This window comes from Allobosea sp. P4_H5, from assembly GCF_056400825.1.
In genome coordinates this window covers 56,275-236,644 of sequence record NZ_JBFUKM010000012.1, presented here as the reverse complement: position 1 = coordinate 236,644, position 180,370 = coordinate 56,275, and the positions used below count along the sequence as shown (strand labels likewise).

At 67.0% G+C, this 180,370-nt stretch carries 172 protein-coding genes, 3 tRNA genes and 2 pseudogenes (1 of these 177 cut by a window edge); 86 read left to right on the top strand and 91 right to left on the bottom strand.

Going from position 1 to position 180,370, the window contains the following annotated elements; all coding sequences use genetic code 11:
* From AC1DS0_RS23940 to AC1DS0_RS23910, 7 genes and pseudogenes are all read left to right on the top strand, one after another.
* A partial coding sequence (locus AC1DS0_RS23940; protein WP_476816732.1) for a phosphate acyltransferase occupies positions 1 to 262 on the top strand: 262 nt, incomplete at its 5' end.
* Between the two features lie 152 nt (positions 263 to 414).
* The gene (aceE, locus tag AC1DS0_RS23935) at positions 415 to 3,099 is read left to right on the top strand and encodes a pyruvate dehydrogenase (acetyl-transferring), homodimeric type (RefSeq protein ID WP_476816731.1); all 2,685 of its coding nucleotides are present in this window, start codon (positions 415 to 417) and stop codon (positions 3,097 to 3,099) included.
* Positions 3,100 to 3,122: 23 nt separating this feature from the next.
* Positions 3,123 to 4,688 carry a dihydrolipoyllysine-residue acetyltransferase gene (locus AC1DS0_RS23930; protein WP_476816730.1) on the top strand — a complete coding sequence of 522 codons (1,566 nt, stop codon included), beginning with the start codon at positions 3,123 to 3,125 and terminating at the stop codon, positions 4,686 to 4,688.
* A 15-nt stretch (positions 4,689 to 4,703) separates the two neighbouring features.
* On the top strand, positions 4,704 to 6,443 hold the full coding sequence (gene lpdA, locus AC1DS0_RS23925; protein ID WP_476816729.1) for a dihydrolipoyl dehydrogenase: 1,740 nt from the start codon (positions 4,704 to 4,706) through the stop codon (positions 6,441 to 6,443).
* A 117-nt stretch (positions 6,444 to 6,560) separates the two neighbouring features.
* Positions 6,561 to 6,719: pseudogene (locus tag AC1DS0_RS23920) on the top strand (aldehyde dehydrogenase family protein); the annotation flags it as partial.
* Between the two features lie 302 nt (positions 6,720 to 7,021).
* Positions 7,022 to 8,332, top strand: coding sequence for a PrpF domain-containing protein (locus AC1DS0_RS23915; RefSeq protein WP_476816728.1), 1,311 nt, complete (start codon positions 7,022 to 7,024; stop codon positions 8,330 to 8,332).
* A 69-nt stretch (positions 8,333 to 8,401) separates the two neighbouring features.
* Positions 8,402 to 8,632 (top strand): annotated as a pseudogene (locus tag AC1DS0_RS23910) (transposase); the annotation flags it as partial.
* Between the two features lie 220 nt (positions 8,633 to 8,852).
* Here the strand turns inward: AC1DS0_RS23910 and AC1DS0_RS23905 are convergent.
* The 12 genes from AC1DS0_RS23905 to AC1DS0_RS23850 form a co-directional block, all read right to left on the bottom strand.
* Positions 8,853 to 8,929 (bottom strand) — tRNA-Arg (locus AC1DS0_RS23905).
* 140 nt (positions 8,930 to 9,069) lie between these two features.
* Positions 9,070 to 9,486 carry a phosphoribosyl-ATP diphosphatase gene (gene hisE, locus AC1DS0_RS23900; protein WP_476816727.1) on the bottom strand — a complete coding sequence of 139 codons (417 nt, stop codon included), beginning with the start codon at positions 9,484 to 9,486 and terminating at the stop codon, positions 9,070 to 9,072.
* A gap of 62 nt (positions 9,487 to 9,548) precedes the next feature.
* Positions 9,549 to 10,052 (bottom strand): RNA pyrophosphohydrolase, encoded by a 504-nt coding sequence (locus tag AC1DS0_RS23895; protein ID WP_476816726.1) that lies wholly within the window; start codon positions 10,050 to 10,052, stop codon positions 9,549 to 9,551.
* The gene (locus tag AC1DS0_RS23890; protein ID WP_476816725.1) at positions 10,049 to 11,257 is read right to left on the bottom strand and encodes a divergent polysaccharide deacetylase family protein; all 1,209 of its coding nucleotides are present in this window, start codon (positions 11,255 to 11,257) and stop codon (positions 10,049 to 10,051) included. The genes AC1DS0_RS23895 and AC1DS0_RS23890 overlap by 4 nt, the downstream gene beginning before the upstream one ends.
* A gap of 162 nt (positions 11,258 to 11,419) precedes the next feature.
* Positions 11,420 to 12,790 (bottom strand): S41 family peptidase, encoded by a 1,371-nt coding sequence (locus AC1DS0_RS23885; RefSeq protein WP_091838379.1) that lies wholly within the window; start codon positions 12,788 to 12,790, stop codon positions 11,420 to 11,422.
* Positions 12,790 to 14,157, bottom strand: a complete 1,368-nt coding sequence (locus AC1DS0_RS23880; protein WP_476816724.1) for a murein hydrolase activator EnvC family protein — start codon at positions 14,155 to 14,157, stop codon at positions 12,790 to 12,792. The genes AC1DS0_RS23885 and AC1DS0_RS23880 overlap by 1 nt, the downstream gene beginning before the upstream one ends.
* Entirely contained in the window at positions 14,154 to 14,636 is a 483-nt protein-coding gene (gene rlmH / locus AC1DS0_RS23875) for a 23S rRNA (pseudouridine(1915)-N(3))-methyltransferase RlmH (RefSeq protein WP_476816723.1), read from the bottom strand. The genes AC1DS0_RS23880 and rlmH overlap by 4 nt, the downstream gene beginning before the upstream one ends.
* A gap of 111 nt (positions 14,637 to 14,747) precedes the next feature.
* Positions 14,748 to 15,104 carry a ribosome silencing factor gene (rsfS, locus tag AC1DS0_RS23870; protein WP_193219571.1) on the bottom strand — a complete coding sequence of 119 codons (357 nt, stop codon included), beginning with the start codon at positions 15,102 to 15,104 and terminating at the stop codon, positions 14,748 to 14,750.
* Positions 15,105 to 15,226: 122 nt separating this feature from the next.
* Positions 15,227 to 15,838, bottom strand: coding sequence for a nicotinate-nucleotide adenylyltransferase (locus AC1DS0_RS23865; protein WP_476816722.1), 612 nt, complete (start codon positions 15,836 to 15,838; stop codon positions 15,227 to 15,229).
* The gene (locus AC1DS0_RS23860) at positions 15,835 to 17,076 is read right to left on the bottom strand and encodes a glutamate-5-semialdehyde dehydrogenase (RefSeq protein WP_476816738.1); all 1,242 of its coding nucleotides are present in this window, start codon (positions 17,074 to 17,076) and stop codon (positions 15,835 to 15,837) included. Before AC1DS0_RS23860 ends, AC1DS0_RS23865 begins: the two co-directional genes overlap by 4 nt.
* A gap of 96 nt (positions 17,077 to 17,172) precedes the next feature.
* A complete protein-coding gene (proB, locus tag AC1DS0_RS23855) occupies positions 17,173 to 18,312 on the bottom strand; it encodes a glutamate 5-kinase (RefSeq protein WP_476816721.1) in 1,140 nt (379 codons plus the stop codon).
* A 113-nt stretch (positions 18,313 to 18,425) separates the two neighbouring features.
* Complete coding sequence (locus AC1DS0_RS23850; protein ID WP_476816720.1) at positions 18,426 to 19,013, bottom strand: hypothetical protein; 588 nt, start codon at positions 19,011 to 19,013, stop codon at positions 18,426 to 18,428.
* A 210-nt stretch (positions 19,014 to 19,223) separates the two neighbouring features.
* Here AC1DS0_RS23850 and rpsU point away from each other — a divergent pair, with 210 nt between their 5' ends.
* Positions 19,224 to 19,487, top strand: coding sequence for a 30S ribosomal protein S21 (gene rpsU / locus AC1DS0_RS23845; protein WP_091838241.1), 264 nt, complete (start codon positions 19,224 to 19,226; stop codon positions 19,485 to 19,487).
* Positions 19,488 to 19,571: 84 nt separating this feature from the next.
* On the top strand, positions 19,572 to 19,946 hold the full coding sequence (locus AC1DS0_RS23840) for a DUF6481 family protein (protein WP_244543923.1): 375 nt from the start codon (positions 19,572 to 19,574) through the stop codon (positions 19,944 to 19,946).
* Between the two features lie 237 nt (positions 19,947 to 20,183).
* Here AC1DS0_RS23840 and AC1DS0_RS23835 read toward each other — a convergent pair whose 3' ends face one another.
* Positions 20,184 to 20,714 (bottom strand): hypothetical protein, encoded by a 531-nt coding sequence (locus AC1DS0_RS23835; protein ID WP_476816719.1) that lies wholly within the window; start codon positions 20,712 to 20,714, stop codon positions 20,184 to 20,186.
* Positions 20,715 to 20,913: 199 nt separating this feature from the next.
* On the opposite strand from AC1DS0_RS23835, the gene AC1DS0_RS23830 reads away from it, so the two are divergent.
* Positions 20,914 to 21,219, top strand: a complete 306-nt coding sequence (locus AC1DS0_RS23830) for a hypothetical protein (protein WP_244624135.1) — start codon at positions 20,914 to 20,916, stop codon at positions 21,217 to 21,219.
* Positions 21,220 to 21,301: 82 nt separating this feature from the next.
* Here AC1DS0_RS23830 and AC1DS0_RS23825 read toward each other — a convergent pair whose 3' ends face one another.
* Positions 21,302 to 22,726: a M20 family metallopeptidase gene (locus AC1DS0_RS23825; protein WP_152015228.1), complete on the bottom strand. Its 1,425-nt coding sequence runs from the start codon at positions 22,724 to 22,726 to the stop codon at positions 21,302 to 21,304.
* A gap of 143 nt (positions 22,727 to 22,869) precedes the next feature.
* Between AC1DS0_RS23825 and AC1DS0_RS23820 the strand changes: the two genes are divergently transcribed.
* Positions 22,870 to 24,024, top strand: coding sequence for a glycosyltransferase family 4 protein (locus AC1DS0_RS23820; protein WP_476816718.1), 1,155 nt, complete (start codon positions 22,870 to 22,872; stop codon positions 24,022 to 24,024).
* On the top strand, positions 24,021 to 24,692 hold the full coding sequence (locus AC1DS0_RS23815; protein WP_476816717.1) for a class I SAM-dependent methyltransferase: 672 nt from the start codon (positions 24,021 to 24,023) through the stop codon (positions 24,690 to 24,692). Before AC1DS0_RS23820 ends, AC1DS0_RS23815 begins: the two co-directional genes overlap by 4 nt.
* Before the next feature lie 17 nt (positions 24,693 to 24,709).
* On the opposite strand, the gene AC1DS0_RS23810 is transcribed toward AC1DS0_RS23815, so the two are convergent.
* From AC1DS0_RS23810 to AC1DS0_RS23795, 4 genes are all read right to left on the bottom strand, one after another.
* Positions 24,710 to 24,925 (bottom strand): DUF1059 domain-containing protein, encoded by a 216-nt coding sequence (locus AC1DS0_RS23810; RefSeq protein ID WP_476816716.1) that lies wholly within the window; start codon positions 24,923 to 24,925, stop codon positions 24,710 to 24,712.
* Positions 24,926 to 25,148: 223 nt separating this feature from the next.
* Positions 25,149 to 25,856: a L,D-transpeptidase gene (locus AC1DS0_RS23805; protein ID WP_476816715.1), complete on the bottom strand. Its 708-nt coding sequence runs from the start codon at positions 25,854 to 25,856 to the stop codon at positions 25,149 to 25,151.
* Between the two features lie 140 nt (positions 25,857 to 25,996).
* Positions 25,997 to 27,064 (bottom strand): patatin-like phospholipase family protein, encoded by a 1,068-nt coding sequence (locus AC1DS0_RS23800; protein ID WP_476816714.1) that lies wholly within the window; start codon positions 27,062 to 27,064, stop codon positions 25,997 to 25,999.
* Positions 27,061 to 27,846 carry a 3-hydroxybutyrate dehydrogenase gene (locus AC1DS0_RS23795; RefSeq protein WP_476816713.1) on the bottom strand — a complete coding sequence of 262 codons (786 nt, stop codon included), beginning with the start codon at positions 27,844 to 27,846 and terminating at the stop codon, positions 27,061 to 27,063. Before AC1DS0_RS23795 ends, AC1DS0_RS23800 begins: the two co-directional genes overlap by 4 nt.
* 126 nt (positions 27,847 to 27,972) lie before the next feature.
* Here AC1DS0_RS23795 and AC1DS0_RS23790 point away from each other — a divergent pair, with 126 nt between their 5' ends.
* The 3 genes from AC1DS0_RS23790 (at position 27,973) to AC1DS0_RS23780 (ending at position 32,225) form a co-directional block, all read left to right on the top strand.
* Positions 27,973 to 28,533, top strand: coding sequence for a transcriptional repressor (locus tag AC1DS0_RS23790; RefSeq protein WP_476816712.1), 561 nt, complete (start codon positions 27,973 to 27,975; stop codon positions 28,531 to 28,533).
* 156 nt (positions 28,534 to 28,689) lie between these two features.
* Positions 28,690 to 29,967, top strand: coding sequence for a flavodoxin-dependent (E)-4-hydroxy-3-methylbut-2-enyl-diphosphate synthase (gene ispG, locus AC1DS0_RS23785; protein WP_476816711.1), 1,278 nt, complete (start codon positions 28,690 to 28,692; stop codon positions 29,965 to 29,967).
* Between the two features lie 272 nt (positions 29,968 to 30,239).
* Positions 30,240 to 32,225 carry a potassium transporter Kup gene (locus AC1DS0_RS23780; RefSeq protein WP_476816710.1) on the top strand — a complete coding sequence of 662 codons (1,986 nt, stop codon included), beginning with the start codon at positions 30,240 to 30,242 and terminating at the stop codon, positions 32,223 to 32,225.
* Between the two features lie 4 nt (positions 32,226 to 32,229).
* Here the strand turns inward: AC1DS0_RS23780 and AC1DS0_RS23775 are convergent, their stop codons facing one another.
* The gene (locus tag AC1DS0_RS23775) at positions 32,230 to 33,183 is read right to left on the bottom strand and encodes a polyprenyl synthetase family protein (RefSeq protein ID WP_476816709.1); all 954 of its coding nucleotides are present in this window, start codon (positions 33,181 to 33,183) and stop codon (positions 32,230 to 32,232) included.
* Positions 33,184 to 33,317: 134 nt separating this feature from the next.
* On the opposite strand from AC1DS0_RS23775, the gene mtgA reads away from it, so the two are divergent.
* Both mtgA and rpmF read left to right on the top strand, forming a co-directional pair.
* Positions 33,318 to 34,046: a monofunctional biosynthetic peptidoglycan transglycosylase gene (mtgA, locus tag AC1DS0_RS23770; protein ID WP_476816708.1), complete on the top strand. Its 729-nt coding sequence runs from the start codon at positions 33,318 to 33,320 to the stop codon at positions 34,044 to 34,046.
* A gap of 90 nt (positions 34,047 to 34,136) precedes the next feature.
* The gene (gene rpmF / locus AC1DS0_RS23765; protein WP_057189713.1) at positions 34,137 to 34,322 is read left to right on the top strand and encodes a 50S ribosomal protein L32; all 186 of its coding nucleotides are present in this window, start codon (positions 34,137 to 34,139) and stop codon (positions 34,320 to 34,322) included.
* A gap of 77 nt (positions 34,323 to 34,399) precedes the next feature.
* Here the strand turns inward: rpmF and AC1DS0_RS23760 are convergent, their stop codons facing one another.
* Positions 34,400 to 34,618 carry a hypothetical protein gene (locus AC1DS0_RS23760; RefSeq protein WP_476816707.1) on the bottom strand — a complete coding sequence of 73 codons (219 nt, stop codon included), beginning with the start codon at positions 34,616 to 34,618 and terminating at the stop codon, positions 34,400 to 34,402.
* A 167-nt stretch (positions 34,619 to 34,785) separates the two neighbouring features.
* On the opposite strand from AC1DS0_RS23760, the gene AC1DS0_RS23755 reads away from it, so the two are divergent.
* Complete coding sequence (locus AC1DS0_RS23755; protein WP_476816706.1) at positions 34,786 to 36,483, top strand: EAL domain-containing protein; 1,698 nt, start codon at positions 34,786 to 34,788, stop codon at positions 36,481 to 36,483.
* Positions 36,484 to 36,518: 35 nt separating this feature from the next.
* On the opposite strand, the gene phaR is transcribed toward AC1DS0_RS23755, so the two are convergent.
* Complete coding sequence (phaR, locus tag AC1DS0_RS23750; RefSeq protein WP_476816705.1) at positions 36,519 to 37,094, bottom strand: polyhydroxyalkanoate synthesis repressor PhaR; 576 nt, start codon at positions 37,092 to 37,094, stop codon at positions 36,519 to 36,521.
* A 248-nt stretch (positions 37,095 to 37,342) separates the two neighbouring features.
* On the opposite strand from phaR, the gene AC1DS0_RS23745 reads away from it, so the two are divergent.
* From AC1DS0_RS23745 to AC1DS0_RS23730, 4 genes are all read left to right on the top strand, one after another.
* Positions 37,343 to 38,521 carry an acetyl-CoA C-acetyltransferase gene (locus AC1DS0_RS23745; protein WP_476816704.1) on the top strand — a complete coding sequence of 393 codons (1,179 nt, stop codon included), beginning with the start codon at positions 37,343 to 37,345 and terminating at the stop codon, positions 38,519 to 38,521.
* A gap of 13 nt (positions 38,522 to 38,534) precedes the next feature.
* The gene (locus tag AC1DS0_RS23740) at positions 38,535 to 38,750 is read left to right on the top strand and encodes a DUF1737 domain-containing protein (protein ID WP_476816703.1); all 216 of its coding nucleotides are present in this window, start codon (positions 38,535 to 38,537) and stop codon (positions 38,748 to 38,750) included.
* A gap of 40 nt (positions 38,751 to 38,790) precedes the next feature.
* Positions 38,791 to 39,516 carry an acetoacetyl-CoA reductase gene (gene phbB / locus AC1DS0_RS23735; RefSeq protein ID WP_476816702.1) on the top strand — a complete coding sequence of 242 codons (726 nt, stop codon included), beginning with the start codon at positions 38,791 to 38,793 and terminating at the stop codon, positions 39,514 to 39,516.
* A gap of 469 nt (positions 39,517 to 39,985) precedes the next feature.
* Positions 39,986 to 43,042 carry an autotransporter family protein gene (locus AC1DS0_RS23730; protein WP_476816701.1) on the top strand — a complete coding sequence of 1,019 codons (3,057 nt, stop codon included), beginning with the start codon at positions 39,986 to 39,988 and terminating at the stop codon, positions 43,040 to 43,042.
* Between the two features lie 33 nt (positions 43,043 to 43,075).
* On the opposite strand, the gene AC1DS0_RS23725 is transcribed toward AC1DS0_RS23730, so the two are convergent.
* A complete protein-coding gene (locus tag AC1DS0_RS23725; protein WP_476816700.1) occupies positions 43,076 to 44,272 on the bottom strand; it encodes an MFS transporter in 1,197 nt (398 codons plus the stop codon).
* Positions 44,273 to 44,366: 94 nt separating this feature from the next.
* Positions 44,367 to 45,026, bottom strand: a complete 660-nt coding sequence (locus AC1DS0_RS23720) for a GntR family transcriptional regulator (protein WP_476816699.1) — start codon at positions 45,024 to 45,026, stop codon at positions 44,367 to 44,369.
* A 44-nt stretch (positions 45,027 to 45,070) separates the two neighbouring features.
* Between AC1DS0_RS23720 and AC1DS0_RS23715 the strand changes: the two genes are divergently transcribed.
* Positions 45,071 to 46,237: a pyridoxal phosphate-dependent aminotransferase gene (locus AC1DS0_RS23715; RefSeq protein ID WP_476816698.1), complete on the top strand. Its 1,167-nt coding sequence runs from the start codon at positions 45,071 to 45,073 to the stop codon at positions 46,235 to 46,237.
* Between the two features lie 8 nt (positions 46,238 to 46,245).
* On the opposite strand, the gene AC1DS0_RS23710 is transcribed toward AC1DS0_RS23715, so the two are convergent.
* On the bottom strand, positions 46,246 to 47,232 hold the full coding sequence (locus AC1DS0_RS23710) for a GlxA family transcriptional regulator (RefSeq protein WP_476816697.1): 987 nt from the start codon (positions 47,230 to 47,232) through the stop codon (positions 46,246 to 46,248).
* Positions 47,233 to 47,354: 122 nt separating this feature from the next.
* Between AC1DS0_RS23710 and AC1DS0_RS23705 the strand changes: the two genes are divergently transcribed.
* Both AC1DS0_RS23705 and yddG read left to right on the top strand, forming a co-directional pair.
* On the top strand, positions 47,355 to 48,185 hold the full coding sequence (locus tag AC1DS0_RS23705) for an alpha/beta fold hydrolase (protein ID WP_476816696.1): 831 nt from the start codon (positions 47,355 to 47,357) through the stop codon (positions 48,183 to 48,185).
* A 179-nt stretch (positions 48,186 to 48,364) separates the two neighbouring features.
* Positions 48,365 to 49,249, top strand: coding sequence for an aromatic amino acid exporter YddG (yddG, locus tag AC1DS0_RS23700; RefSeq protein WP_476816695.1), 885 nt, complete (start codon positions 48,365 to 48,367; stop codon positions 49,247 to 49,249).
* 2 nt (positions 49,250 to 49,251) lie between these two features.
* Here the strand turns inward: yddG and AC1DS0_RS23695 are convergent, their stop codons facing one another.
* The 3 genes from AC1DS0_RS23695 to gloB are packed head-to-tail and all read right to left on the bottom strand — an operon-like array spanning position 49,252 to position 51,242.
* On the bottom strand, positions 49,252 to 50,013 hold the full coding sequence (locus AC1DS0_RS23695) for a GNAT family N-acetyltransferase (RefSeq protein ID WP_476816694.1): 762 nt from the start codon (positions 50,011 to 50,013) through the stop codon (positions 49,252 to 49,254).
* A gap of 2 nt (positions 50,014 to 50,015) precedes the next feature.
* The gene (locus AC1DS0_RS23690; RefSeq protein WP_346362594.1) at positions 50,016 to 50,471 is read right to left on the bottom strand and encodes a cupin domain-containing protein; all 456 of its coding nucleotides are present in this window, start codon (positions 50,469 to 50,471) and stop codon (positions 50,016 to 50,018) included.
* A 6-nt stretch (positions 50,472 to 50,477) separates the two neighbouring features.
* A complete protein-coding gene (gene gloB / locus AC1DS0_RS23685) occupies positions 50,478 to 51,242 on the bottom strand; it encodes a hydroxyacylglutathione hydrolase (RefSeq protein WP_476816693.1) in 765 nt (254 codons plus the stop codon).
* A gap of 152 nt (positions 51,243 to 51,394) precedes the next feature.
* Here gloB and AC1DS0_RS23680 point away from each other — a divergent pair, with 152 nt between their 5' ends.
* From AC1DS0_RS23680 to AC1DS0_RS23665, 4 genes are all read left to right on the top strand, one after another.
* Positions 51,395 to 52,165 (top strand): class I SAM-dependent methyltransferase, encoded by a 771-nt coding sequence (locus AC1DS0_RS23680; protein WP_476816692.1) that lies wholly within the window; start codon positions 51,395 to 51,397, stop codon positions 52,163 to 52,165.
* 118 nt (positions 52,166 to 52,283) lie between these two features.
* Positions 52,284 to 53,237, top strand: coding sequence for an acetyl-CoA carboxylase carboxyltransferase subunit alpha (locus AC1DS0_RS23675; RefSeq protein WP_476816737.1), 954 nt, complete (start codon positions 52,284 to 52,286; stop codon positions 53,235 to 53,237).
* Between the two features lie 198 nt (positions 53,238 to 53,435).
* Positions 53,436 to 54,857, top strand: a complete 1,422-nt coding sequence (locus tag AC1DS0_RS23670; RefSeq protein ID WP_476816691.1) for a L,D-transpeptidase family protein — start codon at positions 53,436 to 53,438, stop codon at positions 54,855 to 54,857.
* A gap of 214 nt (positions 54,858 to 55,071) precedes the next feature.
* Positions 55,072 to 55,989, top strand: coding sequence for a TorF family putative porin (locus AC1DS0_RS23665; protein WP_476816690.1), 918 nt, complete (start codon positions 55,072 to 55,074; stop codon positions 55,987 to 55,989).
* A 75-nt stretch (positions 55,990 to 56,064) separates the two neighbouring features.
* On the opposite strand, the gene AC1DS0_RS23660 is transcribed toward AC1DS0_RS23665, so the two are convergent.
* Complete coding sequence (locus AC1DS0_RS23660; RefSeq protein ID WP_476816689.1) at positions 56,065 to 56,886, bottom strand: AraC family transcriptional regulator; 822 nt, start codon at positions 56,884 to 56,886, stop codon at positions 56,065 to 56,067.
* A 104-nt stretch (positions 56,887 to 56,990) separates the two neighbouring features.
* On the opposite strand from AC1DS0_RS23660, the gene AC1DS0_RS23655 reads away from it, so the two are divergent.
* Complete coding sequence (locus AC1DS0_RS23655) at positions 56,991 to 58,196, top strand: MFS transporter (RefSeq protein ID WP_476816688.1); 1,206 nt, start codon at positions 56,991 to 56,993, stop codon at positions 58,194 to 58,196.
* 3 nt (positions 58,197 to 58,199) lie between these two features.
* Here the strand turns inward: AC1DS0_RS23655 and AC1DS0_RS23650 are convergent, their stop codons facing one another.
* Positions 58,200 to 58,760 carry a hypothetical protein gene (locus AC1DS0_RS23650; RefSeq protein ID WP_476816687.1) on the bottom strand — a complete coding sequence of 187 codons (561 nt, stop codon included), beginning with the start codon at positions 58,758 to 58,760 and terminating at the stop codon, positions 58,200 to 58,202.
* 141 nt (positions 58,761 to 58,901) lie between these two features.
* Here AC1DS0_RS23650 and AC1DS0_RS23645 point away from each other — a divergent pair, with 141 nt between their 5' ends.
* Positions 58,902 to 59,690, top strand: a complete 789-nt coding sequence (locus AC1DS0_RS23645; RefSeq protein ID WP_476816686.1) for a 2-keto-4-pentenoate hydratase — start codon at positions 58,902 to 58,904, stop codon at positions 59,688 to 59,690.
* Positions 59,691 to 59,723: 33 nt separating this feature from the next.
* Here AC1DS0_RS23645 and secA read toward each other — a convergent pair whose 3' ends face one another.
* Positions 59,724 to 62,570, bottom strand: coding sequence for a preprotein translocase subunit SecA (secA, locus tag AC1DS0_RS23640; RefSeq protein WP_476816685.1), 2,847 nt, complete (start codon positions 62,568 to 62,570; stop codon positions 59,724 to 59,726).
* 305 nt (positions 62,571 to 62,875) lie between these two features.
* Here secA and AC1DS0_RS23635 point away from each other — a divergent pair, with 305 nt between their 5' ends.
* The 5 genes from AC1DS0_RS23635 (at position 62,876) to mutT (ending at position 66,946) form a co-directional block, all read left to right on the top strand.
* Positions 62,876 to 63,730, top strand: coding sequence for a peptidylprolyl isomerase (locus AC1DS0_RS23635; protein WP_476816684.1), 855 nt, complete (start codon positions 62,876 to 62,878; stop codon positions 63,728 to 63,730).
* A gap of 130 nt (positions 63,731 to 63,860) precedes the next feature.
* On the top strand, positions 63,861 to 65,114 hold the full coding sequence (argJ, locus tag AC1DS0_RS23630) for a bifunctional glutamate N-acetyltransferase/amino-acid acetyltransferase ArgJ (protein ID WP_476816683.1): 1,254 nt from the start codon (positions 63,861 to 63,863) through the stop codon (positions 65,112 to 65,114).
* Positions 65,083 to 66,024, top strand: coding sequence for a DMT family transporter (locus AC1DS0_RS23625; protein ID WP_476816682.1), 942 nt, complete (start codon positions 65,083 to 65,085; stop codon positions 66,022 to 66,024). The genes argJ and AC1DS0_RS23625 overlap by 32 nt, the downstream gene beginning before the upstream one ends.
* The gene (locus AC1DS0_RS23620) at positions 66,021 to 66,533 is read left to right on the top strand and encodes a carboxypeptidase regulatory-like domain-containing protein (RefSeq protein ID WP_476816681.1); all 513 of its coding nucleotides are present in this window, start codon (positions 66,021 to 66,023) and stop codon (positions 66,531 to 66,533) included. Before AC1DS0_RS23625 ends, AC1DS0_RS23620 begins: the two co-directional genes overlap by 4 nt.
* A gap of 8 nt (positions 66,534 to 66,541) precedes the next feature.
* Entirely contained in the window at positions 66,542 to 66,946 is a 405-nt protein-coding gene (gene mutT, locus AC1DS0_RS23615; RefSeq protein ID WP_476816680.1) for an 8-oxo-dGTP diphosphatase MutT, read from the top strand.
* A gap of 132 nt (positions 66,947 to 67,078) precedes the next feature.
* Here the strand turns inward: mutT and AC1DS0_RS23610 are convergent, their stop codons facing one another.
* Both AC1DS0_RS23610 and gltB read right to left on the bottom strand, forming a co-directional pair.
* Complete coding sequence (locus tag AC1DS0_RS23610) at positions 67,079 to 68,503, bottom strand: glutamate synthase subunit beta (protein WP_476816679.1); 1,425 nt, start codon at positions 68,501 to 68,503, stop codon at positions 67,079 to 67,081.
* Positions 68,504 to 68,507: 4 nt separating this feature from the next.
* Complete coding sequence (gene gltB / locus AC1DS0_RS23605) at positions 68,508 to 73,244, bottom strand: glutamate synthase large subunit (RefSeq protein WP_476816678.1); 4,737 nt, start codon at positions 73,242 to 73,244, stop codon at positions 68,508 to 68,510.
* 691 nt (positions 73,245 to 73,935) lie between these two features.
* On the opposite strand from gltB, the gene AC1DS0_RS23600 reads away from it, so the two are divergent.
* The gene (locus tag AC1DS0_RS23600; protein WP_476816677.1) at positions 73,936 to 74,994 is read left to right on the top strand and encodes a threonine aldolase family protein; all 1,059 of its coding nucleotides are present in this window, start codon (positions 73,936 to 73,938) and stop codon (positions 74,992 to 74,994) included.
* 102 nt (positions 74,995 to 75,096) lie between these two features.
* Complete coding sequence (locus AC1DS0_RS23595) at positions 75,097 to 75,906, top strand: hypothetical protein (RefSeq protein WP_476816676.1); 810 nt, start codon at positions 75,097 to 75,099, stop codon at positions 75,904 to 75,906.
* A 92-nt stretch (positions 75,907 to 75,998) separates the two neighbouring features.
* On the opposite strand, the gene AC1DS0_RS23590 is transcribed toward AC1DS0_RS23595, so the two are convergent.
* Entirely contained in the window at positions 75,999 to 76,460 is a 462-nt protein-coding gene (locus AC1DS0_RS23590) for an Hsp20 family protein (RefSeq protein ID WP_476816675.1), read from the bottom strand.
* Positions 76,461 to 76,637: 177 nt separating this feature from the next.
* On the opposite strand from AC1DS0_RS23590, the gene AC1DS0_RS23585 reads away from it, so the two are divergent.
* Positions 76,638 to 77,705 carry an alpha/beta fold hydrolase gene (locus tag AC1DS0_RS23585; RefSeq protein ID WP_476816674.1) on the top strand — a complete coding sequence of 356 codons (1,068 nt, stop codon included), beginning with the start codon at positions 76,638 to 76,640 and terminating at the stop codon, positions 77,703 to 77,705.
* Here the strand turns inward: AC1DS0_RS23585 and hisN are convergent.
* Together hisN and AC1DS0_RS23575 are read right to left on the bottom strand one after the other, a co-directional pair.
* On the bottom strand, positions 77,610 to 78,392 hold the full coding sequence (hisN, locus tag AC1DS0_RS23580; RefSeq protein ID WP_476816673.1) for a histidinol-phosphatase: 783 nt from the start codon (positions 78,390 to 78,392) through the stop codon (positions 77,610 to 77,612). The two genes, AC1DS0_RS23585 and hisN, sit on opposite strands and share 96 nt — an antisense overlap.
* 351 nt (positions 78,393 to 78,743) lie before the next feature.
* A complete protein-coding gene (locus AC1DS0_RS23575; protein ID WP_476816672.1) occupies positions 78,744 to 79,664 on the bottom strand; it encodes an N-formylglutamate amidohydrolase in 921 nt (306 codons plus the stop codon).
* Between the two features lie 288 nt (positions 79,665 to 79,952).
* Between AC1DS0_RS23575 and cpdR the strand changes: the two genes are divergently transcribed.
* The 3 genes from cpdR (at position 79,953) to AC1DS0_RS23560 (ending at position 80,960) form a co-directional block, all read left to right on the top strand.
* The gene (gene cpdR, locus AC1DS0_RS23570; protein ID WP_038363805.1) at positions 79,953 to 80,312 is read left to right on the top strand and encodes a cell cycle two-component system response regulator CpdR; all 360 of its coding nucleotides are present in this window, start codon (positions 79,953 to 79,955) and stop codon (positions 80,310 to 80,312) included.
* A 144-nt stretch (positions 80,313 to 80,456) separates the two neighbouring features.
* Positions 80,457 to 80,531: transfer RNA gene (locus AC1DS0_RS23565), tRNA-Val, on the top strand.
* Positions 80,532 to 80,708: 177 nt separating this feature from the next.
* The gene (locus tag AC1DS0_RS23560; RefSeq protein ID WP_476816671.1) at positions 80,709 to 80,960 is read left to right on the top strand and encodes a hypothetical protein; all 252 of its coding nucleotides are present in this window, start codon (positions 80,709 to 80,711) and stop codon (positions 80,958 to 80,960) included.
* 4 nt (positions 80,961 to 80,964) lie between these two features.
* Here the strand turns inward: AC1DS0_RS23560 and maiA are convergent, their stop codons facing one another.
* From maiA to AC1DS0_RS23485, 15 genes are all read right to left on the bottom strand, one after another.
* Positions 80,965 to 81,597, bottom strand: coding sequence for a maleylacetoacetate isomerase (gene maiA / locus AC1DS0_RS23555; RefSeq protein WP_476816670.1), 633 nt, complete (start codon positions 81,595 to 81,597; stop codon positions 80,965 to 80,967).
* 40 nt (positions 81,598 to 81,637) lie between these two features.
* Positions 81,638 to 82,243, bottom strand: coding sequence for an acyloxyacyl hydrolase (locus AC1DS0_RS23550; protein ID WP_476816669.1), 606 nt, complete (start codon positions 82,241 to 82,243; stop codon positions 81,638 to 81,640).
* Positions 82,244 to 82,343: 100 nt separating this feature from the next.
* Entirely contained in the window at positions 82,344 to 82,532 is a 189-nt protein-coding gene (locus AC1DS0_RS23545) for a twin transmembrane helix small protein (RefSeq protein WP_152015280.1), read from the bottom strand.
* A gap of 160 nt (positions 82,533 to 82,692) precedes the next feature.
* Positions 82,693 to 83,562 carry an ABC transporter permease gene (locus AC1DS0_RS23540; RefSeq protein WP_476816668.1) on the bottom strand — a complete coding sequence of 290 codons (870 nt, stop codon included), beginning with the start codon at positions 83,560 to 83,562 and terminating at the stop codon, positions 82,693 to 82,695.
* On the bottom strand, positions 83,559 to 84,617 hold the full coding sequence (locus AC1DS0_RS23535) for an ABC transporter substrate-binding protein (protein ID WP_476816667.1): 1,059 nt from the start codon (positions 84,615 to 84,617) through the stop codon (positions 83,559 to 83,561). Before AC1DS0_RS23535 ends, AC1DS0_RS23540 begins: the two co-directional genes overlap by 4 nt.
* Before the next feature lie 76 nt (positions 84,618 to 84,693).
* On the bottom strand, positions 84,694 to 85,755 hold the full coding sequence (locus AC1DS0_RS23530; RefSeq protein WP_476816666.1) for an ABC transporter ATP-binding protein: 1,062 nt from the start codon (positions 85,753 to 85,755) through the stop codon (positions 84,694 to 84,696).
* 2 nt (positions 85,756 to 85,757) lie between these two features.
* On the bottom strand, positions 85,758 to 86,558 hold the full coding sequence (locus tag AC1DS0_RS23525; protein WP_476816665.1) for an ABC transporter permease: 801 nt from the start codon (positions 86,556 to 86,558) through the stop codon (positions 85,758 to 85,760).
* Between the two features lie 46 nt (positions 86,559 to 86,604).
* On the bottom strand, positions 86,605 to 87,840 hold the full coding sequence (locus AC1DS0_RS23520; protein WP_476816664.1) for a metal-dependent hydrolase family protein: 1,236 nt from the start codon (positions 87,838 to 87,840) through the stop codon (positions 86,605 to 86,607).
* Between the two features lie 99 nt (positions 87,841 to 87,939).
* Positions 87,940 to 89,220 carry a glycosyltransferase family protein gene (locus AC1DS0_RS23515; protein ID WP_476816663.1) on the bottom strand — a complete coding sequence of 427 codons (1,281 nt, stop codon included), beginning with the start codon at positions 89,218 to 89,220 and terminating at the stop codon, positions 87,940 to 87,942.
* Between the two features lie 95 nt (positions 89,221 to 89,315).
* Positions 89,316 to 90,107 (bottom strand): polysaccharide deacetylase family protein, encoded by a 792-nt coding sequence (locus AC1DS0_RS23510; RefSeq protein ID WP_476816662.1) that lies wholly within the window; start codon positions 90,105 to 90,107, stop codon positions 89,316 to 89,318.
* On the bottom strand, positions 90,104 to 91,243 hold the full coding sequence (locus AC1DS0_RS23505) for a glycosyltransferase family 4 protein (protein ID WP_476816661.1): 1,140 nt from the start codon (positions 91,241 to 91,243) through the stop codon (positions 90,104 to 90,106). The genes AC1DS0_RS23510 and AC1DS0_RS23505 overlap by 4 nt, the downstream gene beginning before the upstream one ends.
* A gap of 29 nt (positions 91,244 to 91,272) precedes the next feature.
* Positions 91,273 to 92,445, bottom strand: a complete 1,173-nt coding sequence (locus AC1DS0_RS23500; RefSeq protein WP_476816736.1) for an ABC transporter permease — start codon at positions 92,443 to 92,445, stop codon at positions 91,273 to 91,275.
* A gap of 2 nt (positions 92,446 to 92,447) precedes the next feature.
* On the bottom strand, positions 92,448 to 93,446 hold the full coding sequence (locus tag AC1DS0_RS23495) for an ABC transporter permease (protein ID WP_152016214.1): 999 nt from the start codon (positions 93,444 to 93,446) through the stop codon (positions 92,448 to 92,450).
* A 5-nt stretch (positions 93,447 to 93,451) separates the two neighbouring features.
* The gene (locus AC1DS0_RS23490; RefSeq protein WP_476816660.1) at positions 93,452 to 95,365 is read right to left on the bottom strand and encodes an ABC transporter substrate-binding protein; all 1,914 of its coding nucleotides are present in this window, start codon (positions 95,363 to 95,365) and stop codon (positions 93,452 to 93,454) included.
* The gene (locus AC1DS0_RS23485) at positions 95,365 to 97,248 is read right to left on the bottom strand and encodes an ABC transporter ATP-binding protein (RefSeq protein WP_476816659.1); all 1,884 of its coding nucleotides are present in this window, start codon (positions 97,246 to 97,248) and stop codon (positions 95,365 to 95,367) included. The genes AC1DS0_RS23490 and AC1DS0_RS23485 overlap by 1 nt, the downstream gene beginning before the upstream one ends.
* Before the next feature lie 319 nt (positions 97,249 to 97,567).
* Between AC1DS0_RS23485 and AC1DS0_RS23480 the strand changes: the two genes are divergently transcribed.
* The 12 genes from AC1DS0_RS23480 (at position 97,568) to AC1DS0_RS23425 (ending at position 111,137) form a co-directional block, all read left to right on the top strand.
* A complete protein-coding gene (locus AC1DS0_RS23480) occupies positions 97,568 to 100,306 on the top strand; it encodes an ABC transporter transmembrane domain-containing protein (RefSeq protein ID WP_476816658.1) in 2,739 nt (912 codons plus the stop codon).
* A complete protein-coding gene (locus AC1DS0_RS23475; RefSeq protein WP_152015290.1) occupies positions 100,303 to 100,752 on the top strand; it encodes a cyclic nucleotide-binding domain-containing protein in 450 nt (149 codons plus the stop codon). The genes AC1DS0_RS23480 and AC1DS0_RS23475 overlap by 4 nt, the downstream gene beginning before the upstream one ends.
* A gap of 16 nt (positions 100,753 to 100,768) precedes the next feature.
* Positions 100,769 to 102,568, top strand: a complete 1,800-nt coding sequence (locus tag AC1DS0_RS23470) for an adenylate/guanylate cyclase domain-containing protein (protein WP_476816657.1) — start codon at positions 100,769 to 100,771, stop codon at positions 102,566 to 102,568.
* A 92-nt stretch (positions 102,569 to 102,660) separates the two neighbouring features.
* Positions 102,661 to 103,326 (top strand): class I SAM-dependent methyltransferase, encoded by a 666-nt coding sequence (locus AC1DS0_RS23465; RefSeq protein WP_476816656.1) that lies wholly within the window; start codon positions 102,661 to 102,663, stop codon positions 103,324 to 103,326.
* Positions 103,323 to 104,594, top strand: a complete 1,272-nt coding sequence (locus AC1DS0_RS23460) for a glycosyltransferase family 4 protein (protein WP_476816655.1) — start codon at positions 103,323 to 103,325, stop codon at positions 104,592 to 104,594. The genes AC1DS0_RS23465 and AC1DS0_RS23460 overlap by 4 nt, the downstream gene beginning before the upstream one ends.
* The gene (locus tag AC1DS0_RS23455; RefSeq protein WP_476816654.1) at positions 104,591 to 105,727 is read left to right on the top strand and encodes a glycosyltransferase family protein; all 1,137 of its coding nucleotides are present in this window, start codon (positions 104,591 to 104,593) and stop codon (positions 105,725 to 105,727) included. Before AC1DS0_RS23460 ends, AC1DS0_RS23455 begins: the two co-directional genes overlap by 4 nt.
* A 146-nt stretch (positions 105,728 to 105,873) precedes the next feature.
* Complete coding sequence (gene cobS, locus AC1DS0_RS23450; protein ID WP_476816653.1) at positions 105,874 to 106,866, top strand: cobaltochelatase subunit CobS; 993 nt, start codon at positions 105,874 to 105,876, stop codon at positions 106,864 to 106,866.
* 65 nt (positions 106,867 to 106,931) lie between these two features.
* Positions 106,932 to 107,282, top strand: coding sequence for a GFA family protein (locus AC1DS0_RS23445; protein ID WP_427359452.1), 351 nt, complete (start codon positions 106,932 to 106,934; stop codon positions 107,280 to 107,282).
* A gap of 10 nt (positions 107,283 to 107,292) precedes the next feature.
* On the top strand, positions 107,293 to 107,730 hold the full coding sequence (locus AC1DS0_RS23440) for a GNAT family N-acetyltransferase (protein WP_476816652.1): 438 nt from the start codon (positions 107,293 to 107,295) through the stop codon (positions 107,728 to 107,730).
* Positions 107,727 to 108,209, top strand: a complete 483-nt coding sequence (locus AC1DS0_RS23435; RefSeq protein ID WP_476816651.1) for a GNAT family N-acetyltransferase — start codon at positions 107,727 to 107,729, stop codon at positions 108,207 to 108,209. Before AC1DS0_RS23440 ends, AC1DS0_RS23435 begins: the two co-directional genes overlap by 4 nt.
* A 25-nt stretch (positions 108,210 to 108,234) precedes the next feature.
* Entirely contained in the window at positions 108,235 to 110,130 is a 1,896-nt protein-coding gene (gene cobT, locus AC1DS0_RS23430) for a cobaltochelatase subunit CobT (protein WP_476816650.1), read from the top strand.
* Positions 110,127 to 111,137, top strand: coding sequence for an esterase-like activity of phytase family protein (locus AC1DS0_RS23425; RefSeq protein ID WP_476816649.1), 1,011 nt, complete (start codon positions 110,127 to 110,129; stop codon positions 111,135 to 111,137). The genes cobT and AC1DS0_RS23425 overlap by 4 nt, the downstream gene beginning before the upstream one ends.
* A 52-nt stretch (positions 111,138 to 111,189) precedes the next feature.
* Here the strand turns inward: AC1DS0_RS23425 and rpmB are convergent, their stop codons facing one another.
* On the bottom strand, positions 111,190 to 111,477 hold the full coding sequence (gene rpmB, locus AC1DS0_RS23420; protein ID WP_152015302.1) for a 50S ribosomal protein L28: 288 nt from the start codon (positions 111,475 to 111,477) through the stop codon (positions 111,190 to 111,192).
* Between the two features lie 253 nt (positions 111,478 to 111,730).
* On the opposite strand from rpmB, the gene AC1DS0_RS23415 reads away from it, so the two are divergent.
* A complete protein-coding gene (locus AC1DS0_RS23415; protein ID WP_476816648.1) occupies positions 111,731 to 112,561 on the top strand; it encodes a DUF3108 domain-containing protein in 831 nt (276 codons plus the stop codon).
* Between the two features lie 2 nt (positions 112,562 to 112,563).
* Here AC1DS0_RS23415 and AC1DS0_RS23410 read toward each other — a convergent pair whose 3' ends face one another.
* Positions 112,564 to 113,232 carry a hypothetical protein gene (locus tag AC1DS0_RS23410; protein WP_476816647.1) on the bottom strand — a complete coding sequence of 223 codons (669 nt, stop codon included), beginning with the start codon at positions 113,230 to 113,232 and terminating at the stop codon, positions 112,564 to 112,566.
* On the bottom strand, positions 113,229 to 114,416 hold the full coding sequence (locus AC1DS0_RS23405) for a hypothetical protein (protein WP_476816646.1): 1,188 nt from the start codon (positions 114,414 to 114,416) through the stop codon (positions 113,229 to 113,231). Before AC1DS0_RS23405 ends, AC1DS0_RS23410 begins: the two co-directional genes overlap by 4 nt.
* A gap of 190 nt (positions 114,417 to 114,606) precedes the next feature.
* Between AC1DS0_RS23405 and AC1DS0_RS23400 the strand changes: the two genes are divergently transcribed.
* From AC1DS0_RS23400 to AC1DS0_RS23380, 5 genes are all read left to right on the top strand, one after another.
* Complete coding sequence (locus tag AC1DS0_RS23400) at positions 114,607 to 115,497, top strand: alpha/beta fold hydrolase (RefSeq protein ID WP_476816645.1); 891 nt, start codon at positions 114,607 to 114,609, stop codon at positions 115,495 to 115,497.
* A gap of 464 nt (positions 115,498 to 115,961) precedes the next feature.
* Entirely contained in the window at positions 115,962 to 119,303 is a 3,342-nt protein-coding gene (locus AC1DS0_RS23395; RefSeq protein ID WP_476816735.1) for a helicase-related protein, read from the top strand.
* Between the two features lie 21 nt (positions 119,304 to 119,324).
* A complete protein-coding gene (locus AC1DS0_RS23390) occupies positions 119,325 to 119,636 on the top strand; it encodes a S4 domain-containing protein (protein ID WP_476816644.1) in 312 nt (103 codons plus the stop codon).
* Between the two features lie 158 nt (positions 119,637 to 119,794).
* Positions 119,795 to 120,130 (top strand): ferredoxin FdxA, encoded by a 336-nt coding sequence (fdxA, locus tag AC1DS0_RS23385; protein WP_091838018.1) that lies wholly within the window; start codon positions 119,795 to 119,797, stop codon positions 120,128 to 120,130.
* 388 nt (positions 120,131 to 120,518) lie between these two features.
* Positions 120,519 to 121,115 (top strand): CarD family transcriptional regulator, encoded by a 597-nt coding sequence (locus AC1DS0_RS23380; RefSeq protein WP_476816643.1) that lies wholly within the window; start codon positions 120,519 to 120,521, stop codon positions 121,113 to 121,115.
* Between the two features lie 61 nt (positions 121,116 to 121,176).
* Here AC1DS0_RS23380 and AC1DS0_RS23375 read toward each other — a convergent pair whose 3' ends face one another.
* From AC1DS0_RS23375 to AC1DS0_RS23365, 3 genes are all read right to left on the bottom strand, one after another.
* A complete protein-coding gene (locus tag AC1DS0_RS23375) occupies positions 121,177 to 122,046 on the bottom strand; it encodes a dienelactone hydrolase family protein (RefSeq protein WP_476816642.1) in 870 nt (289 codons plus the stop codon).
* A gap of 66 nt (positions 122,047 to 122,112) precedes the next feature.
* Positions 122,113 to 123,588 carry a M48 family metalloprotease gene (locus AC1DS0_RS23370; RefSeq protein WP_152015312.1) on the bottom strand — a complete coding sequence of 492 codons (1,476 nt, stop codon included), beginning with the start codon at positions 123,586 to 123,588 and terminating at the stop codon, positions 122,113 to 122,115.
* A gap of 6 nt (positions 123,589 to 123,594) precedes the next feature.
* A complete protein-coding gene (locus tag AC1DS0_RS23365; RefSeq protein ID WP_476816641.1) occupies positions 123,595 to 123,966 on the bottom strand; it encodes a hypothetical protein in 372 nt (123 codons plus the stop codon).
* Here AC1DS0_RS23365 and AC1DS0_RS23360 point away from each other — a divergent pair.
* The 3 genes from AC1DS0_RS23360 (at position 123,953) to AC1DS0_RS23350 (ending at position 125,133) form a co-directional block, all read left to right on the top strand.
* Entirely contained in the window at positions 123,953 to 124,471 is a 519-nt protein-coding gene (locus tag AC1DS0_RS23360) for a hypothetical protein (RefSeq protein ID WP_476816640.1), read from the top strand. The two genes, AC1DS0_RS23365 and AC1DS0_RS23360, sit on opposite strands and share 14 nt — an antisense overlap.
* Positions 124,449 to 124,525, top strand: a tRNA-Arg gene (locus AC1DS0_RS23355). Before AC1DS0_RS23360 ends, AC1DS0_RS23355 begins: the two co-directional genes overlap by 23 nt.
* Before the next feature lie 59 nt (positions 124,526 to 124,584).
* On the top strand, positions 124,585 to 125,133 hold the full coding sequence (locus AC1DS0_RS23350; protein ID WP_476816639.1) for a GNAT family N-acetyltransferase: 549 nt from the start codon (positions 124,585 to 124,587) through the stop codon (positions 125,131 to 125,133).
* 18 nt (positions 125,134 to 125,151) lie between these two features.
* On the opposite strand, the gene AC1DS0_RS23345 is transcribed toward AC1DS0_RS23350, so the two are convergent.
* Positions 125,152 to 125,340: a DUF3008 family protein gene (locus AC1DS0_RS23345; protein WP_152015315.1), complete on the bottom strand. Its 189-nt coding sequence runs from the start codon at positions 125,338 to 125,340 to the stop codon at positions 125,152 to 125,154.
* Between the two features lie 229 nt (positions 125,341 to 125,569).
* On the opposite strand from AC1DS0_RS23345, the gene AC1DS0_RS23340 reads away from it, so the two are divergent.
* Complete coding sequence (locus tag AC1DS0_RS23340; RefSeq protein WP_476816638.1) at positions 125,570 to 126,328, top strand: aspartate/glutamate racemase family protein; 759 nt, start codon at positions 125,570 to 125,572, stop codon at positions 126,326 to 126,328.
* Here the strand turns inward: AC1DS0_RS23340 and AC1DS0_RS23335 are convergent.
* The 3 genes from AC1DS0_RS23335 to AC1DS0_RS23325 are packed head-to-tail and all read right to left on the bottom strand — an operon-like array spanning position 126,325 to position 128,812.
* Complete coding sequence (locus tag AC1DS0_RS23335) at positions 126,325 to 127,050, bottom strand: spermidine synthase (RefSeq protein WP_476816637.1); 726 nt, start codon at positions 127,048 to 127,050, stop codon at positions 126,325 to 126,327. The two genes, AC1DS0_RS23340 and AC1DS0_RS23335, sit on opposite strands and share 4 nt — an antisense overlap.
* 7 nt (positions 127,051 to 127,057) lie before the next feature.
* On the bottom strand, positions 127,058 to 128,293 hold the full coding sequence (locus tag AC1DS0_RS23330) for a metal-dependent hydrolase family protein (RefSeq protein ID WP_476816636.1): 1,236 nt from the start codon (positions 128,291 to 128,293) through the stop codon (positions 127,058 to 127,060).
* 39 nt (positions 128,294 to 128,332) lie between these two features.
* Positions 128,333 to 128,812, bottom strand: a complete 480-nt coding sequence (locus AC1DS0_RS23325) for a DUF2938 domain-containing protein (protein ID WP_476816635.1) — start codon at positions 128,810 to 128,812, stop codon at positions 128,333 to 128,335.
* Between the two features lie 185 nt (positions 128,813 to 128,997).
* On the opposite strand from AC1DS0_RS23325, the gene AC1DS0_RS23320 reads away from it, so the two are divergent.
* A complete protein-coding gene (locus AC1DS0_RS23320) occupies positions 128,998 to 130,113 on the top strand; it encodes an ROK family protein (RefSeq protein WP_476816634.1) in 1,116 nt (371 codons plus the stop codon).
* Between the two features lie 2 nt (positions 130,114 to 130,115).
* Here AC1DS0_RS23320 and AC1DS0_RS23315 read toward each other — a convergent pair whose 3' ends face one another.
* The 7 genes from AC1DS0_RS23315 to AC1DS0_RS23285 all read right to left on the bottom strand — a co-directional run bounded on the left by AC1DS0_RS23315 (position 130,116) and on the right by AC1DS0_RS23285 (position 136,101).
* Positions 130,116 to 131,051 (bottom strand): alpha/beta hydrolase, encoded by a 936-nt coding sequence (locus AC1DS0_RS23315; RefSeq protein WP_476816633.1) that lies wholly within the window; start codon positions 131,049 to 131,051, stop codon positions 130,116 to 130,118.
* Between the two features lie 62 nt (positions 131,052 to 131,113).
* Entirely contained in the window at positions 131,114 to 131,875 is a 762-nt protein-coding gene (soxA, locus tag AC1DS0_RS23310) for a sulfur oxidation c-type cytochrome SoxA (protein ID WP_476816632.1), read from the bottom strand.
* Positions 131,872 to 132,198: a thiosulfate oxidation carrier complex protein SoxZ gene (gene soxZ, locus AC1DS0_RS23305; RefSeq protein ID WP_377800231.1), complete on the bottom strand. Its 327-nt coding sequence runs from the start codon at positions 132,196 to 132,198 to the stop codon at positions 131,872 to 131,874. Before soxZ ends, soxA begins: the two co-directional genes overlap by 4 nt.
* Before the next feature lie 269 nt (positions 132,199 to 132,467).
* Positions 132,468 to 132,959: a thiosulfate oxidation carrier protein SoxY gene (locus AC1DS0_RS23300; RefSeq protein WP_476816631.1), complete on the bottom strand. Its 492-nt coding sequence runs from the start codon at positions 132,957 to 132,959 to the stop codon at positions 132,468 to 132,470.
* Positions 132,922 to 133,368: a sulfur oxidation c-type cytochrome SoxX gene (soxX, locus tag AC1DS0_RS23295; protein ID WP_476816630.1), complete on the bottom strand. Its 447-nt coding sequence runs from the start codon at positions 133,366 to 133,368 to the stop codon at positions 132,922 to 132,924. Before soxX ends, AC1DS0_RS23300 begins: the two co-directional genes overlap by 38 nt.
* Positions 133,365 to 135,554, bottom strand: coding sequence for a xanthine dehydrogenase family protein molybdopterin-binding subunit (locus AC1DS0_RS23290; RefSeq protein WP_476816629.1), 2,190 nt, complete (start codon positions 135,552 to 135,554; stop codon positions 133,365 to 133,367). Before AC1DS0_RS23290 ends, soxX begins: the two co-directional genes overlap by 4 nt.
* A gap of 79 nt (positions 135,555 to 135,633) precedes the next feature.
* On the bottom strand, positions 135,634 to 136,101 hold the full coding sequence (locus AC1DS0_RS23285) for a (2Fe-2S)-binding protein (protein ID WP_476816628.1): 468 nt from the start codon (positions 136,099 to 136,101) through the stop codon (positions 135,634 to 135,636).
* Between the two features lie 437 nt (positions 136,102 to 136,538).
* Between AC1DS0_RS23285 and AC1DS0_RS23280 the strand changes: the two genes are divergently transcribed.
* Positions 136,539 to 139,127 (top strand): DUF3772 domain-containing protein, encoded by a 2,589-nt coding sequence (locus AC1DS0_RS23280; RefSeq protein ID WP_476816627.1) that lies wholly within the window; start codon positions 136,539 to 136,541, stop codon positions 139,125 to 139,127.
* A gap of 49 nt (positions 139,128 to 139,176) precedes the next feature.
* On the top strand, positions 139,177 to 139,659 hold the full coding sequence (locus tag AC1DS0_RS23275) for a CAP domain-containing protein (RefSeq protein WP_476816626.1): 483 nt from the start codon (positions 139,177 to 139,179) through the stop codon (positions 139,657 to 139,659).
* A gap of 17 nt (positions 139,660 to 139,676) precedes the next feature.
* On the opposite strand, the gene AC1DS0_RS23270 is transcribed toward AC1DS0_RS23275, so the two are convergent.
* The 3 genes from AC1DS0_RS23270 to AC1DS0_RS23260 are packed head-to-tail and all read right to left on the bottom strand — an operon-like array spanning position 139,677 to position 142,045.
* Complete coding sequence (locus AC1DS0_RS23270) at positions 139,677 to 140,429, bottom strand: M15 family metallopeptidase (RefSeq protein WP_476816625.1); 753 nt, start codon at positions 140,427 to 140,429, stop codon at positions 139,677 to 139,679.
* Positions 140,430 to 140,437: 8 nt separating this feature from the next.
* On the bottom strand, positions 140,438 to 141,262 hold the full coding sequence (locus AC1DS0_RS23265; protein WP_476816624.1) for an OmpA/MotB family protein: 825 nt from the start codon (positions 141,260 to 141,262) through the stop codon (positions 140,438 to 140,440).
* A gap of 12 nt (positions 141,263 to 141,274) precedes the next feature.
* On the bottom strand, positions 141,275 to 142,045 hold the full coding sequence (locus AC1DS0_RS23260) for a motility protein A (RefSeq protein WP_476816623.1): 771 nt from the start codon (positions 142,043 to 142,045) through the stop codon (positions 141,275 to 141,277).
* A 137-nt stretch (positions 142,046 to 142,182) separates the two neighbouring features.
* Between AC1DS0_RS23260 and AC1DS0_RS23255 the strand changes: the two genes are divergently transcribed.
* The 3 genes from AC1DS0_RS23255 to AC1DS0_RS23245 all read left to right on the top strand — a co-directional run bounded on the left by AC1DS0_RS23255 (position 142,183) and on the right by AC1DS0_RS23245 (position 145,529).
* Positions 142,183 to 144,000, top strand: a complete 1,818-nt coding sequence (locus tag AC1DS0_RS23255) for a glucan ABC transporter ATP-binding protein/ permease (protein WP_476816622.1) — start codon at positions 142,183 to 142,185, stop codon at positions 143,998 to 144,000.
* Positions 144,001 to 144,083: 83 nt separating this feature from the next.
* Entirely contained in the window at positions 144,084 to 145,058 is a 975-nt protein-coding gene (locus AC1DS0_RS23250) for a TRAP transporter substrate-binding protein (RefSeq protein WP_476816621.1), read from the top strand.
* 141 nt (positions 145,059 to 145,199) lie between these two features.
* Positions 145,200 to 145,529, top strand: a complete 330-nt coding sequence (locus tag AC1DS0_RS23245) for a DUF1330 domain-containing protein (RefSeq protein ID WP_476816620.1) — start codon at positions 145,200 to 145,202, stop codon at positions 145,527 to 145,529.
* Positions 145,530 to 145,532: 3 nt separating this feature from the next.
* Here AC1DS0_RS23245 and AC1DS0_RS23240 read toward each other — a convergent pair whose 3' ends face one another.
* The gene (locus AC1DS0_RS23240) at positions 145,533 to 145,928 is read right to left on the bottom strand and encodes a hypothetical protein (protein ID WP_476816619.1); all 396 of its coding nucleotides are present in this window, start codon (positions 145,926 to 145,928) and stop codon (positions 145,533 to 145,535) included.
* A gap of 149 nt (positions 145,929 to 146,077) precedes the next feature.
* On the opposite strand from AC1DS0_RS23240, the gene AC1DS0_RS23235 reads away from it, so the two are divergent.
* The 3 genes from AC1DS0_RS23235 to AC1DS0_RS23225 all read left to right on the top strand — a co-directional run bounded on the left by AC1DS0_RS23235 (position 146,078) and on the right by AC1DS0_RS23225 (position 148,371).
* The gene (locus AC1DS0_RS23235; protein ID WP_476816618.1) at positions 146,078 to 147,244 is read left to right on the top strand and encodes a calcium:cation antiporter; all 1,167 of its coding nucleotides are present in this window, start codon (positions 146,078 to 146,080) and stop codon (positions 147,242 to 147,244) included.
* Between the two features lie 89 nt (positions 147,245 to 147,333).
* Positions 147,334 to 147,807, top strand: a complete 474-nt coding sequence (locus AC1DS0_RS23230) for a nuclear transport factor 2 family protein (RefSeq protein ID WP_476816617.1) — start codon at positions 147,334 to 147,336, stop codon at positions 147,805 to 147,807.
* Between the two features lie 6 nt (positions 147,808 to 147,813).
* Positions 147,814 to 148,371 (top strand): TetR/AcrR family transcriptional regulator, encoded by a 558-nt coding sequence (locus AC1DS0_RS23225; RefSeq protein ID WP_476816616.1) that lies wholly within the window; start codon positions 147,814 to 147,816, stop codon positions 148,369 to 148,371.
* A 15-nt stretch (positions 148,372 to 148,386) separates the two neighbouring features.
* Here AC1DS0_RS23225 and AC1DS0_RS23220 read toward each other — a convergent pair whose 3' ends face one another.
* From AC1DS0_RS23220 to AC1DS0_RS23210, 3 genes are read right to left on the bottom strand one after another with little or no spacing between them, the layout of a single operon-like run.
* Entirely contained in the window at positions 148,387 to 149,700 is a 1,314-nt protein-coding gene (locus AC1DS0_RS23220) for an HlyC/CorC family transporter (RefSeq protein ID WP_476816615.1), read from the bottom strand.
* Positions 149,701 to 149,711: 11 nt separating this feature from the next.
* Positions 149,712 to 150,857, bottom strand: a complete 1,146-nt coding sequence (aroB, locus tag AC1DS0_RS23215) for a 3-dehydroquinate synthase (protein ID WP_476816614.1) — start codon at positions 150,855 to 150,857, stop codon at positions 149,712 to 149,714.
* A complete protein-coding gene (locus AC1DS0_RS23210) occupies positions 150,854 to 151,444 on the bottom strand; it encodes a shikimate kinase (protein ID WP_152015341.1) in 591 nt (196 codons plus the stop codon). The genes aroB and AC1DS0_RS23210 overlap by 4 nt, the downstream gene beginning before the upstream one ends.
* 158 nt (positions 151,445 to 151,602) lie before the next feature.
* Between AC1DS0_RS23210 and AC1DS0_RS23205 the strand changes: the two genes are divergently transcribed.
* Genes AC1DS0_RS23205 through AC1DS0_RS23195 form a run of 3 tightly spaced genes read left to right on the top strand, consistent with a single transcriptional unit; the run spans position 151,603 to position 154,508 of the window.
* Entirely contained in the window at positions 151,603 to 153,399 is a 1,797-nt protein-coding gene (locus AC1DS0_RS23205; protein WP_476816613.1) for an aminodeoxychorismate synthase component I, read from the top strand.
* A gap of 30 nt (positions 153,400 to 153,429) precedes the next feature.
* Positions 153,430 to 153,576, top strand: a complete 147-nt coding sequence (locus tag AC1DS0_RS23200) for a histidine kinase (RefSeq protein WP_152015343.1) — start codon at positions 153,430 to 153,432, stop codon at positions 153,574 to 153,576.
* A complete protein-coding gene (locus AC1DS0_RS23195) occupies positions 153,573 to 154,508 on the top strand; it encodes a site-specific tyrosine recombinase XerD (RefSeq protein WP_476816612.1) in 936 nt (311 codons plus the stop codon). Before AC1DS0_RS23200 ends, AC1DS0_RS23195 begins: the two co-directional genes overlap by 4 nt.
* A 6-nt stretch (positions 154,509 to 154,514) precedes the next feature.
* Here the strand turns inward: AC1DS0_RS23195 and AC1DS0_RS23190 are convergent, their stop codons facing one another.
* The 4 genes from AC1DS0_RS23190 to AC1DS0_RS23175 all read right to left on the bottom strand — a co-directional run bounded on the left by AC1DS0_RS23190 (position 154,515) and on the right by AC1DS0_RS23175 (position 158,206).
* Positions 154,515 to 156,293 carry a cation:proton antiporter domain-containing protein gene (locus AC1DS0_RS23190; protein WP_476816611.1) on the bottom strand — a complete coding sequence of 593 codons (1,779 nt, stop codon included), beginning with the start codon at positions 156,291 to 156,293 and terminating at the stop codon, positions 154,515 to 154,517.
* Positions 156,294 to 156,584: 291 nt separating this feature from the next.
* The gene (locus tag AC1DS0_RS23185) at positions 156,585 to 156,911 is read right to left on the bottom strand and encodes a polyhydroxyalkanoic acid system family protein (RefSeq protein ID WP_476816610.1); all 327 of its coding nucleotides are present in this window, start codon (positions 156,909 to 156,911) and stop codon (positions 156,585 to 156,587) included.
* A 161-nt stretch (positions 156,912 to 157,072) separates the two neighbouring features.
* Positions 157,073 to 157,282, bottom strand: a complete 210-nt coding sequence (locus AC1DS0_RS23180; RefSeq protein WP_100962668.1) for a hypothetical protein — start codon at positions 157,280 to 157,282, stop codon at positions 157,073 to 157,075.
* Positions 157,283 to 157,420: 138 nt separating this feature from the next.
* On the bottom strand, positions 157,421 to 158,206 hold the full coding sequence (locus tag AC1DS0_RS23175) for an IclR family transcriptional regulator (RefSeq protein WP_476816609.1): 786 nt from the start codon (positions 158,204 to 158,206) through the stop codon (positions 157,421 to 157,423).
* Between the two features lie 152 nt (positions 158,207 to 158,358).
* Here AC1DS0_RS23175 and AC1DS0_RS23170 point away from each other — a divergent pair, with 152 nt between their 5' ends.
* The 6 genes from AC1DS0_RS23170 to AC1DS0_RS23145 all read left to right on the top strand — a co-directional run bounded on the left by AC1DS0_RS23170 (position 158,359) and on the right by AC1DS0_RS23145 (position 163,418).
* Positions 158,359 to 159,018 carry an amino acid ABC transporter permease gene (locus tag AC1DS0_RS23170; RefSeq protein WP_476816608.1) on the top strand — a complete coding sequence of 220 codons (660 nt, stop codon included), beginning with the start codon at positions 158,359 to 158,361 and terminating at the stop codon, positions 159,016 to 159,018.
* Positions 159,015 to 159,665, top strand: coding sequence for an amino acid ABC transporter permease (locus tag AC1DS0_RS23165; protein WP_476816607.1), 651 nt, complete (start codon positions 159,015 to 159,017; stop codon positions 159,663 to 159,665). Before AC1DS0_RS23170 ends, AC1DS0_RS23165 begins: the two co-directional genes overlap by 4 nt.
* Positions 159,652 to 160,383 carry an amino acid ABC transporter ATP-binding protein gene (locus tag AC1DS0_RS23160; RefSeq protein ID WP_476816606.1) on the top strand — a complete coding sequence of 244 codons (732 nt, stop codon included), beginning with the start codon at positions 159,652 to 159,654 and terminating at the stop codon, positions 160,381 to 160,383. Before AC1DS0_RS23165 ends, AC1DS0_RS23160 begins: the two co-directional genes overlap by 14 nt.
* Before the next feature lie 44 nt (positions 160,384 to 160,427).
* The gene (locus AC1DS0_RS23155; protein WP_476816605.1) at positions 160,428 to 161,210 is read left to right on the top strand and encodes a transporter substrate-binding domain-containing protein; all 783 of its coding nucleotides are present in this window, start codon (positions 160,428 to 160,430) and stop codon (positions 161,208 to 161,210) included.
* Positions 161,211 to 161,436: 226 nt separating this feature from the next.
* Positions 161,437 to 162,477 (top strand): succinylglutamate desuccinylase/aspartoacylase family protein, encoded by a 1,041-nt coding sequence (locus AC1DS0_RS23150; RefSeq protein WP_476816604.1) that lies wholly within the window; start codon positions 161,437 to 161,439, stop codon positions 162,475 to 162,477.
* Complete coding sequence (locus tag AC1DS0_RS23145; RefSeq protein ID WP_476816603.1) at positions 162,474 to 163,418, top strand: threonine ammonia-lyase; 945 nt, start codon at positions 162,474 to 162,476, stop codon at positions 163,416 to 163,418. Before AC1DS0_RS23150 ends, AC1DS0_RS23145 begins: the two co-directional genes overlap by 4 nt.
* A 3-nt stretch (positions 163,419 to 163,421) precedes the next feature.
* On the opposite strand, the gene AC1DS0_RS23140 is transcribed toward AC1DS0_RS23145, so the two are convergent.
* The 10 genes from AC1DS0_RS23140 to AC1DS0_RS23095 form a co-directional block, all read right to left on the bottom strand.
* Positions 163,422 to 164,168, bottom strand: a complete 747-nt coding sequence (locus AC1DS0_RS23140) for a transporter substrate-binding domain-containing protein (protein ID WP_476816602.1) — start codon at positions 164,166 to 164,168, stop codon at positions 163,422 to 163,424.
* Between the two features lie 73 nt (positions 164,169 to 164,241).
* On the bottom strand, positions 164,242 to 165,417 hold the full coding sequence (locus AC1DS0_RS23135; RefSeq protein WP_476816601.1) for a Gfo/Idh/MocA family protein: 1,176 nt from the start codon (positions 165,415 to 165,417) through the stop codon (positions 164,242 to 164,244).
* Between the two features lie 12 nt (positions 165,418 to 165,429).
* The gene (locus AC1DS0_RS23130) at positions 165,430 to 166,488 is read right to left on the bottom strand and encodes a sugar phosphate isomerase/epimerase family protein (RefSeq protein WP_476816600.1); all 1,059 of its coding nucleotides are present in this window, start codon (positions 166,486 to 166,488) and stop codon (positions 165,430 to 165,432) included.
* A 212-nt stretch (positions 166,489 to 166,700) separates the two neighbouring features.
* Positions 166,701 to 167,753, bottom strand: coding sequence for an ABC transporter substrate-binding protein (locus tag AC1DS0_RS23125; protein ID WP_476816599.1), 1,053 nt, complete (start codon positions 167,751 to 167,753; stop codon positions 166,701 to 166,703).
* A gap of 15 nt (positions 167,754 to 167,768) precedes the next feature.
* Positions 167,769 to 168,941, bottom strand: a complete 1,173-nt coding sequence (locus AC1DS0_RS23120; protein ID WP_476816598.1) for an NAD(P)/FAD-dependent oxidoreductase — start codon at positions 168,939 to 168,941, stop codon at positions 167,769 to 167,771.
* Positions 168,938 to 170,323: an FAD/NAD(P)-dependent oxidoreductase gene (locus AC1DS0_RS23115; RefSeq protein ID WP_476816597.1), complete on the bottom strand. Its 1,386-nt coding sequence runs from the start codon at positions 170,321 to 170,323 to the stop codon at positions 168,938 to 168,940. Before AC1DS0_RS23115 ends, AC1DS0_RS23120 begins: the two co-directional genes overlap by 4 nt.
* Positions 170,320 to 170,610 (bottom strand): (2Fe-2S)-binding protein, encoded by a 291-nt coding sequence (locus AC1DS0_RS23110; protein ID WP_476816596.1) that lies wholly within the window; start codon positions 170,608 to 170,610, stop codon positions 170,320 to 170,322. The genes AC1DS0_RS23115 and AC1DS0_RS23110 overlap by 4 nt, the downstream gene beginning before the upstream one ends.
* A gap of 1 nt (position 170,611) precedes the next feature.
* Positions 170,612 to 171,406 (bottom strand): ABC transporter permease, encoded by a 795-nt coding sequence (locus AC1DS0_RS23105; protein WP_476816595.1) that lies wholly within the window; start codon positions 171,404 to 171,406, stop codon positions 170,612 to 170,614.
* Between the two features lie 5 nt (positions 171,407 to 171,411).
* Positions 171,412 to 172,269: an ABC transporter permease gene (locus AC1DS0_RS23100; RefSeq protein WP_476816594.1), complete on the bottom strand. Its 858-nt coding sequence runs from the start codon at positions 172,267 to 172,269 to the stop codon at positions 171,412 to 171,414.
* Positions 172,266 to 173,321, bottom strand: a complete 1,056-nt coding sequence (locus AC1DS0_RS23095; protein WP_476816593.1) for an ABC transporter ATP-binding protein — start codon at positions 173,319 to 173,321, stop codon at positions 172,266 to 172,268. The genes AC1DS0_RS23100 and AC1DS0_RS23095 overlap by 4 nt, the downstream gene beginning before the upstream one ends.
* A gap of 179 nt (positions 173,322 to 173,500) precedes the next feature.
* Between AC1DS0_RS23095 and AC1DS0_RS23090 the strand changes: the two genes are divergently transcribed.
* The 3 genes from AC1DS0_RS23090 (at position 173,501) to pgi (ending at position 176,999) form a co-directional block, all read left to right on the top strand.
* Positions 173,501 to 174,310, top strand: a complete 810-nt coding sequence (locus tag AC1DS0_RS23090) for an IclR family transcriptional regulator (protein ID WP_476816592.1) — start codon at positions 173,501 to 173,503, stop codon at positions 174,308 to 174,310.
* Complete coding sequence (locus AC1DS0_RS23085; RefSeq protein WP_476816591.1) at positions 174,307 to 175,260, top strand: carbohydrate kinase family protein; 954 nt, start codon at positions 174,307 to 174,309, stop codon at positions 175,258 to 175,260. The genes AC1DS0_RS23090 and AC1DS0_RS23085 overlap by 4 nt, the downstream gene beginning before the upstream one ends.
* Positions 175,261 to 175,370: 110 nt before the next feature.
* Entirely contained in the window at positions 175,371 to 176,999 is a 1,629-nt protein-coding gene (gene pgi, locus AC1DS0_RS23080; protein ID WP_476816590.1) for a glucose-6-phosphate isomerase, read from the top strand.
* A gap of 119 nt (positions 177,000 to 177,118) precedes the next feature.
* Here pgi and AC1DS0_RS23075 read toward each other — a convergent pair whose 3' ends face one another.
* From AC1DS0_RS23075 to AC1DS0_RS23065, 3 genes are all read right to left on the bottom strand, one after another.
* Positions 177,119 to 178,393 carry an NAD(P)/FAD-dependent oxidoreductase gene (locus AC1DS0_RS23075; RefSeq protein ID WP_476816589.1) on the bottom strand — a complete coding sequence of 425 codons (1,275 nt, stop codon included), beginning with the start codon at positions 178,391 to 178,393 and terminating at the stop codon, positions 177,119 to 177,121.
* An 87-nt stretch (positions 178,394 to 178,480) separates the two neighbouring features.
* A complete protein-coding gene (locus tag AC1DS0_RS23070; protein WP_476816588.1) occupies positions 178,481 to 178,861 on the bottom strand; it encodes a cupin domain-containing protein in 381 nt (126 codons plus the stop codon).
* Positions 178,858 to 179,895 carry a LacI family DNA-binding transcriptional regulator gene (locus AC1DS0_RS23065; RefSeq protein WP_476816587.1) on the bottom strand — a complete coding sequence of 346 codons (1,038 nt, stop codon included), beginning with the start codon at positions 179,893 to 179,895 and terminating at the stop codon, positions 178,858 to 178,860. The genes AC1DS0_RS23070 and AC1DS0_RS23065 overlap by 4 nt, the downstream gene beginning before the upstream one ends.
* A gap of 254 nt (positions 179,896 to 180,149) precedes the next feature.
* On the opposite strand from AC1DS0_RS23065, the gene AC1DS0_RS23060 reads away from it, so the two are divergent.
* Positions 180,150 to 180,370, top strand: the 5' end (the start) of a protein-coding gene (locus AC1DS0_RS23060) for an ABC transporter substrate-binding protein (protein WP_476816586.1). Its footprint extends 1,057 nt past the window's final position; only the first 221 of its 1,278 coding nucleotides appear in the window; it begins with the start codon at positions 180,150 to 180,152; the stop codon falls past the right edge of the window.

Below are 180,370 nucleotides of genomic sequence, written 5' to 3'. Positions count from 1 at the left end.
GATCCGTGACCGGGTGCTGCCGTCCTCGAAGCTGAAGGGCGTCGCCAACGTCCTGATCTTCCCCAATCTCGACGCAGCCAACATCGCCTACCAGTTCGCCAAGGTGCTGGCGGACGCGCTCCCGGTCGGCCCGATCCTGATCGGCGCCGCCAAGCCGGTGCATATCCTCACCGGCTCGGTCACGGCACGCGGCGTCGTCAACATGACCGCCGTCGCCGTCGCGGAGGCGCAAGGGCGCGCAGCCGCCGGGGCCGGCGAATAACCCTTGGGAGGCCGAGGCCAGGCAGGAGGAGAGACAAGGCCGGATTGCTCGCATCACCTGCGGGCAGCGAAAGCTTTCCGTAGCCTACGGCTCGAATAGCGAAATAAGATCGCAGGAACTCAGAATAGGCATGACGAGCAGGAGGAAATGCCATGCGTGGCCGGCAAGACGAAGATGCCCTCGAAACCCGAGAGTGGCTGGATGCGCTGGCTGCCCTAGAGGCACATCGTGGCAAGGAGCGGGCGAACTTCGTCGTCAACGCCGTGGTCGACGCCGCCCGGCGCGATCGGCTCTATGTGCCGCAATCCCTGACCACGCCCTATTGCAACACGATTCCGCCGGGCGAACAGCCGCCCCTGCCGGGTGATCGCGCGATCGAGCACAAGCTGCGCTCGATCATCCGCTGGAACGCGCTCGCCATCATCCTGCGTGCCAACAAGACGAGCTCCGAGCTCGGCGGCCATATCGCCAGCTTCCAGTCGGCGGCGACGCTCTACGACATCGGTTTCGGCCATTTCTGGCATGCGCCGACGGAAGAGCATGGCGGCGACCTGATCTTCGTGCAGGGCCACTCCTCGCCCGGCATCTATGCCCGTGCCTACCTCGAAGGGCGCCTGACCGAGGAGCAGTTGCTCAACTACCGGCAGGAGACGCAAGGCAAGGGCATTCCGAGTTATCCGCATCCCTGGCTGATGCCGGATTTCTGGCAGTTCCCCACGGTTTCCATGGGCCTTGGCCCGCTGATGGCGATCTACCAGGCGCGCTTCCTGAAATATCTGGAGAGCCGCGGCTTCGCCAACACCGAGAACCGCAAGGTCTGGGCCTTCATGGGCGACGGCGAGATGGACGAGCCGGAATCGCTCGGCGCCATTTCCCTCGCCGGCCGCGAGAATCTCGACAACCTCGTCTTCGTGATCAACTGCAACCTGCAGCGCCTGGACGGCCCGGTGCGCGGCAACGGCAAGATCGTGCAGGAGCTGGAGAGCGTCTTCCGCGGCGCCGGCTGGAACGTCGTCAAGGTGCTCTGGGGCACGGGCTGGGACCGGCTGCTGGAGAAGGACAAGTCCGGCCTGCTGCTCAAGCGCATGGAGGAGTGCGTCGACGGCGAATATCAGGACTTCAAGAGCAAGAGCGGCGCCTATGTGCGCGAGCACTTCTTCGGCAAATACGCGGAGCTGAAGGAACTCGTCGCCGACATGAGCGACGACGACATCTGGAAGCTGACGCGCGGCGGCCATGACCCCGCGAAGGTTTTCGCGGCCTATACGGCGGCGGTCCAGCACAAGGGCCAGCCGACGCTGATCCTGCCGAAGACGGTCAAGGGTTATGGCATGGGCGAATCCGGCGAAGGCCAGATGATCGCCCACCAGGCCAAGAAGATGACCGCGAGCGCCCTGAAGGGCTTTCGCGATCGTTTCCAGATCCCGGTTTCGGACGAGGATCTCGACAAGGTCCCCTTCATCAAGCTGCCCGAAGACTCACCGGAAATGCAGTATCTGCGCGCCCAGCGCGCAAGGCTTGGCGGCTCGCTGCCGCAGCGCCGCCGCAAGTCGGAGGCGCTGGAAATCCCGCCGCTCTCGACCTTCCAGCGCTTGCTGGAGAACACCGGCGAGCGCGAGATCTCCACGACGATGGCCTTCGTGCAGATGCTCGGCAGCCTGGTGCGCGACAAGGTGATCGGCAAGCGCATCGTGCCGATCGTGCCGGATGAATCGCGCACCTTCGGCATGGAGGGCATGTTCCGCCAGCTCGGCATCTATTCCTCGGTCGGCCAGCTCTACCGGCCGCAGGACGCCGACCAGCTGATGTACTACCGCGAGGACAAGACCGGCCAGGTGCTGCAGGAGGGCATCAACGAAGGCGGCGCGATGTCGAGCTGGATCGTCGCCGCGACCTCCTACAGCACGAACAACGTGCCGATGATCCCGTTCTACATCTTCTACTCGATGTTCGGGCTCCAGCGCGTCGGCGATCTCGCCTGGCTCGCCGGCGACATGCGGGCGCGGGGCTTCCTGCTCGGCGGTACCGCCGGCCGAACCACGCTGAACGGCGAGGGGTTGCAGCACGAGGACGGGCACAGCCACATCATGGCGGGCACGATCCCGAACTGCGTCTCCTACGATCCGACCTTCGCCTATGAGGTCGTGGCGATCATCCGCGACGGGATGCGCCGCATGTATCAGGATCAAGAGGACGTCTACTACTACGTCACCCTGATGAACGAGAACTACGCCCATCCCGGCATGGCCGAGGCGGCGGCCGGCGAGGCGACCGAGGAGGGCATCCTCAAGGGCCTCTATCTGCTCAGGAAGGGCCAGGCGCAGAAGTCGGGCCTGACGGTCCAGCTGATGGGCTCGGGCACGATCCTGCGCGAGGTCATCGCCGCGGCCGATCTGCTCGCCAAGGACTTCGGCGTCGCTGCCGACATCTGGAGCGCCACCAGCTTCAACGAGCTCAGGCGCGACGGCATGGCGGCCGAGCGCTGGAACCTGCTGCATCCGACAGGGGAGCGGCGCAGGAGCTGGGTGGAGGCCCAGCTTGCCGGCCATCAGGGACCGGTCATCGTCTCGACCGACTACATGCGCAACTACGCCGACCAGATCCGCGAATACGTCCAGGCGGCGGGCAAGCGCTACAGCGTGCTCGGCACGGACGGGTTCGGCCGGTCCGACTATCGCGTCAACCTCCGCCGGTTCTTCGAGGTCGATCGCTATTACGTCGCCGTCGCTGCGCTCAAGGCGCTGGCGGACGAGGGGGCGCTGCCCGCTTCGGTCGTCGCCGATGCGATCGCCAAATACGGGCTCGACGGCGAACGCCCGGCGCCGTGGACCGTCTGACAACGCCATTCGAGGACAGAGCGATGAGCCATTCGATCGACATCAAGGTCCCCGATATCGGCGACTTCACCGATGTTCCCGTCATCGAGATCTTCGTGAAGCCCGGCGACCATGTGAAGGCGGAAACGCCGCTGCTGGCGCTGGAATCCGACAAGGCGACGATGGAGGTGCCGGCGCCCCGTGCGGGCGTGGTGAAATCCGTCGCCGTCGCGGTCGGCGACAAGGTGAGCGAGGGCACCGTTATCCTGCAGCTCGAAGAGGCGGGCGGCGAGGCGGCGGAGGCGCGCCCGAGCGTCAGCGCGGCTCCGGCGCCGGTCAGCTCCCCGGCGGGTCTCGCCGAGGTGCGCATTCCCGATATCGGCGACTTCAAGGACGTGCCGGTCATCGAGATCTTCGTGAAGGTCGGCGACAGCGTGAAGGCGGAGGACCCGCTGCTGGCGCTGGAATCCGACAAGGCGACGATGGAAGTGCCGGCGCCGCTCGCCGGCATCATTAGCGAGGTCAAGGTGCAGGTCGGCGACAGGGTGAGCGAGGGAACCATCGTCCTGTCGCTCTCGACTGGCGCTGCCGCGGCGACGTCAGCTGCTATGCCGGCCCAGGCCCCGGCTGCTGCCCCGGCGCCCGCTGCCGCAGCGCCCGGCGCGATCGACGAGAAGGCCTTCGCGCTTGCTTATGCCAGCCCCGCCGTGCGCAAGCTCGCCCGCGAGACCGGAGCCGATCTCGGCAAGGTCAAGGGAACCGGTCAGCACGGCCGCATCACGCGCGAGGATGTCGAGGCCTTCGCCAAGGGCGGCGGCGTGGCGGCGCCCGGGAAGCCGGCGGCCGCGGCACCAGCCGGCGGCGGTGTCGGGGGCATCGACCTCCTGCCCTGGCCGAAGGTGGACTTCGCCAAATACGGCCCGGTCGAGCGCAAGGAGATGGGCCGGATCAAGAAGATCTCGGCCGCCAACCTGCATCGCAACTGGGTCGTCATCCCGCATGTCACGACCCATGACGAGGCGGATATCACCGATCTCGAACAGTTCCGCGTCCAGATGAACAAGGAGCTGGAGAAGAGCGGCGTGAAGCTCTCGCTGCTGCCCTTCATGGTGAAGGCGGCGGTCTCGGCGCTGAAGAGGTTCCCGGAGTTCAACGCCAGCCTCGACGGCGACACGCTGGTCTACAAGAACTACTGGCATATCGGCTTCGCCGCCGACACGCCGAACGGGCTGATGGTCCCGGTCATCCGCGACGCCGACAGGAAGACGATCCCCGAGATCGCCAAGGAGATGAACGAGCTCGCCAAGCTCGCCCGCGACGGCAAGATCAAGCCGGACCAGATGCAGGGCGGCACCTTCTCGATCTCGTCGCTCGGCGGCATCGGCGGCATCTACTTCACGCCGATCATCAACGCGCCGGAAGTCGCGATCATGGGCGTGTGCAAGAGCTACTGGAAGCAGCATTCGCCGGACGGCAAGAGTTCCAGCTTCCGCCTGACGCTGCCGCTGTCGCTCTCCTGGGACCACCGCGTCATCGACGGCGCGGCCGCGGCCCGCTTCAACGTCCACTTCGCCAATGTGCTCGCCGACATGCGGCGCGTGCTGTTCTGAGTCGGGAGCTTCAACATGGCGAACCAGATCGATGTGACAGTTCCCGATATCGGCGACTTCAAGGATGTCGCCGTGATCGAGGTGATGGTGAAGCCGGGCGAGACGATCGCGGTCGATACCGGGCTGATCATGGTCGAATCCGACAAGGCCTCGATGGAGATTCCGTCTTCGGCGGCCGGCGTCGTGAAGGAGATCAAGGTCAAGGTCGACGACAGGGTGAGCGAGGGATCGGTGATCCTGACGCTGGAGGCCACCGGGGCCGCGGCAGCCAAGCCCGCTCCGCAAGCCGCGGCGGCTCCCGCGCCCGTCGCCGCTCCGGCAGCGGCAAGCTACGGCGGCAAGGCCGACATGGACTGCGAGGTGCTGGTGCTCGGCGCCGGGCCGGGCGGCTATTCGGCCGCCTTCCGCGCCGCCGATCTCGGCATGAAGACCGTGCTCGTCGAGCGTTACTCCACGCTCGGCGGCGTCTGCCTGAATGTCGGCTGCATTCCGAGCAAGGCGCTGCTGCACACCGCCGCCGTGGTCGACGAGGTCGCGCATCTCGGGGCGCATGGCGTGACCTACGGCGCGCCGCAGATCGATCTCGACAAGCTCAGGGCCTTCAAGGACGGCGTCATCGGCAAATTGACCGGTGGCCTTTCCGGCATGGCCAAGGCCCGCAAGGTCGAGGTCGTCACCGGGGTCGGCTCCTTCCTCGATCCGCATCATCTCGAAGTCGAGACAGCGTCCGGCAAGAAGACCATCCGCTTCGCCAAGGCGATCATCGCGGCCGGCTCTCAGGCGGTGAAGCTGCCCTTCCTGCCGGAGGACGATCGCATCGTCGATTCCACCGGCGCGCTGCTGCTGCGCTCGATCCCCAAGCGCATGCTGGTCGTCGGCGGCGGCATCATCGGCCTCGAGATGGCGACGGTCTATTCGACGCTCGGCACGCGCGTCGACGTGGTCGAGATGCTCGACGGCCTGATGCCGGGTGCGGACCGCGATCTCGTCAAGGTCTGGGAGAAGAAGAACGCGCCTCGCTTCGACCATGTGATGCTGAAGACCAGGACCGTCGGCGCCAAGGCGACGGAAGCTGGCATCGAGGTCTCCTTCGAGGGTGAGAAGGCTCCAGCCGGTCCGCAGCTCTACGATCTCGTGCTCGTCGCGGTCGGCCGCTCGCCCAACGGCAGCAAGATCGGCGCCGAGAAGGCGGGCGTCGCCGTTGGCGATCGCGGCTTCATCCCGGTCGACAAGCAGATGCGGACCAATGTCTCGCATATCTTCGCGATCGGCGATATCGTCGGCCAGCCGATGCTGGCCCACAAGGCGGTGCACGAGGCCCATGTCGCGGCCGAGGTCGCCAAGGGCGAGGCCTCCTTCTTCGACGCCCGGCAGATCCCCTCGGTCGCCTATACCGACCCGGAGATCGCCTGGGCCGGCAAGACCGAGGAGCAGTGCAAGGCGGAAGGCATCAAATTCGGCAAGGCTGTCTTCCCCTGGGCGGCGTCGGGCCGCGCCATCGCCAATGGCCGCGACGAGGGCTTCACCAAGCTGATCTTCGACGAGGCAACGCACCGGGTCATCGGCGGCGGTATCGTCGGCACCCATGCCGGCGACCTGATCGGCGAGGTCTGCCTCGCCGTCGAGATGGGTTGCGAGCCGGCCGATATCGGCAAGACCATCCATCCGCATCCGACGCTCGGCGAATCCATCGGCATGGCCGCCGAGGTCTTCGAGGGCCATTGCACCGATCTGCCGCCGCAGAAGAAGAAATAGCGGGCGGGTTTTCCGGCGCTGAACCACGAAACCGTATCCAGGCGGGGCGCACGGCCTTGTCTACCCGCGCTTCTGAAAGGCTTGATCATGTCTGAGTGGAGCGACTTCAAGCGGGACATCGTTGGCGTGAACGACGGGCTGGTCACCACCGAGGTCGCGCCCTTCGGCGGAGTCAAGGAATCGGGACTGGGCTCCGAGGGCTCGAAATACGGCCTGCAGGACTATCTCGACATCAAATATACTTGTGTCGGAGGGCTTGCGTCTTTGTCGCGATGAGGTGTCGATGCGATTGTTCGTGGAGTGGTAAATATTTCTCTCGCTTTCGTCAAAAGATCAGCCTAATCGCAGAGTCGTTTGAGCGATTAAGGTAGAATTTTGATCATATCCAATAGTTATTATGTAACTTTCAGTCAGTTGTGAATTGATTCAATAATGTGATATGGTTCACAAGTGGCCTTTCATTATATTGCGGTGTTGACCAGATTCTAGTTGCGCTGCATGATATCATGGTGGCGCGAAGCCTTCGTCGAACGTGAATGCGATGTTGCCTCTAGCACATCGCCACTCGGCGCAGCCCGGTGCTGAAAATTCAGGATTCCCACGAAAATTCGTCTCGAGGTCTCATGCCGAGCTCTGCTTCCGCTCCGTTTGCGCTTCGCCACACGGCAGGCGCGGTCGAATTCCCTGTACACCACATGCGAGGCGGCACCTCGACCGGGCTTGTGCTGTGGGAACCGTTACTGCCTGAGTCGCTGCCCCTGCGTGAGGAACTGCTGCGGCAGCTGATGGGCGTTCCCCTGGAAGGCGAATTGACCGGAAACCGGCAGATCACAGGCCTCGGACGTGGGCCGGCTACCAGCAACAAGGTGTTTCTGGCGCGAGTGGAACAAGCTGGCGGACAGTGCGGTATCGTCAGCACCCTGGCTCAACTGGCGGCCGAGCACGGTCGTATCGACTGGAGCGTAAATTGCGGCAACATGTCGTCCGCCCTCCTGCTGTGGGCACTGGATTCCGGCTTGATCACGGGTCGCGAAACGGGCGCGGTTGAGGCAGAGATCGCCAACACCAACACGGGGGTGGTCACCACCGCTCGCATGCAGCGCCAAGCAGAAGGGCGCTTCGCGGTTGCCGAAATTCCCGGCGTCTCCGGCGCCTATCCGCTCGTCGACCTGTTCCTGCACGATCCTACGGGCAGCAAGACGGGCCGCCTGCTGCCCACCGGCCAAACCTCCGACCAGATCGCGGGCTGCACGGTCTCCTGCGTAGACGTGGCCGTGCCCATGGTCATCGCCGATGCCGCCGATTTCGGCAAAACCGCTCACGAACCGCTCGCTGCGCTTGAGGCCGACGCCGATTTCATGCGCCGCTTCCGACAGGTCTGGGTAGAGGCCGCGCTACGCATGGGCCTGCGCCGTAAGGACGGCAGCGCCATGAGTCGCGCCGATATCGAGCGCAGCGAAACCATTCCCAAGGCCTGCATCGTCGGACAAGCGAACGCCGGTGGGCACTTGGCGGTGCGCTACTTCACCCCGCAGACCGCTCACGCCTCGATGGCCGTCTCGGGAGGCTGCTGTTTGGCAGCCGCCGCGCTCATTCCTGGAACCGTCGCCAACCGGGTTGCCCAAGACCTGCCGACGGTAACTCCACAATACGCGGACCTCGGCGTAGCGATCGAAAACCCGGCCGGCCTGCTCGATACCGTGCTGGATGCTCGCATGATCGATGGCTCGCTCGACGTCCGCCGCGCTGCTTACCGCCGCAGCGCCCAGATCCTGCTGCGCGGCCATGTGCCGCTCTATCGCGCTTCCAGTGCTCTCGTGGAAGCGCTCGATGCTGCCAGCAAGGCTGATGCGAGGGGAGCGGCTCCCGCACACCCGTTGGCCGACTAGGATGTGTGGACTCTTGGGGTCCGCAAGAGTGTTAGGCTGTGATTCAAAGCTGTCTTTTGGAAGGCAGCTATGGGCGTTCTGGACCACCTGATTCTTCGGGACGATCAGTGGGAGCGGATGTCTGCCCACATCATCGGCGACGAGCGCGCGCGGCTCTCGTCTGGCGGTGACAACCGCATGTTCGTCGAGGCGGTGTTGCGGATCGTGCGCGCCGGCTCGCCCTGGCGCGACTTGTCCGGGGCGTTCGGCGGCTGGGACAGTGCCTTCCGCCGCTTCAGCCGCTGGAGCCGCAAGGGCGTCCCTGTCTGGCCTCACGGCAAACCAGTCAGGAGCTTCAATGTCCTCAGTGAACCAATCGCCGAAGAGGCCGAGCAGCCTACCTAGATCAAGGAACAGCTCGCCAGGTTGCCGGTGTTGCATTGGAACACCGGCATCAATGGTACGGTTCTCATGGTGGACAGCAAACGATAAAGCCCGCCGGAGAGGCGGGCTCTAATACGAGCTAAGTCTTTAAAGAAAATGGCGCGCCCGAAAGGATTCGAACCTCTGACCCTCAGATTCGTAGTCTGATGCTCTATCCAGCTGAGCTACGGGCGCGTGGCAGCGAAACGGTCTTGAAGGCCGTCATCGGCTGACGGATGCGGACTTAACGGCTCCCGCTGTGCTTGGCAAGCCCGATTTGCCGACTTCCTTCGCTTTCTTGTCGAACCTTGTGACAAGCGGTGGCGAAGAGACTATCAGCCCCGCTTGCCGCGCAGGAGCAGCGGCTGCAAGGCATCCTGTCTTGCCCCGTCATCGCTCGCCCCGCTGTCCGGCACAGCCAGGTGGCGGCTGCCATGCCGCGATTTCGGCAGTTTCTCGGCGATGCCGTAGAGCTCCTCGCGCCGGTCCATCTCGCGCCAGACCTCGCCGGGCGTGATGCCGAGCTCGCTCCAGAGCACGACGAGATTGTAGATGAGATCGGCGCTTTCGCGGACCACTGCCGGGCGATTGTTCTGCACCGCCTCGATCCCGACCTCGACGGCTTCCTCGCCGAGCTTCTTGGCCATTTTCGGCGCGCCTTCGCGGATCAGCTTGGCGGTTCGCGACAAAGCGGGGTCGCGGCCGCGGGCCGAAAGCACGGCCGCGTAGAGTTTCTGCACCGAATCGGTCATCGATCCAGAATCGGGCCGCCATGTAAGGGTTTCATGACGGTCCAGCCGCTTGCGCCGGGCGCTCATCGCGCGACACCCGCGAACTGGCGGACCACCTCACGGTAGACCTCGCGCTTGAACGGGATGATCAGCTCCGCCGTCTCCGCGAGCGGCACCCAGCGCCAGGCGTCGAATTCCGGCTTGTGGCCGCCGCCGGGGTTGAGGATGTCGATCTCGCTCTCGTCGCCATCGAAGCGGAAGGCGAACCATTTCTGCGACTGGCCGCGATAGCGCCCGCGCCAGGCCTCCCTGCCGATCTCGCGTGGCAGATCGTAGCTCAGCCAGTCCGGCGCTTCGGCGAGCAGCGAGACCGAGGAGACATTAGTCTCCTCGCGAAGCTCGCGATAGGCCGCCTCGATCGGCTGCTCGCCGGCATCGATGCCGCCCTGCGGCATCTGCCATTCATGACCGGGGGCGGTGTGCTCGCGCTGGCTGCGATTGGCCCTGCGGCCGACGAAAACGAGCCCGGCCGGGTTGAACAGGGCAAGGCCGACGCAGGGGCGGTAGCCGGCGGGCGGTTTTGTCATCGCAGCGAACCGGTGGTGGAGGGGTTGCGGAAGCCGCGGGCGGCGCTGACGGGTACGAGGATCAGGTTCTTGCCCTCGAGCGTGCGGGCCCAGCGGGTGATGCGCTCGACCGTGACGGGCAGGGCGCTGGCGGTGGCGACGGCCGTGCCCTGGTCGCGGGCGAGCGTCTCGAGACGCTGCAGCTCTTTGTCGATGGTCTCAGGCCGCGGGACGGTATCGAGCGAAAGATCGGCCTTGAGCGCCGGGATCTGCGCGCGCGTCGCTGCGGAAGCGAGCAGGCTGCGCGGCGAGGAACCGTCGTCGACGACCATCAGCCCGCGCCCGGCGAGCTCGCGCAGCAGCGGCGTCAGGGCCATGTCGTCGGCGGTGAGGCGGCCGCCGAGGAAATTGACGATGCCGACATAACCGGAGAAGCGGCCGAGCACCCATTGCAGCCGGTCGAGGTTGTCGCTGCCCTTCTGGCCGGTGAGGAGGGTATGCGGACCGGGGTCGTTGTCGGGGTAGTCGAACGGCTCCATCGGCACCTGCAGGAAGACCTCGTGGCCTTCACTGCGGGCGCGCTGGACCGTTTTCTCCAGCTCGGCGCCATAGGGGGCGAAGGCGAGCGAGACGGGGCCTGGCAGGCGCGCGATCGCCTCGCTGGTCGAGCTCTGGCTGATGCCGAGCCCGCCGACCAGGATGGCGATCCGGCCGGCCGGCTTGCCGGCGGGGGCAGGGCCGAGCGGGCGGGCATAGACCTGCGCCGGTGTCGCGCCATCCGGGCCGATCTTCGGCAGGAGGCCGTGCCGGGTGCGCTCGACCAGGCGCTTGTCCGGCGCCGGAGCGAGCTTGACCGCGCCATCGTCGGGGACGGTGATGATGATCGCGCCGGGCGCGTCCGAACCCGGGCGGACGACGGTGACGCCGGATTCGGTTTCGAGCTGGCTGGCGCTGGCCGGGCCGCGCCGGTCATCGCGCTGGGCGGGCTCGGGCGGAGCCTTGGCGATGTCGGGTGCGACAGGGCGCTCGCGGATCATCGCAGTCGCGATCGGTTCGCCGCCATTGGGATCGCGTTTCAGCGCCGCGTAGAGGATGAGACCGACGAAGAGAGCCGCCAGCCCGCCGGTCAGGCCACGCCAGAGCCAGCGCCCATAGGGCTTCGACGCGTGCGTGGGCTTCGCCTGCCCGAGCGGCTGGTCGAGTTCGCTGAGCGGCAATCCGGCCAAGAGGCGCCGTCCTCTTCGACGTCACAACATCTGCGAATCAGTTCGCAGCGCTAGAGTCGGATGATTCGAGCCGGAATCAATCGCCAATCGGCCGCAAGGGAAACAATCTCCTGCGGCCGTTGCGCAAGTGCCGAATAGCTGGGCCAGAAAGGGCCTGCGGGCTCAGTCGGACTTCTTTTCTCCGTCGGACTTGCCGGCCTCAGGGGCCGGGGCGGGCGTGGCAGGCGCCGGCGTCGCCGGCAGGGCGACGTCCTTCTTGCCGCGCAGCAGGTTGAGCGCCGCGGCGAGCTGGGTGTCCTTGGCCGGATCGATCGGAACATAGGACGGCGAGCCGGCCTGCTCCTCCTTGCCATCGCCATTGCGCAGATGGCCCTTGAGCGAGGCCTCGCCCTTGTTCTCGACCTTGTCCTTCAGCTCGGCCGGCACGTCCTGGATGATCTCGATGTCGGGCGTGATGCCCTTGGCCTGGATCGAGTTACCGGACGGGGTGTAGTAGCGCGCCGTGGTCAGCCTGAGGCCGCCATTGTCGCCGAGGCGGATCACGGTCTGGACCGAGCCCTTGCCGAAGGAGCGCGAACCCATGACGGTGGCGCGCTTGTGGTCCTGCAGGGCGCCGGCGACGATCTCGGCGGCGGAGGCCGAGGAGCCGTTGATCAGCACGACGACCGGCTTGCCCTTGGTCAGATCACCCGACTTGGCGTTGAAGACCTGGGTCTCCTCGGCGTTGCGGCCGCGGGTCGAGACGATCTTGCCACGCTCGAGGAAGGCATCGGAGACCAGCACCGACTGGTCGAGGCGCCCGCCGCGATTGTTGCGCAGGTCGATGATGTAGCCCTTGATCTTGTCGAAGCCGATCTCGGCGTTGACCTTGTCGAGCGCCTTGCGCAGGCCCTCATAGGTCTGCTCGCTGAAGGTGCCGATGCGGATGTAGCCGACATCGCCCTCGACGCGCTCCTCGACAGCCGGGACGACGATATTCGACCGGGTCAGGGTGAATTCCAGCGGCTCGGTCTTGCCGGTGCGCTCGATCGTCAGCTTGACCTGCGTGTTGATGATGCCGCGCATCTTCTCGACGGCCTGGTTCAGGCTGAGGCCCTTGACCTCGTCATTGTCGATCTTGCGGATGATGTCGCCGGCCAGGATGCCGGCCTTGGCGGCGGGCGTGTCGCGAATCGGCTTGGCGACCTTGAGAACCTCGTTCTCCATCGTCACCTCGATGCCGAGCCCGCCGAACTGGCCGCGCATGTCGATGTCCATGTCGCGGAAGCTCTTGGCATCGAGATAACCCGAGTGCGGATCGAGCGAGGAGACCATGCCGTTGATGGCGGCCTCGATCAGCTTCTGCTCGTCCGGCTTCTCGACATAGTCGGTGCGGATCTTCTCGAAGATGTCGCCGAACAGGTTGAGGCTGCGATAGACCTCGGCCGAGGCCGCGACCGCACTGGTCGAGGAGAGCAGCTTGGTCTGGGTCACCACACCGGTGAGCCCCGCGCCGGCGATGGCGCCGACCAGAACGAGAGAAACCTTGCGCATCATCCGCGAGCCTTTTCGCCTTGCGATTTCGTCCACCACGGCGTCGGATCGATCGAGACGCCGTCTTTCCTGAACTCGATATAGAGGACCGGCTCGCCGGTCCCCGCTCCCACATTCGTCGCGGCCGCTTCCGCAGTCTCGCCCATCACCGCGACCGGCTCTCCGGCCAGCACAAACTGGTTCAACGATACGTCGATGCGCTGCATGCCCGCCAGAAGAACATAGTAACCATTGCCGGCATTGAGGATCAAGAGTTGGCCAAAGGAGCGGAACGGCCCCGCGTAGACCACCCAGCCATCGGAAGGTGACGAAACCACGGCATTGGCGCGTGTGGAAAGCGAAATTCCACGCGTTGCGGCGCCAACTTCGTCCGCCGCACCAAATCCACGCAATTGTGAACCGGCGACCGGCAAGGGCAACATGCCGCGCAATTCCTGGAAGGCCGCCTTGGGCGCGAGCCGGGCCGGGTCGCGGAAGGCGAGCTGGGCCATGCGCTGGCGCTGCTCCTGGGTCTCCGCTTCGAGCGCGCGGCGGGCGGCATCGGCGGCGCGATTGGCGGTGGATATGTCCTTCTCGATGCGCTCGACGAGATCGCGCAGTGTTCTTGCCTGCGCCGCGAGTTCGCCGCCGGCGGCCCGTTGTGCCTCGATGTCCTGGGCAGCGCTCGTCTCGCGGGCGCGCCTCGCTTCGATCAGAGAGGCCAGGCGACGGCGCTCGCCCGCCAGCCCCTCCATCTCGCCGGCGATGCTCTTGCGCTCCTCGGCGATGGCTTCGCGCAGGCGCACCAGCTCGGCGAGATCGGTGCCGAGAATGGTGATCTCCTGGCGCAGATCCGGGACGACGGCGCCGAGCAGCATCGAGGCGCGCACCGCTTCGAGAATGTCCTCCGGGCGGACCAGCACGGCCGGCGGCGGCCGGCGGCCGATGCGCTGGAGTGCCGCCAGCACCTCGCCGATCAGGCCGCGCCGGCTCTCAAGCGAGCGCCTGATCGCGGTCTCGCTGGTCTGCAGCAGCGAAAGGCGCTGCTCGATGCCGGCGATGCGGCCTTCGGCGGCTTGCGTGCGGGCGGTGGTCTCGAGCAGGGCCTGGTTGAGCTTGGTCCGGTCGGCGCGGATGCCGGCGATCTCGGCCTCAAGCTTGGCACGAGCCTCGGCGCTGCCGGCGAGCCGCTCCTCGATCGCCTTGAGCTCGGCCTCGCGGGCGCGCTTTTCCTCGCGCTTCTGCTCGGTGTCGCGGGCGCTCTGGTCGGCTTCAGGGGCGGGGGCGGTTTGAGCCGCTGCATGGCCGGCCGACAGGCAGGCGCATAGCAGCACCGGCCAGAGCCGGAGCGTGCGTGCGATTCGAATCAGCCGGGAACGGCGGGTCATGCGCGATGATAAGGATGTCCGGCCATGATCGTCATCGCTCGATAGAGCTGTTCGAGCACGAGCGCACGCACGATCTGATGTGGCATGGTCAGCGCACCGAAGGAGAGCACCAGCGCGGCACGTTCGCGCAGTTCGGCGTCGAGCCCGTCGGCCCCGCCGATCAGCAGGGTTGCGGCCGGTGTGCCGGCGTCGCGCGCTGCCGCAAGGCGATTGGCGAAAGCGTCGCTGTCGAGGCTCCTGCCGCGCTCGTCCAGGGCGATGACGAGGCCGGAAGGCGGCAGGCGCTCGCCGATCAGCTTCGCCTCCTCGCGGCGGCGTTCCTCGGTGCGCCGGCCACGGCCCTCAGTGAGCTCGACGACCTCGGGGCCGCTCAGGCCGAGCCCGCGGGCCAGGCCTTGCGCGCGTTCCTGATAGCGGGCGCAGAGATCACGTTCCGGCCCATCCTTGAGACGGCCGACCGCGATGACCGACAAGCGCACGCTAGATCGCCACGCGTCCGTTCGGACGCAGATATGGCGATCTAGCATTTTGGCTGGGCATCGGATTATCCCGAAAACCGGATTCCACTTTTCGGTCCGATGCCAAGGTGCTCAGCCGTCGAGGCGCTCGCGGGGCCGGTCGGCGCCCCACATCTTCTCGAGATTGTAGAACTGGCGCACTTCCGGACGGAAGATGTGGATGATCAGGTCGCCGGTGTCGATCAGCACCCAGTCGCAGGCGGGGAAGCCTTCGACCTTCGGCGTCTCATGGCCGGCCTTCTTGAAGGCTTCGACGAGGCTGTCGGAGATCGAGGCGACATGGCGGTTGACCCGGCCGGAGGCGATGATCATGGCGTCGGCCAGCGAGGTCTTGCCGACGAGGTCGATCACGGTGGCGTCCTCGGCCTTCATGTCGTCCAGGACCTGCAAGGCGAGCGCGATGCTGCTCGCGGCGGGGTTCTCGGTCATGGCGGCCGGGGGAAGCGGCTCGGTGCCGGCTTCGCCGATGGATTGACGGTTCAGAGCCGTATCCTCACGTGACGACGCGCTCATGGCGCGACGTCCCAATTTAAGCGTCGGAGGGGGCAAGTTCAATTGGTTTCGGCGAGTTCGCGCAGATAGGTCGAGGATAGATCGGAGCGCCGGCCGTGCAGGAAGATCCAGGCGGGCGGGGTGCGCACCGGCAAGGCGGCGCCCTGATTCTCCGATAAACGCCAGCGCGCCATCCAGTTGGCGGCGGGCGAGGCGATCGAGCGATGGGTCGAGCCGGGGCGGTCGATCACCGCGATCGGCATCATCCTGGCGATGGCGCGCCATTCGTTCCAGCGGTGGAAATTCGCGAGATTGTCCGAACCCATGATCCAGACGAAGCGCACGCCGGGGCAGCGGCGCTTGAGCTGGCGCAGCGTGTCGGCGGTGTAGCGGGTGCGCAGGGTCGCCTCGATGCCGGTGACGTTGATGTGGCCATGGTTGGCGAGCGCACGGGCCGTTGCGATGCGCTGCGTCAGCGGCGGCAAGGCGTGATTGTCCTTCAGCGGGTTGCCGGGCGTGACCAGCCACCAGACGCGGTCGAGCTGGAGCCGGCGCAGTGCCGTCAGGCTCGCCATGCGGTGGCCGTCATGGGCGGGGTTGAAGGTGCCGCCAAACAACCCGATGCGCAGACCGGGGGCGTGCGGCGGCAGGCGCAGCTCCTCGGCGCTCACGGGCGGACCTGACCCTGGCCATGGACCCGGTATTTGAAGGAGCAGAGCTGCTCGACGCCGACCGGGCCGCGCGCATGCATGCGCCCGGTGGCGATGCCGATCTCGGCGCCGAAGCCGAACTCGCCGCCATCGGCGAACTGGGTCGAGGCGTTGTGCAGGACGATCGCCGAATCGACTTCGGCGAGGAAGCGGGTCGCAGCCGCCTCGTCCGCGGTCACGATCGCGTCGGTGTGGTGCGAGCCATAGGTCTCGATATGCGCGATCGCGGCGTCGAGGCCGGGCACGAGCTTCACCGCGATGATGCGGTCGAGATATTCGGTGCGCCAATCCTCTTCGTTCGCCGGCGTTACACGCGGGTCGACGGCGAGCGTCGCCGCGTCGCCGCGCACGACGCAGCCCTCGTCGAGCAAGGCGGTGACCAGCAGCTTCAGATGCGTCGCCGCGCAGGCTTCGTCGACCAGCAGCGTCTCGGCGGCGCCGCAGACGCCGGTGCGGCGCAGCTTGGCGTTGATGAGGATCGCGCGAGCCATGGCGAGATCGGCTGCGCCATGGACATAGACATGGTTGTTGCCGTCGAGATGGGCGAAGACCGGCACGCGCGCCTCTTGCTGAACACGCGCCACCAGGCTCTTGCCGCCGCGGGGCACGACGACGTCGACAGTGCCGCCCAGCCCTTTCAGGATCTCGCCGACGGCGGCGCGGTCGCGGCTGGGCACGAGCTGGATCGCCTCGCGCGGCAGGCCGGCGGCCGCGAGGCCATCCTGCATGGCGGCAGCGATCTCGGTGGAGCTGCGGAAGCTGTCGGAGCCGGCGCGCAGGATCGCGACATTGCCGCTCTTCAGGCAGAGCGCGCCGGCGTCCGCCGTGACATTGGGGCGACTCTCGAAGATCACCGCGACGACGCCGAGCGGAGTGGCGACGCGCTCGAAGACAAGGCCGTTGGGCTGGGTCCAGTTCGCCAGCACCTTGCCGACCGGGTCGGGCAAGGCAGCGATATCGGCGACGGCCTGGGCGATCGCTTCGAGGCGAGCATCGTCCAAGGCGAGGCGGTCGATGAAGGAGGCGGCGAGGCCGGCAGCGCGCGCATCGGCGAGATCCTGCCGGTTGGCGGCGAGGACCGCCGGAGCGCGCTCACGCAGGGCCTCGGCCATCGCGGCGAGGGCGCGGTTGCGCTGCTCGGCCGATGCTGTGCCGACGCGGCGCGCCGCAGCGCGGGCACCCCGGCCGAGCCCGTGCATCAGCGCGGCGACATCGCCGTTCTCATTATCGGGCGCGGGGACGCGCTTGGCGTTCTGCCGTGCGTTCTCTTGGGTCATCGCCACCCTGAACTCTGCTTAGGCATCGGGATCGTAGCCGAGGCGCAGCGCCATGTCGTCCCGGTGAATCATCTCGGCGCGACCGGGATAGCCGAGCACGGCCTCGATATCGCGGGAGGCCTTGCCGAGCACGCGCACCGCCTCGTCCGCATCATAGGCGACGAGGCCGCGGCCAAGCTCGCTGCCGTCACTGGTTCGGATCATCACCGCGTCGCCGCGGCTGAATGAGCCCTCGATCCGGGTGACGCCGACTGGCAGCAGGCTGGCGCCGCCACGCAGGGCGCGAGCGGCGCCGTCGTCGACATGCAGCGTACCGCGTGGTTCGAGCGAGCCGGCGATCCAGGTCTTGCGGGCGGTGGCGGGCGTCGAGGCGCTGAGGAACCAGGAGCAGCGCGCGCCCTGCGCGACCGCGCGCAGCGGATTCTTGGCCCGGCCGTCGGCGATCAGCATATGGGCGCCGCCGGCGGTGGCGATCTTGCCGGCCTCGATCTTGGTGCGCATGCCGCCGCGCGAGAGCTCGGAGGCGGCGCCGCCGGCCATCGCTTCGATCGCGGGCGTGATTGCCGCGATGACCGGGATATGCCTGGCATCCGGGCTGGAGAGGGGCGGGGCGGTGTAGAGCCCGTCGATGTCGGAGAACAGCACCAGCAGGTCGGCGCCGGCCATGGTGGCGACGCGGGCGGCGAGCCGGTCATTGTCGCCATAGCGGATCTCGGAGGTGGCGACGGTGTCGTTCTCGTTGATCACCGGGACGGCGCGCAGGTCGAGCAGGCGCCCCAGCGTCGCGCGGGCGTTGAGATAGCGCCGGCGCTCCTCGGTGTCGGCGAGGGTGAGCAGGATCTGGCCGGCATTGAGCCCGTGATGGCCGAGCGCTTCCGACCAGTTGCGGGCGAGCGCGATCTGGCCGACCGCTGCCGAAGCCTGGCTTTCCTCGAGCCGGAGCGGGCCGGCCGGCAGCTTCAGCACGGTGCGGCCGAGCGCGATCGCGCCGGAGGAGACGACGAGCACGTCGGCGCCGCGGCCATGCAATTCGGCGAGATCCTCGGCGAGCGCCGCGAGCCAGGCATGGCGCAGGCGACCCTGCGCCCGGTCGACGAGCAGGGAGGAGCCGACCTTGACGACGATGCGGCGGAACTGATCGAGGGCAGGCAGGTTCACGGGCGGACCGGGCTTCGGATGGGCAGGACAACGCCCGCCGCCGTTCCTTGGCCAAATTGCTGGCGTTGTAAAGCAGCGCGGGCGCAATGCTGTTGTGCCGGGCGCGGCGTCCTCTACAGCGGCGCGGTAACCACGCGTGCTGTCCAGTAGAGCTGATAGGCGATGTGCAGCAGGGCCATTGCGAGCTGCAGGCGCTTGTTGGCGTAGAGCGAGGCGAGCAGGCAGAGTCCGAGGCCGAGCGGAACCTGAATGAGATAATCGGCGCTGTAGTGACTCCACCGTGCCGGCCCCTTGAGGGCGGTGTCGACGAGGTCGAGGACGAAGATCAGCGCGAAGAGCCCGAAGAACCAGCGCCGCCGGTTGAGGAAGTAGTCCTCGTAGTCGGCGTATTCGTCGAGATCCTCGGGAAACAGCAAGGCGCAGAGCAGGAAGAGCGTCAGCGCGTAGACGATCAGGAAGATGAAGGTGCCGAAGCTCAGGCTCGGCAGCCGGGACAGCGCGAACTCCCACCACCAGAACAAGGCGAGCTCCGCCAATAGGGAGAACACCCAAAGCAGGTGGATGACCGAGAGACGGTGGCGCTTGGGATGCTGGATCAACCGGGCGATGCCGGTGAGCAGGCGGGTGATGCCGAGGCCGATCACCATGCCGATGACGATGCGGATATGGGGGAAGAGCTCGTTGGCGGCTTGCGAATCCATGATGCCCGGCGCGATCGAATGATGACTCGAGGGTGCATGGCGGGTCGTTCCATGCCAAGAGGCCGACCTGCCGCGGGTTCGCTATGCGCCGAGCGGGACACAATTAGGGGTGGCGCTGGTCTGGGATTTCTGCTACCGCGGCGCACAAATCCTAAGGGTCGGGCGTTGCCTGACCCTTTTTCCTTCCATCCTGCAAAGCTGGAGACACGGATGCAGGTTCTCGTGCGCGACAACAATGTCGATCAGGCCATTCGCGTTCTGAAGAAGAAATTGCAGCGCGAAGGCGTGTTCCGCGAGATGAAGCGTCGCGCTTCCTATGAGAAGCCGTCTGAGCAGCGCGCTCGCGAGAAGGCTGAGGCCGTCCGCCGCGCCCGCAAGCTCGCCCGCAAGCAGGCTCAGCGCGAAGGCTTGATCGCCGCGCCGAAGCCGAAGGTGCTCAAGCCCCGCGCTGCCAGCGCAGCGGCCCCGCGCTGAGTTCAGTACCAAAAACCCGCGAGTTGCCGTAAGCGCAGCGCGCGGGCGGCATCTTCGCCCATGTAAACCCCGAGAAGGCCCACCTTGAAGAACCCGAACGACCGCCATTTCACTGATCGCCAGGCCAATTCCGCGAATGCGAAGAAGGCCCTGCTGGAGCGCTTCAAGAAGCGTCCCGGACCAGACGATCCGGTGATGGTGCAGCGTCGGGCCGAGCGCGAGGCGATTGCCGCCGCGCGGGCCGAGCGCGATGCCAAGAAGGAAGCCGAGCGCCTGGAGGCCGAGCGTATCGCCGCCATCGAGCAGGCTGCGCGCGAGGAGGCCGAACGCCTGGCCGAGATCGAGCGCGAGGTGCAGCGCAAGGCCGAGCAGGCCAAGCGCGACGCCGAGCGGCCGCGCCGCGTCCTGCTCGAAGCCGTGCAGTACATGGAGATGCGGGTCGCCGGTAAGCGCCGCTGACTTCGACGTTCCGATCGATTTCTGATTGCTGACGGCGCTGCACCTCGTGCGGCGCCGTTGCTTTTTTTATGGCTGAGACCTGCGTTCGTTCGAAAACAATCAGCCCTCATCCTGAGGAGCCGCGCAGCGGCGTCTCGAAGGATGGTCCAGTTGGTTCCGGAGGCTCTTGAGCATCCTTCGAGACGCGATCCTTTGGATCGCTCCTCAGGATGAGGGCTTCAGGGAGGTCCAACGGGCCTACTGCTCGGAGCGGATGTCCTGGCCGCAGCGGAAGCCCGGCGCCTTCTCGTCGGCGAGGCGGCGGGCGGCGGCATTCGCACCTGGCTTGCGGGCGTCGACGCTGCCGATGATGCAGGAGGAGGCGCCATCCGCAGCGAGCCGATGGACGACGAGCCGGCTGCCATCGAGCTTGCCGACGCTCGCGCCGGTGGCGTAGCGCAGGATCGCCGCCTGCGGCCGGCCGCCTTTGGGGCCGCGCCATTCGATCGTCCGGCCGGCCTCGAAGAAGGCGGCCTTGTCGGAGATCGTTTCCTGCAGCGCCTTCGTGCCGAACTCGACCGCCGATGAATCGTCGCCGGCGGTCCAGATGACGCTGATCCCGGCCTTGCCGGGGCAGCGATGCACTGAAACCGGATCGCCATTGCCCTTGTCCTTGCGGCATTTCGCGTAGTCATGAGTCGTATAGCTGCTCGCCCATTGCTCGGCGTGCAGTGGCGCTGTCAGCACGGTTGAAAAGCCGATGGCGAGAGCGATGTGTGCGATCGTCATGGCGAATTTTCTCCGGTCGGCGATGGCTGATCCGACGATATCCAGCGCCCGCCGGCAAGCCGTGGCGCGCAAGCGCGAAGCGGAACCCGACGGCGATTCGGGAATTTTTTATGCGACCCGCGCGATTCCGGTCCTGCGACCGACAAGTCTCGTGCATGGCGAACAGTTCGCCACCCGGCTATCCATTCGGAGAATGAACATGACCCGCACCAAGAAGAGCTTCGCCGCCGCCGTCGCCGCCCTGGCGCTGGGCGCTTCCGTCTTCGCTGCCGATGCCGAAGCGCGCCCGCGCTACTATCGTGGCGCCGCGATCGGTGCCGGCGTCGTCGGGGCCTTGGCCCTCGGTGCCCTCGCCGCCGGTGCGGCCAGCGGCCCGGCCTATGGCTACTATGACGACGGCTATGCCCCGGCCTACGCTCCGGTCCGCCGCTGCCATTTCGTCGATCGCGTCAACTACTATGGCGAGGTCATCGGCACCCGCCGCGTCTGCCGCACCTACGACTGAGTTTCTCCCAGGGCCTCCTCCCCGGCCCGACATCCTGGCCCGCCGGTTCGCCCGGCGGGCCTTTTTCATGTCCGAAGGCGCCTCAGCCGCCGGTCGACATCGTCAGCGGCGGCTTCACCTCGGCGGGAACCGGCGAGGTATAGCCGCCATCGGCCGCGACGCGCTTCTGGAAGTCGGCCTTGGCGGCGGCCATCAGCGCCGGATCGGTCAGCACGGCGGCGCCGGTCGCGGCCATCGCCTTGGCGACCTGGATCATCGCCTTGTGCGCCGCCGGCATCTTGCCCTGCGCCACCACCTGCCAGGTGTGGAAGGGCGTGCCGATCGCGACGGTCGGCGCATGCGCCTGCACGGTCGGGACGACCCAGCTGACGTCGCCGACATCGGTCGAGCCGATCGCCGGGTTGCGCGGGGAATCGAGCGGCACCGTGAAATCGGCGAGCTCGGCATCGGTCTTCTGCACGCCGATCGCGCGCCAGACGGCGGCGATATCCTTCTGCGACAGGGTCGCGCGGATCTGGCGGGCGAACTCCTTGTCGGCGTCGTCGAAATGCGGCGGGCCGAGATCTTCCATGATGCCCTGCAGCGCCTGTTCCAGCGGGCCGTTGCCGACGACGTTGGAGACGGCGCTGACGATCTTCATCTCCATCGTCGTCTCGGTCATCAGCGCCGCGCCCTCGGCGATCTTCTTGACCCGGCCGACCAGCTCGAGCATCCCCGGCAGATCGCGGGCGCGGATCGAATAGCGCACGCGGGCATGGGCCTGGACGACGTTGGGGGCGATGCCGCCGGTGTCGAGCAAGGCGTAATGGACGCGCGCATCGCTCGGCATGTGCTCGCGCATATAGTTGACGCCGACGCTCATCAATTCGACGGCGTCGAGCGCGCTGCGGCCGAGCTCGGGCGAGGCTGCGGCATGCGAGGCGCGGCCGGTGAAGATGAAATCGGCGCGGGTATTGGCCAGCGAGAGCGGCGGGGTGACTTCCCAGAAGCTGCTCGGGTGCCAGGAAATGGCGATGTCGGCATCCTTGAAGGCGCCGGCGCGGACCATGAAGGCCTTGGCGGCGCCGCCTTCCTCGGCCGGGCAGCCGTAATAGCGGACGCGGCCGGGCAGCTTGTTCTCGGCGAGCCAGTTCTTCATCGCGGTCGCGGCCAGAAGGGCGGCCGAGCCGAGCAGGTTGTGGCCACAGCCATGGCCGTGGCCGCCGGTCTCGATCTCGCTGTGCTTGGCGACGCCGGATTCCTGGCTGAGGCCGGGCAGGGCGTCATATTCGCCGAGGAAGGCGATGACCGGGCCGCCTTCGCCGGCCTCGCCGATCACTGCGGTCGGGATATCGGCGACGTTTTCGGTGATCCGGAAGCCCTGGTGCTGGAGCTCCGCGACATGCTCGGCGACCGAGCGCTTCTCGGTGTAGCAGACCTCGGGAATGGCCCAGACCCGGTCGCTGAGTTCGATGAAGCGCTCTTTGCTGGCGTCGACGTGACGCCAGAGGTCGTTGCGATTGTCCATGACTTGTCTCTCTGGAGGAGGAAGACTCGTCTCCTTTTCGCAAGCCGGGGCTCATGCGTCCAGCAACCGTGGGGCATGGCGGGGCTGCCCCGTGGCATTCTTATGCGCTTGCTTTTCGGCGCCGCATCGGCCTGATGCGCGCCATGGCCCGCCAGAAGCTGTTGTTCGTCGCCACCGAGGACTGGTTCTTCGCCTCGCATTTCCTGCCGATGGCTCGCGCTGCGGCAGAGATGGGGCTCGACGTCGCCGTGATCGCGCGGGAGCGCAATCACCGCAAGGCGATCGAGGCGACAGGCGCAAGGCTGATCGCGCTCGAGGCCGAGCGGCGCTCGCTCTCGCCGGTGGCGCTGGTCAAGCAGGTCATGGCGCTGAAGCGCCTGATCGAGCACGAGAAGCCTGATATCCTGCACTGCATCGCGCTGAAGCCGATCGCGCTTGCCGGCCTCGCCGGACGGCTTGCCGGGGTCGAGCGGCGGGTCTACGCCCTGACCGGGCTCGGCTTCCTCGGTGCGCGCGAGGGCGCAGCCGCCGATGCGGCGCGGCTGGCGGCGAAATTCTGGCTGCGCGAGGCGGTCGACGGGCCGCTGGTGCGCTTCCTGTTCGAGAACCCCGATGACCCGGTGACGCTCGGGCTCGATCCGGCCGATGCCGGCAAGGTCGCGATCGTCGGTGGCGCCGGGGTCGATCCGCTGGTCCTGATGCCGGAACCGATGCCGCCGCAGCCGCCGCTGAAGGTCGCGCTGGTTGCGCGCATGCTCTGGTCGAAGGGCGTCGACCTCGCGGTCGAGGCGGTGACGTTGGCGCGCAAGCAGGGCGCGCGGGTGGAGCTGACGTTGCATGGGGCGCCCGACCCGTCCAACCCCAAGGCGGTGCCGGAGGCGACCCTGCGCGAATGGTCGGCGCGGCCGGGGATCACCTGGGCCGGGCCGACGCGCGATATCGAGGGCGTCTGGCGGGGGCACCATGTCTGCTGTTTGCCCTCGCGCGGCGGCGAGGGCCTGCCGCGGACCTTGCTGGAGGGCGCCGCCTGCGGGCGGGCGCTGCTGACGACGGACGTGCCGGGCTGCCGCTCCTTCGTCCGCACCGGCCAGGATGGCTTCGTCGTGCCGGCCAACGACATCGCCGCTCTGGCGCAGGCGCTGGTGACGCTCGCTGCTTCGCCCTCCCAGGTGGAGCGCATGGGCGTGAGCGCGCGCGAGCGCCTGCTCGCCGGCTATACCGAGCGCGACGTGATGGACGGGGTTAAGGGCCTCTATCGCGCCCTGCTCGGGCAACATCAGGCGGATCTGGTCGCGTGAGTGTGGTCGATGCCACGCTGGACCGGCTCGCCTTCATCCGGGCCCATACGCGGCTGCTGCCGGTGCCGCATGCGCCGGAGATCTCGCTGCATGTCGCCGAGGAAGCGACTGAGCTTTGGCAGAAGACCGAGGACGAGCTGGCGACGATCGGCCTGCCGCCGCCGTTCTGGGCCTTCGCCTGGGCCGGCGGGCAGGCGCTGGCGCGCTATATCCTCGACCATCCCGAGACCGTGCGCGGCTGGCGCGTGCTCGATTTCGCCAGCGGCTCCGGCCTCGTCGCCATTGCTGCGGCGAAAGCGGGTGCGGCTGAGGTGATCGCCGCCGATATCGACGCCTTTGCCGCCGCTGCGATCGGGCTCAATGCCCAAGCGAACGGCGTCTCGATCGAGGCTCGCCTCGACGATCTCATCGGTCTCGACCAGAGCTGGGACGTCATCCTCGCCGGCGACATCTGCTATGAGCGCGAGCTGGCGGCGCAGGTGATAGACTGGCTCTCTAGCCTGTCGCAGCGCGGCGCGACCGTGCTGATCGGCGATCCCGGCCGCAGCTATCTGCCCAAGGACAGGCTCGCCGAGGTCGCGACTTATCAGGTGCCGGTGACGCGCGCGCTGGAGGACACCGAGATCAAGAAGAGCTCGGTGTGGCGGCTGGCGGGCGAGGGGCGGTAGAGGTCGGACGCTCCCGGTCAGGCGGCCCGGCTCGGGGCTTTCTCCGGGGGAACGCCGTCCTTGATGACGCTCCTGAGCATACCGCGCAATTCGGGCGTATCCTGATGCCCGTGAACCTTGACGGCATGCTGGACGGCGGCTTCCAGCAGTTCGCCTTCGGTATCGGCGCCGATCGCGATTGAGCAGTTCATCTCGCTCGGGAATTCACGGCAGTCGATGAATTTGCGTCCCATGGCGTCCTCCTCGATTGGAAGATCCGGCACCCTTCAAGTCGAAGGGCTGCTTGGTCCACAGTACGCCCAGGCGCGATTGCCGCGAAAGCGATATGCAGGCCCATGATGGCGGGAAGCGCGACTATTCAGTCTACTGCGCCATTGATGATTGGGCTCACTGCACATGAAAAAAGGGCGCCGCCGACACCGGCAGCGCCCTTATCGAAAGCGCGATGGCGCTGCCTCAGGCCGCCAGCACGACGACCTTCGTCTTGACCGGCGTGTTGTTGTAGAGGTGGATCATGTCCTGCGTGAGCAGGCCGATGCAGCCGCTGGTGATGCCGTTTCCGATCGATTCTGCGTCGAGCGACGCGTAGATCGTATAGAGCGTGTAGGCGCCGTTCTGGTAGAGATGCAGCGTGCGCGCGCCGAGCGGGTTGTCGAGGCCGCCGGGCATGCCGCGGGCGTATTTGGCGGCTTCCGGCTGGCGCTTGATCATCTCCTTGGGCGGCGTCCAGGTCGCCCATTCGGATTTGCGCCCGACATAGGCGTCGCCGTTCCAGCGGAAGCCGTCGCGGCCGACATTGGCGCCATAACGGGTCGCGTTTCCGCCGTCCTCGACGCGGTAGACGTAGTAGTTGCCGGGATCGACGATGATCGTGCCCGGCGCTTCCTTGGTGTTGTAGGCGACCGTCTTGCGGAAATATTTCGGATCGACATGGGTGACGTCGATCGCCGGGATCGGGAACTTTTCCTCCGGCACCGGCCCGTAGAGCTTCTGCGCCTCGGCGAGGCTCATGCCGTCGGTGGTGCAGCCGCCAAGCGCGAGCGCGCCGAGGCCGGCGGCCGAGCCGGCCAGGAAGGAGCGGCGGCCAAGGAGGCCCACCGGGCGCCCGAGCAGGGCGATCTCATGCATCTTGCGGGCATCGGCCTTGCTATCGTCGATGATCATGTTCCTGGACTTCCCATGTCCTGCTGCCCGACGAGAGAATACTCCGGCATACATCTGCTGAACGTCTTGGCGCGGCGGAGATTGCCGGCACATGGCACGGCTGGCAAGCTCCGGCCTCGCTGTATTTTCGGCTTCACGTCTTACGAAATCGCTTCCTTCAGATCCAATGTCCCCTGCACGCCGATGGCGGCGTAGTTGCGTTTCAGCCAGCGCTTGGCCGCGGTGCGGCCGAGATCGCGCAGGCTGAGCAGGAAATTCCATTCCGAATTGAGCCGCGAGGATGAGGTGAGCTGCGACAGCGGCAGGCCGCCATCGATGCGATGCATCAGCACGCGCTTGTAGTCGCCGGTCGAGAGCTTGCCGTCGTCGACCAAGCGGTTGACGAAGTCGATGGCGCGCAGTTCGCGTAAGAGCGAGGCGTTGAAGGTGATCTCGTTGAGCCGGTCCTGGATCGCCCGCGCATTGATCGGCAATTCCCGGCGTTCGAGCGGGTTGATCTGGACCAGCAGGATGTCGTCGCCGGCGGCCTCGTAGAACAGCGGGAACAGCGGCGGATTGCCCATATAGCCGCCGTCCCAATAGGGCTCGCCGTCGATCTCGACCGCCTGGAACAGCATCGGCAGGCAGGCGGAGGCCATCAGATGGTCGGCGGTCAATTCCTCGCGCGTGAAGATCTTGATCTTGCCGGTGCGGACATTGGTCGCCGAGATGAACAGGTTGACGTCGGCGCAGCCATTGACCTTGCTGAAGTCGATCAGGTCGGAAATGACCCCGCGAAGGGGATTGATGTTGAGCGGATTGACGTCATAGGGGCTCGCCACCTTCGACAGGAGCTCGAACCAGATCAGCCCCGGCGGGCGCCCATCGGTCCAGGCGCCGAGCATGGTGTCGAGCAGCGAGCGTTCCGAGCCGCCATATTTGCCGTCGACGCTGATCCGGCGCCAGAAATTCTCCAGCGCCGTGCGGGCGCCGTCGATGCCGCCGTCGAGCCAGCCCTCGGTCAGCACCACCGCGTTCATCGCGCCGGCGCTGGCGCCGGTGATCGCCTCGATGGCGATGCGGCCATCGGCGAGGATCTCGTCGAGCACGCCCCAGGTGAAGGCGCCGTGCGCGCCTCCGCCCTGGAGTGCGAGGTTGACCGATTTCTCGGCCTTCGGCCCCGCCAGGCCCTTGACCTGCGGGACGCGGCTGCGCTTGCGGCCGGTCACGCGGCGGTCCAGCCGCCATCCATCGGCAAGGTGGTGCCGGTGATCGACTTGGCCGCATCGGTGCAGAGGAAGACGGCGAGTGCCGCGACCTGCTCGACGGTGACGAATTCCTTGGTCGGCTGAGCCAGCAGGAGCACGTCGTTGATGACCTGCTCCTTGGTTAGGCCACGGGCCTTCATCGTGTCGGGGATCTGCTTCTCGACCAAAGGCGTCCAGACATAGCCCGGCGCGATCGCGTTGACGGTGATGCCCTTGGTCGCGACTTCCAGCGCTACCGTCTTGGTGAAGCCGGCGATGCCGTGCTTGGCGGCGACATAGGCCGATTTGAACGGCGAGGCGACGAAGGCGTGGGCGCTGGCCGTGTTGATGATCCGGCCCCAGCCCTTTTCCTTCATCTTCGGCAAAGCGGCGCGCGTGGTGTGGAAGGCCGAGGACAGGTTGATCGCGATGATCTGGTCCCATTTCTCGATGGGGAACTCGTCGACCGGGGCGACATGCTGGATGCCGGCATTGTTGACGAGGATGTCGATCGCGCCGAACTCCTTCTCGGCCTCGGCGACCATGGCGGCGATCTCGTCCGGCTTCATCATGTTGGCGGCCGAGTAGCGCGCCTTGACCTTGAAGTCGGCCTCGATCGCGCTGCGTTCCTTCTCGATCGCGTCGGCATCACCGAAGCCGTTGATCACGACATTGGCACCTTCGGCAGCAAGTGCGCGGGCGTAGGCGAGGCCGATGCCGGAGGTGGAGCCGGTGACGAGGGCGGTGCGATCTTTGAGGAACATAGGGCGGCTCCTGACATTTGGCCTGAGAACGCTTAACTTACCGGCGGAGGCTGGCATTGCGCCAGCGAGGGAGCGTCGGTCACCAGGACGGTGCCCGATGTGCTATTGCAACGCAACATGACGAAAATGCAGCCTGCAAGTGACGCCCATCACCACGATCACGCCCATGATCATGAGCATGGTCTATGTCAGCATGCGCACGACCATTCGCGCCACGCCGCCACCGGGCTGGCGCGGGCCGAGAAGGTCTGCCGCGAGCGCGGCGTGCGCCTGACGCCGATCCGGCGCAAGGCGCTGGAGGCGCTTTATTCCGATCACAAGCCGGTCGGCGCCTATGATCTCGCCGACCGGATCTCGCCGCCGGGCGGACGCCGGCTGGCGCCGATCTCGATCTACCGGGCGCTCGACTTCCTGGTCGAGCAAGGTTTCGTGCACCGTTTGAGTTCGCGCAACGCCTTCATCGCCTGCCCGCATGGCCATGGCGCCAACGAGGCGGTCGCCTTCCTGATCTGCGAGGTCTGCGGCGGCGTCGACGAGGACGCCTCACCGGCGATGCGCCAGGCGATCAGGGGCATGGCCGAAGGCCGGCACTTCCAGACCTCCTATCAGGTGGTCGAGATCGTCGGCCGCTGCGAGCATTGTCGCGACGCTGGAGCCCGTTCCGATCAGCTTGCGTTGCAAGCATGATCGGCAAAACGGTCTCCATCTAAAAGCGGGAGACGGATTCACCGATCAGGTTTATTCAACCTGATCGGATCCGGCTCCGGGCGGCTTGACGATCATCCTGCAAGGGCGCAGTGCAGCCGCGACGAGCCGCTGCCGGCCAAGGATCCGGACCATTCCATGAGTGAACAGCCGCTGACATGCCTGCCCGAGGGGCCTGACGCTGCGCCGGCGCCGCGCAAGCGCACCGTGCCGGTGATGGTCGGCCATGTGCAGGTCGGCGGTGGCGCGCCGATCGTCGTGCAGTCGATGACCAATACCGACACTGCCGACATCCCGGCCACGGTTGGGCAGGTCGCGGCATTGGCGCGGGCCGGCTCGGAGCTGGTGCGCATCACCGTCGATCGCGACGAGGCAGCGGCGGCGGTGCCGCATATCCGCGAGCGGCTCGACATCCTCGGCATCGACGTGCCGCTGATCGGCGATTTCCATTATATCGGCCACAAGCTTCTGAGCGACCATCCGGCTTGTGCGCAGGCGCTGGCGAAATACCGGATCAATCCCGGCAATGTCGGCTTCAAGGACAAGAAGGACAGGCAGTTCGGCCAGATCGTCGAACTCGCGATCAAGCATGGCAAGAGCGTGCGGATCGGCGCCAACTGGGGCTCGCTCGACCAGGAATTGCTGACGGCGCTGATGGACATCAACGCTGCTGCGCCAAAGCCGCTCGATGCGCGTGCGGTGATGCGCGAGGCCATGGTGCAGTCGGCCCTGCTCTCTGCCGAGCGCGCCGAAGAGATCGGCTTGGCCAAGGACAAGATCATCCTCTCGGCCAAGGTCTCGGGCGTGCAAGATCTGATTGCCGTCTACCGCATGCTGGCGGAGCGCGGCGACTATGCCATCCATCTCGGCCTGACCGAGGCCGGGATGGGCTCGAAGGGACTCGTTGCCTCCTCGGCGGCGCTCGGCGTGCTGCTGCAGGACGGGATCGGCGACACGATCCGCTTCTCGCTGACGCCGGAGCCGGGTGGCGACCGCACGCTGGAGGTGAAGGCCTCGCAGGAACTGCTGCAGACCATGGGCTTCAGGGCTTTCGTGCCGCTGGTCGCGGCCTGCCCGGGCTGCGGGCGGACGACCTCGACGGTGTTCCAGGAGCTGGCGATGGACATCCAGAGCTGGATCTCCACCTCCATGCCCGAATGGAAGACGCGCTATCCCGGCATCGAGGCGCTCAACGTCGCGGTGATGGGCTGCATCGTCAACGGCCCGGGCGAGTCCAAGCACGCCGATATCGGCATCTCGCTGCCGGGCACGGGCGAGACGCCGACCGCGCCGGTCTTCGTCGACGGCAAGAAGGTCGCGACCCTGCGCGGACCGTCGATCGCCGCCGAGTTCAAGACGATGGTCGAGGATTACGTCGAGCGGCGCTACGGCGCCCGCGCTGCCGCGGCCGAATAGGCGCAGGCGACTATTCAATCGTTTGAAGCGATTCACGGCACGCATGGCGCGAAAGTGGCTGCCGCCAGTGTGGAACATGCCCGCGCGCTTTTCGTTCGGCCGGAAACGGCCGAACGAAGAGAATTCGCGCGACTAAAAAAAGCTGAGCATGTTCTTGTCCCAAAAGTGGTTCCCACTTTTGGGGAACATGCTCTAGCGTCTTTGCCTGGACAGACATGCCGTGCTAGAGGCCCCGGCCTTTCGCTGCATTGCAGCACCCGCGGAGCGCCCTGATGGGTCATGACCAGCAGCACCCGCCGGCCTCCAAGCCGGATGGGGATCGCTTCGGGCTCGAAGAGCCGGCCGGCAACGGCCACTCCACGCAGAGTTACGCCGCATTGGCGCTCGGGGCGCTCGGCGTCGTCTATGGCGACATCGGCACCAGCCCGCTCTACGCGCTGCGCGAGACGATCCTGGCCGCGACCGGCGCAGCCTCCGGCGGGCATGGCGGCGGCGCCGAAGTCGTCCTGACGGGCCCGCTGCCGCGCGCTGCGGTGATCGGCGTGCTCTCGCTGATCCTGTGGTCGCTCGTCGTCGTGGTGACGCTGAAATATGTCGTGCTGCTGCTGCGCGCCGACAACAACGGCGAAGGCGGCACGCTGACCCTGGTGGCACTGGCGCAGCGCGCGCTCGGGCGCACGCGCGGCGGCATCGTGCTCTTCCTCGGCATGGCCGGCGCGGCGCTGTTCTATGGCGATGCGGTGATCACGCCGGCGATCTCGGTGCTTTCGGCGGTCGAGGGCCTGAAGCTGGTGACGCCGGTGCTCGACGACTACGTCATCACGATCGCGTCGGTGATCCTGATCGCGCTGTTCCTGGTGCAGAGCCGCGGGACCGGCAAGGTCGCCAACTTCTTCGGCCCGATCATGACGATCTGGTTCCTGACGCTGGCCGGCCTCGGCATCTATCACATCTCCGACGACCTCGGCGTCTTCGCCTCGATCAATCCCTATCACGGCGTGCGCTTCTTCTTCGACCATCCCGGGCTGTCGCTCGCGGTGCTCGGCAGCGTCTGCCTGGCCGTGACCGGGGCCGAGGCGCTCTATGCCGATATGGGCCATTTCGGCCGCGGCCCGATCCGCAGCGCCTGGATCTACCTGGTCTTCCCGGCCTTGTGGCTGAACTATCTCGGCCAGGGTGCGCTGATCCTGTCCGACCCGACGGCGATCGATAATCCGTTCTACAAGCTCGCCCCGCCGGCGCTGATCCTGCCGCTGGTGATCATGGCGACGCTCGCCACCATCATCGCGAGCCAGGCGGTGATCACCGGTGCCTATTCGCTGACCCGGCAGGCGATCCAGCTCGGCCTGCTGCCGCGCCTCGAGATCCGCCACACTTCCGAGCACACCTCCGGGCAGATCTACATCCCGCGTATCAACATACTGCTGCTCTTCACGGTGCTGCTGCTGGTCTGGACCTTCAAGACCTCGTCCAACCTCTCACATGCCTATGGCATCTCGGTATTCGGGGCGATGCTGGTCGACTCGTTGCTCGCCTTCATCGTGATCTGGCGGGGCTGGCGCTGGGGCCTGGCGGCCGCTGTGGCTGTGATCCTGCCTTTCCTCATCATCGATGTCGCCTTCTTCTCGGCAAACCTGCTGAAGCTGCTCAGCGGTGGCTATGTGCCGGTGCTGTTCGCCATGGCGCTCGTCCTCCTGATGTGGACCTGGGTGCGCGGCACCAAGATCCTGTTCGACAAGACCCGCAAGACCGACGTGCCGCTGCTCGAGCTGGTCGGGATGCTGACCAAGAGTCCGCCCTACCGGGTCAAGGGCATGGCGGTGTTCCTGACCAGCGATCCGGAGACGGCGCCGGCCTCGCTGCTGCACAACCTCAAGCACAACAAGGTGCTGCATGAGCGCAACGTCATCCTGACCGTGCGCTCGGCCGATACCCCGCGCGTTGCCGAGAGCGAGCGCGTCAGGCTTTCGCGGATCACCGACGATTTCTGGCGCGTCGAGATGGTCTACGGCTACATGGAAAGCCCGAACGTGCCGAAGGGGCTGGCCATCCTGCGCAAGCAGGGCTTCAAGTTCGACATCATGTCGACCTCGTTCTTCCTGTCGCGCCGCTCGATCAAGGCCTCGCCGCAATCGGGCATGCCGATCTGGCAAGACAACCTCTATATCGGCCTGACCAAGAGTGCGACCGACGCCACCAACTTCTTCCAGATCCCGACCGGCCGCGTCGTCGAGGTCGGCACGCAGGTCACGGTCTGACGTATCAGCTCTTGCGCTGGGCGGTGAACTGCGCCGCCGCGCGCAGCATCGCAGCTTCCGGCCCGAAGCCGGCGATCGCCGCGATCGCCTCGTCGCTCAGCCGGTCGCGCTCGCGCTTGGCCGCGTCGAGCCCGAGCGCGGTGACCAGCGTCGCCTTGCCCCTGGCGTCGTCCTTGGCCGTCGCCTTGCCCATCTGCTCCGGGCTCGCTTCGATATCGAGGATGTCGTCGGCGACCTGGAAGGCTGCGCCCAGCGCCTTGCCGTAGCGCTCCAGCGCCGCCATCCGCGTCGGATCGGCCTGGCCGAGGCGAGCGCCGATCAGGACGCTGCCGGCGAGCAGCGCGCCGGTCTTCATCGCCTGCATCCGCCGGATCTCGGTCTGGCCGAGCTTCTCTGCCGCGCCGTCGTCGCCAAAGCGCCTTTCGGCGGCAAGATCAAGCATCTGGCCGCCGACCATGCCGCCAAGCCCGAGCGCGCGGGAAAAAAGCAGGATGATCGCGGCGCGGGTCTCGCCGTCCGGATGGGTCCTGGGATCGGCGATGACGTCGAAGGCGAGGGTCAGCAGGCCGTCGCCGGCGAGGATCGCGGTCGCCTCGTCATAGGCCTTGTGCACGGTCGGGCGGCCGCGGCGGGTGTCGTCGTCATCCATGGCCGGCAGGTCGTCATGGACGAGCGAATAGCAATGGGCGAGCTCGACGGCGGCGCCGGCACGCAGCGCCTGCTCGGCGGGAACGCCGAAAAGCTTGGCCGTCTCGACCACGAGGAAGGGCCGTAGGCGCTTGCCGCCGCCGAGCGCACCATGGCGCATCGCGGCGAGGAGCCGGGCAGGGCGATGGATCTCGCCAGCCTCGAGCTCCTCCCGCAGCAGCGCATCGAGCAGGGTTTCGATGGCCGCTGCCGTCTTCGACAAGGCGCTGGCCAGGGCCGCGGCGGGGGCAGTCCGTTCCACGGAACTCATCATCATCTCTCGCGTTTGGCAGCCTGATCTGGCGCTGACCTGGCGCGCGGGGCTTGCCGGAGGCAGCCGTAATCGTCAAGCGTGGGGGCATGACGCAGATGGCAGACAACCCAGCTCCACGACGCGGGGGCCTCGTGGGACGGATCGTCCGTGCCCTGGTCCGGCTCGCGCTGGTGCTGGCGATCGTCTTCGCCGCCCTGCTGCTGCTCTATCGTTTCGTGCCGCCGCCTTCGACGCTGATGCTCGGCCGCTGGCTGACCTTCCGCACGGTGGAGCGTGACTGGGTGCCGCTGTCGCAGATCTCGCCCTATCTGATCCGCGCGGTGATCGCCTCCGAGGACCAGCGCTTCTGCTCGCATAAGGGCGTCGACTGGGGCGAGCTCAACGCCGTGCTGCAGGACGAGGACGGACCCAGCCGCGGCGCCTCGACGCTGACGATGCAGACCGCCAAGAACCTCTTCCTCTGGCCGAGCCGCTCCTATCTGCGCAAGGGGCTGGAGCTGCCGATGGCCCTGGCGATCGACCTCGCCTGGCCGAAGCGGCGGGTGATCGAGGTCTATCTCAACATCGCCGAATGGGGCGAGGGCGTCTTCGGGGCGGAAGCGGCGGCCCAGCGCCATTTCGGCAAGCCCGCCTCGCGCCTGACGCCGGCAGAGGCCGCCAGGCTCGCCGGAGCCCTGCCGAACCCGATCCTGCGCAACCCGTCGCGGCCGAGCCGAGCCTTGCTGGCGGCCGCCGGCCGGGTGCAAAGGCGGATGAACCAGCTCGGGCCGCTTGGAAACTGTGCGCTTCCGGCCGGCGCCAGCGCGCAGGCACCACTTTTTCCGCAGCATGGTCTAGCCAGAGCCCGCGCGAGCGTGTAAAGGCCAGCCCTCATCACGAATGTGACGTCGTCGCGACAGTGGTGCGGGTGAAATGCCCCGCCTCGCGCGAAGGCATGATGGAGAGTACCGATGGCCGTTCCGAAGAGAAAGACTTCGCCGTCGAAGCGCGGCATGCGCCGCTCGGCCGACGCGCTGAAGCAGCCCACCTATATCGAAGACAAGAACTCGGGCGAGCTGCGCCGTCCGCATCATATCGACCTGAAGTCCGGCATGTACCGCGGCCGTCAGGTTCTGAAGGCCAAGACCGAGGCCTGATATGGCGGGGCCCTGCGGCCCCAGTCTTCGAGACCGAAGAGCGCCGGCCGAAAGGCCGGCCTTTTTGCGTTTGTGCTTCAGGCCGAGCGCAGAAGCTTGAGAGGGGGCTGGCGACGCGCCATTCCTTCATAATAGCGGCGGGCGCCGATGAAGGGCGTCTCGCGGTCGCGGCCGGCGAAGGGGCCGATCCCAGCCTGGCTCGCGGCGACCTGGACGAGGAAAGCGGCGGGAACCCTCGGCGTGGGTTCCTCTTGCTCCGTGAAGGAGGCCGCTTYGGGCTGTCCTGTCTCAATCATCGTGCCGCTCCGGAACATCTGGGGGGTCGGGAGCGAATCCTTGCAATCCGGACGCCGGCCTTAACCGGCCGTTAACGCCGCCTCCTGCATCGTTTCGGCACAGTTTCCCGCCATTCCGCAATCAGGACGGGGCGGCTCTCCAACCCGTCGTCCGAGGCAGCCGCATCATGTCTGCGCCGTCCCTGTTCGGTTCCCGCGACGAGAGGATCGTCGAGCCGCGCAGCCTGCTCTCATCGATCGGCGAAGTGGCTTACAGTTGGGATATCGGTAGCGACACGCTGAGCTGGGGTCCGAATGCGGCCGAGGTGCTCGGTCCTGTTCCATTAGCCGTGCTGCAGCGCGGCCTATCCTTCGCCGGACTGGTCGAACCCGGGAGCGGACGCAGCCGCTACGATGCGATCTTCTCCTCGGGCGGGCATGATCTCGGCGACGGTGCGGTCTATCGCACGCGCTATGCCGCCGATCTCGCTGGTCGCAAGATGTGGATCGAGGATGCCGGGCGCTGGTTCGTCGGGATCGACGGCCGCCCCAGCCGCGCACGCGGCGTGCTCAGGCTGGAGCGGGCAGTGCGGCCGGAGGAACTGACCGCAACCGACGCCGATCTCTGTGACCGCGATGTGCTGGTCGAGCGTGTCGACGAGGCCCTGGCCGAGCATCTGCCGGCGGAACGCTCCGTCGTCGTGCTGGTCGCGGCGATCGGCGAACTCGCACGCCTCAATGGTGAGTTCGGCCATGAGGGCACCGAGGAGATCATCGAAGAGGTGCGTCAGCGCCTGCATTCGGTGATGCGCCGACGCGACCAGCTCATGCACTATTCCGGCAATCGCTTCGCCATCCTGCTCAGCAGCTGCCCGGCAAACCAGATCGAGGCGGCCGCGGAGCGCTTCATCAAGGCTGTTGCCCGCTCGGCGGTCGAAAGCTCACGCGGGATCGCGCTGGTCAGGCTGCGCGTCGGTGCAGCGATCGCCCCGGACCTGACCCGTGAAGGTGCGACGCTGGTCAAGGCGGCCGAAAGTGCACTCTCAGGCGCCGAGGCGGCGGGGCTCGACAATGCCGTGATCGCGCGCCGGCCGGTTGCGGCCGAGACCGGTGGTGCTGCCGCGCCGCGGCTCGATCTCGAAGCTGTCGTCGCGCTGAACGAGCGTAGGGTGCGGCTGGCCTTTCAGCCGGTGGTGACGGCGAAGGGCCGCACTCTGGCCTTCAACGAGGCGCTGCTACGGGTCGAGCGTCCGCAGGGCGGCTTCCTCGCCGCGGCCGAGCTGGTGCCCCTGCTCGAAAGGCGGGGCCTGGTAAATCTGTTCGACCATCGCGTGCTCGAACTCGCCATGACGCATCTGGCGGAACGGCAAGACGCGGTGCTGTCGATCAACGTCTCGCCGCGCACCCTGGCGGAGGCCGACTGGATCGAGGGGTTCGAGGCGAGCGCCGGGGCGAACCCGATCGTGGCGAAGCGCCTGATCGTCGAGGTCACGGAGACGGCGACGATCGAGGATCCCGAGCGGATGGCCAAGCTCTTGACCAGGATCAAGCAGCGCGGCGCCCGGGTGGCGATCGACGATTTCGGCGCAGGCCACACGTCGCTGCGGCATCTGCGCGCCTTTCCGATCGACATCCTCAAGCTCGACGGCGCCTTTACGCAGAACCTGCGGCGTTCGACCGATGATCGCTTCTTCGTGCGCACTTTGCTGGAGCTGGCGCATCATCTCGGCGTCGAGACCGTCGCCGAATGGGTCGACGACGAGCTGCAGGCTTCGATGCTGTGCGATTGGGGCGTCACCTATCTGCAGGGACACCTGGTCGGCAAGGCCGAGCTGAGCCTGCCGGACGAAACGTATGACGGCCCGCCGCTGCGCGCGGCGGGCTGATATCGCGGGCGATCAGCTCCAGGCGGAACTGCCGCTCACTTGTCCTTGGCGAGCTTGTCGAGCCGCTCGCGCATCTCGTTGAGCTCGCGCTTGAGATCGCCGAGTTCGCCGTTCTCGCCCTGGGCCGGCGCTTCGCCTCGGCCCTTTGCGGCGGCCGCCGCCGCGAACGGGTTGAACAGGCGGAAAGCCTCGGTGAACATCTGCATATTGGCGCGCGTCTGGGCCTGGAGCGCATCCATCGCGCCAGTGCCGAAGGCCTTGCCCATCTGCTCGCGGATCTTGTTCTGGTCTTGCGTCAGATTATCCATCGAGAATTCGAGATAGCGCGGCACCAACGCCTGCATGCTGTCGCCATAGAAACGGATCAGCTGGCGCAGGAAGGTGATAGGCAAGAGATTCTGCCCGTCCTTGCTCTCTTCGTCGAAGATGATCTGGGCCAGCACCGAGCGGGTGATATCCTCGCCGCTCTTGGCGTCGTAGACGACGAAATCCTCGCCCTTGCGCACCAGCCCGGCCAGATCCTCCAGCGTCACGTAGGAGCTCGTACCTGTGTGGTATAGCCGACGATTGGCGTATTTCTTGATGACAGTCGGTTCTTTGTCGCTGGCCATCGACCCCACGCGGTGAGTTGCGGCCAAGCCCGAGGGATCGGGCAGGCCGGAGAACGGTCCCGGTAGGAACGATAACTCTTCGGCTGCCTGCTGCAAGTTTTTTGAGCGCGTGGCGAGATCGAGCCGAGTCTGCCTCGAAGATAAGCTTGGCTGCTCAGCCCGCTTGACGGCGTCGTTTCACCCTTCGAAGGTGGGCAAGACAAGCCGCCGTGCCGCGTGGCCGGCGAGCGAACCGGAGGAAGAGCCCCATGGCTGAGAATGACATCGTGATCGTCGGCGCAGCGCGCACGGCGGTCGGCTCCTTCAACGGCGCCTTCGCCAATACGCCGGCTCACGATCTCGGCTCGGCGGTGATCAAGGAGGTTCTGAAGCGCGCCAGGGTCGATGCCGGCGAGGTCGACGAGGTCATCCTCGGCCAGGTGCTGACGGCGGCGCAGGGCCAGAACCCGGCTCGCAAGGCAGCGGTCGACGCCGGCGTGCCGCAGGGCTCGACGGCCTGGGGCCTCAATCAGGTCTGCGGGTCGGGCCTGCGGGCAGTGGCGATCGGCATGCAGCAGATCGCCAATGGCGATGCCAGCATCATCGTCGCCGGCGGCCAGGAATCGATGTCGCTTTCGGCTCACGCCTCGCATATGCGTGCCGGCACCAAGATGGGCGACGTCAAGTTCATCGACACGATGATCAAGGACGGCCTCTGGGACATCTTCCACGGCTATCACATGGGCACCACGGCGGAGAACGTCGCGTCCAAATGGCAAATCAGCCGCGAGGAGCAGGACCGCTTCGCCGTCGGCTCGCAGAACAAGGCCGAAGCCGCCCGGAAGGCCGGCCGCTTCAAGGACGAGATCGCGCCGATCACGATCTCGACGCGCAAGGGCGACATCGTCGTCGACACCGACGAATACATCCGCGACGGCGCGACGCTGGAGGCTATGGCCAAGCTGAAGCCTGCCTTCTCGAAGGACGGCACGGTGACTGCCGGCAACGCCTCGGGCCTCAATGACGGCGCCGCCGCGCTGGTGCTGATGACGGCGAAGGAAGCGAGCAAGCGCGGCTTGACCCCGCTGGCCCGCATCGCCTCCTGGGCGACGGCCGGCGTCGATCCGGCGATCATGGGCTCGGGCCCGATCCCGGCGACGCGCAAGGCGCTGGAGAAGGCCGGCTGGAAGGTCGGCGATCTCGATCTGGTCGAGGCCAACGAGGCCTTCGCGGCGCAGGCGCTGGCGGTGAACAAGGATCTCGGCTGGGATCCCTCGATCGTCAACGTCAATGGCGGCGCGATCGCGATCGGCCATCCGATCGGCGCGTCCGGCGCGCGCGTGCTGGTGACGCTGCTCCACGAAATGGCCAAGCGCGACGCCAAGAAGGGCCTCGCCACGCTGTGCATCGGCGGTGGCATGGGTATCGCCCTGGCGGTGGAGCGCTGAGCAGCTCTCCGCCATGCCGAAGCAGACCACGCTCTATCGCTATCTAACCGGTCCCGATGACGCCTCGTTTTGTCATCGGGTCTCGGATGCGCTGAGCCGTGGCTGGATGCTCTATGGCCACCCGACCCTGACCTATGACGAGAAGACGGGGCGGGTGATCTGCGGGCAGGCGATCATCAAGGATATCGACCGGGCCTACGAGCCCGGTCTCGATCTCAGCAAAGAATAACGCGGCCTTCATAGCCGCGTCTAAGAGGGAGAAGACGACGATGGCTAAGGTTGCACTGGTGACGGGCGGGTCCCGTGGCATCGGGGAGGCGATTTCGAAGGGCTTGAAAGCGGCCGGCTACACCGTGGCGGCGAGCTATGCCGGCAATGACGAGGCCGCGGCCAAGTTCACCGCCGAGACCGGTATCAAGACCTATAAATGGGACGTCTCGGGCTATGAATCCTGCGTCGCCGGGATCGCCAAGGTCGAGGCCGAGCTCGGGCCGGTCGACGTGCTCGTCAACAATGCCGGCATCACCCGCGATGGTATGTTCCACAAGATGACCAAGGAGCAGTGGGACGCGGTCATCAACACCAACCTCAACTCGCTCTTCAACATGACCCGCCCGGTCTGGGAGGGCATGCGCACCCGCAAGTTCGGCCGCGTCATCTGCATCTCGTCGATCAACGGCCAGAAGGGCCAGATGGGCCAGGTCAACTACTCCGCCGCCAAGGCCGGCGACATCGGCTTCGTCAAGGCGTTGGCGCAGGAGGGGGCGCGGGCCGGGATCACGGTGAATGCGATCTGCCCCGGCTATATCGGGACCGAGATGGTCAAGGCGATCGATCCGGCCGTGATCGAGAAGTCGATCCTGCCGCATATCCCGGTCGGGCGCCTCGGCGAGCCCGCAGAGATCGCGCGGGCGGTCGTCTTCCTCGCCAGCGACGAGGCCGGCTTCATCACCGGATCGACGCTCTCCGCCAATGGCGGCCAGTATATGGCGTGAGTCCCTTCAGGTCGCCGCATCGCACGCTTCGGCATGCGAAGCGGCGGCCTGGATCTTCCGTGTGGTCAGCGCAATCTGGCCGCGCTTTTCTGGTTTCTTATTTCAGATGCGTGCAATTCGGCCATGTGCCGAGCGCAGCTCGAATTGGGCAGAGCTAGGGTTGAGACAGGCTTAAAAATTTAAATATTCCAGTGCCTTATCGTATTCTCAACTCTCTCCCAGGCCAAATTCCGTTAATTCTCCCTTAATCATCCCGCCGAAACTTCGCTGGACCCCGAGTTTGGAATCGCTTCGACTATCGAGAGGCGATCGATGGTCGTCTTTCGTTTTCTGCAAGCGAGGTCCAGTAGGCCGCTCGAAGTTATAGGCCGGAAAAAAGGGGAAGCCGTTGAAGTCTGCAAGGGCTCGCTGTCTCGCATTGCTGTCGACCTCGTTACTGGTCGCCTACGCACTCCACGCAGACGCTGCCTTGGCAGGCTGTGGTGCGACCACCGCCGGTGACGACATCGTCATCTGCAATGCCGGCTCCGCTCCCGATCCGACCGCTGCGCCGGTTGATCTCCAGGCTGGCAACGACACACTCACTGTCGATAGCGGGACCTATAATGGCGGCGTCACCGGCGGGGCCGGAACCAAGACGATCACCTTCAATGGCGGGACCATTGCGAACTACACGAATACCGTCGGCACCAGCCTGATCACGCTGCCCGGGGGCAGCACTCTCACCGTGACCGGAGGCGTCACCACCGGAGCGGGCGCCGACAGCTTCGAGATCAATGCCGGAACCGTCAACGGCGCCGTCAACCAGGGAAGCGGCATCGACAGCTTCATCATGACTGGCGGCACCATCGGCTCGCTGGCGCAGGGCGACCAACGCGACACGTTCCTGATGACGGGTGGGACGATCGTCGGCGCGTTCGAGGATGGCGACGTGGCGACGATGACGGGCGGCACGATTGGCCGTGTCGACATGAAGCTCGACAACAACATCTTCGACATGTCGGGCGGCCGGATCATCGGCAATCTGGTCACCGGCTTCGGCAACGACACGGTCACGATCTCGGGCGGCTCGATCGGCGGCAATATCAGCGTCAGCGGCGGCACCGACAGCGTCACCGTGACCGGTGGTGCGATCGGCGGCGAGATCCGGATGAGCGCCGGCAACGACACTTTCCTCTGGCAGGGCGGCGGCACGATTGGCGGCCTGATCGACATGGGCGATGGCGACGATACTGCCACATTGCGCAATCTTGGGGACGCCCACGTCTCGGCGACGCAGACGATCACGGGCGGCAGCGGAACCGACCTCCTGGTGCTCGCCGGATCAGGCCCCTCGGCGATGAACGCCAGCCTCGTCACCGGCTTCGAGCGTCTGGACAAGATCGAGGCGGGTACCTGGACCCTGAGTGGTTCCCTGACCGATTTCCAGCTTGTCACCGTGCAGCAGGGCACGCTGCGATTGACCGGCGACAATTCCGCCTTCGCGGGCCGGACGATCGTCGATCCGGCAGGCATCCTCGAAGGTCCGGCCCTCGGTATCACGCCGGCCGTCACCAATAACGGCCTGGTCCGTTTCACCCAGCCGGATGTGGGCACCTATGCCGGCACCATCAGCGGCACGGGCGCGGTCGAGAAGACCGGAGCGGGCACCACGATCCTGACGGGCAGCAATACCTATACCGGTGGCACCACCATCACGCAGGGCACGCTGCAGCTTGGTGCTGGCGGGACAAGTGGCAGCATCGTCGGGAACGTCACCAACAATGGCAGGCTCGCCTTCAACCGTTCCGATCTGGTGACGTTTGCCGGCACCATCTCCGGGACCGGTGCGCTCACTCAGGACGGGTCCGGCACGACGGTGCTGACGAGCGTCAACACCTATACGGGTGCGACGAGCGTCACAGCTGGAACACTGGCGATCGGCGATGCCGCCAACCGCGGCGCGGCGCTCGCTGGAGGCGGCCCGGTTTCGGTCGCGGCCGGCGCGACCTTCGGCGGCTATGGCCGCGTCGCCGGCTCGGTGACGAACAGCGGCAGCCTTGCGGTAGCCGATGCGCTGGCGGCCTTTGCCAGCGCTGGCAAGGGCAATTTCACGATCGGCGGCACGTTGACCAATGCCGGCAGGGCGCAGGTCGGCGGTAGCGGCATCGGCAACACCCTCACCGTGTCCAGCTATGTCGGCCAGGGCGGCACCGTCGCGCTCAACACCTATCTCGGCAGCGACGGTTCGCCGTCGGACCTGCTGGTGATCAATGGCGGGACGGCGAGCGGAACCTCGCAGCTCGCGATCACCAATGTCGGAGGATCCGGCGGCGCAACCAGCGGCGACGGCATCCTGGTGATCGAGGCGACCAACGGCGCGACGACGAATCCGACCGCCTTCTCGTTGGCAGGGCCGGTTGCGGCCGGCGCCTATGAGTACATCCTCTTCCACGGCAGCACCACCGGCGGATCTAGCCAGAACTGGTACCTGCGCAACACGGTCGTCGCGGAAACGGGTGGCTCGGATACGCAAGCCGCGCCCGGCTCGCCGAATTTGCCCGATGTGCCCGCAGGCTCGGATCCGATTCCGCTGTATCGTCCGGAGGTCGCCGCCTATGCCGCGGCTCCGGCGATGGCGCGACGCCTCGGCGTCGCGACGCTGGGCACCTTCCATCAACGCCGTGGCGAGCAGGGTCTGCTGAACGCACAAGGCAGCTTCGCTGCCGGCTGGGGGCGCGTCTTCGGCGAACGGACCGAGCAGCGTTGGCGCGGGGCCGTCGATCCGGAATTCGACGGCCGTATCTGGGGGCTCCAGACCGGTCTCGACCTGTACGGGGTCGATGGTCCCAGCGGCCATCGCGACCGGTTCGGCCTGTTCTTCGGCTATGGGCGCGCCGAGGGTGACATTCGCGGCTTCGCCATCGGGCAGCGGCGCAGCCCGGTCGGCAAGCTCACCCTCGATGCGAAGAGCCTCGGCGCCTACTGGACGCATCTGGGGCCGACGGGATGGTATGTCGACGCCGTGCTGATGCACAGCTGGCACGATGGCGATGCGCGCTCCAACCGTGGCGTCCGTGGCGACATCGGAGGCAGCTCGGTGACGGCCTCGTTGGAGGGCGGCTATCCGATCGCGCTCGGGGCAGGCTTCACCCTCGAGCCGCAGGCGCAACTGATCTGGCAGCATCTGTCGTTGGACCGGACCCGTGACAGGTTCTCGGCGGTGAGCTTCGACAATGGCGACAGTCTCACGGGGCGGATCGGCGCTCGTCTGCATACCAGCGTCCTGCTGGGCGGGGCCGAGCTTCAGCCCTATCTGACCGCGAATCTCTGGCACAATTTCAGCCGCACCGACAAAGTCCTGTTCGACGCGACCGATGTGATCCCGACGCGTTTCAGGGGGACTTCGCTTGAGGTCGGCGGCGGCGTGATCGCCAAGCTCACCGCCAATGTCAGCCTCTATGCGACGGGCGGCTATGTGACGCCGCTCGGCGACGACAAGGGCCACAGCGTGCGTGGCAATCTCGGGCTGCGCGTCATCTGGTGAGGTACGCCATGTGCTGCGGGCGACGCGAGCTTTTCAGCTGCGCGCAGCCTTCGGCAGCAGGAAGGTGAGCAAACCGAAGGCCGGCAGCCAGGCGCAGAGCCAGAAGACCTGGATGATGCCGATCTTGTCGGCGAGGGCGCCGAGCCCGGCCGCGGCCAGGCCGCCGAGGCCGAAGGCGAGGCCATAGAACAGCCCGCCGACCAGCCCGACGCGATGTGGCACCAGATCGATCGCGTAGATCAGGATCGCCGAGAAGGCGCTCGCCATGATGAAGCTGATGATCACGCTGAGGATCGCGGTCCACATGAGGTCGGCATAGGGCAAGGCGAGCGTGAAGGGCAGGCAGCCGAGGATCGAGAGCCAGATCACGCGGTGGCGGCCGATCCGGTCGCCGATCATGCCGCCGATGATCACGCCGAATGCGCCGACGACGAGATAGAGGAAGAGCAGGATCTGCGAGAACTGCAGCGAGACCTGGAAACGCTCGATCAGATAGAAGGTGTAGTAGGAGGTGAAGGCCGCCGAATAGGCGTTCTTCGAGAACAGGATGACGATCAGCACTGCCATGGCGAGCAGCACCTTGCCGCGCGACATGCCATGCGAAGCGACGTCGTCGGCATGCGCCTTGGAGGCGACCTGCTCCTTGCGGAAGGCGGAATAGCGCGAGCCGATCCAGGCCATCAGCAGCATGGCGACCAGCACGATGCCGGAGAACCAGGACAGGCTCTGCTGGCCGTTGGGCACGACCACGGCGGCCGCTAGCAGCGGGCCGATCGCATAGCCGGCATGGCCGCCGACCTGAAAGACGCCCTGCGCCAGTCCCTGCCGCCCTGCCGCTGCATGGCGGGCCATGCGGGTCGCCTCGGGATGGAAGACGGCCGAACCGGTGCCGACCAGGGCGGCGGCGACCAGCACCATGCCGTAGCTGTGGGCGAAGGCGAGCGAGAGCAGCCCGGCCAGCGTCGCGCCCATGCCGGCGACCATGGCATAGGGCCAGGGCTTCTTGTCGGTGACATAGCCGAGGAGCGGCTGCAGCAGCGAGGACGTGACCTGGAAGGCCAGCGTGATCAGGCCGATCTGCACGAAGTCGAGCCGATAGGTCTCCTTGATCAGCGGGTAGACCGCCGGGATCATCGACTGGATGAGGTCGTTGAGCAGATGGGCGACGCTGAGAGCCGCCAGGACCGGCATCAGCGGGCGGGCGGTGGTCGGCAAGGGGAGCGTGGTCATGGCGCACGCATGCGCCTGCGCGCGAGCGTGGTCAATCGCCGCACGGCGCGCAGGTTGCATGGCGGCTATCGCACACGCGCGCGCCGAAGGCGCGTCAGGGCGATACCAGCAGCTTTGCCGCCAGCGCTTCGCCGGCTGCAAGGATATGGGCTTCGAGCGCCTGGGCGGCGGGCTCGATCCGCCTTGCCGTCAATTCGGCGAGGATGTGCCGATGCTCGGCCTCCGAGCGTGGCTGCCAGTCGAGGCCCTGCCAGGTCGCGAACAGGAAGCGCGCGCTCGTCCGTTGCAGGTCCTCGATCGTCGCCAGCAGGCGTGGCAGGCCGCAAGGCGTAGTGATGGCGTGATGGAAGCGCCGATTGGCTGCCTCCCAGATCAGGGCCGCATCGCTCGCCTCTGCTTCGGCAATGGCCGCCGCGGCCGCTTCCAGATCGGCTGCGGCGAGCTTCGGGAAACCGCGGCGTAGCGCGAGAGCCTCGAGTGCGGCGCGCATCGCCGTCACCTCCAGCACCAGCCCCGGCTCCAGTGGAGCGACGCGCACGCCGCGCCGCGGTTCGCTGACGAGCAGGCCCTGTGCCTCCAGCGTGCGAAAGGCCTCGCGCACCGGCACATGGCTGGCGCCGAACTCGGCCGCGATGTGGTCCTGCCGCACGGCAGCTCCCGGCACCAGCGCCCCGGTGAGGATGCGCTGCGACAGGCTCCTGGCGATGCGGCTGGTCAGCGAGGCGCCTGCCTCGCTTTCGTCTTGAAAGTTCATGGCTCGCATGTTTTCATAGATAATATATGAAATTAGGTTTCACGATGACACGCTCTCGTCCAGACCGCCTGCGCCATATCGCCGGAATCGGCGTCGACCGCATGGGATCAATCGCCGATGCTTCGGGCAAGGATTTCCTGCGGCTGGAGAATCTCGACACCGACATCCCTCCCGATCCCGCAGCGATCGCGCGCACGGTCTGGGCCGCCAGCGAGGATGCCGACAACAGTTATCTGCCTTTCGTCGGCCAGGCGCGCCTGCGCGATATCGCGACCCGCCATGTCTCGGCGATCTCCGGGGTGAGCTATAGTGGCGCGCGCAACTGCGTGATCTCGGCGGGTGGCCTCTCCGGCATTCTCAATGTCCTGCTGGCGGCGATCGAGGTCGGCGACGAGGTGATCGTCACCGATCCGACCTATGCCGGGCTGATCAACCGCGTGCGGCTCGCAGGCGGGGTGCCGCGCTTTACGCCTTTCGGCTTCGAGCCGAGCGGCGAATGGCGTCTCGATCGCGAGGCGCTGCGCGCCAGCATCGGGCCGAAGACGACCGCGATGCTGCTGATGTCGCCCTCGATGCCCTCGGGCGGCTGCCTGAATGCCGGCGACTGGGCGCTCGTCGCAGAGCTCTGCGTCGCGCATGACCTGTTGCTGATCGTCGACACGGCGATGGAGCGGCTGCTCTTCGACGACCGGCCGGTGCTGCATCCGGCGGGGCTGCCCGGCATGGCGGAACGGACGATCACCGTTGGTTCCTCGGCCAAGGAGCTGCGGATGATCGGCTGGCGCGTCGGCTGGATCGTGGCGCCTGAGGCGTTCATGCCCGATCTCGTCGCCGTCTCGCTCGCCAATGTCGTGGTGCCGGTCGGCATCGGGCAGGATGCGGTCGCGACCGCGCTGGAGAATTCCGCGACGGCGCTCGCACCTTACGTCGACGAATTGCAGGCGCGGCGCGATTGCGTGCTCGAGGAGTTGCGCGGCCTGCCGGTCGGCGTTCCCGGTGGCGGCTGGTCGCTGCTGCTGCGGGTGTCGGATTTCGGGCTCGACGGCCCGGCGATGTCGGAGCGGCTGCTGGAACAGGGCGTCTGCGCCACCGCCATGGCGGGCTGGGGCGAGACGCATGGTGCGCAATATATCCGTTTCGTCTACGCCAATGAGCCGGTCGAGCGCCTGCGCAGGCTTGGTGTTCGCGTTCGCGCGGCACTTCGCCTGTAGCTGCCTGTTCAGGCGACGGCCACTCCGAAGCGGCGGCGATAGTCGGCCGGGGCGAGCCCGGTGATGCGCTGGAACAGCTTGCGGAAGGCTGAGGCGTCCTCATAGCCGACATCCCAGGCGATCTGCGCGACCGGGCGGCGGCTCAGCTCCAGCGCTTCGCGCGCCTTGGCGATGCGGATCTGCTGGGCGTATTCGGTTGGCCGCAGGCCCGTCGCCTTGCGGAAGCGACGCAGGAAGGTACGCTCCTCCAGACCGGCCCGCTTCGCCAGTGCCGGCACGTCGTGATCCCTCGCCCCACTCGCCTGCAGCCAGTGCTGCACTTTGAGGATCGCGGCGTCGCCATGGTCGAGCCGCGGCACGAAATGGCCATAGGGCTGCTGCGTGCGCCCGGGCGGGTCGATCAGCAGGAAGCGCGCGGTCTCCAGCATGACGCTCGGTCCGAGCAGGCGCTCGACCAGCGTCAGGCCGAGATCGGTCCAGGCCAGGATGCCGCCGGCGGTGATGATGTCGCCATCGTCGATCACCATGCGGTCGGTATCGACCTTCGCGGCCGGAAAGCGCGCCGCCAGCTCCTTGGCGAAGGCCCAATGCGTCGTCGCCTCGCGGCCCTCCAGCAACCCGGCCTCGCCGAGCAGGAAGGCGCCGGCGCAGACCGAGCACAATGTCGCGCCCTCGCCATGGCGCTCGGCCAGCCAATTGGCGAGACCGTTCATCGGCTGCATCCTCGCCGGCATGATAAGGCTCGGCGGCGCGATGAGGTGGCTTGGATCGTGCAGGGGGCCGGGATGGCTGTCGAAGACGCAGTCCACGCCCGCGCCGTCCGCCGCCTGCCGCCAATGGCTGACGCGGATCACGGGCGCCTCCGGGCCACCGCGCTCCCGGCTCATCTCGCCGGCGATCCGGAACAGGTCGGTCAGGCCGTAGACGGCCGCGAGCTGCACATCCGGATAGAGCAGGAGCCCGATCTCTGCGACAATCTGCTTGCCTGTCGTCATGTTGTCAGTTTTGCCTCGTTGATTGTCGGTTCCGCCAAGCGGCAGCATGCAACGCCCCGCCTATAACCGTCCACATCGAAGGGCGACGATCCGGCCGCCCGGAAAGCCGAAGGAGCAGGAAGATGAGCACGATCACCACCAGGGACGGCACCGAGATCTTCTACAAGGACTGGGGCCCGAAGGAGGCGCAGCCGATCGTCTTCCACCATGGCTGGCCGCTCAGCGCCGACGACTGGGACAACCAGATGCTGTTCTTCCTGCATCAGGGTTTCCGGGTGATCGCGCATGACCGCCGCGGCCATGGCCGCTCCAGCCAGACCGCGACCGGCAACGAGATGGACACCTACGCCGCCGATGTCGCCGAACTTGCCGCCCATCTGAACCTCAAGAACGCCGTCCATATCGGCCATTCCACCGGCGGCGGCGAGGTCGCTCACTATGTCGCCCGCGCCGAGCCCGGCCGCGTCGCCAAGGCGGTGCTGATCGGCGCGGTGCCGCCGGTCATGGTCAAGTCCGACAAGAATCCCGGCGGCCTGCCGATCGAGGTCTTCGACGGTTTTCGTGCCGCGCTCGTCGCCAACCGCGCCCAGTTCTATGTCGATATCCCGACCGGCCCGTTCTACGGCTTCAACCGCGAGGGCGCCAAGGTTTCGCAGGGCGTCATCGACAACTGGTGGCGGCAGGGCATGATGGGCGGCGCCAAGGCGCATTACGACTGCATCAAGGCCTTCTCCGAGACCGACTTCACCGAGGATCTCAAGACAATCGAAGTGCCGGTGCTGGTGATGCATGGCGACGACGACCAGATCGTCCCCTATGCCGACTCCGCCCCGCTCTCGGTCAAGCTGCTCAGGAACGGCACGCTGAAGACCTATGCCGGCCTGCCGCACGGCATGTGCACCACCCATCCCGAGGTGATCAACGCCGACCTGCTCGCCTTCATCAAGGGCTGAGGCGAGACGGAGGCTGAGCTTTCGGTCTCCACTCGTTCCGACAGGATTGCCGGCAGGGCCGCTATATTGGCCCTGCCGGCACTTTTTTGCGTACATGCCGGCCGCTGGCGGCGAACGGGCTGGCGATGACTCGGCATAGCGCTTAACGGGTCTTGCGTCGCAGCTCTGAACTCGTTCCCATGACCTCCCGTACCGCCACCGCAACCGGCGCCATCGCGATCCTGCTCTGGTCGACGCTGGCGCTGTTCACCGCCATGTCCGGGCGGGTGCCGCCATTCCAGCTCGTCGGCATGACCTTCGTCATCGGCGGCGTGCTGGTGCTGGCGATCGCGGCGATGCGGGGCCGCCTGCATCTGGCGCGGCCGACGCCGGCCTCCTTCTTGCTCGGGCTCTACGGGCCGTTCGGCGACACCGCGCTCTACTATGCCGCGGTGAAGACGGCGCCGGCGGCCGAGGCCAACCTGATCCATTATCTCTGGCCGCTCCTGATCGTGCTGTTCGCGGCGCTGCTGCCGGGTGGGGGGCTCAAGGCCCGCCATCTTGTCGGGGCACTGATCGGCCTCGCCGCCACCGCGCTGCTGATCTCCGGCAGTCTCGGCTCAGGCGCCGGTATACAGCTCGGCCATGCGCTGGCGGCACTCGGCGCCTTCGTCTGGGCGAGCTATTCGGTGCTGTCGCGGCGTTTCGCCGGGGTGCCGTCGGAGAGTCTGGCCATCACCATGCTCGGCTGCGCCATTCCAGCCTTCGCCTGCCATCTTGCCTTCGAGACGACCTTATGGACGCCGAACGCGGTCGAATGGGGCGGCGTGCTCGGCCTCGGTCTCGGCTCGATCGGGCTCGCCTTCATCTGCTGGGACATCGGCATGAAGAAGGGCGACGTCGCTTTCCTCGGCGTCGCCTCCTATGCCGCGCCGGTGCTCTCGACCGTGATCCTGGTCATCGCCGGCTATGCGGCCGCGAGCTGGCTGCTGGCCGTATCCTGTGTGCTGATCGTCGTCGGCGCGCTGGTCGCGAGCTTCGGGCCGGCCGCTCGGGGCGCCGAACCGAAAGCGGCCAGCAGCTAGGCTCAGATGTCGAGGATCCGGGTCTCGTAGGCGTAGACTGTGCGGAAGCCGAGCCGCTTGTACATCTCGAAGGCGAGACCATTGCTCTGGTCGACCTGGAGGTAGGCCTGCGTGCAGCCCTGTGCTGCCGCCCAGCCCATCAGCCCCAGCATCATCTGCTTGCCGAGGCCCCTGCCGCGCAAGGCTTCGTCGACGATCACCGCGCCGATCTCGGCCATGCCGCGCTCGGCGACGCTCATCGCATAGGCAGCCGGGCGCCCCTCATGCAGCAGTGTCGCGAAGGCGGCGGGGACGCGCACGCCGGAGACGATCGCGGCAAGATGGTCGCGGTTGCGCTTCGCGCCGGTCTGGTGGCTGCAGACGCCATCGATCCAGGCATCGTCGGCCAGCGCGGTCGTGAGCATGCCTGGAACAGGCGTATGCAGGCCGGGATCGAGCTCAGCGACCATGCCGAAGGAGGCAGTCTCGATCCGGTAGCCGCGCGCGGCGAAACGCCGGCGGGCCTCCTCGGCGACCAGCGGCGTGAAGCGGATGCGCGGCGGCAACCCGGCCTGGCGATAGAGGCCCTCGACGAAGGCCAGCGTCGCCTCGTCCATGTCGCCGCCCTCGCGCAGCGAGGAGGCCGAGTTGGCGCGGCCGGAATAGCCATTGGCGAAGCGCACCACCCATTGATCGACGACGAGCGTGGTCGGCGCCGGCCAGGCGTTGACGATGCGGGTCTCGCAGGCGCCGACCAGCGCCATATCGATGACAGGCTTGTCCATGGTCAGCCTCCGGCGGGCCGTGGCGTTGGCCGCCAGTCCGGCGGGGCCATCTCGAAGCCGGAAAAGGCGAAGCCCGGCGCGACCGTGCAGCCGACCAGAGTCCAGGCGCCGAGCGAGGTCGCGCTCTGCCAGTGCCCGGCCGGCACGACGATCTGCGGCCGCTGGCCGGCGGCAAGGTCCTTGCCGAGATGATGCGCCGAGGCGTCATGCCCGTTCGGCGAGAGCGTGATCACCAGCGGCGCTCCGGCGTAATGGTGCCAGATCTCGGCAGCGTCGACGCGATGCCATTCCGAGGTCTCGCCGACATCGAGCAGATAGTAGATCGCGGTCGAGAAGCCGCGCCCCTCCGGTCCGGCGGGATCGCGGAAGGTCTCGCGATAGTGCCCGCCCTCGGGATGGGGCTTCAGCTCAAGCAGGCGGATGACCTCGGCGGCGCTGAGGCCGCTCAACGTGTTCATCTGACTTCAGAACCTGTTCTTGGCCTCGCGCAGCGCGGCGAAGACCTCGCCGGCCGGCTTGCCGACGATGCCGAGTGTCGCAGCGAGGGCCGGTTCCTCGGCGCGGAAGAACGGATTGGTCGCCCGCTCCTCGCCGATCGTCGTCACCGCCCAGAAGCGCCCCTCGGCCTTGGCCGCCTCAGCCTCGGCGAGGCGCGCCGCGACGGCGGCATTGCTCGGGTCCATGGCCGCAGCGAAGCGGGCATTCGAGAGCGTGTAGTCATGGCCGGTGATCAGCGTGGTCGCGTCCGGGAGCGCCATGATGCGCGAGAGCGAGGTCCACATCGCCTCCATCTTGCCGGGCATGACGCGGCCGCAACCCATGACGAAGATGACGTCGCCGACGAGAGCGAGCTTGGCGCTTTCGCCGATGAAGCTGACATGCCCGTCGGCATGGCCGGGTGTCGCCCAGGTCTCGAATTCGTAGCCGCCGACCGAGACGCGATCGCCTTCGCCTAGGACGACATCGACGGGTGTGCCGCTGCGAGCGGCTGCCGGTGCGAACACCTTGGCGCCGGTCGCCTGCTTCAGCGCGGCGATGCCCTGGACATGGTCGGCATGCTCATGCGTGACCAGCACCTGGTTGATCGTCCAGCCCTTGGCCTTGGCGGCCGCGAGCACCTCGTTCGCATCGGGAACGTCGACGGTGGCGCAGGCGCCGGTGGCGGGGTCGCGCAGCAGCGCGCCGGCATTGTCGCTGAGCGTGCGGAAGACATGGATGTCGAGCGGCATGGGAGAACTCCGGCAGTCGGCGGTCGAGGTGACTGCTTGCCGCATGCGTCCCTCGGTATCAAGACAATCCGGCACGTGACTGCCACCGCGTGACGACTGGCGCGCGAGCGCCACCCTTGCGCTCTTGCCCCTGCTGAGCCATCTCCGTCGGCATGGCCTTGGATGTCGTTGACCTGCGCAGCTTCTATGCCAGCCCGCTCGGGCATGTGGCACGGCGGACCGTCGGCCGGGTGATGCTGAGGCTCTGGCCGGATTGCCGGCGCCAGCGCCTTCTGGGCCTGGGATACGCCACGCCTTATCTGCCGCTGCTCGGCGTCGAGGCCGAGCGGGTCATCGCTTTCATGCCGGCGGCGCAGGGCGTGGTGAACTGGCCGTCGCCCGGGCTCTCCGCCTCCGCTCTGGTCGAGCCGACCCTGCTGCCGCTGCCAACCGCCTCGGTCGACCGGGTGCTGCTGGTGCACGCGCTCGAGGAGACCGAAAGTCCCGAGGATCTGCTGGAAGAGATTTCGCGGGTGCTGAGTCCGGGCGGGCGGCTGATCGTCGTCGTGCCGAACCGGCGCGGCCTGTGGGCGCGGATGGATACGACGCCCTTCGGCCATGGCCGGCCCTTCAGCCGTTCGCAGATCGAGGCCTTGATGCGCCGGGCCATGTTCTCGCCCGAGCACTGGGCCGAGGCGCTCTATGTCCCGCCGCTGCGCCGGCGCCTGTTCATGCGCTCGGCCATGGCCTGGGAGAAGGTCGGAGCCGGCCTGTCGCTGCCCTTCGCCGGCGTCTACGTCATCGATGCGACCAAGCAGTTCTACCGGCGCGCGCCCTTGCGCGCGACGCGGCGCAGCTTCGCCTTCCGGCCGGTCCTGCTGCCGCAGGGCCACCCTTCAAGCCGATTGCCGCGGCAGGATGAAGCGAAGATGCCGGCGGGTTGACAATTTCGCCGGGGCGCGGCCAAGGTCCGCCGCCTTTTTGACCGTTCCGTCGCCGCGACCCCTGGCGGCCGATGCTGCCGCCTCTTCCCTGGGAAAGCGGGACCTGATCTGGATGTCGATGCGAAGCTATCTCGATTTTGAAAAGCCGGTTGCCGAATTGGAGGCGAAGGCGGATGAACTGCGCGCGCTCGACGGCAAGGGCGACGGTTATTCGCTCGCCGAGGAGGTCGGCAAGCTCGAAGCCAAGGCCTCGCAAGCCCTGAAGGACCTCTATGGCGCCCTGACGCCCTGGCAGAAGACGCTGGTGGCGCGCCATCCGCAGCGCCCGCACTTCCTCGACTATTGCTCGACCCTGATCGACGAGTTCACGCCGATGGCGGGCGACCGCGCCTTCGGCGAGGACGAGGCGATCGTCGGCGGCTTCGGCCGCTTCCGCGGCGAGCCGGTCTGCGTCATCGGCCAGGAGAAGGGCAACTCGACCGAGACCCGCATCAAGCATAATTTCGGCATGCCCAAGCCCGAAGGCTACCGCAAGGCGGTGCGCCTGATGGAGCTGGCCGACCGGTTCGGCCTGCCGGTGCTGAGCTTCATCGACACCGCCGGCGCCTATCCCGGCATCGAGGCCGAGGAGCGCGGCCAGGCCGAGGCGATCGCGCGTTCGACCGAGACATGCCTTGCCCTGCGCACGCCGAGCGTCGCGCTGGTGATCGGCGAGGGCGGTTCGGGCGGGGCCATCGCGATCGCGGCTGCGAGCAGGGTGCTGATGCTCGAGCATGCGATCTATTCGGTGATCTCGCCGGAAGGCGCGGCCTCGATCCTCTGGCGCGACACGGCGCGCGCCCAGGATGCGGCGACCGGCATGAAGATCACCGCCCAGGATCTGCTGCGCTTCGGTGTGATCGACAGGATCGTCACCGAGCCGACCGGCGGTGCCCATCGCGATCCCCAGGGCGCGATCGAGCGGGCCGGTGCGGCGATCGAGGCGGCGCTGTCCGAATTCGCCGGGCTCGGCGCCGACGAGATCGTCGATCGGCGGGCGCAGAAATACCTGGCGATCGGCCGGGCGCTGTAGCCCTGCCGATTGTGCGCAAGCGGGCGTTCGGCCCGGAAGGCGCTTTACCGCGGCTTCACCATATGGCCATCTGCGAGCCCCCTGTGGTAAGGAACGGTCAAGGCTAACGATCCTGCAACCAGTCGACGGGCATAATTTGGCCGCGTTGTCTGAGGCATTGTCGGCTTTGACGCGTCCGCGCGAAATGGGATTGACGACGTGGCTGTGAGACATTTCGCGCTGGCGGCGCTCCTTGGCCTCAGTTTGGCAGCCTGCGAAGAAGACCGCTATCGCGGCTCCGCGCGCCACAACATCCCGATTCCGTCGGCGACCTATACGTTGATGTCCGAGAAGGGCATGAGCAAGAGCCAGCCCATCGTGATTCGCTCCTATAAGAAGGAGTCGGAGCTCGAGATCTGGAAGAAGCGCGCCGACGGCAAGTACGCGCTGCTCAAGACCTTCCCGATGTGCCGCTGGTCCGGCCAGCTCGGCCCGAAGGTGCGCGAGGGCGATCGCATGGCGCCGGAAGGCTTCTACGCCATCAGCCCGGCGCAGATGAACCCGAACTCGTCGTTCTACGTCTCGTTCAACATGGGCTATCCCAACGCCTATGACCGGGCGCATGGCCGCACCGGCGCGCATCTGATGGTGCATGGCGCCTGCTCCTCGGCCGGCTGCTACTCGATGACCGACGACCAGATCGGCGAGATCTACGCGCTGGTGCGCGAGGCCCAGAATGGCGGGCAGCGTGCCGTTCAGATGCAGGCTTACCCCTTCCGGATGACGGCGGAGAACCTCGCCAAGCACCGGCTCGATCCGAACATCGCCTTCTGGAAGAACCTGAAGGAAGGCTCTGATTTCTTCGAGGTGGCCAAGGACGAGCCTTCGGTTTCGGTGGCCGGCGGGCGCTACGCCTTCAATCGCGACGGCGTCCAGGTCGATCCCTCGCTGACGCAGGCGATCGCGCAGAAGCGCCAGCAGGACGAGATCCAAGTCGCGGCGCTGGTGTCCAAGGGCACGCCCGCAGTCAAGCTGATCTATGACGACGGCGACCAGCATTCCTCGTTCAAGCGCCAGCTCGCCCAGTCCGGCGCCGATTCCTTGAACAGGTCGGTCGCCTGGGGCTCGCGGGATGTCGGCATCAGCCGCGTCGATTCGCTGATCGGCCCGCGCGTCGTCGTGCTCGACGACAAGGGCCGCACCAAGGCGACCGTCCGGGCCGAATCGGCTGATAACGACGCCGTGCTCGCTGCGGTCAGCAGCGCGCAGGTGGAGGAAGCCAAGCCGGTCGTCGCCGCTGCCGCGCCGGCCAAGCCTGCGGCTGTCCAACCCGCCGCCAAGCCGGTGAGCGATGCAGCGGCGCAGGTTGCCAAGGCGACCCCGGGCGAGGCCACCGCTGCTCCGATCCAGACGGCTTCGGCCGAGCCCGCGCAGCCCTCCTTCTATCAGCGCGCGCTGAGCTTCGTGCCGCTGCTCGGTGGCTCCTCCGAGCCGAAGGAGCAGACGCCGATTGCCTCGACCGTGCCGGAGGCGCCGCAGACGGTGACTGTGCCGCTGCCGCCGCGGCGGGCCTCGACCCTGCGGACCTCGCAGCTCCAGCAGCCCGATGCCGTCTATGCGAGCCAGCCGACGGTGCGCTGAGCAGCCTGCAAATCGTCTGATGTAAAAAAGTCACGCCCGCGGCCGGCAATGGCCGCGGGTGCTTTTCTAGGCGCGGAACGCGCCGAAACCGGCAGGTTTGCCTACTGACGCGGCAGACTGCCAAAAAGCTCATCTTGCCGATATTGCGGCTGCGAAGGCCTAATCGTGGCGAATGCATGACCAGAGTCGTGCAGGGATCTCGATGGAGTTCGCGATGGCTGCCTTGAAGACTTCCGGCTTGCTGACGGGCTTTGCGCTTTCGATGGCGCTGACGGTTTCGGGCGCGGCGCTCGCCTCCGACCTGCCGAGCAAGAAGGGCACACCGCCCGCGCCGGTGGCACCGAGCATTACCTGGTTCGACATCGCCGTCAGCGTGAAGGGTATGACGGACTATAATTTCCGCGGCATCTCGCAGACGGACCGCAAGCCGGCGATCCAGGGCGGCGCCGAGCTGCAATTCTACGACAATCTGGTCTATGCCGGCGTCTATGCCTCGAATGTCGACCTGGCGACGCGTCCGCCGGCCGAAATCGACTTCTATGCCGGCATCCGGCCGAAATTTGGCCCGGTCACCGTCGATGTCGGCGTCTGGCAGTACTATTATCCCAGCGAGAAGCAGTTCATCGATACGGCCGGCGTCTACTGGACGCCGCGGAACACAGACTACACTGAGGTCTACGGCAAGCTGAGCTACAATTTCGAGGACAAGCTGATCCTCGGTGCCAACGTCTTCTACGCTTGGGACTGGCTCGGCACCGGCGCGAGCGGCACCTATGCCTCGGTGACGGCGAAGTACAACCTGCCCTTCCTGGAAGGCCTCTCGGTCTCCGGCGAGTTCGGCCATTACTGGCTCGGAACGACCAATCTGGCGATCTGGTCGACGGTGCCGCCGACCAACCTGCCCGACTACGCCTACTGGAACGCCGGTGTGTCCTACACTTGGAAGAACCTGACGGCGGATGTGCGCTACCACGACACCAACCTGTCGAAGGGCGATTGCTTCCTGCTGACCGCCGATCCGCGCGGCGTCAGCTCCGGCTCGGGGCGCTCGAAATGGTGCGCCCCGACGGTGGTGGCGACGCTCTCCTTCGACATCACGGCCAGCAGTGTCGGCATCTTCGCGCCGAAGTGAGCGCCTTAGCCGCGCAGACCGCTTCAGGGCCGCTCGCGAGAGCGGCCCTTTTTCATGCCGGTTGCGGCGGCGACGCTATCGCGCCAGCGAGGCCTTCATGTAGTTGCGCGGCGCAATGCCCAGCCGTCGTCTGAACATGGTCGTGAACGCCGCGACATTGTCATAGCCCGCCAGCATGGCGGCTTGCGTGACCGGCATGCCTTCCGCCAGCCGAGGCAGGCAGGCGAACAGGCTGGCCTGCTGGCGCCAGGCGACGAAGCTGAGGCCGGTCTCGCGCTGGAAGAGCCGGGTGAAGGTCCGCCGACTCATCGCGAGCTTCGCGGCCCAGTCGTCGAGGCGCTCATTGACCGAGGGGGCGGCCATATAGGCACGGCAGAGGGCGGAAAGCCGCCTGTCGGCAGGGATGGGCAGGCCGAGCGGCCGGATCGGCAGCGCGGCGATCTCGGCCGTCAGCAGATCCAGGACGAGCGCGAGCTTGCGATGGCCGGGCGGCATGTCGCGCAGGCGGATCGCTTCGACGATCAGCGCGTGCGCGAGATCGGTGACGCCGAGCACCTGCAGCATGCGCTCCGCCAGGTCGTCGTCGCCGGTGAGGAGATAGACCGACTTGATGCTGACATCGCTCAGCATCTCCACCGCGTGCTGCAGCCGGGCAGGGATGAGCAGGCCATGGCCCGGCGGGATCATCCAGCTGCCACGCTCGGTGTTGATTTGGACCACGCCGGAGAAGGCGCAGAGAAGCTGGATTTGGCGATGACTGTGCAGCGGTATCGTATAGCCGGCGGGGTTGTCGGAGACGCGGACCAGAACATCGCCGTCGGCGTCGGAAACCGTGCCGTGGATCTGGCGATGGTCGGAATGGAGGGCCTCGACCTGTGGCTGCGGCAGCTTTCTCATCGAATGGCCCGAATGCGAAAGAATTAGACCGGAACACGAAAGCAGGTCACGAGCAAGCCCTGTAGAAGGAGCGCCGCTGAAGGTCCGCACGCGGGGATAACGCCATGGTTGCAACGATCGAGGGGAGCCGTCCCCGCTTCGAGAAGACGACGATCTCCGTCCTGCTGGCGGTGAGCTTCTGCCACCTCCTGAACGATGTCATGCAGTCGCTGCTGGCCTCGCTCTACCCGCTGTTCAAAGCCAATTACGCGCTGGATTTCGTTCAGATCGGCCTGTTGACCATGGCCTTCCAGGTCACTGCCTCGCTGCTGCAGCCGGTCGTCGGGATGGTGACCGATCGCTGGCCGATGCCCTATTCGGCACCGGCGGGCATGGCCTCGACCTTCGGCGGCCTGGTCCTGCTCGGCAATGCCCACAACTTCGCGGTGCTGATCGTCGCGGCCTGCCTGATCGGCCTGGGCTCGGCGATCTTCCATCCGGAGGCGTCGCGGATCGCGCGACTCGCCTCGGGCGGGCGGCACGGCCTGGCCCAGTCGCTGTTCCAGGTCGGCGGCAATCTCGGCTCGGCACTGGGGCCGCTGCTGGCCGCCTTCATCGTACTGCCCTTCGGCCAGGGCAGCGTCGCCTGGCTCTCGGTCATCGCTATGGCGGGCGTCGTCGTCCTGACCCGGGTCGGGGCCTGGTATGCCGCCCATCGCCGGGCGCAGGCCGGGCGTCCGCCGGCGAGCCGTACGCTGCCGCTGCCGGGCGGGCGCGTCGCCTTCGCCTTGTTCGTGCTGGTGCTGCTGACCGCGACCAAGAACGTCTACATGGCGAGCATCTCCAGCTACTTCACCTTCTACGTCATCGAGCAGTTCCAGCTCGGCTTCCGCGACGCGCAGTTGATGCTGTTCCTGTTCCTCGGCGCGGCGGCGGTCGGCACCTTCGCCGGCGGGCCGATCGGCGACCGTTTCGGCGCGCGCTTCGTGATCTGGTTCTCGATCCTCGGCGTCATCCCGTTCGCGCTGCTCTTGCCCTATGCCAACCTGTTCTGGACCGGCGTCCTCAGCGTGATGATCGGGCTGGTCTTCGCCTCGGCCTTCTCGGCGATCGTGGTGTTCGCGCAGGAGCTGGTGCCGGGCCGCGTCGGGCTGATCGCCGGCATGTTCTTCGGCTTTGCCTTCGGCGCGGGCGGGCTGGGCGCGGCCTTCCTCGGCGGCTTCGCCGACGCCTATGGCATCACCTTCGTCTACAAGGTCTGTTCCTACCTGCCGCTGCTGGGACTATTGACGATCCTGCTGCCGAGGTTGCCACGGCGGGCACTGGGCTGATCGCTACGGCGCAAGAGCGACGAGGAAATCCCGCTGCTCCGCCGTCAGCAGGCGCAGCGGGATCATGACTGGCTGGCCCGCGTTGAGATGCAGCAGCAGCAGGAGGCCGTCTGAGTTGCTGGCCTTGCGGATCGCGCTACGCCCGATGAAGCTGCGCAGCCCGTTGCGGCGGAACCGGAGGCCGCGCTGCGTCGCCAGCAAGCATGTGCCATTCCACTCCGTCTCGAAGGCGGCATAGGCCGCCTTCCGCCGTCGCCTGTCGGCGATGCCCGCTGCCAAGCCCGGCGCGCTCATGCCGATCCAGTACGCTGCGAAGCAGAGCGCGGCGATGCCGGCACTGGAGCGGGCCGTGACGATGCCGCCGGCGATCGCGAGCAGGGTCGCGCCGATCGCGACGGCGAAGCCCAGTCCGATGAAGGCGGGCCAGCCTTCCCAGATCGTCGGCCTGGCCTCGGCGAGGGTTTCCTGCGCCAGCAGCGCGTCGAATCGGGCAAGCTCCTCCTCGGTATAGTCGAGCGTGAGCGCGATATGCGCTGGTCCGGCGGTTTCGTCTGCTGTCGGCATGGCCGGCGGCCCTCGCTGTCGGGAGTTCATGGTCCCTTGCCATAGCGAGAGCAGGTCTCGCGACCATCGTGCTCTTGCTGGTGTGGCCATCGGGAGTTCCGGCATGGCAGGTTGGCGGTTCCCGATAGTCGGAGTTCTGCCTTGTCCGAAACAGCCATTGCCGCTTCAGCCGGTGCGATTGCCACTGCGCGGCTGAGCCTGACACCTCTGGCGCCGCCGTCCATGGGGGCCGCGCCGCGCGACCTCGCGGAAGCCTATGCGGTGCGCGATGCAGTCCATGCGCGCCTTGCCGAAAGCCGCTTTGGCGCGCGGATCGGCTGGAAGATCGGCTGCACCACGCCGGTGATGCAGGCCTATCTCGGCATCGCCCACCCCTGCGCGGCCGGACTCTTCGCCGGCACCACGCATCGCGGCGATGCCAGGCTTCGGCATGGCGACTTCGTCAAGGTCGGAGTCGAGTGCGAGATCACGGTGCGGCTGGCGAGCGATCTGCCGGAAGGGCCCTTCACGACCGAGAGCGTCCGCAGTGCGGTCGGAGCGGTGATGGCGGCGATCGAGATCGTCGACGACCGCTATGTCGACTGGCAGGGAACGGGCACGCCGATGCTGGTCGCGGACGATTTCTTCGCCGCCGGGGCCGTGCTCGGCCGCGAGCATGACCCGGCGGCGCTGCCTGACCTTGCGACGTTGCGCGGGCGGGTCCTGATTGATGGGATCGAAGCCGGTGTCGGTGTCGGCGCCGACGTGCTCGGCCATCCCTATGCGGCATTGGCCTGGCTGGCGGAGCACGCCAGCGAGCGCGGGATGCCACTGCTGGCCGGCGAGACCGTCCTGCTCGGCAGCCTCGTACGAACGCAATGGGTCAGTGCCGGTGCGAGCGTCCGGATCGAGATCGATGCGCTCGGCGCGGTCGAGGCCAATTTCGCCTGAAGTCCGCGCCGGAGGATCGCTCCGGCGCTGCGGTCAGACGAACTGGCCGTGGCAGTGCTTGAACTTCTTGCCGGAGCCGCAGGGGCAGAGCTCGTTGCGGCCGACCTTGCCCCAGCTCGCGGGATCGGCCGGGTTGCGCTCGGCCACGGCGAGGTCGCCATCGGTCGCGGCGAATTGCGGCTGGCCGGCGAAGAAACCGGCGGGGGGCGGGGGTAGGGCATCGTTACCGCCCTGGTCGAAGCCCTGACCGTCTTCCGGCGGCTGGTCGAAGCGGACCTCGACGCGCATCAGATTGCCGGTGACCTGCTCGCGCAGACGGCCGATCAAACTGTCGAAGAGCTCGAAGGCTTCCTGCTTGTACTCGTTCAGCGGGTCGCGCTGGGCATAGCCGCGCCAGCCGATGACCTGGCGCAGATGGTCGAGCGTGACCAGGTGCTCGCGCCAGAGATGGTCGAGCGTCTGCAGCAGCACCTGCTTCTCGATATAGGTCATCACCTCTTCGGTGTTGCGCTCGATGCGCGCCGTATAGTCCTCGTCGGCGAGCTTGCGGATGCGCTCGCGCAGTTCGGCGTCGGCGATGCCCTCTTCCTTGGCCCAGTCCTCAATCGGCAGTTCGAGGTTGAGATAGGTCGCGACGTCCTCGCGCAGGCCGGCGGCATCCCACTGTTCGGGATAGGCGTCTTCGGGGATGCGGCGCGAGACGGTGTCCTCGACGACGCCGTGGCGCATGTCGTCGATGGTTTCGCGCACGCTTGCCGCGCGCATGAAGTCGCGGCGCTGCTCGAACACGACCTTGCGCTGGTCGTTCATGACGTCGTCGTATTTCAGGATGTTCTTGCGGATGTCGAAATTGCGCGCCTCGACCTTGCCCTGCGCCTTCTCGACCGCCTTGTTGATCCAGGGATGGACGATGGCCTCGTCCTCCTGCAGGCCGAGCTTCTGCAGCATGCCGTCCATCCGGTCGGAGCCGAAGATGCGCATCAGGTCGTCCTGCAGCGACAGGAAGAACTTGGAGCGGCCAGGGTCACCCTGGCGGCCGCCGCGGCCGCGCAGCTGGTTGTCGATGCGCCGGCTCTCATGGCGCTCGGTGCCGATGATATAGAGGCCACCCGGGCGGGTCATGGTCTTGGCCGGGCGCGAGCCCTTGGCCGGCTCGAGCTCGATTGTCTCGGAGGCGTTGAGCACGATCTCCTTGAAGCGGGCGACCTCGGCTTCGATCTCCTCGATCTTGGCCTGCTTCTCCGGCCCGTCCTCCATGCCGGCCGTCTCGATCGAGACGCGCATCTCGACGTTGCCGCCGAGTTTGATGTCGGTGCCGCGGCCGGCCATGTTGGTGGCGATGGTGATGGCGCCGGGGACGCCGGCCTCGGCGACGATGAAGGCCTCCTGCTCGTGGAAGCGGGCGTTCAGCACGGCGAACTGCTTGGTGCTCTTGCCGGTACGGGCGGCGGAGTAAAGGCTGTCGAGCGCGTTAGGCTGGCTGAAGTCGATCTGCTTGAAGCCGGCGGCGACCAGCATCTCGGCGATCTGCTCGGACTTCTCGATCGAGGCGGTGCCGACCAGCACCGGCTGCAGACGCTCGCTGGCGCGCTCCAGCTCCTTGATGATCGACTTCACCTTCTCCGGGAAGCTGCGATAGACCTCGTCGTCGTCATCGATACGGGCGACCGGGACATTGGTCGGGATCTCGACCACTTCGAGCTTGTAGATCTGCTCGAACTCGTCGGCTTCGGTGCCGGCCGTGCCGGTCATGCCGGCGAGCTTCTTGTAGAGGCGGAAATAGTTCTGGAAGGTGATCGAGGCGAGCGTCGCGTTCTCGGGCTGGACGGTGACGCTTTCCTTGGCCTCGAGCGCCTGGTGCAATCCTTCCGAATAGCGCCGGCCGGGCATCATGCGGCCGGTGAACTCGTCGATGATCACCACCTCGTCGTTGCGGACGATGTAGTCCTTGTCGCGCGTGAACAGCGAATGGGCGCGCAGCGCCTGGTTGACGTGGTGGACCAGGGTGACGTTGACGGAGTCGTAGAGGTCGCCTTCCTTGAGGAGGTCGGCTTCGCGCAGCAACTGCTCGATATGCTCGTTGCCGGCCTCGGTCAGCGCGACTGTGCGCTGCTTCTCGTCGACCTCGTAGTCGCCCTTGACCAGGCCGGGCAGGACCTTGTCGATCGCGACATAGAGGTCCGACTTGTCGTCGAGCGGGCCGGAAATGATCAGCGGCGTGCGGGCTTCGTCGATCAGGATCGAGTCGACCTCGTCGACGATCGCGAAATGGTGGCCGCGCTGGCTCATCTGCGCGACCTCATATTTCATGTTGTCGCGCAGATAGTCGAAGCCGAACTCGTTGTTGGTGCCGTAGGTGATGTCGCTGGCATAGGCGCGCTGGCGCTCCTCGTCGTCGAGGCCGTGGACGATGATGCCGAAGCTGAGCCCGAGGAAATTGTAGATCTTGCCCATCCACTCGGCGTCGCGGCGGGCGAGGTAGTCGTTGACGGTGACGACGTGGACGCCCTTGCCGGCGAGTGCGTTGAGATAGACCGGCAGGGTCGCGACCAGGGTCTTGCCTTCGCCGGTCTTCATCTCGGCGATCGAGCCCTCGTGCAGCACCATGCCGCCGATCAGCTGGACGTCGAAATGGCGCTGGCCGAGCACGCGCTTGGCGGCCTCGCGCACGGTGGCGAAGGCCGGCACCAGGAGGTCGTCGAGCTTGGCGCCGTCGGCGAGCTGCTGCCTGAAGGTTTCGGTGCGGGCGCGAAGAGCCTCGTCGGAGAGCTGGGACACCTCGGCTTCGAGCGCGTTGATCGCCGCGACGCGGGGTTGGTAGCCCTTCACCCGTCGATCGTTCGACGAGCCGAAGAGTTTCTTTGCAAGCGCGCCAAGCATGTCTGGCCTTTCAATAGCGAATCCGGCCTGCGCAGACAGCGCGACCGAAGCGGTAACCTCTAGAATTCACGCGCGTGTTTAGACGGGCGCAGGCGCGTGGTCCAGCACGCGCTCATCCGCGCGCATGTAGGGTCCGGCGAGGTGGGTTCCAAGAGGCTGGGCTGTGGCGTCGCCGGCTGCAGCACAGTGAACCATGCTTACCGGCTCGCGTTGATGTGCGATGCGCCGTCTTGCCAAGGCCGCGTTCTGCTGGCACTCAGCCGGCGAGATCGATCTTCGCGCCGTCCAGTCGAAAGGCCGCACCGATGTTGTCCTCCCGTCTCGCCTTGCTGTCGCTCGGCCTCGCGCTGGCCGTCGTGCCGGCCCTCGCACAGCAGGACAAGCCCGTCGCCAAGGTCGACGGCATCACCATCACCGAGGGCGACCTCAAGCTGGCCGAGGAGGATCTCGGCGAGCGTACCGCGCAGATGCCGGAGGAGCGCAAGCGCGAGGAGGTGATCAACTATCTGGTCGACCTCAAGCTCGGCGCCAAGGCCGCGGCCGCCGCCAAGGTCGGCGACGGGCCGGAATTCGCCAAGCGCCTCGCCTATAACCGGGACAAGCTGCTGCTCGACGAATACCTGACGGTCGAGGCCAAGAAGGCGGCGACGCCCGAGGCGGCCAAGAAGCTGTTCGACGACACCGTCAAGGCGATGAAGCCTGAGGAAGAGGTCCACGCCCGCCACATCCTGGTGCCCGAGGAGGCGCAGGCCAAGGCGGCGCTGGAGCGGGTGAAGAAGGGCGAGGACTTCGCCAAGGTCGCGGCCGAGCTCTCCAAGGATCCGGGCTCAGGCAAGGAGGGCGGCGATCTCGGCTGGTTCGCCAAGGACCGGATGGTGCCGGAATTTGCCGAGGCGGCCTTCAAGCTCGAGAAGGGCCAGGTCTCCGAGCCGGTGAAGAGCCAGTTCGGCTGGCATGTCATCAAGCTCGAGGACAAGCGCAGCAAGCCGCTGCCGAGCTTCGACGAGGTCAAGCCGCAGATCGACCAGTATCTGGTCCGCAAGGCACAGCAGGACATCATTGTCGCGCTGCGCGACAAGGCCAAGGTCGAGCGTCTCGACAAGCCGGCCGCTCCGGCGACGCCCGCGACCCCGGCTCCGGCCGAGCCGAAGAAGCCCTGATCGGCCACGATTTTCATCGTACCGTCGTGATGCGCCCGGGCCATGCCCGGGCGTTTGCTTTTGGAGGGGCTCGGACTCTTGTCTTCGCGCCGTTGCTGCGGCACATCGAGCCAACCATACGAGGAGGCGCATGATGGCTGGCAAGGATGTTCCCGTTTCTCCGCTCGCGCCGAAGCGCCAGCCCAAGGTCCCGGCGGTGCCGGGCGTGCGCTTTGCCACTGCCGAGGCCGGCATCCGCTACAAGGGCCGCACCGATGTGGTGCTCGTCCTGCTCGACGAGGGCTCGCAGGCCGCCGGCGTCTTCACCCGCTCGAAATGCCCGTCGGCGCCGGTCGACTGGTGCCGGGAGAATCTGGCGCAGGGCAAGGCGCGCGCCATCGTCGTCAATTCCGGCAATGCCAATGCCTTCACCGGCCTGAAAGGCCGCGACTCGGTAGCTCTGACCGCGAAGATCGCGGCCAAGGCCGCAGGCTGCAAGGCGGAAGAGGTCTTCATCGCCTCGACCGGCGTGATCGGCGAGCCGCTTGACGCGACCAAGTTCGAGGGTGTGCTGGCCGATTGCGCCAAGCGCGCCGCCGACGGCCCATGGCTCGATGCCGCCAAGGCGATCATGACCACCGACACCTTCCCGAAGGCGGTCTCGCGCAAGGCCAAGATCGATGGCCATGAGGTGGTGATCGCCGGCATCGCCAAGGGCGCCGGCATGATCGCGCCCGACATGGCGACGATGCTCTCCTTCGTCTTCACTGACGCGCCGATCGCGGCTCCCGTGCTGCAGGCCCTGCTGTCGAAGGGCGTCAAGGGCTCGTTCAACGCGATCACGGTCGACAGCGACACCTCGACCTCCGACACGCTGATGCTGTTCTCGACGGGCAAGGCTAGGGCACGCGGCGTGCCGGAGATCACCGATCCGAACGATGCCCGGCTTTCCGGCTTCAAGCGGGCGCTGAACGCGCTGCTGCTCGAGCTTTCGCACCTCGTCTGCAAGGATGGCGAGGGCGCCCGCAAGTTCGTCGAGGTCCGCATCGTCGGGGCGAAGTCGGCGCGCTCGGCCAAGAAGGTCGCGTTCTCGATCGCCAATTCACCGCTGGTCAAGACGGCGGTCGCCGGCGAGGACGCCAATTGGGGCCGTATCGTCATGGCGGTCGGCAAGGCCGGCGAGCCGGCCGATCGTGACAGGCTCGACATCTCCTTCGGTGCGATCAAGGTGGCGGAAGCGGGTGCGCGCGCCGGTTCCTATGACGAGCAGGCCGTCTCCGACTACATGAAAGGCGAGCACATCGTCGTCACCGCCGATCTCGGCCTCGGCCGCGGCAAGGCCACTGTCTGGACCTGCGACCTGACCAAGGCCTATGTCGAAATCAACGGCGACTACCGCTCCTGAGCCTTCGGGCCCGGTAGGCCCGAGCAGGACGTTCATCGTCGGCAACCTCGCTGTCTGCTCCTTCCTCTGGGGCAGCAGCTATTTGTTCATCAAGCTGATGGCCGGCGACGTCGCTCCCTGGGCGATCGCCGCCTGCCGCGGCCTGCTGGGGGCGGCGACGTTGGCACTCTTCGTCGCGGCGCGCAGCCAGAGCCCGCTGCCGCGTCGCCATGAGATCCGCCACTGGCTGGTGCTCGGCACGTGCAATGGCTGGCTGCCGAACGTGCTCGTCGCCTATGCGCTGATCCAGCTTGCCAGCGGCCCGGCGGCGATGATCCAGGCAGCAGGGCCGCTGGTCACGGCGCTGTTCGCGCATTTCCTGTTCTCGGAAGAGCATCTGAGCCGGCGCCGGCTCGGCGGCATCCTGGTCGGCATGGCCGGCGTCGCCATCCTGATCGGGCCGCGCCTGATCGAGGGCGGCGGCACGGCGCTCAGCCTGCTTGCCATGGTCGGTGCGACGCTGTCCTATGCCTGCGCCAACCTCTACACGCGCGCGGTGCCGCCACGAGCGGGCGATCCGATCCGGCTCGCGCTCGGCCAGCAGATGGTCTCCGGCACGGGAGCGCTGTTGCTGACGCTGACCTTCTCCGGCTGGGGGGCACTTCTGGCCCTGGCCCCGCATTGGCAGGCCGCGCTGGCGCTCGGCGTGTTCGCGACAGCGATGCCGGTGGCGTTCTTCATGCGGCTGATCCGTGCGGCCGGGCCGACGCGGGCGGCGATGACGGGCTATCTGGTTCCGGCGGTCGCCGCCGTCCTGGGTGTGCTCGTGCTCGGCGAAACGCTGGAGTTGCGGCAGATTATCGGAGGTTGCATCATCCTCGCTGGCGTCTTTCTGGTATCGACGGCGCCTGCGGGGGGACGAGCCAGATGATGAGGATAGCCTGCGTGCTGGGCCTTGCGGCCCTGCTGGGAGCTTGTGTCGCGCAGGGGCCGTCGTCGACGGTATCCTCGTTCTCGGCGGAAGAGGCGGCCTTCATCCGAAAAGCCGGGACCGGTGTCATCGACGGCCATGCCTTCCGGACGCGCTCGAAGGGGCAGGTCGTGAATGCAGCCGGCGAGGTCGTCCGGCTGATCCCGGCGACGGCCTATGCCCGCGAGCGCTTCAATCGCGTCTTCGGCAGGGCCAAGTTCCTGCCGCACTGGCGCTATCCGAACGAGCAGGTCGATCCGCGCTATGCCGAGCTGACCCGCACGACCAAGACGACGGCCCGGGGCCGCTTCAGCTTCGACAAGGTCGCGCCCGGTACCTATTTCATTTCGACCCAGGTGATCTGGGGCGAGGAGGATCAGGTTTTCCGCGAGGGCGGCACGGTCTATGACGAGGTCACGCTGACCGGCAAGGAGACCGAGCCGGTCGAGGTCATCCTCTCGGGACATTAGTTCTTGCTGTGAAGCTGCTGCTCGTCGTTGCCTGCGCGCTGGTCGATTCCGACAATCGCGTCCTCGTCACCCAACGCCCCGAAGGCAAGTCCCTCGCAGGCTTGTGGGAGTTCCCCGGCGGCAAGCTGGAGGCCGGCGAGCGGCCGGAGCCGGCGCTGATCCGCGAGCTTGCCGAGGAACTCGGTATCGAGGTCAAGGAAGCGTGCCTGGCGCCGCTGACCTTCGCCAGCTACGCCTATCCCGAATTCCACCTGCTGATGCCGCTCTATATCTGCCGGCGTTGGGAGGGGACGGCGATGTCGCGCGAGGGGCAGGCGCTGAAATGGGTGCGTCCCGGCAAGCTGCGCGACCTCGCCATGCCGCCAGCCGACGAACCGCTGATCCCGCCGCTGGTCGATCTGCTGGGCGCTTGAGCTCCAGCCGTCATTCTCGGGCGGCGCGCAGCGACGACCCGAGAATCTCGTGATGAGAAGGCGCTGGGTGGCGCCTCTTCCGGCCTGAGATGCTCGGGTCAAGCCCGAGCATGACGTGCCTTCGATTGCCGCTTAGCGCGGCAGGATGGTCTCGCCCATCAGGTGCTTGTCGATCGAGTGGGCCATCTGGCGGCCCTCGCGGATCGCCCAGACCACCAGCGACTGGCCGCGGCGCATGTCGCCGGCGGCGAAGACCTTCTCGACCGTGGTCTTGTAGGCCAGCATGTTGGCTTCGACATTGCCGCGCCCGTCGAGCTTGACGCCGAGCTTGGCGATGAGCCCGTCATGCACCGGCGAGACGAAGCCCATGGCGAGCAGGACGAGATCGGCCTTGAGCTGGAACTCGCTGCCCTCGATCGGCTTGAAGCCGGCATCGACCTTGGCGCAATGCAGCGTCTTCACCTTGCCGTTCTCGCCGGTGAACTTGACGGTGCCGACGGCGAAGTCGCGCTCGGCACCTTCCTCATGGCTGGAGGACGTCCGCAGCTTCAGCGGCCAGTTCGGCCAGGTCAGCTGCTTGTTCTCCTTCTCCGGCGGCTGCGGCATGATCTCGAGCTGGGTCACCGAGAGCGCGCCCTGGCGCACCGAGGTGCCGATGCAATCCGATCCGGTGTCACCGCCGCCGATGACGACGACATGCTTGCCGCCGGCAAGGATCGGCCGGGCATTGCCCGATGTCTCCGGCTCGCCGCCATTGCGGCGGTTCTGCTGCGGCAGGAAGTCCATGGCGAACTGGACGCCGTCGAGATCGCGGCCCTCGATCGGCAGGTCGCGCGGCTTCTCGGCGCCGCCGGTCAGGCCGATCGCGTCGTACTGAGCGAGCAGTTCCTGCGGATCGATGTCGATGCCGACATTAACGCCGTAATGGAAGACGACGCCTTCGGCCTCCATCTGGGTGACGCGCCGATCGACATGCGACTTCTCCATCTTGAAGTCAGGAATGCCGTAGCGCAGCAGGCCACCAGCGCGGCCCTGGCGCTCATAGACATGGACCTCGTGGCCGACGCGGGCGAGCTGCTGGGCGGCGGCGAGGCCGGCCGGGCCGGAGCCGATGATGGCGATCTTCTTGCCTGTCTTCGTCGAAGCCGGCTCGGGCTTGATCCAGCCTTCCTGCCAACCCTTGTCGACGATCGCGCATTCGATCGATTTGATGGTGACCGGGGTGTCCTCGAGGTTCAGCGTGCAGGACGCCTCGCACGGGGCGGGGCAGACGCGGCCGGTGAACTCCGGGAAGTTATTGGTCGAGTGCAGGTTGGTCAGCGCCTCCTGCCACTTGTCGTTGTAGACGAGGTCGTTCCAGTCCGGGATCTGGTTGTTGACCGGGCAGCCATTGTGACAATACGGGATGCCGCAATTCATGCAGCGCGCCGCCTGGTCGCGGGTCGCCTCCCGGCCGAGCGGGATCACGAATTCCTTGTAGTTCCGAATCCGGTCCGAGGCCGGAAGATACTTCCGGTCGCGGCGGTCGATCTCGAGAAAGCCGGTTACCTTGCCCATCGTGTCACTCCGCCGCGACCGAGACGCCGGCCTGGGCCCGCTCGATTTCCAGTAGTGCGCGCCGGTACTCGACCGGCATGACCTTGACGAATTTGGGCAGGTAGTCCGCCCAGTTCTCCAGGATCGCCTGTGCCCGCGCCGACCCGGTGTATTTCAGGTGGTTGGCGATGAGCTGGTGCAGGCGCTCGGCGTCGTAGCCGGACATGTTGGCCATGACGTCGATGCGGCCCTTGAACTCGAGGTCGCCGCCATGATGGTAGAGGCGCTGGGTCAGCTCCTCCTCCTCCGGCACCGGCTCGAGATCGACCATGGAGAGGTTGCAGCGCTTGGCGAAGCTCCTGTCCTCGTCGAGGACGTAGGCGATGCCGCCCGACATGCCGGCCGCGAAGTTGCGCCCGGTCTGACCGAGCACGACGACGACGCCGCCGGTCATATACTCGCAGCCGTGGTCGCCGGTGCCCTCGACCACCGCGATCGCGCCGGAATTGCGCACGGCGAAGCGCTCGCCGGCGACGCCGCGGAAGTAGCATTCGCCGGAGATCGCGCCGTAGAGCACGGTGTTGCCGACGATGATCGCCTCCTCGGCGAGCGCACGCGACTTCGGATCAGGGCGGATGATCAGCTTGCCGCCCGACAGGCCCTTGCCGACATAGTCGTTGGCCTGGCCGGTGAGGTCGAGCGTCAGGCCGCCGGCGACCCAGGCGCCGAAGCTCTGGCCGGCGGTGCCGGTCAGCTTCACCGTGATCGCGTCGTCCGGCAGGCCGAGCCCGCCATGGCGCTTGGCGATCTCGCCCGAGATCATCGCGCCGGTCGAGCGATCGACATTGCGGATGGTGCTCTCGATCACGACCGGAGCGCCGCTGTCGAGCGAGGCGCCGGCCTTGGCGATCAGGGTGCGGTCGAGCACCGACTCGATCGGGTGGTGCTGGCGCTCGACATTGCGGATGGCGACGCCCTTGCCGGCTTCCGGCTTGTGGAAGATGCGGGCGAAGTCGAGCCCCTTGGCCTTCCAGTGGTCGATGGCTTCCTTCTTGTCGAGCCAGTCGGAGCGGCCGACGAGCTCGTCGAAGCTCTTGACGCCCATCTCCGCCATGATCTCGCGCACGTCCTCGGCGAGGAAGAAGAAGAAGTTGATGACGTGCTCGGGTTGGCCCTTGAAGCGCTTGCGCAGCACCGGATCCTGGGTGGCGACGCCGACCGGGCAGGTGTTGAGATGGCACTTGCGCATCATGATGCAGCCGGCGGCGATCAGCGGCGCCGTGGCGAAGCCGAACTCATCGGCCCCGAGCAGCGCGCCGACGACGATGTCGCGGCCGGTGCGCAGGCCACCATCGACCTGCAGGGCGATGCGGCCGCGCAGCTTGTTCATCACCAGGATCTGGTGGGTCTCGGCGAGGCCGATCTCCCAGGGCGATCCCGCATGCTTGATCGAGGTCAGCGGCGAAGCGCCGGTGCCACCCTCATAGCCGGCGATGGTGATGTGGTCGGCGCGCGCCTTGGCGACGCCGGCGGCGACGGTGCCAACGCCGAGCTCGGAGACGAGCTTGACCGAGACGTCCGCGGCCGGGTTGACGTTCTTCAGGTCGAAGATCAGCTGGGCGAGATCCTCGATCGAATAGATGTCGTGGTGCGGCGGCGGCGAGATCAGGCCGACGCCCGGGGTCGAATGCCGGACCTTGGCGATGCGGGCATCGACCTTGTGGCCGGGCAGCTGGCCGCCCTCGCCAGGCTTGGCGCCCTGCGAGACCTTGATCTGCATCATCGCCGAGTTGACGAGATATTCGGTGGTGACGCCGAAGCGGCCCGAGGCGACCTGCTTGATCGCGGAGCGCATCGAGCGGCCATCCGGCAGCGGCTTGAAGCGCTCGGGCTCCTCGCCGCCCTCGCCGGTGTTCGACTTGCCGCCGATCGCATTCATCGCGAGTGCCAGCGTCGAGTGCGCCTCATGGCTGATCGAGCCGAAGGACATGGCACCGGTGGAGAAGCGCTTGACGATCGAGACCGCGCTCTCGACCTCGTCGAGCGGGATCGGCTTGCGGCCGAGCTCGTTGGCCATCTTGACGTGGAACAGGCCGCGAATGGTCGAGAGCTTCTCGCTCTGGTCGTTGACCAGGTCGGAATAGGCCTTGAACTTGTCGCGGGCGTTGCCGCGCACGGCGTGCTGGAGCAGCGCGATGTTCTCCGGCGTCCAGGCATGCGCCTCGCCGCGCAGGCGGAAGGCGTATTCGCCGCCGATGTCGAGGGCATCGCGATAGATCGGCGAACCGCCGAAGGCGTCGCGATGGCGGCGCACGCTCTCCTCGGCGATCTCGGCGAGGCCGACGCCCTCGATCGAGGAGATGGTCCCGGTGAAGTACTTGTCGATGAACTGCGTGCGCAGGCCGACGGCATCGAAGATCTGGGCGCCGCAATAGGACTGGTAGGTCGAGATGCCCATCTTGGACATGACCTTGAGCAGGCCCTTGCCGACCGACTTGATGAAGCGCTTCACCACCTCGTAGCGGTCGACCTCCGGCGGGAACTCGCCGGCCTCGAACAGCGCTTCGAGTGTCTCGAAGGCGAGATAGGGGTTGATCGCCTCGGCGCCGAAGCCGGCGAGCAAGGCGAAGTGATGGATTTCGCGCGGCTCGCCGGATTCGATGACGAGGCCGACCGAGGTGCGCAGGCCCTTGCGGATCAGGTGATGGTGGACCGCCGCCGTCGCCAGCAGCGCCGGGATCGGGATGCGGTCGGGCCCAACCTGTCGGTCGGAGAGGATGATGATGTTGTAGCCGCCATGGACGGCCGCTTCGGCGCGCTCGCACAGGCGCTCGATCGCGCCTTCCATGCCTGCCGCGCCCTCGCGGGTCGGATAGGTGATGTCGAGCGTCTTGGTGTCGAAGCGATCCTCGTAGTGACCAATGCAGCGGATCTTCTCGAGATCGTCATTGGTCAGGATCGGCTGGCGCACTTCCAGGCGCTTGCGGCGCGAGGTGCCCTCGAGGTCGAGGATGTTCGGCCGCGGCCCGATGAAGGAGAGGAGGCTCATCACGAGCTCCTCGCGGATCGGGTCGATCGCCGGGTTGGTGACCTGGGCGAAGTTCTGCTTGAAATAGGTGTAGAGCAGCTTCGACTTCGAGGAGAGCGCCGAGATCGGGGTGTCGGTGCCCATCGAGCCGACGGCTTCCTGACCGGTCACCGCCATCGGCGCCATCAGGATCTTGGTGTCTTCCTGGGTGTAGCCGAAGGATTGCTGGCGATCGAGCAGGGCGACATCGGTCCGCGATGCCCGTGCTTCGACCGGCGGCAGGTCCTCGAGCACGATCTGGGTGCGCTTCAGCCAGTCCTTGTAGGGGTTGGCGAGGCAGAGCGTGCTCTTGATCTCGTCGTCGCCGATGATGCGGCCCTCTTCGAGGTCGATCAGCAGCATCTTGCCGGGCTGGAGGCGCCACTTCTGGACGATCTTCTCCTCCGGGATCGGCAGCACGCCGAACTCCGAGGCGAGCACGACGAGGCCATCGTCGGTGACGAGATAGCGGGCGGGGCGCAGGCCGTTGCGGTCGAGCGTCGCGCCGATCTGGCGGCCGTCGGTGAAGGCGATCGCGGCCGGGCCGTCCCACGGCTCCATCAGTGCGGCGTGGTATTCGTAGAAGGCGCGCCGGCTCTCATCCATCAGCGGGTTGCCGGCCCAGGCCTCGGGCACCAGCATCATCATGGCGTGGGCGAGCGAATAGCCGCCCTGGACCAGGAATTCGAGGGCGTTGTCGAAGCAGGCGGTGTCGGACTGGCCCTCATAGGAGATCGGCCAGAGCTTGGAGATGTCGGCGCCGAAGAGCTCGGAATCGACCGAGGCCTGGCGGGCCGCCATCCAGTTGACGTTGCCGCGCAGCGTGTTGATCTCGCCGTTATGGGCGACCATCCGGTAGGGGTGGGCGAGGCGCCAGGACGGGAAGGTGTTGGTGGCGAAGCGCTGGTGGACGAGGGCGAGCGCGCTCTCGAAGCGCTCGTCGGTCAGGTCCTTGAAGTAGTCGCCGAGCTGGGTGACCAGCACCATGCCCTTGTAGACGATGGTCCGGCAGGAGAAGGAGACCGGGTAATAGGTCGCCGTCGCCCGGTCATGGCGCTTGTAGACCTTGTTCGAGACCGACTTCCTGAGGACATAGACCTGGCGCTCGAACTCGTCCTCGTCGGTGATCTCGGCCGGACGGCCGACGAAGATCTGGCGATGGCAGGGCTCGGTCTCCTTGACGGCCTCGCCGAGGTCGCTGTTGTCGACCGGCACGTCGCGCCAGCCGAGGAAGATCAGGCCTTCCTCCTCGACCGTCTGGGCGACGATCTCCTCGCAGACGGCGCGGTTGTCGGCCTCCTGCGGCATGAAGAACTGGCCGATGGCGTAATGGCCGGGCTCGGGCAACTCGATGCCGATCCTGGCGCATTCTTCCTTGAAGAAGCGATGCGGAATCTGGGTGAGGATGCCGCAGCCGTCGCCGAGCTTGGGATCGGCGCCGACCGCGCCGCGATGGTCGATATTGTGCAGGATCTGCAGGCCCTGCGCGACGATCGCATGGCTCTTGCGGTTCTTCATGTCGGCGATGAAGCCGACGCCGCAGGAGTCCTTCTCATAGGACGGATCATAGAGGCCCTGGCGGGCCGGCATGGCCGGATCGCGCACCTCGGGGAAGCGCTCGAAAGCGGCCGTCGTCGTGGTGGCAACTTTAGCAGTGGTGTTGGCCATCGCGCTCGCCTTCCTGCTCTCGCTCATCGTCGCCTCCGCCCGCATCGGTCCCGCAGCATCGGCTCGGGAGCCAGCCAAAGTCCACCGCCGCTCCGGCTTCCACCTTGTCGAGCAAGGATCGGGCCGGTCCGGCTTTATTCTCGGTTTGCGAAGGTTGCTTGCGCTGGTCTTGTCTTGCGCCCGCGTCCTCCGCAGGCGCCCCGGGCGTTAAGCCCTGCCGCGCCTGGTCACGCCGCCGTTTTGCGGGCGGCGCGCGTCGTACGGTTGGCTTTGGCTTTATTTGCCGTACCTCCCGTCATCGTCCGCTCCATCCGCCTGCGCCGGGGCCTCGGCGAGGCCCGCTCTGAAATGGGACAGCATCGCTGTCCTATTGCCTTGACCTTGCCAGAATTCCAATCTGGGCACAAGCGTCGATTTTGCGTTGCAGCGACATTTTATTGCGATCTCTCTCTCCAGTCGGACATTTTCACATCATGATGGCTGGTGCGCCAAGCCGGAAGTTGTCGATCTTAAGAATCGGGGCTGCCCTGCGCGAGAGCCGGATCCGATCAGGTTGAATCAACCTGATCGGTGAATCCGTCTCTTACTTTTAGTTTGGAGACCGTTTTACCGATCGGCTTGCGGTGCAAGCAGATCGGAACGGGCTCCAGCATCGATTGCGCTGCGGCAGGAGGCTGCTTATCCCTCGGAACCTCGCAGCGGCCCGCCGGATATCTCCATGAACTTCATCAGCGACAATCTGGCCGGGGCGAGCGCGCCGGTGATGCAGGCTATGGCGGCGGCCAATGACGGCTTTGCCGCCGGCTATGGCAACGATGCCTGGACCAAGCGGGTCGAAGGGCTGTTCGCCGAGCTGTTCGAGCGGGAGGTCGCGGTCTTCCTGGTCACGACCGGCACGGCGGCGAACTCGCTGGCGTTGGCGAGCCTGGTCCAGCCCTGGGGGGCGGTGCTCTGTCATCATGAAGCGCATATCGCCGCCGATGAATGCGGGGCGCCCGAATTCTTCACCGGTGGAGCAAAGATCGTCGGCTTGCCGGGCGATGGCTGCAAGCTCGCGCCGGAGGTCGTCATCGATCAGCTTGCGCGCATGCATTCCGGCGCCGTGCATCAGGTCCAGCCGCAGATGCTGTCGATCACGCAGGCGACCGAATGCGGGCTGGTCTACAAAGCGGAGGAGATCGCGGCACTGAAGCAGGCGATCGCGCCACGTGGGCTGAAGCTGCACATGGACGGGGCCCGCTTCGCCAATGCGGTCGCGGCGCTGGTTTGCGCGCCCGCCGAAATCACCTGGAGGGCGGGTGTCGACGTGCTCTCCTTCGGCGGCACCAAGAACGGCGCCTTCGCCGCCGAAGCGGTGATCGTCTTCGATCCGGCCAATGCAGGTGAGATGCCGTGGCGACGCAAGCGCGCCGGGCACACCCTGTCCAAGGGCCGGCTGATCGGAGCGCAGTTCGAAGGGCTGCTGGCCGATGGCCACTGGCTCGACCTTGCCCGCCATGCCAATGCGATGGCCCGGCGCTTGGCTGATGCCGTCGTGGCTGCGGGCAAGCTGCGGCTGGCCTGGGCCAGCGAGGCGAATGAGGTCTTTCTCGTGCTGCCGCTACGGGCTCAAGCGGTGCTGGACACACAGGGCGTGCAATATATCGCCTGGTCGGACGATGCGTTGCCTGCCGGACAGGAGCTCCAGCCTGATGAGGTCGTCGGGCGCTTCGTTTGCTCGTTTGCGACGCGGGCAGAGGAGGTCGACCGGCTCGCCGCCGTTCTGGCGACCGTCTAGACACCGGAAAGAGCCTGTTTCCCAGCCGATTCACGCCGCAAGCGCGCCGCAATCCTTATCAAGAACTGAAGACTGCGAATTTCGTCTGACAGAGGACAGACCATGGCAGTTTTGGTTTCGCCCGCCGCCGCGCCGCGCCGCTTGCGCCATCGGGTGGCCGGCCTCGCCGTTCTGGCCGTGATGGCCGGCGCGAGCGGCTCGGCCCTGGCGCAGCTCGACGACTATGGCGGTGGCTACGCCCGCTACGGCTATGGCTACGATTACGACGATGATTATGGCCCGCGCTACGATTATGCGCCGCGCCGGGCCGCACCGATCCCGCCACGGGCCGTCGGACGGATCGCAGTGCAGGAATTCGGTCTGCGCGAGGTGCAGCGGACGGTGCGTACCAGTTCGGCCATCGTCGTCGACGGCCTGGCGGCGAACGGGTCGCGGGTGCGGCTGATCATCGACCGCTTCAATGGCGAGCTGATCGACCGGATCGTGCTGCAGCCGCCGCCGCGGACCGTCAGGCTCGATCCGCGCGAGGAGGAGCGCGCGGCGCCGAAGAAGCTGACGCCGCGCCCGCCCGAGCGCCCAGCCGCGTTGAAGCCGGCACAGCCGCCGGCCGAGGCGAGCGCGCCGGCGACGGTCGTTCCGCCGTCACCGGCTGCCCCCAAGCCCGATGCGCCCGTGGCGAAGCCGGTTGCGATACCCTCGGTCGCGCCGAGCGACATCGGCAAGCCGAAACTGGTCAATCCGCAGGATGTCCGCGGGGCCGAGGAGCCCGATCGCCTGCCGCCGCTGGCACGGGCGCATCCGAGCGGCATCCCGACGCCCGATACGACGCTGCCGCCGGTGCAGATCGAGGAGATGAAGACGGCGCAGCCGAAGCCGGAGACGCCGATAGCGCCGGTCAATCCGCCGAACTAAGGGCTACGCAGCACGCCTAGACAAAGAGCCTCCCCGGTTTCCCGGGGAGGCTCTCTCGTTTCAGGCAAGCGGTGCTTGCACACCGATATCGGTTACGCGGCCTTCCTGGCCTCGATCACCTTGGCGCCCTGCGCGCCGATCGGAATCAGGCGGGGTTTCTTGGCCTCGGGAATCTCGCGGACGAGGTCGATATGGAGCAAGCCGTTCTCGAGGCTGGCACCGGTGACCTGGACATAGTCGGCGAGCTGGAAGCGGCGCTCGAAGGCGCGAGCGGCGATGCCCTGATGCAGGACTTCGCGCTTCTCGGCATCCTCGGCGACCTTCTTTTCGCCGCGGACGGTCAGCGCATTCTCCTTGCTCTCGATCGAGAGGTCGGCCTCACCGAAACCGGCGACCGCGATCGAGATGCGATAGGCGTTCTCGGCGGTGCGTTCGATATTGTAGGGGGGATAGCTCGGCGTATTCTCGACGCTGGTGGCCTGGTCGAGCAGCGAGAACAGGCGGTCGAAGCCGACGGTCGAGCGATAGAGCGGGGAAAGATCGTAGGAACGCATGATTGTCCTCCAGGGGAAGCGACAGTTGATCACCCGCCTCATCATGAGCGCGGGCTTTGGGTTAGGCTCGCGCAGCCGCTTCACGGCCTGCGCAGCAATGATCTGGGTGACGTTTTCCGGCTTTTCAAGACCGGGTCCAACTGGGCATAACGAGGCGGTGAGCCTGCCGGAGTGTCGATGACCGAGGCCGAATTCTTCCACCAGCCGGACTACCCGGTGCCCGGCCACGGCAAGGTCTGGTTTGCGCAGACCGGTGATGGCGCGCGTCTGCGCCTGGCGAGCTGGCGCCCGAGCGTGCGGCGGGAGAGGGGCACCGTCCTGGTCGTGCAGGGACGAGCCGAGTTCATCGAGCGCTACAGCGAGACGATCGCCGAGCTGCGTCGCCGCGGCTTTCATGTCCTGACCTTCGACTGGCGCGGCCAGGGCGGCTCGCAGCGCTTCACCGGCCGGCCGCGCAAGGGACATGTCGGCCGGCTGGTGCATTACGAGCGCGATCTCGCGCTGGTCGTGGCGCAGATGCGGGAGCGCCAGCCGCCCCCCTATTTCGTCCTGGCGCACTCGATGGGCGCGGCGCTCTGCCTCGACGCCGCCCGGCACGAGGCGCTGCCGGTGGAGCGGCTGGTCGCGATCGCGCCGATGCTCGGCATCGGCATGATTGAAAATCCGCGCGGCGCCCGCTGGCTGGCGCGGGTGCTGTACTGGCTCGGCTTCGGCAAGGCCTTCGTGCCCGGCGGCGGCGACACGGCGATCGGCACCAAGCCGTTCGAGGGCAACCGGCTGAGCTCGGACCCCGTCCGCTATGCCCGCAACGCTGCCTTGTCGGCTGCGGCGCGCGATCTTGCGATCGGCGACCCCAGCGTCGGCTGGATCCACGCCGCCTTCCAGTTGATGGATCGGCTGGCGCAGCCGCGCGCGCCGCTCGAGGTCAGGGTGCCGACGCTGATCGTCGCCGCCGGGCGCGATCCCGTGGTGTCGACGCCGGCGATCGAGCGCTTCGCGGCGAGGCTCAAGACGGGTTCCGCCCTGGTGCTGCCGACGGCGCGCCATGAGATCCTGATGGAGACCGACGCGATCCGGGCGCAGTTCTGGGCAGCCTTCGACGCCTTCATCCCCGGCGAGGATGTGCCGGTCGAGATGTCTGCCCCGACGTCAGCCGTTCAGGAGAGCGAGAGCGGCCTGGTGCAAGGTCTTGTTGCCGGCGGCGAGGATGCTGCCGCCCTGGGCGGCGCTGCCACCGTCCCATGAGGTGACGATGCCACCGGCGCCCTCGATGATCGGGATCAGCGCGACGATGTCATAAGGCTTCAGCCCGCTTTCGATGACGAGATCGATATGGCCGGCGGCGAGCATGCAATAGGCGTAGCAGTCGCAGCCATAGCGCGCCATGCGGACGGCGCTTTCGACCCGGTTGTAAGCGGCTTTCTGCCCGTCGACGAAGAGGTTCGGGCTCGTCGTCATCAGCGTCGCCTCAGTGAGATCGGCCACCTGGCGGGTGTGCAGCGTGCGCGGTCCGTTCGGCCCTTCGTAGCGCGCCATGCGGCCGTCGCCGGAGAAGCGCTCGCCGGTGAAGGGCTGGTTCATCATGCCGTAGACCGGCACGCCCTTGCGGGTCAGGCCGATCAGCGTGCCCCAGACCGGGATGCCGGAGATGAAGGCGCGGGTGCCGTCGATCGGGTCGAGCACCCAGACATAGTCGGCGTCGGCATTCTCGGAGCCGAATTCCTCGCCGAGGATGCCATGGGCCGGGAAGGTGCGCTTGATCAGGTTGCGCATCACGTCCTCACCGGCGCGATCGCCCTCGGTCACGGGGTCGAAGACGCCGCCGCCGGACTTGTCCTCGGTGGTATGCCGGGCGCGGAAGAAGGGCAGGATCGCCTGGCCCGACAGGGTTGCCAGCCGGGCAACGAATTCCGTGAAGTCGACCGCGCTCATCAGGCTTTCCTTGGCTCCACCCGCCTGCCGCCTTCATGCTGTGCGGCGCACGGGATGACAAGCGCCGTCCCGGCAGAGACCGATCAGGTCAGGACAGTTCAGCCTCAGTCGGTCTGACGAAATCGGACGGCTCATGACGATTATGTGGTTCGTCATGCGTTTTTTGCATGTCGATATCCGTGTTTCGACTTGCGTTTTTGCGGCGCAACGCGTTATTGTGCGCTGCGAAGGGGAGATGACCTCAAACCTTCGTTGCCCTCCTTGGGCGTTTCCTCCCTAGACTTCGGGCCGCCACGAAAGTGCGCGGCCCTTTTTCTTTTCGGCCTCAAGGGATTGGCTGCGTATGGAGGCTTACTCCGCGGCTTGGCGCCAGTCGTCGCTCCAGCCGCTCCAGCGCGCGAAGCATTCGGCCATGGCGGCGCTGATCACCTGCTGAAGCGCCGAAAAGCCGCTGTTCGGCTCGAGCGTCGCCTCGTTCATGTAGAGGCCGCGGCTGACCTCGATCTGCAGGGCATGCACGCCGGAGCCGGGGGCACCGTAATGCTCGGTGATGAAGCCGCCGGCATAGGGGCGGTTACGGGTTACGGTGAGCCCGGCGCGCGCGAACGCTTCTTCCGCCGCATCCACCACGAAGCTCGCGGCGCTGGTGCCGAAGCGGTCGCCGAGGATGATGTCGGCCTTGGCGACGCCGTCGCGATCGAGTCCGGTCGAGGGCATGGAATGGGCGTCGACCAGGATGCAGCTGCCGAAGCTGGCCTGGGTGCGGTTCACCAGATGGCGCAGGCCTGCGTGATAGGGCCGGTAGAGCGCCTCGATCCGGCTGAGCGCACTCTCGACCGGAATGCGGGCGGAATAGATCTCATAGGATTCGCCGACGATGCGCGGGATCGTGCCGAGCCCGCCGGCGACGCGCAGCGAGCGGGTGTTGGCGAAGCCGGGCAGCCGGCCCTCGAACATGCGCGGATCGAGTTCGTAGGGCTCGCGGTTGGCGTCGAGAAAAGCGCGCGGGAACTCGGCGACGAGCAGGGGCGCGCCGAGCGCGACCGCATGGGAGAAGAGCAGGTCGACATAGGCGTCCTCCGAGCGGCGCAGCGCCCGCAGCGGCAGGCGCGAGCCCTCGACGAAGGCGCGCGGATAGCGCCGCCCGGCATGGGGCACGTCGACGATGACGGGGACGACCTGCAGCGCGGGCTGATGGAGCGTGAACGGCCGCTCGATCTCGGCGATCACGTCGTCCGGGCGAGGAAAAGAGTATCCGGCTGGCAGTGTCATGTTGATGGACTCAAGCACAAAGCTGCCGCTGTTTGAAGGGCCTGACCTTTCGTCATCTGGCTAGCCAGCCTTCACTGGTTGTTTACCGTAATGTCGCCAAATAGAACTGGCTGATCCATCCGGGTGTGTGCGAGCGACGAGTTCGCCTCACGCCGGGCTGGACCGGCGACACCCGGGATGGCAGGGACGGCCACCCGGTACGAGGGACGACGAACGAGCGAATCGGCTTCCGGCCAACGGGCAGGGCGGCGTGGGCTCGGTGCAACATCACGGATGAAGCAAGGCGCCATGACCAAGATCCTCCTGGCCGAAGACGATAACGACATGCGCCGCTTCCTGGTGAAGGCGCTGCAGAATGCAGGCTATGACGTCGCCTCGTTCGACAACGGGCTATCGGCCTATAACCGGCTGCGCGAGGAGCCGTTCGAATTGCTCCTGACCGACATCGTCATGCCCGAGATGGACGGAATCGAGCTGGCGCGCCGCGCTACCGAGCTCGATCCCGACATCAAGGTGATGTTCATCACTGGTTTCGCGGCGGTGGCGCTCAATCCGGATTCGCAGACGCCGAAGGATGCGAAGGTGCTGTCGAAGCCCTTCCACCTGCGTGAGCTGGTCAACGAGGTCGAGAAGCTGCTGGCGGCGTGAGGGCTGGGCAGGGGCCGAACACAGCTTCTTGCAAAGAAGCCGACGAAGCGCCTTGCAAGGCGCGCACGCCTCCGCTATAGCCCCTCCACCTCGCAGCGATACCGCCCTCGGGCCGGTGTCGTTCCGGACGCTTTCGGGCGAAACGGGCGCGTAGCTCAGCGGGAGAGCACTACGTTGACATCGTAGGGGTCACAGGTTCGATCCCTGTCGCGCCCACCATTTTCTCCTTGGATCCAAGGACAGACGGCCGCCCGACAGGGCGGCCGTCTTGCTTTGGCGGCAGGCTTGCGACTGTGGGCTGGCGAAGCGCAGGGTGCTATCGGTTGCCGCGGTGCCTGCTCTGCCGAGCTCTCCGATTCGCGGCGCAGGCTCCGGATTGTCGTCTGGCCCGGAGGTTTGGACATGCGCTGGACAGCCCTTATCGCGCTCGGGATCGCCGCCGCCCTCGGTGGCTGCATGACGGCGGCCGAGCAGCGCAGCGCCGATGAAGCACGCTGCCGCTCCTACGGGTTCAAGCCGGGAGCGGAGGGCTTCGCCAATTGCCTGATGGAGGTCGATCTCGACCGCTCGGCCTCGCGCCGGGCGCGGCTGGAGACTTCCGGCTTCTATGGCCCGTATTGGGGGCCGTGGCCCTATCGGCGCTGGTGACGCTTTATTCGGCGTCGGCCTGACGGTCGGGTGTGGCATCGCGAAAGGCGGCAAGCTCCATAGCAGCCGCCTCCGCCCGCAGCAGGCGCGGGAACTGGGCGACATCGACCTTGAAGCGCCGGGCATTGCCGAGCTGTGGCACGAGGCAGATATCGGCGAGGCCGGGCTGCGAGCCGAAGCAGAACGGACCGGGATTGTTCGCCGCGAGCTGCTCGCAGGCAGAGAGACCATCGACATTGACGCTCGCCGCCCAGGCCAGGGCCGCATCCCCGTCATGGCCGAGCTCGCGCAGCCGGTTGAGCACTTTGAGATTTTGGACCGGATGGGTGTCGCAGGCGATCGCCTGGGCGAAGGCACGGACCTTGGCCCGCTCGACAGGGTGCTTCGGCAGCAAGGCCGGTTCGGGTTGCGTTTCCTCGAGCCATTCGATGATAGCAAGCGACTGGGTCAGCGCCGTGCCGTCGTCGAGCTCCAGCGTCGGCACCAGCCCCTGCGGGTTGAGGGCGAGATAGGCGGGGTCGCGCTGCTCGCCATGGCGCAGATGGTGCGAGACGTGCTCGACGTCGAGGCCCTTGAGGTTGAGCGCGATGCGCACGCGCCAGGCGGCCGAACTGCGGAAATAGCCATGCAGCTTCATCGTGCCGCCTCCCGAGAAGGCCGGCTCGAAGCGACCGGCTTCAGAAAGTATAGCCGAGGCGGGCACCGAAATTCGAGGGGCCGCGCGGATTGCCAGCGTTGGCGACGGGATTGTCGGAGCAGCCGGTGGTGCTGAAGTGCTCCAGCGTCGCGATCAGGCTCCAGCGGTCGCTGAGGCGGAAGCCGAGGGCGGCGGCGCTGCGCGCGCCGGTGTTGCAGCCGACATTCAGGCGGTTCTCGGGAACGACGAAGCCGGTCTTGCCGTTGTTGACGGCGGCGCCGAGGCTCGCCTCGAGGAAAACCGATTGCGAGACGTCGAAGGTCCAGGTCGCGCCGGCATAGGCGTATTGCGTGCCGTTGACGTTGAGGCTGGAGCCGAGATGGAAGCGTGGCACGAAGGCGTTGGCGAGGCGGTCGTTCAGGCTGGCGATGCGCGGCGTCAGCAGTTCGCCGCCGACATTGAGCAGGCCGCTCTCGCGCCCGCCGGGATTGGCGGCACCGAGGCCGAAGCGAGCCTCCCAGGCGGGAGCCGGCGCTTCCGTCGCGGGGGCATAGCCGAGCGCACGGGTGCCGCCACGGTCGCTCTGCGCCAGCGCGGGCACAGACAGGACCGAGAGGACAGCGAACAGCGACGCGACGCGAACCATGACAGAGAAACGGGCTTTCAGCGGAGCTTTTAAAGATTAGAAAAGCGCAGAGAGTGGTGGCCGCAATGTGACGACGCCGCCCTTGCGCATTGCGCAATGATCAGCCGGCACGCCACCAGAGCACGCCCAGGATTACCAGGATCGCGATGAACTGCAGCACGACGCGCAGCCGCATCAGCCTCTGCGAGGTGTTGGCGCTGCCGCCGCGCAGCATGTTGACCAGGCCGAGCAGCAGCACGACGGCAACGGCGCCGACGGCGATCGGGACGATGGCGGAGGAGACGTTCATCGCCGTGCTTTAATCCTCGCGGGGACGGTTGACCAGCATGGCCACGGCGGCGAAGCGCCACAGCTTGGGGAAAGCGATCCAGGAACCTCCTGCAGCCCTTATCCTGAGGAGCCGCGAAGCGGCGTCTCGAAGGATGAGGGCTGAACTGTTGATCAGCCTCTCAACGATAGCGTCGCTGCACGATCAGGTTGGCGGCGATCGTGAGAAGCAGCGTCGCCGTCATCAGGATGAAAGAGATCGCGCCGCCGAAGGGCCAGTTGTTCTGCTGGGCGAACTGGCCGTAGACCAGCGGACCCATGGTCTGGAATTTCGGGCCGCCGAGCAGGACCGGCGTGGCATAGGCGTTCATCGCCAGGATGAAGGTCAGGATCGTGCCGGCGAGGATGCCGGGCATGGCGAGCGGCCAGAGCACGCGGCGGAACATCGCCGCCGGGCCGGCGCCGAGGCTGAAGGCGGCTTCCTCGACATTGCGGTTGATGCCCTCGATCACGCTCTGCAGCGTCAGCACCATGAAGGGCAGGTTGACCGCGATGATGCCGATGATCACGGCGGTCTCGGTGAACATGATCTCGAGCGGCTGGTCGATCAGGCCAAGGCCCATCAGCGAGGCGTTGAGCGCGCCCTTGCTGCCGAAGGCGGTCATCCAGCCGGCGGCGCGCACGGCGTTGCCGACGAAGAGCGGCAGTACCACCAGCATGATCAGGAGGTTCTTGAAGCGGCTCTGCGTGCGCGCCAGCACATAGGCGAGCGGGAAGCCCATGATCAGGCAGACGATGGTGCAGATCACGGCGACGCGGACCGTGCGCCAGAGCACGTTGAGATAGAAGCCGTCGGTGAAGAACTTGACGTAGTTCTCGATCGTCAGCCCGTCGACCATGAACTGGCCGGGAATGAACTGGTTGAGCGAATAGCGGAACAGGATCGCGACAGGGCCGATCAGCCCGATCGCGACGAAGAGCGTCGCCGGGACGACGAGCATCCCGGCAAGGCTGGTGCGGGCACCCGCGACAGGTTCGGGGGCGATGCTCACCCCTTGAACACCTTGTCCCACCACTCCTTCATCGCCGAATCGTTCTTGGCGAGGAAGGCGTAATCGAGATCCTTGATGCGCTTCTCCTCGTCCGGGGTGAAGCCGATGCGCTTTTGCAGGTCGGGCGCGACGGACAGGCCGGAGACCGTGCCGTTATAGCCCATGTCGACGGCGAAGGCCTCCTGCGGCTCCTTGGCCAGCATGGCGTTCATATAGGCGTAGGCGTTGTCCTTGTTGGGCGCGTTCTTGGCGATGACGAAGCCGGAGACGTAAGCCGGGATGCCCTCGACCGGCGAGACCGCCTCGCAGGGGATGCCGGCGTTCTGCCATTGCACCACGCGCGCCTTCCAGATCGCGCTGATGCCGACCTCCTCGTTCTTCATCGCCTGGGCGAAGGCCTCGTTGGTCGGGTAGACGCGCGCGCCGGCCTTCTTGACCGCGAGCAGGACCTCCTTGGCCTTCTCGATCTCGTTCATGCTGGCGCCATTGGTGGCGGCCATCGAGGCGGCGATCATGATCGCCTGGTACTGGATGTCGATGAAGCCGATCTTGTTGCCCCATTTCGGATCGAGCCAGTCCTTGAAGCCGGTCGGGGCCGGGCTGATCAGCTTCGGATTGTAGATGACGACGTTGCCGGAATAGATGTGTCCGATGCCGTACGGATACTTCATCGTCGGCAGGAGGTTCTTGGCGTTCGGGATCTTCGAGTAGTCGAGCGTCTCCGTCGCGCCGGCCTCGTTCATCTCGAACATGTTGGCGGCCGAGAAGCCCTGGATGTCGACCGTGCCGCGCGGCAGGCGGCGCTCGGCCACCATCTTGGCGCGGCGCGGTGCGTCGCCGGCCTGGTCCTGCAGGACCTCGAGGCCCTTGGGCTTGAGCAAGGGGTCTTCGATGTTCTTGGTCAGCAGGCGGGCATAGTCGCCGCCCCAGGTGCCGACCACGACCTTGCCGCCGGACTGCGCCTGCGCCCGCCCGCCGAGCGCAGGCATGGCGACTGCGGCGCCAGCGCCGACGGCCAGGCCCTTCAGGACATCGCGTCTATCGATTTTTTTCATGTTCGTTCCCCTGTTGGACGCCGGTCGAGATTTTGGGGCATGACGTGGTCCGAAAACCGGAATCCACTTTTCGGCGTCATGCCTTCGGCTCGCGCGGATAGACGAGCCCGGCGTCTTCGGCCCAGCCTATCGTGATCATGTCGCCCGGTTTCGGCTCGGCCGCGCCCTGGCGATTGGGCACCTGCAGCAGGATGCGGTCCTGCTCGGTCAGCCGGACATCGATGTCGAGCAGCGCTCCGAGATAGGAGACGTGCTCGACCCGGGCCGGGAAGCGATTGGCGCAGCTTTCAGCCTCGGCGCCGATGGCGAGGCGCTCGGGCCGCAGCGCCAGCGTCGCCGGGCCTGCCGCGGCCGCCTTGCAGCTGATGTCGAGGCCGCCGCCGCTGCGGAAGCGCCCGGCCTGCGCCATGGCGCCGTCGAGGAAGGCGCTGCGGCCGATGAAGCCGGCGACGAAGCGGTCGGCCGGCTTCTCGTAGAGCTCGCGCTGCGTGCCGATCTGGCGGACCTTGCCCTTTTCCATCACCACCAGCCGGTCGGCCATGGTGAGGGCCTCCTCCTGGTCGTGTGTGACCATGATGGTGGTCAGGCCGAGCTTGCGTTGCAGGTCACGGATCTCGACGCGGACCTCCTGGCGCAATTTGGCGTCGAGATTGGAGAGCGGCTCGTCGAGCAGCAGGACATCGGGCTCCACGGCGAGCGCGCGGGCAAGCGCGACGCGCTGCTGCTGGCCGCCGGAGAGCTGGCGCGGGTAGCGCTCGTCGAGACCGGTCAGGCGCACGAGCCGCAACGCCTCGGTGACGCGGGGCCCGCGGTCGGCAGGCGCGATCTTGCGCATCTCCAGGCCGAAGGCGACGTTTTCGGCGACCGTCATATGCGGGAACAGCGCATAGGACTGGAAGACCAGGCCGCAATTGCGCTTCCAGGGCGGCAGGTTGGTGACGTCGCGCTCGCCGATGGTGATCTTGCCCGCCGTCGGCTGGATGAAGCCGGCGACCATGCGCAGGGTCGTGGTCTTGCCGCAGCCGGAGGGGCCGAGCAGGACGAGGAACTCCCCTTCGGCGATGTCGATGCTGCAATTGTCGACGGCGGTGAACTCGCCATAGACCTTGCGCAGATGCTCGATCGAGAGCTTCGCCATGTTCAGACCACCCGGCTCAGCTTGACGTAACGGTCGGTGATGATCATCGCCGCTCCGATCAGGACGATCTGGATGACCGAGGCGGCTGCGACCGTCGGATCGATCTTCCATTCGAGATATTGCAGGATCGCGATCGGCAGCGTCGTGCGGCCGGGTCCGACCAGGAACAGGCTCATCTCGAGATTGCCGAAGGAGGTGACGAAGCCGAACAGCGAGCCGGCGACGAGGCCTGGCCTGATGCTCGGCAAGGTGACACGTCGGAAGGTCGTCCACGGGCCGGCACCGAGATTCTGCGCGGCTTCCTCGATGGTGCGGTCGAAGCCGGCCAGGCTGGCGGTGACGAGCTTCACCACCCAGGGGATGACGACGAGGCTGTGGGCGGCGACGAGGCCGCCAGCCGAGCCCATCACCGGCAGACCGGTCGCGATCTCGGTCTCGATCTGGAAGACGTAGAGCGAGGTGCCGAGCACGATGCCCGGCATCACCAGCGGCAGCAGCAGAAGCGTGTTGATCGCGGGCCCGAGCGCGATGCGATGGCGCATCAATGCGAGGCTGGCGGGCACGCCGAGCACGAGCCCGATCAGCGTCGCCGATACGCCGACCTGCAGGCTGAGCAGGAAGCCGTCGACGAAGGGCTTGTTGTTCGCCGCCGCCTGGAACCACTTCAGCGAATAGCCTTCCGGCGGGAAGGAGGGGATCTCCTGGCGGAAGAAGGCCAGCCAGAAGACGAAGAACAGCGGCAGCAGGATGAAGCCGAGCGAGAGCGCCGCGGCGCCGTTCAGCGCAAGGCGTCCCAGGCTCATGCGTGCGGCGCTCAAATTCCAGCCCTCTTCATCGCCATGTGCGCGCTCAGTGGAGCGTATTCTTGTGGAAGGTGCCACCCTTCATGATCACAGGGAGCTTCGCGCCCTGATCCTGGAACAGCTCCAGGCTCTTCAGCGGATCGCCGTCGACCAGGATGATGTCCGCATAAGCCCCTGCACGTAGCGTGCCGAGCTTGCCTTCCATGCGCAGCAATTGCGCGCCGATGGTGGTGGCCGAGCGGATGATCTCGATAGGCGACAGCACCTCGCGGCGCAGCAGGAACTCGCGCGACTGGTCGACCTGGAGCTGGCCGAGCAGGTCGGAACCATAGGCGACGGGCACGCCGGCGCGCTTGCAGATCTCAAGGGATTTCAGGCCGCCATCGATGACGAGGTCGTTCTTGGCGAGCATGTCGGCATTCATGCCAAACTCGGCGGCGCGCTCGCGCATCGCATAGTAGGCGACGAGGTTGGCGGTCAGGACCATGTTGTTCTCGGCCATCAGCTTCGCCGAGGCCTCGTCGATCAGGTTGCCGTGCTCGATGGCGCGCACGCCGCACTGCGCGGCGCGGGTGATGGCTTCGGGCGTATAGGCATGGGCGCAGACATAGCGGCCGAAGGCTTTGGCCTCGGTGACGGCGGCCGTGACCTCCTCGACCGTGAACTGCATGGAGTCGAGCGGGTCGTAAGGCGAGGCGACGCCGCCCGACATCATGATCTTGATGTGGTCGGCCCCGAGCCGCATCTGCTCGCGCGTCGACTTGATGACGGAGGAGACGCCATCGGAGACGTTCATCGTAAAGGCCATGGCATTGCAGCAATGGCAGCGCGCGCCGAAATCGGTGCGCCGGCGCGGGTCGCTATGGCCGCCGGTCGGGCCGATCGCGGCGCCGGCGATGAACAGGCGCGGGCCGGGGACATCGCCCTTATCGACCGCTTCCTTGATGCCCCAGTCGGCGCCGCCGGTGTCGCGCACCGAGGTGAAGCCCCGGTCGATCATGCCCTTCATCAACCGGGCGGCACGGGCGGTGGCCAGCGTCAGCGGGACTTTTTCGAGCAAGGGAATCGAGACTTCCGACAGCATGACGTGGACATGGCTGTCGATCAGCCCGGGCATCAGCGTACGCCCGCCGCAGTCGATAACGACTGCCTTGTCGGCCTTGATCGGCTTGTCGGAGACCTCACGGATCAGCTCGCCTTCGACAAGCAGCTCATAGCCCTTGCGCAGCTCGCCATGACCTGGCTCCAGCATCGCGAAATTGCGGAACAGGACCTGCGTCATGGCGGCGTCTCCCGGCAAAGCTCCTGATATATTATGAGCTTCGCGGGCCCTGTCCATCACGCCTTGCGCGCAATGGTGCGGCGGGGTCGCCTTTTCTGATCAGCCGGCGGCGGCGTTCTGCGCCAGCGCCCGGCCACGGACCGGTGGCGAGAGATCGTCGGCGAGGGCGCGATTGATCGCCGGCAGCCCGTCGAGCAGGTCCGGCAGGAAGGCCTGCGAGGGCGGCAGGCGCTTGGGCAGCGCGTGCAGCGCCTTGGCCATCTCGAGCGGATCGCGCGCGCTCGCGCCGGTCTGGGTCGGGTCGAACAGCACGTCGATCAGACGCAGGCTGTCGGCACGCTCGGCTCGGATMGCCTGCTCGAGACGAGGCCGGACGCGCGGCACGATCAGCGCCGGCTTGTCGAAGGAGAGGATCTCGCAGAAGGTGTTGTAGCCGCCCATGGCGACGACGCAGTGGGCGCGGTTCATCAAGAGTTCGAGACGCGGCTCGAAGCCGATGCTTTCCAGCTTCGGCAGCTTGGCGATGCGCTCGGTGAACTCCTTGCGCTTCTCGCGCGACATGAACGGGCCGAAGACGATCAGCGCCGGCAATTCGATGGTCGGGTCGGTCTCATAGGCCGAGATCACCCAGTCGATCACGCCGGCGCCGTCGCCGCCGCCGCCGGGCGTCACCAGGATGAACGGGCCCTTGGTGATGCGCGGATGCCGGTTCGGCGGCATGGGCGAGGGCACGGCGCGCTTGAGATAGCCAGTATAGCGGATCTTGTCGGCGAAGAGATGCTGGTTCGGCAGTCCGTCGAGCGGCCGGTAGATGCTGTCCAGCCCGTAGACCCAGATGTCGTCATAGATGGTGGCGAGCGCGTCGAGCGCGCCGCTCTGGCGCCACTCCTCATGCAGCTTGGCCGGCTCGTCCAGCACGTCGCGCACACCCAGCACGATACGGGCGCCGCGCCGGCGCAGGATCTCGAGCGAGGGGATGAGCTCGCCGCGCAGGCCGATCGGCTCCTTGTCGACGATGACGATGTCCGGGTCGAAGGAGAGCACCGTCTGCTTGATCAGGTCGGTGCGCAGCCGGATGGTATCGGCGAGCTCGAGATTGAGATGATGCGGCAGGTAGCGTCCGTCGCTCTGCTTCTCGATGCCGGGAATACGGACATAGTCGACGCCGTCGCCGAACTGGAAACTGGAGATCATCGACGAGCCGGAGACGATGATCACTGATATATGAGGATAGCTCGCGACGAGCGAATTCGCGATCGCCCGGCAGCGGCGGATATGGCCGAGGCCGAAGGTGTCATGGCTATAGATCAGGACGCGCGGCGCATGCGGGCTGCATGGCGGGCGGCGCACCCCGCTATCATCGATCAGACTGAGGCCCATGCGCGCGTCGCGTCCTCTGCTTGAAGGTCAGATGGCCTCCGGGGGGACGCAAGGAACGCACCCGAACTGGCCAAAACCATAGCGCCGGCGGCGCGTCAATCCAAGTCTGTTGCCAAGTTTGTTGCAGCGCCGAAGAGCGCATCGGGGCTGGGGAATGCGACAGCTGCGTGACCGGAGAGCCGCTCCAGCAGATTCGCGAGAAAGTCCCAGGCCGCGCTGTCGTGATCGTGATGGTGCAGCAGCAGGCCGAAAGGCTGGTTCGATTCCGGGCTCGCGCGGCGAATGGCGAGCGTTTGGACCATCTCGGTCAGGAGGTCGCCGGGCTGCCGGCCGACGCGGCCATTGTGCCAGTCGATCAGGTCGAGATCAGTGTTGACGAGGTGAGGGCCGCCGGCCGGCCCGAGCGCGAAATTGCGGAAGCAGGACAGGCCGACAAAGCCGAGGCCGGGCAGTTTCGCCGCGACATCGGGATGGATGCGGTTCCAAGGGGGCACGAAGACCGGAAGGAAGCGGCTGCCGAACAGCTCGCGCAGGCGCTCTTGGCCGAGGGCGATCTCGGCGAGAATCTCCGGAAGCGGCCGGTGAAGGCCGAACTCGCTCTTCTTTTCGCCGGGGCGCGCGTGGTTGCTATGCCGGGCGCCGTGCTGACAGGGGCGCAGCAGCGGTGCGGTCTCGAGCCGTCGTGCCAGAGTGTCCTGTGCCAGCAGCGGGATCGAGGCGAGCAGCACAGGGATCGTGAAGCGCCCGGCAAGGGCTGCCAGCCGGTCGAGCTGGTCGCTCGGCACGGTCGCGTCGTCGTCGCGCAGCCAGAGATCGAGGCGTTTGCCGGCGGCGACCCACCGGTCGAGCTCGGCGAAGAGGGCGGACCATGCCGCATCCTCGGTCACAGTACGGTCTCCAAGGCTTTGCGGCCGTGCCGAGCGATGGCGGCGTCCAGCGCGCTGGCGAGGATTTTGCGGGCGCTGTCGCCATTGCGTTCCTGGCGCGCGAACACTTGCGCTGCGATACCCATGCGGGCGCGTAAGCCGCAATCTTTGACCAGCCGCGCGATCGTTGCCGCCAGCCCGGCTTCGTCGCCATCGGGGGTGAGCAGTGCGGTGCGATCGCGCGCCACGACGGCGGGCACGCCGCCGCTGTCGAGCGCTGCCACGGGAAGCCCCGCGGCCTGCGCTTCGAGATAGACCACGCCATAAGCCTCGTTGAGGCCGGGCCAGACGAAGAGGTCGTGAGAGGCGAGCTGCGCGAGGATGTCGGCGCGCTCGCGCCGCCCGAGAAAGCGAACGCGACCGGGCGGAAAGCCGGCAAAGGCGGCCCCGATGGCAGGACGCTCGGGGCCGTCGCCGATCAGCGTCAGTGTCCAGGGCAGGTCGGCGATGTGGGCAAGCGTGCGGGCGAGGAAGAGGTAGCAGGCGGCCTTGTTGCCCTGGCGCATCATCGCGACGGCTATCAGGCGCACCGGCTCGTTTGCCTCGCGAGGAGCGGCGGAATGCTCCAGAACGTCCTCGACCCCAAGCAGAAAGGGCGGCAGGTCGATCAGGCGCTCCGGCTTCGGGATGAGCCGGTTCAGGCCCTCCCGATCGCGCGCCGTCATGCAGAGATGCAGATCGGCATGCAGGATCGCGGTGCGGGCGAGCGCCGCCGCCTCGGCCCAGGGGCCGGTAAAGCGCTTCTGCGCATCGCTGGCTTCGGCAATCAGGTAGGGCAGGTCGAAGCGCTCGACCAAGGCCGGGCCGATCAGATCCGGCGCCCGGTAGTGGCAGTGATACGTGAAGAACAGGTCAGGCCGGGCTTTCGGCGCCTGCCAACGCTCAGTCAGCGCCGCGATCACGCCTTGCGCTGCGGCCCGATGCGCGGCGAGCACTGCGGGGTCAGGCTCGCGCATGAAACTGCGCTGCGCCGGAACGATCTCGACGGCATGGCCGAGGTCTTCCAGCAGCGTCACCAGCTGGCGCGCCATCAGCCGGTCGCCGGAGGGGGCGCCGTTGCCGTAGCGGTTGAGCGGCGTGTGGAATGCGATCTTCACGAAAGGTCTTGCGATGGCGCGAGCAGGCTTCAGCGATACGGGTCGGCCGCATCGCGCAGGCCGTCGCCGAGGAAGTTGAAGGCGAGGATGATGACGATCACCGGGACGCAAGGGTAGAGCAGCCAGGGATAGAGCGCGACGACGTTGATGTTCTGCGCCTCGTTCAGCATCACGCCCCAGCTGGTGATCGGGGGGCGCAGGCCGAGACCGAGAAAGGACAGCGCGGTCTCGCCCAGAATGGTCTTGGGGATGGTGATCGTCGCGGCGGCGATGAGATGGCTCATGAAGCCGGGCACGAGATGCAGGCCGATGATGCGGGCGGGCTTGGCGCCCATCAATTGGGCGGCGACGACATAATCCTCCTCGCGCAGCGCCAGCAGCTTCGAGCGCACGGCGCGGGCGAGCCCAGTCCAGTCCATCAGTCCGAGGATCACGGTGATGCCGAAATAGACCAGCAACGGGCTCCATGAGGGCGGCATGATCGCCCCCAGCGCCAGCCAGAGCGGGATATGCGGCAGCGACTGCACGATCTCGATGACGCGCTGGACGATGAGATCGACCTTGCCGCCATAGTAGCCGGCGATGCCGCCAATGATGATGCCGAGCACGAAGGAGACGCTGACGCCGAGCAGGCCGATGGTCAGCGAGATCCGCCCGCCATAGAGGATGCGCGAGAACATGTCGCGCCCGAGCCGGTCGGTGCCGAGCAGATAGAGCGTGCCGCCCTCGGGCGGGCAGATCAGGTGGAGATTGCCGGGGATGAGGCCCCAGAACTCGTAATTGTCGGCGCGGCAGAAGAAGCGGAGCTTCTGCGGCTTGGTTTCGTCGACGTCATATTCGCGCTTCAGGTTCTCCATGTTGAGGCGCTGGACATACGGATAGACGAAGGGCCCGACGAAGCTGCCCTCGTGGAAGAGATGCAGCTCCTGCCGCGGGGCGCGGATGAAGTCGGTGTTGCGCGTCGTGTAGTGATAGGGCGCCAGGAACTCGCAGATCGCGACCGACAGGTACATCAGCAGGATGACGACGCCGGAGATCACCGCGAGCCTGTGCTTGCGGAATTTCCACCACATCAGCTTCCATTGCGGCGCGAGATAGACCCGCTCCTGCTCGGGCGACATCTTCTCGATCGCATAGGGCTCGAACGGCGCGGTCGACCAGCGATGCGGCAGCGGCTCGGAAGCCTGTGGGGCGGGAGGCATCGTCACTTGGTCGCCGTCCCCTGCAGGCGGATGCGCGGATCGAGAATGGCGAGCGCGATGTCGGAGATCAGCACGCCGATCACGGTCAGGAAGGACAGGAACATCAGGAAGGAGCCGGCGAGGTACATGTCCTGGCTCTGCAGCGCCCGGATCAACAGCGGGCCGGTAGTCTGGAGCGAGAGCACGATCGCGACGATCTCGGCGCCGGAGACGATCGAGGGCAGGATGTCGCCGATATCCGAGATGAAGAAGTTGAGCGCCATGCGCAGCGGATATTTGCGCAGCGCCTTGCCCGGCGGCAGGCCCTTGGCGCGGGCGGTGACGTAGTACTGCTTTTGAAGTTCGTCGAGCAGGTTGGCGCGCAGCTTGCGGATCATGCCGGCGGTGCCGCCGGCGCCGATGATGATCACCGGAATCCAGAGGTGCTCCAGCACCGACTTGAACTTGGCCCAACTCATCGGCTGGTTGAGATATTGCGGGTCGACAAGGCCGCCGATCGAGGTGCCGAACCAGATATTGGCGAAATAGAGAAAGATCAGCGCCAGCAGGAAATGCGGTATGGCGAGGCCGAGCATGCCGATGAAGGTGAGGCCGTAATCGCCCCAGCTGTACTGGTGCGTCGCCGAGTAGATGCCGATCGGAAAGGCGACGATCCAGGTGAAGATGATGGTGAAGAAGGAGACCACCATGGTCAGCAACAGGCGGTCGCCGACGATGTCGCGCACGGGCAGCTGGTACTCGAAGGAGTAGCCCATGTCGCCGCGCAGAAGGCCGGTGACCCACCAGAAATAGCGCTCGGCCGGGGGCTTGTCGAAGCCGTATTCCTTCTTCAGGAACTCGACGCGGCTCATATCCGCCTTCTCGCCCTGGGCCTGCATCTCGGCGACCATCGTCTCGAAATAGTCGCCCTCGGGGAGGTTGATCACGGTGAAGATCAGGACGCTGGTGACGAACAGCGTCGGGATCATCACCAGGATGCGCTTGAAGATGTACTTCAGCAGCACGATTACTTCCCCTCGAACCAGAACGTGTCCGGCATGTAGCGGCCGAAGAAGGCGCCCGGCTCGAAGCTGTAGAGGCCATTTTCAGGCAGGTTGCGTAGCGTCTTGGCGACCACGACCGGCTGCAGCGTGGCGTTGACCACGCCGATCGTGAACAATTGTTCGGCGTTGATCTTCAGCATCGTCTGCCAGATTTCCCGGCGCTCCTGATGGGTCGCTGAATGCCGCCAAGCCTTGTAGAGCGCAACGAGTTCCTTTGCCTCCGGACTGTCGGGCGCTTCGCCTTCGCGGCCACCGCTCTCGAAATACTGGCCCCAGCGCGGCCAGTTGAACTGGGCGGGCGAGGTGGGCGCCAGCGCGTCCGGTTCCATTTCGGCCGCGACCAGCGCGTTGTCCATGCCGGTCCAGCCGGACATGATCGTCTGGCCGGCGAGGATGCGACGGCGGAAGACATCGAGCTGGCTCGAGCGCGGGTGGATCTTGATGCCGATCGCGATGAAGTCCTGCTTGATCAGGTCGAGGATGTCGGTCTCCTCGGTCGAGGCGCCAGCGGTCTCGATTGTGAATTCCAGGCGCCGCCCATCCGGGAACTGGCGGATCTTCTCGCCGTCGCGCTTGGACAAGCCGATCTCGTCGAGCAGGCGGTTGGCCTCGGCGAGATCCGGCGTCATGTTGAGCTGCGCCAGCGCCGCATCATAGAGCGGGCTCTCGGGCAAAGCGGTGTTGCCGCTCTCCTTGGCGAGCCCGAAGTAGATGACGCGGTTGATGTCGCGGCGATTGATCGCGAGCGAGAGCGCGCGGCGATAGCGCACATCGCGGTTGAGATCGCGCCAGGTCGGATCGATCGCGTTGAGATTAGGCATCAGCGCGAATGAGGCGCCCTCGGCCCGCTTCCACAGCCTGACCTCGAAATTCATCCGCTTCGAAGCGCCCTTGAGAAAGGTATAGTCCTCGAAGCGCAGATAGCGGGCCTGCAGGTCGGTCTCGCCGGCTGCGGTCTTGGCCGGGATCAGCGCCGAGCTGCCGATGGTCAGCGTGACCTCGTCGACATAGGGGAGCTGCCGACCGTTCTCGTCGACCCGGTGGAAATAGGGGTTGCGAACGAAAGTGAAACGCTCGGCCGGGATCGAGGTGGTATTGCGCCAGGGGTCGAGCGTCGGCAGATCGGGGTTCTCCGGCCGGTACTGGCGCGAGAAGCGCTCGTGCAGCGAGCCCCAGTCCTTGACCCGACCGTTCTTGATCTTCTGCTCCAGCTCCTCCTTGCCGGCATAGCGCTGGTGGAACTGCTTCAGGTAATGCGCCGGCATGGCGATATAGAGCGGCTGGGCGCCGGCGAGCGCAGGCAGGAAGACCGGATTCGGCTCGGCCCAGCTGTAGCGCAGTGTCAGCTCATCAAGGATCTCGAAGCGGCAGGGCTGGCCGGAGATCACCATCGCCTGCGGCGGTCCGCCCGGCGAGAGCCGCTTGTTGTTGGCGACGTCCTCCCACCAATAGCGGAAATCCTCGGCGGTGAAGGGGTGGCCGTCGGACCAACGGTGGCCGGCCCGCAGCCGCAAGGTGAAGACGCGGCCGCGCTCGACCTCGAAACTCTCGAGCAGATCGGGCGCGAGCTCCAGCTTGTCATCGTAGACGACGAGACGGGTGTAGCCATAGATCGTCATCATGCGGATGTCGCGCTGGTCGCCCATCAGCATGCGCATGGTGCCGCCGTGCCGGCCGGGCGCGCGGCCCATTGCCGCCACGTTGATCAGTCGTGGCGATTTCGGCAGGCGCTCGGCGAGACCAGGCAGTTCGCCGGCCGTGACCTTGGCGGCGAGCGCCGGGCTGTCGATCAGCGTCTCGACGCCGGCGAGGCCGAGCCGCGGTGCGAGGAGGGCGGCGCCCGTCCCGACGAGAAAGCTCCGGCGCGCGATTCGCATCAGGCGAGCTCCCTGACATCGGCGCCGGGCTTGGCGAGGACGAGATGACCGGCCCCGAGATCGAGATGGGCGAGCGGTTCGCCTTGCGCGTCGGGCTTGAAGGAGGCCGGCCAGTGGCGGGTGTCGGAAGCGCCGCCGGGCGCAGCCAGCTTGAAGTCGAGCTTGCGGTCGAGATCGGCGAAGGGCACCGACTTCAAGAGCGCCTTGGTGTAGGGGTGGACCGGCGCGGTGAAGAGCGTATGGCGCGGTGCGAGCTCGACGATGCGCCCGTTCGCCATCACCGCGATGCGGTCGGCCATGTAGTTCACCACGGCGAGATTGTGCGAGATGAACAGGAAGGTCAGGCCGCGTTCGGCCTGCAGGTCCTTGAGCAGGTTGAGGATCTGCGCCTGGACAGAGACGTCGAGCGCCGAGACCGGCTCGTCGCAGATGATCAGCTCGGGGTCGAGCGCGAGCGCGCGGGCGATGCCGATGCGCTGGCGCTGGCCGCCGGAGAAGGAGTGCGGATAGCGCGAGAGGAAGCGCTGATCGAGCCCGACATCGTCCATCAGGGCCTTGACGCGAGCCTTCTGCTCGGCGCTGTCGCCGCGCTCGTGGATGACGAGGGGCTCGCGCAGGAGGTTCATCACGGTCATGCGCGGCGACAATGACGAGACGGGGTCCTGGAAGATCATCTGCAGCTTGGGGCGGAACCGGCGCAGCGCCTCGCCCTGCAGCGAGAGGAGGTCGACGCAGTCCTTGCCGTCGTCGAAGCGGATCTCGCCTGAATCCGGTGTCAGCGCCCGCATGATCAGCTTGCTGAGCGTGGTCTTGCCGCAGCCGCTCTCGCCGACCAGTCCGAGGCATTCGCCGCGCTCGATGTCGAAGCTGACATCGTTGACGGCGGTCACGGTCGAGGTCGTGCCCTTGCCGAAGAAGCGGCTCGAATGGGTCGTATAGGTCTTGTGGACGTTGCGGACCGCCAGCAGCGGCGCTCGCTGATCGTGAGCTTGCGCGGCCAGTGCCTGCTTCGGCGCGGCCGGCACGCGCGGGCGCGCCTCGCGCAGGGCGACCAGCCGCTCGCCCTCCTGCATGTCGAAATGCGGCGAGGCCTTGAGCAGCGCCTTGAGATAGGGGTGCTGCGGGCGGCGGAATATGTCCTCGGCCGGGCCGCTCTCCATGATCTCGCCATGGTAGATCACCACGACCTCGTCGGCCATGTTGGCGACGACGCCGAGATCATGGGTGATCAGCAGGATTGCCATGCCCATCTCGGCCTGGAGATCGCGCATCAGGTCGAGCACCTGGGCCTGGATGGTGACGTCGAGCGCCGTGGTCGGCTCGTCGGCGATCAGCAGGGCCGGCTGGCAGATCAGCGCCATGGCCAGCATGGCGCGCTGGCGCAGGCCGCCGGAGAGCTCGAAGGAGTAGAAATCATAGGCGCGGGCCGGGTCCTTGAAGCCGACGCGCTTCAGCATCGCCTCGATCAGCTCGCGCGCCTGCGGCTTCGGCATCGGCCGGTGCAGCTGCAGCGCTTCCTCGATCTGGTTGCCGATGGTGTGGACCGGCGAGAGCGAGGACATCGGTTCCTGGAAGATCATGCCGATGCGCCCGCCGCGCAGGTCGCGGATCTCCTTGCCCTCGGCGGGAAGGGTGGCGATGTCGGTGGCGGCGTCAGGCGTCTGCGGGTCGCGGAACAGGATGCTTCCGCCGGTAACGGCGCCGGCCCGCGGCAGGAGCCCCATGATCGCCTGCGAGATCACCGACTTGCCGGAGCCGGACTCGCCGACGAGCGCGACGGTCTTGCCGGCCGGAATGCGGAAATCGACGCCCTTCACGACATCGCGAGCGAAGCCATGGATGGTGAAGCCGATCCGGAGGTCGTTGATCTCGAGAATGTTCATCTGCGGCTGCCGCCGTCGTCCCCTGATGTTCGTGGTACCGGACCCGCGATCTACGCCGCGGTGCCGATCGATTTGCCGCCGAAGCGTCTCCTCCCGCTATGGTGCGGCGTCTGCGCTCTCCTGTCCGCCGTCCTTGTCCCGTCTCGATGACGATCTTGCAACAGGGCGATGCTCCCGGCTACGCCGCCTGCCTCGACCGAACTTGAATTCGCCGGACTTGTCGAGTCCCGCAACGTGTTGCGCGGCGGAGTGAACTGCCCCCATATGGGGGCAAGCCGGCAGAGTGTCCGCTCTTCTGGATACGGGATGGGAAAGCCCCTTGGAGAGAAGCCTCTTCCGTTACGTCTGGCAGAAGAGTCGCCGGGAGCAGATCATCGTTCTGCTCGTGATCCTCGTCTCGATCCCGTTCAACTGGCTGTCCTTCGACGTCCCCAAGCGCATCGTCAACGACGCCATCCAGGGCGGCGCCTTCAAGGATGGCAAGACGACGGCGACGGTGTTCGACTGGACGCTGCATTGGCCCGATATCCTCGGCGGCGGCAGTGTCCAGCTCTCCGAAGGCTTCAAGGTCGGCCAGCTCGGGCTGCTGCTGACACTGAGCTTCTATTTCCTCGCGCTCGTCCTGATCAACGGCGGCTTCAAATACATCGTCAATCTGCAGAAGGGCGTGCTCGGCGAGCGCATGCTCCGGCGCATGCGCTACGACCTGTTCAGCCAGCTCATGCGCTTCCGGCCGGAAGAGATCCGCTCGGTCAAGCCGGCCGAGGTCGCCAGCATGATCAAGGACGAGGTCGAGCCGATCGGCAGCTTCGTCGGCGACGCCTTCATCCAGCCGGCCTTCCTGCTCAGCCAGGCGCTGACCGCGCTCGCCTTCATCATGATGCAGAGCGTCTGGCTCGGCTCGATCGCGCTGGTCATCGTGCTGATGCAGGCGGTGATCATCCCGATCCTGCGCAAGGAGCAACTGCGTCTCGGCCGCGAGCGCCAGATCGCCTCGCGCCAGCTTGCGGGCCGGATCGGCGAGATCGTCGATGCCGGGCCGACCATCCAGGGCAATGGCGCGACCTCCTATATCCAGTCGGACATCGCCGGCCGGCTCGGGACGCTCTTCGACATCCGCTATGCGCTCTACAAGCGCAAATTCGCGGTCAAGTTCCTGAACAACCTGCTGGCGCAGATCACGCCCTTCTTCTTCTATGCGATCGGCGGCTTCTTCGCCCTGCAGGGCCGGCTCGACATCGGACAGCTCGTCGCGGTGATCGCGGCCTATCGCGACCTGCCGCCGCCGATCAAGGAGCTGATCGACTGGGAGCAGCAGCGCAACGACGTCACCATCAAATACGAACAGGTGATCCAGCAGTTCAATCCGAGCGAGGTGGTCACGCTGGAGGAGAAGGGCGAGATCGCGCCGCTGGCGCCGCGCGGCGAGATCAGGCTCGACAAGCTCGATATGGTCGACAATCGCGGCCAGCCTTTGCTGGCGCCGCTGAGCCTGCGCTTGAACCGGCCAGGGAAGGTCGCGCTGATCGGGCCGGCGGGCAGCGGCCGCGACACCCTCGGCCGTATCCTCGGCCGGCAGACGATGAGCTATGGCGGGCGTGTGCTGATCGATGGCGAGCCCCTGTCCGCAATCAGCGTCGAGCGCGCCAGCCATCTGATCGGTTATGCCGGCCCCGAGATCGAGATCATCAACGGCTCGCTGCGCGACAACATCCTGCTGCCGCTGAAGCGCAAGCGGCCGGTGGTCAAGCCCGACCGCGCCGTCGACCAGGACGAGCATCGCCGCTTCATTGAGGCGCTGCGGGCCGGCAACACGCCATTGCCCTTCGGCGCCGACTGGAACGACTATGAAGGTGTGGGCCTCGACGGCGAGGAGGCGCTGGACGAGCGGATGCTCGCCGTGCTCGACACGCTCGGCTGCGCCGACGAGATCTATGAGCTCGGCCTCGATGCCAAGGTGATCGCGCCGCTGCCCGAAGGCGCGGCCGAGCGCATCGTCGAGGCGCGCAAGGTCGTCGCGGCCGAACTGACCAAGACCAAGCTCGGCGGATTGATCGAGACCTTCGACCTCGACCGCTACAACGCCAATGCGACGATCGCGGAGAATCTCGTTTTCGGCGCGATGCGCAATGGCCGCCAGCCGGCCGACTTCCTGCTCGAGGACGCTTACGCCCGCTCGGTGCTGCAGGCCGAGGCGCTGGAGGAACCGCTGGCCGAGATCGGCGGGCGCATCGCCTCGACATTGGTCGAGATCTTCGCCGGCCTGCCGCAGGGCCACATCCTGTTCGAGCGCTACGCCTTCGGCGGCGAGATCGACCTGGAGAAGCTCGGCGAACTGGCCGAGGCGCTGCGGCGGCACGACCGGCGCGGTCTGCTCGATCCGACCGTGCAGCGCGAGCTCGTCGCGCTCGCGCTCGGCTATGTCGAGCCCAAGCACCGGCTCAATCTGCTCGACATCGCCCTGCGCCGACGGGTGCTGCGGGCCCGGCATAGCTTCAAGACCTATCTGCCCGGCGAGAAGGCCGACGAGATCGAGTTCTACGATCCGGCTGATGTGATCCACGGCGCGAGCGTGCGCGACAACCTGCTGTTCGGGCGTATCGGCTTCGGCGTCCCCGATGCCGGTCGCAAGGTGGCGGAGATCGCCCGGGCGGCATTGTCGCGCGCCGGACTCGATTCGGCAGCCTATCGCCTGGGGCTGGGCACCGATGTCGGGCTGCGTGGCCGCTATCTGCCGCTGCGGCTGCGGCTGATGGTGCCGCTGGCGCAGGCGCTGATCAAGCGGCCCGATATCCTGGTGCTCGATCTCGATGCCTTCGCCGTCACCTGCGCCGATCCCGGCGGCCTGATCCGGCGTATCGGCCATTATTGCCAGGACAAGACGACGTTCCTGCTCTTGACCGATCAGGGGCTGGCTGCCGATATCCCTGAGAAGATCGTATTCAACGGAGCTGTGGCCCGGGTGGGCAGCAAAGGCGGAGCCAGCGACGAGGCGGACGATCTGCAGGACGATCTGCCGATTTCCAATGGCGCGGTTCCGATCGGGGCAAGGACATGACGCTCGAGAGCGATATAGGCTGCCTGAAGTCGATCCCCCTGTTCCGCGGGCTGCCGGGGCCGCGGCTGAAGCTGCTCGCCTTGATGGGCGAGCGGCTGCATTTCCCGGCCGGCACCGTCATCACCGAAGAGGGCGACAAGCCGGAGGAGGTCTATTGCGTGCTGGAAGGCGAGGTCGAGCTCTCGCACGAGGCGCCGGAAGGACGGTCGAAGACCTTCCGGCTCGCGAGCGGCAGCCTGATCGGCGACGTGCCCCTGCTCTGCAACCAGACCTATGCGGCGCGGTCGACCGCCAAGACCGACGTGGTGGCGCTGCGCCTGCCGCGGACATTGTTCTTCGAACTGCTCGACAATATTCCGGAGTTCTCGGTCGCGCTGTCGCGCGATCTCGCCGGGCGGCTCTATCGCCTGGCCGACTCCGTCCTGCATGGCGAGAAGACACATTGAAGCGCCGGGTGCGCCGATGACAGCGATTCCGAGCACGCCGGCGGGGCGCAAGCCCGCCGCCTCAGGCTTCGACCAGATGTCGTCCTGGAGCCGGGACGTGCGCTTCGCCTCCGGCTGCATCCTGATGGTCTTTGCGACCACGCATTTCCTCAATCACGCGCTCGGCATCTTCGGCGTTGCGGCGATGGAGGCGGCGCAGGAGTGGCGCTACTGGTTCTGGCACAGCTGGGTCGGCACGGTCGCGCTCTACGGCTCGCTCATCGTCCATCCGGTCTTCGCCCTGCTGCGCGTGGCGCAGCGACGTACCTTCCGCATGCCGATGCGCGAAGTGATCCAGATCATCCTCGGCGTCGCGATCCCGCTGCTGCTGATCGACCATATCGTCGGCACCCGGGTTCAGGGGTCCCTGTTCGGCCAGGACGAGAGCTATCACGCGGTGCTGCGCCGGCTTTGGCCGGGCCTCGCCTTGTCGCAGAGCTTCCTGCTCCTGCTCGTCTGGACGCATGGCGTGATCGGCCTGCACTTCACCTTCCGGGCACGCGACGCCTATGCGCGCTGGCGCGATCCGTTCCTGCTCGTTGCGATCCTGATACCGCTGCTGGCCATCATAGGCTTCTCGGTGGCAGGCCGCGAAGCCCAGATGATGGCGCTCCCGCCCGAGCTCTACACGGCCAACCAGGTCGATGCCTTCAATCTGCATGTAACCTGGGCCAAGCGCGCCTTCTTCGGCCTGATCGGGGGCTTTGCCGGCTTCGTCGTGTTGCGCGAGCTGCGGGCGCGGGCGCTCGGCGCCATCGCGGTGCGCTTCGTCGGCCACGGCGTGCGCCGCGTCATTCCCGGCCCGACCCTGCTCGAGATATTCCGGCGCTTCGGCATTCCCCATGCCGCGCTCTGTGGCGGGCGGGCGCGCTGCGCCACCTGCCGCGTTCTGGTGCTCGACGGCGCCGACGACCTGCCGCCGCCTGGCCCGAACGAAGCGCGGCTGCTGCGCCGGATTTCGGCTGGCGACCATGTCCGGCTCGCCTGCCAGATCAGGCCCAAGCGCGACCTCCAGGTCCAGATCCTGCTCGCCGCCAAGCAGCGCGGCGCCGGCCCGTCGGGGACGATCGATCCAGATGACCGGATCGGCAAGAAGGGGCTGACGGTAATGGTCGCGGACCTCAGAGCCTTCACCGCGCTGTCCGAGCGGCAATTGCCGCACGACCTGATGACCCTGCTCAACCGCTTCTATGACGAGATGTCCCAGGCGATCGCGGCGCATGGCGGGCGGATCGAGGCGATCTACGGCGACGGGCTGATGGCGGTGTTCGGCCTGGAGACGACGCCGGCGCGGGCGGGCGCGGCGGCGATCGCGGCGGCCGGCGACATGGTGCGCGCGGTCGAGGCGCTCAACCGGGAGTACTCGAATTCATTGCCATTACCGCTGCGCATCGGCATCGGCATCCATGGCGGCCAGGCGATCGTCGGCGCGGTCGAGAACGAGAGCATGGGGCGGCGCGAGATCACCGTCGGCGAAACCGTGATGATCGCGAGCCAGCTCGAGGCGGCGACGCGGCGGCTCCTCTCGGACATCGTCGTCTCCGCCGAGACGGTGAGCGCGACCGGCCGCAGCTATCGTGATACCGTCCCACACAAGATCGCGGTCAAGGGCCGCGACAAGCCGATGCAGGTCTACGGTTTCGGCAGCACGCCGGCAGGCGAGGCCCGCTCGGATGCAGCACAGGGCATGCAGGCCAAGGACGAAGCTGGTGGCTGGGTTGCGGCGGCGAAGGACTCAATACCCGATCTGGCCGATCCGGGGCCGGATCGCGGCTAGGGCCAATTCGCAGCGAGCAAGCCCGGCTGGCAAAACCCGGCCCGGCTCCCTATGGTCCCGCCGCTTCCGACCTCCCGATTGCCAGGGTTTCGATGACCGACGAGATTTCCCGCGAGGCGCTGCACGACATCCTGCGCGGCGTCGCGGCATTGACCGGCGATGCGATCGTCACCGATCTCGCGCGGCTGGTCGGAAAAGGGGTGCGCGCCGACATCTCGATCGCCTTCAATCCCAAGCAGATCGCCTCGAAGCGCTGGCTGGTCGAGACGCTGGCCGAGGTCCTGCCGCAGCCGGATGGACCGATCTGGGTACTCGGGGCCTGGCACGGCGTGCTCGGCGCCATGCTCTTGGCCAATGAGCGACTGGCAGTTTCGCGGCTGGTCAGCCTCGACATCGATCCCGATTGCGCGCCGATCGCCGAGATCCTCAACCATCGCCATGTCGCGGCGGGGCGGTTCCGGGCAGTGACCGCCGACATGATGGAGCTCGATTTCGAGCAGGCCGAGGGTGGCCGGCCGGGGCTGGTGATCAACACCAGCTGCGAGCATCTCGACGATGTGCCGGGCTGGATCGCCAGCCTGCCGGCCGGGCTGCCGCTGCTGCTGCAATCGAACGACTATGTCCGCGAGCCCGACCATCGCAGCTGCGTGCCCTCGCTCGAGGCCTTCAAGGAGCAGGCTGGGCTGTCGGAGCTGTGGTTCGCCGGCGCGCTGCCGACGAAGAACTACACCCGCTTCATGCTGATCGGCCGCAGATGAGCAGCGAAGAGCCTGCCGGACCGGCGGTCGCGATCGCGATGAAGGGTTATCCGCGCCTGTCGGAGACCTTCATCGCCCAGGAGCTGCTCGGTCTGCAGCGGCTCGGCCTGCCCTTCGCGATCTGGTCGCTGCGCCATCCGACCGATGGCGCGCGGCACATGATGCACCAGGAGATCACGGCGCCGCTGCATTATCTGCCGGAATATCTGCACGATGACTGGCTGCGGGTGCTGCGCGGTGTCATCAGCGCGTTCGCGCGGCCGAGCATCCTGCGCCTACTCGCCGTCTTCCTGCGCGATCTCTTCCGCGACCGGACGCGCAACCGCCTGCGCCGCTTCGGCCAGGCCTGCGTGATGGCCCGCGAACTGCCGGTCGGGACCCGCCATCTCCATGTCCATTACCTGCACACGCCGGCCTCGGTGATCCGCTATGCGGCATTGAGCCGGGGCCTCACCTGGTCATTCTCGGCCCATGCCAAGGACATCTGGACGACGCCGGACTGGGAGAAGCGTGAGAAGATCGCGGATGCGCGCTGGGGCGTGACCTGCACCCGCGACGGTCATGCCGAGCTCATGCGTCTCGCCGACCGGCCCGACAAGGTCGCGCTGCTTTATCACGGGCTCGACCTCGCGCGGTTTCCGGCACCGCCGGAGGCGCGCGAGCTGCGCGACGGCGTCGATCCGGCCGAGCCGGTGCGGTTCATCACCATCGGGCGGGCGGTGGCGAAGAAGGGCTTTGACGACCTGCTTGCGGCGCTGGCGATCCTGCCGGCCGATTTGAACTGGCGACTCATCCATATCGGCGGCGGCGAGATGCTTGCCGCTTTGAAGGCGCAGGCCGAGAAGCTCGGCCTCGCGGCACGGATCGAGTGGCGCGGCCCGCAGGCGCAGGATGTCGTTGTCGCGGCGCTGCGCGAGGCCGATCTCTTCGTGCTGCCCTCGAAGCAGGCTGAGAATGGCGATCGCGACGGCCTGCCCAATGTGGTGATGGAGGCGGCGAGCCAGGCCCTGCCGATCGTCGCGACCGACTTCGCCGGCATTCCCGAGTTCGTGCAGCATGGCCGCGAAGGGCTGCTGCTGCGGCCGAGCGACGTCACGGCCCTGGCCAAGGCGCTGGAGGGGCTGGCCCGCGATCCGGACTGGCGCGCGAAGCTCGGCGCTGCGGCCTTCGACAGGTTGCGGACCGAGTTCTCGGCGCAGGCCGGGCTGGAGCGGGTGCACCGGGCGCTGCTGGCGGCGGTCGCCGGCAAAGACGATGGCGCGCCATGAGCGCGCGCATCCTGATCGCGGTCACCCATCTGCTCGGGATCGGCCATCTGGTGCGGGCGCGGCAGCTGGCGCGGGCGCTGGCTGCCGCGGGTCACGAGGTCACGCTCGCCAGCGGCGGCATGCCGGACGGCAAGGCGGCGGGTTATCGCTTCGTGCAGTTGCCGCCGGTGCGCACCGAAGGAACCGATTTCCGCAATCTGCTCGACGAGGACGGTAGGGCCGCGACGCCGGAGCGGCTTGCCGCGCGGCGCGAGCAGCTGGTCGTGCTTGCTAGGGATCTTCAGCCCGATGTCGTGATCACCGAGCATTTCCCGTTCGGCCGGCGCCAGCTCGCGGGCGAGTTCCTGGCGCTGATCGAGGCGGTGAAGGCGGCCAATCCACGTGCGCTCGCCCTGTCGTCGATCCGCGACGTGCTGGTCGCGCCGCAGCGCCAGGAGCGATTGGCCGAGACGGCCGGGCGGATCGTCACGCTGTTCGACGCGGTGCTGGTGCATGGCGACCCGCGTGTGCTGCCGCTCGAAGCGTCCTGGCCGATGACGCCGGAGATCGCAGGCAAGCTGATCTATACGGGCTATCTGGCGGAGCCAACCGAGTTACCGGCATCAGCCGTTGGCACTTCCGGAACAATCCTTATCTCCGGCGGCGGCTCGGCGGCAGCCTTGCCGCTGTTCGAAACCGTGATCGCGGCGGCTCGATTGCTGCCGCAGCGGCCTTTCCATCTCCTGATCGGCCGCGGTGTCTCCGAGGCCGACTTCGCCACCCTGCGACAATCGGCTCCTGCCAACGCCAGGGTCGAATGGGCGCGCCCGGATTTCCCGATGCTGCTCGCCGCCTGCTCGCTGTCGATCAGCCAGGCCGGCTACAATACCGCGCTCGACCTGTTGCAGGCCGGGCGGCCGGCGCTGCTCGTCCCCTTCGACGCCGGCAACGAGACCGAGCAGGCCTTGCGCGCCGCGGCGCTGGAACGGGCCGGGCTGGCGCGCGTTGTGAAACTTGCCGAAGGGCCGCAGGTGCTCGCTGCCGCTATCGAGACGGCATTGGCGCAAGGCGCTCCGCCGGCTGCAACAGTCGATCTCGACGGGGCGAGAGGTTCCGTCGCGGCGGTCGCGAAGCTGCTCACGGGCCGTGCGTGAATGCATGCCGGCGAAGGGACGGCATGCCTCTTGCGAATTGCCGCTCCGTCGCTTTCGCTTTAATGAGGTTCTACACGCCTCCCTTTCGGTCGGCTCCAGGACACCGGATCTTCAGCCGGCCCCTGTCCTGCGCCCGGAGAAGAACGATGACAACGACGACTGCCTCCGCCCCCGGGATGCCCGACATGAAGCTGTCGGTGCGTCAGGTCTTCGGGATCGACAGCGATCTGGAGGTGCCGGCCTATTCCAAGCCCGAGGCGCATGTTCCCGACTTCGACGCGGACTACCGCTTCGACCGCGACACCACGATCGCGATCCTCGCCGGCTTCGCCCATAATCGCCGCGTGATGATCTCGGGCTATCACGGCACCGGCAAGTCGACCCATATCGAGCAGGTCGCGGCCCGCCTCAACTGGCCCTGTGTCCGCGTCAACCTCGACAGCCATGTCTCGCGCCTCGACCTCGTCGGCAAGGACGCGATCGTGCTGAAGGAAGGCAAGCAGATCACCGAGTTCCAGGACGGCATCCTGCCCTGGGCGCTGCAGAACAACATTGCGCTGGTCTTCGACGAGTACGATGCCGGCCGCCCGGACGTGATGTTCGTGATCCAGCGCATCCTGGAGCAGTCGGGCAAGCTGACGCTGCTCGACCAGAAGCGTGTCATCCGCCCGCACGGGGCGTTCCGGCTGTTCGCCACCGCCAACACGGTCGGCCTCGGCGACACCTCGGGCCTCTATCACGGCACGCAGCAGATCAACCAGGGCCAGATGGACCGCTGGTCGATCGTCACCACGCTGAACTACCTGCCTCACGACAACGAAGTCGCGATCGTGCTCGCCAAGTCGAAGCATTATCAGACCTCGCCGGAGGGCAAGGACACCGTCAACAAGATGGTTCGCGTTGCCGATCTCACCCGCAACGCCTTCATGAACGGCGATCTCTCGACCGTGATGAGCCCGCGTACGGTGATCACCTGGGCGGAGAACGCGGCGATCTTCGGCGGCGATATCGGCTTCGCCTTCCGCGTCACCTTCCTCAACAAGTGCGACGAGATGGAGCGCGCGCTGGTGGCTGAGTTCTTCCAGCGTTCCTTCGGCAAGGAATTGCCGGAAAGCGCGGTCAACGTCGTCCTGAGCTGAAGCGCCCTCGCGAGAGTGGCCCCACTCTCGCGATCGGACCAGGCTCAACTAGCAGGAGGCCGGCCATGGCTCGGTATGAAGGTTCCTGTCACTGCGGGCGGGTCGCCTACGAGGTCGAGGCTGACCTCTCGCGGACGATCACCTGCAACTGCTCCTACTGCCAGCGTCGCGGCTCGGTGCTGGCCTTCAGCCCGGCGACCAGCTTCACCCTGACCAAGGGCGAGGACGCGCTGACCGAATACCGCTTCAACTCGCAGAAGATTCAGCATCTCTTCTGCGAGACCTGCGGCATGGAATCTTTCGCCCGCGCCAATGCACCGGATGGCACGCCGACCGTCGCGATCAACGTCCGCTGTCTCGCCGGCGTCGAGCCGACCGAGCTGAGCCCGACGATGTATGACGGACGGGCGCGCTGAGGAGCACGCCGTGAGCGCCGCCGACAGCAAGCAGGCCACGATCCAGCGCGAGGCGGATTTCGCCGCGACGCGCGAAGCCGTGGTGCGTGGGCTCTCCGCCCATAACGAGGCCAGAGTCGGGCCACGCAAGGCCGAGCCGCTGGCGCTCAGCCTGCGTGACGAGAGCGGCGCCATGGTCGGCGGGCTCATCGGCGAGCTGAAATGGGAATGGCTCTATGTCGACCTGTTCTGGATCGACGAGGCCCATCGCGGCGCTGGCCATGGCGAGGCGCTGCTGGCGATGGCCGAGCAGGCGGCGCGTGATCACGGCGCACGCGGCGTCTATCTCGGCACGATGAGCATCCAGGCGCCGGGCTTCTACCCCCGCATGGGCTATCGTGAATGCGGCCGCATGGAGGGCTATCCGGTTGCCGGCCAGACCTTCCACCACTTCATGAAGGTGCTATGAGCATCTCCGATCGCAAGCTGAGGCAGATCGAGCAGGCGCCGGCCGAGCAGCGCGCCATGTCCGACGCTGTTTCCGTCCAGATCGAGACCACCTACGGCGCCGCAAAAAAAATCATCGCGGCAGGCCTCGAGGGCTTCAATCGCGAGCATATGCGCGGCCGCTCACCCAGGGCATTTGCCGCCACCGCGAATGTCGATGGAAGCGTGCGCGGCGGGCTGATGGCCGAGGCGATCGGCGAGTGGATGCACATCAGCCTGCTCTGGGTGGATGAGCGGTTCCGCCGGAGCGGCCTCGGCACGGCCTTGCTGAAGCGGGCGGAAACGGAGGCTAAAAGCCGCGGGGCCAGGGGCGTCCTCGTCGATACGTTTTCGTTTCAGGCGCCGGCTTTCTACACAATGCACGGTTATTTTGCGTATGGGCAGATCGAAGACTGTCCTGAAGCGGGCATGACGTGGTTCCGTTTCAGGAAGGCGCTTTGACCATGCAGCGCGTCGAGGATCAGTCGTGAGCATCTCCAACCGCAAGCCCGGAACCCCGAAGGAAGCGCCGGCCGAGCCGCTGAAGCGGGCGGTCTCGGGCGCGATGAAGGCGATCGCGCGCAAGCCGGAGATGGAGATCGTCTTCGCGGCCGACAAACCCTCGCTGGTCGGCGAGCGCGCCCGCCTGCCGGAGCCGCCGCGCAAGCTCACCGCGGGCGATGTCGCGATCCTGCGCGGCCATGCCGATTCGATGGCGCTGCGCCTCGCCTGCCACGATGCAGCGGTCCATCGCCGCGCCGCGCCCGAGGGCGATGCGGCGCGCGCCGTCTTCGATGCGGTCGAGCAGGCCCGGGTCGAGAGCGTCGGCTCGCGCCGGATGAGCGGCGTCTCCGGCAACATCTCGGCGATGCTGGAGGACCGCTATCATCGCGGCGGCCGCTATGAGGAGATCACCGACCGCGCCGACGCGCCGCTGGAAGATGCCCTCGCCCTGATGGTGCGCGAGCGCCTGACGGGCCTGAAGCCGCCCAAGGCGGCGGAGAAGCTGGTCGATCTCTGGCGCGAGCAGATCGAGGCCAAGGCGGGCGACGATCTCGACCGGCTGTCGAAGTCGATCGAGGATCAGCGCGCCTTCGCCCGCACCGTGCGCGACCTGCTCGTCTCGCTCGACATGGCCGAGCAGTCGAGCCAGGGCGACGATGCCGAAGAAGACGAGGACGATCAGGACCAGTCCTCCGACGACCAGCAGCAGGAAGAGGGCGAAGCCGAGCAACAGAGCCAGGGCGAGCGCTCGGAGACCGAGACCAGCGAGGACGCTGCCGAGGAATTGCAGGAAGGCGCCTCCGAGGCCGCCGATGCGCCTGCCGGCGATTGGGACGAGGAAGACGAGAGTTCCGAGGCCGAGGAGGCCGGCGAGGCGCCGCGTCCGCGCGACAGCCGCGCCAATGACCGGCCGCAGACCGACTACAAGGCCTATACCCAGAAGTTCGACGAGATCGTCACCGCCGAGGAACTTTGCGACGCCGAGGAGCTGACGCGCCTGCGCGCCTATCTCGACAAGCAGCTGGCGCACCTGCAGGGCGTCGTCGCGCGGTTGGCGAACCGCTTGCAGCGCCGCCTGATGGCGCAGCAGAACCGTTCCTGGCAGTTCGACCTGGAAGAGGGCGCGCTCGACCCCTCGCGCCTGCCGCGCATCATCATCGACCCGTTCCAGCCACTCTCTTTCCGGCAGGAATCGGACACGAATTTCCGCGACACGGTGGTGACGCTGCTGATCGACAATTCCGGCTCGATGCGTGGCCGGCCGATCACGGTGGCGGCGACCTGCGCCGACATCCTGGCGCGGACGCTGGAGCGCTGCGGCGTCAAGGTCGAATTGCTCGGCTTCACCACCCGTGCCTGGAAGGGCGGTCTGTCACGCGAGAGCTGGCTGCAATCGGGCAAGCCGGCCAATCCCGGCCGCCTCAACGATCTCCGGCATATCATCTACAAGGCCGCCGACGCCCCCTGGCGCCGGGCTCGCAAAAACCTCGGGCTGATGATGCGCGAGGGGCTGCTCAAGGAGAACATCGACGGCGAGGCGCTCGACTGGGCGCATAAGCGCCTGCTCGGCCGCTCCGAGCAGCGCAAGATCCTGATGGTGATCTCGGATGGCGCGCCGGTCGACGATTCCACTCTCTCGGTCAATGCCGGCAGCTATCTCGAGCGGCATCTGCGCCATGTCATCGCCGAGATCGAGACGCGCTCGCCGGTCGAGCTGATCGCGATCGGCATCGGCCACGACGTCACCCGCTACTATCGGCGCGCCGTCACCATCGTCGATGCCGAGGAGCTCGGCGGCGTGATGACCGAGAAGCTGGCTGAGTTGTTCGAGGAGGATGCCGGCGGGACGCCCTCGCGAGGCTCGCGCCGCCTGCAATGAGCCTGAGCCGCCGCAGCGTTCTTGCCGGCCTCGGCGCGGCGGCTTTCAGCCTGCCCGCGCGAGCACAGAGCCTCGAGCCCGGGCGCGTCCCGGTCAGCGTCTCCGCCCGGCCGATCGCCAGCTTCGAGCCGGGCAATGCGACGAAGACACGCTTCGGCCAGCTGACCTTTCGCGGCGGGCTGCAGCTCTCCGGCAGCCATCCCCGTTTTGGTGGTTTCTCCGGGCTATGGCGCTCGCCCGACGGGGAACGGATCGTCGCGATCACGGATAATGGCTTCTGGCTGACGGCAAGGGTCGCTCGCAAGCAGGGCAAGCTCGCGGGACTGGAGGAGGCGGAACTCGCGCCAATCCTCGGGGCGTCCGGCAAGCCACTGCATCGCTCGCGCTATTTCGACACCGAATCGCTGTCGATCCAGGGCGGCACCGCTTTCATCGGCGTCGAGCGTACCCATGACATCCTGCGCTTCGACTGGGCGCGCCATGGCGTCGAGGCGCGGGCGCAACTCGTGCCGGTGCCCCCGGCTGCCAAGCGCCTGCCAAGCAATCGCGGCTTCGAGGCGCTCGGCGTGCTGCCGGCCGGCCACCCGCTTGCCGGCGCGCTGATCGCGATTTCAGAACGCTCGGGCCGCGAGGACGAGCCGACCACGGGCTTCATTCTCGGTGGGCGCCAGCCGGGCACGCTGCAGGTGATCCGCCGCGACGGCTACGACATCACCGACCTCGCCTTCCTGCCGGGCGGCGACATGTTGCTGCTGGAGCGCTGGTACAAGCCGCTGCGCGGCGTCGGCATGCGCATCCGCCGCATCGACGGGGGCACGATCCGGGTGGGTGCGAAGCTGGACGGGCCGATCCTGATCGAGGCGGATCTCGGCCAGGAGATCGATAATATGGAGGGTATTGCCGTTCATCAGGAGAATGGCCGGATGATCATCACCCTGATCTCTGACGATAATTTCTCGACCTTCCTCCAGCGCACCGTGCTGCTGGAGTTCGAGCTGGCGCCGTAACGAAAAAAGCGGCCTTGCGGCCGCTTCGTTCAGTCCCGAGGGAAACCCGCGCTCAGTTGGCGGCGAGCTTCTTCTCGATGTCGCGCTTCAGCGTCAGCGCGCCCGGCGAGAGCTCACCGGCCGGAGCCTTGACCAGGAAGGCGTCGAGGCCGCCGCGATGGTCGACGGTGCGCAGCGCATTCGCCGAGACGCGCAGGCGGACCGAACGGCCGAGCGCATCCGACTGAAGCGTGACGTTGACGAGGTTCGGCCGGAAGACCGTCTTGGTCTTGCGGTTCGAGTGGCTGACGAGGTGGCCGGTCAGGGTGGCTTTCCCGGTCAGTTCGCAACGGCGGGCCATGATCGTGTTCCCAAAATCTCCGAGTACTCAACGCAAAATGCCGACACGCGACGTGCCGGCAGGCGAGCACCGGAAGTCAAATTGAAGTGGGCGGTCTATAACGGGCCGATGACAGCCCGTCAAGGCGGACCGCGTGCAAACGGCCCGGAAACATCTCGGTAACCATTATCCCGCCAAGCTGAGGATAACCAGTCACGATTCGGACCGAATCTCAGTGCATGCGACGATGTCCGTCGCGCTCCGGAGCCTCACGATGAAGCTCGCCTTGTCGCCTGCCAGCAGCGCCCTCATCGCGGCGCTGATGCTCGCCTTGCCGGCGCCGGCCGTACAGGCCGCCTCGCTTGATGCGACCTATGACGTCAGCCTGCTCGGCCTGTCGCTCGGCAAGGCCAATCTTGCCGGCGGCATCGAAGGCGGCAGCTACAAGCTCGACGCCAGCGCCAAGCTGACCGGCCTCGTCGGCAGCTTCACCGGCGGGCGCGGCTCTGGCACTGCGACCGGCAACCTCAACGGCAGCCGGCTCTCGCCGACAGCCTTCGCGGTGTCCTCGGCCAATTCGAGCGAGAGCCGCACGGTGCGGATGGCGCTCGGCGGCAATGCCGTGCAGGCGCTGGCGATCGAGCCGCCGATCGACACCAAGCCCGACCGCGTGCCGCTCAAGGACGAGCACCAGCGCAACATCATGGATCCGCTCAGTGCCTTCCTGATGCCGGTCGAAGCCTCCGGCCGCAACGGCGGCGCGGCGGCCTGCAACCGCACGCTGGCGATCTTCGACGGTGCGGCGCGCTACGACATCAAGCTGAGCTATTCCGGCACGCGCGAGATCAAGATCGACGGCTATAGCGGCCCGGTCTCGGTCTGCCAGGCGCGCTATGTGCCGATCGCCGGCCACCGCTCGCTGCGCCCCTCGACCAAGTTCATGGCCGAGAACAAGGAAATCTCGACCTGGCTCGCCCCCGTCGCCGGGACGAACATGATGCTGCCGGTGCGCATCTCGGTGAAAACGATGATCGGCACCGCGGTGATCGAGGCCTCGAGCTTCAAGGTCGATCCGGGCGTGACGGCGACCGCGACGCGGAACTGAACTCAGGCGCCCGCCGCGAGTTCGAGCGGGAAGGGCGTGGGTTTGAAAGAGAGCCCCAGACCCGTGACCTCGATGTAGGTTGCCTGCCATTCGCGCAGTAGGTTTGTCAGGCTGGAGACATCTCGCCGTTCAAGGAGAGGCAGGGCTGGGTCGACGACCCTGCTCCAGAGTTGCGCAAAATATTCCGTGTGGGGCGGCGGTCCGCGTAGCCGATCGAGTTCACGGCAGTCGACAAGCGCCTTGTCGAGATTGCCCAAGGCAATATCGACGCGGAGCTGGCAATCCTTGTGCCCGTAGAGAGGGCTGGTCATGAACGTCATGTCGCGTGAGGCGAACTTGGCGAAAGCCTCGAGCGTAGTGAGTGCGCGCAGCTGTGTGAGTTCCTGCTCGACCAGCCGTTTGAACAGGTCTGGCATATCCGGATCGCTCCAGCGCCAGCCATAGCCTCGAATTCCGAGCGGCCACTCCCAGAACGCACCTGATAAGTTGAATGTAAAATTGACTGCGGCCGTGACGATGAAAGCGTCGCGGCCGCTTGATCGGCCGACGCCGATACATCGGTGCACGTGGCTGACCGGCTTGAGATAGATATAGTTCTTGCGAAGGACGATATCCGGGTTCTCGGCGAGCAGCGGCGTAAAGAGTTGGCGAATCTGCCGGGCTGTCGTCATTTGCGTGGCTTCATCTGCATGATGATGAACCGTTGAGCGTTCGGATAGAGCCGTTTCATCAGGGTGACCAATTCAGCAGCCCGTTTCGGGCCGAGTATAGCATTGCCGGTCTTGAGATCGTAGCCGCAGGCCGTCGTCTCGCTGGCTTTTTCGACGACATCGGCTCGCAGTGTGTCTCTAAGGCCGTAACGTCTTGCGCCGTCGCCAGCTATCTCACCCCTGAGTGCGGAAATCTCGGCTCGAAAGTTCGGGTTCTTTTCCCTGTCGACGCCTTGTTTGACGCGGGTATGGACGGCAGTTCCGTAAGCTCCAGCATTCGGGTAGTTGCTCGGGCTTCCGGCGTCGCGAGCTGCTTCATCCAAGAGCTTTTGGACGGTCTCTCGGCGATTGCAAGCGCGGTCGGCTTCCTGCTCGGTGAGGTTGCCGACGAAGTCCAGCCTTGGTGAGCTGTTTCCATCACCTTGAAATTCGCGCGCACTGAACCCGGCTACAGCCTGTAGCCCATCGATCTGATTCCGCGCCGACAGCCAGGCGAAGAGCGTCAGCGCGGTCGTGATCGTGACCTCCGCAGCGGCTGGAGCGAGCACGATCGCCGGAGCAAACGCCTGCTGCACCGTGGCCTCGCGCTCCGGGCCGCGGTCAGTCCAGGTCGAGCGTGAGACGACTTCGCCATCCGGCCCGCCGTCGCGGATCGTCTGGGTGCGGTCGGAGGTCTCGAAGGTGGTCTTGCCGCCTTCGGGCGCCGTGACGGTGTGGCGCTCGTCCCAGTCGCTTTTGCGGTCGGGCTCGGCGAATTCGGAATGGATCGTCGAGCCGTCGCGGTTGACGACGGCGCGTTCGGCCAGCGAGCCGTCGGGGCGTGTGGCGTCCTGGTAGAAGGCCCAGCTTTCCTCGCCGCTGGTATCGGGTACGACGTCGCCGAAGTTCAATGCGGTCGAGAAGGCACTGCCGAGATCGCTGAGAACATCGGCTCCAGTCGGCGTCGCGCCGCCTCCGCCGCTGGTCCATTGCCCGCCGCCGGTATTGCCGGCCGGCACGCGCGGCTGGTCGGAATTGTACTTGCGGGCGAGTTCGTGGCGCAGCAGCCGCGTCTGCGCTTTCAGTGAGACGAGGCGGCGGCGCAGAAGGACGATCTCGCGCCAGTATGCGCTCTGATTGGCTGAACGATGCGGCTGGTCCTGCATGGCGTGCTCCTTGCTGTGGAGCGCGCCATTCTGAGGCGGCCGGAAGCACCGGGGATAAGATCGCTGTCCATCCCCGCCGGCACCTCGGCCGCTTCAAACTCGCAGCGCATGCAGGCTTTGGCGTGCCATGGATTGCGGAACGCTCGTTCGAGGCGCTAGCCTTCCCGGCGATTCGGTTCCGGAGCCGTCAATGTCCAGCGATTTCGCCTTGCCGCCCGGCCTCAGGCACCGCCAGGTCGTCGTGCGTGACACCGTTCTCCACGTCGCCGAGGTCGGTGACGGGCCGGCAGTGCTGCTGCTGCATGGCTGGCCGGAGTTCTGGATGAGCTGGCTGCCGGTGATGAACCGGCTGCATGGCGAATTCCGGCTGATCGCGCCCGATCTGCGTGGCTTCGGCGACAGCGGCAAGTCAGCGGTGCCGCGCAGCGATGTCGGCGCCAACGCCCATGCCGACGACATGGCGGCGCTGCTGGAGGCGCTCGGCACCGGCCCGATCGGCGTGGTCGGCCACGATGTCGGCGCCTATGTCGCGCAGGGGCTGGCGCGGCGCCATCCGCAGCGGGTCGAGAAGCTGCTGTTTTTCAATTGCCCGACGCCGAGCGTCGGTTCGGCCTGGGTGCGCGAGGGCCATGTCAACGAGATCTGGTACCAGTCCTTCCAGCAATTGCCGCTGGCCGAGCAACTGATCGGCTCCAGCCGCGAGGCCTGCGCGCTCTATCTCGGGCATTTCCTGACGCATTGGTGCCATCGCAAGGATGCCTTCGCGCCGGTCTTCGACCTGTGGGTCGAGAATTTCATGAAGCCCGGCAATCTGCGTGGGGGCTTCGACTGGTATCGCAGCCAGAACGCGGCGCGGATCGCCGCGATCGACGGCCACCCGGCGCCGTCCGTGCCGATCCATCAGCGCACGAGGGTGCACTGGGGCCGGCACGACCCGATCCTGAAATCGGAGTGGTCGAGCTTCCTGTCGCATTATTTCGACGATGTGGAGGTGAGCTTCTGCGAGAGCGCCGGCCATTTCGTCCATGTCGAGGCGCCAGACGAAGCCGCGCAGGTCGTGGCAGAGGTTTTCGCGGATTAGAGTTCGATATCGGCCCCCCGGTCATTCCGGGACTTCGCGCAGCGAAGGGCCCGGTACCCAGAACCGATGCCGGTCGTGATGATGCTGCGACGGGGTGAGCTTCTGCGGATATGGTATCGGTTCTGGGTTCCGGGCTCGCTGCTGCGCAGCGCCCGGAAAGACGGAAAGCCTCTTGCGCTCATCTGCTGTCCCTCGTCTTCCGGTGCGGAACGCCCTACATGAGCGAAAGCGGCCCTCGCGCGCGCAAGTCGGCGAAGGATGGAAATGAAACCGATTCAAAATCTTGTGGTTTTTGAATCGGTTGCCGCGATATCTCGCCGTGAACGAAACCTGATTCTGCGGGAGTCAGCGATTCGGCCTCGCTTCGTTCCGGACTCGTTCTGTTCACGGATCGGGTTGCCTTCAGGCGGCTCGACCCGGTAGGGCTTGCCCCGCCCGGACTGCAGGAAAGCTCCAGCGTCTTGATCCAAACCCGTTCCCTTCCGCCTTCGCTCCGCGCTCGCGGCGTTACGGCGGTGCTTGGACCGACCAATACCGGCAAGACCCATCTCGCCATCGAGCGGATGGTTGCGCATCCCACCGGCATGATCGGCCTGCCGCTGCGCCTGCTTGCCCGCGAGGTCTATCAGCGCGTGGTCGACAAGGTCGGGCCGCATGCGGTCGCGCTCATCACCGGCGAGGAGAAGATCAAGCCGGAACGGCCGAGCTTCTGGGTCTGCACGGTCGAGGCGATGCCGCGCGACCTCGTCGTCGATTTCGTCGCGATCGACGAGATCCAGCTCGCCGCAGATCTCGACCGCGGCCATGTCTTCACCGACCGGCTGCTCAATCATCGCGGCCGCGAGGAGACGATGCTGATCGGCGCCGGCACGATGAAGCCGCTGGTCGAGCAGCTCATCCCCGGCGTCAACGTCGTTTCGCGTCCGCGCCTGTCCAACCTTTCCTTTGCCGGTGATCGCAAGATCACCCGCCTGCCGCGCCGCTCGGCGATAGTCGCCTTCTCGGCCGAGGAGGTTTACGCCATTGCCGAGCTGATCCGCCGGCAGAAGGGCGGGGCGGCGGTGGTGCTGGGGGCGCTCAGCCCACGCACGCGCAATGCCCAGGTCGAAATCTACCAGTCGGGCGATGTCGACTATCTCGTCGCCACCGACGCGATCGGCATGGGGCTCAACCTCGATGTCGACCACATCGCCTTCGCTGGCGACAGCAAGTTCGATGGCCATCATTATCGCAAGCTCAACCCGGCCGAATTCGGCCAGATCGCCGGGCGAGCCGGCCGGCATCTGCGCGACGGCACCTTCGGCACGACCGGGCGCGCGCCGCCCTTCGAGCAGGAGCTGGTCCAGGCGATCGAGGATCACCGCTTCGAATCGGTGCGCCAGGTGCAATGGCGCAACTCCGATCTCGACCTGCGCTCGATCCCCGGGCTGATCGACAGCCTCAACCTCCAGCCGCAGGAGCAGGGGCTGACCCGGGCCCTGATCGCCGAGGACATGACGACGCTCGAGATTCTGGCGCGCGATCAGGACATCGCACGGCTGGCGCAGGGTAAGCCGGCCGTGTCGCGGCTCTGGGAGGTCTGCGGCCTGCCCGATTACCGTAAGATCGCACCGATGCAGCATGCCGAGCTGGCGATGACCTTGTATCTGCGCCTGATGCGCCACGGCCGGCTCGATCCGGACTGGTATGCCGGCCAATTGGCCGCGCTCGACCGGGTCGATGGCGAGATCGACACCCTCTCGGCCCGCATCTCCCAGGTGCGGACCTGGACCTATGTTGCCAACCGGCCGGACTGGTTGCTCGATCCAGAGCATTGGCAGGGGGTGGCGCGTCTTGTAGAGGACAGGCTGTCGGACGCTTTGCACGAACGGCTTGCCAGCCGATTCGTCGATCGGCGTACGAGCGTGTTGATGCGTCGCCTGCGGGAGAATGCAATGTTGGAGGCCGAAGTCACCGCGACCGGCGATGTCCTGGTCGAGGGTCAGCATGTCGGATTGCTGCAGGGCTTCCGTTTCACGGCCGACCCGAAGGCGGGTGGGCCGGAAGCGAAGGCTCTGAACGCTGCGGCGCTGAAAGCGCTGGCTGGCGAGCTCGAGGCACGCGCCTCGCGCGTCGTGCTGGCCGGCGACGATGCCTTCGTGCTCTCGCATGATGGGTTGGTGCGCTGGATCGGCGAGCCCGTGGCACGCCTGACCGCCGGCGAGAAGGTGCTTGAGCCGCGCTTGCGCCTGATGATCGACGATCATCTGCCGGCCCAGGCCCGCGAACAGATCGAGACGAGGCTGGCGGCCTGGCTGAAGCATCACGTCACCAAGCTGCTCGGCCCGCTCCAGATCCTGGAGAATGCCGAGAGCGTCAGCGGCATCGCCCGCGGCATCGCCTATCAGGCGGCTGAAGCGCTCGGCGTGCTCGAGCGCAGCAAGGTCGCCGAGGAGATGAAGACGCTCGATCAGGAAGGGCGGGCGGGCCTGCGGCAGCTCGGCATCCGCTTCGGCGCCTTCCACCTCTATGTCCCGGCGTTGCTGAAGCCGGCGCCGCGCGCGCTTGCAGCCCAGCTCTGGGCGCTGAAGCACGGCAATCCGGAGACCGCCGGGCTCGACGACATCTCGCATCTCGCTTCCTCCGGCCGGACCTCGTTCCCGGCCAACAAGGAGATCCCGAAGGGGCTTTATCGCGCCGCCGGCTATCGCGTCTGCGGCGAGCGCGCCGTGCGCGTCGATATCCTGGAGCGCCTCGCCGACCTGATCCGTCCGGCGATCGCCTATCGTCCGGGCGTGACGCTCGGCCAGCCACCGGTTGGTTCTGCGGATCAGGACGGCTTCGTCGCCACCGGCGCGATGACCTCGCTCGTCGGCTGCGCCGGCGAGGATTTCGCCTCGATCCTGCGCTCGCTCGGCTATGTCTCGCAGAAGCGCCCGGGCCCGGCGATCACGGTGCCGCTCGCTGTTGCGCCCGCGCCGGCCGCGACCACGCCGGCAGTTCCGGTGGAGGCCGTGGCCGAGGCGATTGACGCGCTCAATGAAGCGCCTTCGGTTGAAGTCGAGGGTACTGTCGAAAGCACGGACAGCGTCGCTCCCGCGGGTGAAACCCCGGATGCTCCGATCCTGACCGATGCGGAGGTCGCTGCCGCTCCGACTGAAAGCGAAGTCGCCAGCCCGGCTGAGCCGGTACCGGCCGATGCGATGTCGACCCTGGCCCTGCCGAGTGACGAGCCGGAGGCAGAGGCCGCCCAGCCCGAAACCGAGACGGCCGAGCCTGTTGTCGCCGTTGAGGCGGCGGGCGAGCTTGCCGCTGCCGCCGAGGCGACTGCGCCAGCCGAGCCTGAGCTGATCGAGATCTGGCGGCCGCATCGCCATCAGGGCGGCCGTCGTCCCGAACAGGGGCAGCGTGGACGTCGGCCCGACCGTCGTGCCGGCGCTGCCGAGACCACTCCCGTCCCGGAAAGCGGCGAGGGCAAGCCGAGTGGGCAGCGTCCGCCGAATCGCAATCGCTGGCGCGAGGGTGGCTGGAACGGCCCACGCCCGGCCGGCGGCGAGGGCGGCAAGCCTGCGGCGCAGGAAGGCGCTGGTCGCAATGCCCAGGGGCGTGATGGGCGCCCCGAGCGCGGTCCGCGGCCCGAGTTCAAGCGTGATGGCGGCCGCCCCGGTGGCGGTCCGCGTCGCGACGAGCGTGGCGGCAAGGAGCAGCGCTTCCAGCAGCCGGCCCGGCCGCGCCCGGCCGAGCGCCAGCCCGATCCGGATTCGCCTTTCGCCAAGCTGCTGGCCCTGAAGGCCCAGCTCGAGGGTAATGACGGGCGCAAGGGCTGATACGCAGCGTAGGGAGGCTGCTTGCGGGACGATCGGCAACGCCTCGACAAATGGCTCTGGTTCGCGCGCTTCGCGCGGGCCCGCCCCGCCGCTGTGCGGCTGGTGGAGGACGGGCATGTCCGGATTGCAAGCAAGCGCGTCGAGAATCCGGCGCTCGGGGTGAAGCCGGGCGATGTGCTGACACTGGCTTTGCCGCATGCGACGCTGGTGGTGCGCGTCACCGCCTTCGCCGAGCGGCGAGGTTCCTACGAGCAGGCGCAGACGCTGTATGAGGTCCTGAACGGCGGCGAACGCGGCGATCCGTCGCTTGCGCCGGAGGAGCCGAAGGGATAACGCGGAAGCTGCGTGGGACGCGTCAGCGTGCCTGCGAAAAATCTTCTCGAAACACTTGTTTCGATAGAAGTTTGATCTCGTTTCCGGTCGTGACAGGGCCTTGAAACATTCTCTCGACCGGCTCTAAAGAAGCGCCGGCCGATTGGAAGGACAGCGCCATGACCTATGTGGTCACCGAGAACTGCATCAAGTGCAAGTACATGGACTGCGTCGAAGTCTGTCCGGTCGACTGTTTCTATGAAGGCGAGAACTTCCTCGTCATCCATCCCGACGAGTGCATCGACTGCGGCGTCTGCGAGCCGGAATGCCCTGCCGAGGCGATCAAGCCGGACACCGAACCGGGTCTCGACAGCTGGCTGCAGCTCAATGCGAAGTTCGCCGCGAGCTGGCCCAACATCACGCAGAAGAAGGACTCACCGGCCGACGCCAAGGAGTTCGACGGCGTGCCGAACAAGCTCGAGCTTCTGTCGCCGGAGCCCGGCGAAGGCGACTGAGGTTACCCTCCGTCAGAGCCGAATCGAAGTTAACCATGGCCGGCCGCAACGCGGCCCGGCGGCATTCGCATTCCGTTTACCTTTGATTCGGCGCGAAATTTGTGGTATCCACAAGCCACAGTCGAGTTTTTTCCGCCTGCCCCTGCGAGGTTACACAAACGGGGCGCCCCCAGAGACGACAGCAATGCCCACCGGTCAGAATGCCCGGCGTGTTGCTGTCTTTCGTGTTTGGTGGTCAGCCGGAAACAACCGACTGAGGGAGCATGTTGTGTCGGGAGAAGAGCCAGAAGGCTCGCCCGTCATGTCAGGCAGAGAGCCGCCGGTCATCCGGCCAGCGGCTGAAAGTCGCGTCTCCGCCTCCGGCGGAGAAATCAGGAGTCGAAACGGCATGTCCACTGCGAAGAAGACTGTTGTGCGCCAGGGCTTCAGGACGGGCGAGTTCGTCGTGTATCCGTCCCATGGCGTCGGTCAGATTACGGCGATCGAGGAGCAGGAAGTTGCGGGTTTCAAGCTCGAACTCTTCGTCGTCAGCTTCGCCAAGGACAAGATGACCCTGCGCGTGCCCACCGCCAAGGCGGCGAGCGTCGGCCTGCGCAAGCTCGCCGATGCCGAGATCGTCGGCAAGGCGCTCTCGACGCTGACCGGCCGCGCCCGCGTCAAGCGCACCATGTGGTCGCGCCGCGCCCAGGAATACGAAGCCAAGATCAATTCGGGCGATCTCGTCGCCATCGCCGAGGTGGTGCGCGATCTCTATCGCTCCGAGGCGCAGCCCGAACAGTCCTATTCCGAGCGCCAGCTCTATGAGGCTGCGATCGACCGGATGACCCGCGAGATCGCGGTCGTCGAGGAGATCACCGAGACCGAGGCGCTGAAGAAGATCGAGGGTCAGCTCGCCAAGTCGCCGCGCCGCGCCGGCAAGGGTGAGGCGGCCGAGGCGGCCGAGGCCGAGGAAGGCGACGAGGACCTGCAGGAAGAGGCTGCCTGAGGCAGCTTTCCGCTATCGGACAGGAAGAGCCCGGCGGATCGCTCCGCCGGGCTTTTTCGTATCAGGCCGCACCGGTCTCTGCCGCCAGGAAAGCCACCGTCCGCTCCCAGGCGAGCTTGGCGGCCGCGGCATTGTAGCGCTCGGCGCTGGTGTCGTTGTGGAAGGCGTGGTCGACATCCGGGTAGACGATCGCCTGATATTGGATGCCGGCCGCCTTCAGCGCCGCTTCATAAGCCGGCAGTCCCTCGACCAGGCGCGTATCGCGAGCCGCCTGCTGGATCAGCAGCCGGGCCTTGATCTGCGGCACCTTGGCTAGGTCTGGCGAGCGGCCATAGAAGACGACGCCGGCATTGAGCTCCGGCGCGCTGACGGCGAGGTCGTTGACCGCGCCGCCGCCCCAGCAGAAGCCGACCGCCCCGACCTTGCCGGTCGTGTCCGGCCGGGCCTTGAGAAAGGCCAGCGCTGCGCGCGCCTGCGCGACGACATCCTCGGGCTTGAGCTGCGGGAACAGGGCGCGGGCGGCGTCGGCATCGGCCGGCGTGCCGCCAAGGGGGGTGAGGAAATCGACCCCGAGCGCACTGAAGCCGGCCAATGCGGCGCGACGGGTGACGTCCTCGATATGCGGGTTGAGGCCGCGGTTCTCATGGATGACGAGGACGCCGCCGCGTCTGCCCTGGGTCTTGGGCGTGACGAGATAACCCTTGAGCCTGACCCCGCCGACGGTCTCGTCGATGCGCCTGCTCTCGATGCGGGCATCGTCGGCTGCGACCTGCTGCGCCTGGGCGTAGTTCGGCTCAAGAAGCGAGAGAGCCGCTTCTGCCGCCGCGGCGGAGCCGGCGATGGTGATCAGCCGGTTCATGAAGCTGCGGCGGTCGAGCGGCTTGTGGGTGTATTCGTCGTAGAGTTCGACGATGCGGCGATCGAGCGCCATGGCTGCCTCCCTGTCCTGACGATTGCCGGGAGGCTAGCACAGCGCGCGGGGAAAGCAGCGGCGCGCTTACTCGCTCACGATCTTGTAACGCTGGCCGGGCGTCAGCTTCGCATTGCGTTCCAGCCCGTTCAGGATCAGGAACTGCTCCAGCGGCCGGTCGGTCGAAGCCATGCGCTCGGCCAGGCTGGCGGGCGTGTCTCCGGCGCCGGCTGTTACCAAGCGGATCCGCAAGGGGCTGACCGATTGCGCGTCGCTGGCACTGAGATTGCGGAAGCTGTCGAGCAGAGCGCGCATGGCGCGCTCGGGATCGTTCTGACCCTTGGCGGCGAGGATGAAGCGGTAGACGCGCGGCCCGGCCTGGACCGCGGCGAGGCGGAAGGTCCAGTCGGCGCCCTTGCCGGAGGTCACCGCCGCCGGCAGGCCGCCGACGGTCAGCGACTGCACCTCGGCCGTGGTGACGCCGTCGATCCAGCCCGACGCCACGTAGGATTCCAGCGTCTGGCCGGCCTTCAGCGCGACCGAATCGAAGCGAAGCGCCTGGGTGCCATCATTGCTGACGCCGACCACCATCTCGCGCGCGGCCTCCAGTTCGAAGCCATCCGGCGCGGTGAAGGCGATGCGCAGGGCGCTGTTGAGATAGCGGCGGCCACGCACGACGCCATCGGCCGGGTCGTCGCCGAAGGCGACGCCGTCTACCACGGCGAGCCAGCGCGCGGCGTCGCGTTCACCGAGGCCGGGCGCGCCGATCTGGCGGGCGCCATTGGTGACGGCGGCGACGCGCTCGGGCGTCGAGGGATGGCTGGAGAGGATGTCGAGCTTCTTGTCGCCGCTGCTCTGCTGGCCGGCGCGGAAGCTGGTGTTGCGGCCTAGCGAGACCAGGAAGCGGCCGGCACCATAGGGGTCGTAGCCGGCGCGGGCGATGTTGCGCACGCTGATCTGGTCGGCGGTCAGCTCCTGCTGGCGCGAAAAGCGGGCGAGCGAGAGCTTGGAGCTCTGCTGCACTGCAGCCCCGGTCGTCGGATCGTTCAGCACCTGCGCCACGACCTGGCTGACCAGCGCCGATTCCGCTTCCATCTCGGCGCGCTCGACAGCGTGGCGCGCGGTGACATGGGCGATCTCGTGGGCCATCACCGAGGCGATCTCGGAGGAATCGTTCGCCAGCGCAAGCAGCCCGCGGGTGACATAGAGCCGCCCCGTCGGCAAAGCGAAGGCGTTGACGATCGGCGAATTCAGGATCGTCACCTCATAAGTGCCGATCTGACCCTCGCCGGCCTTGGCGAGGCGGGCGATGATCGCCTCCAGCTCGGCCTTGACCTGCGGGGCGCGGTATTCGCCGCCGAAGGCCGCGAGCAGGCGCTGGTGCTCGCGGTCGGTGCCTCGCTGCAGGCTGGCGACGCGGGGCGCCGGTTCGCCGCCCGGCTGGTTGAGTGGTGCCAGGACCGAGTTCTGGTCGCCGAAGCAGGCGGCCAGCAACAAGGCCGGCAGCACCGCGGCGACGAGGCGTCCCCGGATGGACTGACGATGTCGCTGAACTTTCCGCATCGGCCCCTAGTCAATCAGCTCCAGTGCGCTGCGCGTCTGCGCCTCGATCAGGAGGCCATCGCGCCCCTCGATCACGCCGTGTATGCGCACGCGTTTACCTGTCAGCGCCGACGCGGTCCAGCCGCTGCGCTGCAAGTCACGCCAGAGCGCGCGCGACAGAACGATGCTGCCACCCGCGCCACGCCGCCGTTCGAAATTGAGATAAGTCCGCTGTGCCCGCTCGCCCACGGCAGCGATACGCCCCTCGACCACGACGATCCGGCCCGCCTGCGCTTTCATCGCGGTGGCATCATGGCCGTCGATGACCGGCAGGGCCACTGCGGCAAAATTGCCCTGGGTTGCGGCCGGCGCGGGGCTGCCGGCCTTGCCGGCAACCATCTGCCGCGGCTCGGCCTTGCGCCAGAGCTCGTTGCAGGCGGCAAGGCCGGGCTCGGGCAGGCGCCGCGCCTGCAGCGAGAAGGGCGGCGCTCAGATCGGGCTGGCCAGCGAGCGCATCGGTCCCTTCGGCTGCGAGCAATCGGGCCGGCAGACGCCCCCAGCGATCCGGGCCGCCGAGCGGCGCCAGCCGGAACTCGCGGCCGTGCCAGCGCGCCAGCTGCGTGGCGAAATGCTCGCGCTCGGTCTCGTTCTGCCGCGGCGCCAGCCCGGCGAGCCTGACGATCCGTCCATCGGCGAGCTGCAGGTCGCCATGCCGGTCGAGGCCGGCGAGGCGGACCAGCTCGGTCCCTTCCACCGTCGCGCAGGCGTCATCCGCCGCCTGCGCCTGCATGGCCGAGACGGCCATGCAGGCGAGGAACGCCACAATCGCTGCAAAGGGAGGCTTCACCCGCATCGGCTTTATGCTAAACGCATGGACGTGCCTCCCGGTAGCTCAGCAGGATAGAGCAACGGTTTCCTAAACCGTAGGTCAGGGGTTCGAATCCCTTCCGGGAGGCCAGTTTCCTTTTTCCGCTGCAGAGGTCAGCCGCCGATCCGATGGGCTAAGCAGTTCCAGCGATGACGAGATCGATCTTGCCACCGACTGTGCCGCCAACGATTCGGACTGGACGCCTGATCCTGCGTGCGCCGGTCGCGGCCGATTTTCCTGATTATGCCGAGTTTCTCGCCTCAGAGCGGGCGCAGCATATGGGCGGTCCCTATGACCGGCGCGGCGCCTGGGGCCTGTTCTGCCATGATGTCGCGCAATGGTCTCTGTTCGGCCATGGCGCCTTGATGATCGACCTACCGGGCGTGGCATGCGTCGGGCAGGTCGGCATCAATCACGGGCCGCTCTTCCCGGAAAAGGAACTCGGCTGGCTGATCTATGCCGGGCATGAGGGGCGGGGCTATGCGAGCGAAGCCGCCGCTGCCCTGCGCGACTGGGCCTTCGGACAGCTCGGCCTCGAGACGCTGGTCAGCTATGTCGATCCGCGCAATCAGCGCTCGATCGCGGTGGCCGAGCGGCTCGGGGCGCATCTGGACGCCAGTGCAGACCGGGCGAATCCCGGGGATCTGGTCTACCGGCACGGCCGACCGGCTGGGACGCCATCACCGGGCCAGGCCTGAGATCGAACGGCCTGCGGTTCAGTGCTTCGTCACGTGCTCCGGCTTGCCCTTGCGCTTGGTCGAGGCCAACTCGTCGAGCTCCTTCTCGGTCATCGACTTGGCCATCGACTTCGAGGCTCCCTTGAGCTTGCTCTTGGGGATGTCGCCACGCTTGGCGGCGAGCGCGGCTCCGGCTGCCTTCTGCTGCGCCTTCGATTTGGCTGGCATTGGTCGTACTCCGATGTGGGGTCCGTCGAGCGTGCAACCCGGGCAGGGGGCGATGGTTCCGGGCGATGCAACCGAATGACCCCGCCAAGCCGGCTCTCGTCGCGGGGCGATCATGCGAAAGGTGCGGGCGCCTGCTCTTGCCGGGGAGCTGCAGGCGCGTCAAAGCTCGCGAGCGCCGTCCTCAAGCGATGACCTCGGGGGCAGCGAATTCTCGCCTGTTGAGATCATGTTGCGCATCCTCGTCCTCAATCCGAACACCAGCGCCGAGATGACCGAGCTGGTCCTGCACGTGCTGGCGCCGATGACGCCTGCCGATGTCGAGCTCGTGCCGGCGACCGGCCGCTTCGGCGCGCGCTACATCTCGAGCCGCAGCGCCGGCGCCATTGCCGGCCATGCCGCACTCGATGCCTTTGCCGAGCATGGCGCCGGGTGCGACGCCGTCTATCTCGCCTGCTTCGGCGATCCCGGGCTGATGGCACTGAAGGAGATCGCGGGCGTGCCGGTGGTCGGCATGGCCGAGGCGGCCTGCCGACAGGCGGCCTGCCGACAGGCGGCCGCACAGGGCGGGTGCTTTTCGATCGTCACCGGCGGCGAGCGCTGGGGACCGATCCTGACCGAGTTCACCGCTGCGCTCGGGCTCGACGGAAGGCTCGCTGCCGTCGAGACGGTGGCGCCGACCGGCGGCGACATCGCCGCCGATCCCGATGGTTCGATTGCGCTGTTGGCCGCGGCCTGCCGGCGCACGGTCGAGCGCGATGGGGCGCAGGCGGTGATCTTGGGGGGAGCCGGGCTTGCCGGATTGGCGGCGCGGGTCCAGCCTCATGTCGGCGTGCCGGTGATCTGCTCGACTGAAGCCGGCTTCGCCGCGGTGCTCGACGCGGCGCGCAATCCGCCGCCCAAGCCGGTGCAAGGCGATCTCGCGCTGCCGGCGCCTGTTCCGAGCATCGGGCTCTCTGCCGGCCTGGCGCGCCTGCTGGGTGAACGCTAGCGCCGCCTGCTTCCAGAGGGGCGAATGGGCTGCGCGGCAGTCGCGTTTCCTTGGGGGGCCGCGAGCCAGATCATATGCTTGGCGCCGCCGGCTCCGGCGCGGGCACGCACCGTCTTCTCCTCGACGGCGAAGCCGGCCTGGCGCAGGCGTTGGGTGAAGTTGCGGTCAGGTCCTGCAGACCAGACCGCGAGCACGCCGCCTGATCGCAATGCCGACTTCGCAGCGCCGAGGCCGGCATGGTCGTAGAGCCGGTCATTGGCCTCGACCATCAGCCCGTCCGGGCCGTTGTCGACATCGAGCAGGATCGCGTCGTAGCGGCCGCTTTCCTCGCGGATGACGGTTGCGACATCGGCTTCGCGTACGCTGACGCGGGGATCGTCGAGGCAGCCGGCGAAGATCGGAGCGAGCGGCCCGCGCGCCCAGGCGATCACCGCCGGGACCAGCTCGGCGACGACGATCTCGGCATCAGTCGGGAGCGCCATTAGCGCTGCCCGGAGCGTGAAGCCCATGCCGAGCCCGCCGATCAGCAGGCGTAGGCCTGGGCGCAGCCCGATCCTGTCGATGGCGAGGCTCGCCAGCGCCTCTTCCGAGCCCTTGAGGCGCGAGTTCATCAGCTCGTTATGGCCGAGCGTGATCGAGAATTCGTTCTCGCCGCGGCGCATCAGTTTCAGCGTGCCGCCGCCAGGAATCTGCGCGGCGTCGAGCTGTGTCCAAGGCTTCATGCCCACCTCAATCCAGCCGAGCGCGCTTGATGAAGGCGCCGGCCTTCATGATCACAGGCATGTGCCGGCCCTGGCGGGTCAGCAGCGCCAGATCCTGCAGCGGGTCGCCGTCGACGATGATCAGGTCGGCATGGGCGCCGGGCGCGACCGTACCGATCTTGCCCTCGAGCTTTAGCAGCTTGGCTGCAACATGGGTGGCGGCGCCGATTACCTCATGCGCCGGCAGGGCCCGGCCGCGGATGACGAACTCTTCGGACTGGTGGCGGTGCATCTCGCCGAGCAGGTCGCTGCCATAGGCCATGGCGAGCCCGGCCTGCTTCATGATCGCCAGCGACTCCATGCCGGCGGCGCGGACATATTCGACCTTGGCGACGGAATCGGGCGGGAAGCCGAGCTTGCCGCCTTCGCTGGCGAGCTTGTCATAGGTGACGAGGGTCGGCACCGCGACGGCGCCGTTCTTGGCCGCGAGCTTGGCGGTCTCGGCTTGGATCAGGTTGCAATGCTCGAGCGAATGGACGCCGGCCTCGACGCAGCGACGGATCGCCTCGTCGGTATAGACATGGGCGGAGACGTAGGTTCCGGCCATGCGGGCCTCCTCGACCACCGCCTCGAGTTCGCCGACGGAGAAACCGAGGAAATGGATCGGGTCGGTCGGCGAGGCGCAGCCGCCATTGGCCATGATCTTGATGAAGTCGGCGCCGCCCTTGAGCTCCTCGCGCGCGGCACGGCGAACCTCGGCCTCGCCGTCGCAGATGCGGCCGAGCGCGCCGAGGCGATGGCGCGTGGCGGGCGCGAGCCGGTCGTCATAGCGGCCGCGGAAATCGGCATGGCCGCCGGTCTGGCTCAGCGCCTTGCCGGAGATGACCAGGCGCGGCGTCGGGAAATCGTGTTCCTGCGTCGCCTGCTTCAGGCCGAAATCGGCGCCGCCGACATCGCGCACCGTGGTGAAACCGCGCAGCAGCATGTCGCGCATGATCACCAGTGAGCGCACGGTGACGAGCGAATCCGGCAGGGCGGCGTTGCGGCCGAGATCGGCGAGGCCGGCGATGACGTGGACATGGGCGTCGATCAGGCCCGGCATCAGGGTGCGGCCCTTGAGGTCGACCACCTTGGCCTTGTCGGAGCGAACGGTCTTGCCGACCTCGCGGATCAGCCCGCTCTCGACCAGGACGGAGACCGGCGCTGCTCGCTCGGGGGCGGTCCCGTCGACGATGCGGGCGTTCTGGAACAGGGTAGCGGCCATAAGCTCAGTCCTTGGATGTGACGTCGGAAGAAATCGTACTCAGCGCATCAGCAGCGCGGCGAGCCAGAGGCCCAGCCCGAAGACGACGTGGTTGATCAGGCCGATCAGCCGGATCTGGCTGGCATTGGGTCGCTTGCTGGCGGCGAGGCCGAAGCCCATGCCGGGCTGCAGGATGAACCAGCCGCAGCCGATGGTGACGACACCGACAATCAGAGCCGGCAGCAGCGTCGGATTGCGGGCCCAGTCCAGGCCCCAGACAAGTATGACGATTGCGGCGAAGAGGGCACCGATCAGGTAGTGCATGATCCAGCCGATCGCGAGCTCGTTCGCGACGGGCGGCGTGTCGGCGATGGTGTCGTGCATGAAACGGCCGCGCGGCAGATAGGCGAACCAGCGCCCGACCATCGCCCAGTTCGCGAGCGGGAGGCCGAAAGCGCGGTTGAGGACGAGTGCCCAGAGATCGAGCAAGGCGGTCGCACCGATGCCGATCGCGAGCGAGCGGCCGATCACTTCGAGCATCTACAATCCCCCCGGCCGCGAAGCGCGCCGCCGGCTATGGAGGCGAAAGGATGCAGTGGGGTCAATCGCTGGGAGGTTGAATGTCCCCGCCCGCAGTGCAGATGGGGCATGCGGCGGCGCAGCGCAGGAACCGCCGGGGGGCGTTGCTCGTTCTCCCCCCGGTGCTTTCAATGCGGGGGGACGCGATGGCCGTGGCGGCAGTGAGCAAGACGAACGCGACCGGGCCGCATGGGGCGCAGGAGCTGCCTTCGGTCATCGTCACCAGCTATAATCTCGAAATCCGCGACGGCGACGGCTTCCTTGGCGACAAGGCGAGCCGTAGTGCCTTCATGGATCATCTCGCCGAACTGCGCAGCCATCTGGCCGAGGCTGGCGAGGACCCGCTGGCCAAGGTCGGCAAGACGCCGAGCAAGTCCGAGCTCGACCGGCTGCTCACTGAGGGCGAGGCCCGCGAGGCGGCGCTGGTGCTCTCGGCGGTAGAGCGCTTCGCCCAGTCGCTCGCCTTTGTCATTCGCCGCTTCCTGCGCCAGAAGGCCTGGAGCCCGGTGGAGCGTATCGTTGTCGGCGGCGGCTTCCGCCAGAGTCGGATCGGCGAGCTCGCGATCGCGCGGGCCGGCGTCATCCTGCAGACCGAAGGCTATACAATCGAGCTGGTGCCGGTGCGACATCATCCCGACGAGGCCGGGCTGGTCGGCAGCGCCCATCTCGCGCCGAAATGGATCTTCGAAGCCTATGACAGCCTGGTCGCGGTCGATATCGGCGGCTCGAACATCCGCGCCGGCATCGTCGAATTGCGCCAGGACAAGGCGTCGGACCTCAGCAAGGCGCGGGTCTGGGAAACCGAGCTCTGGCGCCATGCCGACGAGGAGCCGAGCCGCGAAGAGGCGGTGAAACGGCTCGGCAAGATGCTACGCGAGCAAATCGAGCACGCCGCCAAGGAAGGCCTGCGCGTCGCGCCCTTCATCGGCGTCGGCTGTCCCGGCCTGATCGAGCCGGACGGCGCGATCGATCGCGGCGCGCAGAACCTGCCCGGCAACTGGTCGAGCAGCCACTTCAACCTGGTCGAGAGCATCCGCGATATGGCGCCGGAGATCGGCGAGCACGACACCGTCGTCACCATGCACAATGACGCCGTGGTCCAGGGCCTGAGCGAATTGCCGTTCATGCAGGATGTCGAGCACTGGGCTGTGCTGACGATCGGCACCGGGTTGGGCAATGCCAGTTTCCACAACCGCGCCAAGCCGAAGGGCCGGGACAAGGACAAGGACAAGCCGAAGGACGGCAAGGGCAAGAAGGATTAAGCCTAGTCCCGCTTTGCCGGCAGCGCCCAGAGTAACCCGCGGGTGACGATCGCCGGGAAGACGGTGAGATGGTCCTCGCCAGGGATGACCTCGCTCGAAAGCTTGAGGCCGGGATAGTTGCGCGAGCGCAGTGCCTGCTCGAATTCCTTGAGATCGGCGATCATGTCGGTCTTGCCGTTGTAGCGCGGATCGCCCGAGGCCTTGTCGATGGTCTCATAGGAGGCGATCGCCATCAGCACATTCGCCTTCAGCTCCTTGTTGGCCTCAGCATAGGCCCGTTCGCGCTGGAACAGCACCTTCTGGTCGAACCAGAGCGAGGGGCTGCCGATGATGTAGTGCGAGAACAGTTTCGGCTCGGTCAGCAGGACATGAAGGCCGAACAGCCCGCCATAGGAATGGCCAGCATAGATGCTGCGGGTGGTGTCGGTGCGGTAGGTCGCGGCGACGAAGGGCATCAATTCCTCGGAGAGGAAGCGGCGATAGCCCTCTGCTTCACCGAATACCGGCGGTTTGCCGGATGGGTCTCGCGTCTTCTCGCCGTTCGGTGTCGGCGTGTAGTCGCGCCGGCGGCTGTATTCGGGCGTATCGCCGACCGAATAGGACAGGCCGACCAGGATGAACTCCTCCAGCCCCTTGGCCCGGTTGCCGACCCGCCGCGCGATTGAGCGCACCAGCGGGAAGGCATAGTCGGCGTCGGTGACGAAGAGCACCGGGAAACGCCGCCGCGGCTGGCTCTGATAGGCTTCCGGCAGGCTGACGAAGATCTCGTAGTCGCGCTGCAGCGCCTTGGCCCGGATCGTCCTGACCTCGGTGCCCTTGAGCACGAAGGGCGGTGGCGCGGTCACGCTGGCGGCGGAGGCCGGCGGCTCGGCATCAGGCTCGGCGATGGCGGCAGTCGCGATCAGCATGAAGGCGACGAGGGCAGGCAGGCGAAGCATCCTGGACGTCTCCGACAGGACTGTGCCGGGATCGTGACGGCTCGCGCGACTGTCGCCAAGGCCTATCGCCGCAGACCCGGTGCCTCCAACGCGAGCCCCCTGGCCCGCACGGCGAGATAGAGTTCGAGCGCTAGGTATTCGTCCGAGCCATAGTCGAACTGCGTCGCCCTGACGCCGAGCGAGCAGGCCCGCAGCCGCCGGTGCAGCGACCCCAGCCCGTTCCATTCCAGCCGGTAGGCCGGATAGCCGGTTCCGATGCCGTAGCTGATCGTGTCGCCACGCAGCTTCTGGCCGACGAGGCCGTCATGGCACTGCGTGCAGGCGAGGTTGAGCTGGCCCTGACGGCGCTCGTAGAAGGCCTTGCCGGCTTCGTAGAAGGGTTTTGCCGCGCCCTCGGCCGAGACCGACATCGGCACGCCCTTCGAGAGCGAGGCGACATAGGCGGTGAGACCGAGTAGTTCCTGGCTCTCATAGCCAAAGGCCGGCTGCTTCTGCCGCTCGACCCGGCACTGCTCGATCCGCCCTTCGAGGTTGATCAGCTTGCCGCTGGCGGCGTCGACCTGTGGGTAGTGGGCAGCAGCCCCGCGCAGGCTCTGTTTGGGATCGGTGTGGCAGGAGAGGCAGGTCGGCGCTGCACCCTCGCGGCGGCTGAACAGCTCCTCGCCCTGCTCGACCCAGAGCCAGCCGGGGTTGCGGGCCTCGTCCTCCTGCTGCCGCTGCATCTGTGGCGAGAGGAAAGCGCTGCCCGGCTTGATCTCCTGGGCCGCCGCGGCGCCCGCCAGCGCCAGCAAAGCTATCGCAAAGCTGCGGGCGCTGACGCTCATGTCACGACGAGACGGGCGGTGCGGGTGAAGGTCGCCCCACCATCCTCGCGCCATTCGAAGGTGAGGTCGCCGGTCTCGACGGCGCGGGTGGTGAAGCTGACGAAGGGGTTGGCCGAGACGCCGGTGTGCATGTCGTAGCGGAACACCGGCTCGCCGGCATAGGTCACGGTCAATCGGTTCAGGATCTTGCGCGGGACGACCCGGCCTTCCGAGTCGACCTGGCCGCCGCGATCCATGGGATGGCGGACGAGGACGCGGATCTCGACGATCTCGCCGGCCTTGGCCTCTGCCGGCATGGTGATGCGGGCATTGAACGATGCCATTGGTCAGAGCCTCCAACACAACCTGAGCAGGTCTGGACGCCGGCAATTCGTCCATTCCGCCAGGAGCGGGGTGAAGCCGATACCGTTGGTATCGGCAAGCGGCGCGACGCCGCGGGTGGGCGAATTCCCGGCGCCGAAGGTGGGCCTTGGAGGGCCGCCTGCGGCGTCGGACCGACTTGCCGATATCGAAGGATATCGGCTGCGCGCTCCTCCTGGCATTCGGCTCCTCCAAGACCCATCCAGACCTACTCAGGTTGTGTTGGAGGCTCTTAGCCTCCGTCGATGCAGGCGCTCAGCGTCACGACGATGTCTGCATCGGCCATGACGTAGCCGCCGCCGCTCAGCGCCGCGATCGCCACGACCTTCTGCGAGGTGGCCAAGCGCAGGGTGGCGCGGATGTCGGCTCGGCCGCTGCGCGGGGACAAATGGAAGCGTGCCACGTCAGGAAAGGGGTTCTTCTCGGCGATGACATGGATCCAGCGGACATGGTCGGCCTCCGTCATCGGGCTCTCGACCTGGATCGCGACATCGACCGAATTGCCGTTCTCGACCAACTGGGGGATGTCGAAGGTGATCCTGGTGCGCTCGGGCACCGCGCCTTCGGTGATCCGTGCGATCAGCTCGGAGAGAGCCGCTGGTGCTGCACGAACGGGCGCAGGCAAGGCGGCCAGCGCGAGGCCAGCGGCGCCGGCTGCCATGACTTTGCGGCGTGAAAGCGCCGGCTCAGGGCGTGCGCAGGCTGGCGAGATAGGTGACGACATCCTCGATCTCCTGGGCGGTGAGCGCCGGCCGATCGCGAAAGGCCGGGGCAACGTCTCGCAATCCTTCAATACGAAAATAGGGCGGCATCACCGTCTGCGGGTTGAGCATACCGGTATCGACGAGGCGCAGGCGCAACTGCCCGGCATCGAGCCGGGCGCCGACCCCGGCGAGACCCGGGCCGATCGTGCCCTGGAACGGCTCGTTCGGCTCTGGCAACTGATGGCAGATCAGGCAATTGCCCTGGGTGCGGTCGAGCACCAGTGCCCGCCCGCGTGTGGGATCGCCGATCTTGCCGCCGAGCGGCGCGGGGATCGCATCGCCGACGACGGTGTAGGTTTCGAGCGCGCCGGCCGGCGCGCTCGCGAGCGCCAGCAGGATCAGGGCAGCCTGGATCGCGGCAAGCCTCACGCCTTGCGCAGATCCGTGTTCTTGAGCGGCAGGTTGCGCACGCGCTTGCCGGTGGCGGCGAAGATCGCGTTCAGCACTGCCGGTGCCGCGACCGCGATGGTCGGCTCGCCGACGCCGCCCCAGAAGCCGCCGGAGGGCACGATGATCGTCTCGACCGCCGGCATGTCCTCCATGCGCACCACCGGATAGGTATCGAAATTCTCCTCGACCATGCGGCCGTCTTTGACCGTGCACTCGCCGAAGAGCGCGGCCGAGAGGCCATAAACGAAGGAGCCCTCGACCTGGCGCTCGATCTGCGCAGGGTTGACCGCGTGGCCGGGATCGGTCGCGGCGGTGATCTTGTGGATCTTGAGCTTGCCGTCTGCGCTGACCGAGACCTCGGCGACGGCCGCGACATAGGAGCCGAAGCCCATGGTCTGGCAGATGCCGCGATAGACGCCTTCCGGCGGTTTGCTACCCCAGCTGGCCTTCTCGGCGACGGCGTTGAGCACGGCGAGATGCTTGGGATGGTTCTTCATCAGCGCCCGGCGGAAGTCGAGCGGGTCCTTGCCGGCGGCATGGGCGAGCTCGTCGATGAAGCATTCGAGATAGATGGTGTTCTGGTTGAGGTTGACGCCTCGCCAGAAGCCGGGCGGCACATGCGGGTTGCGCATGGCGTGGTCGATCAGCAGGTTCGGCACGGTGTAGCCGATCGAGGCCTCCGGTCCCGGCGGGTTGAGGCCCTGGAACACGGCCGGGTCGCGGCCGTTCTGGATGTTCTGCGGGAAGATGCCGGCGACGATCGACTGGCCGGAGATGCGCAGATGCAGGCCGGTCAGGTTGCCGTCCTTGTCGAGCGCGCCGGTGAGCTTGCACTGCGTCACCGGGTGGAAGCGCCCGTGCAGCATGTCCTCCTCGCGCGACCAGATCAGCTTCACCGGCGTGCCGGGGATCTGCTTGGCGATGGCGACGACCTGGCGGACCCAGTCATGCACTGCGCCGCGCCGGCCGAAGCCGCCGCCGAGATCGATCTTGTAGGCCTCGCATTTGGCTAGCGGCAGGCCGGAAGCCTCGGCGGTCGCGGCCAGCGCCGCTTCGCCGTTCTGCGTGGGAGTCCAGACCTCGCAGCGCTCGGAGGTGTAGAGCGCGGTCGCGTTCATCACCTCCATGCAGGCATGGTTCTGGAACGGGTAGGAATAGACCTGCTCGACGACTCGGGCAGCGCTGGCGATGGCGGACTTGATATCGCCGTTCTGGTTGCCGACTGCCGCCTGCGGCGCATCGAGCCCTTCCTTCAGCCAGGCGGCTATGCTCTCGCTGGAGACCTTGGCGTGTTCGCCCTCGTCCCAGGTGATCGGCAGCGCATCGAGCGCGGTCTTGGCGCGCCACCAGCTGTCGGCGACGACGGCGACGGCGCTGTCGCCGACCGGCAGGACATGCTTGACGCCCGGCATGTCCTTGACCTTGGCGGCGTCGAAGCTCTTCACCTTGCCGCCGAAGACCGGGCAGTCCTTGATCGCGGCGTTAAGCATCCCCGGCAGCTTGAAGTCCATGCCATAGACCTTCTTGCCGGTGGTCTTGTCGGCTGTGTCGAGCCGCTTCAGCGGCTTGCCGGCGATGGTCCAGTCCTTCGGATCCTTGAGCGGCACATCGGCCGGGGGCTGGAGCTTCACCGCCGCCGCGGCGACCTCGCCATAGCGGATCGAGCGGCCGGAGCCCTTATGGGTGATCACGCCCTTGAGGGCGCTGCATTCGGCCGCCGGCACCTTCCAGCCATCGGCTGCGGCCTGGACCAGCATCATCCTCGCGGCGGCGCCGCCTTTGCGGACATATTCATGGGATTCCCTGATGCCGCGGCTGCCGCCGGTCGAGAAATTGCCCCAGACCCGGTTGCGGGCGAGATTCTGGCCGGGTGTCGGGTATTCGGTCGTGACCTTGGCCCAGTCGCAGTCGAGCTCTTCGGCGACGAGCTGGGCGAGGCCGGTCAGCGTGCCCTGGCCCATTTCGGAGCGGGCAATGCGGATCACCACCTTGTCGTCGGGATGGATCACGACCCAGGCGTTGACTTCCGGCACCGCGCCTTGCGCCTGTGCTTCCCCGGAGAAGGGGATGGCAAAGCCGAAGCTGAAGGCGCCGGCGGCTGCGGCCGAGCCTTTCAGCAGGCTGCGGCGGGAGAGCTTGGTGTCAGTCACAGAGGCTAGACTCATGGCGTCCTCCTGATTGCGGATAGCGCTGCGGCGAGGCTGTGGCGCTCGAGCCGTGCGCAGGGAAATGGGTGAGATGAGATCAGCCGCGGTTCATCTGGCCGCCGGCGGCGACGTCCTTGATGGCGGCCTTGACGCGGTTATAGGTGCCGCAGCGGCAGATATTGGTGATCTCGGAGGCGATGTCGGCATCGCTCGGCTTGGGATTGGACTGCAGCAGAGCTGCCGCGGCCATGATCATGCCGCTCTGGCAAAAGCCGCATTGCGGCACGTCGTGCTCGATCCAGGCCTTCTGGATCGGATGGTTGCCGTCGGGCGAGAGCCCCTCGATGGTGACGATCTTCTGCTCGGCGGTGAGGGCGCTCACCGGCATCGAGCAGGAGCGGGTGGCGACGCCGTCGATATGCACGGTGCAGGCCCCGCATTGGGCGACGCCGCAGCCATATTTCGTCCCGGTCAGGCCGATCTGCTCGCGGATCACCCAGAGCAGGGGCGTGTCGTCCTCGACTGTCACGTCAATCGTCTTGCCATTGATGCTCAGCTTAGCCACCGCAAACCTCCCGGTTTCGATCCCAAGGTCGGCGAGAGAGCCAGCGCGCCTCACCGTTCTGCACGAACCAGCCGCTCAGGGGCCGGAGATGTTCCTTGGAAGAATTCAAACCCAGAAGCGCGGCTGCCGCCAGAGGTTGCGTGCTCACCTGCGATCACGGTTGCGTTGAATCGTTTTAGCGTGCGCTCATGGCGATCCAGGCGGCTTTCTTCGGCGCTGCCATGATGCTGTCCGGTTTTCTGTCGCAGACACGCAGCCCTGACTGCGCCTGCCTCCACGCTCTCTCACAGGAATGTGATGCCCTCATACGATCTTTGTCCGGCGGGGCTGCGGAGCCCCGAACCCGGCCGCGGCGCCGTTTCGTCGGAGATGCTTGCTTTCGTCCCGCGGCAGTGGCGAGGCTGCGCGACCATGCGAATCAGCCCGGCAGGACCGCAATGTCGATGATTTCCGGCCTCGACCGAGCCTTTCGCCGCTCCGGCAGTGCCTTGCTGCTCGCGCTGATGCTGCTGGCCGTGCCGCTGATGGCGCTGGCGCAGACGGCGGATAATACGGCAAGCCCGCGTGCCCGCCTGGACTCGATCCGCGGCGAGCTCACCCAGATCGAAGGTTCGCTCGCCAATCCGAATGTCTCGGACAATGAGTTGCAGCGCCAGCGCCTGCGCTTGCAGCCCTTGCTCGACCAGCTGCGCATCCTCACCGACGAGCAGGCGCCGCGCACCGAGCAGGCCAAGCTCAGGCTCGACCAGCTCGGCGCCAAGCCCGACGCCAACGCGCCGCCCGAGACGCCGGACGTGGCGCGCGAGCGCGAGACCCGCACCAAGACCTTCGCCGAGGCGGACGAGACCCTGAAGATCGGGCGCGCGACGCTGCTCCAGGCCGAGCAATTGCAAAGCTCGATCGGTGACCTCAGGCGCGATCGTTTCGCCAAGGCCTTGTTCGCGGCCGGCCCGTCGATCCTCAATCCGGAGGTCTGGTCGACGACGCTGACGGCCTTCCCGTCCGATTTGCGCGCCTCGCAATTCATCTTCGGCGACTGGCTCTCGGTCTTCACCTCGGCGCTGTTCAGCCCGCGCGGCGTCCTGGTCGCGCTCTCCTTCCTCGGTGCGCTCGCGCTCTATGTCGCACGCGCCCGATATATGCCCCGGCTGACGGCACGGCTGGCGGGGAGCGTCGACTCCAGCGATCGCCACATCCTCTATGGGGCGCTCATCCGCATCGTTGCGCGGACAGCGCCGCCGGCGCTGGCGAGCTGGCTGATCTATGCCGGCCTGAACACCGCCGGCCTGCTGCCGCCGCGGATCCAGCCGGTGATTCTCGCCGCTGTCTTCGGGCTCGCTCTGTTCGCCTTCGTCCAGGCGCTGGTCGATGCGCTGTTCGCTCCTGGCGAGCCGCAGCGGCGCCTTGCCAGCGTGATGGAATCGACCGCGAAGACCGTGACCCGGCTCGCCGGCTCGCTCGCCATCGTCATGGCGATCGGCAAGGTGCTGGAAGCCTGGCTGCAGGCGATCGCCGCTGGTCTCACTTTGTCGATCATCGTGCGCGGCGTCGTCGCCACCGTCTTCGCGCTGATCCTGATCGCCGGGCTCTATCGCCTGCGCGACAATCAGGAGATCGAGCAGGAGGCGTGCCTGGGCCCCTATGTGCCGGTCGACGGCGCCAGCCTCGGTCCGGTGCGCATCCTTGGCTGGATCGTCGGCATAGGGATCATCCTGGCGCTCCTGTTCGGCTATGTCGTGCTCGCGACCTTCCTGACCGAGCAGGTGATCTGGCTCGGCATCCTCGCAGCCGTCTTCGTGCTGCTGATGCAACTGATCGACCTTGGCATCGTCAGCCAGCTCACCGGCGACGGACGGTTCGCACTGACGCTGCGGGCGGGGATCGGCCTGCGCGCGGCGACCCTGCAGAAGATCGCGGTGGTGCTCGCCGGCGTCCTCAAGATCGTGCTGATCGTCGTCACGATCATGCTGGCGCTGGCGCCCTGGGGCCTGGAATCGACGGATCTGACGACGTCGCTGCGGGCTGCCTTCTTCGGCTTCCAGGTCGGCGGGGTCACGGTCTCGCTGTCCTCTATCGTCGTGGCGATCCTGCTCTTCGCGCTCGGGCTGGCGGCGACGCGCTCGCTGCAGGGCTGGCTCGACGGCAAGTTCCTGCCGACGACGTCGCTCGACACCGGCCTGCGCAACTCGATCACCACTGCGGCCGGCTATGTCGGCTACGCGGGCGCCGCGGCGATCGGCTTCTCCTCGCTGGGCCTCAGCCTGGAGCGGCTCACCCTCGTCGCCTCGGCGCTCTCGGTCGGTATCGGTTTCGGCCTGCAGTCGGTGGTGTCGAACTTCGTCTCGGGCCTGATCCTGCTCTGGGAGCGGCCGATCCGGGTCGGCGACCAGGTGCTGGTCGGCGACGCCGAGGGCATCGTCAAGCGCATCAATGTCCGCTCGACCGAGATCGAGACCTTCGACCGCTCCTCGGTGATCGTGCCGAACTCGAACCTGGTCTCGGGCGTGGTGCGCAACCGCGTCCGCTCCGACCGGACCGGTAGGGTGCTGATCTCGATCAGTGTGCCGCGCCGGCTCAACCCGACCGAAGTCCGGGCCATGCTGGTCGAGGCTGCCGAGGCGCATGGCGACGTGCTGAAGAAGCCGCCACCGAACGTGCTGTTCAAGAAGCTCGGCACGACGACGATGGATTTCGACCTGATCTGCGTGGTCGGCGATGTCGACATCGTCGGGCGCGTCACCAGCGACCTCAACTATGTCATCCACAGGCGCCTGAGCGAGCTGGAGACCCCGGTCCCGACCGAGCTCACCGTCAGGGGGCTGGAGGGAGTCGAGCACTCGCTCGGCGAGATCGCTGCCGCCGTGTCGAAGGAGGTCGGCCGCCGCGCCAAGCCGGCAGGCGGACGCGTCACCGTCAAGCGCTCGGGCCCGGAGCTCGAAACCGAGGCGGAGCCGGAGGAAACGCCCCCGGCGTCCGCGAAACCAGAACCGGCCGCGAATGGCGGCAAGGACGAGACCAAGGACTGATGCGATGCGCCTTACCTCCGCTCCCACCGCGCGCCAGCGGCTGCGGTCGATGAGCTGTCCCGCCGCGCTCGCGGCCGCGCTCTCACTGTTGAACCTCGCCGGCTGCACCGAGCCGGTCCGGACCCAGCCCGCCTTCTATCGCGATCTCGGCTCGCCCTCGGCCAGGGTCGATGCCGAGGCGGCACGTGCGACCATCTCCGCCTATCGGCTGAATGCCGGCCTCAGCACGTTGAAGCTCGACCCGGAGCTGATGCAGGCGGCCGAGCAGGAGGCCGCCGCCATGGCCGCCGCCGACAAGCCGGCCCAGGCCGAGGCGGTGAAGGCACGGCTGGCGCGGGCCGGGCAACCGGGCGCCGAGGCCAATCTCTCGGCCGGCTATCGTCGCCTCGCCGAGGCCTTCTCCGGCTGGCGCGACTCGCCGCAGCACGACCGGGTGATGAAGGCGCCGAACGCGACGCGCATGGGCATCGCCTCGGCCTACGCGCCAGGTTCGAAATACCAGGTCTACTGGGCGCTGGTGGTCGCGCCCTGAGCAGGCGCGGTCGGCCGTCATTCGATTGCGAAATCGAAGGGCGTCTTCGGGAACGGCTCCTTCGCCAGCGTGAAGTGCCACCATTCCTTGCCGTAGCCGCGGAAGCCCTCGGCTGCCATCGCTGCGGCGAGGGTTTCGCGATTGCGGCGGGCCTCGCTCGCGACGCCGGGATGGCGGAGCGCGCTTTTCTCCGAGAAGCAGTCGAAGCTCGTGCCGAGATCGAGGCTGCTTTCGCGTGGGCGAATGGCGATAGCGCCGTCGCAGGGGCCGGCATCCGCAGGCGTCGGCAGAGCAGCTTCGCCGGCGCGGACGAGGCCGACATCGACGGTGGAGCCACGTGAATGGCTGGAATTGCCGGCGATGTAGCCCTTGGCGACGAGATCGCCCCTGGCGATGCCGGGGTGGAAGATGCGGCCGAGATCGGCGGCGCCCGGCCGCTTCACCCAGTCGTTGAAGGCGGCGACGGCTCGGGCGGGCCGGTAGCAGTCGAACAGCTTCAGCCCGTAGCCCTGCTGGGCCAGGCGCTTTTCGGCGCGGATCAACGCGTTCGCCGCCTCGCGCGTCAGCACGCATTCGCCCCGGCCATAGCCGGGCACGGCCGCGCCGGTGAAATTGAACGGCGTCGCATAGCGGATGTCCTGCGCGATCGTCGGCGCGAGCTCGCGCAGCCGCACGAAGCCTGCGGGCAGCGGCTCGGCATTGACGGGCCGCGAGGCGAGCACGAGCAGCACGGCTGTCAGCGCCCGCCTGAAGGTCGCCGGGCGCGGCATGCCGCGGCTCAGGGTTTGGCGCCGACCGGCAGCGGTGGTGCATCGGCCTTGAGCACGATGCCGACGCGGCGGTTGAAGGCGAGATAGGGGTTGTCCTTGACCAGCGGCTCGGTGTCGGCCTTGCCGGTGACCGAGCTGAAGCGCTCGTCGGGCACGCCGGCATTGCCGAGGATCTCGCGCACCGCCGAGGCGCGGCCGACCGAGAGCGCCCAGGGATTGCCGGGCGCTGTCGTGCCCGGGCGCTGCGCGGCGGTGTGGCCGGTGATGGCGATCTTGTTGGGCATGCGCCGCAGCGTCGGCGCGATCGCGGCGAGAAGCTTGCGCATGCGCTCGTTCGGCTGGACCGAGCCCTCGTCGAACATGGCGCGGCCATCCTGGTCGACAAGCTGGATGTCGATGCCCTGTTCGGAGACCTCGATGAGGATGCTGCGCGAGAGTTCGCCGATCTCCGGCATCTCGCGCAGCGCCTGGCGCAGCGAGGCGGCGGCGAGCGCAAAGCCGCGGTCGTGGGTGGCAGAGACCAGCCCGTCTTCCTTCTGCTGGTTGTGATTCGGCGCGGTGTTGTCGGAGGCTTCCTCGAGCGGGCGGACATAGGCGTTCTTGATGTGCGTCCTGGTCGGGATGCCGTCGACCTCGACGATGCCGGCGAGCTTGAAGTCGCGCTGGGTGCCGAAGGCCTCGCGCATCGAGCCGGCGACGATCTGGAGCTTCTGCTTGTCCTGGCTCGAATAGGCCGCGACCATCACGAAGAAGGCCATGAGCAGGGCCATGAGGTCGGCGAAGGTTACGAACCAGCCGTGACCGCCATGCCCGCCTCGCTTCTTCTTGGCCATGACCGGCTTCGCTCAGGTCGCTTCGGCCATCTCGGCGCGATGGTGGTCCGGCAGGTAGGCAAGGAGCATTTCGCGGACCAGGGTCGGGCTCTTGGCGTCGCGCATCTGCAGGATGCCGTCGATGATCAGCGTGCGCGAGATTTCCTCTTCCTCGAGCTTGATGTGCAGCTTGTCGGCGATCGGCAGGGTGAACATGTTGGCGACCATGGCGCCGTAGAGCGTCGCCAGCAGCGCCGTCGCCATGGCGGGGCCGAGCTTGGACGGATCCGACATGTTGGCGAACATGGTGACCATGCCCAGAATCGTGCCGATCATGCCCCAGGCAGGGGCGCAGTCGCCGATGGCGCGGTAGACCTTCGAGCCTTCATCGAGCCGCTGCAGGAAGTTGTCGCGGTCGCGCTCCATGGTGTCGCGGATGAAGTCCTTGTCGTAGCCGTCGGCGATGTAGCGCAGGCCCTGGGCCAGGAACGGATCGGAGACTTCGACGCTTTCGAGCGCGACCGGGCCGCTCTTGCGGTTGATCTCGGCGACGCGCGTGATCTCGTCGATCAGCTCGCGAGGGTGGACCGAGCGCATGGTGAAGGCGAAGCGGATGCCCATCGGCAGGCCGTGCGCGATCACTGAGAAGGGAAAGCGCAGCATGGTCGCGGCCGAGGCGCCGCCGAAGATGATGATGGCGGCGTGCTTGTCCCAATAGGCGGCGAAGTTGCCGCCATCGATCATGATCAGCGCGACGATCGTCGCGATGCCACCGATGATGCCTGCGCCGGTCGCGATATCCATGAAAGCACCTTGGTGCGCTGCCGTCGGCCCTGCGCGCCACGCCTCTCGCACGCCGGAAACGATAGGCGGCGCGGGTTGAAGGAAGCGTTAAGGTAGAGGACTTGCTCACGCCGCTCCGTGAGCTAAAGCTCTTGGCCATGTCTCTGCTTGCAATCTACGCCCGCGTCCTCGGCGAGCTCGGCCCGGAACGGCGCCTGGGGCTCCTCCTTGCCATCGCCAACATCGCGCTGGCGGGCGCCGCCTTCGCCGAGCCGATGCTGTTCGGCGCGCTGATCGACAGGCTGACTGGCCTGCAGACGGCAGGCACCCGCCCAGGCTGGAGTGACATCAACGTATTGCTGGCCGCCTGGGTCGGCTTCGGCCTGTTCAATATCGCTGCAGGCGTCTTCGTGGCGCTGTTCGCCGACCGGCTGGCGCATCGCCGCCGGCTCGCGGTGATGGCGAATTATTTCGAGCATGCGCTGACCTTGCCGCTCGCCTATCACACGCAGACCCATTCCGGCCGCGTGCTCAAGGTGATGCTCGAAGGCACCAGCGGCATGTGGGCGCTCTGGCTCTCCTTCTTCCGCGAGCATTGCGCCAGTTTCGTCGCGCTCTTCATCCTGCTGCCGTTCACGCTCTGGAAGAACTGGCAGCTCGGCCTGCTGCTGATCTTCCTCGTCGTGCTGTTCGGCACGCTCACCGCCTTCGTGCTGCGCAAGACCGACAAGCTGCAGAGCAATGTCGAGGCCTATCATTCGAGCCTCGCCGAGCGGGCCTCGGATGCGCTCGGCAATGTGCCGGTGATCCAGAGCTTCACCCGGATCGAGGCCGAGGTGCGCGGGCTGCGCAACACCATCACCAGCCTGCTCGAAGCGCAGATCCCGGTGCTGACCTGGTGGGCGGTCGCGACCGTCGCGACCCGCGCCTCGGCGACGCTGACCGTGCTCTCGATCTTCGTTGTCGGCACCTGGCTGCTGATGCAGGGGCAGACCACGGTCGGCGAGATCGTCACCTTCATGGGCTTCGCCACCATGCTGGTCGGCCGGCTCGAGCAGATCGTCTCCTTCGTGAACTTCATCTTCATGCAGGCGCCGAAGATGCGCGAGTTCTTCGAGGTGCTCGACACGCTCCCGGCTGTGCGCGACCAGCCCGGTTCCCCCGATGCCGGCCGGCTCGAGGGCCGGATCACCTTCGACGACGTCTCCTTCTCCTATGACGGCAAGCGTGCCGCCGTCGCCGACGTCTCCTTCGAGGTCAGGCCAGGCGAGACCATCGCCATCGTCGGCTCGACCGGCTCGGGCAAGTCGACCACGCTCGGCCTGTTGCACCGCGCCTTTGATCCGCAATCGGGCCGCATCCTCGCCGACGGCCGCGACATACGCGAGATCTCGCTGCTCTCGCTCCGGCGCAATATCGGCGTCGTCTTCCAGGAGCCGATGCTGTTCGCGCGCTCGATCCGCGAGAACCTGACGGTCGGCAAGCCTGACGCGACCGATGCGGAGATGATAGAAGCGCTCGACCGGGCGCAGGCGACCGAAGTCATGGCGCGCCAGAGTGACGGGCTCGACACCATCGTCGGCGAGCGCGGTCGTACCCTTTCCGGCGGCGAGCGCCAGCGCCTGTCGATCGCCCGCGCCCTGCTCAAGAATCCGCCGATCCTGATCCTGGACGAGGCGACCTCGGCCCTCGATGCGGCGACCGAAGTGAAGCTGCAGAAGGCGCTCGACGAGGTGATGAAGGGCCGCACCACCTTCGTCATCGCGCACCGCCTCGCCACCATCCGCAATGCCGATCGCATCCTGGTGTTCGAGCAGGGCCAGGTGATCGAGATGGGCTCCTTCGAGGAGCTCGTCGCCAAGGGCGGGCGCTTCGCCGCTTTGGCCCGGGCTCAGTATCTGGTTACCGACAAGCCTGCATCGACGCTGTCGGAGGCCGAGGCCAGCCCATTGGCACAAAAGCTGCCAGGCGCGTGATGGTTCAGGCCGCTATGCTTGCTCTGACTTCGCTTGTTCGGGAGCAAGTCTAGCCGCTGCCCAGTCAACACGGAGACCCGTCCATGCGCCGCCTCGTGCCTGTCATCGCGCTCGCCCTGAGCCCGTCGCCTGCCGCTTTTGCCCAGACGGTCTGGGAAATGCCGACCGAATATCCGGCGAGCGCCATTCCGGGCGAGGGCGTCGCGACCTTTGTAAAGCTGGTGAATGAGCGTTCGGGCGGGCGGCTGACGATCACCCCGAGCTTCGACGCCGCGAAGGGAATCAAGTCGGCCGGCATGGTCGCAGCGGTGCAGGAGGGGAAGGTCGCGGCCGGCGACGCCTTCGCCGGGGCGCTGGGCTCGGTGCATCCGCTCTTCGGCCTGTCGTCGCTGCCGTTCCTGGCAACCTCGATCGAGGATGCCAGGCGCCTGACCGATCTTGCCCGGCCGGCTTATGCCAAGGTCTTCGCCGGCTATGGCCAGCGCATCCTCTACACCACGCCCTGGCCGGCCTCCGGCATCTGGTCGAAGGAGCCGGTGGCCTCGGCCAAGGATCTCGCCGGCCTGTCGATCCGCACCTATGACGCGACCTCGACCATAGTGATGGGCAATGCCGGCGCCAAGGCGGTGAACCTGTCCTTCGCCGACGCCATGCCGAAGGTGAAGGACGGTTCGATCACGGCGGTGCTGTCGTCGGGGGATGGCGGGGCCGGGCGCAATCTCTGGCAGTTCCTGCCGCATTTCAGCGAGGTGAACTATGCACTGCCGATCTCGCTGGCGACGGTGAATCTCGCCGCCTACGACGCCCTGCCGGCCGATCTCAGGCAGGTCGTCGACGAAGCCGCAGCCGAGACCGAGCGGCGGCAATGGAGCGCGATCAGGACGCGGCTCGACGAGAACTATGCCCGCATGCGCGCCAATGGCGTCACCATCCACGCGAAGCTGCCGGCCGATCTGACCCAGCGGCTCGAGACTGCGGGCAAGGCCGCGGTCGAGGACTGGCGCGGCAAGGCCGGAGCGGAAGGCGCCGCGATCCTCGACGCCTTCGCCAAGCGCTGAGGCATTCGCGCTGCTGCGTCGCTTCTTGGCCGAGGCGACGCGGTTTCGATTACCCGAGGCGTAATCGATCTGCTGCGCTGCGGCGGGCATGGTCCCTCGCGACACCGGCCGCACCGGCCGTTTTCGATCGAGGAGAGCACCATGACCGCCTATGTCATCGCCCATCTGCGCGACGTCGACGTCAACGCCGAGATCGTCGACTACATCAAGCGCATCGACGAGACCCTCGTGCCGTTCGGGGGGCGCTTCCTGATCCATGGCGTGACGCCAGAGGTCATGGAACGACCGTGGGAAGGCGATCTCGTCGTCATCGCCTTCCCGGACATCGACGCGGCGCGCAACTGGTATGCCTCGCCGGCCTATCAGGCGATCCTGCCGCTCAGGACGCGCAATTCGCGCAGCGCCGCGATCATCGTCGACGGTGTGTCGGATGGCTATCGGGCGACCGACTTCCTGGCGAAGCTGGGCTGATCCTCAGGGCGCCGGCTCGCCCGGCAGGAAATGCAGGCAGGGGTCGAGCTTGACGTGATCGGGGCCGACCTGCTCCCAGCTGCCGCTGACGACGATGCGCTCGCCGGTGTTTCGACCATTGCTGTCATAGGTGACGCAGAGTACCCGCGGGTCGGGTGCCTGGCACAAGCCGAGATAGGTCACGCCGGCGCCCGCCTTGACCATGGCCAGGGGACCCTCGACCTCGATCGTGACGAGCTCGCCCTCCTTGCCAGCCAGTGACTTCAGTGCGGTGCGCAATTCGCTGCAGCTTGCACGGAATGTCGGCTCCGGCTGGGCGCGCGCCACCAGCGTGTCTGCGAGCAAGGCAGCGCCGGCTAAGAGGACGAGATGGGCAAGGCGAAGATCGAGCGCGCTCATTGCGCTGGTCTCGACTTCCTTTGTGGCGCCTTTGCGCATGGGAGACGCGTGCGAGGCAACAATCGCGTGTCACGGGCTTGCCGTTGTGAGATCATTTTCGGCACGTACTCGCCTGTCTCCTTTTCCCAACGACGGACCTATTGCCTGACATGATGATCGCCCGCCTCGCCTGCGCCTGGGCCTCGGTTGCAGCCTTCCAGATCTTTGGCGGCACGCTGCTCGCACAGCTTGGGGCGCCCTTGCCGTCATTGCTGATCTTTGCCTGGCTGCTCGGTGTCATCGTCTGGTCGGCGTTCGGCGTGGTGCATGAGGCCGAGGAGATCGCGCATCGGCTCGGCGAGCCCTATGGCACGCTGATCCTGACGCTCTCGATCGTCATCATCGAGGTGGCGCTGATCTCGGCGGTTATGCTGGGCGCCAAGGGCGCGCCGACGCTCGGGCGCGACACCATGTTCGCGGTGCTGATGATCGTGCTCAACGGTGTCGTCGGTATCGGCCTCTTCATCGGCGGCCTCCGGCACTTCTCGCAGGGCTACAACCTCAAGGGCGCCTCGGCCTATCTGGCGGTGATCATTCCGCTGACGCTGATCCCGCTTGTCCTGCCGAACTTCACCACCTCGACCTCGGACGGCACGCTGACCACCTTCCAGTCGATCGCGTTCTCGCTCTTCACCCTGCTGCTCTACGGCGCCTTCCTGATCCTGCAGACCGGCAGGCACAGTGTCTTCTTCAAGGAGCCCGCCGGCGAATCGAATATGCCCTATGGCGCGGCCTATGCCCGGGCCAGGGTGCAGCCCGGCTCCGAACTGGCGCCAGCGCCTGATGCCGAGCCGGCCGAGGAGCCGCCGCATCCGCCCTCGGAAGGCTCGACGCGGTCGCATGTCATCCTGCTGCTCGCCAACATCCTGCCGATCGTGATCCTGGCGAAAAGCCTCGCCGTCGTGCTCGACTTCGGCATCGCGCGCCTTGGCGCGCCGGTGGCGCTCGGCGGTATCCTGATTGCCATGGTGGTGTTCACGCCCGAATGCATCGCGGCGCTGCGCGCGATCACCACCAACCAGCTGCAGCGGGCGATCAATCTCTGCCTTGGAGCTGCCGCCTCGACGCTCGGGCTGACGGTTCCCGCCGTATTGGTCATCGGGCTCATCACCGGACAGGAGGTCGTGCTCGGCCTCTCCGGTACCAACATGGTCATCCTGTCGATGACGCTGCTGCTCTCGACGCTGACCTTCACCGGCACGCGCACCACAATGCTGGAAGGGGCGGTGCACCTCTCGGTGTTCTTCGTCTTCCTGGTGCTGGTGTTCAGCCCCTGACGAAGAGGCTCTGCAGCCGGGATTGACGAGGCAAGGTCTGTTCTGTACCAATCGGTTCAGTCTTTACCGATTGGTACAGGAGATTTGCCGTGAGCGAAGCTAGGCCGCCTTTTCCGCCGTTCAGCGCGGAGACCGCGATCCTCAAGGTCAGAGCCGCCGAGGACGGCTGGAACGGGCGCAATCCGGCGCGGGTCGCGCTGGCCTATACCGAGGATTCGCGCTGGCGGAACCGCGCCGAGATCTTCCAGGGTCGGGCTCCGATCGAAGCCTTCCTCACCCGCAAATGGCAGCGCGAGCTCGACTATCGATTGATCAAGGAACTCTGGGCCTTCACCGACAACCGCATCGCCGTGCGCTTCGCCTATGAATGGCGCGACGATTCCGGGCAGTGGTACCGCTCCTACGGCAACGAGAACTGGGAGTTCGCACAGAACGGCCTGATGGCCCGCCGCCATGCCAGCATCAACGACCTGCCGATCGCGGAAGCGGCGCGGAAGTTCCATTGGGACGCCTCCGGGCCGCGTCCGGCCGATCATCCCGGCCTGAGCGATCTCGGCCTATAAGAGCTGATGGCAAGACGAATCAGCGAGCGGGCCGACCTGCTGCCGGTGCTCGGCGAGATCTTTCGCGACCACGGCTTCGAGGCGGCGAGCCTGTCGGTGATCGGCGCGCGCACGGGGCTCGGCAAAGGCAGCCTCTATCACTTCTTCCCCGGCGGGAAGGAGGAGATGGCCAAGGCCGTGCTCGACGAGATCGATCGCTGGTTCGAGAACGAGGTGTTCCAGCCTCTCCGAGCGGACGGCGATGGCGCGGCCGCGATCGAGGCGATGCTCGTCGCGGTCGACGGCTATTTCCGTTCGGGCCGGCGCATTTGCCTGGTCGGAGCGCTGGCCCTGGCCGATTCACGCGAGCGCTTCGCGGCGCAGATCGCCGGCTATTTCGCTGCCTGGCAGGATGCGCTCGCCGGGGCGCTCGCCCGTGGCGGTCGTGCCGACGCTGACGGGCTGGCGGAGGAAATCCTGGCCCTGATCCAGGGAGGGCTTGTCCTGGCGCGAGCGCGCGACGAAGCAGAGATCTTCACGAGGCTGCTCGCAAGGCTGCGCTGCAGGCTGCAGCCTGAAGACTGAGCGATCCGGCCGCCATCACGCGGCGGTCGCGGGCTCCTGCTCATGCGTGCCGTTGCCCGCGGGCGCCACCCTGAGCGCGGTCAGCCGGTTGCGGCTCTTGCGCATCACCTCGAAGCGGAAGCCGTGGAAGGTGAAGGCCTGGCCGGCATCGGGGATGGCGCGGGCCTCGTGGATGACGAGGCCGGCGATGGTCGTCGCCTCGTCGTCGGGCAACTGCCAGTCCATCGCCCGGTTGAGGTCGCGGATCGGCACGCCGCCATCGACGATGACACCTCCGTCCAGCTGCTGGCGCAAGCCGGGAACGGCGACGTCGTGCTCATCGCGGATGTCGCCGACGATCTCCTCGAGGATGTCCTCGAGCGTCACCAGCCCCATCACCTCGCCATATTCGTCGACGGCGAGCGCGAAATGCGTCTTGCGGGCGAGGAAAGCCTTGAGCTGCTCGGGCAGCGGCGTGTTCACCGGTACGAACCAGGATTCCAGCGCGATGGTCGCGACATCGAGCTTGCAGGCGTCGCCGCCAGCGGCATCGAGCGCGCGCAGCAGGTCCTTGGCGTGCAGGACACCAACGATGTTCTCCGGCTTGTCGCGCCAGAGCGGCATGCGGGTATAAGGCGAGGCTAGGACCTCGCGCACGATCGCCTCCGGGCCGAGGTCGAGATTGATCGTGCGCATCTTGGTGCGATGGATCATCACGTCGTCGACTGCGAGCTGCTTCAGATCGAGCAGCCCGCTGACCATGTCGCCATCGGCCTTATCGGCGGTACCGCCCTGGCGCATCAGCTCGACCTGATCGCGCAGGATCTCGTCGATCGCCAGCACCGGGCGCTGCGAATCGATGCGCAGGCCGAACAGGCCGAGCGAGCGGCGGGCCAGCCATTGCATCAGCCTGACCGGCGGGCCGAACAGGGCGAGCAGGCGCGCCACCGGGCGTACCAGCTTGAGCGCCATGCGCTCGGGGTCGGCGACGGCCGCCATGCGCGGCGCGAGCTCCCCGAACACGACAATGACCAGCGCAACTGCGATGGCGAGACCCGCCGCACCGCTGGCGCCGAACGAGGCCAGCGCGGCGTAGGCGGCAAAGCTCGCCGTCGCGGTCTTCACAAGGGTCCGCACCAGCAGGAAGACACCGCTGAGGCGCTCGCGATTGTCCAGCACGCGCAGAACGATCGTGGCGCGGCGGCTGCCGGCCTTCTCCTGTTGGACGAGCCTGGCGCGCGAGATCGCATGCAGCGCCGCATCGGCTGCGGCGAGGAAACCGGTCAGGAGCACGCCGAGCGAGACGACGGCGATGGCGAGCCAGGGGTCGAGATGCGGGATGGCGACCATGGAGGAAGAGCTCAGGTTCCCGCGAGTTCGCTCTCGATGAAGTCGTGCGCCGTCTCGGTGGCGACGCCGGGCGCGATGAAGCTCTTGCCGATGCCATGCGCCAGGATGAAGGTCAGCGCGCCGCGCTTGACCTTCTTGTCCTGGGTCATCGCCTCGACGATCTCAGACGCCGTGCCGGTGCCGCCGGGCACGTCCTGCAGCCTGGTCGGCAGGCCGACGGCGGTGAGATGGGCGGCGACGCGGCCGGCATCCTGGCCGGAGCAGAGACCGAGCCGCTGCGAGAAGCGGAAGGCGAGGCAAAGCCCGATCGCCACGGCTTCGCCGTGGACGAGGCGGGTGGAGTCGTATCGCGTCAGCCGCTCCAGCGCATGGGCGAAGGTGTGGCCGAGATTGAGAAGGGCACGGTCGCCATCCTCGCGCTCGTCGCGGGCGACGACCGCGGCCTTGGCCCGGCAGGCGGTCGCCACCGCATGGTCGCGCTCGGGCCCACCTTCCATGACGCGGCGCCAGTTGACCTCGCACCAGTCAAAGAAGGCGGCATCGTCGATCAGCCCGTATTTCACCACCTCGGCATAGCCGGCCTTGAACTCGCGCTCGCTCAGCGTATCGAGCAAGGCGGTGTCGCAGACCACCAGCGCCGGCTGGTGGAAGGCGCCGATCAGGTTCTTGCCATGGCTGGAGTTGATGCCGGTCTTGCCGCCGACCGAGGAATCGACCTGGGCGAGCAGGCTGGTCGGGATCTGGATGAGACGCACGCCGCGGCGCAGCACCGAGGCGGCGAAGCCCGAGAGGTCGCCGACGACGCCGCCGCCAAGCGCGATGACGAGGTCGTTGCGCTCGATCTTGGCGGCGAGCAGACCGTCACAGAGCTCGATGAAGCGGGCATAGGATTTGGAGGACTCGCCCGGCGGGATCGTCAGGCGCGTCGCCGTGACGCCGGCCTGCTGCAGGCAGGATTCGAGGGCGGGTGCGTGCAGGGTGGCGAGGTTCTCGTCGGTGACGATGGCGGCGCGGGCGCCGGGAAAGCGCCGGGCGATCACCTGCGCAGCCTCGCAGAGCTGATGGCGCCCGATCAGGATGTCATAGGAGCGCTCGGCCAGCGCGACCGGGACGACGATGCGTTCCGCTGCAGGGGCAGCCTGAGCCAAAGCGTTCATTCCTTGCCTTCCTGGCGCAGCCGCCGGTCGAGCGCCGCCACGGCGTCCTCGATGACGACCTCATGGGGATCGTCGCGCGAGATCAGCGTGATGTCGGCGAGCGCATAGATCGGCTCACGCTCGGCCAGCAAGCGTCGCACGGTCGCCTCGGGATCGGCCGTCTGGAGCAGCGGGCGGTTGCTGCGCTTGCGGACGCGGCGCATCAGCACGTCGAACTCGGCCTTCAGCCAGATCGAGATGCCGAGCTCGGCGATGCGGGCGCGGGTGTCGGCGTTCATGAAGGCGCCGCCGCCGGTCGCCAGCACGAGCGGCGCGCGCGTCGTCAGGATGCGGGAGATGACGCGGCGCTCACCGTCGCGGAACTCGCTCTCGCCGCGCTGGGCGAAGATCTCGGGGATCGCCATGCCGGCGGCGGTCTCGATCTCGGTGTCGGCGTCGACGAAGGGGAGGCCGAGCCGGGCGCCGAGGCGCTTGCCGACCGAGCTCTTGCCCGAGCCCATCATGCCCACCAGCACCACGGCCCGCGCACCGAGCGCGGCGCGCAGCGCGATGCGGTCCACTTGTTCGATCGTTTCCGCCATCGTCATCAACTGAATTCCTTGTGCCCGCTCTAGCATGAGGATCGTGGCACCGCCATGTGCGATGCAGGGCGGCTTGACCGTGGCCGCCCAGTCGGGCTCGTAGCGCCGCGACGGGGTGTGAACGCGTGATGCCGGTGGCTGGAGCAAATTGCGGAATCGCCGGATTGCGGGCGCCCTTCGTGCTGCTGGAAGACCGCAGCGGGGCAGGGCAGGCACTGCTCTTCGCCGATCCCGCCGAGATCATCACGGCCAGCGAGCCATCCGGCATTGCCGGCGCATTCGCCGGCATCGAAGCCGGTCTGGCGCGCGGCCTGCACGCGGCCGGCTTCCTCTCCTATGAGCTGGGCTATGCCTTCGAGCCGCGGCTGGCAGGGCTGTTGCTGAGCAAGCCTCGGCTGCCGCTGCTCTGGTTCGGCCTGTTCGAAGCGCCGCGCAGCATCGCTCCGGCGGAGCTCGACAAGGCGTTCGCGGCGCGGTGTCCGCCGCCACTGGAAGATCTGGCGTTCGGGCTGGACGAAGCGGCGCATGCGGCGGCGGTGCAGCGCGTGCTCGACTATCTCCATGCCGGCGATGCCTATCAGGTCAATCTGACTTTCCCGATCCGCTTCCGCTATCCTGGCGATCCGCTCGCACTTTACGGTGCGCTCAGGGCGAGCCAGCCGGTCGCCCATGGCGGCATCGTCGCGACAGGCGAGGCGAGCATCCTCTCGGTCTCGCCGGAGCTGTTCATCGAGACGGCAGACGAGCGCGCGGTCACCCGGCCGATGAAGGGAACGGCGGCGCGTGGCATCGATGCGCAGGCGGACGAGGCGGCGAAGGCAGCGCTCCGCGCCGATCCGAAGCAGCGGGCCGAGAACCTGATGATCGTCGACCTCCTGCGCAACGATCTCAGCCGGATCAGCGAGCAGGGCTCGGTCAAGGTACCGGCGCTGTTCAGCGTCGAGACCTATCCGGGCTTCCACACGCTGACCTCGATGGTGACGAGCCGATTGCGGCCAGGCCTGTCGCTGCTTGAGCAGATGCTGGCACTGTTTCCCTGCGGCTCGGTCACCGGCGCGCCGAAGCTGCGGGCGATGGAGATCATCCGTGAGCTCGAAGCCGCGCCGCGCGGGATCTACACGGGATCGCTCGGCATGATCGCCCCGAATGGCGATCTCAGCTTCAACGTCGCGATCCGGACTGCGACGCTGCTGCCGGGAGGCGAGGGCGTCTACGGCGTCGGCGGCGGTATCGTCGTCGATTCCAGGCCGGCAGAGGAATATGCGGAGTGCCGGCTGAAGGCGCGGGTGCTGACGGATCTCGCTGGGGATTACGGACTGATCGAGACGCTGCGCTGGTCAGGTGGCTATGTCCGGTTGGCGTTGCATCTTGAGCGTCTTGCCGCGTCGGCGGCGGCACTCGGCTTTCGGCTCGATCGGGCGGAGGCGCTCGGGCAGCTCGCCGAGGCTGAGGCGTCGTTTCCTGCCGGCGAGGAACGGCGCGTGCGTTGCGAGCTGCGCCGCGACGGCACGCTTCAAATCACTGCTGCGCTGATGCCGGTCGTGGCGGGCGGCGCGGTCCGGATCGCGATTGCGAGGCAGCGGGTCGATGCCGGCGATCCGTTCCTGCGTCACAAGACGACGCGTCGGGCGGTTTATGAGCGAGCCTTCGCGGAGGCGGCGTCGCAAGGCTGCGACGATGCCCTGCTTTTGAACCGGCAAGGCTTCGTCACCGAGACCAGCCGCAGCAATGTCTTTGTCGAGCACGACGGGGTGCTGCTGACGCCGCCGCTGGAGCATGGCCTGCTGCCGGGCGTATTGCGCCGGGAACTCATCGAAACCGGCGCTGCCCGTGAGGCGCCGCTGCGGCTCGACGACCTCAGGCAGGCCGGGCGCTGGTTCGTCGGCAACAGCCTGCGCGGGCTGCAGCTTGCAAAGATCGCCGGTTCCGCCCTTGCGTCCGACGCCCCCAATCAGAAATAACGGGTTGGGGTGCATGGGGAATCGCCGGCCGTGCCGACGCTGTTCAAGTTCCTGACGTTCCTGGCTGTCATCGCCGGGCTGGTCTATGGCGGCATGCTCGCGCTGGTCACCTTCGTGAAGCCGGAGCCGCGCGAGATGGTCGAAATCGTGCCGCCCTCGAAGCTGCAGCAGAAATGAGCAAGCAGGCGCGCTCCTGGCTGAACGGCTTCCTCGACATGCTGGCGGCCGAGCGTGGTGCAGCCAAGAACACGCTCGAGGCCTATGAGCGCGATCTCGATGACTATCTCGGCTTCGCCGCGAGCCAGGGCGGGCCGGCCGCGGCCACGGCGGACGACATCCGGGCTTATCTGGTCGAGTTGTCGGAACGCGGGCTGAAGGCTTCCTCAGCGGCGCGTCGGCTCTCGGCCGTCAGGCAGTTCCATCGCTTCCTCTACACGGAAGGCCTCGCCGGCACCGATCCGACCGCCGCGATCGAGGGGCCGCGGCTTGGCCGGCCATTGCCGAAGGTGCTCAGCGTCGCCGAGGTCGATCGGCTGATCGGTACAGCCCAGCAGATGGCGGAGCAGGAGGGGCTCTCGCCCGCTGCGCGGGCGCGCGGCGTCAGGATGCGCTGCCTGATCGAGATGCTCTACGCCACCGGCCTGCGCGTCTCCGAACTGATCGCGCTGCCGCTCTCCGCCGCGACGACGCGCGAGCGCTTCCTGGTCGTGCGCGGCAAGGGCGACAAGGACCGGCTGGTGCCGCTGAACGAGGCGGCGCGCGTCGCCGCCGCGGCGCATCTTGCCGTGCTGCGCGGGCAGGGCGCGGCGGACGGACGCTGGCTTTTTCCCTCCGATGGTGAGAGCGGGCACCTGACCCGCCAGGCCTTCGGGCGCGATCTCAAGTCACTGGCTGCAGCGGCGGGCCTGTCGCCAGCCAAGGTCTCGCCGCATGTGCTGCGGCATGCCTTCGCCAGCCATCTCCTGCAGAACGGCGCCGATCTGCGCGTTGTGCAGGAGCTCCTGGGCCATGCCGACATCGCGACGACGCAGATCTACACCCACATCCTCGACGAGCGACTGAAGAGCATGGTCCGCGACCTGCATCCGCTGATGGACGGCGAGGGGTAGCCTCGCTCAGGCTGCGTTCGGCGTGTTCGGAGCCGGCTCCTCGCCCTTGCGGCCACAGAGAGCCAGCATGGCGCGGGCGATCTCGGCCTCGCCCATGATGGTGCGGCTGGCGCCGCACTCCCTGAGATGCTCGACCTCGGCAAGCGAATGGGCGCGGGCGATGATCGGCAGGTTCGGGTTCTGCTTGCGCGCCTGCTCGCAGACCTGACCGGCCTCGAAGCTGCCGGGGATGGCGACGAAGAGGCGCTTTGCCCGCGGCAACGCGGCGGCACCGAGCACCTCCGGATCGGCGGCATTGCCGACCAGCACTTCCGCGCCGTCGCGGCGGGCGGCGGCGACACCGTCATCCTGGTCCTCGATCACCAAGAGCTTTTCGCCCATAGCCGTAAGGCCAGCGCCGAGCAGCGAGCCGACGCGGCCATAGCCGACGACGACGATGTGGTCGGAGAGTTCGGTCGGGACGATGTCGCGTTCGGGGGCGGGCTCGGGCGTCGCGGCCGGCGCTTCCGGCTGAGGGACGGGCGCGGCCTCGGCCGGCTTCGGTTCTGCCGGCTTGGGCTTGGCCGGTGCCGGGTCTGGCGGGGCGAAGCGGTCGACCAGCTTGAACATCAGCGGGTTGAGCACGATCGAGAAGATCGCACCGGCGAGGATCAGGTCGCGGCCCTGCTCCGGCAGAAGCTTCAAGGAGACGCCGAGCCCGGCGAGGATGAAGGAGAACTCGCCGATCTGCGCCAGGCTTGCCGAAATCGTCAGCGCGACCTGATCGGGCTTGCCGAAGGCGCGCACGATCAGCCAGGCCGCCAGGGTCTTGCCGAACAGGATGATGGCGATGGTTGCGATCAGCGGTAAAGGCGCGCGCAGCAGGATGCCGGGGTCGAACAGCATGCCCACGGAGACGAAGAACAGCACGGCGAAGGCGTCGCGCAGGGGTAGCGATTCCTCGGCGGCGCGATGGCTGAGCGGCGATTCGCTGAGGATCATGCCGGCAAAGAAGGCGCCGAGCGCGAAGGAGACGCCGAACAGGCTGGCGGCGAGATAGGCGACGCCAAGCGCGATCGCCAGCACGGCGAGGCGGAACAGCTCGCGCGAGCCGGTATGGGCGACCCAATGCAGGATCCAGGGGATCAGCCGGCGGCCGACGATCAGCATGAAGGCGACGAAGGCGGCGACCTTGGCGAGCGTCAGGCCGAGCACGCCCCAGAGGCCGAGATCGAAGCGTGTCGCCAGCGGCCCGCTGCCCGCAGCTGTGCCGGAGCCGCCGTTCAGCACATCGGCGACCGCCGGGATCATCACCAGCGCCAGGACCATGGCGAGGTCCTCTACGATCAGCCAGCCGACGGCGATCTTGCCCTTCTCGGTCTGGACGATGCGGCGTTCCTGCAAGGCGCGCAGCAGCACGACGGTACTGGCGACCGAGAGCGCCAGGCCAAAGACGAGGCCGGCAGGTACGCTCCAGCCGAGCAGCAGCGCCAGCCCCAGGCCGAGCAGGGTCGCAGTGCCGATCTGCACCAGCGCGCCCGGCACCGCGATGGCTTTGACCGAGAGCAGGTCCTTCAGCGAGAAATGCAGGCCGACGCCGAACATCAGCAGGATGACGCCGATTTCAGCGAGGTCGTTGGCGAGGCCCTGGTCGGCGACGAAGCCCGGGGTGAACGGGCCGACCGCGACGCCGGCGAGGAGATAGCCGACGAGCGGGGAAACCCTCAACTTCTGCGCCAGCGCCCCGAACACGAAGGCGAGGCCGAGGCCCATGACGATGATGGCGATCAATGGGCCGTGATGCATGGGTCTCCGGTGGGTCGGCGGAAAAGGGGGTGCCTGCGACTTTGCGGATCGCGGCAGGGGAATTCAACCTTCGATGGTGAACAAAAGTCGCAAAGGAGCTGCGACACGATGTGCAGGGTGCTGCGCTTGGAGCCTGTTCGGAAGCTCAGCCCTCATCCTGAGGAGCGATCGCAGATCGCGTCTCGAAGGATGGTCCAGATGTCTCCGGAGCCTCCTGAAGCATCCTTCGAGGCGCCATTTCTGGCAAAATGGCTCCTCAGGATGAGGGCTGAAAAGTTGCCAAACAGTCTCTCAGGCCTTGGTCGGCTTGTGCTCCAGCAGGATCTGGCCCTGCTTCTCGACGCCGAGCTTCAGCTTCTCGGCGAAGATGGCTAGCATCAAAGGCAGCATCACCTCGACGCGCACCAGCGCATCCTCGACCTCGATCTTGCCGCTGATGGTGTGGCCGAGCGCGGCGACGCCGAATTGCAGCGTGTCGCCCTGCCAGGTCTCCTCGACGAGCTGCATGCCGAAGCTACCGAGCTTGTCGCGGACCTTGCCAACGCCGCCCTGCAGCCGCTGGCGGGCCGCCTCGCGGCCGAGCGAATGCGAGATCGTGATGGTGACGGGGCGTTTCATGCGTCAGGTCCCGGAAGCGTGAGCGAACTGGCGTAGCGCTGAGATGGGCTGCGCGGCCGGCACTTGCAACCGCCTACGGACACGACCTCTAACGAGATCGTCCCGAGCGACCGCTGAGGGCACCCGGGACGAGATGTTCAAGGTGGAACTGGATTTGAAGGTCAGTGGCTGCGGGCTTCGAGCGCCTGCTGGCCTTCCGGAGTGACCTTCCAGAGCTCGTCGCCAGGCTCGGCCAGACCGCGGCCCTGAAGCAGACGCAGCATCGCCTCGCCGAAGATGAAGCGGCGGGTTTCCTCGTTGATGCTTTCCAGCGCGATCCATTCCGGATCGGTCATCACGATGGTCTGCGGGTTCGTCGCGGTCTCGGCCATATCGTCCTCCTCCGTGGCGGTTGCTGCGGTTAGAGGGAAAATCGCGAGCAATTTTGGAGAGTATATGGCCGGCTTCGGGTGGCGCTGCGGCAATTGCGCGGGTTTTCCGGGTTAGCCCGCGGGTTTTCCGGATCAGTGCTAGCCAAAAGGCAGGCGCAGTCCTGCCTCGGTAGCGCAGGCCTTGAGGGCGAGCAGGATCGCGCTCTCGTCGGTCTCGACGCCATGGCGCTGCAGGCAAGGCACCAGGATCGCCGCCTCGGCATGGCCGGCCGGGCCGATCACCGGGCAGGCGATGTCGGTGACGGCGAGGATGTCGCGGCTCGGCGCGATGCGGTGCCCAAGTGTTCGGACCTCGGCAAGGGCGGCTTGCGTCGCCGGTTCGTCGAGGCGCTGCCTGATCTCGGGCGGGGCCTCGCGCATTAGCCCGCGCCGGCGCCCTTCCGACTGGAAGGCGAGGATGAGCAGGCCGGAATTCGCGTCGAGCGCCGGGCGGCCATAGCCGGGGCGGACGATGACGCTGGCGTCGAGATGACCGGCGGTGGTGGCGAGCACCACGGTCTGCGCCCGGCTGAGCACGACGAGATGGGCGGCCTGGCCGCTCTCCTCGCTGAAACGCTCCATCAGCGGTAGCACGACCGAGGTCAGCTGCTTGCCGCCGGGCGTCCTGATGCCGAGGTCGAACAGGCGGCGCGACAGGCCGAGCCGGTCGGTCCCCGGCTCCCGTTCGAGATAGCCGCGCTGCTGCAGCACGAAGACCATGCGGAAGATCTCGCTCTTCGAGCGCTGCAATCGCTCGGCGATCACGCGGGTCGAGAGCGGCTCGCCGATCTCTGCGAGCAGTTCGAGGATGTCGAGGCCCTTTTCCAGGGCGGGGGCGGCATAGGCCGCCTTCTCGTCAGTGTCGGCTTCGAGAGGAACGCTCATGCTGCGCCTGTTTCATATATGAAGCTTGACATCAAATAAGAAGCCAAACTAGCCTCCGGGTAAAGAGGGGGAAAGATGACTGCATCGCCACAACATCCGTCCAGCGCATCCGGACGGCGGGCCCATGGCCCGCAGCCCCAGGGCTGACGGCGATGAAGTATGGGCTCCAGTTTCGCGACGTCTTTGCGGCCTGGCAGTCCATTCTCGACGGCGTCTGGATCACGCTGCTGCTCTCGGGCGTCGCGATGGTCGGTGGGCTCCTCATCGGTATTCTCTGTGCCGCCGGACGGACTTACGGCCCGGCCTGGCTGCGCCGCATTATCGGCGCCTATGTCGAGATCATCCGCAATACGCCGCTGCTGGTGCAGCTCTTCCTGATCTTCTTCGGCTTGCCGAGCTTCGGCGTCAGGCTCGACGGGCTAACCGCGGCGATGATCGCGCTCGTCATCAATCTTGGCGCTTATACCACCGAGATCGTCCGCGCCGGTCTGGAGGCCGTGCCGAAAGCGCAGATCGAGGCGGGCCATTCGCTCGGGCTCTCCGGTCTGCAGGTCTTCCGCTACATCGTCGTCTTCCCGGCGCTGAAGGCGATGTTTCCGGCGCTCGCCAGCCAGTTCGTGCTCTTGATGCTGGCGACCAGCGTCGCCTCGCAGATCTCGGTGCAGGATCTGTTCCATGCTGCGTCCATCGTGCAATCGCGCACCTTCCGCGATTTCGAGGTCTATACGGTGATCGGCGTGCTCTATCTCGCGCTCGCCATCGGCTTCCGTGGCCTGTTCGCCCTGATCTACCGTGTGGTGTTCGTGCGATGATCCGGGAATTCGGCCTCATCGACGTGATGTACCTGATCGCGGCGGCGCGCTGGACGATCGCGCTGACCGCGGTCGCCTTCGCCGGCTCGGCCGTGCTGGGGCTTGGGCTCGCGATCCTGCGCATCCTGCCGATCGCGCCGCTACGCTGGTTCTCGGCGACCTATATCCAATTGGTCCAGGGCACGCCGCTGCTGGTCTGGCTGTTCCTGATCTTCTTCGGCCTGCCGCTCGCCGGCATCTCGGTCAATCCCTGGATCGCGGCGGCCGTCGCCTTCTCAGTCTACGGCTCGGCCTTCCTCGGCGAGATCTGGCGCGGCGCGCTGGTCTCGATCGCCAGGACGCAATGGGAGGCGGGGGCCTCGCTCGGGCTCTCGCTGGCCGAGCAACTACGCTACGTGATCATCCCGCAATCGATCCGGATCGCGATCCCGCCGACGGTCGGCTTCCTCGTGCAACTGATCAAGAACACCTCGCTCGCGGCGGTGATCGGCTTTGTCGAGCTCACCCGCGAGGGCCAGCTCACCGCGGCCGGCACTTACAAGCCCTTCGCCGTCTACATCACCGTCGCCTGCATCTATTTCGCGATGTGCTTCCCTCTCACGCAATGGAGCCGCTCGCTCGAGCGGAAGCTCGATGTCGCTCGTTGAAATCCATGACGTCAGCAAGAGCTATGGCGCCAACCAGGTGCTGAAGGGCGTCTCGCTCGACATCGAGAAAGGCGAGGTCGTCGCCGTGATCGGCCGCTCGGGCTCGGGGAAAAGCACGCTGCTGCGCTGCGTCAACGGGCTGGAGCCGGTGCAGGCCGGCATGATCCGCATCGACGGCGTCAAGGTCAACGATCCTGCGACAGACCTGCGCAAGCTCCGGCAGGAGGTCGGCATCGTCTTCCAGCAGTTCAACCTGTTCCCGCATCTTTCGGTCAGCGACAACATCACGCTCGCTCCACGCGTCGTGAAGAAGCAGCGGCCGGAGGAGGCACGCGAGGTCGCCCGTGAAGTGCTGGCCCGCGTCGGTCTGGCCGACAAGCTCGACGCCTACCCATCCCAGCTCTCCGGCGGCCAGCAGCAGCGCGTTGCGATCGCCCGCTCGCTCGCCATGCGCCCGAAGCTGATGCTGTTCGACGAGGTCACTTCGGCACTCGATCCGGAGCTCACCGGAGAGGTGCTGAAAGTCCTCGAATCCGTGGCGCAGGAGGGCATGACCATGATGCTCGTCACCCACGAAATGGGCTTTGCCCGCCGGTTCGGCTCCCGTGTCGTCTTCATGCACGAGGGCCGTATCCACGAAGAAGGCCAGGCTGCGGCGGTGCTCGCCGCGCCGAAGACGCCCGAGCTCACCACCTTCCTCAGCGCGGTCCTGCACTGAGGAAGAAACACAGTTCCGGTATCGGTCAACGAGGGGAGAGAAAGATGCGTAAACTGTTCGCAGGCTTGGCGGCGATGGCGATCGCTGCGTTCGGTGCGGTCGAGGCCAAGGCCGACAAACTCCAGGACATCCTGTCCAAGGGCGTTGTGCGCATCGGCGTGCCGCTCGACGCACCGCCCTTCGGTTCGCAGGACGCCAACCGCAAGGCGGTCGGATTTGACATCGAACTCGCCGAGATGGTCGCCAAGGGGCTCGGCGTTAAGCTGGAGATGCAGCAGATCACCGGCGCAAACCGCATTCCGTTCCTGCTCACCGACAAGGTCGACATCGTCATTTCGGTGATGGGCCTGTCGCCGGAGCGCGCCCGGCAGATCATGTTCACCGCGCCCTACGCCAACACCTTCCTCGCCGTCTACGGCGCGAAGTCGGCGAACGTGACCAGCCCCGAGACGCTCGGCTCCAACCGCATCGCGGCCGCCAAGGGCACGACGCAGGAACTCGCCATCACCGAAGCCGCACCCAAGGCGAACGTGATGCGCACCGAGGACGACGCGACCGCCGCCGCCGCCTATATCACCGGCCAGGCCGACCTGCTCGCGACCAACTCGATCGTCGCCCAGGCGCTCGCCAAGCAGAATCCGAGCAAGGAGTTCGAGCGCAAATTCGTCATCCGCCGCAGCCCGGCGCATATGGGCGTGCAGATGGACCAGCACAATCTGGTGCGCTGGCTCGACAGTTTCATCTTCTACGCCTCGATGAACGGCGAGCTCGACCGGCTGCACAAGAAGTACCTGGACATGCCGATGGATCCGCTGCCGACGCTGTGAGGCGTCGACACGCGTTCTCCCGTCAGGCGCGGGAACCCCTCTCCTTGAAGGAGAGGGGTAGGGGTGAGGTGTTCGGACTGGAAACGTTGGCCTGAACCCATCCGCGCGGTCAGGTCTCGCGGCACCGGTCACAGGGCCTACCCCTCACCCTGCCCTCTCCCTCCGGGAGAGGGTTCCCCGCGCTCGTGCCTGACATCCCCAGCCCAGTTTCTTCCAGAGCCCCACCATGACCAGCCCCCGCCAGAAGCCCACGCCGCGCCCGTCCAGCGCCTTCCTCACCGTCGATCCGGAGAAGGACGGCAAGCAGGTCGGCTTCCTGATGATCCCGCATTCGCCGCATGACGACGCCTGGGGCGCGACGCGGATTCCGGTCGCGATCATCAAGAACGGCTCGGGCCCGACCGCGATCCTCGAAGGCGGCAATCACGGCGACGAGTACGAGGGGCCGATCGCGATCTGCGACCTGATCCGCGATCTCGATCCCGGCCGCGTGCAGGGGCGGCTCATCCTGATGCCGGCGAACAATGTCCACGCCGTCATCGCCGGCCAACGCACCTCGACGGTCGATGGGCTCAACTTCAACCGGACCTTTCCGGGCGATCCGCGCGGCACCATCACCCAGCAAATCTCAGCCTTCGTCAGCGATCATATCTTGCCTCTTGGCGACGCCTTCCTCGACCTGCACTCCGGCGGCTCCTCGCTCGACATCATCCCGAGCGCGATCGTCGAGCCGAGCGACGATCCCGAACTGCACAAGCGCAATGTCGCGGCTGTGCAGGCCTTCGACGCACCGATGACGGTGGTGATCTCCAATCTCGGCGAGCCGCGCACCGCCACCGCGACCGCCTGCCGCCAGGGGCTCGTCACGGTCGGTACCGAGATGGCGGGCGCCGGTGCGGTCTCGCTGGAGGCGCTGGCGATCTGCCGGCGCGGCGTCGCCAATGTCCTCGATCATCTCGGCATCGTCAGGCGGGACAAGCCGGAGCCGCGTCGCGGCGGCGGCCAGGTGCTCGAACTGCCGGGAACGGCCGCTTACGTCTACGCCACGGCGGACGGCGTCTTCGAGCCCTTCCATGCCAATGGCGAGACGGTCAGCGCCGGGCAGCCGGCCGGGCGCATCCATTGCACCTGGGACCCGACCCGCCCGCCGGAGACGCTGCACTACGCTGCCGACGGCATCCTCTATGGCCGGCGCCAGCCGGGCCGCGTCAGGCCGGGCAATTGCTGCCTGATCGTGGCGGCGCCCTATCGCGGGGTGCTGTCGTGATCGGGCTCGACGACATCCGCGCGGCGCGCTGGCGAATCGCGCCGTATGTCCGCAAGACACCGATCCTGCCTTATCGCCAGCTCAGCTCGCGCGAGGAGTTCGGCGGCACGGTGACGTTGAAGCTCGAATTGTTGCAGGCGGCCGGCTCGTTCAAGGCGCGCGGCGCGATGAACCGGCTGCTGACGCTCTCGGAGGACGAGCTCAAGCGCGGCGTCGTCACCGCGTCGGGCGGCAATCACGGGCTCGCCATCGCCCGCTCGGCTCATGTGCTCGGCGTGAAGGCCAAGATTTTCCTGCCGTCCAACGTCGTCGCCGACAAGGTCGCCAAGCTGAAGCGCTGGGGCGCCGATGTCGAGATCGTCGGCGCGGTCTGGGACGACGCCAATGCCGCTGCGCTGGCCTATGCCGAGAAGACTGGCGCGACTTATGCCCATCCGTTCAGCGATCCCGTGGTGGTCGCCGGCCAGGGCACGCTAGGTCTCGATATCCTAGACGAGATTCCCGATGTCGATGTCATCCTCGTTGCGATTGGCGGCGGTGGGCTGATCACTGGCCTCTCCACCGCGGTGAAGGCGCTGCGGCCGCAGACACGCATCATCGGCATCGAGCCCTATGGCTCGCCGACGCTGCATGCCTGCCTCGATGCCGGCAAGCTGGTGACGCTCGACAGGTTGGAGACGCGGGTCGCGACGATGTCGTGCCGGCGCACCGACCAGGCGATCTACGAGGCGGTCGCGAAAAATGTCGACGAGATCGTGCTGGTCAGCGACGAGGAGATGGAGCAGGCGGCGCAATCGCTCTGGTTCGAGTTCGGCATTGCCGCCGATCTTTCGGGCGCGGCGGCGGTTGCGGCCTTGCAGGCGAAGCGTTTCGTGCCGGCGCCGGGCAGCAAGGTCTGCGCGCTGGTCTGCGGGGCAGGGACGGACGGGACGGCGAGCTGAAGGTCAGCGCGCGACGCTCAATCCCTGCACGCCGTGCTTTGCGATCAGCGCCGCGACGAAGCCCGATTCCTTAGCCGCGGCGACAAACTTCGCCAGATAATCAGCCACCTCGGCCTTGGCCTTGGGCACGCCGATCGCCTGCTGCACGGTCATGAAATACCCGTCGAGGATGCGCGTGCCGGGGATGGCCACGACATCCCTGAGCAGGCGCGGGCGCAGGCCGGCCAGCGCGTCAAGCTCCTTGCCCACGAAATCATTCGCGGAATCGTCGAGCGTGCTGGAGCGGACGAGTTCGGCCTTGCGGATGTTGCGGTCGAGCCAGAGCCCGTAGGCGGCGCGGCCGCTCACCGCGATGCGGACACCCTCGGCATCGACATCGGCGATCTCGCGCAGCGATGACGCTGCGCGGACCAGATAGGTTGCCTCGATCTCGGCATAGGCCGGGGTGAAGCTGATCGCTTCGGCCCGCTGCGGCTCGGCGCCGATCAGGCCGACATCCCATTCGTCGCAAGGCGCGGCGTCTGCAAGCAGGCCGGGATTCTCGTAGGGCACATAGCGCAGGCCTGTGCCGAGAAAGTCGGCAAGCGCCCGGGCCATGTCGGGCGAGACGCCTTGCGGCTCGCCCTGTGGGCCGCGGCTGGAGACCAGCAGGAAGTTCGAGAGGTTGATGCCGGCGCGCAGCAGGTTGGCTGGAGCCAGATGCTCGCGCATGGTCGGCGAGAGCTGGCCGATATCGGGGCGGAATTCCATGGTGTCGTCCTCCCTGTCGTTGGCGCTGCTTATGCCGTGCAGCCGGCGGGGAAGACAAGCGGGCCTGAGAACGTCAGAGCTTCAGCCAGCGCGCCCCCCTGGCCGAGGAGCGCACGGCAGCTTCGATGAAGCGGACACCGCGCACGCCGTCAGCGACGTCAGGCACCAGCAGCGAGAAGGGTGCGGGCCCGCGCCCCTCTATCCGCGCCGTGATCTGCTCGGCGATATCGACGTAGAGCTGGGCGAAGCCTTCGAGATAACCCTCGGGATGGCCGGCCGGCACGCGCGAAGCGGCATTGGCGACCGGATAGGCGCCGGCGCCATTGCGGCGGATCAGGCGCGGCGGCTCGCCCAGCGGCGAATGGATCAGCAGGTTCGGATTCTCCTGCTGCCATTCGAGCCCGCCCTTCTCGCCATAGAGGCGGATGCGCAGGCCGTTCTCTTGGCCGGCCGCGACCTGGCTGCACCAGAGCATGCCGCGCGCGCCGCCCTTGAAGCGCAGCAGCATATGGGCGTTGTCGTCGAGCCGGCGACCCTCGACAAAGACATGCGCCTCGGCCGCGAGCGCCTCGACCTCGTCGCCGGCGATGAATTCGGCGAGGTTGAAGGCATGACTGCCGATGTCGCCGATCGAACCGGCCGGGCCGGACTTGGTCGGGTCGGTGCGCCACTCAGCCTGCTTCTGGCCGCTCTCCTCGAGCTTTGTTGCGAGCCAGTCCTGCGCGTATTCGACCTGGACGACGCGCAGCTTGCCGAGTGCGCCCTCGGCGACCATGGCCTTGGCCTGCCGGACCAGCGGATAGCCGGTGTAGTTGTGGGTGACCGCGAAGATCAGGCCGCTATCCTTCGCCAGCCTGGCGAGCGCTTGCGCCTCGCGCAGGCTCGTCGTTAGCGGCTTGTCGCAGATCACATGGATGCCGGCCTTGAGGAAGGCTTTTGCTGCCGGCGCGTGGGCGTGGTTCGGCGTGACGATCGCGACCGCGTCGATGCAGTCCTTGCGGCGTTTCTCGCGCTTTGCCATCTCGGCCGCATCGGCATAGAGGCGGGCGGGGTCGAGCAGCAGGTCCTCGCCCGAAAGGCGCCCACGCTCCGGATCGGAAGAGAGAGCGCCGGCGACGAGCTGCCAGCGGTCGTCGAGCCGGGCGGCGATACGATGCACCGCGCCGATGAAGGCGCCGCGCCCGCCGCCGACCATGCCGAGCCGCAAGCGGCGGTTGAGTTTTTGCGTCGTCGAGCCTTCGATCGCCATCAGCGCCTCCCGTCAGCGGCCAAGACCCAGCATGCGCCGGTTGGCGACTTCGTCGGTACCCCCTGCGGCGAAGTCGTCGAAGGCCTTCTCGGTGACGCGGATGATATGGGCGGCGATGAACTCCGCCCCCTCGCGCGCGCCGTCCTCGGGATGCTTCAGCGCGCATTCCCATTCGAGCACGGCCCAGGAATCGTAGTCGTACTGCGCCAGCTTGGAGAAGATGCCGCCGAAGTCGACCTGGCCGTCGCCGAGCGAGCGGAAGCGGCCGGCCCGGCTCACCCAGGGCTCATAGCCGCCATAGACGCCGACGCGCCCGTTCGGATTGAACTCGGCGTCCTTCACATGGAAGGCCTTGATGCGCTCGTGGTAGATGTCGATGAAGGCGAGATAATCGAGCTGCTGCAGCAGGAAATGGCTGGGGTCGTAGTTGATGCAGGCGCGCTTATGGCCGCCGACCGCGTCGACGAAGCGCTCGAAGGTCGCCCCGTCATGGACATCCTCGCCCGGATGGATCTCGTAGCAGAGGTCGACGCCGGCTTCGTCATAAGTGTCGAGGATCGGGCGCCAGCGCTTGCCGAGCTCTTCGAAGGCAGTTTCGACCAGGCCGGCCGGGCGCTGCGGCCAAGGGTAGACGAAGGGCCAGGCGAGCGCGCCGGTGAAGCTGACATTGGCGGAGAGCCCGAGCCGGCGCGAGGCTTTCGCGCCGAGCTTCATCTGCTCGACCGCCCATTCCTGCCGCACCTTCGGATTGCCGCGCACGGCAGGGACGGCGAAGCCGTCGAAGGCTTCGTCGAAGGCGGGATGGACGGCGACGAGCTGGCCCTGAAGATGGGTCGATAGCTCGGTGATCGACAGGCCGTATTGGGCGAGCGTGCCCTTGACCTCGTCGCAATAGGCATCGGACCCGGCGGCCTTGGCGAGGTCGAACAGCCTTGCGTCCCAGCTCGGGATCTGCACGCCCTTGTAGCCGAGCGAGGCGGCCCAGCGGCCGATCGCGTCGAGCGAGTTGAACGGCGCCGCGTCACCGGCGAACTGGGCGAGGAAAAGCCCGGGCCCCTTCATGGTCTTCATCGCGACCCTCCCGACAGCGCGGCCCCTTGCCGGAGCTCGCGATCGACCGCCTGATTGGCGATGTAATCGATTGCAGGAATGTAGCGGGGCAGCGCTTCCTGTCAAACCGGGTTGATTGGATCGTGTTTGATCGGGATGCGCCCGGCAAGGCCTATAGCATACGAGAACACCGCCGCGCGGCTGCGCGGCGGTGCCGATAGCTAAAGGGAGGCTCAGCGCTCGATCATCTTGTTCCAGCGGCTGTTCCACTCCGGCCGCTTGGCGTTGATCTGGTCCCAGTCGAGGGTGACGGCCGTCTTCATGTTGGCATGGAAGGTCTCGAGCTTCTTTTCGGCCTCGGGCGTCGTCGCCTTGGCCTTGGTGTTCGAGGGCACGATGTTGCCGGCGGCGAGCGCCTTGGACTGGGCCTCCGGCGAGAGCAGATAGGCGGCGAGCTTCTGCGCCAGCTCCGACTCGGAATTCTTGGCGATGACGCATTGGGCGACCATCAGCACGACCGAGCCTTCCTTGGGCTGGGCGTATTCGACGCCGATGCCCTTTTCCTTCAGTGTCGAGATGCCGGTCGGCGTTAGCGGGAAGATCGCAGCTTCGCCGGTCTGGGCCATCTCGGCGATCTTGGCCGAGCTCGGGATGAATTCGAGCACGTTCTTGCCGATGGTGTCGCGGAACTTGGTGAAGCCCGGCTCGACATTGGCCTCGGTGCCGCCCTGGATGCGGTTGAACATCAGGAAGGCGTGCAGGCCGAAGGAGGAGGCCGAGGCCGACTGGAACACGACCTTGCCCTTGTACTTGGGATCGGCGAGGTCCATCCACGAGGTCGGCGCCGCCCAGCCCTTCTCGTCGAACAGCTTCTTGTTGTAGCCGAGCCCGGTCATGCCGAGATCGATGCCGACCGCCATGTCGTCCTTCATGCGCGAGCCGGGTGTGAGATCGGCGAGCTCGGGACCCGGCTTCAGCTTGTCGCAGAGGCCGGCGCCAATGGCGCGGACCATGACGCCGTCATCGAGGAACATGACGTGCATCTGCGGCTTGTCCTTGGCCGCGGTCGCCTTGGCGAGGATGTCCGAGGAGGTGCCGGGCACGACCACGACCTTGACGTCATTGGCCTTCTCGAAATCCGGGAAGACGGCCTGCGTGAAGGTCTTCTCGAAATTGCCGCCGTTCATGCCGACATAGAGCGTCTTGGACTGGGCGAAGGCGCTGCCGGCGGCGGCAAGCGCCATGGTGGCGACGCCGGCTGCCAGGATGGTGCGATAGCTGGTCATGGTCTCAACTCCCCTCTAGTGCTGCGGCTCTTGGTTTTGCCCCGCACCCGAGCCAGCGTCGGTACGGGCGGAATCCTGCTTGAAGCGGCCGATCGAGAAGGCTGCGATCGGAGTCTGTGCTTCGCCGTCGCGGACGAGCTCGGCGAGCACCTCGCCGACGCCGGGCGCGATCTGGAAGCCTGCGCCGGTGAAGCCGAAGGCGTGGATCAGGCCGGGCGTCGTCGCGCTCAAGCCGATCACTGGATTCTTGTCCGGCATGGCCCCTTCCGTACCGCTCCAGAAGCGGATCGCCTGGGCATGGCGTAGACCCGGGAACAGTGCGGCGGCGTTGTTCATGATTGCGATCGCGCCATCACCGCGCGGCCGCGAGAAATCGATATCCGCCAACGGCAAGGCGCGCTCGCCGCCGACTACGACATTGCCGCGCTCGACCTGGCGGGCATAGATGCCGCCGCCCTCCATGCCGATATTGACCGACATCACCTGCTCCATCGGCTCGGTGACGACCATGGACGGGTAGATGCGCGAGAGCGGCACCGGCTCGCCGAAACTCTCGGCGAAGGGGCCGGCCCAGGCGCCGGCGCTGTTGATGACGAAGCGGGCGCGCAGGCTGAGGTTGCCGGCTGCTTCCAGCACGAAACCCTCGCCATCGCGGGTCACTCCCTCGACGGCCATGTTCTCCAGCACCTCGACGCCGGCCCGGCGCGCCGCAGCGGCGAAGCCGGTCGAGACCAGGCGTGGATTGGCGTGGCCGTCGCCCGCACAGAAGGAGGCGCCGACGACGCCGTCGCCGATCCAGCCAAAGCGCTCGCGCAGGCCGTTATGGCCGATCAGTTCGAGGTCGAGGCCCTGCTCGGCGACGGCTTGCGCATAGGCTTCGAGCGAGGCCATGTCGGCTTCGCCGCGGGCAAGCTTGAGATGGCCGGAGCGCAGGAATTCGCCGTCGATGCCGATCAGCGCCCTGAGCCGCGGCCAGACCGCATGGGCCCGCTGCGACAGCGGCAATTGCTCGATCGGGCGGCCCTGGCGGCGCACGCCGCCATAGTTCACGCCCGAGGCCTGCGCGCCGCAAAAACCCTTGTCGAGCAGGGCGACCGCAAAGCCCATGCCGCGCAGCGCCAGCGCGGCCGAGGAGCCGACGAGGCCGCCGCCGATGATCGCGACGTCGACTGCGAGGCGCCGGCTCATTCCGCCGCCTCCTGCTGCGCGGACAGCGCGAGCGTCAGCGGCACCGGCTTGACCGGCGCCTGGCCGCGCAGGCGGCCGACGGCCTCGATGCCGCTGCCGGTCTCATGCGCCAGCAATTCGGCTGCGGCGGCGCCGCAGATGCGACCCTGACAGCGGCCCATGCCGACGCGGCTCACCGCCTTCAGCCGGTTGAGATCGTGCAAGCCAAATTGGCCGATGGCGGCGCGGATATCTCCGGCAGTGACTTCCTCGCAGCGGCAGAGCGTGGTGCTGTCGGCGACGTCGCGCATCCAATGCGCAGGGAAGGGGAAGGCCGCTTCCAGCACCTCGCGGAAGCGGCCGATGTGGGCAAGCTCCGCCTCCAGCGCAGCGGCGCGGGCGGCGTCATTGGGCAGACCGCGATCCTGCAAGAGGGCGAGCGCGGCACGCTCGCCGGCGCGCTCGGCCGCGTCCGCTCCGGCGATGCCAGCGCCGTCGCCGGCGATGTAGACGCCGGGCACGCTGGTACGGCCTGCCGCGTCGCGCTCGGGCAGGGCGGCGCGGTCGCGCTGGTCGAAGGCGAAGCGGCAGCCGGCAAGATCGGCGAGTTGGGTTTCGGAGCGCAGGGCAAGACCGTAGCCGATGCCGTCGCAGGCGAGCCGGTGCTCCATCCCATCCTGGCGCCAGGCGATCGCCTCGGCCTTGTTTGCGCCCTCGATGCGGACATCGCCGACGCCGTAATGCAGGCCGACGCCGCCCAGCTTCAGTTCGGCGGTCATGCGCATGCCGCGCAGCACGATCCCCGGGAAGAGCGGCAGGCCGTGCAGCAGGTTGAACTTGGCGGAGAAGGGCGCGGTGTCGAGCACGGCCGCGACCCTGGCTCCGGCCTTCATGTACTGCCAGGCGACGAGATAGAGCAGCGGCCCGGAGCCGAGGAAGACGATACGAGAGCCGATGGCGCAACCCTGGCTCTTGAGCGCGATCTGGGCGCCGCCCAAGGTGAAGACGCCGGGCAGGGTCCAGCCGGGGATCGGCAGGATGCGGTCGGTCGCGCCGGTCGCAAGGACGAGCCCGTCATAGGCGACCTGCCGGCTGGTGCCCGCGACCATGATGTCGGCCCGGCCGTCGCTGATGTTCCAGAGCAGCGCCTGCGGCCAGGAGTCGAGCTTGCCGTCGAGCGCGGCGAAGTCGCGATGCAGTGCCTCGGCCTTCGCCGCTTCCGAGCCGTAGAGGTCGCGGCTCGAGCGCCCATCCGGGACGAGGCGCTGGCGGTAGATCTGGCCGCCGCAGGCGGGCGCCTCGTCGACCACGAGCGGACGCAAGCCCGCTGCGACCAGCGCCTGCGCCGCGCGGATACCGGCCGGGCCGGCACCGACGATCAGCGGCTGCGGGCGCTCCCTCATGCCGCCCTCGCGCGGCGGGTGAGGATACGCATGCCGGGGCTGAGCGCGGTCGAGCAGGCGCGCAGGCGTTCGCCGCTCTCGAGCACGATCCAGCAATCCTGGCAGGCGCCCATCTGGCAAAAGCCGGCACGCGGCGAGGCCGAGAACTCGCTGAGGCGCAGACGTTCGGCATGCGTGAGGATCGCGGTCAGGACGGTGTCGCCGGCGCGGCCTTCGCAAGGTTCGCCGTCGAGGGTGAAGGGGATGGCCGGGTGTTCGGCGCGGGTTATGCGGCGCAGGAGCGGCATGTCACTTCTGCCCGACCAGAATCTTGTCGAGGCCGAAGGCACGGTCGAGCACCAGCATGGCGGCGGCGGTGAGCGCGATCATCAGCGCCGAGACCGCGGCCATCATGGGATCGATCGATTCAGTCGCGTACATGTACATCCGCACCGGCAGCGTCACCGTCTGCGGCGACGTGACGAAGATCGACATGGTGAGTTCGTCGAAGCTGTTGATGAAGGCGAGCAGCCAGCCGCCGGTGATGCCGGGCAGGATCATCGGCGCGGTGACGCGCTGGAACACCGTCCAGTGCGAGGCGCCCAGCGTCATCGCCGCCTGTTCGGCCGAGCGGTCGAGCCCGGTGAAGGCCGCCATCACGAGGCGCAGCACATAGGGCGTGATCACCACGACATGGCAGGCCACCAGCCAGCCGAAGCTGCCGGTCGCCCCGATCAGCGCGAAGAGCCTCAAGAAAGCGACACCGAGCACGAGGTGCGGGATGATCAGCGGCGAGAGGAAGAGCGCGTTCAGCGCGTTGCGGCCGGGGAAGTCGTAGCGGTCGATCGCCAGCGCCGCCGGTACCGAGATCGCAACCGAGAGCGTCGCGGCGAGGCTCGCCAGCCAGAGGCTGTTGACGAAGGAGGCGACGAAGTCGGGATGCTCGAAGATCGCCTTGAACCAGCGCAGCGAGAAGCTGGTGGTCGGGATCGAGAGCGTGTTTTCCGGCGTGAAGGCGACGAGGCAGATCACCACGAGGGGCGCCAGCACGAAGGCGACGACGAGCGTATGGAAGAGGAGCGCGACGGGGCCGTTCTTCTGCATCGGGCTCACCCCAAAGCCTTGCGGGCGCGCGTCTCGATGACGCGGTTATAGGCCAGCATGATCACGAGATTGGCGGCGAGGACGATGATCGCGATCGTCGCGCCGAGCGGCCAGTTCAGCTCGTGCATGTATTCGTCATAGACCAGCGTTGCCGCCATCTTGAGCCGGCGCCCGCCGAGCAGGCCGGGAATGGCGAAGGCCGAGGCCGAAAGGCCGAAGACGATCAGGCTGCCCGAAAGCATGCCGAGCGAGACCTGCGGCAGCACCACCCGGCGTAGCGCGGTGAAATGCGAGGCGCCGAGGCTCCAGGCGGCGGCCTCGACCATCGGATCGAGTTTCTGCAGCGCGGTCCAGACCGGGATCACCATGAAGGGCAGCATGACGTGGACGAGCGCGATGACGATCGCGGTCTCGGTGTAGAGCAGGCGCGCACTCTCGAAGCCGAGCCCCTGCAGCGCCTGGTTCACCAGACCGGTCGAGCCGAGCAGCATGCTCCAGCCGAAGGCGCGGACGACGACCGAGACCAGCAGCGGCCCGATGATCACCAGGAGGAAGACCGAGCGCCAGGGATCGCGCATCCGCGACAGGATATAGGCCTCAGGCGCGCCGATGAGGGCGCAGATCAACGTAGTGAGGCCGGCGAGCCGCAGCGTGCGCCAGAAGATGCCGAGATAGTAGTCGTCCGAGAATACGGCCGCATAGTGGGCGAGGGTGAACTCGTTCTTGATGCCGGTCGTGTGGTCATAGACGTGGAAGGACAGGATCACCGTCAGCACGAGCGGCAGGATGATCAGCCCGAGGAAGAGCAGCGCGCCCGGCCCGGCGAGCCAGAACGGTGTCGCCGCGGAGCGCCCGACGCTCATGCCGCCGCTCCCTGAGCCAGCGGCTCGATGCGCAGGCTGAGCGGTGCCCAGTCGAGCGCGACCTTGGCGCCTTCGCGGGCCGGCTCCTCGCCGTCGTTCGGAGCCGAGACCAGGATGGCGCCCGCCGCGGTCTCGACCGTGAACAGCCAGGAGCCGCCGAGGAAGAAGCGATTGGCGATCGTGCCGTCGAGCCGGCCTTGCCCTGCCGGCTTCAGCGCGATCTTCTCCGGCCGGATCGAAAGTGCGATCGCCTGTTCTTCGGCAAGCCCGCTCGTTTCGGCCGGCAGAGCGATGCCGGCGATCTCCGCCGCGCCCCTGCGCCAGATGCCCTCCAGCCGGTTCATCTTGCCGACGAAGGTGGAAATGAACGGCGTCGCCGGGTTCTCATAGAGCTTGTAGGGGGCGTCGACCTGCGTCATCCGGCCCTGCTCCATCACCACGACGCGGTCGCTGATCGAGAGCGCTTCGGCCTGGTCGTGCGTCACCATGATCGTGGTAGTGCCGACGCGCTGCTGGATGCGACGCAATTCGAACTGCATCTCCTCGCGCAATTTGGCGTCGAGATTGGAAAGCGGCTCGTCGAGCAGCAGCACCGGCGGCTGGATGACAAGAGCGCGGGCGATGGCGACGCGCTGGCGCTGGCCGCCGGAGAGTTGGCGCGGATAGCGCTCTGAAAAGCCGCCGAGATGGACGAGGCCGAGCATGGTCGCGACGCGCTCGTCGCGCTCTGCCTTGGCGACCTTGCGCATCTCAAGGCCGAAGGCGACGTTCTCAGCTACCGTCATGTGCGGGAAGAGCGCATAGCTCTGGAAGACGATGCCGAGGCCGCGTTTGTTCGGTGTCTCGCGGGTGATGTCGCGACCGTCGAGGGTGATTGTGCCGGTGGTCGGCTCGACCAGCCCGGCGATCATCTGCAGGGTCGTGGTCTTGCCGCAGCCGGAAGGACCGAGCAGCGAGACGAACTCGCCCTTGGCGACGCTGAGGTCGATGTCGCGTGCTGCGGCGAAATCGCCGTAGATCTTGCTCAGCTTTTCCAGCGTCAGGAAGCCCATGACCTCTCCCGCTTGGCTCGCCCCGCCCACACATCGGGGTCTTTTGCCCTCGTGTTTTTCAGAAGCCGCGCCGATGGGATTTCGTCAACGAATAATTCCACATGAGAGAATTTTAATCTCATAAATTCCATTATACGAAATTTATTGCGACAACATGCGGGGATGATTAGCGTGGGTGGATGACTGATTCTGTCGAGCCTCTTTCCAGCCTGCGCCGCGCGCTCGGCCTGCTGCGCCTCGTCGGCGCGGCCGATGCCGGTGGCATCCGCCTGAAGGACCTCGCCGAGCAGGCCGGCTGCAGCCAGCCGACGGCCCATCGCGCCTTGCAGGACCTCTCCGCCGAGGGCTTCGTCGAGCAGATCGGCAAACGCTACCGGCTGGCGCTCGACCTCTTCGTGCTGGCGGCGCGGGCCGGCCATGCCGACGGCCTGCGCAACCTCGCCAAGCCGGTGCTGCTGCGCCTCTCGGCGACGCTGACCGACACGATCTTTCTGCTTGTGCGAAACGGCTATGAAGCCGTCTGCCTCGACCGGATCGAGGGGCCGTTCCCGATCCGCTCCTTCACCGGCGACATCGGCGGCAAGGTGCCGCTCGGGCTGGGGCAGGGAAGTCTCGCCATCCTCGCCCATCTGCCGGAGGCCGAGCGCGAGGCGGTGATCCGCTTCAATGTACCGCGCCTGCTCGATCGCGGCTTCCTCGACGAGGCGGCACTGCGGGTGGAATTGGAAAAGGCGCGTGCGCAAGGCTGGGTCAATCTCAACACCGGGCTGATCCCGGGCATGGCGGGCTTGGGCGTGCCGGTCTTCGATGCGCAGGGACGCGCCGTCGCCGCGCTCAGTGTCGGCACGCTGGTGGATCGGCTTCGGCCCGAGCGCCTGCCCGGTGTCGTCGCCATCCTCAAGGCCGAAGCCGCGACGCTGGGCGCGATGCTCAATCCGTTCGACACGGCGCTGCGCCACCCATCCCGCAGCCTGAGCGCGGTGGCATGATCCTGGTCTGCGGCGAGGCGCTGGTCGATCTCTTCCTCGATCCGCCCGAGGGAGCCGAAATGGCTGGGCGCGCCGTTGCCGGTGGCTCGCCCTTCAATGTCGCGATCGGCCTGGCGCGGCTCGGCCTGCCAGTGGGCTATCTCGGTGCGATCTCGCTAGATGGTATCGGCGCGATGCTGGCCGAGCGGCTGCGGCAGGAAGGCGTCGATGGCCGCTTCATCGTCCGCAGCGATCGATTGTCGACGATATCGGCCGTCGCGACGGGAGCGGACGGGCAGCCGAGCTACAGCTTCCATGGCGAGGGCGCGGCCGATCGTTTCCTGATGTCGGCTGAGCTGCCGTCCGCGCTACCGCCGGAGGTGCGCGCGCTCAGCTTCGGTTCCTACAGCATGGCGGTCGAGCCCACGGGCGCGACGCTCGCCTCGCTGGCCGAGCGCGAGCATGGCCGGCTCGTGATCAGCGTGGATCCGAACCTGAGGCCGAGCGTGGTGCCGGACATGGCGCTATGGGCACGTGCGGCCGAGCGCTTCTACCGCGCGGCGACCATCATCAAGGCGAGCGACGAGGATGTCCATATCGCCTGGGGCGGCCGACTGTCGCTGCAGGAGGCCGCCGCCTATTGGCTTGGGCTTGGTGCGAAGCTGGTAGTGATCACGCGCGGCGCGGACGGCGCGGTCGGCTTTTGCGCCGGCGGACAGGTCGAGCTGCCGGGCAGGGCTGTCGATGTCCGCGATACTGTAGGCGCCGGCGACAGCTTTCATGCCGCATTGCTCGCGCGGCTGTCGCAGACCGACCGGCTGAGCATCGAAGGCGTCGCTGCGCTCGATCAAGTGGCGCTGGGGGAATTGTTGAACTACGCCGCGACCGCTGCGTCCATAACCGTCGGCCGGCGCGGAGCCGATCTGCCGAAAGCGGTAGAGATAGAAGCGGAACTCGCCCGTTCGGGCTGACGCTCCTCCTTCTGCATGTCCGCCCGGCCCGGCTGCTGCCGTGACCTCGCCGCTATCGATATGCTACCTCGGCTTGTCGCTGCGGCGGCCGATCGCAATCGCCACGGAGAATGATCGTGCTGGAGAAGGCCTGGGCGGATCTCGCCGCGCATCGCAACCGAACCGTATCGCAGCATCTGCGCGAGCTCTTTGCTGCCGATCCGCAGCGCTTTTCCAGCTTTTCTGCCCGGCTCGACGACCTGCTGCTCGACTATTCCAAGACGGCGGTGACGCCTGAGACCATCGACTTGCTGCTGGCGCTCGCCCAGGCGGCCGATGTCGAAGCCAAGCGCGATGCCATGTTCGCTGGCGAGCCGATCAACACCACCGAGGGGCGTGCGGTGCTGCATACGGCGCTGCGCAACCAGTCCGGCCGGCCCGTCAAGGTCGATGGCGTCGACGTGATGCCGGAAGTGAACGCGGTCCTGGAGCGGATGTCCGCCTTCGCTGATGGTATCCGCAGCGGCACCATCGCGGCTGCCAATGGCGAGCGCTTCAGCGATGTCGTCAATATCGGCATCGGCGGTTCCGATCTTGGGCCTGTGATGGCGACGCTGGCGCTGGCGCCCTACCATGATGGGCCGCGCCTGCATTACGTCTCCAATGTCGACGGCGCCCATATCGCCGATACTCTGGCCAAGCTCGATCCGGCGCGGACGCTGGTGATCGTAGCCTCAAAAACCTTCACCACGATCGAGACCATGACCAATGCCGCGACAGCGCGGCGCTGGATCGCCGGGGCGCTCGGCGAAGAGGCGGTCGCCAAGCACTTCGCCGCGGTCTCGACTGCGCTCGACAAGGTCGCGGCCTTCGGCATCCAGCCCGACCGGATCTTCGGTTTCTGGGACTGGGTCGGCGGGCGCTACTCGGTCTGGTCGGCGATCGGCCTGCCGGTGATGATCGCGATCGGCCCTAAGAACTTCCGCGCCTTCCTCGCCGGCGCGCATGCGATGGACGAGCATTTCCGCACCGCGCCGCTGGCTCAGAACCTGCCCGTGCTGTTCGCTCTGATCGGGCTCTGGCATCGCGAGAGCTGTGGCTATCCGGCCCGCGCGGTCCTGCCTTACGACCAGCGTCTTGCAAGACTGCCGGCCTATCTGCAGCAGCTCGACATGGAGTCGAACGGCAAGCGCGTGCACAAGGCCGGCGGTGCGGTGACGCGGCCGACCGGCCCGCTGGTCTGGGGCGAGCCCGGCACCAACGGCCAGCACGCCTTCTTCCAGCTGCTGCACCAGGGCACTGACATCATCCCTTGCGAGTTCCTGGTTGCGGCCGAAGGGCATGAGCCGGAGCTCGCCCATCAGCACCGCCTGCTGCTCGCCAACTGCCTCGCCCAGAGCGAGGCGATGATGAAGGGCCGCACGATGGAGGAGGCGAAGGTACAGCTGGCGAAGCAGGGGCTGTCGTCCGACGCGATCGAGCACCTTGCGCCGCACAAGGTCTTCCCCGGCAACCGGCCGAGCGTGACCATCGCCTATCGCAAACTCGACCCGTTCACGCTCGGGCGGTTGATCGCGCTCTATGAGCATCGCGTCTTCGTCGAGGCGGCGGTGTTCGATATCAACGCCTTCGACCAATGGGGCGTCGAGCTCGGCAAGGAGCTGGCGACGGCGCTGCTGCCGGTGATCGAGGGCAAGGCTCCGGCGGACGCGCATGACGCCTCGACGGCGGGGCTGGCGCGCTATCTGACCGGGCGGTGAGTGCGGCCGTCATTCTCGGGCGAAGCGAAGCGTAGACCCGAGAATCTCATGACAATATGGCAACGACCGGAGCCTCCTCCGGCCTGAGATGCTCGGGTCAAGCCCGAGCATGACGCGTGTCAGGAGCTGCTACTCGGCTGCTTTACATCGCGCTGGGTGATCAGCCTGGCGCTGCGCTGGTCGCGGGCGTGGATCCAGAGCCAGCTTAGCGCGACGCTGAGCCGGTTGCGCACACCGATCAGGAAGTAGATGTGCGCCAGGCCCCAGAGCCACCACGCCAGCCAGCCCTTCAGCTTGACCTTGCCGAAATCGATGATGGCGACGCGCTTGCCAACGGTCGCGAGGCTGCCGGCATGGCTGTAGGCGAAGGGCCGCGGTGCCTTGTCCCCGGCAAGGCGGCGCTTGATCGTCGCGGCGACATGGCGGCCCTGCTGCTTGGCGGCGGGCGCGATGCCGGGCACCGGCTTGCCGTCCTGGTCCATGACGCTTGCAGTGTCGCCGATCACGAAGATCTCGGGATGGTCGGGCACGCTGAGATCGGGCTCGACTTCGACGCGGCCGGCGCGGTCGGTGCGGGCACCCAGCCAGGCGCCGGCCGGCGAGGCGCGCACCCCGGCGGCCCAGATCACCGTCGCTGCCGGCAGAGGCTCCTCGCCGATCACGACGCCGTCTGGCGTGCAGGCGGTGACGGGCGCGCCGGTGCGGACCTCGACGCCGATGCGCTGCAATTCGTGATGCGCATAGGCTGCAAGGTCCGGATCGAAGCTAGGCAGGATGCGCGGGCCGGCCTCGACCAGCACGACCCGGGCCGTGCGGGTGTCGATCCGGCGGAACTCTTCCGGCAAGGTGGCGCGGGCCAGCTCGGCAATGGTGCCGGCGAGTTCGACGCCGGTCGGGCCGGCGCCGATGACGACGAAGGTCAGCAGCGCCGCGCGGCGTTCGGGATCGGCCTCAGCCTCGGCACGCTCGAAGGCGGTGAGGATGCGGCGGCGGATCGTCGTCGCGTCTTCCAGCGTTTTCAGGCCTGGTGCGTAGGTCTCCCAGTCGTCATGGCCGAAATAGGCATGGGTCGCGCCTGTAGCGATGACGAGCGTGTCGTAAGGCAGAATCTCGCCGGTCGAGAGCGCGACCTCGCGTCTGGTGGTGTCGATGCCGGTGACCTCGGCCAGCAGCGTGGTGACGTCGCCACGGCGGCGGAACAGATGCCGGATCGGCCAGGCGATCTCGGAGGTGGCGAGCGAGGCGGTGGCGACCTGGTAGAGCAGGGGCTGGAAGAGATGGTGATTGCGCCGGTCGACGATGGTGATGCGCACGTCCGCGCCGGCGAGACGATGCACGGTCTCCAATCCGGCGAAGCCGCCGCCGATCACCACGACATGATACGGTCCGCTCATCGGCCATCCCTCGTTGCGGCAGGACGAGGGTTTTTTAGCATGACTGCAGGGCCGGGGCTGTAGCTGGCTCTTCAGCACCCGTCCACTTCAGGGAATCCAGCGCCGCGACTGCTCGGCGCGGTCGTCATAGCTCGCCTCGAAGATCGGCGAGGCGAGGGTGGCGCGAACCTTGAGGATGCCGCTGCCGATATTGCGGAAAGCGTGCCGGGCGCCGGCCGGGATCACGATCGACTGGTTGGCGCGCAGGATCAGGCTCTCGCCGCGCAAGGTGATCTCGGCTTCGCCTTCCATCACTTCCAGCACCTCCTCGACGGCGTGGAGATGGAGGGGAGCGCCGAGGCCGGGATCGCAGAACTGTTCGAAGATGCAGAGCTGGGCCGAGCGCACCAGCGCCGAGACCCGCATCAGCGTCATCACGCCCTCGCGCCATTGCTCGAGCGGCTGGGTCTCGTGGTCGAGCGGAATCATGCCGTTGCCTTCTGTGCGAGCCCGACCATTGGCGGCTCATGCGGGATGCGGACCTCTGACGTCGGTTCACCGCTCCAGAGCGATTCCAACTGGGCGACAACATGCCCGCCGAAGCTCTCATACGGAATGCGGATCGAGGTCAGCCAGGGCGCGATCCAGTGGTTGAGCGCATTGCCGTCGACGCCGACCAGCGTGCAGCGCTGCGGGATCGGCACATCGCTTTCGACCGCGAGCCGATAGGCGCCATAGGCGATCAGATCGCTGACGCAGAGCGCGCCTTCAGGCCAGCCGCCCTCCTGCACCAGCGCCTTGGCGGCGGCATAGCCGATCTCGATATGCGACAGGCCGGGCCCGCTGGCGCGCCGGATCGCATCTTCCGGGACACCGCGTGCGACGAGGCGGTCGATGAAGCCCGAGGCGCGTTCCTGCGTGCTCGAGACGTTTTGTGCCGCCATCAGCACGGCCGGGCGCTCGATGCCACGGGCCAGCATGAAGTCGGCTGCATCGGCTCCGGCGGCGCGGTTGTCGATGCCGACATAGGCGCCGCCGCCGAGCGGGTTGTGGCGGGCGACGAAGACCATCGGGTCGCCGCGCTGCAGCGTCTCCTCCAGCCCGCGGCTGCGCACCGCGCTAACCATCACATAGCCGGCTACAAACTGCTCGCGCATCGCCTGGAGATAGTCGTCCTGCAATTCGGCGCGGTCATGCGTGTCGCAGAGGATCATGACGTAGCCGGCGGCGCGCAGCGCCGCCTCGGTCGAGACTGCGATCGCCGCCATGGCCGGGTTGTCGAGATTGGGCGAGAGCATCGCCACGACCCGGCTGGCGCGCTGGCGCAGCGCCCGGCCGACCGGATTCGGTCGATAGCCCAATCGCGCGATCGCCTCCTCGACACGAGCCACCGTCTCGGGTGAAGCGCGCCCGCTCTCGCCGTTGACGATACGCGACACCGTCGAGATCGAGACGCCGGTATCCTCCGCGACCGTGGTGAGCGATGCCGAACCGTGATGTGCCCTGGCGACCCTGGTCTTCATCGCGCTCCATCCCCGATTCTGCGCCCGGAGTACGCGCCATTCAGATCGCCCCGCGATCTGAATGGCGCGTACTCCTCCCAAAGTGGGAGACGGATTCACCGATCAGGTTGGGACAACCTGATCGGATCCGGCTCCGGCGAACCGGCATCCAAGAGATGCCGGCTCACTTCGGGATTGACAAGCTAGGCAAACGTTTGCCTAAATGATTGTCAAGGTGCTCATCGAGGCGCCGGTTCAGCGGGGAAGGAACGCTCATGCACAGCAAGCATTGGATTTCGGCACTCGCCTTGACGGCCGGCCTCGTCATGGGCGGGATCGCGCAAGCCCAGACCACGGTGCGCATCGCCTGGTATTCCGACGGCAATGAGGGCGAGGTCATCACCGACCTGCTCAAGCGCTTCGAGGCCCAGAACAAGGACATCAAGGTCGTGCTCGACCAGGTGCCCTACAAGGCCATCACCGAGAACCTTCCCGT

Excerpts from the sequence above, each read along its gene's own strand:
- aceE (WP_476816731.1), top strand. The coding sequence starts at position 415 with ATGCGTGGCCGGCAAGACGAAGATGCCCTCGAAACCCGAGAGTGGCTG.
- AC1DS0_RS23930 (WP_476816730.1), top strand. The coding sequence starts at position 3,123 with ATGAGCCATTCGATCGACATCAAGGTCCCCGATATCGGCGACTTCACC.
- lpdA (WP_476816729.1), top strand. The coding sequence starts at position 4,704 with ATGGCGAACCAGATCGATGTGACAGTTCCCGATATCGGCGACTTCAAG.
- hisE (WP_476816727.1), bottom strand. The coding sequence starts at position 9,486 with ATGACCGATTCGGTGCAGAAACTCTACGCGGCCGTGCTTTCGGCCCGC.
- AC1DS0_RS23895 (WP_476816726.1), bottom strand. The coding sequence starts at position 10,052 with ATGACAAAACCGCCCGCCGGCTACCGCCCCTGCGTCGGCCTTGCCCTG.
- AC1DS0_RS23885 (WP_091838379.1), bottom strand. The coding sequence starts at position 12,790 with ATGCGCAAGGTTTCTCTCGTTCTGGTCGGCGCCATCGCCGGCGCGGGG.
- AC1DS0_RS23880 (WP_476816724.1), bottom strand. The coding sequence starts at position 14,157 with ATGACCCGCCGTTCCCGGCTGATTCGAATCGCACGCACGCTCCGGCTC.
- rsfS (WP_193219571.1), bottom strand. The coding sequence starts at position 15,104 with ATGACCGAGAACCCCGCCGCGAGCAGCATCGCGCTCGCCTTGCAGGTC.
- AC1DS0_RS23860 (WP_476816738.1), bottom strand. The coding sequence starts at position 17,076 with ATGCACGGGCTCGGCCGGGGTGCCCGCGCTGCGGCGCGCCGCGTCGGC.
- AC1DS0_RS23850 (WP_476816720.1), bottom strand. The coding sequence starts at position 19,013 with ATGGATTCGCAAGCCGCCAACGAGCTCTTCCCCCATATCCGCATCGTC.
- rpsU (WP_091838241.1), top strand. The coding sequence starts at position 19,224 with ATGCAGGTTCTCGTGCGCGACAACAATGTCGATCAGGCCATTCGCGTT.
- AC1DS0_RS23835 (WP_476816719.1), bottom strand. The coding sequence starts at position 20,714 with ATGACGATCGCACACATCGCTCTCGCCATCGGCTTTTCAACCGTGCTG.
- AC1DS0_RS23830 (WP_244624135.1), top strand. The coding sequence starts at position 20,914 with ATGACCCGCACCAAGAAGAGCTTCGCCGCCGCCGTCGCCGCCCTGGCG.
- AC1DS0_RS23825 (WP_152015228.1), bottom strand. The coding sequence starts at position 22,726 with ATGGACAATCGCAACGACCTCTGGCGTCACGTCGACGCCAGCAAAGAG.
- AC1DS0_RS23820 (WP_476816718.1), top strand. The coding sequence starts at position 22,870 with ATGGCCCGCCAGAAGCTGTTGTTCGTCGCCACCGAGGACTGGTTCTTC.
- AC1DS0_RS23810 (WP_476816716.1), bottom strand. The coding sequence starts at position 24,925 with ATGGGACGCAAATTCATCGACTGCCGTGAATTCCCGAGCGAGATGAAC.
- AC1DS0_RS23805 (WP_476816715.1), bottom strand. The coding sequence starts at position 25,856 with ATGATCATCGACGATAGCAAGGCCGATGCCCGCAAGATGCATGAGATC.
- AC1DS0_RS23795 (WP_476816713.1), bottom strand. The coding sequence starts at position 27,846 with ATGTTCCTCAAAGATCGCACCGCCCTCGTCACCGGCTCCACCTCCGGC.
- AC1DS0_RS23790 (WP_476816712.1), top strand. The coding sequence starts at position 27,973 with ATGCAGCCTGCAAGTGACGCCCATCACCACGATCACGCCCATGATCAT.
- ispG (WP_476816711.1), top strand. The coding sequence starts at position 28,690 with ATGAGTGAACAGCCGCTGACATGCCTGCCCGAGGGGCCTGACGCTGCG.
- AC1DS0_RS23780 (WP_476816710.1), top strand. The coding sequence starts at position 30,240 with ATGGGTCATGACCAGCAGCACCCGCCGGCCTCCAAGCCGGATGGGGAT.
- AC1DS0_RS23775 (WP_476816709.1), bottom strand. The coding sequence starts at position 33,183 with ATGAGTTCCGTGGAACGGACTGCCCCCGCCGCGGCCCTGGCCAGCGCC.
- rpmF (WP_057189713.1), top strand. The coding sequence starts at position 34,137 with ATGGCCGTTCCGAAGAGAAAGACTTCGCCGTCGAAGCGCGGCATGCGC.
- AC1DS0_RS23755 (WP_476816706.1), top strand. The coding sequence starts at position 34,786 with ATGTCTGCGCCGTCCCTGTTCGGTTCCCGCGACGAGAGGATCGTCGAG.
- phaR (WP_476816705.1), bottom strand. The coding sequence starts at position 37,094 with ATGGCCAGCGACAAAGAACCGACTGTCATCAAGAAATACGCCAATCGT.
- AC1DS0_RS23745 (WP_476816704.1), top strand. The coding sequence starts at position 37,343 with ATGGCTGAGAATGACATCGTGATCGTCGGCGCAGCGCGCACGGCGGTC.
- AC1DS0_RS23740 (WP_476816703.1), top strand. The coding sequence starts at position 38,535 with ATGCCGAAGCAGACCACGCTCTATCGCTATCTAACCGGTCCCGATGAC.
- phbB (WP_476816702.1), top strand. The coding sequence starts at position 38,791 with ATGGCTAAGGTTGCACTGGTGACGGGCGGGTCCCGTGGCATCGGGGAG.
- AC1DS0_RS23725 (WP_476816700.1), bottom strand. The coding sequence starts at position 44,272 with ATGACCACGCTCCCCTTGCCGACCACCGCCCGCCCGCTGATGCCGGTC.
- AC1DS0_RS23720 (WP_476816699.1), bottom strand. The coding sequence starts at position 45,026 with ATGAACTTTCAAGACGAAAGCGAGGCAGGCGCCTCGCTGACCAGCCGC.
- AC1DS0_RS23715 (WP_476816698.1), top strand. The coding sequence starts at position 45,071 with ATGACACGCTCTCGTCCAGACCGCCTGCGCCATATCGCCGGAATCGGC.
- AC1DS0_RS23710 (WP_476816697.1), bottom strand. The coding sequence starts at position 47,232 with ATGACGACAGGCAAGCAGATTGTCGCAGAGATCGGGCTCCTGCTCTAT.
- AC1DS0_RS23705 (WP_476816696.1), top strand. The coding sequence starts at position 47,355 with ATGAGCACGATCACCACCAGGGACGGCACCGAGATCTTCTACAAGGAC.
- yddG (WP_476816695.1), top strand. The coding sequence starts at position 48,365 with ATGACCTCCCGTACCGCCACCGCAACCGGCGCCATCGCGATCCTGCTC.
- AC1DS0_RS23695 (WP_476816694.1), bottom strand. The coding sequence starts at position 50,013 with ATGGACAAGCCTGTCATCGATATGGCGCTGGTCGGCGCCTGCGAGACC.
- AC1DS0_RS23690 (WP_346362594.1), bottom strand. The coding sequence starts at position 50,471 with ATGAACACGTTGAGCGGCCTCAGCGCCGCCGAGGTCATCCGCCTGCTT.
- gloB (WP_476816693.1), bottom strand. The coding sequence starts at position 51,242 with ATGCCGCTCGACATCCATGTCTTCCGCACGCTCAGCGACAATGCCGGC.
- AC1DS0_RS23680 (WP_476816692.1), top strand. The coding sequence starts at position 51,395 with ATGGCCTTGGATGTCGTTGACCTGCGCAGCTTCTATGCCAGCCCGCTC.
- AC1DS0_RS23675 (WP_476816737.1), top strand. The coding sequence starts at position 52,284 with ATGCGAAGCTATCTCGATTTTGAAAAGCCGGTTGCCGAATTGGAGGCG.
- AC1DS0_RS23665 (WP_476816690.1), top strand. The coding sequence starts at position 55,072 with ATGGCTGCCTTGAAGACTTCCGGCTTGCTGACGGGCTTTGCGCTTTCG.
- AC1DS0_RS23660 (WP_476816689.1), bottom strand. The coding sequence starts at position 56,886 with ATGAGAAAGCTGCCGCAGCCACAGGTCGAGGCCCTCCATTCCGACCAT.
- AC1DS0_RS23655 (WP_476816688.1), top strand. The coding sequence starts at position 56,991 with ATGGTTGCAACGATCGAGGGGAGCCGTCCCCGCTTCGAGAAGACGACG.
- AC1DS0_RS23650 (WP_476816687.1), bottom strand. The coding sequence starts at position 58,760 with ATGCCGACAGCAGACGAAACCGCCGGACCAGCGCATATCGCGCTCACG.
- secA (WP_476816685.1), bottom strand. The coding sequence starts at position 62,570 with ATGCTTGGCGCGCTTGCAAAGAAACTCTTCGGCTCGTCGAACGATCGA.
- AC1DS0_RS23635 (WP_476816684.1), top strand. The coding sequence starts at position 62,876 with ATGTTGTCCTCCCGTCTCGCCTTGCTGTCGCTCGGCCTCGCGCTGGCC.
- argJ (WP_476816683.1), top strand. The coding sequence starts at position 63,861 with ATGATGGCTGGCAAGGATGTTCCCGTTTCTCCGCTCGCGCCGAAGCGC.
- AC1DS0_RS23625 (WP_476816682.1), top strand. The coding sequence starts at position 65,083 with ATGTCGAAATCAACGGCGACTACCGCTCCTGAGCCTTCGGGCCCGGTA.
- AC1DS0_RS23620 (WP_476816681.1), top strand. The coding sequence starts at position 66,021 with ATGATGAGGATAGCCTGCGTGCTGGGCCTTGCGGCCCTGCTGGGAGCT.
- AC1DS0_RS23610 (WP_476816679.1), bottom strand. The coding sequence starts at position 68,503 with ATGGGCAAGGTAACCGGCTTTCTCGAGATCGACCGCCGCGACCGGAAG.
- gltB (WP_476816678.1), bottom strand. The coding sequence starts at position 73,244 with ATGAGCGAGAGCAGGAAGGCGAGCGCGATGGCCAACACCACTGCTAAA.
- AC1DS0_RS23600 (WP_476816677.1), top strand. The coding sequence starts at position 73,936 with ATGAACTTCATCAGCGACAATCTGGCCGGGGCGAGCGCGCCGGTGATG.
- AC1DS0_RS23595 (WP_476816676.1), top strand. The coding sequence starts at position 75,097 with ATGGCAGTTTTGGTTTCGCCCGCCGCCGCGCCGCGCCGCTTGCGCCAT.
- AC1DS0_RS23590 (WP_476816675.1), bottom strand. The coding sequence starts at position 76,460 with ATGCGTTCCTACGATCTTTCCCCGCTCTATCGCTCGACCGTCGGCTTC.
- AC1DS0_RS23585 (WP_476816674.1), top strand. The coding sequence starts at position 76,638 with ATGACCGAGGCCGAATTCTTCCACCAGCCGGACTACCCGGTGCCCGGC.
- hisN (WP_476816673.1), bottom strand. The coding sequence starts at position 78,392 with ATGAGCGCGGTCGACTTCACGGAATTCGTTGCCCGGCTGGCAACCCTG.
- AC1DS0_RS23575 (WP_476816672.1), bottom strand. The coding sequence starts at position 79,664 with ATGACACTGCCAGCCGGATACTCTTTTCCTCGCCCGGACGACGTGATC.
- cpdR (WP_038363805.1), top strand. The coding sequence starts at position 79,953 with ATGACCAAGATCCTCCTGGCCGAAGACGATAACGACATGCGCCGCTTC.
- maiA (WP_476816670.1), bottom strand. The coding sequence starts at position 81,597 with ATGAAGCTGCATGGCTATTTCCGCAGTTCGGCCGCCTGGCGCGTGCGC.
- AC1DS0_RS23550 (WP_476816669.1), bottom strand. The coding sequence starts at position 82,243 with ATGGTTCGCGTCGCGTCGCTGTTCGCTGTCCTCTCGGTCCTGTCTGTG.
- AC1DS0_RS23545 (WP_152015280.1), bottom strand. The coding sequence starts at position 82,532 with ATGAACGTCTCCTCCGCCATCGTCCCGATCGCCGTCGGCGCCGTTGCC.
- AC1DS0_RS23535 (WP_476816667.1), bottom strand. The coding sequence starts at position 84,617 with ATGAAAAAAATCGATAGACGCGATGTCCTGAAGGGCCTGGCCGTCGGC.
- AC1DS0_RS23530 (WP_476816666.1), bottom strand. The coding sequence starts at position 85,755 with ATGGCGAAGCTCTCGATCGAGCATCTGCGCAAGGTCTATGGCGAGTTC.
- AC1DS0_RS23525 (WP_476816665.1), bottom strand. The coding sequence starts at position 86,558 with ATGAGCCTGGGACGCCTTGCGCTGAACGGCGCCGCGGCGCTCTCGCTC.
- AC1DS0_RS23520 (WP_476816664.1), bottom strand. The coding sequence starts at position 87,840 with ATGACGCAGGTCCTGTTCCGCAATTTCGCGATGCTGGAGCCAGGTCAT.
- AC1DS0_RS23500 (WP_476816736.1), bottom strand. The coding sequence starts at position 92,445 with ATGCCTCCCGCCCCACAGGCTTCCGAGCCGCTGCCGCATCGCTGGTCG.
- AC1DS0_RS23490 (WP_476816660.1), bottom strand. The coding sequence starts at position 95,365 with ATGCGAATCGCGCGCCGGAGCTTTCTCGTCGGGACGGGCGCCGCCCTC.
- AC1DS0_RS23485 (WP_476816659.1), bottom strand. The coding sequence starts at position 97,248 with ATGAACATTCTCGAGATCAACGACCTCCGGATCGGCTTCACCATCCAT.
- AC1DS0_RS23475 (WP_152015290.1), top strand. The coding sequence starts at position 100,303 with ATGACGCTCGAGAGCGATATAGGCTGCCTGAAGTCGATCCCCCTGTTC.
- AC1DS0_RS23470 (WP_476816657.1), top strand. The coding sequence starts at position 100,769 with ATGACAGCGATTCCGAGCACGCCGGCGGGGCGCAAGCCCGCCGCCTCA.
- AC1DS0_RS23465 (WP_476816656.1), top strand. The coding sequence starts at position 102,661 with ATGACCGACGAGATTTCCCGCGAGGCGCTGCACGACATCCTGCGCGGC.
- AC1DS0_RS23460 (WP_476816655.1), top strand. The coding sequence starts at position 103,323 with ATGAGCAGCGAAGAGCCTGCCGGACCGGCGGTCGCGATCGCGATGAAG.
- AC1DS0_RS23455 (WP_476816654.1), top strand. The coding sequence starts at position 104,591 with ATGAGCGCGCGCATCCTGATCGCGGTCACCCATCTGCTCGGGATCGGC.
- cobS (WP_476816653.1), top strand. The coding sequence starts at position 105,874 with ATGACAACGACGACTGCCTCCGCCCCCGGGATGCCCGACATGAAGCTG.
- AC1DS0_RS23445 (WP_427359452.1), top strand. The coding sequence starts at position 106,932 with ATGGCTCGGTATGAAGGTTCCTGTCACTGCGGGCGGGTCGCCTACGAG.
- AC1DS0_RS23435 (WP_476816651.1), top strand. The coding sequence starts at position 107,727 with ATGAGCATCTCCGATCGCAAGCTGAGGCAGATCGAGCAGGCGCCGGCC.
- AC1DS0_RS23425 (WP_476816649.1), top strand. The coding sequence starts at position 110,127 with ATGAGCCTGAGCCGCCGCAGCGTTCTTGCCGGCCTCGGCGCGGCGGCT.
- rpmB (WP_152015302.1), bottom strand. The coding sequence starts at position 111,477 with ATGGCCCGCCGTTGCGAACTGACCGGGAAAGCCACCCTGACCGGCCAC.
- AC1DS0_RS23415 (WP_476816648.1), top strand. The coding sequence starts at position 111,731 with ATGAAGCTCGCCTTGTCGCCTGCCAGCAGCGCCCTCATCGCGGCGCTG.
- AC1DS0_RS23410 (WP_476816647.1), bottom strand. The coding sequence starts at position 113,232 with ATGACGACAGCCCGGCAGATTCGCCAACTCTTTACGCCGCTGCTCGCC.
- AC1DS0_RS23405 (WP_476816646.1), bottom strand. The coding sequence starts at position 114,416 with ATGCAGGACCAGCCGCATCGTTCAGCCAATCAGAGCGCATACTGGCGC.
- AC1DS0_RS23400 (WP_476816645.1), top strand. The coding sequence starts at position 114,607 with ATGTCCAGCGATTTCGCCTTGCCGCCCGGCCTCAGGCACCGCCAGGTC.
- fdxA (WP_091838018.1), top strand. The coding sequence starts at position 119,795 with ATGACCTATGTGGTCACCGAGAACTGCATCAAGTGCAAGTACATGGAC.
- AC1DS0_RS23380 (WP_476816643.1), top strand. The coding sequence starts at position 120,519 with ATGTCCACTGCGAAGAAGACTGTTGTGCGCCAGGGCTTCAGGACGGGC.
- AC1DS0_RS23375 (WP_476816642.1), bottom strand. The coding sequence starts at position 122,046 with ATGGCGCTCGATCGCCGCATCGTCGAACTCTACGACGAATACACCCAC.
- AC1DS0_RS23370 (WP_152015312.1), bottom strand. The coding sequence starts at position 123,588 with ATGCGGAAAGTTCAGCGACATCGTCAGTCCATCCGGGGACGCCTCGTC.
- AC1DS0_RS23365 (WP_476816641.1), bottom strand. The coding sequence starts at position 123,966 with ATGGTTGCCGGCAAGGCCGGCAGCCCCGCGCCGGCCGCAACCCAGGGC.
- AC1DS0_RS23350 (WP_476816639.1), top strand. The coding sequence starts at position 124,585 with ATGACGAGATCGATCTTGCCACCGACTGTGCCGCCAACGATTCGGACT.
- AC1DS0_RS23345 (WP_152015315.1), bottom strand. The coding sequence starts at position 125,340 with ATGCCAGCCAAATCGAAGGCGCAGCAGAAGGCAGCCGGAGCCGCGCTC.
- AC1DS0_RS23335 (WP_476816637.1), bottom strand. The coding sequence starts at position 127,050 with ATGAAGCCTTGGACACAGCTCGACGCCGCGCAGATTCCTGGCGGCGGC.
- AC1DS0_RS23330 (WP_476816636.1), bottom strand. The coding sequence starts at position 128,293 with ATGGCCGCTACCCTGTTCCAGAACGCCCGCATCGTCGACGGGACCGCC.
- AC1DS0_RS23325 (WP_476816635.1), bottom strand. The coding sequence starts at position 128,812 with ATGCTCGAAGTGATCGGCCGCTCGCTCGCGATCGGCATCGGTGCGACC.
- AC1DS0_RS23320 (WP_476816634.1), top strand. The coding sequence starts at position 128,998 with ATGGCCGTGGCGGCAGTGAGCAAGACGAACGCGACCGGGCCGCATGGG.
- AC1DS0_RS23315 (WP_476816633.1), bottom strand. The coding sequence starts at position 131,051 with ATGCTTCGCCTGCCTGCCCTCGTCGCCTTCATGCTGATCGCGACTGCC.
- soxA (WP_476816632.1), bottom strand. The coding sequence starts at position 131,875 with ATGAGCGTCAGCGCCCGCAGCTTTGCGATAGCTTTGCTGGCGCTGGCG.
- soxZ (WP_377800231.1), bottom strand. The coding sequence starts at position 132,198 with ATGGCATCGTTCAATGCCCGCATCACCATGCCGGCAGAGGCCAAGGCC.
- AC1DS0_RS23300 (WP_476816631.1), bottom strand. The coding sequence starts at position 132,959 with ATGTCGTCACCTATCTCGCCAGCCTGCGCACGCCCTGAGCCGGCGCTT.
- AC1DS0_RS23290 (WP_476816629.1), bottom strand. The coding sequence starts at position 135,554 with ATGAGTCTAGCCTCTGTGACTGACACCAAGCTCTCCCGCCGCAGCCTG.
- AC1DS0_RS23280 (WP_476816627.1), top strand. The coding sequence starts at position 136,539 with ATGTCGATGATTTCCGGCCTCGACCGAGCCTTTCGCCGCTCCGGCAGT.
- AC1DS0_RS23275 (WP_476816626.1), top strand. The coding sequence starts at position 139,177 with ATGAGCTGTCCCGCCGCGCTCGCGGCCGCGCTCTCACTGTTGAACCTC.
- AC1DS0_RS23270 (WP_476816625.1), bottom strand. The coding sequence starts at position 140,429 with ATGCCGCGCCCGGCGACCTTCAGGCGGGCGCTGACAGCCGTGCTGCTC.
- AC1DS0_RS23265 (WP_476816624.1), bottom strand. The coding sequence starts at position 141,262 with ATGGCCAAGAAGAAGCGAGGCGGGCATGGCGGTCACGGCTGGTTCGTA.
- AC1DS0_RS23260 (WP_476816623.1), bottom strand. The coding sequence starts at position 142,045 with ATGGATATCGCGACCGGCGCAGGCATCATCGGTGGCATCGCGACGATC.
- AC1DS0_RS23255 (WP_476816622.1), top strand. The coding sequence starts at position 142,183 with ATGTCTCTGCTTGCAATCTACGCCCGCGTCCTCGGCGAGCTCGGCCCG.
- AC1DS0_RS23250 (WP_476816621.1), top strand. The coding sequence starts at position 144,084 with ATGCGCCGCCTCGTGCCTGTCATCGCGCTCGCCCTGAGCCCGTCGCCT.
- AC1DS0_RS23245 (WP_476816620.1), top strand. The coding sequence starts at position 145,200 with ATGACCGCCTATGTCATCGCCCATCTGCGCGACGTCGACGTCAACGCC.
- AC1DS0_RS23240 (WP_476816619.1), bottom strand. The coding sequence starts at position 145,928 with ATGAGCGCGCTCGATCTTCGCCTTGCCCATCTCGTCCTCTTAGCCGGC.
- AC1DS0_RS23235 (WP_476816618.1), top strand. The coding sequence starts at position 146,078 with ATGATGATCGCCCGCCTCGCCTGCGCCTGGGCCTCGGTTGCAGCCTTC.
- AC1DS0_RS23225 (WP_476816616.1), top strand. The coding sequence starts at position 147,814 with ATGGCAAGACGAATCAGCGAGCGGGCCGACCTGCTGCCGGTGCTCGGC.
- AC1DS0_RS23220 (WP_476816615.1), bottom strand. The coding sequence starts at position 149,700 with ATGGTCGCCATCCCGCATCTCGACCCCTGGCTCGCCATCGCCGTCGTC.
- aroB (WP_476816614.1), bottom strand. The coding sequence starts at position 150,857 with ATGAACGCTTTGGCTCAGGCTGCCCCTGCAGCGGAACGCATCGTCGTC.
- AC1DS0_RS23210 (WP_152015341.1), bottom strand. The coding sequence starts at position 151,444 with ATGACGATGGCGGAAACGATCGAACAAGTGGACCGCATCGCGCTGCGC.
- AC1DS0_RS23195 (WP_476816612.1), top strand. The coding sequence starts at position 153,573 with ATGAGCAAGCAGGCGCGCTCCTGGCTGAACGGCTTCCTCGACATGCTG.
- AC1DS0_RS23190 (WP_476816611.1), bottom strand. The coding sequence starts at position 156,293 with ATGCATCACGGCCCATTGATCGCCATCATCGTCATGGGCCTCGGCCTC.
- AC1DS0_RS23185 (WP_476816610.1), bottom strand. The coding sequence starts at position 156,911 with ATGAAACGCCCCGTCACCATCACGATCTCGCATTCGCTCGGCCGCGAG.
- AC1DS0_RS23180 (WP_100962668.1), bottom strand. The coding sequence starts at position 157,282 with ATGGCCGAGACCGCGACGAACCCGCAGACCATCGTGATGACCGATCCG.
- AC1DS0_RS23175 (WP_476816609.1), bottom strand. The coding sequence starts at position 158,206 with ATGAGCGTTCCTCTCGAAGCCGACACTGACGAGAAGGCGGCCTATGCC.
- AC1DS0_RS23170 (WP_476816608.1), top strand. The coding sequence starts at position 158,359 with ATGAAGTATGGGCTCCAGTTTCGCGACGTCTTTGCGGCCTGGCAGTCC.
- AC1DS0_RS23165 (WP_476816607.1), top strand. The coding sequence starts at position 159,015 with ATGATCCGGGAATTCGGCCTCATCGACGTGATGTACCTGATCGCGGCG.
- AC1DS0_RS23160 (WP_476816606.1), top strand. The coding sequence starts at position 159,652 with ATGTCGCTCGTTGAAATCCATGACGTCAGCAAGAGCTATGGCGCCAAC.
- AC1DS0_RS23155 (WP_476816605.1), top strand. The coding sequence starts at position 160,428 with ATGCGTAAACTGTTCGCAGGCTTGGCGGCGATGGCGATCGCTGCGTTC.
- AC1DS0_RS23150 (WP_476816604.1), top strand. The coding sequence starts at position 161,437 with ATGACCAGCCCCCGCCAGAAGCCCACGCCGCGCCCGTCCAGCGCCTTC.
- AC1DS0_RS23140 (WP_476816602.1), bottom strand. The coding sequence starts at position 164,168 with ATGGAATTCCGCCCCGATATCGGCCAGCTCTCGCCGACCATGCGCGAG.
- AC1DS0_RS23135 (WP_476816601.1), bottom strand. The coding sequence starts at position 165,417 with ATGGCGATCGAAGGCTCGACGACGCAAAAACTCAACCGCCGCTTGCGG.
- AC1DS0_RS23130 (WP_476816600.1), bottom strand. The coding sequence starts at position 166,488 with ATGAAGACCATGAAGGGGCCCGGGCTTTTCCTCGCCCAGTTCGCCGGT.
- AC1DS0_RS23125 (WP_476816599.1), bottom strand. The coding sequence starts at position 167,753 with ATGACCAGCTATCGCACCATCCTGGCAGCCGGCGTCGCCACCATGGCG.
- AC1DS0_RS23120 (WP_476816598.1), bottom strand. The coding sequence starts at position 168,941 with ATGAGCCGGCGCCTCGCAGTCGACGTCGCGATCATCGGCGGCGGCCTC.
- AC1DS0_RS23115 (WP_476816597.1), bottom strand. The coding sequence starts at position 170,323 with ATGAGGGAGCGCCCGCAGCCGCTGATCGTCGGTGCCGGCCCGGCCGGT.
- AC1DS0_RS23110 (WP_476816596.1), bottom strand. The coding sequence starts at position 170,610 with ATGCCGCTCCTGCGCCGCATAACCCGCGCCGAACACCCGGCCATCCCC.
- AC1DS0_RS23105 (WP_476816595.1), bottom strand. The coding sequence starts at position 171,406 with ATGCAGAAGAACGGCCCCGTCGCGCTCCTCTTCCATACGCTCGTCGTC.
- AC1DS0_RS23100 (WP_476816594.1), bottom strand. The coding sequence starts at position 172,269 with ATGAGCGTCGGGCGCTCCGCGGCGACACCGTTCTGGCTCGCCGGGCCG.
- AC1DS0_RS23095 (WP_476816593.1), bottom strand. The coding sequence starts at position 173,321 with ATGGGCTTCCTGACGCTGGAAAAGCTGAGCAAGATCTACGGCGATTTC.
- AC1DS0_RS23090 (WP_476816592.1), top strand. The coding sequence starts at position 173,501 with ATGACTGATTCTGTCGAGCCTCTTTCCAGCCTGCGCCGCGCGCTCGGC.
- AC1DS0_RS23085 (WP_476816591.1), top strand. The coding sequence starts at position 174,307 with ATGATCCTGGTCTGCGGCGAGGCGCTGGTCGATCTCTTCCTCGATCCG.
- pgi (WP_476816590.1), top strand. The coding sequence starts at position 175,371 with ATGATCGTGCTGGAGAAGGCCTGGGCGGATCTCGCCGCGCATCGCAAC.
- AC1DS0_RS23075 (WP_476816589.1), bottom strand. The coding sequence starts at position 178,393 with ATGAGCGGACCGTATCATGTCGTGGTGATCGGCGGCGGCTTCGCCGGA.
- AC1DS0_RS23070 (WP_476816588.1), bottom strand. The coding sequence starts at position 178,861 with ATGATTCCGCTCGACCACGAGACCCAGCCGCTCGAGCAATGGCGCGAG.
- AC1DS0_RS23065 (WP_476816587.1), bottom strand. The coding sequence starts at position 179,895 with ATGAAGACCAGGGTCGCCAGGGCACATCACGGTTCGGCATCGCTCACC.